Origin of the sequence: Chelatococcus sambhunathii (assembly GCF_001418005.1) — a bacterium.
GTDB classification, from domain to species: domain Bacteria; phylum Pseudomonadota; class Alphaproteobacteria; order Rhizobiales; family Beijerinckiaceae; genus Chelatococcus_A; species Chelatococcus_A sambhunathii.
The window spans coordinates 1-225,943 of the sequence record NZ_LIOL01000006.1 but is presented as its reverse complement, the minus strand read 5'-3'; the positions used below and the strand labels follow the sequence as shown (position 1 = coordinate 225,943).

Annotated in this window: 210 protein-coding genes, 4 tRNA genes and 1 riboswitch (1 of these 215 cut by a window edge); of the genes, 111 read left to right on the top strand and 103 right to left on the bottom strand. The window is 68.7% G+C overall.

What is annotated here, in order from left to right; genetic code table 11:
- A protein-coding gene (locus ASC46_RS13610) for a GNAT family N-acetyltransferase (RefSeq protein ID WP_055459837.1) crosses the window boundary here: on the top strand, positions 1-97 show its end. 491 nt of this gene lie to the left of the window's left edge; only the last 97 of its 588 coding nucleotides appear in the window; its start codon lies beyond the left edge, outside the window; the stop codon is at positions 95-97.
- Positions 98-140: 43 nt separating this feature from the next.
- On the opposite strand, the gene ASC46_RS13605 is transcribed toward ASC46_RS13610, so the two are convergent.
- The 9 genes from ASC46_RS13605 to ASC46_RS13565 form a co-directional block, all read right to left on the bottom strand.
- Entirely contained in the window at positions 141-815 is a 675-nt protein-coding gene (locus tag ASC46_RS13605) for an AprI/Inh family metalloprotease inhibitor (RefSeq protein ID WP_245280551.1), read from the bottom strand.
- A 208-nt stretch (positions 816-1,023) separates the two neighbouring features.
- On the bottom strand, positions 1,024-1,809 hold the full coding sequence (locus ASC46_RS13600; protein WP_055459835.1) for a succinate dehydrogenase iron-sulfur subunit: 786 nt from the start codon (positions 1,807-1,809) through the stop codon (positions 1,024-1,026).
- Positions 1,810-1,884: 75 nt separating this feature from the next.
- Positions 1,885-3,909 (bottom strand): succinate dehydrogenase flavoprotein subunit, encoded by a 2,025-nt coding sequence (gene sdhA, locus ASC46_RS13595; RefSeq protein WP_245280550.1) that lies wholly within the window; start codon positions 3,907-3,909, stop codon positions 1,885-1,887.
- 4 nt (positions 3,910-3,913) lie between these two features.
- A complete protein-coding gene (sdhD, locus tag ASC46_RS13590) occupies positions 3,914-4,309 on the bottom strand; it encodes a succinate dehydrogenase, hydrophobic membrane anchor protein (protein WP_055459834.1) in 396 nt (131 codons plus the stop codon).
- 11 nt (positions 4,310-4,320) lie between these two features.
- Positions 4,321-4,734, bottom strand: coding sequence for a succinate dehydrogenase, cytochrome b556 subunit (sdhC, locus tag ASC46_RS13585; RefSeq protein ID WP_055459833.1), 414 nt, complete (start codon positions 4,732-4,734; stop codon positions 4,321-4,323).
- Between the two features lie 137 nt (positions 4,735-4,871).
- Positions 4,872-5,918, bottom strand: a complete 1,047-nt coding sequence (locus ASC46_RS13580; RefSeq protein WP_055459927.1) for a MaoC family dehydratase — start codon at positions 5,916-5,918, stop codon at positions 4,872-4,874.
- 94 nt (positions 5,919-6,012) lie between these two features.
- The gene (folD, locus tag ASC46_RS13575; protein ID WP_055459832.1) at positions 6,013-6,924 is read right to left on the bottom strand and encodes a bifunctional methylenetetrahydrofolate dehydrogenase/methenyltetrahydrofolate cyclohydrolase FolD; all 912 of its coding nucleotides are present in this window, start codon (positions 6,922-6,924) and stop codon (positions 6,013-6,015) included.
- Positions 6,921-7,247 carry a DUF167 family protein gene (locus ASC46_RS13570; protein WP_055459831.1) on the bottom strand — a complete coding sequence of 109 codons (327 nt, stop codon included), beginning with the start codon at positions 7,245-7,247 and terminating at the stop codon, positions 6,921-6,923. Before ASC46_RS13570 ends, folD begins: the two co-directional genes overlap by 4 nt.
- Before the next feature lie 23 nt (positions 7,248-7,270).
- On the bottom strand, positions 7,271-7,561 hold the full coding sequence (locus tag ASC46_RS13565) for a YggT family protein (RefSeq protein WP_019404936.1): 291 nt from the start codon (positions 7,559-7,561) through the stop codon (positions 7,271-7,273).
- A gap of 147 nt (positions 7,562-7,708) precedes the next feature.
- Here ASC46_RS13565 and ASC46_RS13560 point away from each other — a divergent pair.
- Positions 7,709-7,784: transfer RNA gene (locus ASC46_RS13560), tRNA-Ala, on the top strand.
- A gap of 417 nt (positions 7,785-8,201) precedes the next feature.
- Here the strand turns inward: ASC46_RS13560 and ASC46_RS13555 are convergent.
- The 8 genes from ASC46_RS13555 to tsaD form a co-directional block, all read right to left on the bottom strand.
- Positions 8,202-8,834 (bottom strand): MarC family protein, encoded by a 633-nt coding sequence (locus tag ASC46_RS13555; protein ID WP_055459830.1) that lies wholly within the window; start codon positions 8,832-8,834, stop codon positions 8,202-8,204.
- A gap of 55 nt (positions 8,835-8,889) precedes the next feature.
- Entirely contained in the window at positions 8,890-9,240 is a 351-nt protein-coding gene (locus ASC46_RS13550; protein WP_055459829.1) for a 4a-hydroxytetrahydrobiopterin dehydratase, read from the bottom strand.
- A gap of 19 nt (positions 9,241-9,259) precedes the next feature.
- Positions 9,260-10,666: an adenylate/guanylate cyclase domain-containing protein gene (locus ASC46_RS13545; RefSeq protein WP_055459828.1), complete on the bottom strand. Its 1,407-nt coding sequence runs from the start codon at positions 10,664-10,666 to the stop codon at positions 9,260-9,262.
- Between the two features lie 59 nt (positions 10,667-10,725).
- The gene (locus tag ASC46_RS13540; protein WP_055459827.1) at positions 10,726-11,502 is read right to left on the bottom strand and encodes a glutamine amidotransferase; all 777 of its coding nucleotides are present in this window, start codon (positions 11,500-11,502) and stop codon (positions 10,726-10,728) included.
- Entirely contained in the window at positions 11,502-11,996 is a 495-nt protein-coding gene (locus tag ASC46_RS13535; protein ID WP_157672340.1) for a tellurite resistance TerB family protein, read from the bottom strand. The genes ASC46_RS13540 and ASC46_RS13535 overlap by 1 nt, the downstream gene beginning before the upstream one ends.
- Before the next feature lie 66 nt (positions 11,997-12,062).
- Positions 12,063-12,476: an EVE domain-containing protein gene (locus ASC46_RS13530; protein ID WP_055459825.1), complete on the bottom strand. Its 414-nt coding sequence runs from the start codon at positions 12,474-12,476 to the stop codon at positions 12,063-12,065.
- Between the two features lie 16 nt (positions 12,477-12,492).
- Positions 12,493-13,491 (bottom strand): NAD(P)H-dependent glycerol-3-phosphate dehydrogenase, encoded by a 999-nt coding sequence (locus ASC46_RS13525; protein WP_055459824.1) that lies wholly within the window; start codon positions 13,489-13,491, stop codon positions 12,493-12,495.
- Positions 13,488-14,528, bottom strand: a complete 1,041-nt coding sequence (tsaD, locus tag ASC46_RS13520) for a tRNA (adenosine(37)-N6)-threonylcarbamoyltransferase complex transferase subunit TsaD (RefSeq protein ID WP_055459823.1) — start codon at positions 14,526-14,528, stop codon at positions 13,488-13,490. Before tsaD ends, ASC46_RS13525 begins: the two co-directional genes overlap by 4 nt.
- A 213-nt stretch (positions 14,529-14,741) precedes the next feature.
- Between tsaD and hemC the strand changes: the two genes are divergently transcribed.
- The 6 genes from hemC (at position 14,742) to acs (ending at position 22,235) form a co-directional block, all read left to right on the top strand.
- Complete coding sequence (hemC, locus tag ASC46_RS13515) at positions 14,742-15,671, top strand: hydroxymethylbilane synthase (RefSeq protein ID WP_055459822.1); 930 nt, start codon at positions 14,742-14,744, stop codon at positions 15,669-15,671.
- 2 nt (positions 15,672-15,673) lie between these two features.
- On the top strand, positions 15,674-16,393 hold the full coding sequence (locus ASC46_RS13510; RefSeq protein ID WP_055459821.1) for a uroporphyrinogen-III synthase: 720 nt from the start codon (positions 15,674-15,676) through the stop codon (positions 16,391-16,393).
- 114 nt (positions 16,394-16,507) lie between these two features.
- Entirely contained in the window at positions 16,508-17,824 is a 1,317-nt protein-coding gene (locus ASC46_RS13505) for a COG4223 family protein (protein WP_055459820.1), read from the top strand.
- A gap of 10 nt (positions 17,825-17,834) precedes the next feature.
- Positions 17,835-19,691 (top strand): heme biosynthesis protein HemY, encoded by a 1,857-nt coding sequence (locus tag ASC46_RS13500; protein ID WP_055459819.1) that lies wholly within the window; start codon positions 17,835-17,837, stop codon positions 19,689-19,691.
- 98 nt (positions 19,692-19,789) lie between these two features.
- A tRNA-Thr gene (locus tag ASC46_RS13495) sits at positions 19,790-19,865 on the top strand.
- A 420-nt stretch (positions 19,866-20,285) separates the two neighbouring features.
- Positions 20,286-22,235 carry an acetate--CoA ligase gene (gene acs, locus ASC46_RS13490; protein ID WP_055459818.1) on the top strand — a complete coding sequence of 650 codons (1,950 nt, stop codon included), beginning with the start codon at positions 20,286-20,288 and terminating at the stop codon, positions 22,233-22,235.
- Between the two features lie 65 nt (positions 22,236-22,300).
- Here acs and purH read toward each other — a convergent pair whose 3' ends face one another.
- The 4 genes from purH to htpX all read right to left on the bottom strand — a co-directional run bounded on the left by purH (position 22,301) and on the right by htpX (position 28,211).
- Positions 22,301-23,893, bottom strand: coding sequence for a bifunctional phosphoribosylaminoimidazolecarboxamide formyltransferase/IMP cyclohydrolase (gene purH, locus ASC46_RS13485; RefSeq protein ID WP_055459817.1), 1,593 nt, complete (start codon positions 23,891-23,893; stop codon positions 22,301-22,303).
- Positions 23,894-24,018: 125 nt separating this feature from the next.
- A complete protein-coding gene (locus ASC46_RS13480) occupies positions 24,019-25,824 on the bottom strand; it encodes a heparinase II/III family protein (RefSeq protein ID WP_055459816.1) in 1,806 nt (601 codons plus the stop codon).
- Between the two features lie 110 nt (positions 25,825-25,934).
- Entirely contained in the window at positions 25,935-27,218 is a 1,284-nt protein-coding gene (locus ASC46_RS13475) for an RsmB/NOP family class I SAM-dependent RNA methyltransferase (protein WP_342585600.1), read from the bottom strand.
- Between the two features lie 75 nt (positions 27,219-27,293).
- On the bottom strand, positions 27,294-28,211 hold the full coding sequence (gene htpX / locus ASC46_RS13470) for a zinc metalloprotease HtpX (RefSeq protein ID WP_055459814.1): 918 nt from the start codon (positions 28,209-28,211) through the stop codon (positions 27,294-27,296).
- Between the two features lie 147 nt (positions 28,212-28,358).
- Between htpX and ASC46_RS13465 the strand changes: the two genes are divergently transcribed.
- Positions 28,359-28,595 (top strand): DUF1674 domain-containing protein, encoded by a 237-nt coding sequence (locus ASC46_RS13465; protein ID WP_055459813.1) that lies wholly within the window; start codon positions 28,359-28,361, stop codon positions 28,593-28,595.
- A 63-nt stretch (positions 28,596-28,658) separates the two neighbouring features.
- Complete coding sequence (locus ASC46_RS13460; RefSeq protein WP_071923156.1) at positions 28,659-29,213, top strand: thermonuclease family protein; 555 nt, start codon at positions 28,659-28,661, stop codon at positions 29,211-29,213.
- On the opposite strand, the gene ASC46_RS13455 is transcribed toward ASC46_RS13460, so the two are convergent.
- Positions 29,191-29,739, bottom strand: a complete 549-nt coding sequence (locus tag ASC46_RS13455) for an AAA family ATPase (RefSeq protein ID WP_055459811.1) — start codon at positions 29,737-29,739, stop codon at positions 29,191-29,193. The genes ASC46_RS13460 and ASC46_RS13455 overlap by 23 nt on opposite strands.
- Positions 29,740-29,994: 255 nt before the next feature.
- Here ASC46_RS13455 and ASC46_RS13450 point away from each other — a divergent pair, with 255 nt between their 5' ends.
- Complete coding sequence (locus ASC46_RS13450; RefSeq protein ID WP_055459810.1) at positions 29,995-31,314, top strand: SAM-dependent methyltransferase; 1,320 nt, start codon at positions 29,995-29,997, stop codon at positions 31,312-31,314.
- A gap of 656 nt (positions 31,315-31,970) precedes the next feature.
- Here ASC46_RS13450 and ASC46_RS13445 read toward each other — a convergent pair.
- The 4 genes from ASC46_RS13445 to ASC46_RS13430 form a co-directional block, all read right to left on the bottom strand.
- A complete protein-coding gene (locus ASC46_RS13445; protein ID WP_055459809.1) occupies positions 31,971-32,471 on the bottom strand; it encodes a L,D-transpeptidase in 501 nt (166 codons plus the stop codon).
- A gap of 110 nt (positions 32,472-32,581) precedes the next feature.
- Positions 32,582-33,982, bottom strand: coding sequence for an MFS transporter (locus ASC46_RS13440; RefSeq protein ID WP_055459808.1), 1,401 nt, complete (start codon positions 33,980-33,982; stop codon positions 32,582-32,584).
- Positions 33,982-34,662: a 5,6-dimethylbenzimidazole synthase gene (gene bluB, locus ASC46_RS13435; RefSeq protein WP_245280547.1), complete on the bottom strand. Its 681-nt coding sequence runs from the start codon at positions 34,660-34,662 to the stop codon at positions 33,982-33,984. Before bluB ends, ASC46_RS13440 begins: the two co-directional genes overlap by 1 nt.
- Positions 34,643-39,475 carry an NAD-glutamate dehydrogenase gene (locus ASC46_RS13430; protein WP_425349146.1) on the bottom strand — a complete coding sequence of 1,611 codons (4,833 nt, stop codon included), beginning with the start codon at positions 39,473-39,475 and terminating at the stop codon, positions 34,643-34,645. The genes bluB and ASC46_RS13430 overlap by 20 nt, the downstream gene beginning before the upstream one ends.
- 143 nt (positions 39,476-39,618) lie before the next feature.
- On the opposite strand from ASC46_RS13430, the gene ASC46_RS13425 reads away from it, so the two are divergent.
- The gene (locus tag ASC46_RS13425; protein ID WP_425349141.1) at positions 39,619-40,227 is read left to right on the top strand and encodes a peroxidase-related enzyme; all 609 of its coding nucleotides are present in this window, start codon (positions 39,619-39,621) and stop codon (positions 40,225-40,227) included.
- Between the two features lie 413 nt (positions 40,228-40,640).
- A complete protein-coding gene (locus ASC46_RS13420; protein ID WP_186438016.1) occupies positions 40,641-41,090 on the top strand; it encodes a DUF2794 domain-containing protein in 450 nt (149 codons plus the stop codon).
- Positions 41,091-41,178: 88 nt separating this feature from the next.
- Here the strand turns inward: ASC46_RS13420 and ASC46_RS13415 are convergent, their stop codons facing one another.
- The 3 genes from ASC46_RS13415 to ASC46_RS13405 form a co-directional block, all read right to left on the bottom strand.
- Positions 41,179-41,964, bottom strand: coding sequence for a Bax inhibitor-1/YccA family protein (locus ASC46_RS13415; protein WP_055459806.1), 786 nt, complete (start codon positions 41,962-41,964; stop codon positions 41,179-41,181).
- 180 nt (positions 41,965-42,144) lie between these two features.
- Entirely contained in the window at positions 42,145-44,724 is a 2,580-nt protein-coding gene (locus tag ASC46_RS13410) for an ABC transporter permease (protein WP_055459923.1), read from the bottom strand.
- 8 nt (positions 44,725-44,732) lie between these two features.
- Positions 44,733-45,452, bottom strand: a complete 720-nt coding sequence (locus tag ASC46_RS13405; RefSeq protein WP_055459805.1) for an ABC transporter ATP-binding protein — start codon at positions 45,450-45,452, stop codon at positions 44,733-44,735.
- Between the two features lie 61 nt (positions 45,453-45,513).
- Between ASC46_RS13405 and ASC46_RS13400 the strand changes: the two genes are divergently transcribed.
- The 3 genes from ASC46_RS13400 (at position 45,514) to thpR (ending at position 48,047) form a co-directional block, all read left to right on the top strand.
- On the top strand, positions 45,514-46,164 hold the full coding sequence (locus ASC46_RS13400) for an arylesterase (RefSeq protein WP_055459804.1): 651 nt from the start codon (positions 45,514-45,516) through the stop codon (positions 46,162-46,164).
- A 64-nt stretch (positions 46,165-46,228) separates the two neighbouring features.
- Positions 46,229-47,275: an aldo/keto reductase gene (locus ASC46_RS13395; RefSeq protein WP_055459803.1), complete on the top strand. Its 1,047-nt coding sequence runs from the start codon at positions 46,229-46,231 to the stop codon at positions 47,273-47,275.
- 196 nt (positions 47,276-47,471) lie between these two features.
- Positions 47,472-48,047, top strand: coding sequence for an RNA 2',3'-cyclic phosphodiesterase (thpR, locus tag ASC46_RS13390; protein ID WP_055459922.1), 576 nt, complete (start codon positions 47,472-47,474; stop codon positions 48,045-48,047).
- On the opposite strand, the gene ASC46_RS13385 is transcribed toward thpR, so the two are convergent.
- Together ASC46_RS13385 and ASC46_RS13380 are read right to left on the bottom strand one after the other, a co-directional pair.
- A complete protein-coding gene (locus ASC46_RS13385) occupies positions 48,048-49,082 on the bottom strand; it encodes an HWE histidine kinase domain-containing protein (RefSeq protein WP_055459802.1) in 1,035 nt (344 codons plus the stop codon).
- A 154-nt stretch (positions 49,083-49,236) separates the two neighbouring features.
- Entirely contained in the window at positions 49,237-50,022 is a 786-nt protein-coding gene (locus ASC46_RS13380) for an SDR family NAD(P)-dependent oxidoreductase (protein ID WP_055459801.1), read from the bottom strand.
- A 243-nt stretch (positions 50,023-50,265) separates the two neighbouring features.
- On the opposite strand from ASC46_RS13380, the gene ASC46_RS13375 reads away from it, so the two are divergent.
- From ASC46_RS13375 to ASC46_RS21285, 5 genes are all read left to right on the top strand, one after another.
- Positions 50,266-50,637, top strand: coding sequence for a YkvA family protein (locus tag ASC46_RS13375; protein ID WP_425349140.1), 372 nt, complete (start codon positions 50,266-50,268; stop codon positions 50,635-50,637).
- 144 nt (positions 50,638-50,781) lie between these two features.
- A complete protein-coding gene (locus ASC46_RS13370) occupies positions 50,782-51,330 on the top strand; it encodes an invasion associated locus B family protein (RefSeq protein WP_072249502.1) in 549 nt (182 codons plus the stop codon).
- A gap of 203 nt (positions 51,331-51,533) precedes the next feature.
- Positions 51,534-52,718, top strand: coding sequence for a dual-specificity RNA methyltransferase RlmN (rlmN, locus tag ASC46_RS13365; RefSeq protein WP_425349145.1), 1,185 nt, complete (start codon positions 51,534-51,536; stop codon positions 52,716-52,718).
- Positions 52,719-52,727: 9 nt separating this feature from the next.
- A complete protein-coding gene (locus tag ASC46_RS21290) occupies positions 52,728-53,210 on the top strand; it encodes a hypothetical protein (protein WP_055459799.1) in 483 nt (160 codons plus the stop codon).
- Between the two features lie 31 nt (positions 53,211-53,241).
- A complete protein-coding gene (locus tag ASC46_RS21285) occupies positions 53,242-53,820 on the top strand; it encodes a LemA family protein (RefSeq protein ID WP_055459798.1) in 579 nt (192 codons plus the stop codon).
- A 17-nt stretch (positions 53,821-53,837) separates the two neighbouring features.
- Here the strand turns inward: ASC46_RS21285 and ASC46_RS13350 are convergent, their stop codons facing one another.
- Positions 53,838-54,479 carry a LysE family translocator gene (locus ASC46_RS13350; protein WP_055459797.1) on the bottom strand — a complete coding sequence of 214 codons (642 nt, stop codon included), beginning with the start codon at positions 54,477-54,479 and terminating at the stop codon, positions 53,838-53,840.
- Between the two features lie 114 nt (positions 54,480-54,593).
- On the opposite strand from ASC46_RS13350, the gene ggt reads away from it, so the two are divergent.
- Positions 54,594-56,357 carry a gamma-glutamyltransferase gene (ggt, locus tag ASC46_RS13345; protein ID WP_055459796.1) on the top strand — a complete coding sequence of 588 codons (1,764 nt, stop codon included), beginning with the start codon at positions 54,594-54,596 and terminating at the stop codon, positions 56,355-56,357.
- A gap of 12 nt (positions 56,358-56,369) precedes the next feature.
- Here the strand turns inward: ggt and ASC46_RS13340 are convergent, their stop codons facing one another.
- The 9 genes from ASC46_RS13340 to acnA form a co-directional block, all read right to left on the bottom strand.
- Positions 56,370-57,170 (bottom strand): DUF1223 domain-containing protein, encoded by an 801-nt coding sequence (locus ASC46_RS13340; RefSeq protein ID WP_055459919.1) that lies wholly within the window; start codon positions 57,168-57,170, stop codon positions 56,370-56,372.
- A gap of 92 nt (positions 57,171-57,262) precedes the next feature.
- Positions 57,263-58,189 carry a lipid A biosynthesis lauroyl acyltransferase gene (locus tag ASC46_RS13335; protein WP_276199864.1) on the bottom strand — a complete coding sequence of 309 codons (927 nt, stop codon included), beginning with the start codon at positions 58,187-58,189 and terminating at the stop codon, positions 57,263-57,265.
- Positions 58,190-58,253: 64 nt separating this feature from the next.
- Positions 58,254-59,276: a zinc-binding dehydrogenase gene (locus ASC46_RS13330; protein WP_055459795.1), complete on the bottom strand. Its 1,023-nt coding sequence runs from the start codon at positions 59,274-59,276 to the stop codon at positions 58,254-58,256.
- A 44-nt stretch (positions 59,277-59,320) separates the two neighbouring features.
- Complete coding sequence (locus tag ASC46_RS13325; RefSeq protein WP_055459794.1) at positions 59,321-60,082, bottom strand: SDR family oxidoreductase; 762 nt, start codon at positions 60,080-60,082, stop codon at positions 59,321-59,323.
- Positions 60,079-61,362 (bottom strand): beta-ketoacyl-ACP synthase, encoded by a 1,284-nt coding sequence (locus ASC46_RS13320; RefSeq protein WP_055459793.1) that lies wholly within the window; start codon positions 61,360-61,362, stop codon positions 60,079-60,081. Before ASC46_RS13320 ends, ASC46_RS13325 begins: the two co-directional genes overlap by 4 nt.
- A 12-nt stretch (positions 61,363-61,374) precedes the next feature.
- Positions 61,375-62,508, bottom strand: coding sequence for a beta-ketoacyl-ACP synthase (locus ASC46_RS13315; protein ID WP_055459792.1), 1,134 nt, complete (start codon positions 62,506-62,508; stop codon positions 61,375-61,377).
- A 1-nt stretch (position 62,509) separates the two neighbouring features.
- Positions 62,510-62,983 (bottom strand): 3-hydroxyacyl-ACP dehydratase FabZ family protein, encoded by a 474-nt coding sequence (locus ASC46_RS13310; protein ID WP_055459791.1) that lies wholly within the window; start codon positions 62,981-62,983, stop codon positions 62,510-62,512.
- A 77-nt stretch (positions 62,984-63,060) separates the two neighbouring features.
- Positions 63,061-63,339 (bottom strand): acyl carrier protein, encoded by a 279-nt coding sequence (locus tag ASC46_RS13305; protein ID WP_019400864.1) that lies wholly within the window; start codon positions 63,337-63,339, stop codon positions 63,061-63,063.
- A gap of 194 nt (positions 63,340-63,533) precedes the next feature.
- Entirely contained in the window at positions 63,534-66,242 is a 2,709-nt protein-coding gene (gene acnA, locus ASC46_RS13300) for an aconitate hydratase AcnA (RefSeq protein WP_055459790.1), read from the bottom strand.
- A 203-nt stretch (positions 66,243-66,445) separates the two neighbouring features.
- Between acnA and ccmA the strand changes: the two genes are divergently transcribed.
- The 6 genes from ccmA (at position 66,446) to ASC46_RS13275 (ending at position 70,836) form a co-directional block, all read left to right on the top strand.
- Positions 66,446-67,090 carry a heme ABC exporter ATP-binding protein CcmA gene (gene ccmA, locus ASC46_RS13295; RefSeq protein ID WP_055459789.1) on the top strand — a complete coding sequence of 215 codons (645 nt, stop codon included), beginning with the start codon at positions 66,446-66,448 and terminating at the stop codon, positions 67,088-67,090.
- 100 nt (positions 67,091-67,190) lie between these two features.
- On the top strand, positions 67,191-67,859 hold the full coding sequence (ccmB, locus tag ASC46_RS13290) for a heme exporter protein CcmB (RefSeq protein ID WP_055459788.1): 669 nt from the start codon (positions 67,191-67,193) through the stop codon (positions 67,857-67,859).
- A gap of 79 nt (positions 67,860-67,938) precedes the next feature.
- Positions 67,939-68,715 (top strand): heme ABC transporter permease, encoded by a 777-nt coding sequence (locus tag ASC46_RS13285; protein ID WP_055459787.1) that lies wholly within the window; start codon positions 67,939-67,941, stop codon positions 68,713-68,715.
- On the top strand, positions 68,712-68,885 hold the full coding sequence (gene ccmD / locus ASC46_RS20890) for a heme exporter protein CcmD (protein ID WP_071923172.1): 174 nt from the start codon (positions 68,712-68,714) through the stop codon (positions 68,883-68,885). The genes ASC46_RS13285 and ccmD overlap by 4 nt, the downstream gene beginning before the upstream one ends.
- Positions 68,882-69,502 (top strand): DsbE family thiol:disulfide interchange protein, encoded by a 621-nt coding sequence (locus tag ASC46_RS13280; protein WP_055459786.1) that lies wholly within the window; start codon positions 68,882-68,884, stop codon positions 69,500-69,502. The genes ccmD and ASC46_RS13280 overlap by 4 nt, the downstream gene beginning before the upstream one ends.
- Positions 69,503-69,510: 8 nt before the next feature.
- Positions 69,511-70,836, top strand: a complete 1,326-nt coding sequence (locus tag ASC46_RS13275) for an adenylate/guanylate cyclase domain-containing protein (RefSeq protein ID WP_055459785.1) — start codon at positions 69,511-69,513, stop codon at positions 70,834-70,836.
- Between the two features lie 9 nt (positions 70,837-70,845).
- On the opposite strand, the gene ASC46_RS13270 is transcribed toward ASC46_RS13275, so the two are convergent.
- Together ASC46_RS13270 and ftsY are read right to left on the bottom strand one after the other, a co-directional pair.
- Positions 70,846-71,508 carry a septation protein A gene (locus ASC46_RS13270; RefSeq protein WP_055459784.1) on the bottom strand — a complete coding sequence of 221 codons (663 nt, stop codon included), beginning with the start codon at positions 71,506-71,508 and terminating at the stop codon, positions 70,846-70,848.
- A gap of 4 nt (positions 71,509-71,512) precedes the next feature.
- On the bottom strand, positions 71,513-72,622 hold the full coding sequence (gene ftsY / locus ASC46_RS13265; protein WP_055459783.1) for a signal recognition particle-docking protein FtsY: 1,110 nt from the start codon (positions 72,620-72,622) through the stop codon (positions 71,513-71,515).
- Positions 72,623-72,679: 57 nt separating this feature from the next.
- Between ftsY and ASC46_RS13260 the strand changes: the two genes are divergently transcribed.
- From ASC46_RS13260 to ASC46_RS13250, 3 genes are all read left to right on the top strand, one after another.
- Positions 72,680-73,417 (top strand): RluA family pseudouridine synthase, encoded by a 738-nt coding sequence (locus ASC46_RS13260; protein ID WP_055459782.1) that lies wholly within the window; start codon positions 72,680-72,682, stop codon positions 73,415-73,417.
- A gap of 381 nt (positions 73,418-73,798) precedes the next feature.
- The gene (locus tag ASC46_RS13255) at positions 73,799-75,541 is read left to right on the top strand and encodes a type I secretion system permease/ATPase (protein WP_055459781.1); all 1,743 of its coding nucleotides are present in this window, start codon (positions 73,799-73,801) and stop codon (positions 75,539-75,541) included.
- Positions 75,542-75,591: 50 nt separating this feature from the next.
- Positions 75,592-76,857, top strand: a complete 1,266-nt coding sequence (locus ASC46_RS13250; protein WP_245280546.1) for an HlyD family type I secretion periplasmic adaptor subunit — start codon at positions 75,592-75,594, stop codon at positions 76,855-76,857.
- Positions 76,858-76,874: 17 nt separating this feature from the next.
- Here the strand turns inward: ASC46_RS13250 and phbB are convergent, their stop codons facing one another.
- A complete protein-coding gene (gene phbB, locus ASC46_RS13245; protein ID WP_055459779.1) occupies positions 76,875-77,603 on the bottom strand; it encodes an acetoacetyl-CoA reductase in 729 nt (242 codons plus the stop codon).
- Positions 77,604-77,678: 75 nt separating this feature from the next.
- The gene (locus ASC46_RS13240; RefSeq protein WP_055459778.1) at positions 77,679-78,857 is read right to left on the bottom strand and encodes an acetyl-CoA C-acetyltransferase; all 1,179 of its coding nucleotides are present in this window, start codon (positions 78,855-78,857) and stop codon (positions 77,679-77,681) included.
- Between the two features lie 301 nt (positions 78,858-79,158).
- Here ASC46_RS13240 and phaR point away from each other — a divergent pair, with 301 nt between their 5' ends.
- From phaR to phoB, 8 genes are all read left to right on the top strand, one after another.
- On the top strand, positions 79,159-79,764 hold the full coding sequence (gene phaR, locus ASC46_RS13235; RefSeq protein WP_055459777.1) for a polyhydroxyalkanoate synthesis repressor PhaR: 606 nt from the start codon (positions 79,159-79,161) through the stop codon (positions 79,762-79,764).
- A 121-nt stretch (positions 79,765-79,885) separates the two neighbouring features.
- A complete protein-coding gene (locus ASC46_RS13230) occupies positions 79,886-81,175 on the top strand; it encodes an ATP-binding protein (protein WP_096335374.1) in 1,290 nt (429 codons plus the stop codon).
- Between the two features lie 156 nt (positions 81,176-81,331).
- Complete coding sequence (locus ASC46_RS13225; RefSeq protein ID WP_055459776.1) at positions 81,332-82,378, top strand: PstS family phosphate ABC transporter substrate-binding protein; 1,047 nt, start codon at positions 81,332-81,334, stop codon at positions 82,376-82,378.
- 113 nt (positions 82,379-82,491) lie between these two features.
- Positions 82,492-83,865 (top strand): phosphate ABC transporter permease subunit PstC, encoded by a 1,374-nt coding sequence (gene pstC / locus ASC46_RS13220; protein ID WP_055459775.1) that lies wholly within the window; start codon positions 82,492-82,494, stop codon positions 83,863-83,865.
- Positions 83,858-85,612 (top strand): phosphate ABC transporter permease PstA, encoded by a 1,755-nt coding sequence (gene pstA / locus ASC46_RS13215; protein WP_055459774.1) that lies wholly within the window; start codon positions 83,858-83,860, stop codon positions 85,610-85,612. Before pstC ends, pstA begins: the two co-directional genes overlap by 8 nt.
- 32 nt (positions 85,613-85,644) lie before the next feature.
- Positions 85,645-86,463 (top strand): phosphate ABC transporter ATP-binding protein PstB, encoded by an 819-nt coding sequence (gene pstB, locus ASC46_RS13210; protein WP_055459916.1) that lies wholly within the window; start codon positions 85,645-85,647, stop codon positions 86,461-86,463.
- A 29-nt stretch (positions 86,464-86,492) separates the two neighbouring features.
- Complete coding sequence (phoU, locus tag ASC46_RS13205) at positions 86,493-87,212, top strand: phosphate signaling complex protein PhoU (protein ID WP_055459773.1); 720 nt, start codon at positions 86,493-86,495, stop codon at positions 87,210-87,212.
- A 38-nt stretch (positions 87,213-87,250) separates the two neighbouring features.
- The gene (gene phoB / locus ASC46_RS13200) at positions 87,251-87,952 is read left to right on the top strand and encodes a phosphate regulon transcriptional regulator PhoB (RefSeq protein ID WP_055459772.1); all 702 of its coding nucleotides are present in this window, start codon (positions 87,251-87,253) and stop codon (positions 87,950-87,952) included.
- Positions 87,953-88,042: 90 nt separating this feature from the next.
- Here the strand turns inward: phoB and ASC46_RS13195 are convergent, their stop codons facing one another.
- Positions 88,043-88,588 (bottom strand): GcrA family cell cycle regulator, encoded by a 546-nt coding sequence (locus ASC46_RS13195; protein ID WP_055459771.1) that lies wholly within the window; start codon positions 88,586-88,588, stop codon positions 88,043-88,045.
- A 371-nt stretch (positions 88,589-88,959) separates the two neighbouring features.
- On the opposite strand from ASC46_RS13195, the gene ASC46_RS13190 reads away from it, so the two are divergent.
- From ASC46_RS13190 to ASC46_RS13180, 3 genes are read left to right on the top strand one after another with little or no spacing between them, the layout of a single operon-like run.
- Positions 88,960-90,159, top strand: a complete 1,200-nt coding sequence (locus ASC46_RS13190) for an aspartate aminotransferase family protein (RefSeq protein ID WP_055459915.1) — start codon at positions 88,960-88,962, stop codon at positions 90,157-90,159.
- Positions 90,159-91,088 carry an ornithine carbamoyltransferase gene (gene argF, locus ASC46_RS13185; protein WP_055459770.1) on the top strand — a complete coding sequence of 310 codons (930 nt, stop codon included), beginning with the start codon at positions 90,159-90,161 and terminating at the stop codon, positions 91,086-91,088. The genes ASC46_RS13190 and argF overlap by 1 nt, the downstream gene beginning before the upstream one ends.
- Positions 91,088-92,068 carry an Hsp33 family molecular chaperone gene (locus tag ASC46_RS13180; RefSeq protein WP_055459769.1) on the top strand — a complete coding sequence of 327 codons (981 nt, stop codon included), beginning with the start codon at positions 91,088-91,090 and terminating at the stop codon, positions 92,066-92,068. The genes argF and ASC46_RS13180 overlap by 1 nt, the downstream gene beginning before the upstream one ends.
- A gap of 112 nt (positions 92,069-92,180) precedes the next feature.
- On the opposite strand, the gene argE is transcribed toward ASC46_RS13180, so the two are convergent.
- Both argE and apaG read right to left on the bottom strand, forming a co-directional pair.
- Positions 92,181-93,341: an acetylornithine deacetylase gene (gene argE / locus ASC46_RS13175; RefSeq protein ID WP_055459768.1), complete on the bottom strand. Its 1,161-nt coding sequence runs from the start codon at positions 93,339-93,341 to the stop codon at positions 92,181-92,183.
- Positions 93,342-93,372: 31 nt separating this feature from the next.
- Positions 93,373-93,765: a Co2+/Mg2+ efflux protein ApaG gene (gene apaG, locus ASC46_RS13170; RefSeq protein WP_055459767.1), complete on the bottom strand. Its 393-nt coding sequence runs from the start codon at positions 93,763-93,765 to the stop codon at positions 93,373-93,375.
- Positions 93,766-93,870: 105 nt separating this feature from the next.
- Between apaG and ASC46_RS13165 the strand changes: the two genes are divergently transcribed.
- Together ASC46_RS13165 and ASC46_RS13160 are read left to right on the top strand one after the other, a co-directional pair.
- Positions 93,871-94,539: a CDP-alcohol phosphatidyltransferase family protein gene (locus ASC46_RS13165; protein ID WP_055459766.1), complete on the top strand. Its 669-nt coding sequence runs from the start codon at positions 93,871-93,873 to the stop codon at positions 94,537-94,539.
- Positions 94,540-94,629: 90 nt separating this feature from the next.
- On the top strand, positions 94,630-95,730 hold the full coding sequence (locus ASC46_RS13160; protein ID WP_055459765.1) for a 2'-deoxycytidine 5'-triphosphate deaminase: 1,101 nt from the start codon (positions 94,630-94,632) through the stop codon (positions 95,728-95,730).
- Positions 95,731-95,790: 60 nt separating this feature from the next.
- On the opposite strand, the gene ASC46_RS13155 is transcribed toward ASC46_RS13160, so the two are convergent.
- The 3 genes from ASC46_RS13155 to ASC46_RS21280 form a co-directional block, all read right to left on the bottom strand.
- Positions 95,791-96,723 (bottom strand): cupin-like domain-containing protein, encoded by a 933-nt coding sequence (locus tag ASC46_RS13155; RefSeq protein WP_055459764.1) that lies wholly within the window; start codon positions 96,721-96,723, stop codon positions 95,791-95,793.
- 3 nt (positions 96,724-96,726) lie between these two features.
- Complete coding sequence (locus ASC46_RS13150) at positions 96,727-97,968, bottom strand: GNAT family N-acetyltransferase (RefSeq protein WP_055459763.1); 1,242 nt, start codon at positions 97,966-97,968, stop codon at positions 96,727-96,729.
- A gap of 120 nt (positions 97,969-98,088) precedes the next feature.
- Positions 98,089-98,262 carry a hypothetical protein gene (locus ASC46_RS21280; protein ID WP_157672339.1) on the bottom strand — a complete coding sequence of 58 codons (174 nt, stop codon included), beginning with the start codon at positions 98,260-98,262 and terminating at the stop codon, positions 98,089-98,091.
- A 187-nt stretch (positions 98,263-98,449) separates the two neighbouring features.
- Between ASC46_RS21280 and ASC46_RS13145 the strand changes: the two genes are divergently transcribed.
- Positions 98,450-98,524 (top strand) — tRNA-Gly (locus ASC46_RS13145).
- 206 nt (positions 98,525-98,730) lie between these two features.
- Here the strand turns inward: ASC46_RS13145 and ASC46_RS13140 are convergent.
- The 4 genes from ASC46_RS13140 to ASC46_RS13125 form a co-directional block, all read right to left on the bottom strand.
- Positions 98,731-99,276: a hypothetical protein gene (locus tag ASC46_RS13140; protein ID WP_055459762.1), complete on the bottom strand. Its 546-nt coding sequence runs from the start codon at positions 99,274-99,276 to the stop codon at positions 98,731-98,733.
- Between the two features lie 697 nt (positions 99,277-99,973).
- Positions 99,974-101,218 carry a GNAT family N-acetyltransferase gene (locus ASC46_RS13135; RefSeq protein ID WP_055459761.1) on the bottom strand — a complete coding sequence of 415 codons (1,245 nt, stop codon included), beginning with the start codon at positions 101,216-101,218 and terminating at the stop codon, positions 99,974-99,976.
- A gap of 112 nt (positions 101,219-101,330) precedes the next feature.
- Positions 101,331-102,515: a CobW family GTP-binding protein gene (locus ASC46_RS13130; RefSeq protein ID WP_055459914.1), complete on the bottom strand. Its 1,185-nt coding sequence runs from the start codon at positions 102,513-102,515 to the stop codon at positions 101,331-101,333.
- Positions 102,516-102,683: 168 nt separating this feature from the next.
- Positions 102,684-103,961, bottom strand: a complete 1,278-nt coding sequence (locus tag ASC46_RS13125) for a D-alanyl-D-alanine carboxypeptidase family protein (protein WP_055459760.1) — start codon at positions 103,959-103,961, stop codon at positions 102,684-102,686.
- 230 nt (positions 103,962-104,191) lie between these two features.
- On the opposite strand from ASC46_RS13125, the gene ASC46_RS13120 reads away from it, so the two are divergent.
- Both ASC46_RS13120 and ASC46_RS13115 read left to right on the top strand, forming a co-directional pair.
- Positions 104,192-105,094, top strand: a complete 903-nt coding sequence (locus tag ASC46_RS13120; RefSeq protein ID WP_082464836.1) for a DMT family transporter — start codon at positions 104,192-104,194, stop codon at positions 105,092-105,094.
- A 76-nt stretch (positions 105,095-105,170) separates the two neighbouring features.
- On the top strand, positions 105,171-106,337 hold the full coding sequence (locus ASC46_RS13115; RefSeq protein WP_055459759.1) for an acetyl-CoA acetyltransferase: 1,167 nt from the start codon (positions 105,171-105,173) through the stop codon (positions 106,335-106,337).
- A gap of 90 nt (positions 106,338-106,427) precedes the next feature.
- On the opposite strand, the gene ASC46_RS13110 is transcribed toward ASC46_RS13115, so the two are convergent.
- Positions 106,428-106,694, bottom strand: a complete 267-nt coding sequence (locus ASC46_RS13110; RefSeq protein WP_096335373.1) for a BolA family protein — start codon at positions 106,692-106,694, stop codon at positions 106,428-106,430.
- Positions 106,695-106,773: 79 nt separating this feature from the next.
- Between ASC46_RS13110 and ASC46_RS13105 the strand changes: the two genes are divergently transcribed.
- From ASC46_RS13105 to ASC46_RS13090, 4 genes are all read left to right on the top strand, one after another.
- A complete protein-coding gene (locus tag ASC46_RS13105; protein ID WP_055459757.1) occupies positions 106,774-107,394 on the top strand; it encodes a J domain-containing protein in 621 nt (206 codons plus the stop codon).
- A 161-nt stretch (positions 107,395-107,555) separates the two neighbouring features.
- A complete protein-coding gene (cobS, locus tag ASC46_RS13100; protein WP_055459756.1) occupies positions 107,556-108,545 on the top strand; it encodes a cobaltochelatase subunit CobS in 990 nt (329 codons plus the stop codon).
- Between the two features lie 22 nt (positions 108,546-108,567).
- On the top strand, positions 108,568-110,469 hold the full coding sequence (cobT, locus tag ASC46_RS13095) for a cobaltochelatase subunit CobT (protein ID WP_055459755.1): 1,902 nt from the start codon (positions 108,568-108,570) through the stop codon (positions 110,467-110,469).
- A complete protein-coding gene (locus ASC46_RS13090; RefSeq protein WP_055459754.1) occupies positions 110,466-111,491 on the top strand; it encodes an esterase-like activity of phytase family protein in 1,026 nt (341 codons plus the stop codon). Before cobT ends, ASC46_RS13090 begins: the two co-directional genes overlap by 4 nt.
- Before the next feature lie 7 nt (positions 111,492-111,498).
- On the opposite strand, the gene ASC46_RS13085 is transcribed toward ASC46_RS13090, so the two are convergent.
- Together ASC46_RS13085 and rpmB are read right to left on the bottom strand one after the other, a co-directional pair.
- Positions 111,499-112,122 (bottom strand): queuosine precursor transporter, encoded by a 624-nt coding sequence (locus ASC46_RS13085; RefSeq protein ID WP_055459753.1) that lies wholly within the window; start codon positions 112,120-112,122, stop codon positions 111,499-111,501.
- An 83-nt stretch (positions 112,123-112,205) separates the two neighbouring features.
- Entirely contained in the window at positions 112,206-112,496 is a 291-nt protein-coding gene (gene rpmB / locus ASC46_RS13080) for a 50S ribosomal protein L28 (protein ID WP_055459752.1), read from the bottom strand.
- 353 nt (positions 112,497-112,849) lie between these two features.
- Here rpmB and ASC46_RS13075 point away from each other — a divergent pair, with 353 nt between their 5' ends.
- The 5 genes from ASC46_RS13075 (at position 112,850) to ASC46_RS13055 (ending at position 119,180) form a co-directional block, all read left to right on the top strand.
- Positions 112,850-113,647, top strand: a complete 798-nt coding sequence (locus tag ASC46_RS13075; protein ID WP_157672338.1) for a DUF3108 domain-containing protein — start codon at positions 112,850-112,852, stop codon at positions 113,645-113,647.
- 563 nt (positions 113,648-114,210) lie between these two features.
- Positions 114,211-117,363, top strand: coding sequence for a helicase-related protein (locus tag ASC46_RS13070; protein WP_055459750.1), 3,153 nt, complete (start codon positions 114,211-114,213; stop codon positions 117,361-117,363).
- Between the two features lie 46 nt (positions 117,364-117,409).
- Positions 117,410-117,706: an RNA-binding S4 domain-containing protein gene (locus tag ASC46_RS13065; RefSeq protein WP_055459749.1), complete on the top strand. Its 297-nt coding sequence runs from the start codon at positions 117,410-117,412 to the stop codon at positions 117,704-117,706.
- A 205-nt stretch (positions 117,707-117,911) separates the two neighbouring features.
- Positions 117,912-118,250, top strand: a complete 339-nt coding sequence (gene fdxA, locus ASC46_RS13060; protein ID WP_055459748.1) for a ferredoxin FdxA — start codon at positions 117,912-117,914, stop codon at positions 118,248-118,250.
- A 339-nt stretch (positions 118,251-118,589) separates the two neighbouring features.
- On the top strand, positions 118,590-119,180 hold the full coding sequence (locus ASC46_RS13055) for a CarD family transcriptional regulator (RefSeq protein ID WP_055459747.1): 591 nt from the start codon (positions 118,590-118,592) through the stop codon (positions 119,178-119,180).
- Positions 119,181-119,391: 211 nt separating this feature from the next.
- Here the strand turns inward: ASC46_RS13055 and ASC46_RS13050 are convergent, their stop codons facing one another.
- Entirely contained in the window at positions 119,392-120,804 is a 1,413-nt protein-coding gene (locus ASC46_RS13050; protein ID WP_082464834.1) for a M48 family metalloprotease, read from the bottom strand.
- 68 nt (positions 120,805-120,872) lie between these two features.
- The gene (locus ASC46_RS13045) at positions 120,873-121,739 is read right to left on the bottom strand and encodes a thermonuclease family protein (RefSeq protein WP_055459746.1); all 867 of its coding nucleotides are present in this window, start codon (positions 121,737-121,739) and stop codon (positions 120,873-120,875) included.
- Between the two features lie 20 nt (positions 121,740-121,759).
- On the opposite strand from ASC46_RS13045, the gene ASC46_RS13040 reads away from it, so the two are divergent.
- From ASC46_RS13040 to cobJ, 13 genes are all read left to right on the top strand, one after another.
- A tRNA-Arg gene (locus ASC46_RS13040) sits at positions 121,760-121,836 on the top strand.
- A 128-nt stretch (positions 121,837-121,964) separates the two neighbouring features.
- Complete coding sequence (locus ASC46_RS13035; protein WP_055459745.1) at positions 121,965-123,326, top strand: O-antigen ligase family protein; 1,362 nt, start codon at positions 121,965-121,967, stop codon at positions 123,324-123,326.
- The gene (locus ASC46_RS13030) at positions 123,323-124,012 is read left to right on the top strand and encodes a hypothetical protein (protein WP_055459744.1); all 690 of its coding nucleotides are present in this window, start codon (positions 123,323-123,325) and stop codon (positions 124,010-124,012) included. The genes ASC46_RS13035 and ASC46_RS13030 overlap by 4 nt, the downstream gene beginning before the upstream one ends.
- 378 nt (positions 124,013-124,390) lie before the next feature.
- Entirely contained in the window at positions 124,391-124,804 is a 414-nt protein-coding gene (rnk, locus tag ASC46_RS13025; protein ID WP_055459743.1) for a nucleoside diphosphate kinase regulator, read from the top strand.
- A 64-nt stretch (positions 124,805-124,868) separates the two neighbouring features.
- A riboswitch (cobalamin riboswitch) is annotated at positions 124,869-125,058 on the top strand.
- Positions 125,059-125,093: 35 nt separating this feature from the next.
- On the top strand, positions 125,094-125,267 hold the full coding sequence (locus ASC46_RS13020; protein WP_055459742.1) for a CbtB domain-containing protein: 174 nt from the start codon (positions 125,094-125,096) through the stop codon (positions 125,265-125,267).
- 6 nt (positions 125,268-125,273) lie between these two features.
- Positions 125,274-125,999 (top strand): CbtA family protein, encoded by a 726-nt coding sequence (locus tag ASC46_RS13015; protein WP_055459741.1) that lies wholly within the window; start codon positions 125,274-125,276, stop codon positions 125,997-125,999.
- Complete coding sequence (locus ASC46_RS13010) at positions 125,999-126,427, top strand: DUF1636 family protein (protein WP_055459740.1); 429 nt, start codon at positions 125,999-126,001, stop codon at positions 126,425-126,427. Before ASC46_RS13015 ends, ASC46_RS13010 begins: the two co-directional genes overlap by 1 nt.
- A gap of 67 nt (positions 126,428-126,494) precedes the next feature.
- Positions 126,495-127,544 carry a cobalamin biosynthesis protein CobW gene (gene cobW / locus ASC46_RS13005; RefSeq protein WP_055459739.1) on the top strand — a complete coding sequence of 350 codons (1,050 nt, stop codon included), beginning with the start codon at positions 126,495-126,497 and terminating at the stop codon, positions 127,542-127,544.
- A 47-nt stretch (positions 127,545-127,591) separates the two neighbouring features.
- A complete protein-coding gene (cobN, locus tag ASC46_RS13000; RefSeq protein WP_055459738.1) occupies positions 127,592-131,077 on the top strand; it encodes a cobaltochelatase subunit CobN in 3,486 nt (1,161 codons plus the stop codon).
- A complete protein-coding gene (locus tag ASC46_RS12995) occupies positions 131,074-132,432 on the top strand; it encodes a hypothetical protein (protein WP_082464833.1) in 1,359 nt (452 codons plus the stop codon). Before cobN ends, ASC46_RS12995 begins: the two co-directional genes overlap by 4 nt.
- Complete coding sequence (locus ASC46_RS12990; protein ID WP_055459736.1) at positions 132,429-133,061, top strand: precorrin-8X methylmutase; 633 nt, start codon at positions 132,429-132,431, stop codon at positions 133,059-133,061. Before ASC46_RS12995 ends, ASC46_RS12990 begins: the two co-directional genes overlap by 4 nt.
- On the top strand, positions 133,058-133,789 hold the full coding sequence (locus ASC46_RS12985) for a precorrin-2 C(20)-methyltransferase (RefSeq protein WP_055459735.1): 732 nt from the start codon (positions 133,058-133,060) through the stop codon (positions 133,787-133,789). The genes ASC46_RS12990 and ASC46_RS12985 overlap by 4 nt, the downstream gene beginning before the upstream one ends.
- The gene (gene cobJ, locus ASC46_RS12980) at positions 133,786-134,559 is read left to right on the top strand and encodes a precorrin-3B C(17)-methyltransferase (protein WP_055459734.1); all 774 of its coding nucleotides are present in this window, start codon (positions 133,786-133,788) and stop codon (positions 134,557-134,559) included. The genes ASC46_RS12985 and cobJ overlap by 4 nt, the downstream gene beginning before the upstream one ends.
- Positions 134,560-134,666: 107 nt before the next feature.
- On the opposite strand, the gene ASC46_RS12975 is transcribed toward cobJ, so the two are convergent.
- Positions 134,667-135,449 (bottom strand): cobalt-precorrin-6A reductase, encoded by a 783-nt coding sequence (locus tag ASC46_RS12975; RefSeq protein ID WP_055459733.1) that lies wholly within the window; start codon positions 135,447-135,449, stop codon positions 134,667-134,669.
- Here ASC46_RS12975 and cbiE point away from each other — a divergent pair.
- Genes cbiE through ASC46_RS12950 form a run of 5 tightly spaced genes read left to right on the top strand, consistent with a single transcriptional unit; the run spans position 135,448 to position 140,129 of the window.
- Positions 135,448-136,707: a precorrin-6y C5,15-methyltransferase (decarboxylating) subunit CbiE gene (gene cbiE / locus ASC46_RS12970; RefSeq protein WP_425349143.1), complete on the top strand. Its 1,260-nt coding sequence runs from the start codon at positions 135,448-135,450 to the stop codon at positions 136,705-136,707. The genes ASC46_RS12975 and cbiE overlap by 2 nt on opposite strands.
- Positions 136,704-137,078: a cobalamin biosynthesis protein gene (locus ASC46_RS12965; protein WP_210166000.1), complete on the top strand. Its 375-nt coding sequence runs from the start codon at positions 136,704-136,706 to the stop codon at positions 137,076-137,078. The genes cbiE and ASC46_RS12965 overlap by 4 nt, the downstream gene beginning before the upstream one ends.
- Positions 137,075-137,848, top strand: a complete 774-nt coding sequence (gene cobM / locus ASC46_RS12960) for a precorrin-4 C(11)-methyltransferase (RefSeq protein ID WP_055459731.1) — start codon at positions 137,075-137,077, stop codon at positions 137,846-137,848. Before ASC46_RS12965 ends, cobM begins: the two co-directional genes overlap by 4 nt.
- On the top strand, positions 137,848-138,630 hold the full coding sequence (gene cobA, locus ASC46_RS12955; RefSeq protein WP_055459730.1) for a uroporphyrinogen-III C-methyltransferase: 783 nt from the start codon (positions 137,848-137,850) through the stop codon (positions 138,628-138,630). The genes cobM and cobA overlap by 1 nt, the downstream gene beginning before the upstream one ends.
- Entirely contained in the window at positions 138,627-140,129 is a 1,503-nt protein-coding gene (locus ASC46_RS12950; protein ID WP_055459729.1) for a cobyrinic acid a,c-diamide synthase CobB, read from the top strand. The genes cobA and ASC46_RS12950 overlap by 4 nt, the downstream gene beginning before the upstream one ends.
- Before the next feature lie 6 nt (positions 140,130-140,135).
- Here the strand turns inward: ASC46_RS12950 and ASC46_RS12945 are convergent, their stop codons facing one another.
- Both ASC46_RS12945 and ASC46_RS12940 read right to left on the bottom strand, forming a co-directional pair.
- Complete coding sequence (locus tag ASC46_RS12945) at positions 140,136-140,651, bottom strand: CAP domain-containing protein (protein WP_082464831.1); 516 nt, start codon at positions 140,649-140,651, stop codon at positions 140,136-140,138.
- 1 nt (position 140,652) lies between these two features.
- Positions 140,653-143,199, bottom strand: coding sequence for a DUF3772 domain-containing protein (locus ASC46_RS12940; RefSeq protein ID WP_072249503.1), 2,547 nt, complete (start codon positions 143,197-143,199; stop codon positions 140,653-140,655).
- A 210-nt stretch (positions 143,200-143,409) separates the two neighbouring features.
- Between ASC46_RS12940 and ASC46_RS12935 the strand changes: the two genes are divergently transcribed.
- Complete coding sequence (locus ASC46_RS12935; RefSeq protein WP_055459909.1) at positions 143,410-145,200, top strand: glucan ABC transporter ATP-binding protein/ permease; 1,791 nt, start codon at positions 143,410-143,412, stop codon at positions 145,198-145,200.
- A gap of 128 nt (positions 145,201-145,328) precedes the next feature.
- Here the strand turns inward: ASC46_RS12935 and ASC46_RS12930 are convergent, their stop codons facing one another.
- The 3 genes from ASC46_RS12930 to ASC46_RS12920 are packed head-to-tail and all read right to left on the bottom strand — an operon-like array spanning position 145,329 to position 148,389.
- Positions 145,329-146,618 carry an HlyC/CorC family transporter gene (locus tag ASC46_RS12930; protein WP_055459727.1) on the bottom strand — a complete coding sequence of 430 codons (1,290 nt, stop codon included), beginning with the start codon at positions 146,616-146,618 and terminating at the stop codon, positions 145,329-145,331.
- Positions 146,615-147,760 carry a 3-dehydroquinate synthase gene (gene aroB / locus ASC46_RS12925; protein WP_245280545.1) on the bottom strand — a complete coding sequence of 382 codons (1,146 nt, stop codon included), beginning with the start codon at positions 147,758-147,760 and terminating at the stop codon, positions 146,615-146,617. The genes ASC46_RS12930 and aroB overlap by 4 nt, the downstream gene beginning before the upstream one ends.
- An 11-nt stretch (positions 147,761-147,771) precedes the next feature.
- Positions 147,772-148,389, bottom strand: coding sequence for a shikimate kinase (locus tag ASC46_RS12920; protein ID WP_082464830.1), 618 nt, complete (start codon positions 148,387-148,389; stop codon positions 147,772-147,774).
- Positions 148,390-148,481: 92 nt separating this feature from the next.
- On the opposite strand from ASC46_RS12920, the gene ASC46_RS12915 reads away from it, so the two are divergent.
- The 6 genes from ASC46_RS12915 (at position 148,482) to ASC46_RS12900 (ending at position 151,985) form a co-directional block, all read left to right on the top strand.
- Entirely contained in the window at positions 148,482-148,625 is a 144-nt protein-coding gene (locus ASC46_RS12915) for a hypothetical protein (RefSeq protein WP_055459907.1), read from the top strand.
- 15 nt (positions 148,626-148,640) lie between these two features.
- The gene (locus tag ASC46_RS12910; protein WP_055459725.1) at positions 148,641-149,576 is read left to right on the top strand and encodes a site-specific tyrosine recombinase XerD; all 936 of its coding nucleotides are present in this window, start codon (positions 148,641-148,643) and stop codon (positions 149,574-149,576) included.
- Positions 149,577-149,751: 175 nt separating this feature from the next.
- The gene (locus tag ASC46_RS21275) at positions 149,752-149,931 is read left to right on the top strand and encodes a hypothetical protein (protein WP_055459724.1); all 180 of its coding nucleotides are present in this window, start codon (positions 149,752-149,754) and stop codon (positions 149,929-149,931) included.
- A 15-nt stretch (positions 149,932-149,946) separates the two neighbouring features.
- Entirely contained in the window at positions 149,947-150,123 is a 177-nt protein-coding gene (locus ASC46_RS21270; RefSeq protein WP_157672337.1) for a hypothetical protein, read from the top strand.
- A 38-nt stretch (positions 150,124-150,161) separates the two neighbouring features.
- The gene (locus tag ASC46_RS21265; protein WP_157672336.1) at positions 150,162-150,311 is read left to right on the top strand and encodes a diguanylate cyclase domain-containing protein; all 150 of its coding nucleotides are present in this window, start codon (positions 150,162-150,164) and stop codon (positions 150,309-150,311) included.
- A gap of 12 nt (positions 150,312-150,323) precedes the next feature.
- A complete protein-coding gene (locus ASC46_RS12900; protein WP_141659685.1) occupies positions 150,324-151,985 on the top strand; it encodes a hypothetical protein in 1,662 nt (553 codons plus the stop codon).
- Positions 151,986-152,027: 42 nt separating this feature from the next.
- Here ASC46_RS12900 and clpB read toward each other — a convergent pair whose 3' ends face one another.
- The 7 genes from clpB to ASC46_RS12865 form a co-directional block, all read right to left on the bottom strand.
- Complete coding sequence (gene clpB, locus ASC46_RS12895) at positions 152,028-154,658, bottom strand: ATP-dependent chaperone ClpB (RefSeq protein ID WP_055459722.1); 2,631 nt, start codon at positions 154,656-154,658, stop codon at positions 152,028-152,030.
- 270 nt (positions 154,659-154,928) lie between these two features.
- Positions 154,929-155,807, bottom strand: a complete 879-nt coding sequence (locus tag ASC46_RS12890; RefSeq protein WP_082464828.1) for a DUF4167 domain-containing protein — start codon at positions 155,805-155,807, stop codon at positions 154,929-154,931.
- A gap of 439 nt (positions 155,808-156,246) precedes the next feature.
- A complete protein-coding gene (gene prmC / locus ASC46_RS12885) occupies positions 156,247-157,107 on the bottom strand; it encodes a peptide chain release factor N(5)-glutamine methyltransferase (RefSeq protein ID WP_342585599.1) in 861 nt (286 codons plus the stop codon).
- 386 nt (positions 157,108-157,493) lie between these two features.
- Entirely contained in the window at positions 157,494-158,585 is a 1,092-nt protein-coding gene (gene prfA / locus ASC46_RS12880) for a peptide chain release factor 1 (RefSeq protein WP_055459719.1), read from the bottom strand.
- 82 nt (positions 158,586-158,667) lie between these two features.
- Positions 158,668-160,932 (bottom strand): phosphoenolpyruvate--protein phosphotransferase, encoded by a 2,265-nt coding sequence (ptsP, locus tag ASC46_RS12875; RefSeq protein ID WP_055459718.1) that lies wholly within the window; start codon positions 160,930-160,932, stop codon positions 158,668-158,670.
- Between the two features lie 166 nt (positions 160,933-161,098).
- Positions 161,099-162,031 (bottom strand): DMT family transporter, encoded by a 933-nt coding sequence (locus ASC46_RS12870; RefSeq protein ID WP_245280544.1) that lies wholly within the window; start codon positions 162,029-162,031, stop codon positions 161,099-161,101.
- A 90-nt stretch (positions 162,032-162,121) separates the two neighbouring features.
- Positions 162,122-163,360 (bottom strand): aspartate kinase, encoded by a 1,239-nt coding sequence (locus ASC46_RS12865; protein WP_055459717.1) that lies wholly within the window; start codon positions 163,358-163,360, stop codon positions 162,122-162,124.
- Positions 163,361-163,505: 145 nt separating this feature from the next.
- Between ASC46_RS12865 and ubiG the strand changes: the two genes are divergently transcribed.
- Positions 163,506-164,291 (top strand): bifunctional 2-polyprenyl-6-hydroxyphenol methylase/3-demethylubiquinol 3-O-methyltransferase UbiG, encoded by a 786-nt coding sequence (gene ubiG, locus ASC46_RS12860; protein ID WP_055459716.1) that lies wholly within the window; start codon positions 163,506-163,508, stop codon positions 164,289-164,291.
- A gap of 5 nt (positions 164,292-164,296) precedes the next feature.
- The gene (locus tag ASC46_RS12855) at positions 164,297-164,818 is read left to right on the top strand and encodes a GNAT family N-acetyltransferase (protein WP_055459715.1); all 522 of its coding nucleotides are present in this window, start codon (positions 164,297-164,299) and stop codon (positions 164,816-164,818) included.
- On the opposite strand, the gene ASC46_RS12850 is transcribed toward ASC46_RS12855, so the two are convergent.
- The gene (locus ASC46_RS12850; protein ID WP_245280543.1) at positions 164,815-165,660 is read right to left on the bottom strand and encodes a DMT family transporter; all 846 of its coding nucleotides are present in this window, start codon (positions 165,658-165,660) and stop codon (positions 164,815-164,817) included. The genes ASC46_RS12855 and ASC46_RS12850 overlap by 4 nt on opposite strands.
- A gap of 257 nt (positions 165,661-165,917) precedes the next feature.
- On the opposite strand from ASC46_RS12850, the gene ASC46_RS12845 reads away from it, so the two are divergent.
- Positions 165,918-166,769: a YihY/virulence factor BrkB family protein gene (locus ASC46_RS12845; protein ID WP_082464827.1), complete on the top strand. Its 852-nt coding sequence runs from the start codon at positions 165,918-165,920 to the stop codon at positions 166,767-166,769.
- A 228-nt stretch (positions 166,770-166,997) separates the two neighbouring features.
- On the opposite strand, the gene ccrA is transcribed toward ASC46_RS12845, so the two are convergent.
- A complete protein-coding gene (ccrA, locus tag ASC46_RS12840; RefSeq protein ID WP_055459713.1) occupies positions 166,998-168,287 on the bottom strand; it encodes a crotonyl-CoA carboxylase/reductase in 1,290 nt (429 codons plus the stop codon).
- A gap of 252 nt (positions 168,288-168,539) precedes the next feature.
- Here ccrA and ASC46_RS12835 point away from each other — a divergent pair, with 252 nt between their 5' ends.
- The 4 genes from ASC46_RS12835 (at position 168,540) to ASC46_RS12820 (ending at position 173,420) form a co-directional block, all read left to right on the top strand.
- Complete coding sequence (locus ASC46_RS12835) at positions 168,540-170,537, top strand: protein meaA (RefSeq protein WP_055459712.1); 1,998 nt, start codon at positions 168,540-168,542, stop codon at positions 170,535-170,537.
- Positions 170,538-170,574: 37 nt separating this feature from the next.
- Positions 170,575-172,254, top strand: coding sequence for an acyl-CoA dehydrogenase family protein (locus ASC46_RS12830; RefSeq protein ID WP_055459904.1), 1,680 nt, complete (start codon positions 170,575-170,577; stop codon positions 172,252-172,254).
- A gap of 98 nt (positions 172,255-172,352) precedes the next feature.
- On the top strand, positions 172,353-172,802 hold the full coding sequence (locus tag ASC46_RS12825; protein WP_055459903.1) for a baeRF12 domain-containing protein: 450 nt from the start codon (positions 172,353-172,355) through the stop codon (positions 172,800-172,802).
- A gap of 54 nt (positions 172,803-172,856) precedes the next feature.
- Positions 172,857-173,420, top strand: a complete 564-nt coding sequence (locus ASC46_RS12820; protein WP_141659684.1) for a BRO-N domain-containing protein — start codon at positions 172,857-172,859, stop codon at positions 173,418-173,420.
- A gap of 14 nt (positions 173,421-173,434) precedes the next feature.
- On the opposite strand, the gene ASC46_RS12815 is transcribed toward ASC46_RS12820, so the two are convergent.
- From ASC46_RS12815 to hpt, 3 genes are all read right to left on the bottom strand, one after another.
- Positions 173,435-174,598, bottom strand: a complete 1,164-nt coding sequence (locus ASC46_RS12815; RefSeq protein WP_055459710.1) for a trans-sulfuration enzyme family protein — start codon at positions 174,596-174,598, stop codon at positions 173,435-173,437.
- A gap of 115 nt (positions 174,599-174,713) precedes the next feature.
- On the bottom strand, positions 174,714-175,076 hold the full coding sequence (locus ASC46_RS12810) for a response regulator (RefSeq protein WP_055459709.1): 363 nt from the start codon (positions 175,074-175,076) through the stop codon (positions 174,714-174,716).
- Between the two features lie 2 nt (positions 175,077-175,078).
- Entirely contained in the window at positions 175,079-175,633 is a 555-nt protein-coding gene (gene hpt / locus ASC46_RS12805) for a hypoxanthine phosphoribosyltransferase (RefSeq protein WP_055459708.1), read from the bottom strand.
- Between the two features lie 337 nt (positions 175,634-175,970).
- Between hpt and ftsE the strand changes: the two genes are divergently transcribed.
- The 5 genes from ftsE (at position 175,971) to ASC46_RS12780 (ending at position 179,725) form a co-directional block, all read left to right on the top strand.
- The gene (gene ftsE / locus ASC46_RS12800; protein WP_245280552.1) at positions 175,971-176,594 is read left to right on the top strand and encodes a cell division ATP-binding protein FtsE; all 624 of its coding nucleotides are present in this window, start codon (positions 175,971-175,973) and stop codon (positions 176,592-176,594) included.
- 4 nt (positions 176,595-176,598) lie between these two features.
- The gene (locus ASC46_RS12795) at positions 176,599-177,570 is read left to right on the top strand and encodes a cell division protein FtsX (RefSeq protein WP_055459706.1); all 972 of its coding nucleotides are present in this window, start codon (positions 176,599-176,601) and stop codon (positions 177,568-177,570) included.
- Between the two features lie 77 nt (positions 177,571-177,647).
- Positions 177,648-178,400: a YdcF family protein gene (locus tag ASC46_RS12790; protein WP_082464826.1), complete on the top strand. Its 753-nt coding sequence runs from the start codon at positions 177,648-177,650 to the stop codon at positions 178,398-178,400.
- Positions 178,401-178,447: 47 nt separating this feature from the next.
- Positions 178,448-179,212 carry a lysophospholipid acyltransferase family protein gene (locus tag ASC46_RS12785; RefSeq protein WP_055459705.1) on the top strand — a complete coding sequence of 255 codons (765 nt, stop codon included), beginning with the start codon at positions 178,448-178,450 and terminating at the stop codon, positions 179,210-179,212.
- Between the two features lie 81 nt (positions 179,213-179,293).
- Complete coding sequence (locus ASC46_RS12780) at positions 179,294-179,725, top strand: hypothetical protein (RefSeq protein WP_141659683.1); 432 nt, start codon at positions 179,294-179,296, stop codon at positions 179,723-179,725.
- 21 nt (positions 179,726-179,746) lie between these two features.
- Here the strand turns inward: ASC46_RS12780 and ASC46_RS12775 are convergent, their stop codons facing one another.
- Positions 179,747-180,274, bottom strand: a complete 528-nt coding sequence (locus ASC46_RS12775; RefSeq protein WP_055459703.1) for a gamma-glutamylcyclotransferase — start codon at positions 180,272-180,274, stop codon at positions 179,747-179,749.
- Positions 180,275-180,409: 135 nt separating this feature from the next.
- Between ASC46_RS12775 and ASC46_RS12770 the strand changes: the two genes are divergently transcribed.
- Positions 180,410-181,486, top strand: coding sequence for a DUF2125 domain-containing protein (locus ASC46_RS12770; protein ID WP_055459702.1), 1,077 nt, complete (start codon positions 180,410-180,412; stop codon positions 181,484-181,486).
- Positions 181,487-181,498: 12 nt separating this feature from the next.
- Here the strand turns inward: ASC46_RS12770 and ASC46_RS12765 are convergent, their stop codons facing one another.
- From ASC46_RS12765 to ASC46_RS12755, 3 genes are read right to left on the bottom strand one after another with little or no spacing between them, the layout of a single operon-like run.
- The gene (locus tag ASC46_RS12765; RefSeq protein ID WP_055459701.1) at positions 181,499-182,458 is read right to left on the bottom strand and encodes a prephenate/arogenate dehydrogenase family protein; all 960 of its coding nucleotides are present in this window, start codon (positions 182,456-182,458) and stop codon (positions 181,499-181,501) included.
- The gene (hisC, locus tag ASC46_RS12760; RefSeq protein ID WP_055459700.1) at positions 182,451-183,563 is read right to left on the bottom strand and encodes a histidinol-phosphate transaminase; all 1,113 of its coding nucleotides are present in this window, start codon (positions 183,561-183,563) and stop codon (positions 182,451-182,453) included. The genes ASC46_RS12765 and hisC overlap by 8 nt, the downstream gene beginning before the upstream one ends.
- A 14-nt stretch (positions 183,564-183,577) precedes the next feature.
- Positions 183,578-184,456, bottom strand: a complete 879-nt coding sequence (locus ASC46_RS12755) for a chorismate mutase (protein ID WP_055459699.1) — start codon at positions 184,454-184,456, stop codon at positions 183,578-183,580.
- Between the two features lie 252 nt (positions 184,457-184,708).
- Here ASC46_RS12755 and metX point away from each other — a divergent pair, with 252 nt between their 5' ends.
- Both metX and metW read left to right on the top strand, forming a co-directional pair.
- Positions 184,709-185,878, top strand: a complete 1,170-nt coding sequence (gene metX / locus ASC46_RS12750) for a homoserine O-acetyltransferase MetX (RefSeq protein ID WP_055459698.1) — start codon at positions 184,709-184,711, stop codon at positions 185,876-185,878.
- Positions 185,879-185,880: 2 nt separating this feature from the next.
- Entirely contained in the window at positions 185,881-186,516 is a 636-nt protein-coding gene (gene metW / locus ASC46_RS12745; RefSeq protein ID WP_055459697.1) for a methionine biosynthesis protein MetW, read from the top strand.
- Positions 186,517-186,598: 82 nt separating this feature from the next.
- Here the strand turns inward: metW and ASC46_RS12740 are convergent, their stop codons facing one another.
- Positions 186,599-187,480, bottom strand: a complete 882-nt coding sequence (locus tag ASC46_RS12740) for an HpcH/HpaI aldolase/citrate lyase family protein (protein ID WP_055459696.1) — start codon at positions 187,478-187,480, stop codon at positions 186,599-186,601.
- Positions 187,481-187,590: 110 nt separating this feature from the next.
- On the opposite strand from ASC46_RS12740, the gene ASC46_RS12735 reads away from it, so the two are divergent.
- From ASC46_RS12735 to ASC46_RS12725, 3 genes are all read left to right on the top strand, one after another.
- Positions 187,591-188,313: a DUF429 domain-containing protein gene (locus tag ASC46_RS12735; RefSeq protein ID WP_055459695.1), complete on the top strand. Its 723-nt coding sequence runs from the start codon at positions 187,591-187,593 to the stop codon at positions 188,311-188,313.
- 70 nt (positions 188,314-188,383) lie between these two features.
- Entirely contained in the window at positions 188,384-189,349 is a 966-nt protein-coding gene (locus ASC46_RS12730) for a threonine/serine dehydratase (protein WP_055459901.1), read from the top strand.
- Between the two features lie 21 nt (positions 189,350-189,370).
- The gene (locus ASC46_RS12725; RefSeq protein ID WP_055459694.1) at positions 189,371-190,057 is read left to right on the top strand and encodes a carbonic anhydrase; all 687 of its coding nucleotides are present in this window, start codon (positions 189,371-189,373) and stop codon (positions 190,055-190,057) included.
- Positions 190,058-190,216: 159 nt separating this feature from the next.
- Here ASC46_RS12725 and ASC46_RS12720 read toward each other — a convergent pair whose 3' ends face one another.
- Positions 190,217-191,251: an aspartate-semialdehyde dehydrogenase gene (locus tag ASC46_RS12720; protein ID WP_055459693.1), complete on the bottom strand. Its 1,035-nt coding sequence runs from the start codon at positions 191,249-191,251 to the stop codon at positions 190,217-190,219.
- A gap of 442 nt (positions 191,252-191,693) precedes the next feature.
- On the opposite strand from ASC46_RS12720, the gene ASC46_RS12715 reads away from it, so the two are divergent.
- Complete coding sequence (locus tag ASC46_RS12715; RefSeq protein ID WP_055459692.1) at positions 191,694-192,665, top strand: hypothetical protein; 972 nt, start codon at positions 191,694-191,696, stop codon at positions 192,663-192,665.
- A 127-nt stretch (positions 192,666-192,792) separates the two neighbouring features.
- The gene (locus ASC46_RS12710; protein WP_055459691.1) at positions 192,793-193,092 is read left to right on the top strand and encodes a hypothetical protein; all 300 of its coding nucleotides are present in this window, start codon (positions 192,793-192,795) and stop codon (positions 193,090-193,092) included.
- Between the two features lie 183 nt (positions 193,093-193,275).
- On the opposite strand, the gene leuB is transcribed toward ASC46_RS12710, so the two are convergent.
- The 10 genes from leuB to rplS form a co-directional block, all read right to left on the bottom strand.
- The gene (leuB, locus tag ASC46_RS12705; protein ID WP_055459690.1) at positions 193,276-194,388 is read right to left on the bottom strand and encodes a 3-isopropylmalate dehydrogenase; all 1,113 of its coding nucleotides are present in this window, start codon (positions 194,386-194,388) and stop codon (positions 193,276-193,278) included.
- Between the two features lie 105 nt (positions 194,389-194,493).
- Positions 194,494-194,889 (bottom strand): VOC family protein, encoded by a 396-nt coding sequence (locus ASC46_RS12700; RefSeq protein WP_055459689.1) that lies wholly within the window; start codon positions 194,887-194,889, stop codon positions 194,494-194,496.
- A gap of 21 nt (positions 194,890-194,910) precedes the next feature.
- Entirely contained in the window at positions 194,911-195,300 is a 390-nt protein-coding gene (locus ASC46_RS12695) for a RidA family protein (protein ID WP_055459688.1), read from the bottom strand.
- A 25-nt stretch (positions 195,301-195,325) separates the two neighbouring features.
- Positions 195,326-195,952 (bottom strand): LysE family translocator, encoded by a 627-nt coding sequence (locus ASC46_RS12690; protein WP_055459687.1) that lies wholly within the window; start codon positions 195,950-195,952, stop codon positions 195,326-195,328.
- A gap of 128 nt (positions 195,953-196,080) precedes the next feature.
- Positions 196,081-196,686, bottom strand: coding sequence for a 3-isopropylmalate dehydratase small subunit (gene leuD / locus ASC46_RS12685; protein ID WP_055459686.1), 606 nt, complete (start codon positions 196,684-196,686; stop codon positions 196,081-196,083).
- A gap of 103 nt (positions 196,687-196,789) precedes the next feature.
- Positions 196,790-197,215, bottom strand: coding sequence for a metallopeptidase family protein (locus ASC46_RS12680; protein ID WP_055459685.1), 426 nt, complete (start codon positions 197,213-197,215; stop codon positions 196,790-196,792).
- Positions 197,216-197,233: 18 nt separating this feature from the next.
- A complete protein-coding gene (locus ASC46_RS12675; protein ID WP_055459684.1) occupies positions 197,234-197,488 on the bottom strand; it encodes a hypothetical protein in 255 nt (84 codons plus the stop codon).
- Positions 197,489-197,627: 139 nt separating this feature from the next.
- Entirely contained in the window at positions 197,628-199,031 is a 1,404-nt protein-coding gene (gene leuC, locus ASC46_RS12670) for a 3-isopropylmalate dehydratase large subunit (protein ID WP_055459683.1), read from the bottom strand.
- A 171-nt stretch (positions 199,032-199,202) separates the two neighbouring features.
- A complete protein-coding gene (locus tag ASC46_RS21260) occupies positions 199,203-199,340 on the bottom strand; it encodes a hypothetical protein (protein WP_157672335.1) in 138 nt (45 codons plus the stop codon).
- Positions 199,341-199,557: 217 nt separating this feature from the next.
- Positions 199,558-199,944 carry a 50S ribosomal protein L19 gene (gene rplS, locus ASC46_RS12665; protein ID WP_055459900.1) on the bottom strand — a complete coding sequence of 129 codons (387 nt, stop codon included), beginning with the start codon at positions 199,942-199,944 and terminating at the stop codon, positions 199,558-199,560.
- Positions 199,945-200,249: 305 nt separating this feature from the next.
- Here rplS and topA point away from each other — a divergent pair, with 305 nt between their 5' ends.
- Positions 200,250-202,901 (top strand): type I DNA topoisomerase, encoded by a 2,652-nt coding sequence (gene topA, locus ASC46_RS12660; RefSeq protein WP_055459682.1) that lies wholly within the window; start codon positions 200,250-200,252, stop codon positions 202,899-202,901.
- A gap of 227 nt (positions 202,902-203,128) precedes the next feature.
- Here topA and ASC46_RS12655 read toward each other — a convergent pair whose 3' ends face one another.
- The 9 genes from ASC46_RS12655 to ASC46_RS12615 form a co-directional block, all read right to left on the bottom strand.
- Positions 203,129-203,587, bottom strand: coding sequence for a RidA family protein (locus tag ASC46_RS12655; protein WP_055459681.1), 459 nt, complete (start codon positions 203,585-203,587; stop codon positions 203,129-203,131).
- Entirely contained in the window at positions 203,584-204,591 is a 1,008-nt protein-coding gene (locus tag ASC46_RS12650) for an ABC transporter ATP-binding protein (protein ID WP_055459899.1), read from the bottom strand. Before ASC46_RS12650 ends, ASC46_RS12655 begins: the two co-directional genes overlap by 4 nt.
- Before the next feature lie 5 nt (positions 204,592-204,596).
- Positions 204,597-205,646, bottom strand: coding sequence for an ABC transporter ATP-binding protein (locus ASC46_RS12645; RefSeq protein ID WP_055459680.1), 1,050 nt, complete (start codon positions 205,644-205,646; stop codon positions 204,597-204,599).
- A 3-nt stretch (positions 205,647-205,649) separates the two neighbouring features.
- The gene (locus ASC46_RS12640; protein ID WP_055459679.1) at positions 205,650-206,507 is read right to left on the bottom strand and encodes an ABC transporter permease; all 858 of its coding nucleotides are present in this window, start codon (positions 206,505-206,507) and stop codon (positions 205,650-205,652) included.
- Positions 206,507-207,448, bottom strand: a complete 942-nt coding sequence (locus ASC46_RS12635) for an ABC transporter permease (RefSeq protein ID WP_055459678.1) — start codon at positions 207,446-207,448, stop codon at positions 206,507-206,509. Before ASC46_RS12635 ends, ASC46_RS12640 begins: the two co-directional genes overlap by 1 nt.
- A gap of 294 nt (positions 207,449-207,742) precedes the next feature.
- Positions 207,743-209,278 carry an ABC transporter substrate-binding protein gene (locus ASC46_RS12630; protein ID WP_055459677.1) on the bottom strand — a complete coding sequence of 512 codons (1,536 nt, stop codon included), beginning with the start codon at positions 209,276-209,278 and terminating at the stop codon, positions 207,743-207,745.
- A gap of 43 nt (positions 209,279-209,321) precedes the next feature.
- Positions 209,322-210,083, bottom strand: coding sequence for a creatininase family protein (locus tag ASC46_RS12625; RefSeq protein ID WP_055459676.1), 762 nt, complete (start codon positions 210,081-210,083; stop codon positions 209,322-209,324).
- 9 nt (positions 210,084-210,092) lie between these two features.
- Positions 210,093-211,241 carry a mandelate racemase/muconate lactonizing enzyme family protein gene (locus ASC46_RS12620; RefSeq protein ID WP_055459675.1) on the bottom strand — a complete coding sequence of 383 codons (1,149 nt, stop codon included), beginning with the start codon at positions 211,239-211,241 and terminating at the stop codon, positions 210,093-210,095.
- A gap of 467 nt (positions 211,242-211,708) precedes the next feature.
- The gene (locus tag ASC46_RS12615) at positions 211,709-212,593 is read right to left on the bottom strand and encodes a MurR/RpiR family transcriptional regulator (RefSeq protein ID WP_055459674.1); all 885 of its coding nucleotides are present in this window, start codon (positions 212,591-212,593) and stop codon (positions 211,709-211,711) included.
- A gap of 181 nt (positions 212,594-212,774) precedes the next feature.
- Between ASC46_RS12615 and ASC46_RS12610 the strand changes: the two genes are divergently transcribed.
- The 9 genes from ASC46_RS12610 (at position 212,775) to ASC46_RS12570 (ending at position 225,451) form a co-directional block, all read left to right on the top strand.
- On the top strand, positions 212,775-213,671 hold the full coding sequence (locus ASC46_RS12610; RefSeq protein WP_055459673.1) for a MurR/RpiR family transcriptional regulator: 897 nt from the start codon (positions 212,775-212,777) through the stop codon (positions 213,669-213,671).
- 7 nt (positions 213,672-213,678) lie between these two features.
- On the top strand, positions 213,679-215,013 hold the full coding sequence (locus ASC46_RS12605; protein WP_055459672.1) for an aspartate aminotransferase family protein: 1,335 nt from the start codon (positions 213,679-213,681) through the stop codon (positions 215,011-215,013).
- Positions 215,010-215,882: a beta-keto acid cleavage family enzyme gene (locus ASC46_RS12600; protein WP_055459671.1), complete on the top strand. Its 873-nt coding sequence runs from the start codon at positions 215,010-215,012 to the stop codon at positions 215,880-215,882. Before ASC46_RS12605 ends, ASC46_RS12600 begins: the two co-directional genes overlap by 4 nt.
- Positions 215,883-215,907: 25 nt before the next feature.
- Complete coding sequence (locus ASC46_RS12595; protein WP_055459670.1) at positions 215,908-216,885, top strand: TAXI family TRAP transporter solute-binding subunit; 978 nt, start codon at positions 215,908-215,910, stop codon at positions 216,883-216,885.
- Positions 216,886-216,992: 107 nt separating this feature from the next.
- Positions 216,993-219,647, top strand: coding sequence for a TRAP transporter permease (locus tag ASC46_RS12590; protein WP_055459669.1), 2,655 nt, complete (start codon positions 216,993-216,995; stop codon positions 219,645-219,647).
- A gap of 14 nt (positions 219,648-219,661) precedes the next feature.
- Positions 219,662-220,129, top strand: coding sequence for a universal stress protein (locus ASC46_RS12585; protein WP_055459668.1), 468 nt, complete (start codon positions 219,662-219,664; stop codon positions 220,127-220,129).
- A 107-nt stretch (positions 220,130-220,236) separates the two neighbouring features.
- On the top strand, positions 220,237-221,031 hold the full coding sequence (locus ASC46_RS12580; protein ID WP_055459898.1) for an SDR family NAD(P)-dependent oxidoreductase: 795 nt from the start codon (positions 220,237-220,239) through the stop codon (positions 221,029-221,031).
- Between the two features lie 222 nt (positions 221,032-221,253).
- Entirely contained in the window at positions 221,254-222,366 is a 1,113-nt protein-coding gene (locus ASC46_RS12575) for an efflux RND transporter periplasmic adaptor subunit (RefSeq protein ID WP_055459667.1), read from the top strand.
- Positions 222,367-222,376: 10 nt separating this feature from the next.
- Entirely contained in the window at positions 222,377-225,451 is a 3,075-nt protein-coding gene (locus tag ASC46_RS12570) for an efflux RND transporter permease subunit (RefSeq protein ID WP_055459666.1), read from the top strand.
- Positions 225,452-225,943: the final 492 nt, after the last annotated feature.

Below are 225,943 nucleotides of genomic sequence, written 5' to 3'. Positions count from 1 at the left end.
CCTGGCCGAAGAAATGATTGACGATGCGCACGGCCTTGCCATGAGCGCGCTCGACTACCAGCGACACTTCATGGCTCCGCCTCAGGCTCAAAACTGAAAAAGGGCGCCGTGGCGCCCTTTCGCGTCAGCTTGTATCGCCTTCAGCGTGACAAGGTGAGGGGCGCCCCGGATTTGGCGAGCACCCCGTTGAACGAGCTGCCGCCGCCCTTGAGGCGCGCCACGACGCTACCGCGCGAATAGAGATAGACCTCGCCGTCGCGCAGGTCCCAGGCATTGACGCTCTGCAGGTCGCGCCCGGCGCAGCCCGAGGTGGAGGCCTTGTAGAGATCGAGCGCGGGTGCGCTCGACAGCGTGATGCGACAGGAGCCGCCGGCGGCTTCGCGCGCCGTCCAGCCCCCTGTCACCGCGCTGCGCGTCGGCGCGGCAGGCGCACTCGTCGGCTGGCTGCCAAGGCTCGCGACGGGCCCCGGGGTGCCGCCGGTGCCCGAAAGCGTACCGTCCGGGCCGAGCGTGCCGGGCGCGACGGTGGAGCCATCGGGTGCCGCGGCCGTCCCCGGCGCGGGCGGCAGCGGGCTGGCGATCACCTCAGCCGAGGCAGATGGCGGTAGCGGCTCGAAGTCCGATCCGCTCGTGGCCGCGCCGGCGCTGCGGTAGCCCGATCCGGTAGCAGGACCTGGCGAGCTGGCGAAGCGGTCCGATGCGCAGGCGGCGACGATGAGCAGCGGCGCGAGGGCCGCCAGGCGCGGCGCGATACGCATGGCGCTCGCGCCGCGCCGGGCCAGTTCGGTCGTCGCATCGTGCATCGTCGGTCTCATGCTGTCCCGCTCCCGCTCTTCCTTCGGCGCACCTGCCTCCTCGCAAGGCAGCGCAGGCACGCAAGACACCACGTTCGTCATGCCGTAAACGGCTTGGTCGGGCAAGCCCGGGCGGGTGAAATGGCGGATGCGCTGGCCCCGGGAGGGTCTGCCCGGCACGCAGCGTGGCGCGCGGGTCACACCCGACCTGGGGCCGTCCGGCGCTCCGTCAGAGTTGGCGCGTGACCATCATCTGCTTTATTTCGGCGATCGCCTTGGCCGGGTTGAGGCCCTTCGGGCATACGTTGGCGCAGTTCATGATCGTGTGGCAGCGATACAGCCGGAACGGATCCTCGAGGTTGTCGAGGCGGTCGCCCGTGGCTTCGTCGCGGCTGTCGATGAGCCAGCGATAGGCCTGCAGCAGCACGGCCGGGCCCAGATAGCGGTCGCCGTTCCACCAGTAGCTCGGGCAGGACGTGGAGCAGCACGCGCACAGGATGCATTCGTAGAGGCCGTCGAGCTTCTCGCGGTCCTCGCGGCTCTGGCGCCACTCCTTCTCCGGCTCCGGCGTGGTCGTCTTAAGCCAGGGCTCGATCGAGGCGTGCTGGGCATAGAAGCGAGTGAGGTCGGGCACCAGGTCCTTCACCACCGGCATGTGCGGCAGCGGATAGATGCGGACGTCGCCCTTCGACGTGCATTCGTCGATGCCCTTGGTGCACGCGAGCGTGTTGGCGCCGTCGATGTTCATGGCGCAGGAGCCGCAGATGCCCTCGCGGCAGGAACGGCGGAAGGTCAGCGTCGGGTCGATGTTGTTCTTGATGTAGATGAGTGCATCGAGGACCATCGGCCCGCAATCGTCGCGGTCGACGTGATAGGTGTCGACGCGCGGATTCTGCCCGTCATCCGGGTTCCAGCGATAGATGCGAAAGGCGGTCGTGTTCGCCGCCCCGTCCGGCTTCGGCCAGGCCTTGCCTTCCTTGATCTGCGAATTCTTGGGGAGGGAGAACTTGGCCATGTTGTCTCTGTCCTCGAACCTGCCGGCGTACCGTGGCCTGCGCCACGGGCTGGATGGGATCTGTCGCGTGCGGCCTCAGTAGACGCGCGCCTTCGGCTCGATGTACTCGATGTCGTTCGACATCGTGTAGTTGTGCACCGGGCGGTAGTCGATGGTGACGGTCTTGGCCGTGTCGTCGACCCAGGCCAGGGTGTGCTTCATCCAGTTGACGTCGTCGCGCTCCGCATAGTCCTCGCGCGCGTGGGCGCCACGGCTTTCCTTGCGGTTGGCCGCGCCGTCCATCGTCACGACGGCCTGGGTGATCAGGTTGTCGAACTCGAGCGTCTCGATGAGGTCCGAATTCCAGACGAGCGAGCGGTCGCTGACGCACACGTCTTCAGCCCCCTGCCAGACCTCGCGGATGAGCTTCTGTCCCTCCTCCAGCACCTCGCCAGTGCGGAAGACGGCGCAGTTCGACTGCATCGTGCGCTGCATCCGAAGGCGCAGCTCAGCTGTCGGCGTACTGCCGCGAGCATTGCGGAAGCGGTCGAGCCGCGACAGCGACAGATCGGCCGAGTTCTTCGGCAGGTCGGGGTGCGATTCGCCCGGCTTGACGATCTCGGCGGCGCGCAGGCCGGCGGCGCGGCCGAAGACCACGAGGTCGATCAGCGAGTTGGAGCCGAGGCGGTTCGCCCCGTGCACCGACACGCAGGCCGCCTCGCCGATGGCCATCAGCCCTGGCACAACATGGTCGGGGTTGTCGCCCGCCTTGGTCACCACCTCGCCATGAAAGTTCGTCGGGATGCCGCCCATGTTGTAGTGCACCGTCGGCAGCACCGGAATCGGCTCCTTCGTCACGTCGACACCGGCGAAGATTTTGGCGCTCTCCGAGATGCCGGGCAGGCGCTCGTGCAGCACGGCCGGGTCGAGGTGGTCGAGGTGCAGGAAGATGTGGTCCTTGTTCTTGCCCACGCCCCGGCCCTCGCGGATTTCCATGGTCATGGAACGCGAGACCATGTCGCGCGGCGCGAGGTCCTTCACCGACGGGGCATAGCGCTCCATGAAGCGCTCGCCCTCGGAATTGGTGAGATAGCCGCCCTCGCCGCGGGCCCCCTCGGTGATGAGGCAGCCGGCGCCGTAGATGCCGGTGGGGTGGAACTGCACGAATTCCATGTCCTGCAGCGGCAGGCCGGCGCGCAGCACCATGGCGTTGCCGTCGCCCGTGCAGGTATGGGCGGAGGTGGCCGAGAAATAGGCGCGGCCGTAGCCGCCCGTCGCCAGGATGACGAGATGGGCGCGGAAGCGATGGACGGTGCCGTCGTCCATCTTCAGCGCCACCACGCCGCGGCAGCGGCCCTCGTCATCCATGATGAGGTCGATGGCGAAATACTCGATGAAGAATTCGGTGTTATTGCGCAGCGCCTGGCCGTAGAGCGTGTGCAGGATGGCATGGCCGGTGCGGTCGGCGGCAGCACAGGTGCGCTGGGCCGGCGGACCCTTGCCGAAATCGGTCGTCATGCCGCCGAAGGGGCGCTGGTAGATGCGCCCGTCCTCGGTACGCGAGAAGGGCACGCCCCAGTGCTCGAGCTCGTAGACGGCGGCAGGCGCATTGCGCACCAGATACTCGATGGAATCCTGGTCACCGAGCCAGTCGGACCCCTTCACGGTGTCGTACATGTGCCAGCGCCAGTCGTCCGGCCCCATGTTGGCGAGCGAGGCGGCAACGCCGCCCTGGGCGGCCACCGTATGCGAGCGCGTGGGGAAGACCTTGGTGACGCAGGCGGTCTTGAGGCCCGCCTGGGCGCAGCCGACGGTGGCACGCAGCCCGGCGCCGCCGGCGCCGACGACGACGACATCGAAGGTGTGATCGGTGATCGGATAGGCCTGGCCCGTATAGGCCGGGCGGGGAATACGCAGGATGCCGCTTGGGCCGGCGCCATCGGCCTGCGCGGCCCGTGCGCGCGGCATGCGCACGGCCTTGGACGGCGTCGTCTCCACGGCGGCGCCGGCGACCTCCGGTGCGGGAGTGGCCGACGCGGCGGCTCTGGCCCTCGTGCTGCGGCGCGTCGGGGCGGTCGTCTCGGTGCCGGAGGTGGTTCCGTTGCTGGGTGCCTTGGCCATGAACTTACATCCCGCCGAAGGAGATCTTGAGAACCGCGAAGACCGCGGCGGCTGCCACGAGCAGGGCGAAGAATGTGTTGGCGATCACCGCAGCGACCTTGGCGCCGCCGTGAACGTAGTCCTCGATGATGACCTGCATGCCAATGCGCATGTGATAGGTCGCCGAGAGGATGAAGAGGAGCAGGAGGAGCGCCACGAGCGGGCTGCGCACGAGAGCGAGCGCCTCGTCGTAGCCGCCGCCGGCCGCGCAGACCACGATGGCGATGAAGGCGAGCGCCAGCGGCACGTTGGCGAGCGCCGTGAGCCGCTGGTGCCAGAAATGCGACGTGCCGGACCGGGCGGAGCCCAGCCCGCGGACGCGGCCGAGCGGCGTGCGCAACGAATGCTTCGTCGAAGCCATGGAATGTCTCCTCACGAAACCGCGTAGCCGATCACCCACACGAGGAGCGTGAGCGCGGCCGAGGCGATGAGGGTCATGCGGGCGAGGTTCTGGCGGGCAGGGGCATCGAAGCCGAGCCCGACGTCCCAGATGAAGTGGCGAATGCCGCCGAACATGTGGTGCAGCAGCGCCCAAGTGTAGCCGAAGAGTATGAGCCGGCCCAGGAAGGAGCCGAACAACCACTGCGCGGTCTCGAAGGCTGCCGGCCCGCTGGCCAGCGCCAGCAGCCAGGCGACCAGCAGCAGGGTGCCCACGTAGAGGGCCGCGCCGGTGACACGATGGGCCACCGACATCGCCATCGTCCACGTCCAGCGGTAGATCTGGAGGTGCGGCGAGAGGGGGCGGATGTCTTCCGGTCTCGTCCCGGGCGCTTTCGCCTCGGCCATGTGGGGCCTCCCCGCTTGCAGTCTGGAGTTGCTCGAAGCTATCGGCTTCGTAACGAATGTGGGTCGCAACCGCAATGCAACATGCCGCCAAAGGCGGTGACATTTTTCCAGCTTTGTAACTGTTTCCTTGCGCCGTCCTATCGCGGCAGAAGGGCCCAATAGTCGAAGTCAAGCACCACAGCAGGGTCGTATTCGGTGCCGTTGTGGCCCGGAAAACCAGCGCAGGGTAAATTCTTCGTGGCGATGGTACGCAGCCTCAGGGCGCCCATGTCGCTGCGCCCCTCGAGTTCGGCGGTGTCGATCACCTCACTCCAGCAATAGACGGTGTCGCCTGCAAAGAGCGGCGCCACATGCCGCCCACCGTTGATGGCGGCAATGTGGAAGGCATTGCCAAGGCCGTTGAAGGACAGCGCACGGGCCAGCGAGATCACATGGCCGCCGTAGATCAGCCGCCGGCCGAAGCGCGAGCCCGTGGCAGCGTGCTGGTCGAAATGCACCCGCGCCGTGTTCTGATAGAGCCGGGTCGCGAGTTGATGCTCGGCCTCCTCCACCGTCATGCCGTCCACATGGTCGATGCGCTCGCCGATGCGGAAGTCCCCCCAGCGCCAGGGGCTGCCGGCAAGTCCGAAATCATAGGCCTCGACGTCGATGGGCGGGCAGCCGATGCCGAGATGCGACGGTTCCACGCTGTCCGCGAGCTGCGGCACGTGCTGGTCCGCGACGGACGCCGCCTCGTCGCGCTTCTTCACCATCACCCAGCGCACATATTCGAGCACCTCGGCCCCGTCGGAGCGCAGCCCGCGCGTGCGCACGTAGACGACGCCGGTCTTGCCGTTGGAATTTTCCTTGAGCCCGATGACCTCGGAGACGGCCGACAGTGTCTCGCCGGGATAGACGGACCTCAGGAAGCGGCCTTCCGCATAGCCGAGGTTGGCGACCGCATTGAGGGAGATGTCCGGCACGGTCTTGCCGAAGACGACATGGAAGACGAGGAGATCGTCAAGGGGGCTGCGCTCGTAGCCGATCTGCGCGGCGAGGACGTCCGAGGACTGCACGGCGAAGCGCGTGCCGTAGAGCGCCGAATAGAGCGCGGCATCGGCCGCCGTTACCGTGCGGGGCGTCGCATGACGGATCACCTCGCCGAGGCGGAAATCCTCGAAGAACCGGCCGGTGCTGGTCTTCATCGGCAGTGCTGTGTCCATCGGCTCCTCCCTCGCTGTTTCGCGGGAGACTAGCCTACATGCTGCACTGCGCCATTGCGACCTTGGGCGGAGGCGTTCAGGCCGACGGCACGTCCACCACGACGCCGGTGCGGGCGACCGCCGCCGCGAGCGTGTTGCGCAGGAGGCAGGCGATGGTCATTGGCCCGACGCCGCCCGGCACGGGGGTGATGGCGCCGGCATGCTGCACCGCCTCGTCATAGGCCACGTCGCCGACGAGCCGCGTCTTGCCCTCGCCGCGCTCGGGCGCCGGGATGCGGTTGATGCCGACGTCGATGACGATGGCGCCGGGCTTCACCCAGTCGCCGCGCACCATCTGCGGCCGGCCGACGGCCGCGACGAGGATGTCGGCGCGGCGGCACACGGCCGGCAGGTCGCGCGTCTTGGAATGGGCGACGGTGACCGTGCAGCTCTCGGCGAGGAGCAGCTGCGCCATCGGCTTGCCGACGATGTTGGAGCGCCCGACGACGACCGCCTCGAGCCCGGCGAGCGCCGGCTCGATGGACTTGATGAGCATCAGGCAGCCGAGCGGCGTGCAGGGCACGAGCGCGGGAAGCCCGGTCATCAGCCGCCCGGCATTCTCCGGGTGGAAGCCGTCGACGTCCTTCGCCGGGTCGATCGCCTCGATCACCTTCTGCGCGTCGATATGCGCCGGCAGCGGCAGCTGTACGAGGATGCCGTCGACCGCATCGTCCGCGTTGAGCCGCGCGACGAGGGTGAGGAGCTCGGCCTCGCCTGTCTCCGCCGGCAGGCGGTGCTCGAAGGAGGCCATGCCGGCCTCCACCGTCTGCTGCGCCTTGTTGCGCACATAGACGCTGCTCGCCGGATCCTCGCCGGCGAGGACGACGGCAAGGCCGGGCGCGCGGCCGGACCGGCTAAGGAAATCGGCCGCTGCTTCCGCCACGCGTCGGCGCAGGCCCTCGGCGAAGGCCTTGCCGTCGATGATTCGGGACGTCGGGAGCGTCGTCATGGCCGGTCCTCGTGCTTGATGAGTGCCGCGAGCCGCGCTTCCAGCATAGCGGCGTCGCCGGCGACGGTCAGGATCTTGATGCGTGCAGTGTGCCCGGAGACGAGCGCGACGGCGGAGGCGGCGACGCCGAGGCTCTTGGCGAGGAGCCGGGTGAGCGCCGCATTGGCCGCCCCGTCCTCCGGCACGGCGCGGACGCGGACCTTGATGACGGCGCGCCCGTCCGCCAGCTCATCGACGCCCTCGATCGCATCGCGCCCGCCGCGCGGCGTCAGGCGCACCGTGAGCGTCAGCCCCTCGCCCGTGCGCGTGAAGGCGCCGCTCATGCCTGCCTCGCGCCGGCCGGGCTTTAGATGACGGCCGGGTAGACGTAGAGCACGATCACCCGCTGCAGGAAGAAGATGATGAGCAGCAGGATGATGGGCGAGACGTCGATGCCGCCGAGATTGGGCAGGATGGAGCGGATGGGCCGAAGCGCGGGCTCGGTGATCTGGTAGAGGAAATTCCAGATCGCCCGCACCACGTCGTTGCGCGTGTTGACGACGTTGAAGGCGACCAGCCAGCTGATGATGGCTGAGGCGATCACGAGCCATGTGTAGAGGTCGAGCACGACCATGAGAACATCGAGAATCGCGCGCATTGAAAATCCGGAGGATGGAGAGGACGGACGGGAGCTTCCGTTTAGCGCTCTCCGCCGCTGTGAACAACCCGTCGCGCTCGCCGCGCGCTCGCGCGAAACAGCAATTGACAGCCGCCCCCGCGCCGGCCTAAAACGCGCCGACCTTTAGGGGCTGTAGCTCAGTTGGGAGAGCGCTGCAATCGCACTGCAGAGGTCAGGGGTTCGAATCCCCTCAGCTCCACCATTCCACGTTAGCTTGGGATGGCAGTCCAAAGGCCGACGCCCGACGCAGCAGCCGTAGAAGCTTGCCGACCGCCACGGGGTGCGCAGTGAACGGCGCCGCCTCGCGGCTATCCGGTCGGGATCGCTGCGCCTTTTCAGAGTGTTACAACCTCCCGCCCGTCATGGCTGCGCTTGTCGCGGCCATCCACGCCTTTTCGCCTGGCGCGGGCTTTGCCGCGTGGATGCCCGCGACAAGCGCGGGCATGACGGCGGAGGCGATCGGAAATCATGTTGGGGCCGTGCATTCATCCGCGCCGCTCAGACGGTCGGTGCGGTGGAGAAAACGGCCCACGCATTGGAGCAATATTTGAAGTCTGGCTCCGGCAGGCCCTCGCGAAGAAGCGTTGGCGATGCCTCTTCCGCCATCCTGCACCCCTTCTCAAATCGCCGGCAGCCCCAGCCATTTCGCCATCGCTTCCAGGATCAGGTTGATCGACAGGGCGGCGAGCACGATGCCCATCACGCGCCGCAGCACGTTGGCGCCGTGGCGGCCGATGAGGCGCGACACCGCATCGCCGGACAGGAAGAGCCCGAGCAGGATGAGCATGTTGAGCGCCAGCATGGCGACCGTCTCCACCTGCTCGACGAAGGTCAGGCGGTTGTTGTCCATGAGGATGACGATGGCGAGCATGGCCCCCGGCCCGGCGATGATCGGCACCGCCAGCGGATAGACGGCGACGCTCGCCGCGTCGCGTGCGTCCGCCTCGGCAGCCGGCGCCGGTCCCTTGTCGCCGAGGGTCATCGACAAGGCGAAGATGAGCAGGATGATGCCGCCGGCGATCTGGAAGGAGATGAGCGAGATGTTCATCGCCGCCAGCGCATATTGGCCGATGACGGCGAAGACGACGAGGATGACGAAGGCGACGGGAACGGCGATGAGGGCCGCCTTGCGCCGCTCGGCCCGGTCGAGCCCGCCGGTGACGGAGAGGAAGAGCGAGGTGTGGCTGATCGGGTCGAGGACGGCGAGAAGCGTCATGAACTGCGTGACGAGCAGGGTCTGGTCGATCAGCACGATCGGCTCCGGAAGGGGAAGATGAGGGCTGGGGGAGGGCGCCGGACAGGGCGTCTCAGGCGGCGGGTTCGCCGCCGGCGATCTCGTCTATCCGGGCCGCCATGATGAAGTCGTTCTCGTGCAGGCCCTTGATCTTGTGGGTCTGCAGCGTGACCGTCGCATAGCCCCAGCCGAAGGTGATGTCGGGGTGGTGGCCCTGCTCCTCGGCGATCTCCGACACACGCGCCACGAAGGCGAAAGCCCCCGCGTAGTTCCTGAAGCGGAAGGTGCGTGCGATGCGCGTGGCATCGCCGTTGACCTCCCACTGCGGCACCTGTTTCGCGTAATGCGCGACGGCTTCGGGGGACAAAGGCGGCGTTCCGCCCTTGCAGGGCGTGCAGGTCTTCGTGGCGAGATCGTCGGTCATGGCTGTTCCCGCGGCCGGGTCACGGAATCTCGTACAGGGTGACCTCGTCATCGATGCCGCGCAAGGCGCGTCGTCGCGCCAGCGGCGTCAGGCCGGTGCGGGCGAGCAGGCTCGACACTTCCGGCCGCTCGACGACGGAGCCCGTGGCGTAGATCGCCTGCGATTCGGCGAGGCCCTGCACGCGCGAGGCGATGTTCACCGTCTGGCCGAAATAGTCCTGCCGCTCGTTGAGGCTGACGGCCAGACAGGGACCCTCGTGCAGACCGATCTTCAGCACCAGGTCCTCGCTGCCGTGGGCGGCGTTGAGGCTGCGCATGGCCTCGCGCATGCGTAGCGCGGCGGCGACAGCCCGTTCCGGCGTCGGGAAGGTCGCCATCACCGCATCGCCGATGGTCTTGACGATGGCGCCTGCTTCCGCCGCCACGATGTCGCCGAGCACCCGGAAGTGCTCGCGCACGAGGTCGAAGGCGGCCAGGTCGCCCACGCGCTCGTAGAGCCGGGTCGATCCCTTGAGGTCGGTGAAGAGGAAGGTGAGGCTGGTGATTTTCAGCCGCTGGTCGACGTTGAGCGTCTCCGTCCGATAGATGTCGCGGAAGGTCTGGTTGCTGAGGAGCCGCTTGGCGGTGAGGAACGGCCGGCGCCGGCCGATGAGCGTGTGCAGCGCCTCGCCCGCGATGAAGAGGCCGGGCAGGACGCGCCGGCCGGTGCGGTTCTCGAGCGTCAGGCGCAGCGGGCCGGGCTGCAGGCGAACCGTCTCGTTCGGTGCATGCACGGCGTCGATGACAAGGGAGAGGGAGCGCCGCTCGCGCGTCTCCTCGCTGTCGGCGTCGATGAACTGCACGGAATGGGTGACGGGGTCGAAGACGATAATGAAGCCCCGCGGCAGCTGAAGTGACAGGAGGGCCTTCTCGCCGGGTGGCAATTCGATGGCCTCGATGATGATCTCGTCGAGTTGCGCCTCGATTTCGTCCGGCAGGTCTACCCCCGAGCTCCAGAAGATCTGGCGAAAATATTCGTGCATCGGCAGCCGATCCGGCTCGTGCGCCGCGATCTGCCGCACGCGGGGGTTCACCGTGAAGGTCACCTCCACCATCTCGTCGAGGGTCGGCTCGTAGCCTGCGGCGCACAGCGTGCAGCTGTAGGAGGAGCGGTCGAGGGTGCCGAGTGTCGCATTGGCGTCGAGCACGCCGCCGCACCCCGGGCACAGCACGTTCCACGACAGGTCGAACAGGCCGAGATGGGCGGCATGGAGGAAGGCGGCGATGGCAGCTTCCTCGTCGAGGCCCTCGCGCGCCGCGAAGGCGAGCACGTTGATGCGGTTGAGCGCGCGGTCGGCGCCATGCCGGACAACGCGCTCGATTGCCATGGCCGCCGCAGGATCAGCGGTCTGACGCAGGAGTGAGAAGAGCGCTTCCGTCTCGGCCATCGGACGGTGCTCCGCATGTACAATTTAATAAGTATACCATGAAGCGACCGTTGCGGCTCTCAGATCGCTGGGGCGCAGGCGCTCCCCGGTTCCGCGACTGGTTGTGATCGGGCCTGTGGGGCGCCGGCGGCGAGCCAGTGGTCGAGAAACGCATCGAGCCAAAGGGCGACGTCGGGGTCGTACATGAAGCGCCCGCGGTGGTGCAGGTGCGCGGCTTGGGCGCCCGGCAGGCCTAGCCTTTCGCTGGCGCGCGTCGTCCAGCGATAGATCATGGCGTGCGTCACCTCGGGATGGAACTGCAGGCCGAAGGCGGCGGGTCCGACGCGGAAGGCCTGGTTCGGAAAATCCGCGCCTTCGGCGAGAAGTTCGCCGCCGGGCGGACAGTCGAGCCCCTCCCGATGCCACTGGTAGACGTGCGACGGCCATGGCGCGCCCGTCTCGCTGGCGAAGCGTCGCCCCGTCGCCGTCGGCTTGAGCGGATAATAGCCGATCTCGGCAAGGCCCGAGGGATGCGGATCGATCCGCCCGCCGAGGTGTTTCGCCAGCATCTGCGCGCCGAGGCAGAGGCCGAGCAGCGGCTTTTTCTCATCGAGCGCGACGCCGATCCAGTCGATCTCGCGCTTCACCCAGTCATCGGGGTCGTTGGCGCTCATGGGCCCGCCGAAGACGACGGCGCCGGCATGCAGTGCGAGCGTCTGCGGCAAGGGATCGCCGAAGCGCGGCCGGCGGATGTCGAGCGGGTGGCCACGCTCCACAAGGAGCCGGCCAACCCGGCCGGGCGTCGAATGTTCCTGGTGCAGGACGATGAGAACGGGCAGCGGGGTCGCCGCACCCATCAGACCCCTCCGTCGACGTCCGTCAGCGCGCTCTGACGCAGCGCCTCGGCCTCGCGCTCGCTCAGCCCGAGCCGGCGGGCGGAGCGCCACAGGAGGTCGTCCTCGAGTTCGGCGACGTGACCGTCGATCTTCGCGAGTTCCCAGGCGGCGGCCATCAGCTCGCGGCGCCCGTCCGGCGGCAGCAGGCGCTTCAGGTCCTCGAAGGCGTCGTCCACGTCCTCGCGCGAGCCCTCGGCCACGATGGCAGCCTCGATGATCCGGAGCGCCTCGCGCGGCGAGAGGCGGAAGCGGCGTCCGACGAGGTCGGCGAGCCTGGCGCGTTCCTCTCCCGTCAGGCGCCCGTCGCCTCCGGCGATGTGCACGAGGACGATGGCAAGCGACAGGAGGGTGTCGGGGGTCGGGTCCCGATCTTCGCGCGGCGGCACGGCCTGGTGCCGGGGCAGGCGTTCGAAGAGCCGGGCAATGCTGGCGATGAGGCGGACGGGACGAGTCATGGACATAGGAACGATTTCAGACTGGCATCCTGTCCGATCGGACGGCGGCGCTCAACCCCGCCTTCTTCACAATCCGCCCATCCTGCAGATGATGTCCCATTCGGGGTCGCTCACCGGCTGTACCGACAGGCGCGAATTGTTGACGAGCACCATATCCGCGAGCGCGGGCGTATTCTTGATCTCATCGAGCGTCACCGGCCGCGGCAGCGCCTTCACCGCCTTGATGTCGACCATGCCGAAGCGACCGCTCGCATCGGTGTGGTCGGGATAGTACTCCTTGATCACCTCGACGATGCCGACAATCGCCTTGCCCTCGTTGGAGTGGTAGAAGAAGCCGGTCTCGCCCTTCTTCATCGCCATCATGTTGAGCTTGGCGGAATGGTTGCGCACGCCGTTCCAGAACGTGCCCTTCTCGCCTTCCGCGACCTGTTGGTCCCAGGACCAGGTGGCCGGTTCCGATTTGAACAGCCAGTGCGCCATGACCTCTCCCCGTTCGTCAGATGATCTCGTGCTCGGCGCGGATCGGCCGGTTGAGCAGCGCGCCGATCGCCGCTTCCACGGAAACCTCCCCAGCGACGATTGCAGCGACAGCCTCTGAGATCGGCATCTCCACCCCGTGCCGGCCGGCCATCGCCACGAGTGCCGCGGCGGTGAAGGCGCCTTCCGCCAGCTTGCCGCCAGAGGCTTCGGAAAGCGGCACGCCGCGCCCCAGCGCCTCGCCGAAGGCGAAGTTGCGCGATTTCGCAGAGCCGCAGGTGAGCACGAGGTCGCCGAGCCCGGACAGCCCCATCAGCGTCTCGGGACGGGCGCCGAGGGCGCGGGCGAAGCGCATCAGCTCGGCGAAGCCCCGTGCCACCATGGCGGCCCGGGCGCTCTCGCCGAGGCCGCAGCCCATGACGATGCCGCAGGCGATGGCGAGCACGTTCTTGGCTGCACCGCCGATCTCGACTCCGCGCACGTCGGTGCCGTGATAGATGCGGAATGTAGGGCTCGTCAGCGTCGCGGCGAGGCTGCGCGCGGTCTCCTCCTGCGCGCAGGCCAGCACCACGGCGGTCGGCAGGCCCCGCACCACGTCCTCGGCGAAGCTCGGGCCCGACAGGACGGCGGGCACCGCCGCCGGCAGCTCCTCGCCGACGACATCGCTCATGAAGCGGCTCGACGTGCGCTCGATGCCCTTGGCGCAGATGACAACGGGTGTGCCCGGGGCGAGCCGGTGCGCGAGCCCCCGGGCTGCCTCGCGCAGGGCCTGTGCCGGCACGACGAGGAGCAGCGCCCGCGCGGCCGTCGTTGCGCCGAGGTCGGCGGTGACGGTGATCGCGGCATGGAGCGGCGCGCCGGGCAGGAAGCGCAAGTTCTCGCGCGCGGCCTGCATCGTGCCGGCGTGCTCGGGATCGCGCGCGACGAGGGTGACGAAGCGTCCGGCCTGGGCCGCCGCGTTGGCGAGGGCCGTGCCCCACGCGCCGGCTCCGACGATGACGACAGGATCGGTCATCATGCCGCGGAGGCCGCCTCGAGCGGCCAGCGGGCGCGGGCGGGGGCGGTGAGGTCGTCGGTGAGGCCGAGCCGCAGGCGCTCGAGCCCCGCCCAGGCGATCATCGCGCCGTTGTCCGTGCACAGGGCCGGCGGCGGCGTGACGAGGGGCAGGCCGGCCTCGGAGGCAAGCCGCGTCAGGCCGCGGCGGATCGCCTGGTTGGCGGCAACGCCACCGGCGACGACGAGCGCGGTCGGGTGCCCCGCCTTCTGCCGGAAGGCACGTAGGCCCATGCGCACCCGGTCGGCGACGACGTCGACCACGGCCGCCTGGAAGGAGGCGCAGAGATCGGCAACGTCCCGTGCCGAGAGCGGGGCGATGCGCTCGGCCTCGGTGCGCACGGCGGTCTTGAGGCCGGAGAGCGAGAAATCCGGGTCCGGCCGGCCGGCCAGCGGCCGTGGCAAGGCGAAGCGCGCCGGGTCGCCGTGGAGCGCCTGGCGTTCCACCTCCGGCCCGCCGGGATAGGGCAGGCCGAGCATCTTCGCCGTCTTGTCGAAGGCCTCGCCGATGGCGTCGTCGATCGTGGTGCCAAGGCGCACATAGTCGCCGACGCCACGCACCGCGAGCAATTGCGTATGCCCGCCCGAGGCGAGCAGCAGCAGATAGGGAAAGGCGACGCCGTCGGTCATTCGTGCCGTCAGCGCGTGCGCCTCGAGGTGGTTGACGGCGACAAAGGGCTTGCCGGAGACGAGGGCGAGAGCCTTGCCGGTGGTGAGGCCGACGATGACACCGCCGATAAGGCCGGGGCCGGCGGCGGCGGCGACGGCATCGATGTCCTTCAGCGTCACGTCGGCCGCCTTCAGCGCCCGCGCCACCAGCCGGTCGATGACCTCGACATGGGCGCGCGCCGCAATCTCCGGCACCACGCCGCCATAGGCGGCATGTTCCGTGATCTGGCTGAGGATCTCGTTCGACAGGATGACGCCGCGCCCGTCGCCGGCAAGGCCGACGACGGCGGCCGCCGTTTCATCACAGGTGGTCTCGATGCCAAGAACGCGCATGATTCGCTGGGTTCTGAAGGGGCTGCGATCGGTCGCGGTTCGCAAAAGCGCCGCTTCCCCCTATAGAGCATGGCGTAAAGCCGTGGGAACCGGTTTTTCGCCGCAGCAGGGTGGTAGGGCATGCGATAGTGAGGTGCGGGAGCGGCTCTGCGGCCTCCCGCCTGCACGAATCGCCCGCCGGCCGCGGGGCCGTAATTGGAGTTGGACGGAACCATGATCGCATCGACCGGCGCACCTGTCATCGGCACGCGCGGCAGCCCGCTCGCCCTGGCCCAAGCGCGGCAGGTGCAGGCGCTCCTCGCCGGAGCGCTTGGCTGCCCAGCCGAGGCGGTCGCGCTCTCGGTCATCAAGACGACGGGCGACATGATCCAGGACCGGGCGCTGTCGGAGGCCGGCGGCAAGGGTCTGTTCACGAAGGAGCTCGACAGCGCGCTCCTCGACGGGCGCATCGCCCTTGCCGTCCATTCCGCCAAGGATCTGCCGACCGTCCTGCCGAAAGGGCTCGTCATCGCGGGTTATCTCGCCCGCGAGGATGTGCGCGACGTTCTCATCAGCCGCGGTGCGCGCAGCATCGCCGAGCTGCCGCGCGGCGCCGTGGTCGGCAGCGCCTCGCTGCGCCGGCAGGCGCAGGTGCGGCGCCTGCGGCCCGATGTCTCGGTCACGCTGCTGCGCGGCAATGTCGGCACCCGCCTCGCCAAGGTCGAGAGCGGCGAGATCGACGCGACCTTGCTGGCCCTCGCCGGGCTGCGGCGGCTCGGCCTCGCCGACAAGGCGACCGCCGTGCTCGATACGGAGGATTTCCTGCCCGCCATCGGCCAGGGCGCCATCGCCATCGTGACGCGCGCCGACGACCTTGCCCTGCGCGAGATGCTGATGCGTTTCACCGATCCCGCGACAGGTGTGGCGCTGGAGGTCGAGCGAGCCTTCCTGCGCGTGCTCGACGGCTCGTGCCGCACGCCCATTGCGGGTCTGGCGCGAGTGCAGGGGGCCAGTCTCTCCTTCCGCGGCATGCTGCTGGCGCCCGATGGCAGCGACTGGGTGGCCGTCGAGCGGAGCGGCCCGGTCGCCGAGGCACTCGGTCTCGGAGAGGATGCGGGGCGCGAGGTGGTGGCCCGCGCGCGCCCGGCGCTCCTGGGAAAGTAGACATGGCGGGCGTCCTCGTCCTGCGGCCGGAAACGGCGGCGCGCCGGACGGCGCAGCGCCTTGGCGAGCGCGGCCATGCGGTCGTCATCGCTCCGCTCCTGACCATCCATTCCACGGATGAGCCGCGCCCGGCGGGAGCCTTCGACGGTGTCGTCGTCACCAGCCCCAACGCCTTCGAAGCTTTGGGCGAGGGGGATGTCGCGGCACTCGCCGCGCTGCCTCTCCTTGCGGTCGGCGAGCGCACGGGCGAGGTGGCGCGCGAGGCCGGCTTTGCGGCCGTCATGGCGGCGGCGGGCGACCGCATCGCCCTCGCGGCGCTCGCCCCGTCGGTCTTCCCCGCAGGCGCGCGGCTTCTCCTCGTCCTCGGCCGCGATCACAAGGCCGATACGCCCGCTCTTCTCGCCGCCGCCGGCTTTGCGGTCGTGCCGTGGATCGCCTATGTCGCCGAGGCGGAGGAATCGCTGCCGCCGGCCGCAGTGGTGGCGCTTGGCGGCGGCAACGTCACGGTCGCGCTGCATTATTCCCGCCGAAGCGCAGCCCTGGCGCTCAATCTCGCCGAGCGGGCCGGCTGCGGCGAGGCATTCCGTGCCCTGCGACACCTGTGCCTGTCGGAGGATGTTGCCGCGCCACTCAGGGCCGCTGGTATCCGGCGGGTCGCGGCCGCGGCCGCTCCGCACGAGGAAGCCTTGCTGGCTTTGCTGCCGGCACATGGCGACAGATGACGCGCAGCCTGCGGGCTCGCCATGGACGGGCGGCTGATGTTAAGAGCTTGAGGGTTCATCATGGCCTGCCCGGGAGCACCGGCGGTGCCGAGGAAATGATGGAGAGAGGTCTGCATGAGCGACGAGAAGCCGACGGGCCGGACGTCCCGGACAGCCCGCACGAAGGCGGAGCGCGCCGCGCAGACGACCGACCGCGCCATGACCGAGGCCACCGCGCTGCCTTCCGCCGATGGCGCGGCTGCAGAGGCGGCCACCACCCCCCGGACGGTTTCTGCGGGCGAGGACGCACCCGCCGTCGCGCAGCCGGCCGCACAAGTCCCACCTAGCGACATGCCGGCCGCCGAGGATGTGCCCGGCGGAGACGAGAGGCTTCAAGGCAAGGAACGCCTCGGGGATGCGCCGGCTGACGAGGCGCCCGTCGACACCACCGCTCATGGCGTACGGCCCGCCGAACCGGCTGCGGCGCCCCGCCAGGGCCTCCAAAGTTCGCTCCTCGTGGCGGCTGCCGTCGGCGGCATCGTCGGCGCCGCCGCAGCCATATTGCTGCCGGTGCTCGTCGGTCCGGCCAACGACACCGCGGCGCGCCTTGCCGTCGTCGAGCGCAGCCTCGCCAATGTCGTCGGCCGTGAGGATCTCGAGGCGCTCGAGGCGCGCATGACCTCCGCCTCCCGCGAGGACGACGGCCTGACGGCGCGCATCAACGGCCTCGCCAACGAGATCGAGGGGCTGCGGTCCGTCGAGGGCGCGTCGCCGGCGGAGCTTCGCGCGATCCGCGACGAACTGAGCCGACGTGTCGACGCAGTCGAAGGGGCCGTGCGCAGCCTCGATCCGGGCGTCATCAGCGACGTCTCGCGCCGGCTGGAGGCCCTGGGCGCCCGGCTCGACGCCGCCGAAAGGCAGATCGCCGACGGCGCTGCCGAGCCGATCGGCAATGCCGCGGGCCGGCTCGCCGTGGCGGAGCTATTGCTGACCGCGATCCGCTCCGGCCAGCCCTTCGAGAAGGAGATTGCGGTGCTCGAGCGCCTCGGCACGCCGGCAGAGCTCCTGTCCCCGCTCCAGCCGCAGGCGGGGGCCGGCTTGCCGACCACCGAGAGCCTGCGTCCAGGCCTGCGCGAAGGTCTGGCCCGGGCGGCCGAAACCGAGCGCCGCAGCCGTCCGGAGGGCAGCCTCTGGGAGCGTCTGAGCGACAGTGCAGCCGGCCTCGTGCGGGTCGAGCGCGTCGGCAGCGGGGGGCAGCCGGCCGACGCCGTCGATGCGGCGCTCGCCCGCGGCGACGCGGCGGCGGCGCTCGCGGCTTGGGAGCGGCTGTCGCCGGCCGAGCAGCAGGCGACGCGTGATTGGGTCGCGGCGCTGAGGGCCCGCGCGGAAGCGGAGCAGGCGGCGCTCGCCGTGCGTCGTTCGGCCGTCGACGCCTTCGGCGGCAACGGGTGAGGGCGCAGCCATGATTCGCGTTCTCGTCTTCCTCGTCCTTCTCGCCTTCGTCGCGCTCGGCGCCGCCTGGCTTGCCGACCATCCGGGGGAGGTGGTGCTCACCTGGCAGGATTATCGCATCAGCACCCCGCTCAGCGTCGCCGTGGCGGCGCTCATCGGTATCGTCACCGCGCTTGTCATCGTGTGGAGCGTGGTGCGCTTCGTCTTCAAGCTGCCGGACCTCGTCACCATCGCCTCGCGCGCCCGCCGCCGGGCGCGCGGCTTTGCCGCCGTGTCGCGCGGCATGGTAGCCGTCGGCTCGGGCGATCCCGCCGCCGCGCGCCGACACGCGGGCGATGCCGAGCGCTGGCTCGGCCGCGAGCCGCTGACGCTGCTGCTCAAGGCCCAGGCCGCCCAGATCTCCGGCGATCGGGCAGGCGCCGAGGCCGCTTTCAACGACATGCTCGACGAGCCCGAGACGCGGGTGCTCGGCCTGCGCGGCCTGTTCGTCGAGGCGCGACGCAAGGGCGATCTCGTCGCCGCCCGGGCCCATGCGGCCAAGGCGGCGGAGCTTGCGCCGAGTGTCGGCTGGGCCAACGAGGCGGTGCTCGAATTCCAATCCGCCGAACGCGACTGGCGCGGGGCGCTCATGACCCTCGAGCGGCGCGCCGCGCTGCGGCTCATCGACCGCGCCGAGGCGCGCCGTCAACGCGCCGTGCTCCTGACGGCCGATGCCATCGACCGGGCGGAGAAGGACCCCGACGCCGCGCTCACCGCTGTGCGCGAGGCCGTCAAGCTCGCGCCCGATCTCGTGCCCGCCGCCGTGCTGGCCGGCCGCCTTCTCGCCCGCGCCGGCAAATACCGCAAGGCGGCCAAGACCCTCGAGGCGGCCTGGGTGCGGCTGCCGCATCCTGATATCGCCGCGGCCTATGTCGAGATCCGCTCCGGCGATTCGGCGCGTGATCGGCTCGCCCGCGCCGAGACGCTGGCGCGGCTGGCATCGGATTCCGCCGAATCGCGGCTGATGCTGGCCCGGGCCGCGCTCGACGCGCGCGAATTCGCCCGCGCCCGCGAGGCGCTGGCCCCGCTCATCGCCGAGCGCCCCACGCTGCGCACCTGCGTGCTGATGGCCGACATCGAGGAGGCCGAGCACGGCGAGACGGGGGCCGTACGCGCCTGGCTGGCCCGTGCCTCGCGCGCGCCGCGCGATCCCGCCTGGCTCGCCGACGGCGTCATCTCCGACACCTGGTCGCCGGTCTCGCCGGTCAGCGGCCGGCTCGACGCCTTCGTCTGGGGAACGCCGAGCGAGCAGATCGCCGCCCAGCATCGCGAGGCGCAGGAGACGCACCGGGCCGACGCCGTCATCGGCGACGGCGACGAGCGCCATGCAGCCGAGGCGCTGCCTGAAATCGTGCCGCCAGCGCGGGAAGGGCCCTCCCGTGAGCTTCCCGCAACGGCTGCCGAGGCCCGGCCGCCTTCCCGGGCTGCGGGGCCTGATGCGCGTTCCGAGCCTGAACCGGTGACCGTGGTCGAACCGGCAGATAAATCGCCGCAGCCGGCTGCGCCAGCTCCTCCACCGGAGAGCGGCGAGCCCGCCGCGCCTGAACAGGCACAGGCATCGGCCGCCCCTCCCGTCCCGCCAGAGGAAAAGCCGTCGCCCGCGCCGGCTGCTCCCGTGCCGCAATATGTGACCGAGGCGGCGAAGGCATCGGCGCGACGCGGTATATCGGAGACGGCGGCACCTGCGCAGCCCGCCGAGAACGCCACGCCCCGTCGCGCACGGCGGGCGAGCCCGGTCATCTTCCCGGTCAGCCGTCCGCCCGATGATCCCGGGCCGGTGACCGGGGAGGACGAGGCCGGCCCCGTGCGCCGCACCATCGTGACCTGACCGCGGCTGCTCGTGCACCGGCCTCGCGCGGCCGCTGGCTCGGAATCGCGCGAGGCACTTGCCAAGGCGGGGTGATTGACGCTAGAAGGCGCGCGCGTGCCGCGGTAGCTCAGCTGGTAGAGCAACGCATTCGTAATGCGTGGGTCGGGGGTTCGAATCCCTTCCGCGGCACCATTCCTGCTTCGCGCCAGCCCACCACGCAGATTTGTCCGTCTTCGCCGAGCGAAGCGGGATGCCACGGAGCCTTGCCGGAGGGGCCCTTGAGGCGTGAAGGGCAACCGCTCCTCCCCGTCATGCCCGCGCTTGTCGCGGGCATCCACACCTCGCCGTTGCGCAAGGCTGAAAGGCGCGCATCGCCGGAACAAGTCCGGCCATGACCCGCGAGGATACCCCGGCACGCGCCTCTGGTGAAGCCTTCTCCCAACGTCGAAGAGACGAAAGTGTGACCCTTGGCGCCTTGCCGGTGCCGGTCGCCCTTCGCATAATGCCGCCCGATCAATCGCTTCAAGGCCGCTATCCGTCCGGATGGCGGGCCGGAGGCTGCGTTTGGACCGGTGCCGACTGAAGGCCCGGCCGAGGTTTCGGGAGGACGTCATGCAGGAGAAGGTCTACGAGGTGCCGGCCGATTGGGCGAAGCGCGCCTACGTGGATGAGGCTCGCTACAACGAGATGTACGAGGCCTCGATTCGGGATCCCGAAGCGTTCTGGGACGAGCACGGCCGGCGCATCGACTGGTTCACGCCCTACGAGAAGGTCAAGAATGTCTCCTACGCGCCGGGCGAGGTCTCCATCCGCTGGTTCGAGGATGGCGTAACGAACGTCGCCTACAACTGCATCGACCGGCATCTGGAGACGCGCGGCGACCAGACAGCCATCATCTGGGAGGGCGATGATCCCTCCGAATCCCGCCTCATCACCTATCGCGAGCTGCACGACGAGGTCTGCCGCTTCGCCAACGTGCTGCGCAACCGCGGCGTCGAGAAGGGCGACCGCGTCACCATCTACATGCCGATGATCCCCGAGGCGGCCTTCGCCATGCTGGCCTGCGCGCGGCTCGGCGCCATCCACTCCGTCGTCTTCGGTGGCTTCTCGCCCGACTCGCTCGCCGGCCGCATCGAGGACTGCGCCTCAAAGGTCGTCATCACGGCGGACGAGGGCCTGCGCGGCGGGCGCAAGGTGCCGCTCAAGGCCAATGTCGACGCAGCCATCGCCAAGGTGGGCGGTGTCGACCACGTCGTCGTCGTACGCCGCACCGGCGCCGATGTCGCCATGGAGCCGGGCCGTGACGTCTGGTACCATGAGGCGGCAGCACTGGTGACGAGCGAGTGCCCCTGCGAGCCGATGGAGGCGGAGGATCCGCTCTTCATCCTCTACACCTCGGGTTCCACCGGCAAGCCCAAGGGCGTGCTGCATACCACGGGCGGCTATCTGGTCTATGCGTCGATGACGCATCAGTACGTCTTCGACTATCACGACGGCGACATTTTCTGGTGCACGGCCGACGTCGGCTGGGTGACCGGGCACAGCTACATCCTCTACGGCCCGCTCGCCAATGGCGCGACGACCCTTATGTTCGAGGGCGTGCCGAACTATCCGGACAATTCCCGCTTCTGGCGCGTGATCGACAAGCACCAGGTCAACATCTTCTACACCGCCCCCACCGCCATCCGCGCCTTGATGCAGGCCGGGGACGAGCCGGTGAAGAAGACCTCACGCACCTCGCTGCGCCTGCTCGGCTCAGTCGGCGAGCCGATCAATCCGGAGGCCTGGGAGTGGTACTATCGCGTGGTCGGGGACGGGCGCTGCCCCATCGTCGACACCTGGTGGCAGACCGAGACTGGCGGCATCCTGATTTCGCCACTGCCAGGCGCCATTGCGTTGAAGCCCGGCTCCGCCACGCGGCCGTTCTTCGGCATCAGGCCCGAGATCGTCGACGCCGAGGGTAAGGTGCTGGAGGGCGCGACCGAGGGCAATCTGTGCATCGCCGATTCCTGGCCGGGCCAGATGCGCACGGTTTACGGCGACCACCAGCGCTTCATGGACACCTACTTCTCCACCTATCCCGGCAAGTATTTCACCGGTGACGGCTGCCGGCGCGACGCCGATGGCTATTACTGGATCACCGGCCGCGTCGACGACGTCATCAACGTCTCCGGCCATCGCATGGGCACGGCCGAGGTCGAATCGGCGCTGGTCGCCCACGCCAAGGTGTCGGAAGCGGCCGTTGTCGGCTATCCGCACGACATCAAGGGCCAAGGCATCTACGCCTACGTGACGCTGATGGCAGGCGTGGAGCCGACGGAAGAGCTGCGCAAGGAGCTCGTCCAGTGGGTCCGCAAGGAGATCGGCCCGATCGCGTCGCCCGACCTCGTGCAGTTCGCGCCCAACCTGCCGAAGACCCGCTCGGGCAAGATCATGCGCCGTATCCTGCGCAAGATCGCCGAGGACGAGTTCTCCAACCTCGGCGACACCTCGACACTGGCCGACCCGTCCGTGGTGGACGATCTCATTCACAATAGGCAGAACAAGCGCGTGCCGGCCTGAGGCCGTCGGGGAAGAAGTCACCACCCCTTCCCCCCTTTTTGTGGGGAGAGGGGTGGTTCGCAGCATCAGTGCCGGAAGTGGCGGTGGCCGGTAAAAACCATGGCGAGGCCTGCCTCGTCGGCCGCTTTGATCACCTCGTCGTCGCGCATGGACCCGCCAGGCTGGATGACGGCCGTGGCGCCGGCCTCGGCTGCGGCGAGTAGCCCGTCGGCAAAGGGAAAGAAGGCGTCGGAGGCGACGACCGAGCCCTTGGCCAGCGTCTCGGGAAGACCCGCCGTCTTCGCCGCTTCCGCCGCTTTCCAGGCCGCGATGCGCGAGGAATCGACGCGGCTCATCTGGCCGGCGCCGATGCCCACCGTGGCGCCGCCCTTGGCATAGACGATGGCGTTCGACTTGACGTGCTTGGCAACACGGAAGGCGAACTTGAGGTCCGCGAGTTCGGCCGCCGTCGGGGCGCGCTTCGTCACCACCTTGAGACTCATGTCGTCGATGACGGCGCTGTCGCGCGCCTGGGCGAGGAAGCCGCCAGCGACCGTGCGCAGGGCAAGCCCGCCGGCGCGCGGGTCGGGCAGGCCGCCGGTCACGAGCAGGCGCAGGTTCTTCTTCGCCGCGACGATGGCAACCGCCTCCTCGCTCGCCTCGGGGGCGATGATCACCTCGGTGAAGATCTCGACGATCTTCCTCGCCGCCTCCGCATCGAGCCGGCGGTTGAGGGCGACGATGCCGCCGAAGGCCGAAACGGGATCGCAGGCGAGTGCCTTCTCGTAGGCGTCGAGGAGGCTCGATCCCTCAGCGACGCCGCACGGGTTCGCGTGCTTGACGATGACGACGGCGGCGGTGCGGGCCGGGTCGAACTCGGCCACGCACTCGAAGGCGGCGTCGGTGTCGTTGATGTTGTTGTAGGAGAGCTGCTTGCCCTGCAGCTGGCGCGCCGTGGAGACGCCGGGGCGCTGCTCCGGCGTGCGGTAGAAGGCGGCCCACTGATGGGGATTCTCGCCATAGCGCATCGGCTCGGCCAGCGCGCCGCCGAGCGCCCGGAAGGCTGGCGCCGTCTCGCCGAGCTGCCCGGCGAGCCAGTTGGAGATGGCAGCATCATAGGCGGCGGTGCGCGCGTAGGCCTTCTGCGCCAGGCGCCGCCGCAGCGTCAGAGTCGTCGCGCCGTCATGCGCCTCGAGATCGGTCAGCACGGCGGCATAGTCGTCGGGCTCGACGACCACGGCGACGTCGTCGTGGTTCTTGGCGGCGGCGCGGATCATGGCCGGGCCGCCGATGTCGATGTTCTCGATGCAGTCGTCATAGGCGGCGCCCTTCGCCACCGTCGCCTCGAACGGATAGAGGTTGACGACGAGCAGGTCGATGGGGCCGATGCCGTGGGCGAGCATGGCCGCCTGGTGCTCGGGATTGGAGCGGACGGCGAGGAGCCCGCCGTGTACGGCCGGGTGCAACGTCTTGACGCGCCCGTCCATCATCTCGGGGAAGCCTGTCACGTCCGAGACATCAGCCACGGTGAGGCCGGCGTCGACGAGCGTCTTGCGCGTGCCCCCGGTCGAGACGAGGGCGATGCCCCGGGCCGCGAGCGCGGCGGCGAATTCGACGAGGCCCGTCTTGTCGGAGACGGACAGGAGGGCGCGGGTGACGCGCCTGACTTCACTCGGCATTACGCGATGTCCTTCGGCATTCTGGCTCCCGGCAGCCGGCCGCAGAGCCTTCTGCCGGCGCCGTCGCCCCGGCGCTTAGCACGAATGCGTCGCCGACAAAACGCGGATGCGGGTGCGAGGCGCTGTCAGATGCCCCGGAGGGGCAGCGGTTCCTCGTCCGGGCGGGCGGCCGAGCGCCTTGCGTCTGTGCTGTTGTGGCGGCCGATGCGCTGGAAGGACCACCGCACCGCATGGGTTTCGGCCGCATCGAGCGAGAGCACGATCTGTTCGGTCCGGCGCGTGCCGTCCGGGGCGGCGAAGAAGACGCTTTCCTCGATGGCAAGGGGCACATGTTCGGCCTCGAAGGTCCAGGCCTCACCATCGGGCAGAAGCAGCATCACCGCCTGCCCGCTCTGCAGCCGGCTGGCGCGCACGGAAGGGTGGAGGTGGAAGCGGATGGTGACATCCGTCATGCCCGGCGTCGGATCGATGAGGATGAAGGTGTCTTCGCCCGCGAGTTGCTCGCCGCCGGCGGCGAGGCGCAGGCGGCGCTCGTGCACGATGCCGAAGCGCTGCACGTAGCCGTCGTGCGCCGCGACGAGAATGACGTCGCCGTCCTCGTCCTTGCGCGACACCGGCACGTCCTGCGGGCCGGAGAGGATGGGCGCGCCGATCCATCGGCCGAGGCGGGCGCCGAGCGACAGGTCGTCGCCCGCTCCGGCAAAATGGCAGGAGGAAGCATCGTGCACCGTCGCCGTTGAATGGGCGGCGGTAGAACGCGTGGCGATCGGAACCGGCCCCGTGCCGCGCGGCGCGCCGCAATTGACCACGATACGGCAGAAGCCGGCCGTCAGCTCGAAGGAGAGGCAGCCTGCATGGGCTTCGCCCGAGAAGGCGGCGGGCGGCGGGCCGCCGGTGTCGGCGATGACCACCGTGCCACCGGCCTGCAGCCGCTCGTAGCCGCTGTGCGGCGCATGCTCCATACCCTGCGCGCGGGCATCGTCATAGACGAGGAGGGTCGCGATGAGATCCGGCGCCGTGCCGCCCATGCCGTTGAACAAGGCAATGGAGCCGTCCCCGTGCCGGAAGAGGCGCAGCATTGGCATCATGCGATCGATGGCGCGCAGGAGCGGCGCCGGCGGCTCGACGCTGCGCGCCGCATAGGTCTGGCGCAGCGGCAGGAGATCGGCAAGGAGGTCGATCAGGACGCGCGGGTTGCGGCTGACATGGCCGCCGTCGGGCAGAATCTGGCGCGACAGTTCGTCCGCGAGCGTGCGGCTGACGCCGCGCTGCAGCCGGGCATAGCCGTCGAGGCACAGGCCCGCATAGGCGAGGGCGATGGCCGCGGTCAGCCGCTCCTCGCCGCGCGCGCCGCCGGCGAGCGCCCGCTGCAACTGGCTGACCGAGCGGCCGAGCGCCTTCATCAGCCGCCGGTAGAAGGCGTGGTCGGCGCCCTCGAGCAGCAGCGGCGACTGGGTGAGGAAGGCGATGAGCCGGCGCGCGACGATGGTCGGCTCTGCCGCGAGACCGCGCCGGTCATGGCCGCTGGCGAGGAAATCGTCGACGAGCGCACGCGCGTTCGCACGGGCCAGGGCGGAATCGGCGGCACGTAGGTGGCGCAGCCAGCCAAAGCTGTAGAGCTGTTCGGCCCAGGCCCGGCTCGGCGGCGCCGCCTCGAAGGGCGAGCGCCCCTGGGCCTGAACGACGCGGCCAGCGAAGGCGAAATAGCCGGCGTAAATGTCGCCTGCGACGGTCGGATCGGTGGTGCGCAGGTCCTGCGGGGCGATGATGAGGCGGCTCGGCGCCTGACGGCGCACCGGTTGCAGCAGGGCGCGCAGCGAGCCGGTGGCGAGGTTGCGCGCACGCCGAGCGATCTCGCCGAGGGCAAGTCCCATGAGCCGCCACCGATCGGCGCTTCCGGCCACGATCGCTCCCGCCTTGTCCGCGTGCATCGCTTGCGCTTTCGTCAACACTTAGCCCACATAAATTACTGCAGGATGGTTAACGTTTCGGTGCGCGCTCACGTGGCCTTTGACGGTCCCTTGCCGCTGCCGCCGGCTTTTCACGACGAGGCGCGCACAAGCCGTGCGGCGTAGAAGCCGTCGAGGCCGGACAGGCGCGGCTCTGCGCCCGGCAGTGCGTGCGGCAGGGTGCGCAGATCGCCGTCGGCGGTGATGAACTGCGCGAGCCCGCCGATCTCCTCCGCAGCGACCGGCAGGCGCGTGAAGTCGCGATGGCGGTCGAGGAAGGCCGCGACCTGGCGCTCGCCCTCCTCCGGCTCGAGCGAGCAGGTGCAGTAGACGAGCCGCCCGCCCGGGCGCACGAGGCTTGCGGCCTTGTCGATCAGCTGCGCCTGCAGCTGCGCGAGCGAGGTGATGTCCTCCGCGCGCTTCGTCCAGGCGACGTCCGGGTGGCGGCGCAGCGTGCCAGTCGCCGAGCAAGGGGCATCGAGCAGCACGGCATCTGCCGCGGGCACGTCGAGGGAAAGCGCGTCGGCGGCCAGCGTCTCGACGGTCAGCGACAGGCGCCGCATGTTTTCGGCGAGCCGTTCCAAGCGCTCGGGTGAGCGGTCGACGGCGAGCACCGAGGCACCAGCGGCCGCGAGCTGCGCCGTCTTGCCACCTGGCGCGGCGCAGAGATCGATGATGCGCTCGCCTGCCTTGGCGGCGATGAGCCGCGCCGGCAGGGCTGCGGCAGCGTCCTGCACCCACCATTCCCCTTCGGCATAGCCTGGCAGGTCCGTCACGGGCACGCGCTGCGGCAGGCGCAGCGAGCCGGTGGGCAGGATGTGGGCGCCGAGCGTCTCGGCCCAGCCGGGAAGGTTGTGCTTCACTGAGATGTCGACGGCGGCCTCGTGCCTGTTGGCGGCCGCGATGGCATCGGCTGTCGCCTCGCCATAGGCCGTCGTCCAGCGCCGCTGGAGCCAGTCGGGCGTATCGATGCGCGGCGCCTCGCCGGCCGCCAGGATCTCCGCCCGCGCGCCGGCCACACGCCTGAGCACGGCATTGACGAGCTTGGCATAGGGGAAGGCGCGCTTGTCCGCCCGTGCCTGGCGCACGGCGAGGTCGACCGCCGCATGGTCGGGCACCTCGAGAAAGAGGAGCTGTGCCGCGCCCCCGATGAGGATTGCCTCGAGAAGCCCGGCATTGCGCGGCAGGCCGCGCTCGAGGAAGCGCTTGAGGCCGAGACGGATGGTGCCGAGCCGCCTCAAGGCGACGGTGGCGATGGCGCGGGCGAGCGCGCGGTCCCGTTGGCCCGCTTCGTCGTGGTGTACGGCGAGCCGCTCCAGCGTCTCGTCGAGCGGCGCGCGCTGGCGCAGCACCGCATCGAGCGCTTCGGCAGCGATGACGCGCGCGGCAAGGCCCGCCGGCTGCGTGGGCCTTATACGCGCGTTGTGAGGGGGACGGGCGGGTTTCAGCGCTCAGCCCCAGGGTCCGCGGGGCCGCTGGCTGCCACCCCAGGGACCGCGCGGCACGTTCCCGCCGGCCGTGCCCAGCCCCATGCGGCGAGCGAGGTCGATGAGGGCGGCGATGCGGTTCTCCGTCGCCGGATGGGTCGAGAACAGGTTGTCCATGTTGCGGCCGCTGAGCGGGTTGACGATGAAGAGCGGCGCGGTGGCCGGGTGGGTCTCGGCGCTCTCGTTGGGGATCTGTTCGACGCCACGGGCGATCTTGCCGAGCGCGCCCGCCAGCCACAGCGGGTTGCCGCAGATCTCGGCGCCGATTCGATCCGCTTCATACTCGCGCGAGCGGCTGATGGCCATCTGAATGATCATCGCGGCGATGGGCGCGAGCACGACGAGCAGGATGGTGCCGATGAGGCCGCCGCCGTTGTTGCGGTTGCCGCCGCCGAAGAAGAGGCCGAACTGCGCGATGGTCGAGATGGCGCCGGCGATGGTCGCCGTGATCGTCATCGTCAGGGTGTCGTGGTTCTTGATGTGCGCGAGCTCGTGCGCCATCACGCCCGCCAGCTCCTCGTAGGAGAGCGTGCGCAGGATGCCGGTCGTTGCCGCAACGGCGGCGTTCTCCGGGTTGCGACCGGTGGCGAAGGCATTCGGCTGGGGATTGTCGATGATGTAGACGCGCGGCATCGGCAGGCCGGCGCGCTGGCTGAGCTCCCGCACCATGCGTACGAGCTCGGGCGCCGTGCGCTCGTCGACCTCCTGCGCGCCGTGGGCGGCGAGTGCCAGGCGGTCCGAGTTCCAGTAGCTGAAGATGTTCATCGCCGCGGCGAGGCCGAGCGCAACGAACATGCCGCCCGTGCCGCCGATGAGAAAACCGACGACGCCGAACAGCGCCGTGAGCGCCGCCAGCAGCAGGCCGGTTTTGAAATAGTTCATCCTTTGCCTCCGTCCGGCACCGGCGGCGCCGATTTGCCGGTGCCAATCGCCGAAATCCCCCTATATGTGGGGGAAGGGCGGCCGGCGCCGCAAGAGGACGTCGCAGGACATGCGGCGCGGGGCCCCGCGATTGCGTGGAGAATGGCGATGGAAAGGATCAAGCCGGCCGGGGTCCCGGCGAGCGAGACCCCGCCCGGGGCGGCGCCGGGCAAGGTCCTGAGCCCGGCCGCGCGCCGGGCGCTTGAGGAGGCGGCGGCGCGCCGCTCCGAGATCGATGCCCGCACACGCGACCTGGCGCGTCAGCGCGAGGTCAACGGTCGCGATGGACCGGAGCCGGTGCGGTACAGCGACTGGGAGCGCAAGGGCATCGCTACCGACTTCTGATCCGCGCGTCACTCCCGATATAAGACAGGACACCTATAAAGAGACTGTCTTCCCATATCGGGCATGAAACGCTATAAGAGATGGATGCGATATCCGGCTCCGATCCCTCTGCTTGCTTTCGCTGCCGGAATTGGAACGGCTGCCCTTGTCGGTCAGGGGGTGGAGCGTTCCGAGATCCCGGCCGCGGTGTCTGTGCGCGGCGTGGCGCAGCGCGGTACGTTCGCCGCCGAGGTTCTGCGCGTTGTGGATGGCGATACGATCGAGGCGCGCGTCGCCGTGTGGCCGGGTCACGAGATCCGGACGAAGGTTCGTATCGCGGGTCTGGACGCGCCCGAGCGGGCGGGCCGCTGCCGGGAGGAGCGACGTGCCGCGCAGGCCGCGCACGAAGCGCTGGCGCGGCTTGTCCGTGACGGCGGCATCGTTTTGTCGCAGGTGCAGCCCGACAAGTATTTCGGCCGCGTTGTCGCCCGCGTCTTCGATGCCAAGGATCAGGATGTCGGAGCTCTGCTGCGCGAGGCAGGCCACGCCCGCGCCTATGCAGGCGGGCGCCGCGATTCGTGGTGCAACGGACAGGCGCAGCACCGCGACCCGCCCGTCACGCCGATGAGGCAAGGATGAAAGCAGCTCGCTCCGCGGTCGGCAGCCGCGGTACCTCAATGAGGTCGTAGCCCGTCTCGTCATAGATCCTGACCATGGCGGCATGGGTGCGCTCGGCTTCCTCCAGCGTCTGCCGCCGCTCCGCATCCTGCGTGAAGATCTCCGGCCAGGGCGGGCAGATGAAGACGCGCCTATTGTAGCGGCAGCATGCGATGGCTCGCTCGAGATGCGCCGGCCGGGCGAGGCCGACGAGGTCGAGATAGCCTGCGATGTCCGGGATGCCGCGGTCGAAGAAGACCCGGCCATCCCCGTTCAGATGGCGGCGATGGGCGGCGAGGTCGTGCGCCAGCATGAGCTCGGCATAGAGCGCCGGGTCTGCGGACGGCAGGGCCGGCCCGCCGATCGCCTGCTGGTTGCGGATGATGGCGCGGCCGGCTTCGGGCGAGACCGTATGGCCCGCCGCCGCGAGCGCGGCAAGCAGGGTCGTCTTGCCGGAGCCGGGCCCGCCGGTGAGCACGAAGAAGCGATCGGTGGCGTCGTTCGCCATGGCAGTCCTCATGGATGAGAGGGGAAAAGGCGCGCACGCGCGCCACGGCGGCGCTGCGCCGGGGTGAGCAATGTCAGGGGAGAGACGGAAGACTACGGCGTTTGCGCCGGGCGGGGCAAGCCCGCCGCCAGAGGAAATTCGTCTCGGAAACTCGCCCCGAAAATTCGTCCTGAAAATTCGTTCTGGCGGCGAAGCGTGATTCACTTTCCGCGCAAAGGCTATAACGTGCGCCGACTCGGGTAATGAGGGGACGGCATGGTGACGCGCGAGGCTGAAGGGGTGGACAAGCGGCTCGATGCCGCGCGGCGACTGCTGCGGCACGTCGGTGACAGGCTGGGCGCCGACCTCTCCGTCAGGCTGTGGAACGGTGAGACGATCCCGCTCGGGCCCAAGGCGAACGGCGATCTCGTCTTCTCCATTGCGGCGCCGGAGGCCGTGACCCGCCTCGTGCGCTCGCCCCGGCTGACGACGCTGGTCGAGCTTCTGGCCGCCGGCGACATCGACCTGCACGGCGGTACGCTGCTCGACGTCGCGGCGCGTCGCGGCGAGGCCAATACCAAGGGCCTCCTGAAGCGGCTCGACAAGGGGCTGCTCGTTCGCTCCCTGCTGCCGTTCCTCTTCGGCCGGGCGCAGAAGCCGGCCGGCAGCCATGCCTATCAGGGCGCCCAGGTCGACAAGGACGCCGCCGGCCGCGACAACAAGGCCCTCGTGCAGTTCCACTACGACCTGTCGAACGCCTTCTACGGCCTCTTCCTCGATCCCGAGATGCAATATTCCTGCGCCTATTTCCCGCGCTGGGACGTCGGCATCGAGGAGGCGCAGAAGGCCAAGCTCGACATGATCTGCCGCAAGCTGCGGCTGAAGGAAGGCGAGCGCTTCCTCGACATCGGCTGCGGCTGGGGCGGCCTCGTCTGCCACGCGGCGCAGCATTACGGCGTCACGGCGCACGGCGTGACGCTGAGCGAGGCACAACTCGCCTTCGCGAAGGAGAAGATCGCCCGCCTCGGCCTTCAGGACCGGGTGACGGTGGAATTGAAAGACTATCGCGAGCTCACCGGCACCTTCGACAAGATCGCTTCCATCGGCATGTTCGAGCATGTGGGGCTCGACAACCACGGTGCCTATTTCACCAGGATGCGCGAACTCCTGCGCCCGCGCGGCCTCCTGCTCAACCACGCCATCACCCGCCCGGCCAAGAAGTCGGCCCGCGCCTTCCGCAGGAAGCGGCCGGAATATGCAGCCATCGTCAACTACATCTTCCCGGGCTCGGAGCTCGATCACATCGGCGGCTCGGTGACGAGCCTCGAGCGCTATGGCTTCGAGGTGCATGACGTCGAGGCTTGGCGGGAGCATTATGCGCGTACCACGCGGCTGTGGTGCGAACGCCTCTACGCCAACCGCGAGGCAGCCGAGCGCGAGGTGGGAGCAGCGAAGACGCGGCTGTGGCTGCTCTACCTTGCCGGCGTCTCGCTCGGCTTCGAGCGCGGCACCATCGGCATCTTCCAGACGCTCGCCTCCCGCCGCGCCAAGGGCCCCTCGGGCCTGCCGCCGACGCGCGAGGACCTTTACCGGTAAGGCTGCCGCAAGCGCACGCGTTGCCCGAACGCATCGAGCGCGAGCGGAATGCGACCTCCCCACCCGTCCTGGCCCGGCTCGTCCCGGCCATCACGCCCTTCAGCCTGGTGCCGGCGTCACCGCGTGGATGCCCGCGACGAGCGCGGGCATGACGGCAGGGCAACGGCGTGCCGGTGTTGGGCCGGGCGCGGAGCACGACCTCCCCACCCGTCCTGGCCGGGCCCGTCCCGGTCATCCACGCCTTTCAGCCTGGCGCCGGCGTCACGGTGCGGCTGCCCGCGGCGAGCGCGGGCATGACGGCAGGGCAACGGCGTGCCGGTGTTGGGCCGGGCGCGGAGTACAACCTCCCCACCCGTCATGGCCGGGCTCGTCCCGGCCATCCACGCCTTTCAGCCTGGTGCCGGCGTCACCGGCGTGGATGCCCGCGACGAGCACGGGCATGACGGCAGGGCAACGGCGTGCAGGTGTCGGGCTGGGGGCCGAGCACAACCTCTCCTCCCGTCATGGCCGGGCTCGTCCCGCCATCCACGGGGTTCAGCCTGGCGCCGGCGCCACGGCGTGGATGTGCCCGCGACAAGCGCGGGCATGACGGTGGAGGGGGCGGAACGGGACGAGGAGCGTCGGCCTGCGCCGGGCGCTTCGGCGGCACCCGGCCGCTATGGCAGCACCACCACCGGCGTGCCGACGGTGACGCGGTCGAAAAGGTCGATGATATCGGTGTTGTGCATGCGGATACAGCCGTAGGAGGCGAACCGGCCGATGGAGTCGGGCCGGTTGGTACCGTGGATGGCATATTCGTCGCCCATCAGCGTCAAGGCCCGCTCGCCCATCGGGTTCTGTGGCACGCCACCGGGGATGACGTCCGGCAGGTGCGGGTTGTCGCGCTTGACCTCGGCCGGTGGCGACCAGGCCGGCCGCACGTATTTGCCGTCGATATGGGTAATGCCGCGCCATTGCTTGCCCGGCTTGCCCACGGCGACACGATAGCGCAGCGCGACGCCCTCGCGGGCGACGAAATAGAGCCGGCGCTCTTTGGTGCGCACCACCACCGTGCCCGGCGCATAGCCGGAGAAGGAGACGATCTCCCGGCTCTTTGCCGGCGCTGCCAGGAGGGCGAGCGCGACCGAGGCCGCGCCCGCCGCCATCACAATCTTCATCGTCGCCACCCTGTTCGTCTTTTCGCGAACGTCGGCGGCGATTGAAGCCTCACGGCGATGAACGGCTTCTTGCCGGAAACCGGCTTTCGGCCACGAGGGTGAACGGCCGGTTACGTCCGCTGGTTGACGCCGGCGAGGATCACGGCCCCCGAGCCGAAGAAGAGGACGAGAACCGCGAGCCCTGCTGTCTGCGTGCCGCTCGCCTGCGTGGCGACGGCGACCATGGTCGGCGCAAGGAAGGACGTGACCTTGCCCGACAGGGCGAAGAGGCCGAAGAACTCGCCGGCCCGGCCTTCCGGCGCGAGGCGCACGAGGAGGCTGCGCGACGCGGCCTGCATGGGTCCCGCGACGAGGCCGATGAGGAGCCCGAGCCCGAGATAGACCTTCTCAGGCAGGCTGGCATAGAGCCCATCCGCCGGCTGCGGTGGCTCCGCCGGCACGATGAAGAGGACGCGGTCGCTCGATAGCGAGAGGATACCGATGCAGCAGGTGATGAGGACGCCGAGCGCGCCGAGGATGACCGGCTTCGAGCCGATGGCGTCGTCGAGGCGCCCGCCGACGAAGGCGCCGATGGTGCCGGTGATCGTCAGCAGGATGCCGAAGATGCCGATTTCGATGGTGCCCCAGCCGAAGACGCCGGCCGCATAGATGCCGCCAAAGGCGAACAGGGCCACCAGCCCGTCCTGGTAGACCATGTTGGCAAGGAGGAAGCGCATCACCGCGCCGTGCCGCCGCGCGTGGGCAATGGTGTTGGCGAGCGCGCGCACACCCCGTCCGGCCGCTTCGCGAAGGGAGGCTCCCGTCGCCGGTACGTCCGGCGTCAGCAGGAACATGGGCATGACGAAGACGACGAACCACAGCGCGGTCAGCGGCCCTGCCGCCCGGTCCCCTGCGGCGGTCACAGGATCGAGGCCAAAGAGTGGGACGAGGCCCATGAGCGTGCGCCCGGTTTCTGGGCTTCCGGCGAGCAAGCCGAGCGTGACGACGAGCGAGATGAGCCCGCCGACATAGCCGGTAGCCCAGCCGGTGCCGGACAGGCGCCCGAGCTTCTCCGGCGGGACGAGGCGCGGCATCATGGAATTGTTGAAGACCGTCGCAAATTCCGCCCCGATGGTACCGATGGCGAAGGCGACGAGAGCGAGCGGTACGGCGAAGGGCACGCCCGGCGCGGCCCACCAAAGGGCTGCGCTGGCGAGCGCCATCATGGCGCCGAAGGCGGCGATCCAGGGCTTCTTCGGCCCGCTCGCATCGGCAATCGCCCCAAGCACGGGGGACGCAAGGGCGATGGTGAGCCCCGCAAGGCCCGTCGCATAGCCCCACAGCGCCTGCCCTTCGGCCGGGTTGGCGGCGAGGCGCGCGGCGAAATAGGGCGCGAACACGAAGGTCGTGATCAGCGTGAAGAAGGGCTGGCAGGCCCAGTCGAAGAAGAGCCAGGCGACGACCGAGCGCCGGGGCGGATAGGCCCCGGCAAGGCTCGACTCGGGCGGCGCTACGGTCGTCGCGGCGGTCATCAGCGCTCCAGGATGGTGCTGTCGGGCGCCAGCCGGTCCTGCCAGCCGTGGCGCACGAGCTCGGGATCAAGGTGTTCCTCGCAAGGATAGCCGACGCACAGATAGCCGATGAAGCGCCAGCGTGCCGGCACTTCGAGCGCCGCCGCCAGCTCGCCGGGATCGAGGATCGAGATCCAGCCGACGCCGAGCCCGGCTGTCCGCGCCGCGAGCCAGAAGGTATGGATCGCGGTGACGACGGAATAGTGGAGCGTCTCGGGCATGGTGCGCCGGCCGAGGCCGTGGCCGGTATCGGCGCGCTCGTCGCAGAAGGCGGCGATGTGCACGGGTGCCTCCGCGAGCCCTTCCAGTTTCAGCCGGGTGTAGAGCTGCGCCCGCTCGCCGGCGTAGTCCAGGAGGGCTTCGGCGTTGCAGCGCTCGAAGTTGCTGCGCACCGCCGCGCGCCGGGATGGGTCGTCGACCATGACGAAGCGCCACGGCTGCGCATTGCCGACGGAAGGTGCCTGCGCGGCCAGCGCGAGGAGCGCCCCGATCGTGTCCCTGTCGACGGGCTTCGGGAGGAAACGGCGCACGTCGCGCCGCCAGGCGACGAGTTCTGCGAAGCGGGCGCGAAAGACCGCATCGAACACCGGCGGCGCGGAGCCGCCGACGTCATGATCCGGCTCAGCCACGAGCGAGGTCACCGAGCAGGCTCGCCGCCACCGTCAGCTTCGACAGCGTCAGCCCGGAGGCGGCAATGGTCTCGACGGTGCTGCGGATGCGTGTGACCTCGCTGCCGCGGCGCTCCTCCCAGGCCTCGACGGCTTGCGGTCCCGCGCCGTCGGCGACGATCTCCGCCGTCAGGCGGCGGTGGGCGTCGGACAGGCCGTCGATGGCCCGGTCGAGCGCCAGGCGGTCATAGTAGTCGGCGACCTTGATCTCCCGTCCCTGTGCGGCGAGCGCCCCGAGCCGGAAGATCCCCTCCACGGCGAAATGGGTGGCGGCCACGTCGCGCACCGGCCGACCGGCCAGGGTGGCGACCCGGACGATGTCGGGGCCTTCCGCGAGAACGGGCAGGGCGGCGAGGCGTCCTGCGAGATCCTCAGGCACGTCCTGGGCCACGAGCGCCTCGGCGCGCTCCCTGAGCCCCTCCCGCGCCGAAGCGGGCAGGATGGCGTCGAGACAGGCCGCGATCTCGCCCAGCCCGTCGCGATAGCGCGCAACGACAGCATCGAGATCCTCGCCGGCAAGGTCGACATTGCGGATGAACCAGGCGAGTTGGCCGATCAGCATGTCCTGCAATTCGCCGTAGAGCCTGAGCTGCAGCGCTCCGCTGATCTTGCCGTCGAGGGCGTCGATGGCTGCGTTGAGCTCGGTGAGGCCAAAGGCGTCGCGCGTCGCCGCATAGGCCATGGCAATGGCCGGCGCGTCGGCGCCCGTCTGGTCGGCGAGCTTCGTCACGATGGTCGGCCCGCCGCGGTTGACGATGGCGTTGGCGAGTTGGGTGGCGATGATCTCGCGCCGCAGACGATGGCTTTCCACCGCGTCGGGGAAACGCTCGCGCACCGGTCCGGGCATGTAGCGCGCCAGCTCGCGGGCGAGATAGGGTTCGTCCGGCACGGCGCTGTCGAGCAGGGCATCGTGCAGGGCGAGCTTGGCATAGGCGAGAAGCACGGCAAGTTCGGGCCGTGTCAGGCCCTCGCCACGCTGCTCGCGCTCGGCAAGGCTCGCATCGTCCGGCAGGTTCTCGACCGTGCGGTCGAGCCGGCCATGCTGTTCGAGCACCTGCATCAGGCGGCGCGCAAAGCCGATCTCGCCCGCTCCATGCCGCTCGGCCAGCGAGAGGGCGAGCGTCTGCAGATAGTTGTTGCGCAGCACGAGCGCTCCCACCTCGTCGGTCATCTCGGCGAGAAGGGCGTTGCGCGCCGCGCGCGTCAGGCGGCCGTCGCGCTCGGGCTGGCTGAGCGCGATCTTGATGTTGACCTCGACGTCCGAGGTGTTGACGCCGGCGGAATTGTCGATGGCGTCGGTGTTGAGCCGGACGCCGCGCCGCGCCGCCTCGATGCGTCCGCGCTGGGTGCAGCCGAGATTGGCACCCTCGCCGATGACGCGGGCGCGGATCTCGCCGCCCGTGATGCGGATGGCATCGTTGGCACGGTCGCCGACGTCCTCGCTGTCCTCCTCCTGCGAGCATACGTAGGTGCCGATTCCGCCGAACCAGAGCAGGTCGACGCGGGCCTTGAGAATGGCATTCATCACCTCGCTCGGAGTTGCCGTCTCCTTGTCGAGATCAAGGAGAGCACGCATCTGCGGCGACAGCGGGATGGCCTTGAGAGAACGGGAGAAGACGCCGCCGCCTTCCGAGATCAGGCTCTTGTCGTAGTCCTGCCAGCTCGAGCGCGGCAGGTCGAACAGCCGCTTGCGCTCGGCCCAGGAGACGGCCGGATCGGGATCGGGATCGATGAAGATGTCGCGGTGGTCGAAGGCGGCGACCACCTTGAGCGCCCGCGACAGTAGCATGCCGTTGCCGAAGACGTCGCCCGACATGTCACCGACGCCGACGACCCTGACGGGCTCGCTCTGGATGTCGACATCCATCTCGCGGAAGTGGCGCTTCACAGCTTCCCATGCACCCCGGGCGGTGATGCCCATGCCCTTGTGGTCGTAGCCATGGCTGCCGCCGGAGGCGAAGGCGTCGCCCAGCCAGTGGTGGTGGGCTTCCGAGAGGCCGTTGGCGATGTCGGAAAAAGTGGCCGTGCCCTTGTCGGCGGCAACCACGAGATAGGGGTCGTCGCCGTCGTGGCGTACGGTGTCGGCCGGTGGCACGACGGTTTCGCCGTCGAGATTGTCGGTGAGGTCGAGCAAGGTGCCGACGAAGATCTTGTAGGCCTCCGTGCCTTCGGCGAGCCATGCCTGCCGGTCGCTCGCCGGCGGAAGGCGCTTGGGCACGAAGCCGCCCTTGGCCCCGACCGGTACGATCACGGCGTTCTTCACCTGCTGTGCCTTGACGAGGCCGAGCACCTCGGTGCGGAAGTCCTGCGGCCGGTCGGACCAGCGCAGGCCGCCACGCGCCACCTTGCCGAAGCGCAAGTGCACGCCCTCGACCCGCGGGCTGTAGACGAAGATCTCGTAGAGCGGGCGCGGCAGTGGCAGGCCTTCGACGCGGGCGCATTCGAACTTGAAGGCGATGGGGTCGCGCGTCTGCCCATCCGGCCCCAGTTGGAAGAAGCTGGTTCGGACTGCCGCCTCGATCAGGTTGACGAAGCGGCGCAGGATGCGATCGTCGTCGAGGCTCGTGACCGCGGCCAGCATCTCCTCGATTCTGGTCCGCTCGGCCGCGCAAACCTCGGCGCGCGTCGCCTCGTCGCCGCGCGGGTCGAAGCGAGCGTAGAACAGGCGGATGAGCGCGAGCGCGATCTGCGGCTGGCGCGCGAGCGCGGCGGCGATGTAGTCCTGGTCGTAGGGAACACCGATCTGCTGCATGTAACGGCCGAAGGCGCGCAGCATGGCGACGTCGCGCCAGTTGGCCCCGGCCTCCAGGACAAGCGCATTGAAGCCGTCCGATTCGGCCGCGTCGCGGAAGACGGCCATGAGAGCGGCTTCTAGCGGACGCTGCAGGGCGTCGATGTCGATCGGGCCGCCGGCGCTGCGCTCCAGCGCCATGTCGTGCAGCCATACCTGGGCGCTCTTGGGCTCGCCGTCCGGCAGGACGCGATAGGTGCGCTCGTTGACGACCCGGAAGCCGAACCGCTCCAGCATCGGCACGCGCTGCGACAGGGGCATCGGAGCACCACGGGCGAAAACCTTGAGATTGGCCCGTTCCTCGCCATCGCCCTCACGCCGGTAGAGGTCGACCGCACGCGGCCGCCGGTTCGACAGGCGCTCAAGAATGCCAATATCCTTCAGCACCGCCTCGCCGGCAAAGGCTTCGCGGTAGGCGGCGCTGAAGGCCTCCGCATAGCGCTGCGCTGCGACGCGCGCCTTGTAGCCGCCGACGGTGTTCTCGAGCGCGCTGCGCAAAGCGTCGGCCCAGGTGCGCACGATGGCCGTGATACCGGCTTCCAGGGTTTCGCGGCTGACGTCCGGCGTCTTGCCCTCGTCGCGGCCGATGATGTAGTGCGTGCGCGCCAGCGGGCCTTCCGGATAGCTCGGATAGGCGGCGGAGACGCGCCCCTGGTAGGTGGCGGCGAGGAACTCGCCCACCCGCCGACGCACGGACGTGTCGTAGCGCTCCTTCGGGATGAAGACGAGCACGGAGACGAAACGGTCGAATTCGTCGAGCCGGGCAAGAGCGCGCACGCGCGGGCGCTCGGTCAGGTGCAGGATGTCGAGCGAGAAGCGGTAGAGTGTCTCGATGTCGACCTGGAACAGTTCGTCGCGCGGATAGTCCTCGAGGACGTGCATGAGCGCGCGGCCGGAATAGCTCGCCGGGTCGAAGCCGGCGCGCTGGATGACCTGCGCCACCTTGTGCCTGAGGTAGGGGATGGTACGGGTCGAGCCGGTATAGGCATTGGCCGTGAACAGCCCGACGATGCGCAGCTCGCCGGCGAGCTCGCCCTCTTCCGAGAACAGCTTGACGCCGATGTAGTCGAGATGGGCCCGGCGGTGCACCCGGCTCTTGACATTCGCCTTGGTGATGATGAGCGCCACCGGCCGGGCGAGGAAGGCCGTGATCTCGGGGCTCATGACGACGAGCTCGCGCCCGCGGCGCAGCACGCGCACCTCCGGATCGCGCAGGATGCCGAGCCCGGTGCCCTCGATCGGTGCCGAGCCCGCCGCGTCGCCGCCGGCGAAGCCATATTCCCGGACGCCGAGAATGGTGAAATTGTCCGCCGCGATCCACTCGAGGAAGCGGACCGCCTCTGCGACCTCCTCCGCCGGCAGGGGCGGCGGATTGATCTTGTAGGCCTCGGCGGCGCCGGCGAGGCGCCCCCGCATGGCGCTCCAGTCGCGCACCGCCCGCTCGACGTCGGTGTAGACCGACTCGAGCCCCTGGGTGAGCCTGAGGCGCACCGCCTCGTCGTCGATTCGCGGCAGGTGGATATGGATGAGGCTCTCGCGCCGCGCACCGCGTGGTGCCCCGGCTGCTGCCTCGCCGGCAAAGCGCAGGAAGGCGCCGTCTTCGCCACGCTCCACGGCGAGGATCGGGTGGGTGACGAGATAGGGCTCGTATCCCTGATCGACGATCTCGGCGAGTGTCGAATCGAGGAGGAACGGCATGTTGTCGTTGATGACCTCGACGACCGTGATGTCGCGGCGATGGCCATCGCGCTCGATCTCGTGGTCGATGAGGCGCACGTCATGCCGGCCGGCCGGGCGCGGCTCGGTCAGGTGGCGGTAGGATGCGACGGCAAGGGCGGCGAGGCTTGCCACGGGATAGTCGGCGAGATCCTCGAGGGCGGCACGGCCGATCAGGAGATCGACGAAGCCGGGTGGCAAGACCTCACCCATCGAATCGAGCGCTTCGTCAATGGCTTTTACCAGTCCGGCCCGTTTGTCGGCCGCAGCGAGCTCCATCATCGTCCTCCCGACAGCGTCGAAGCTGCTCATCCTTAGATCATGTCGTGGACAAATGCAGCCTCGCGGCCGACATTCTCGGCATGGCCGGACGCCGCACAGGCAATTGCGGCAGCAGGAAATGCGAAGGAGGAGACGCGCGCATGTCGAAAGTCGACCGGCAGGAGGAAAAGCCCACCCGCCAGGATGTGACACCGGCGCCGACGGCGTTGTCGCTGGCACCGGGGGAATTGTCGCCGTCGATGCAGGCCTATTTCGCAAAATGCGAGGAGAAGCTCGGCTTCGTGCCCAATGTGCTTGCCGCCTATGCGCACGACAATGCCAAGCTGGAGGCTTTCGCCGCCTTCCACAACGACCTGATGCTGGCGCCGTCCGGTCTCAGCAAGCTGGAGCGGGAGATGATCGCCGTCGTCGTTTCGAGCATCAACCGCTGCTACTACTGCCTGACGGCGCACGGGGCAGCGGTGCGCCTGCTCTCGGGGGATCCGGTCCTCGGCGAAATGATGGTGATGAACTACCGCGCGGCGGAGCTCTCCCTGCGCCAGCGGGTGATGCTGGACTTCGCCGCGAAGCTGACAGAACGGTCGCACGAGATCGGCGAGGAGGACCGGCAGGCGCTGCGCGATGCCGGCTTCGACGACAAGGCGATCTGGGACATTGCCGCCGTCGCTTCCTTCTTCAACATGTCGAATCGCATGGCTTCGGCCGTCGACATGCGGCCGAACCGCGAATATCACGCCCAGGCACGCTGAGGGCCTCCGTGCCGAGAGGCTCTCTAGGACCGGGCGTCGCAGCCGAATCGCCTCGCGGCGGGGGCGGGCAAAAGAATAGGGCCGGTGCGGGGACACCGGCCCTAGTTACTCTTACACGGAACCGAGTGGTCCGGCATCTCGTCCACCCCGGGGGGCTGGGGGGCTGACTAGATCCAGGGCGGCGAGCGCCGGACCATCGAGGCAACGTGCTTTTTATCGCCCCGCACTAGGGCGCCTGATTGACGGCTCTGCGGCCAAATTGTGGTTTTTCTTTCAGATTTGCCTGCATCGCTCAGCGATCTGGTTGAGGCCCGCGATGAGGCTTGCGCCGGCCCGGCGGCGGCCGCATCATGACGGATGCATGACGCAGGCAGGCGGCCCGCATGCTCTCCTCGCCGAGCCGGACGGAGGTCATGAGCGAAACGGAGACGAGCGATCCCTCTTCCGATCCCTTTCGCACCGGGGGCGGAGCGGCCATTGTGCCCTTCACCCCGCGGCGAAAGGATGAGGAACCTTCTCCACCGCACGGGCACCACATCTCGTCCCCGGCGCCGCGCGCGGCCAACGTCGTCTCGTTTGATGCGCGCGAGCTCAGGGAGATCCTCAATGTCTACGGGCGGATGGTGGCGCTCGGCGAATGGCGCGACTACGCGCTCGACTTCCTGAAGGACAGGGCGGTGTTCTCGGTCTTTCGCCGAACGAGCGAGGTTCCCCTCTACCGTATCGAGAAGGATCCGCAACTCGCCCGCCGACAGGGCGCCTATAGCGTCATCTCGGCCTCGGGACGCATCCTGAAGCGCGGGCACGATCTTACCCGCGTTCTGCAGGTTCTCGACAAGCCCGTGCGGCTGGTCGCCCGCTAGAGCCGGATCGCCGCGACGCCGAAGCGACCATCAAAAAGAAAGCCCCGACGCGCAGCCGGGGCTTTGTCGCTTGCGACCGTCGCCGCGTTCATTCGCGCGACTGGCCGAAAAGCTGCAGCAGCATGACGAACATGTTGATGAAGTCGAGGTACAGCATCAGCGCGCCGAGAATCGACTTGCGGGCGGCAACGTCGCTCTCGTCGAGCTCGTAGTACATCTCCTTGATGCGCTGCGTGTCCCAGGCGGTCAGGCCGGCGAAGACGAGCACACCCACCACCGAGATGGCGAACTGCAGGGCGCTCGACTGCAGGAACAGGTTGACCAGCATGGCGATGATGAGGCCGAAGAGGCCCATGACCAGGAAGGAGCCCATCGCCGAGAGGTTCTTCTTCGTCGTGTAGCCGTAGAGGCTCAGTGCGCCGAAGGCGGCGGCCGTGATGAAGAACACGCGCACGATGGACGCGCCCGTGAAGACGAGGAAGATCGACGACAGCGACAGGCCGACAAGTCCCGCGTAGACGAGGAACAGTGCCCGCGCCGCACCCGGCTGCATGCTGGCGATGCGGAAGCTGAGAAAGAACACAGCCGCAAGCGGCGCCAGCATCACCACCCACTTCAGCGGGCTTGCGAAGATGGCGTAGCCGAATTGCGTCAGCATGATGCCGCCGCGCATCTGCGCCACGGCTGCCGACGGGTCGTTCGTCACTGCGAGCATGAAGGTGCCCAGGGCAGCAAGACCGGTGACGGCAAGTCCCAGCACCATGTGGTTGTAAACGCCCAGCATGAAGGCCCGCAGGCCCTGGTCGAGCTCTGCGGTCCCGGCCCGGGCGACACCCGTGCCGTAGGCATAGGTGTTGCGGTTCAGATCGGACATTTTTCCCTCTCGAAGCTAAATCACGCCAACGATGCGCGCCGAAGGCCGCACTTGTACCGAAATATGGGCTCAACAGGCCCGCCTTACAAGGCTGATTCGGTGGCCGCGCATGGGAAAGCGGCGCCGGGGAATGCCGCGGGCGGAGGGCTTGGGGACGAACTTCCTCCGCGGCCATGCGCCTCAAAGGTTGCGCAGATAGGGTGCCGGCTTCTGGCCGAGGATGCGCCACGTGCCGGCAAGCCCGAGGCCGATGGTGACGACGATGGCAAGCAGCGCCGCGGCGAGCGCGCCGCCCGGCTCGAAGGTGAATGACAGGCGCATGACGCGCGTCACGATGACATAGGCGCTGATCGTGCCGGCGATGAAGCCGAAGAAGGCGGTCGCGCTGCCGAGCGCACCATATTCGAGGCTGAAGGCGCCTATCAGCCGCGCGCGCGTCGCTCCGAGCGTCTTCAGGACGACGGCATCATGCAGCCGGGCCTGATGGCCGGCGGCCAGCGCTCCGCCGAGGACCAGCAGGCTCGCCGCCAGCGCCACCGAGCTCGCCGCGCGCACGGCGATGGCGAGCTGGCTGACGACGTCGTTGACGGCATCAAGCGCGTCGCGCACGCGCACGCTCGTCACCATTGGGAATTCCTTGGCGAGCGCCCGCATCACCGCACCTTCGTCGACGCGGTTGCCCACCCCGTTCGCGGTGAGCGTGGCAAGATGCGTATGCGGCGCGCCGGCGAAGGTATTGGGCGAGAACACCATGACGAAATTGATGCCGAGCGTGCGCCATTCCACTGTGCGCAGGTTGGCGATCCTGGCCTCGATGTTGCGCCCGAGCACGTTGACGACGAGTCGGTCGCCAACGGTGAGGTCGAGTTCCTGCGCAAGCTCCCGATCGAAGGAGACGAGCGGCTCGCCCGCGTAATCGGCCGGCCACCATTCGCCGGCAACGACGGTCGAGCCCTCGGGTGGCTTTGCGGCATAGGTGAGGCCGCGATCACCTTCCAGCACCCAGGCGGCCTCTTCCGGCGCCTTGTAGTCGCTCGCCCGGATGCCCTTCAGCGAGACGACGCGGCCGCGCATCATGGGCACCCGCTCGACCGTTCCCTGCGGCGCCTCGCGGGCTAGGAAGGCCTCGAAGCGGTCGGCCTCGCCGTTCTGGATGTCGAGGAAGAAGAAGCTCGGCGCCTGGGCTGGCAGGGCGCGCGTCAGCTGTCCGCGGATATTGGCGTCGATCATCGCGAGTGCGACGAGCAGCGTCACGCCGAGGCCGAGCGAGAGGACGAGCGAAGGCGTCAGCGCACCCGGCCGGTGAATATTGCCGAGCGCGAGGCGGGGCGCCGTGCGGCGCGGGCGCGGCAGGCGGCGGGCGAGCGCCATGAGGCCGAGCGCGACCAGCCTCAGCAGCAGGAAGGCACCCGCTGCGGCGGCGATGAAGATGAGCGCGACGCGCCGGTCGTAGGCGAAGACGACGGCGACCGCCACCAGCGCCGCGACGGCAGCGAGGCTCGCGAGCCGGTAGCGCAGGCGCGGCCCCTTCGCGGCAGGATCCACCTCGTCGCGGAACAGGGCCGAGACCGGCACGTCGTGCGCCCGGCCGAGCGGGCCGAGCGCGAAGGCAAGCGCCGTGAGAAAGCCGTAGAGCGCGGCGACGGCGAGTTCGAGCGGGGCGAGCCCCGGCGTCAGCGGCAGGGGTAGCAGGCTTTTGGCCGCATGGGCCACCGCGAAGGGCATCGCCGCGCCGACAGCGAGCCCGATGGCGATGCCGACAGCGGCAATGATCATGACCTGGGTCAGGTACACGGCCACTACCTGTCCGCCCGGCGCGCCGAGGCTCTTCAGCGTGGCGATGGAATGCAGCTTGCGTTCGACAAAGGCGTTCACCGCATTGGCAACGCCAACTCCGCCGACCATGAGGGCGGTGAGGCCGACCAGGGTGAGGAACTGCGTGAAGCGCTCGATGTTGCGGGCGAACTGCGGCGAGGCGTTGTTGCGCGAGCGGATCTGCCAGCCGGCGTCGGGTAGGCGCTGCCGCGCCTCGGCTTCGAGGCGCTCCAGGGCGCGCTCGCCCCCGCTCGCGCCGGGCAACGCCACGCGGTAGGTCCAGCGCACGAGGCTGCCGGGCTGCACGAGGCCGCTCGCCGCGAGCCCCTCCTGCGACATCAGGAGCCGCGGGCCGAAGCCGACGCCGGCCGCGATCTTGTCCGGTTCCGAGACGAGGCGCGCCCGGAGCGCGACGCGGGCGTTGCCGAGGCTGACGACGTCGCCGACCGCAAGGCCGAGGCGATCGAGCAGGACCGGATCGACGAGAGCCCCGTAGGTGCCGTCGCGCTCGGCGAGAAGCTCTTGCACCGATGCGGCCGGCTCGCTCTCCACCGCCCCGATCATCGGATAGGCCCCGTCGACGGCCTTGACCTCGACGAGGGCGGATTCGCCTGTATCCGCGATGGCCATGGCGCGCAGGGTGGCGATGGCGGAGACGCGCCCCGCGCCGTCGAGGAAGGCGCGCTCCTCAAGGCTCGCCTCGCGCTGCACGAGGCTGAAGGCGAGGTCGCCGCCGAGGATACGACGCCCCTCCACGGCGAGGCCTTCGGTCAGACTGCGGGAGACGGAGGAGACGCCCGCGATCGCCGCAACGCCGAGCGCGATGCAGGCGAGGAAGACGCCGAAGCCGCGCAGGCCGCCGCGCAGCTCCCGCAGGGCGAGGCGCGGCACCAGCGGCAGACGTGGAGCGGGGTGTGATGCGGGGGCGCCGACGAAACCGTGCATGGCCATCCTCACGCGCTCACGGGCGCGTCGTCCGGCACGACGGTGCCGGAGCGCAGCCGCACGACACGGTCGCACTGCTCCGCGAGGCCCATGTCGTGCGTGACAAGGACCAGCGTCGCACCCCTGTCGCGCTTGAGCGCGAAGAGAAGGTCGACGATGCCGCGCCCGGTGCGCTCGTCAAGGTTGCCGGTCGGCTCGTCGGCGACGAGGATGGCCGGGTCGGCGACGATGGCGCGGGCGATGGCGACGCGCTGCTGCTCGCCGCCCGAGAGCTGGGATGGATAGTGATGCAGCCGCTCGCCGAGCCCGACGGCCGCAAGCTCCGCCTCGGCCCGGGCGAAGGCGTCGGGCGCATCGGCGAGCTCGAGCGGCAGAGCGACGTTCTCGAGCGCCGTCATGGTTGGCACGAGATGGAAGGACTGGAAGACGATGCCGACGTTGCGGCCGCGGAAGCGGGCGAGCGCGTCTTCGTCGAGCCGGGCGAGATCCTTGCCGGCGACGGTCACGGTGCCGCTGTCCGGCCGCTCGAGCCCGGCCATGGTCATGAGCAGGGTGGACTTGCCGGAGCCTGACGGGCCGACCAGGCCGACGGCCTCGCCGCGCCGCACGCCGAGCGATACCCCTTTGAGGATGTGCACGCGCGCGGCGCCACGTCCGAGGCTCAAATGGACATCCACGAGGGAAATGACCATATCGGCTGGTGGGGCCAGATCCGTCGCGCTGTTCATCAATCGATCCGTAGAGGCTGAGGGGTGGGAGAACACCCCGTCATATGGGACCTTGTCAGGGATGATCAAACGTCTTCGTCGCACCCTGCCGCTCGCTCTCCTTCATGTGATGCTGGTCCTTGCCGCGACCGGTGGCGTGCTTGCCGAGCCGCTGCGTCTCGTCGCCCTCGGCGACAGTCTGACGGCCGGCTACGGCCTGCCGCAGGACGCGGCCTTTCCCGTCGTTCTCGAGAAGGCCCTGCGCGAGCGGGGCATGGAGGTCGAGATCGCTAATGCTGGTGTCTCCGGCGACACCGCATCGGGCGGCCTCGCGCGGCTCGACTGGTCGGTGCCGGAGGGGACCGATGCGGTCATCCTGGCGCTCGGCGCCAACGACATGCTGCGCGGCGTATCGCCCGACGTGACGCGCGAGGCGCTGGAGGCGATCGTCACGCGGCTCAAGGCGCGCAACATCCCCGTGATGCTGGTCGGCATGGTGGCCGCGCCGAACCTCGGCGAGGATTACAGGCGCCGCTTCGATGCCATCTATAAGGATATTGCGGCGCGACACGGCCTTGTGTTCTATCCTTTCTTCCTCGAAGAGGTGGCGGCCATCCCCGGCCTCAACCTTCCAGACGGAATGCACCCCAATGCCGAGGGCGTGAAACGCATCGTCGCGCGCATGCTGCCGACGGTCGTGCGGTTCGTGTCCTCCCTGCCTCCCCGCGGCTGACCGGCCGCTTTCTCTTGCAAGGGCCAGACGCGGCGGCATGGCGCCGCACGATGAGGACTGCCTTATGAACTACCGCAAACTCGGCCGCACCGATCTCATGGTCAGCGAACTGTGCCTCGGCACCATGACCTGGGGCGAGCAGAACACCGAGGCTGAAGGCCATGCGCAGATGGACTATGCCGTCGAGCGCGGCATCAACTTCTTCGACACAGCCGAGCTCTATCCCATTCCCCCCAAGGCCGAGACGCAGGGTGCCACCGAGCGCATCATCGGCTCCTGGTTCAAGGCGCGCGGTAACCGCGACAAGATCATCCTCGCCACCAAGGTGGTCGGCCGCACCGACATGGATTGGTTCCGCGACGGCAGGCGCAAGGGCGAGCTCAACCGCGCGCAGATCGAAGAAGCGGTGAACAAGAGTCTCAAGCGGCTTCAGACCGACTATATCGACCTCTATCAGCTGCACTGGCCGGACCGGGCGGTGACCCAGTTCGGCTCCAACCCGACCATCTTCCGCGCCGCCGAGGGGCCCGAGAACCCGATCGACGAGATTCTCGCCGTGCTCGGGGACCTCGTGAAAGCGGGTAAGGTCCGCCACATCGGCCTCTCCAACGAGAGCGCCTGGGGCACGATGACCTTCCTTCATCACGCAACCGTGAAGGGTCTGCCGCGGGTGCAGTCAATCCAGAACGCCTATTCGCTGGTCAACCGCACCTTCGAGGTCGGCCTCGCCGAGATCGCCATGCGCGAAAACGTCGGCCTTCTCGCTTATTCGCCGCTTGCGCAGGGCTATCTCACCGGCAAGTACCGCGACGGTGCCTTGCCGCCGGGCAGCCGCAAGCAGCTCTTCGACCGGTTGCAGCGCTACGAGAAGCCCGGCGCCGCCGAGGCAATCGACGCCTATGTTACGCTGGCTGCAGAGCTCCGTCTCGATCCGGCCCAGATGGCGATCGCCTTTGCCACCAGCCGCCCCTTTGTCACGTCGACCATCATCGGCGCGACGACGATGGACCAGTTGCGGACCGACATCGATGCGCTCGACGTGACGATCACCGAGGAGGTCGAGGCCCGCATCGATGCGATTCATCAGCGCCAGGGCAATCCCTGTCCCTGAGGCCGAAGCCTCGGAGCCAGCCGACGTGCGCCCGTCGCGCTCTGGACAGGGCCGGGCGGGCGCGCGATCCTTGGACGAGGGAGCGATTCGCCTGGGCCGGCGCTGCCAGCGCCAGACAAGACCCAGCGGGAGGGGGAATCCGGTATCCGTGACGGCTGCCGGTGCCGCGAAGCCTCTGGAACGAGGGAGGATGGCCATGCCTCGTCTGTTCACCGGCCTCGAAGTTCCCGCCGACATAGCCGAAGCGCTCGCGCGCTACCGCGGCGGTCTCTATGGCGCGCGCTGGATCGATGTCGAGAATTATCACATCACGCTGCGCTTCATTGGTGACGTTGATGCCACCACGGCGGCGGACATCTACGATTCCCTTGCCGATATCGACCGGCCGCCGGTCACGGTGACGCTCGATATGCTCGATTCCTTCGGCGGCAGCCGGCCACGGACGATCTTCGCGCGCGTGCGGCCGAACCCCGCGCTGACCGAGTTGCAGGCCGATCACGAGCGCTGCGTGCGCCACGCCGGCCTGCCGCCTGAGCCGCGCAAGTTCACGCCGCACGTCACCCTGGCGCGGCTGCGCGATGCTTCGCCGCTCGATGTGGCGGATTATTTTGCCGGGCAAGGCGCCTTCCGGCCGCTCACCTTCACCGCCGACCGCTTCGTGCTGTTCTCTTCGCGCGCCTCGGTGGGCGGCGGCCCCTACATTGTCGAAGCGGCCTATGCACTCGCGCGCCACCCCTACATGTCGGGCCGTCGCGCGGCAGCTGGCGCCTGATCAGGCGAGGCGGTCGAGCCGGGCCGTCAGTGTCACGACGAGTCCGTCCGGCCGCCACTCGCGCGCGAGGGAGCCGCCCAGCTGGCTGCGCACGGCGCTGCGGGCCAGCACGCTGCCGAAGCCTTCGCCGGCCGCCTCGCCGCCCGACGGGGCGGGGCCTCCCACCTCGCGCCAGGCGAGATGCAGAGTGTCCGCGTCGGTGCGCCAGGAGATGATGACGCGCCCGCCGAACGACGACAGAGCACCGTATTTGGCGGCGTTGGTGGCGAATTCGTGCAGCAACAGGGCGAAGCTGGTCAGCCCGCCGCCGCCCAGGATGACCTCTGGTCCGTCGACGACGATCCGTGGCTCTTCGGCCCGTGGGTCGACGAAGGGCGAGACGATGGTGTCGACAAGGGCGGCAAGGGTCGCGCTGCGCGTCTCTTCGCCGCTGAGGCCGGTGCCCGGCAGCGTCAGCGTGTGGGCCCGCGCCAGCGCTTCAAGCCGACGACGGGCCGCCTCGACGGTTTCCTGAGGCGTCGCGGCGCCGCGCGCGCTGAGACCGACGATACCGCTCGCCAAGGCGAACAGATTCTTGATGCGGTGGTCCATCTCGCGCAACAGCAGTTCCTGCCGCTCGTGCATTCGCCGCTGTTCGGTGATGTCGCGGAAACAGTTGACCGCGCCGACGACAGCGCCGGAGGCATCGCGGATCGGTTCTATGTTGACGAGGACGAAAAGCGTCTCACCGTCCGGGCGGTCGATGAGCACCTCGGCGTCGCTCACGGCCCGGCCGGTCCTCAATGCATTGGCCATCGGACAATGGGCATGGGCGATGGGAGTGCCATCGGGCGCGCGAAGGGCGAGGGAACCGCAGAAACGGTCCTGCGGCGACGGCTCGCGCCCCCACAGCGCCGCCGCGGAGCGGTTGTGGCGCACGATGCAGCCGTCCCTGTCGCAGACGTAAATGGCGACCGGCAGCAGATCGATGAAACGTTGCGACGCTCCGAGGACGTCACAGGCACTGCCGCGCGGCGAAGCGAGGGTCGTGCTCACAGGACCCCGTGCCTGCCGCGTATGATGCCGTTTCCCGTCATGCCGTCTCCTGCTTTGGCGCGGCCGGTCAACGGGGGATGGATTCGTCCGATCGACCGACGCGCGCAACAGACCGTGTCATTGAGGCAGCAATTGGCCGCTCGCGGGAGCACGGCTATTTTGGGGCGAGGCGGATCGCTCCGTCGAGGCGGATGGCCGAGCCGTTGAGCATGTCGTTCTCAATGATGGCGCGCACAAGCGCGGCATATTCCTCCGCCTTGCCCAGCCGCGAGGGGAAGGGCACGCTTGCCTCGAGCGCCTTGCGGTAGTCCTCGGGGACGGAGGCGAACATCGGCGTCTCGAACAGCCCAGGCATGATCGTCATGACGCGGATGCCGAGCGTCGAAAGATCGCGTGCCACCGGCAGCGTCATGCCCATCACGCCGGCCTTCGAGGCCGCATAGGCTGCCTGGCCGATCTGTCCGTCGGTCGCCGCGACCGAGGCCGTGCAGACGATGACGCCGCGTCCGCCGTCGGGGGTGACGGGCGCGAGGCTTGCCATGTCGGCGGCCGCCTTGGCCGTCACAGTGAATGTGCCGACGAGGTTGATGGCCACCGTGCGGGCGAAACTCGCAACATCGTGAGCGACGAACTCCCCGGTGTCGCGCTTCTTTGCCACGGTTCGCTTGCCGGGAGCAATGCCGGCACAGTTGACCACGATCCGTGCAGGCCCGTGCGCGGCTTTCGCCGCTGCGAGCGCGCCATCGACGGACGCCTCGTCGGCCACGTCGGTGCGCACGAAGAGCCCGCCGATCTCCGCTGCCACGGCCCGCCCCCGCTCCTCGTTCAGGTCGAGGATCGCCACCTTCACGCCGGCTGCGGCCAGCATGCGCCCGGTGGCCTCGCCGAGGCCGGAGGCCCCGCCGGTGACCACGGCGGCGGTCGATGCGTCGAACTTCATGCCTTCTCCTCCCTCATGTTCTCTTGCCGGCACTACTGTCGGTGTTCCGATGCTTCCTCAGGGGTTTAGCGCACCTGCAGCCCGGCGCAAACGGTGCCGGCGGTGCGCCGGTGCCAATGCCGATGGTGAAGCGGTCGCGAAACCTTGCGCGGCCAGCTTCCGCAAACCATCTTCTGGCCTTGGTCTTGCGGCACCAGAATCGATGGTGGGCGATGCGACTGTCGCCCTTAAAGGAGGCAGGGAATGGACGAGACGATCGCGCGCCCGCTGACGCGCGAGGAGATGCGGGCCATAAGGCGAGCGGTGCGCGACGAGGAGAGCGTGACGCGCCGTTTCTGGAAGGCTCTGCGTCGTGTCGCCGCAAATACTCCCTTCGCCGAGGATCTCGTCGCCGTCTACTTCTGCGCGATCGACCCGGCGACACCGCGCCGCGTCAAGCTCACCTTGCTCGGCGCGCTCGGCTACTTCATCCTGCCGACCGATGCCGTGGCCGATTTCCTCCCGCTCTTGGGCTTTACTGACGACATGGCGGTGCTTGCTGCCGCGATCGCCATGGCGGCGGGCGCCATCACCGATGATCACAGGCGCCGGGCGCGGGAAATAATCTCTCAATAAAATTCGATTAACGTTTCGGCTTCATGAACGGCTGCGCACCGGGACCGATGCCGGCCGGCGCGATCATAATTTCGCCCCCTTCCGGACGCCTACGAGGCGCCGGGCGGGATGTGTTCCACTCGAACGAGGGAGTGTGACGCTCTGATGATTCGAGGATTTTCGGCGCGGCCCGGCGCGGGCCTTTTCGTGATCGGCGCAGCCGTTGCCGCCCTGGTTGCGAGCCAGCCGGCGGCGGCGCAGGGTGCGGCCGGCGGCCAGGCGACGCTGCTTGCCACCTACGGCGACTGGGGCGCCTATGCCACCGGTCAAGGCAATGCGCGCGTCTGCTACGCCATGACGCAGCCGAAGCAGCGCCTGCCGGCCGGCCTCAACCGTGATCCCGCCTATCTCTTCGTCTCGAAGCGGCCAGCCGAGAACGTGCGCAACGAGGTCAGCTTCGTCATGGGCTTCCCCACGCGCGAGAATGTCGATGCCCGCGCGACTGTGGGCGATACGGCCTTTGCACTTGTTACGAAGGGCGAGAATGCATGGGTCAAGGACCCGGCGCAGGAGAGCCAGGTGATCACGTCCTTCCAGCGTGGCGCCAAGCTGGTCATCAACGTGGAATCGCGCCGCGGCAACAAGCTGACGGACGAATACTCGCTCCAGGGCTTCACGCAGGCGCTGAAACGAGTGAACGACGAGTGCAAATGAGCGGCTCCAGCCGAACGGCTGCGATGAAACGCCTCTGGACGGGTCGGCCCCGCATCGGGTTATCGGCCTCGTTGCCGGCATGAGGTGACGATGACGGCCCCGGCGTGTTATAGCGCCGGGACTTTCTGTTTTGGACCGGACCCATGCAAGTGCCCTCGCAGGAGGCGGCGCTCCGCGCCCCTTCACAACCGCGCCCCGTGGCGATGCCCGTCAAGCCCTCGCTCGTGGGCATGACTCGCCAGGAACTGCGCGACAGCCTCGCCGCGCTCGACATCCCAGCGCGCGAGCTGCGCATGCGCGTCGGCCAGTTGTGGCACTGGATCTACCTGCGCGGTGCCCGCGACTTCGACGTCATGACGACCATCGGCAAGGGCCTGCGCGCGCGGCTCGCCGAGGCCTATACGCTGGCGCGGCCCGAGGTAATCACTGAGCAGGTCTCGCGCGACGGCACGCGCAAATGGCTCATGCGCATGCCCTCGACCAGCCCCTTCGACAAGGGCGCCGAGATCGAGTGCGTCTACATTCCCGAGGTCGACCGCGGCACGCTCTGCGTGTCGAGCCAGGTCGGCTGCACGCTCAATTGCTCCTTCTGCCACACCGGCACGCAGAAGCTCGTCCGCAACCTCACCTCTGCCGAGATCGTCGCCCAGGTGATGGTGGCACGCGACCGGCTCGGCGACTGGCCGGACGAGAACCCGCCCGAGGGCGCCTTCGTGCCGAGCGACGGCGGGCGCTTCGTCACCAACATCGTCCTCATGGGCATGGGCGAGCCGCTCTACAACTTCGACCACGTAAAGGCGGCGATGGACGTCGTCTGTGACAATGAGGGCCTCGGCATCGGCCGCCGCCGCATCACGCTGTCGACCTCCGGTGTCGTGCCGATGATCGCCCGTGCCGGCGAGGAGATCGGCTGCATGCTGGCCATCTCCCTGCACGCCGTGCGCGACGACCTGCGCGACGTGCTGGTGCCGCTCAACAAGAAATACCCGATCGCCACGCTGCTCGAGGCCTGCCGCACCTATCCCGGCGTTTCCAACGCCAAGCGCATCACCTTTGAATATGTGATGCTGAAGGGCGTCAACGACAGCGAGGCGGACGCCCGGGCTCTCGTGCGCCTGCTCAAGGGGATTCCGGCCAAGATCAACCTCATCCCGTTCAATCCCTGGCCGGGCAGCCAGTATGAATGCTCCGACTGGGAGACGATCGAGCGGTTCTCGCAGATCGTGTTCGATGCCGGCTATGCGAGCCCCGTGCGCACGCCGCGCGGCCGCGACATCCTGGCGGCCTGCGGCCAGCTGAAGAGCGAGACGGAAAAGCTGAGGGCCCGCGCCCGCCTGATGCTCGAATCCGGTATCGGCGCCGAGGGCATGTTCTCCGCCGCCGAATAAAGGCCCCTCATGCGCTTTCTCGTCCGGCTCGCTGTCGTCGCTTTCGCGCTCGGGGCAGCCATCACGGCCGGCTTCATCTTCTTGGTCGTCGCCAGCTTCGGCGAGCCCGCCATGCACGAGCTCATCGCCGGCCTCGGCTTTGCCGGCTTCTTCGCACTGTTCGACGCCATCATGAGCGAGGGCGCGCCGGATGTGGCGGCGCTCGCCATCGGTGCCGCGCTGTGGACGATGGCGCTCATGGTGCTCGTCCTGCCTCCGGCGGTCGCGGCTGCGGCCGGCGAGATCGGCGGCTGGCGCTCTTTCGTCTGGTACGGCGGGGCGAGCGGCCTCATCAGCGCCGCCATGCCGTGGGCCGCCGGCGCCGGCCGGGCCGGCGAGGGCGAATTGCGCATCACCTTGCTTCTGTTTCTCACCGGTTCGTTGTCGGGGCTCGTCTATTGGCTCATTGCCGGCCGCACCGCGGGCATCGAGCGCAGCGAGCCTGCGGCATGAGGCCAGCGCGTTTCATGAAGGAGTTCAATCGATGATCTCGCGGCGACTCGCGCTCGTTGCCGGCCTGGCCGTGATTGTGGCGGCCGCTGCCTGGGTGGCTGTCAGCGCCAACAATGCGCCGCATTATGGTGCGGCGGCCCGCGAGGCCTGGCGCGAGGTGGAAGAGCAGTTCCGCGCCCGTGCCGACATGGTGCCCGAAATCATCGCCATGGTGGAAACGGTCAACACCACACAGGGCCCGCTCGTCGAGCGGCTGCGCGAGGCGCAGGCCGCGGTCCTTGCCCTGCGGCCCCAGCCGGAGGCGCCGACGGATCCCGCACGCTTCCGGAGGTTCATGGAGACGCAGGACGACCTCTCCCGGGCGCTCGGCAAGGTCATGGATCTCATGAACCTCTATCCCGACCGGCGCTCCAACCCCGAGATCCGGCGGGTGCTCGATGCGCTGGAAACGCGCGAGAACCGCATTGTGGTCGCCCGCAGCGATTTCGTGAGACTCGCCCGCAACTACAACCTGTCGATCAGCCGCGTTCCCGGCCGCTGGGTGGCGCTCGCCTTTCTCGGGCCGCAGCCGCGTATGGTCGAGACGTTCGATCCGCCGCGCAACGGCTGAACCGTCGGCGCCGTCTGTCAGCGGCCCTGGGTCGCGAGGATCTTCAGGGCGAAGGCGCCAAAGAGACCGGCGAAGGCGAAGTCGAGCCCCCGCATGATGCGCGGGCGGCCCTTGAGAGCGCGAACCACCTTGTCCGCCGCCAGGATGAGCAGCACGGCGAGCGGCAGCGAGAAGGCGATAAAGTAGAGGCCGAGAAAGATAAGCTTGGCCGAGGCGTGCGGGTCGCTGGCCGCAACGAACTGGGGCAGGAAGGTCACGAAGAACAGCACGATCTTCGGATTGGTGAGATTGACGCCGATGCCGAGGAGGAAGGTGCGTGCGAAGGAGGCCGGCGGGCGCGCGCCCGCCTTGACGTTGAGGGCCGAGCCGTTGCGGACGGCATCCACGGCGAGCCAGAGCAGATAAAGGGCGCCGACCACCTTGAGGATGGTGAAGGCAGTCGCCGAGGCCGCGAGAAGGGCTGAGACGCCGAGAGCGGCAAGCAGCGTGTGCACGCAGCAGCCGGTGAGCGCGCCGAGCATGGCCGCGATGCCCGAACGCCGCCCCTCGGCCATCGTCTTGGCAAGGAAAAGGCTCATGTCCGGCCCCGGCGTGACGAACAGCACGAAACAGGCCAGCGAATAGGCGATGAGGACGGCAGGCTCTGGCAGGAACGTCATGCAAAACCTCGTAGGGACAGCGGCTGCAATTTTCCGCTGCGCGCGCCGCATGCGGCATGTTTATCAGCATGCGGACAAGACGCTAACCTCCACTTTCGCATGTGGAGGAGATCCATGACGTCATTCCGCTCCATCCGGCCGCTCCAGGCGCTTCTTGCCGCCGTTTCCATCGCTGTTGCCGCCCCGCTCGCCCTCGCCCAGCAGCCGGTGGCGCCTCCGGCCGGCCAGCCCATCATCTCCGGCCAGGCGCGGCTGCTGCCGGTCATCGCGCCGAACGGCATGGTCTCCTCGCAGGAGGCCGAGGCGACGCGCGTCGGCGTCGAGGTGCTGCGCAAGGGCGGCAACGCTGTCGACGCGGCGGTCGCGGTCGGCTTCGCGCTCGCCGTGACGCTGCCGCGGGCCGGCAATCTTGGCGGCGGCGGCTTCATGCTGGTCCATCTCGCCGAGCGCAACGAGACCGTCGCTATCGACTATCGCGAAAGCGCGCCCGCGGCCGCGCACCGCGACATGTTCCTCGACGAGAAGGGCGAGCCGGACCCGAAGAAGTCGCGCGATTCGGGCCTTGCCGTCGGCGTGCCGGGCACAGTCATGGGCCTAGCCCACGCGCTCGAGAAATATGGCTCGGGCAAGTTCACCCTGGTCGATCTCGTCGCCCCGGCCGAGCGCCTGGCGCGCGAGGGCATCGCGGTAGAGGACGACCTTGCCGATTCGCTGCCGCAGGCTTCGGCCCGTCTCGGTCGCGACCCGGCGACGGCCGCCATCTTCCTGAAGGACGGGCGCCCCTTCCAGAGAGGTGAGCGCCTCGTGCAGCGCGACCTCGCCGACACGCTCGCAGCCATTGCCAACGGAGGGCCGGATGCCTTCTACCGCGGCCCCGTGGCCGAGAAGATCGCCGCCTCCGTCAAGGCCGCGGGCGGCGTCATGACGGTGGAGGATCTCGCCCGCTATCGCGTCATCGAGCGCAAGCCCGTGCGTGGCACCTATCGCGGCCACGAGGTGGTGTCGATGCCGCCGCCGAGCTCGGGTGGCGTGCATCTCGTCCAGATCCTCAACATCCTCGAGGGCTTCGATCTTGCTGCGATGGGCGCCGGCAGTGCCGACGCGCTGCACGTCATGGCCGAGGCGATGAAGCCGGCCTATGCCGACCGGGCGGCCTGGCTCGGCGATCCCGACCGCGTCGACGTGCCGCTCCGGGGCCTCACCTCGAAGCTCTATGCCGACAGCCTGCGCGTCGCGCTCGACAAGGACCGCGCCCGCCGCGCCGAGGAGGTCAAGGCCGGTGATCCCCTGCCGCACGAAAGCGACCAGACGACGCATTTCTCGGTGGTCGACAAGGACGGCAATGCGGTCGCCAACACCTATACCCTCAACTTCTCCTATGGCGCCGCCTTCGTCGCCGCCGGCACCGGCGTGCTGATGAACAACGAGATGGACGATTTTGCCGCCAAGGTCGGGGCGCTGAACGCCTACGGTCTCGTCGGCGGTGAGACGAACAGCGTCGCGCCGGGTGCGCGCCCGCTCTCCTCGATGACGCCAACCTTCCTGTTCAAGGACGGCAAGCTCGTGCTCGTCACCGGCAGCCCGGGGGGCAGCCGCATCATCACCACGGTGCTGCAGGTGATCGTCAATGTGGTCGACTTTGGCATGAACATCGCCGAGGCGGTGGTCGCACCGCGCATCCATCACCAGTGGCAGCCAGACCGGTTGCTCGCCGAGGGCGGCCTTTCTCCCGACACGCTCAAGATCCTCGCCGCACGCGGCCAGAAGATCACTGTCGGCGCCACCTCGGGCTCGGCCAATTCTATCATGGTCACGCCGGAGGGGCTCGCCGGGGCGTCCGACACACGCCAGCGCGGCACGCTCGCGGCTGGATACTGACGGACGCCGCAGTCACAGGCCCGGGCTCTTGGCCGCGCCGAGGATCGGCCCCGGCACCTTGCCGGTGCCGCGCTGCAGGATGAGCACGTAGCCGTCGCATCCGTCCGGGCGGGCGATGTCCTGCGGCAGCATGAAGGTGGCCTCGCGCCCATACCACTTGCCCACCTTCATGATGCCGCGCACCACGTTGGTATAGATCACCTGCCGGCCGGTGTTCTCGCCGCGGCCAATCTTCACGCGCTCCCGGCGCTTCACCGGCATCAGCCACAGCACGCCCTTCGGCGGGCCCTTCTCTGCCTCGTCGTCAGCTGCCGCGGCGCCAGCCTGTACGACATCATTAATCCCTTGGGGCGCCGCTGCCACGGAGACGTGCACCGTCGCCCCATCCGACGAGAGGGTGAGCGGCACGCTCATGGCGCCGGCCTGTTTCTCGGCAGCGAGCGCGGCCTCGACTGCCTTGCGGTCCGAGCCGATGGCATGGCGCAGCCCGTCGATGACCATTTGCGGTGTATAGACCTGCCGGTCGCCCCGCTGTTCTGCATAGCCGCGCTGCCGCGCAGTGTAGGACGCGCTTGCGAGCGTGTCCTTCCAGCCGAGATAGTCCCAGTAATCCACCGGCAGCGTCAGGGCAACGACACCCGGCTCACCCGCGAGTTCGCCAAGCAGTGCATCGGCCGGCGGGCACGAGGAGCAGCCCTGGCTGGTGAACAGCTCGACTACACTATGGATCGCCTGCTCGGCCCGGGCACGCTCCCAGCTGACGGCCGCGAGAACCATGGTTGCGAGGACGAGGCTGGCGGCCCAGCGCTTCATGAACACCGATCCCTTTTCCGAAGGGTCACAATGAAGCGCAAGCCGTGCCGTCGCGAAAGTCACTTTGCCTTGATCATGGGCGACGCTGGGCATCATCGCGCCGGAACCCGCCAGCGCCTGTGCATCCACAGCCACTGCTCCGGGTGCTCCCGCACCCAGCCTTCGACCACCGCCGTCATGACGGCCATGGCGCCCTCGACGTCGATTTCGCCTTTGGCGTCGCGCGGCAGATCGATGGGCGGTGTCAGCTCCAGGCGAAAGCGCAGGCCGGGGAGGCGGATCACCCGCACGCCATGCACCGGGCAGTCGAAGCGCCTGGCGAACTTGGCGAGGATCGGGTTGGTCTTGGCCGGGCGGCCGAAGAAGGGCACCGTGACGCCGCGGGTGAAGTGCTGGTCAATCAGCATGCCGAGATGGCCGCCGCGCTCGAGCACGCTCTGCATGGCGAAGGCCGCCCCCTGCCGCGCCGCCTCGAGCCCGCCCATGGTGCCGCTGCGTACCTCGTGCACCACGCGCGCGACAGCCGGCGTGTTGGGGGCGCGGAAGACCGCCGTCGCGTCGAGCCCATAGCGGGCGGCGCAGATGGCCGGCAGCTCCCAGTTGGCAAGATGGGCGGAGAAGATGATGCCCGGCTTGCCGTCGTCGCGCAGGGCCTCGAAATGCTCGATGCCGTCCACCTCCACCCGGGCGTCGGCCTTCGGGTTGAAATGGTCGTAGTCGAAGAGGACGTCGAGATGGGCATATTCGGCGCCCGTACGGCCGAGATTCTCCCATGCACCGCGCACGATGGCGCGGATTTCGTGTTCGCTCTTTTCAGGAAAGGCCGCGCGCGCATTGGCAAGCCCGATGCGGTGCACGGGCAGGAGAGGACCAATGGTTCGGGCGACGGCGCCGCCGAGATTGCTCGCCCGCTCGGGCCCGAGGAGGCGCAGGACGCCGAAGACGGCCCGCACGAGGCCCACCATCACGACCTCGGCGACGGCGAGCCCAGCGCGCTTGAGCGTTGAAGCCGGCCTCACGCGCCAGCCCCTTCGCCTGCCCTCAACCGGATCGATGCCATGCGCCGCGCTTTCGGCCACATCGTCAGAAGCGCACCAGGATCTTGCCGAAGACCTTGCGGCTCTCGAGCCGCTCCAGCCCCTGTGCGAAATGCTCGAGCGGGAAGACGGTGTCGATCACCGGCGTGAGGCCCGACGCCATTTTGTCGAGCGATTCGCGGATGTTGCGCATCGAGCAGCCGAAGGACCCGAAGATGCGATACTGCTGCTGGAAGAGCTGCATCAGGTTCATGGTCGTCGACACGCCCGAGGTTGAGCCGCAGGTGACGAGCCGGCCGCCGCGCTTGAGGCAGAGCAGCGAGCCGTTCCACGTGTCCGCGCCCACATGCTCGAAGACGACGTCGACGCCCTTGCGCTTGGTGAGGCGCCTGACCTCGCCCTCGAAGCGCTCGTTGCGGTAGTTGATGACGTGATCGGCCCCGAGCGCCTTCGCCTTCTCGCCCTTCTCGTCGTCGCCGACGGTGGTGTAGACCGTGCAGCCGATGGCCTTCGCCATCTTGATGGCGGCGGTGCCGATGCCCGAGCCGCCGGCGTGCACCAGCACGCTCTCGCCCGGCTCCAGCCGCGCATTGTCGAACAGCATGTGCTGCACGGTGCCGAAGGCGATCGGCGCGCAGGCCGCGTCCTCGAACGAGACCTCGTCCGGCACTTTCACCACGAGCCGCTGCGGCATGTTGACGAAATCGCAGGCAAAGCCGTCGACATGGAAGCCCATGATGCCGCCGACGTTCTCGCACAGGTTGTCGCGGCCCTCGACACAGGCCCGGCAGATACCGCAGGTGCGCGCGCCGTACAGGGCGACCTTGTCGCCGACGTCGACATGCGTCACGTCCTCGCCGATGGCGACGACTGCGCCGGCGGCCTCGGCTCCGACGACGAGCGGCATCTTGCGCTTGGCGAAGGCCATGCCGCGGAAACCCCACACGTCAATGTGGTTGAGCCCGACGGCATGGACGCGGACCTGCACCTCGCCGGGGCCGGGATGGGGCGGGTTCTCCATCTCCTCCAGCCTCAGGTCGCGGTCGCCGTGGAGCCTTAATGCGCGCATGAGCCTCGCCGTCTCTTCGAAATTCTGGTCTGGGGCGTGCCGCCTCAGCGGTGCACGCCGATCTGCGCGGTGAGCCCGCCGTCGATCGGCAGGACCGCCCCCGTGATATAGCCTGCCGGTTCCGAGAAAAGAAAGGCGACGAGGCCCGCGACCTCCTCCGGCCGGGCGAAGCGGCCGGTCGGGATCTGCTTTTCCATATTGGCGCGATAGGCGGCGTAGGGCGCCATCATGTCCGTGTCGATGAAGCCCGGCGCCACGTAGTTGACGGTGACGCCGCGCTTGGCGGTTTCCACGGCGAGCGTGCGGATGTAGCTGAGGAGCGCGCCCTTGGAGGCGGCATAGGCGGCATTGCCCGGGTTGCCCTGCAGGGCCGCCACGGAGCCGATGACGACGATGCGCCCGGCCCGCGCACGCAGCATGGTGCGCATCAGGCCCTTGGCGATCTGGGTCAGCGACCAGAAATTGACCTGCATCGCCGCTTCCGCCTTGTCCTGCGCCATCATGGCCGCGAGCGCGTCGTAGGACTGGCCGGCATTGTGCACGAGGCCGAAGTAGGCCGTCTCCTCGACGGCCGCGCAGAAGGCGTCGAGCGCCGCCCGGTCGGCGAGGTCAAGCGCGAGCGCCCGCACCGAGCGGCCGGGATGGGCTTGTTCGAGCTCCCCGGCGAGGGCCTCTGCCGCCTCGGCCGAAGCCCGGTAGGTGAAATCGACGTCGAAGCCCTGCGCCACGAGCGCGCGCACGATGGCCCCGCCGACGCCCTTGGCGCCGCCGGTGACGAGAACGCGCCTTGCGGGTTCGCCGCTCATGCCGGTTCCGCCGCGAAGACGAGGCAGGTGTTCTGCCCGCCGAAGCCGAAGGAGTTGGAGAGCACGCGGCCGACCCTTGCGTCCCGCGCCACGTTCGGCACCACGTCGAGCGGGATCGTCGGGTCGGGCACCTTGTAGTTGATGGTGGGCGGAATGCGCCCCTCGCCGATGGTCAGGAGCGAGAACACCGCCTCGATGGCGCCGGCCGCCGTCAGCGTGTGGCCGATCATCGACTTGTTGGACGAGATCGGCACCTCGCGCATGCGCTCACCCATGACGGCGAGGCAGCCCATCGATTCCATCTTGTCGTTCTCCGGCGTCGACGTGCCATGCGCGTTGATATAGTCGATGTCGTCCGGCGTCAGCCCCGCGTCCGCGATGGCTTCACGCATGGCGGCGATGGCGGGCGCCCCGTCCGGGCTCGAGCGCGTGCGGTGAAAGCCGTCGCCCTTCTCGCCGCAGCCGAGGACGAAGCCGAGGATCGTCGCCCCGCGCGCGAGCGCGTGGTCATAGTCCTCCAGCACCAGTGCCGCCGCGCCCTCGCCCATGACGAAGCCGTCGCGGTTCTTGGAGAACGGCTTGGCGGCCTCCTCCGGCGGGTCGTTCTGCGTCGAAAGCGCCGACAGCAGCGAGAAGCGGATGAGCGATTCCGGGTTCACCGAGCCGTCAGTGCCGATGGCGAGCGCCGCCGAAACCTCGCTGCGGCGGATCGCCTCGACGCCGAGCTGGATGGCGGTGGCACCCGACGAGCAGGCGGTCGACAGCGAGACGGGCGAGCCCTTGGTGCCGAAGCGGTCCTGGATGCGAGCTGCCACCGTGCCGAAGAGGAACAGTTCGTGCCAGGCTTTGAAACGGCCTGTCTCGGCGCCCGCCAGAAGCGTGCCGTAACTGGTCTCGCCATTGCGTTTGCCAGCCTGCGCCAGCGCCTCGCGCTGCGGCCATTCCATCTCCACGGGGGGGACGGCCATGAACAGGGCGCCGGGAAAATCGCCGGGTCGGCCGATGTCCGCTTGCGCGACCGCTTCCTTGGCGGCGCGCAGGGCGAGTTGCTCCGACAGCGCCGGCGCGCAGAACGGTTCGGCAGCCACGAAATCGACGGTGCCGGCGATCGTCGTGCGCAGGTTGTCGATGGCGAACCGGTTGATGCGGTGGATGCCTGAACGCCCGGCCGTCAGGGCCGTCCAGTTGTCGGTTTTGCCCTCGCCGAGCGAGGTGACGACTCCCATGCCCGTCACGACGACGAGGGGGCGCCCATGCTTGTCCCTGTGGGGCGTGGCCATTTCTGCCTCCGCTCAGATGCGCTCGATGAGGGCGAGGCCCTCGCCTCGGGCATGTCCGATGCTCGTCACCGCCGCCTGCCGCGCGTCGCCGCGCCTGACGAGGGCCGCTGCCAGCGCGACGCCGGCGGGGAACTGCGGCTCCAGCATGTTGCCGAAGAGGTCGCCCGTGGCGATGCGCCGCGTGCCGTCGGTGCGCCGGTCGAGCACCGCCTTCTCTTCCGCCGTGATGCCGGCGACGCCGGTGGCGCCCGAGACGACGAGGCCGCTCGCCGCGTCGAAGCCGCCGGCCCTTTCGAACAGGCCGTCGAGCGCCTCGCCCGCCGCGCCGGGCACGCGGCGCGCCTGATCGGCGCCCACATGCGCAAGCCGGGCGATGGCCGTTGCCCCGCGCGCTTCGGCATGGTCGCGCGCCTCAAGCACGAGGAAGGCTGCGCCGCTGCCGGGGATGAAACCGCCCTTCTCACCGCGCTCCCAGACGCTGGCGAAATGACCCTTCCACAGGAGGCCGGCCATCTCGTAGACGAGCAGCACGTCCGGCCGCTCGGCATTGTAGGAGCCGCCGACGAGGAAGATGTCGCCCTGGTTCGCGGCGATGCGCGCCTTGGCGATCCGCAAGGCATCGACGCCGGCTTGCTCCTCGCCCATGAAGGTGCGCGTTGCGCCGGTCACCCCGTGCACGATGGAGATGTTGCCGGCGAGGAGGTTTGACAGCTGGGCGAGGAAGAGCGTGGGCCGGAGATCGCTCATCAGCCGCTCGTTAAGAAAGGCGCCAGGATCGGCCGCCTCGGGCAGGCCGGTGAGCACCTGGCCGTCCACCTGATAGTCGCGCTCGCCGCCGCCGGCCGCGCAGACGAGGTGGAGCTTGCCGAGGAGCGCCTTGTCCTCCTTGATGCCGGCATCGTCCAGGGCGAGCCCCGCCGCATAGACGCCGAGCTTCTGCCAGACTTCCATCTGCCGCTGGTCGGATTTCTTCGGGATCTGCCGTTCCCATTCGAGCGGTACCATCGGATGCACCAGGTGCGGCTTGAAGCGCTCGGCCTCGACCGTCGCCGGACGGCTGGCGTCGATCGCGGCAAGATGCGCCTCGATGCCCTCGCCGAGATTGGAGACGATGCCAATGCCGGTGATGAAGACCTCGCGCGTCATGTCATGCCTCCGGGACGGGCGCGTCGAGCGCAAGGCCGAGTCCAAGGGCCTGTTCCCGCATGCGGTCCGACAGCCCCGCAGGGAAGGGCAGCATGCGGAACATGAGCTCGGCGTCGCAGATGCCTTTGCCGGCGCTCGAAATCTTCGCTCTGGTCACGGCGTAGCCGGAACCCTGGTGGATGCGTCTGGCCTCGATGACGAGCGGCGCGCCCGGCCCGACGAACGAACGGAACTTCGCCTTCTCGACGCCGGCGAGGAAGGGCATATGCGTGAAGCGCGTCAGCGCCAGGATGAGATAGCCCGAGGCCTGCGCCATGGTCTCGGTGAGGAGCACACCCGGCATCAGCGGGTGATCCGGAAAATGCCCCTCGAAGACGGGGCTTGCCATCGGCACCGTCGAATGGGCTTCGAGCCGCTCGCCCGCCTCCTCGAAGAGGGCGACACGGTCGATCATCTGGAAGTATTCGAGGCGCATGGGCTCTTCGGGATCTGCCGGCCCGACGCCGCGGTGAAAGGCCGCACCGCCGGTGAAAAGACGTTTTCAGGCGTGCGTCAGGCCTTGGCGGCGACGAGCTCGTCGATACGTGCGCACAGGTTCTTGAGCACGAAATATTCCTCGGCGGGCACCTTGCCTTCGTTGACTTCCTGCGTCCACGTCTCGAGCGGCAGCTTGATGCCGAAGGCCTTGTCGATGGCGAAGGCGATGTCGAGAAAGGCGAGCGAGTCGACACCGAGATCGTCGATCGCGTGGCTCTCGGGCGTGATCTGTTCGCGGGGGATGTCGCACGTCTCCGAGATGATGCCGGCGACGGTCTCGAAAGTGGAAGCCATCGCTTCTCTCTCCTGTCTGTTTGCGGCGGGGCGGAGCAGCGGTAGCGGATGGGCGCCCCGTCATCCGCTGAACGCAGGTTCCGTTGAAAGCGGTTCCCTATACATGAGCGCCGGCGGTTGTCCAACCGCCGGCGTCGTTGTTCTCCATAAACCCGCTGCCGGTGCCTGCGCAAGCGCCGGCCTGCCGGCTCGGATCAGGCCGCGAGCTGGCGCAGCACGTAGTGCAGGATGCCGCGGTTCCTGAAGTACTCCAGCTCGTCGAGGGTGTCGATGCGGCACAGCAGCGGCACCGTCTTGACCGTGCCATCGGCGAAGGTGATCTCGGCTTCCAGCCTCTGGCGCGGCTTGAGGCCGGCCGAGATGCCGCGGATGGTCACCGTCTCGTCGCCCTTGAGGCCGAGAGTCTGCCAGGACGTTCCTTCCTCGAAGACGAGCGGCAGGACGCCCATGCCCACGAGGTTGGAGCGGTGGATTCGCTCGAAGCTCTGGGCGATCACGGCGCGCACGCCGAGGAGGTTGGTGCCCTTGGCCGCCCAGTCGCGCGACGAGCCGGTGCCGTATTCGCGGCCGGCGAAGACCACGAGCGGTACGCCTTCGGCCTTGTACTTCATGGCCGCGTCGTAGATCGGCAGACGCTCGCCGTCCGGCCAGTGGAGGGTGTAACCGCCCTCGACGACATTGCCGGCCTCGTCCTTCACCATCTGGTTCTTGATGCGGATGTTGGCGAAGGTGCCCCGCATCATGACCTCGTGGTTGCCGCGGCGCGTGCCGTACTGATTGAAGTCGGCGACCGCGACACCATGATCGATCAGGTACTTGCCGGCCGGGCTCGCCGCCTTGATGGAGCCTGCGGGCGAGATGTGGTCGGTTGTGATCGAATCGAGGAAGAGGCCGAGCACCCGCGCCCCGATGATGTCGCTCGTCGCCTCGGGCGTCTTGCCCATGCCAACGAAATAGGGCGGGTTGGCGACATAGGTCGATTGGCTGTCCCAGGCATAGGTCTGCCCGGCCGGCGCGTCGATCTTCTGCCAGTTCTCGTCACCCTTGAAGACGTCCGCATATTTCGTGCGAAACATTTCGTTGGTGATGTAGGCGTCGATGAACCCCTGGATCTCCTTCGGTGACGGCCAGATGTCCTTGAGGTAGACTGGCTTGCCGTCCGAGCCGGTGCCGAGCGGCTCGGTGGTGAGGTCGACCTGCATGGAGCCGGCAATCGCATAGGCGACGACGAGCGGCGGCGAGGCAAGATAGTTCGCCTTCACGTCCGGATTGACGCGGCCCTCGAAGTTGCGGTTGCCGGAGAGCACCGCCGCGGCGACGAGATCAGCCTCGTTGATGGTCTTCGAGATCGGCGCTTCCAGCGGGCCCGAGTTGCCGATGCAGGTCGTGCATCCGAAGCCGACGAGATTGAAGCCCATGGCGTCGAGATCCCCCTGCAGGCCTGACTTGGCGAGATACTCGGCCACCACCTGCGAGCCGGGTGCGAGCGAGGTCTTCACCCACGGCTTCGGCTTCAGGCCCTTCTCCTTCGCCTTGCGGGCGAGAAGCCCGGCGCCGATCAGCACGCTCGGGTTCGAGGTATTGGTGCAGGAGGTGATCGCCGCGATCACAACGGCGCCGTGGCCAAGCGCGAAGCTGTCGCCGCGCGTGTTCGAGGATGGTGCTGTCTTGCCCGCTTCGCCCGGTTTCTTGAACTCGCTCTCCAGCGAGGCGAGAAAGCCGGCCTTGGCGTCGGCCAGCGTCACGCGGTCCTGCGGGCGCTTGGGACCGGCGAGCGAGGGCACGACGTCGTCGAGGTCGAGCTCCAGCGTGTCCGAGAAGACCGGGTCGGGCGTGCCGTCCTCGCGGAACATGCCCTGCACCTTGGCATATTCGCCGACGAGGGCGATGCGGTCGGCGTCGCGGCCCGTCTTGTCGAGATAGCGCAGCGTCTCGGCATCGACCGGGAAGAAGCCGCAGGTCGCGCCGTATTCCGGTGCCATGTTGGCGATGGTCGCCTTGTCCTCGAGCGTCATGTGCGCGAGGCCGGGGCCGTAGAACTCGACGAACTTGCCGACGACGCCCTTCTTGCGCAGCATCTGGGTGACGGTGAGCACGAGGTCTGTCGCCGTCACGCCCTCCTTGAGGCGGCCGGTGAGCTTGAAACCGATGACCTCCGGCAGCAGCATGGACAGTGGCTGGCCGAGCATGGCCGCCTCTGCCTCGATGCCGCCAACGCCCCAGCCGAGCACGCCGAGGCCATTGACCATCGTGGTGTGCGAATCGGTGCCGACGAGCGTGTCGGGATAGGCCGTCGTCTCGCCGCCCTCGCTCTTCGTCCAGACGGTCTGGGCGAGATATTCGAGGTTGACCTGATGGCAGATGCCGGTGCCGGGCGGCACCACGCGGAAGTTGTCGAAGGCGCTCTGGCCCCACTTCAGGAAGCGGTAGCGCTCCTGGTTCTGCTCATACTCGCGCGCAACGTTCTGGGCGAGCGAGGAGGACGAGCCGAAGAAGTCGACGACCACCGAGTGGTCGATGACGAGGTCGACGGGCACGAGCGGGTTGATGCGCGTCGGGTCGCCGCCGAGCTGCTTCATGGCGTCGCGCATGGCCGCAAGATCCACCACCGCCGGCACGCCGGTGAAATCCTGCATCAGCACGCGCGCCGGGCGGAAGGCGATTTCGCGCCCCGCGGCGCCCTTGTTGACGAGCCACTCCTTGACGGCGACGATGTCGTCCTTCGTCACCGAGCGGCCGTCCTCGAAGCGCAGCAGGTTCTCGAGCAGCACCTTCATCGAGAAGGGCAGGCGCGAGATGCCGTCGAGGCCGTTCTTTTCCGCTTCCGCCAGGGAGTAGTAGGTATAGGTCTTGCCGCCGACGGAAAGCGTCTTGCGGCTCTTGAAACTGTCGATGGTCGTCACGGCTGGGATCCTCACATCACGATGATCGAACTAGAGGTTCGTTCGGCCGATGCGCGAAGTGCGCGCGCCGCTCCGGGGGCGCCCGGGGATCCACGCGACGAGGCGCGCGGCGCAGCCACGGGTCATATAGAGAATTTTCCTGCGTTCCGCTACACGGACGACAATCATTCTAAAGAAGGCAGGCATGCGAGAGGGGCGGGCTCATGCGCATTTCGGTTGAAGGGCTCGCCTGCCGGCGCGGGGAACGTCTTCTGTTCAGGGACCTTTCTTTCGCGCTGGCGAGCGGCGAGGCGCTCGTCGTCACCGGTCGCAACGGCGCCGGCAAGTCGAGCCTCATCGCCATGCTCGCCGGCCGCCTCACGCCGGCGGCGGGAGAGATCCGCGCCGAGGGCATCGGTGAGGCGACGCTCGCCGAGGTCGCCAACCACGTCGGTCACAAGGAAGGGCTGAAGGCGTCGCTGACGGCCGAGGAGAACCTCGCCTTCGCCGGCGCCATGCTCGGCCGGCCGCGGCTCTCCCCGCGCGAAGCGCTCGCGCGCGTCGGCCTCGCCCGCGCCGCGGACCTGCCGGCGGGCTATCTCTCCGCCGGGCAGCGGCGGCGCGTCGCGCTCGCCCGCCTTTTCGTCTCCCGTCGCCCGCTGTGGCTCCTCGACGAGCCAACCTCGGCCCTCGATGCGGCCTCGCAGGCCCGGCTCGCCGAGGTCATGCAGGGCCATCTGGCGGAGGGCGGCCTCATCATCGCCGCAACCCACGCGCCGCTTGGGCTCGAGGGGACGAAGACGCTGAGCATCGACGCGCATGTGCCCGGCGTCGACATGTCCGGCGGGGCAGAGGGGGAGCGGGCATGAGGATGGAGAACACGGTCTTTCGGCCAGGCGCGCCTCTCTCCTCCGCGCAAGGGGGAGGGGCTGGACCATGCCGCCTTCCTAAAAAACCAAGCGCCCTGACATGACCCGCGCCTTCCTCGCTCTCGTCCTGAGGGACCTAAGGCTGGCGGCCCGTGTCGGCGGCAGCGGCGCCATGGGGCTCGTCTTCTTCCTGATGCTCGTCGCCGTGGTGCCCTTCGCGCTCGGGCCGGACCTCAATCTCCTTGCCCGCATCGGCCCGGCCCTCCTGTGGTTCTCGGCCGTGCTTGCGACGCTCATCGGGCTCGACCGGCTGTTCCAAACCGACGTCGAGGATGGCGCCATCGATCTCATCCTGTCGAGCGATACGCCGCTCGAGGTGCTGGTGGCGGCGAAGGGCGTGGCGCACTGGCTGACCACCGGCCTGCCGCTCGCGCTCTGCGCGCCCCTCTTCGGCCTGCTGCTGGCGCTGACGCCCGGGGCGATGCTTTCCGTCGCGGCGACGCTCGTCGTCGGCACGCCGGCGCTGACCTTCATCGGCGCCGTCGGCGCGGCGCTCACGGCCTCGCTCGGGCGCGGCGGGCTGCTGCTCGCCATCCTGGTCATGCCGCTGATGGTGCCCACCCTCATCTTCGGCGTCTCCGCCGCCAGCGCCGCGACGGCTGGCACCATCGCCTTCCTCACCCCCTTCCTGATCCTTGCGGCCTTGTCTCTTGTCGCGATCGTGATCGGCACCTTCGCCGCCGCCGCCGCCCTGCGGCAAAGCGCGTGACGAAGCGCCCAATTGCAGCCACGATCGCGCGACGTTAGATCAGGCCCAAGATTCCTCGAAACCTGGAACGAACGACCGCGTGCCGCGCCTCTCGAGCCTCTGGAACCTCGCCAATCCGACGCGCTTTCTCGGCCTCGCCGACAGGCTGCTGCCGTGGCTCGCCGCGCTCGCGTCCGCGCTGCTCGGGGTCGGGCTCTACCTGTCGTTCTTCGTCGCGCCGCCGGACTACCAGCAGGGCGAGACGGTGCGCATCATGTTCATCCACGTGCCGGCCGCCTGGCTCGGCCTGTTCATGTACGTGATGATGAGCGCCTCGGCGCTCGGCACGCTCGTGTGGCGCCACCCGCTCGCCGACGTCGCGCAGAAGGCCGCCGCGCCCATCGGCGCCGCCTTCACCTTCGTCTGTCTTGTCACGGGCTCGCTCTGGGGTAAGCCGATGTGGGGCACGTGGTGGGTGTGGGACGCGCGGCTCACCTCCGTCCTCGTGCTCTTCCTCATGTATCTCGGGATCATGGCCCTGTGGCGGGCGGTGGACGATCCCGGTCGCGCCGCGCGCGCCGTCGCCGTGCTGACGCTCGTCGGCGTGGTCAACATCCCGATCATCAAGTTCTCGGTGGACTGGTGGAGCACGCTGCACCAGCCGGCGGCCGTCTTCCGCATCGACGGGCCGACCATTCATCCCTCGATGCTGTGGCCGCTCCTCGTCATGGCCCTTGGCTGCACGGTGCTCGCCATAGCCCTGCATGTCGCCGGCATGCGCAACGAGATCCTGCGCCGGCGCGTGCGCAGCCTGCGGCTGATGGAGGCCGAGCGCCTCGACGCCGGCGCCGAGACGGCTGCGGGAGCCGCCCGATGAGCGATCCCCACGCCGGCTTCATCATCGCGAGCTATGCCTTCACTGCGCTCGTCATCGGCGGGCTCGTGCTGCGCGCCATTATCGACCATCGTGCTCAGCGGCGCGCGCTCAAGCAGCTCGAGGCGCGCGGCGTGCGCCGCCGGTCCGCACGGCAGGAGGCCGCCCCATGAGTCAGCAGCAGAACGGCCTCGCGGCAGATGACGATGCGGGTTCGCCCGAGATGCGCCGTCGCCGGCTCATCCTTCTCCTCCCGCTCGGAATCTTCCTGTTGCTTGCCGCGCTCTTTCTCGTGCGGCTCTTCGCGGGCGATCCCTCACGCGTTCCCTCGGCGCTCATCGGCCGTCCCGTGCCGGCCTTCGCCCTGCCGCCGCTCGAAGGACTGTCGGGGCCGGGCGGTGCGCCGGTCCCGGGCTTCTCCGATGCGGACCTGAAGCGGGGCGAGGTCACCATCGTCAACGTCTGGGCCTCCTGGTGCGCGCCCTGCCGGCAGGAGCATCCCCTGCTGATGGAGCTCGCGGCCCAGCCGGGCGTGCGCCTCCTCGGTCTCAACTACAAGGACAATCCCGAGAACGCCCGCCGCTTCCTTGGCGCCCTCGGCAATCCCTTTGGCGCGGTCGGTATTGACGAGAGCGGCCGCGCCGCCATCGATTGGGGAGTCTACGGCGTGCCCGAGACCTTCATCGTCGGGCCCGACGGCACCATCAGGCACAAGCACATCGGCCCGTTGACGCCGGACAGCCTGAACGGCACTTTCCTGCCGGCACTGAGAGCGGCGCAGCAACGCTAGGGGGATCGATGGCGCCAGCCCTTCCGGCGAATGGCAGCGAGCGCCTGCTGCTAGAGGCCGACCTGTCGGCCGAACGGGCAGCGAGCGTGGTGCGTATGGCCATCGCGGTCGCGCTCCTCGTGACCGTGGAGGTTGTCCTCAAGCGCAGCAACGACATCTCGCTGCTCGATCTTACGGAGGCGCGCAACCAGGCGCGGGCGACGCTTGGCCTCCTCTTCTTCGCGGGCCTTGCGGTCTATCTGCTCGTGAAGTTCGGCCGCTGGCGGCCATGGATGGCCTATGTGACGGTGACGGTCGACATCGCCGTCCTCACCGGCAGCCTTCTCGCCGACCTGCGCGACCTGCGCCTGCCCGTCGCGTTCATGAGCATGTTTCCGGTGGTCGGAGTGTTTCCGCTGCTGCTTGCGGTCAGTGCCCTGCGCATCCGTCCCTGGGTGCAGCTCTATGCCCTGTGCCTGACCCTCGTCGGTTTGGCACTGGTCGCCTGCTTGGGGGGATGGGGCTCGAACCTCGCTCCGGAGACCTTCCTGCGCGATGCGGAGATGTTCTATTCCGTACCGGCGAACACGGCCCGTGCCGCGATGCTCGCGCTCGGCGGGGCGGTGCTCGTGCTTGGCGCCGTGCGCGGCCGGCGCCTGCTCAACCGGGCGGTGGCCGAGACGACACGCCGGCTGAATCTCGCGCGCTATCTCCCCGCCGAGCTTCTGCCCGTGCTGTCGAGCGACAACATCGAGGACCTGCGGATAGGACGCCGCGCCGAAGTGGCGCTCGTCTTCATCGACATCCGCGGCTCGACCGCCATGGGCGAGGCGATGAGCCCAGCGGCACTCACCGGCTTCATCGGCGCCTTCCGCGCCCGCGTCACGCGGGCGGCGCGCCAGCACGGCGGTGTCATCGACAAGTTCATCGGCGACGGCGCCTTCATCATCTTCGGTCTGCCGCAGACGAGCGGCGACGATGCGGCCCGGGCGCTTGCCTTCTGCCGCTCGATGCTTGCCTCGGTCGACGAGTGGAACGGGCTGCGCAAGGCAACCGGTGCCGTGCCGGTAGCGGTGGGCATCGGCGTTCACTTCGGCACGGCCTTCGTCGGCGCCATCGGCGACGAGCAGCGCCTCGAATTCACCGTCATGGGCGATGCCGTCAACGTCGCGGCCCGACTCGAGGACGCGACTAAGGCCCTCGAGGTACCGCTGGTCGCCTCGGGCGACGTCCTCAGGGCGGCGGGCGAGGATCCTGAGCGCGCCGGCTCGCATTGGCGAAGCCTTGGAACGCAGACCCTGCGCGGGCGCAACGAGGCGATGCCGATCTACACGCTGGAGAATGACGCCGTTTGAGCCTGTGGCTCAGGACTTGGTGCCCTCGTCCGTCGCCGGACTGTGGCGCATGATGAGCGGCGTTTGCGCGAGCGCGAAGGCAAGCGTGATGGGCATCACGCCGAAGACCTTGAAGTTCACCCAGAAGTCCGTCGTCTGCGTGCGCCAGACGACCTCGTTCAGCAGCGCGAGAAAGAAGAAGAACAGGCCCCAGCGCAGGGTCAGCTTGCGCCAGCCTTCGGCGTCGAGCTCGAAGACGCTGTCGAGCACGAAGCCGAGCAGCGACTTGCCGAACAGAAGCCCGCCGAGCAGGACCGAGCCAAACAGCGCGTTGACGATGGTGGGCTTGAGCTTGATGAACAACTCGTCGTGCAGGACGAGCGTCAGCGTACCGAAAACGAGGACGACGATGCCGGAGACGAGCGGCATGATCGGCAGCTTGCCGACGAGCCGGTAATGGATGGCGAGCGCCACCAGTGTCGCGAGCATGAACACCGCCGTCGCCGTGAAGATGCCGGCCTGGCCGCCTGCCAGGATCGAGGCCGGCACGAGCGGCTGCATGAGCGGCGCGAACAGCCCCGGGCGGGTGTTGGCGAGGAAGAACAGTCCGAGCGGCCCAAGCTCCAGCGCGAGCTTGATGAGCGGCGGCAGGTGCTGGCCCTTCGGGTCGCTTTCCACAAGTTCCTTCGACATGCTCTTATGCTTCCAATCCGGCGATGGCGCGGGCGAAATCGCGTGCCGTGAAGGGTTCGAGGTCCTCGACGCCCTCGCCGACGCCGATGAAATGCACGGGCAGGCCGAATTTGGCGGCGATGGAGACGAGGATGCCGCCGCGCGCCGTGCCGTCGAGCTTGGTCATGACGAGACCCGTGACGCCGGCCGTCTTGCCGAAGATCTCGACCTGGTTCACCGCGTTCTGGCCGGTCGTGGCGTCGAGCACGAGGAGCACCGCGTGCGGCGCCGTCTCGTCGAGTTTCTTCATCACCCGCACCACCTTCTCGAGTTCGGCCATGAGGCTGGCCTTGTTCTGCAGCCGCCCGGCGGTGTCGACGAGCACGACGTCCGTGCCGCTCGCGCGCGCCTCGCTGAGGGCGTCGAAGGCGAGACCGGCCGCGTCCGCCCCCTGCTCGCGTGCGATCACAGCCGCGCCGGTGCGCTCGCCCCACACCTTGAGCTGTTCGATGGCCGCGGCGCGGAAGGTGTCGCCCGCCGCCAGCATGACCTTGCGCCCCTCGGCGCGGAACTTCGCCGCGAGCTTGCCGATAGTGGTCGTCTTGCCCGAGCCGTTGACCCCCACCATGAGGATGACGAAGGGCTTCCTGCCGGCGTCGACGGCAAGCGGATGCGCCACGGGGGCGAGCACCGCCTCCACCTCGCGCGCCAGCACGGCCTTGACCTCCTCGGGGTCGATGGCCTTGTCGTAGCGCCCCTCGGCGATCGAGCGGGTGATGCGCGCCGCTGTCTCGATGCCGAGGTCGGCCTGGATCAGGATGTCCTCGAGGTCGTCGATGGTCGCGGCGTCGAGGCGGCGCTTGGAGAAGAGCTCGGTGATGCCGAGGCCGAGCGAGGACGAGGTGCGCGCCAGCCCCTCCTTCAGCCGCTGCCACCAGCTGCGCCGGGGCGCGGGCTGGGGAGTGGCCTCGGGCGACGTTTGGGGCACTGCCTGGGGCGGGGCCTCCTGCGGCGGTGATGGCGGCTGCGGCGCCTCGGCTTCGGAAGGCGGCGCCTGCGGCTCCGGCTGGGCGGTCTCGCCGCGCCGGAAGAGCCGGGCCAGCATCCCGCGCTTGTCCTTGTCGCCGTCGCTCATCGGTCCTCGCGTTCTTTTCCCTTGCCCTCGGCCTGCCCCCTCGATAGCCCGAAGCGCATGAACGAGAAAGAGTTGCCGTTCGATATAGTGTCGCGCCTCCTCTATCGCGACGCGCTGATGCTGGTGATCGACAAGCCGGCGGGCATGCCCGTTCATCCCGGCCCGCGCAGCGGCACGGCGACGAGCGACGAGACGCTGAGCGACCATCTCGACGCATTGCGCTTCGGCCTGCCGCGGCGGCCCGAGCTCGCCCACCGGCTCGACCGCGACACCTCCGGCTGCCTCGTGCTCGGCCGCCATCGCAAGGCGCTCGACAAGCTGGGACGCCTGTTCCAGTCGGGCAAGGTCGAGAAGACCTACTGGGCCATCGTCGAGGGCGGGCCGGGCGACGAGGAGGGCGAGATCGACATGCCGCTCGCCCCGCGCGATCCCGCGCGGGGCTGGTGGATGAAGGTGGATGCTGCCGGCCAGCCGGCGCTGACGCGCTGGCGCGTCCTCGGGCGCGGGGAGGGCGTCAGCTGGCTCGCCCTGATGCCGGTGACCGGCCGCACCCATCAGCTGCGTGTCCATTGCGCCGCGGCGGGCTTCCCTATCCTCGGCGACACCATCTACGGCCATGCCCCGCGCAGAGGCGGGCCGGGGCTGCACTTGCATGCCGCCGCGCTCGCCATCCCGCTCTATCCCAGCCGCGAGGCGGTGCGGGTCGCAGCCCCCGCGCCGCCGCACATGCGCGCCGCCCTCGACGCGACCGGTTGGTGCGAGGCAACGCCCGCGCATGCGACAGCCGGGCGCTGAGCGTGATTCGCTGTCCGCGTGGCGATCGTGCCTCTTCCTGCCATAGGGCCTGAGATATCTGCATGCCATCGTCTGTCATATCAATAGCAATCTTTCAGTCGTCGCAAGCTTCATCAATAATATTCAATCGATATTTTGCTTTCAGCGCAATTGATGTGGCGCTCCGGCGCTTCTTATTTATCCAGTAAAGACGGACGCGTATACAGATTGTGCGGGCGCTTCCGGTCAGGGGCGCTTCGGGCCGGGGGGCGGCGGTCCTTCCACCTTCCCCCACGGTGTGCCGCAGCACGCCGCCCCCCGGCTCCGCACCTGGCGGCTGCGCGATCGCCGCATCCGCCTGATGTCGTCCGCTGCGGCGGACTGTCCTAGGGACGCGAGCCGATGAGTGAGCCGCGCAGCGAACTGGCGACTGCATTTCGGCGACTGCGTTGGGTTTTCGGAGGTCTTGCCCTCATCTCTGGCGTGATCAATTGCCTCGCGCTGTCCGGCTCCATTTTCATGCTGCAGGTCTACGACCGGGTGCTGTCGAGCCGCAGCGAGCCGACCCTGGCCGCATTGTGCGTACTCGTCGTGCTCCTCTTCGGCTTCCAGGGGGGGCTCGAGGCGGTGCGCAGCCGGGTGCTGGGGCGGATCGCCAGCCACCTTCACGCCGAACTCGCTCCCCGCGTCTTCCGCTGCGTGCTGGCGCTGCCGCTCAGGAGTGCGCTTCAGGACGACGGTCTCACCCCGGTGCGCGACCTCGACACGCTGCGCAGTTTCGTAGCAGGGCCCGGCCTCTCGGCCTTCTTCGACTTGCCGTGGATGCCGCTCTACATGCTCTTCGTCTTTGTTCTGCATCCCTTCCTCGGTCTCCTCGCGACTGCGGGTGCCTTGGTGCTCGTCGGCCTGACCGTGGCGGCCGAGATCCTCTCGCGCCGGCCCCAGCGCGTGCTGGCTGTGCAGAATGTGCAACGTATCAACCTCGGCCTCGCCGGTCGCCGCAATGCCGAGGTGCTGCGCGCCATGGGCTTTGGAGAACGGCTCACGGCGCGCTGGCTGGGCCTCAATCAGGCCTTTCTCGCCGAGCAGCGGCGGGCAGGCGACATCGTCGGCGGGCTCGGCGCCGCTTCCCGCGTCCTGCGGCTCCTGCTGCAGTCGCTCATTCTCGCACTCGGCGCATGGCTGACCATTCGCGGCGAGGTGACCGCAGGGGCCATCATCGCCGCCTCGATCGCCGCGACCCGGGCGCTCGCGCCGGTGGAACTGGTCATCGGGCAATGGAAGTCCTTCGTCGCCGCACGCGACAGCTGGCACCGGCTCGCCAGCTTGCTCAAGGCGATACCGCCGGCGGCGCGACGGCTCGACCTGCCGGCGCCCGTCGCCAGCCTTGCCGTCGAGCAACTCTCGGTCGCAGTGCCGGGCCAGCGCCGGCCGAGCGTTCGCAACGTCTCCTTCGGGCTGCAGGCGGGGCAGGCGCTCTGCATCATCGGCCCAAGCGCCGCCGGCAAGTCATCCCTCGCGCGGGGCCTCGTCGGCGTCTGGCCGCTCGCCTCGGGCACGGTGCGTCTCGACGGCGCCGCCCTTGACCAGTGGGACGAGACCGTCCTCGGCCGCCACATCGGCTATCTGCCCCAGGACGTGGAGCTGTTCGCCGGCACCATCGCCGCCAACATTGCCCGATTCGAGGACGAGCCGGATGCCCAGGCGGTGATCGCCGCGGCCATGGCGGCCGGTGTGCACGAGATGATCCTGCGTCTGCCGGACGGTTATGAGACGCAGATCGGTGAGCGCGGCGAAGCGTTGTCGGCGGGCCAGCGCCAGCGCCTGGCGCTGGCCCGGGCGCTCTATCGCGATCCCTTCTTCGTGGTCCTCGACGAGCCCAACTCCAACCTCGATTCGGAAGGTGAGACGGCGCTGACGGAAGCCATCCATGGTGTGCGTGCCCGCGGCGGCATCGTCGTCGTGGTGGCGCACCGCCCGGCCGTGCTCGCGGGCGTCGACCTGATCGCCATCCTGCGCGACGGAGCGCTGCAGGCCTTCGGCCCGCACCAGGAGGTGCTGCGCCGCATGCGCGGGCAATCGGGGCCCGTCCGAAGCTCCGCACCGCTGGCCGTCGTCGAGGAAAACAAAGCGGGTGCCCAATGAGCGCATGGTTTCCACCCGGAGGCTGCGACGCGCGCTCGATCCGGCGCAATATGGCGCTCGGCCTCGCAATGTCCTTCCTGCTGCTCGGCACGATCGGCGGCTGGGCATCGGTGGCGCAACTGGCCGGTGCCGTCATCGCTCCCGGCCTCCTCGTCGTCGAATCCAACGTCAAGCGCGTACAGCATCCCACCGGCGGCGTCCTCGGCCAGCTCAATGTCAGGGAAGGCGACGTGGTGCGGGCTGGCGACGTCTTGGCGCGGCTCGATGCCACCCTTGCCAGGGCCAGTCTGCAACTCGTCTCCAAGCAGCTCGACCAGGCGGCCGGCCGCGTCGCACGGCTCATCGCCGAGCGTGACGGCCTGTCGGAGATCGTCTTCCCCGCCGGCCTTGTCGCCAGGGCCGGCACGGACGACGAGGCCGCTGCGGTCATCGATGGCGAAAGCCGCCTCTTCAGGGCCCGACGGATGGCGATGGAGGGTCAGAAAGCGCAGCTGCGCGAGCGCATCTTGCAGTCGCGGCGCGAGATCGATGGCCTCGATGCCCAGCAGACGGCAAAGGGCCGGGAGATCGCACTGATCGAGGATGAACTCGCCGGTGTGCTGGCGCTGTTCGAGCGTAACCTCGTCCAGATCAACCGGCTCAAGCATCTGCAGCGGGAGGCCGCGCGCCTCGGCGGCGAGCGTGGCCAGATCGTCGCCGCCATCGCCCAGGTCCGGGGGCGCATCGCCGAGACGGAACTGCAGATCATCCAGCTCGACCAGAACCGCCGGACCGAAGTGATGCAGGAGCTGCGGGACTACGAGGCCCGAATCGGCGAATATGTCGAACGCAGGACGGCAGCGCAGGATCAGCTCGCGCGGATCGACATCCGCGCCCCGCAGGACGGCATCGTCCATCAGCTCGATGTACACACGGTTGGCGGGGTTGTCAGCGCGGGGCAGGTTATGATGCTTATCGTCCCGCGCAGCGACGAACTCGTCGTCGAGGCCCGGGTCTCGCCGGGCGACATCGACCAGGTGACGCCGGACCAGATGGCCGTGGTGCGCTTCTCGGCCTTCAGCCAGCGCACCACACCCGAACTCGCCGGCATCGTCACCAGTGTTGCGCCCGACCTCCTCACGGTCGCGGCGACGGGTGAAGCGTTCTACAAGGTCCGGATCCACATCGCGCCGGATGAACTCGCCCGCCTGCGCGGTCTCAGGCTCGTCCCGGGCATGCCGGTCGAGGTCCATATCCGCACCGGCTCGCGCTCGGCTCTCTCCTACATGCTGAAACCGCTGGCGGACCAGCTGGCGCGCGCCTTCCGGGAGGAGTGACGCGCGCCCGCGCTGGCTCAGCCGTTGGCGATGTACTGACCGCCGTTGATGGTCAGTACCGAACCGGTTGCGAAGGCTGCGGCATCGGAGGCGAGATAGACCACCGCGGCGGCGATTTCCTCGGCGCGGCCGAGACGGCCGACGGGGATGCCGGCGATGATTTTCTTCAGCACATCCTCAGGCACCGCCGCCACCATGTCGGTGTCGATGTAGCCGGGGCAGATGCAGTTGACGGTGACGCCCTTGGCGGCGTTTTCCTGCGCCAGCGCCTTGGTGAAGCCGATGACGCCAGCCTTGGCGGCGGAATAGTTGGTCTGTCCCATCTGGCCCTTCTGGCCGTTGATGGACGAGATGTTGATGATGCGGCCGAAGCCGCGCTCGCGCATGCCTTCGATCACCGGCCGGGTCATCGTGAACATCGAATCGAGGTTGGTACGGATCACCGCCTGCCACTGCTCGAGGTTCATACGGTGGAACATGCCGTCGCGGGTGATGCCGGCATTGTTGACGAGGACGTCCACCGGCCCGAGATCGGCCGCGACGCGCGCCAGCCCGTCGGCGCAGGCGCTGGCATCGCTCACGTCCCACTTGTAGACGGAGATGCCGGTCTCACTCTTGAAGCGGGCGGCGGCCTCGTCGTTGCCTGCATAGTTGGCGGCCACCGTGTGCCCCGCCGCTTTCAGGGCGCGCGCGATCGCGGCGCCGATACCGCGCGTGCCACCTGTGACGACTGCAACTCGTGCCATGTTTCTCTCCCTCTGGCCGTTATCGTTGTCGGGAAGGGGTGAGGCCGCCGCCGGAAAGCCCCTTCGGGTCCGTCTTCAGCGCTCCACGCACATGGCGACTCCCATGCCGCCGCCGATGCACAGTGTCGCGAGGCCCTTCTTGGCGTCGCGCCGACCCATCTCGTGCAGCAGGGTCGTCAGGATGCGCGCGCCGGAAGCACCGATGGGATGGCCGATGGCGATGGCACCGCCATTGACGTTCACGATGTCGGGGTTCCAGCCCATGTCCTTATTGACGGCCAGCGCCTGGGCGGCGAAGGCCTCGTTGGCCTCGACGAGGTCGAGATCCTGCACCTTCCAGCCCGCCTTCTCGAGCGCCTTGCGCGAGGCCGGGATCGGGCCCGAGCCCATGACGGCCGGCTCGACGCCTGCCGTTGCCCAGGAGGCGATGCGGGCGATCGGCTTGAGGCCGCGCCGCTCGGCTTCCGTCGCCGTCATCAGCACGAGTGCCGCCGCCCCGTCGTTGAGGCCGGAGGCGTTGCCAGCCGTCACCGTGCCGTCCTTCTGAAAGGCGGGCCGCAGCTTGGCGACCGCATCGAGCGTCGCTCCGTCGCGGATGTACTCGTCTGTGTCGACAACGACGTCACCCTTGCGCGAGGCGACCGTCACGGGCGTGATCTCCTCCGCGAAGCGGCCGGCCTTCTTGGCGGCTTCGGCCTTGTTCTGGGAGGCGACCGCGAAGGCGTCCTGCTCCTCGCGGCTGATCTGCCATTTCTGGGCCACGTTCTCCGCAGTCACGCCCATGTGGTAACCATGGAAGGCATCCCAGAGTCCGTCGCGAATCATCGTGTCGACGAACTGCACGTCTCCGAACTTGGTGCCGGTGCGCATGTGGGCCGCGTGCGGCGACAACGACATCGATTCCTGCCCGCCGGCAACGATCACGGAAGCATCGCCGTTGGCGATTTGTTGCATGCCGAGGGCGACGGCGCGCAGCCCCGAGCCGCAGACCTGATTGAGGCTCCAGGCCGTCTTGGCGACCGGGATGCCCGCCTTCATCGCGGCCTGGCGGGCCGGGTTCTGCCCTTCGCCGGCTGTCAGCACCTGGCCGAGGATGACCTCGTCGACCTCTTCGGCGGCGACGCCCGCCCGCTCGAGGGCACCCTTGATGGCGGCGGCGCCCAGCACATGCGCGGGCACGTTGGCGAAGGCGCCGTTGAACGAGCCTACCGGCGTGCGGGTGGCGGCGACGATGACGATATCCGTGGAGGCCATGGTGATCTCCCTTGTTCCTTCTTTTGCCGCTCATGGCGGCCTTGCTGTCATGCTGCGGCCGCTTGGACGGGGCCATGTGGACGGGTCGAAGCCATCTTCGGGGGGCCTCCGCGGAGCGTCAAGCACCACATCTGGCGCGCACCGCGCCCCCGTGTCGCACAAATGAGTTTTCGTCGGGCTGATTAGCGCCTATCGTCTGCGCCGGGGAGGCCGTGCGCAGGCAACCGGTTCCGACGCCGGCAATGCTTCGGGCGCCGCGGCATGAGCCCTTACCGGGGCCGGGACGAGACAAAGCAGAGCCATGGCGACAGAAGAAAATCCGACCGTCATCAAGAAATACGCCAACCGCCGCCTCTATCACACGGGAACCAGCACATACGTCACCCTGGAGGACCTCGCGCAGATGGTGCGGGACGGGGAGGACTTCATCGTCTTCGATGCCAAGACCAACGAGGACATCACCCGTTCGGTACTGACGCAGATCATCTTCGAGGAGGAGAACAAGGCCGGACAGAACCTGCTTCCGGTCGCCTTCCTGCGTCAGCTCATCCGTTTCTACGGCGACAGCATGCAGGCGCTGGTGCCGAGCTACCTCGAGTTCTCCATCGAGAACTTCACGCGCGAGCAGCAGAAGCTGCGCGAAAAGATGGCCGAGGCCTTCGGCCCGGCGGCTGCCTTCAAGAGCATGGAAGAGCACGTGCGCACGAACATGGCGATGTTCGGCGAGGCCCTCAGGTTGTTCTCCCCGTTCGGCCCGCGCGGCGGGCAGCAGGGCGAGCCCACGGCGCGGCCGCGCGAGGACGAGCCCCGGCAGGCGGGCGGCGACCTTGACGACCTCAAGCGCCAGGTGCTCGAGATGCAGGCGCGCCTGGACGAACTGGCCGGCAAGGGCTCGGGCCGCGGCTGAGGGCGTATCGCCGCTGTCATCGGGATGACGCGGAAGGGCGGTTGAGATGACTCCTTGACGTGCCGCCCGTCCCGATTCGCCGGCCTTGGTTGCCGGGAGTGCGGCCGGTTCGGGCAAGGGCATGATCGAGACGACGAAGAACAGCCTGCGGCTCAGCGCCAATGCCATCGCGCTCAGAACCGCCGGCCTCAGCAGCGCGATATTTACGCTCGCCGCGTTGGCCGGCGGCTCGCTCGGCATCTCGACTGCGCTCGCTGCGCTCGCCAGCCTTGTCGTCGCAGGCCTTGCCTTCCGCGACCGGCGGCCGCTGAGCGGCCGTGTCGTGACGACGGGCGAGCGGCGCCAGAAACACGCCTTCGGGCCGGCGGCCGTTCTGGCGGCCTTGCCGGATCCCGTCGTCATCGTTGACCGGCGTGGCCTCGTGGTCGACGCCAACCGTGCGGCGATTGCCGTGCTGCCGGGCCTGCGCAACGCCCATCCCCTGTCCTTCGCTCTGCGCGCACCCGACGTGCTCGATGGTCTCGATCGGGTGGTGAAGGGCGGCAAGGCCGAGGCGGTCGAATTTGTCGAGCGTGTGCCGGTCGAGCGCGCCTTCGAGGTGCACATCGCTCCCCTGTCCGACGAGGCCGGGGCCGATGCCGGTCGGGCCGGGGCCGCCCTCTATTTCCGCGATCTGACGCCGGCACGCCGGCTGGAGCACATGCGGGTCGACTTCGTCGCCAACGCCAGCCACGAGTTGCGCACGCCGCTCGCCTCGCTGATGGGGTTCATCGAGACCCTGCAGGGGCCGGCTCGCAACGACGCGGCCGCGCGCGAACGCTTCCTCGCCATCATGCGCGAGCAGGCGCAGCGCATGGCGCGCCTCATCGACGACCTCCTGTCGCTGTCGCGCATCGAGCTCAGCGTGCACGTGCAACCGACGGCGATCGTCGATGTCATCGCCCTGCTGCGCCACATGATCGACACGCTTGCGCCGCTGGCGCGCGAGCGCGGGGTCGAGATCGTGCTCGAGGCCCCGCCGGGACCGGTCAACGTGCGCGGCGAGCGCGACGAGCTCCTGCGCGTCTTCGAGAACCTGATCGAGAATGCCGTGAAATACGGCGAAGGTGGCGGCCGCGTCGACGTACGGGTTGCGACCACGGCACCGGGTAGCGGCGGGGGTGAAGTGTCGGTCGTGGTGCGCGACTATGGCCCCGGCATCGCGCCCGAGCACCTGCCGCGCCTGACCGAGCGCTTCTACCGCGTCGATGTTGCGGCCAGCCGGGGCAAGGGTGGCACCGGCCTCGGCCTTGCCATCGTCAAGCACATCGTGATGCGTCATCGCGGGCGCCTCGCCATCGCCAGCGATGTGGGCCGGGGCGCTTCCTTCACGGTGACGCTGCCAGCGCTCGGCGACGAATCGCAAAACTAAGACGGATCAAATTGTTACGCTGTCATTCGGCTGTCACCTTGCCGTCATAGACAAGAGGTGTCGGTGGTGCTTGCGGCATTGCCGAAGCGGATGCGGCACGACCCCGTCATGGCCGTGCGATCGCCGTCCCGCTCCAAGAGATCAGGGAGATATACCGTGAAATTCCGTTCCCTCGTCAGCGTCGCCGCCCTCACGCTGGCCGGCGTCGCCGCTGCCGGTGCCGCCCAGGCGCGCGACCAGATCCGCATCGTCGGCTCCTCGACGGTCTATCCCTTCACGACGGCGGTTGCCGAGCAGTTCGGCCGTTCGGGCGCCGGCAAGGCGCCGGTCGTTGAATCGACCGGCACGGGCGGCGGCATGAAGCTGTTCTGCGCCGGTGTCGGCACGGACCATCCGGATGCAACGAACGCCTCGCGCCGCATCAAGAAGTCGGAGTTCGAAGACTGCAAGAAGAACGGCGTCGCCGACATCATCGAGCTGAAGGTTGGCTTCGATGGACTGACCGTCGCCAATTCCAAGGCGGGTCCGGACCTCAACTTCACCAAGGAGCAGATTTTCCTCGCTCTCGCCAAGGAAGTTCCTGGTCCGGACGGCAAGCTGGTCGCCAACCCGTACAAGAACTGGTCAGACATCGACAAGGCGCTGCCGAACGAGAAGATCGAGGTGCTTGGCCCCCCGCCGACTTCCGGCACCCGTGATTCCTTCCTCGAGCTCGTCATGGAGCCGGGCGCCGAGAAGGTTCTCGCCGATCTCAAGAAGAGCGACGCGAAGGCTTTTGCCGCCGCCTGGAAGACGATCCGCGAGGACGGTGCCTACATCGACGCCGGCGAGAACGACAACCTCATCGTCCAGAAACTCGACGCCAACCCCAAGGCGGTCGGCATCTTCGGCTATTCCTTCCTCGAGGAGAACGCGGCCAAGATCAAGGGGGCCAAGATCGACGGCGTGGAGCCGGACTTCGACACCATCGCCGACGGCAAGTACTCGGTTTCCCGCCCGCTGTTCGTCTACTTCAAGAAGCAGCACATCGGCGTCGTGCCCGGGCTCGATAAGTTCATCGCCGAATACGTCTCCGAGAAGGCACTCGGCGAGGATGGCTACCTGTCGCGCAAGGGTCTCGTGCCGCTGCCGACCGACCAACTTGCCAAGGTGCGCGCCGACGTCGAGGCGCAGAAGCCGCTTGCCGCCGACGCCGGGCTTTGATCCGTTGACGCAGGCGAAGCGGGTGGACCATCCACCCGCTTCGTTTTGCCGTCAAAATGCGGTAGAGCCGGTCGCCGACGCGGCCTCCTGCCGCTGCTCTCCCGGGGGCGGAGATGGTTAGCTTGTTCTTCCTGCTCATTGTCGCCGTTGCGCTGGCGGCCTTCGCTTTCGGACGTTCCAGGGGGCGTGCGTTCGTCGGCGGCGGCGCTCGGCTTCATTCGTTGCCCGTCTATCACGGCCTGTTTCTGGCCACGCTATGCGTCCTGCCCATGCTCGTCGTCCTGGCGGCCTGGACACCGGTTGCGCCACGCTACGTCGAGGCTCGCACGCTTGCCGCCCTCCCGGCGGAGCTTGCGCCGCAGACCACGCTGGAAAAGGAAGGACGCCTGCGCGAGGCCCGCCTCGTCGCTCTCGGTCAATTCGCGGGCACGCCCGATGCCGGCACGACCGTTGCCGCCGGCGCCTACGCGGGCGCTCGAACCGAGGCGGAGGTGACTCTCCTCGTGCTCGGCCTCGCCGGGGCTGCGGCCGGCTTCGTCTTCGGTCGTCGGCGCCTGGCGCCCGACTTTCGGGCGCGCAACAGTTTCGAGCATGTCACCAAGGTCGTCCTCATCGCTTGTTCGGGCGTCGCTATCCTGACGACCGTCGGCATCGTCTTCTCGGTGCTGTTCGAGACGCTACGCTTCTTCGCGCGCTATCCTTGGTACGATTTCCTCTTTGGCCTGCAGTGGTCGCCGCAGACGGCGATCCGCGCCGATCAGGTGGGCCAGTCCGGCACCTTCGGCGCGGTGCCTCTCTTCGCCGGCACCACGCTCATCATGCTGATCGCCATGATGGTCGCGGGTCCGGTCGGCCTCTTCGCCGCGATCTACATGTCCGAATATGCGACGCCGCGTGTCCGGGCCGTCGCCAAGCCCGTGCTCGAGGTGCTCGCCGGCATCCCGACCGTGGTGTTCGGCTTCTTCGCCGCGCTCACCGTGGCGCCCTTCATCAAGAACGTCGGCGAGTCGCTCGGCCTGTCCGTTGCGTCGGAGAGCGCGCTGGCCGCCGGCCTCGTCATGGGCGTCATGATCATTCCCTTCGTCTCGTCCTTGTCGGACGACGTCATCAACGCCGTGCCGCAGTCGCTGCGCGACGGCTCCTACGGCATGGGCGCGACTCGGTCGGAGACCATCAAGCGCGTCGTGCTGCCGGCCGCACTCCCCGGCATCGTCTCGGCCCTCATGCTCGCCATCTCGCGGGCCGTCGGCGAGACGATGATCGTCGTCATGGCCGCGGGCCTCGCTGGCAACCTCACCTTCAATCCGCTCGAGGCCGTCACGACCGTTACCGTGCAGATCAAGACGCTCCTCGTCGGCGACCAGGAGTTCGACAGCGCCAAGACCCTGTCAGCCTTCGCCCTCGGCTTCGTTCTCTTCTTCTTCACGCTGGCGCTCAACATCATCGCCCTGCGCATCGTTCGCAAATACCGAGAGCAATATGACTGACATTGCTGCACCCCCTCAAGGCGCCCGTCGGTTCGGTCTCTCGTCGGCCGAGGCCCAGGCGCGGTTGAGGCGGCGCCACGCCGCGGAGGCACGGTTCCGTGCCTATGGCATCGGCGCAATCGCGCTCGCGGCGATCTTCCTCGTCGTCCTGATCGGCGACGTCATCGTCAAGGCGATGCCGGCTTTTACCGAATATCGCCTGACCATGACGGTGACGCCGACGCTGGAGCAGGTGTCCAGCGACGGCACCACCGATCCGCAGGCGCTGCGCAGCGGCGATTATGACGCCGTGCTGCGCAGGGGCTTGCAGGAACTCTTCCCGCAGGTCACGACGCGTGCCTTGCGCCGCAAGCTCAACAACGACCTTCTGTCGTCTGGCGCGGCGATGACGCTGCGCAATCGGGTGCTGGCCGATCCCTCCGCCATCGGCCAGCCGGTGACGATCGAGGCACTGCTCGACGACGCGGCCGACCTCTACCTCAAGGGCCTGATGACCGGGCGGCGCGAGAGCGTCGGCCAAGGGCAGGCGCAGGTGACGCTGGACGGCGAGGACGTGGTGCTGACGAGCTCGGCCCCCGATTTCGCCCGCGCCCTTGCCGAGGTCAAGGAGAGCCTGCGCGAGGAGGCGGCCGCCGACCGTCGCGAGGCCGCACGGCTGACCGCCGCGGCGGCCGATGTCGCCGGCGACCAGCGCGAGGCTCTGCAGAAGCGCATCGCCGACCTCGAGGGCGATGCCGCTGCCGCCGAAGCACGCGCTGCCGCGGCTGATGCGCCCGAGCGGCTGACGGCTGACCTGCCCTCGAAACTCGTCTTCATCAACGGCGGCATCGTCAAGCTGACCGAGATCGGCGCCTCCGAGGCGCGCGGCACGGTGCTCGTGCCGCTGGCCAATACCGACGCTGTGACGGCGGGTGGGTGGGACATCCTCACCCTGACCCAACCCGAGGCGAACCGTCGGCTTGACGACCAGGTGGTCGCCTGGCTCGAGGACCTGAAGCAGCGCGGCATGGTAGCGTCGCATTTCGCCAGCCGCTTCTTCACCTCTGGCGACAGCCGCGAGCCGGAGCAGGCGGGTATTCTCGGAGCTCTCATCGGCTCGGCGCTGACCATGCTGGTGACGCTGGTCCTGTGCCTGCCGATCGGCGTCGGTGCCGCCGTCTATCTCGAGGAATTCGCGCCGAAGAACCGGCTGACGGACCTCATCGAGGTCAACATCAACAATCTCGCGGCGGTGCCCTCGATCGTCTTCGGTCTGCTCGGCCTTGCGATGTTCCTCAACTTCTTCGGCCTGCCGCGCTCGGCGCCACTCGTCGGTGGTCTCGTCCTCGCTCTCCTGGTGCTGCCGACGATCATCATCGCGAGCCGCGCCGCTCTGAAGTCGGTGCCGCCGTCGATCCGCGAGGCGGCGCTCGGCATCGGCGCCTCGCACCAGCAGGCGGTGTTCCACCACGTGCTGCCGCTCGCCATGCCCGGCATCATGACCGGCACCATCATCGGCATGGCGCATGCGCTGGGGGAAACCGCGCCGCTGCTCCTCATCGGCATGGTCGCCTTCATCGTCGACGTACCGGGCTCAATCACCGATGCGGCGACGGCGCTGCCCGTACAGATCTACCTGTGGTCGGACCTGCCGGAGCCGCTTTTCCAGGCCAAGACCGCCGCCGCCATCCTGGTTCTGCTCGCTTTCCTCTTTATCATGAACGGTCTTGCCATCCTGCTGCGCCGCCGCTTCGAGCGCCGCTGGTGAGCCGCGTCGCGGGCCGAAGGGAGTTCTCAATGATGACGACGATGCCGAACATCGAGCTGGCGAAGGCCACGGTGGCCGAAGTCGCGGACGAGGCAGCGACGAAGGTCGTGGCCCGCGAGGTCAACGTCTATTACGCCGACAAGCACGCCTTGCACGATGTCTCGATTGACATTCCTGAGAAGGCGGTCACCGCCTTCATCGGCCCGTCCGGCTGCGGCAAGTCCACCTTCCTACGCTGCATCAACCGGATGAACGACACGATATCGATCTGCCGCGTCAGCGGCCGCATCGAGATCGACGGCAGCGACATCTATGACCGGAATCTCGACCCGGTGCAGTTGCGGGCGAAGGTCGGCATGGTGTTCCAGAAGCCGAACCCCTTCCCCAAGTCGATCTACGAGAACGTCGCCTACGGGCCGCGCATCCACGGGCTCACGAGCTCCAAGGCCGACCTCGACGAGGTCGTCACCATGAGCCTCAAGCGCGCCGGTCTCTATGAGGAGGTGAAGGACCGTCTCGCCTCGCCGGGCACCGGCCTCTCCGGCGGCCAGCAGCAGCGCCTGTGCATCGCCCGTGCCATCGCCGTCAATCCCGAGGTCATCCTCATGGACGAGCCGTGTTCGGCGCTTGATCCCATCGCCACGGCAAAGATCGAGGAGTTGATCGACGAATTGCGCGAGAACTACACCATCGTCATCGTCACGCACTCGATGCAGCAGGCGGCCCGCGTCTCGCAGCGCACGGCGTTCTTCCACCTCGGCAAGCTCGTGGAAGAGGGGCCGACGGAGCAGATCTTCACGGCGCCGCAGGACAAGCGGACGCAAGACTACATCACTGGGCGCTTCGGCTGAGGCTGCCGCAGCAACAAGGATTGCCGACGATGACCGATCATATCGTCAGCTCGTACGACGTCGAGCTCGATACCCTGCGCAGCAAGATCGCCGAGATGGGTGGCATCGCCGAGAAGATGCTGGGCGATGCGACGATAGCCCTCGTGCGGCGCGATGCAGCCCTCGCCCAGGCGGTTATCGCCGTCGACGAGCGGCTCGATGCCCTGCAACACGACGTCGAGGAACGCGCCGTGCTCACCATCGCCAAGCGCCAGCCGATGGCGGTCGACCTGCGCGAGATCGTCTCCGCCATCCGCGTGGCGGGCGATATCGAGCGCGTCGGCGACCTCGCCAAGAACACCGCCAAGCGTGTCGTCGCCATCAGCAACGAGATGCAGCCGCAGAAGATCGTCGGTGGCGTGCAGCACATGAGCGACCTCGTGCAGGCCCAGCTCAAGGATGTGCTCGACGCCTATGCGCAGAAGGACACGGCCCGCGCGCTCGACGTGTGGCAGCGCGACGATCGCATCGACGCGCTCTACACCTCGATCTTTCGCGAACTGCTGACCTACATGATGGAAGACCCGCGCAACATCAGCTTCTGCACGCATCTCCTGTTCCTCGCCAAGAACATCGAGCGCATCGGCGACCACACCACCAACATCGCCGAGACCATCCACTATCTTGTCACCGGAAAGCCGCTCGCCGCCGAACGGCCGAAGAGCGACGACTCGAGCTTCACCACCGTGCCGGTCTCCGGCCGGCAGTAAGTGTCGATCACGCGCCAGCGTCCACCACGGAAGGACCGATGGGACCCCGTATCCTCATCGTCGAAGACGAAGAGCCGCTCACACTCCTCCTGCGCTACAACCTCGAGGCCGAAGGCTATACCGTCGATGCCGTCGCGCGCGGTGACGAGGCCGAGGTGCGCCTGCGCGAGCAGGTCCCGGACCTCGTGCTGCTCGACTGGATGCTGCCGGGACTGTCCGGCATCGAGCTATGCCGGCGCTTGCGTGCCCGCCGGGAAACGGAACGGCTGCCCGTCATCATGCTCACCGCCCGGGGCGAGGAGGGCGAGCGCGTGCGCGGTCTCGCGACCGGCGCGGACGATTACGTCGTCAAGCCCTTCTCCGTACCGGAGCTCCTGGCGCGCGTGCGTGCCCTGCTGCGCCGCGCCAAGCCGGGCCATGTGGCCACCGTGCTCACCGCCGGCGATATCGAGCTCGACCGCGAGACCCGGCGCGTACGCCGTTCTGGCCGCGAGCTTCACCTCGGCCCCACCGAGTTCAAGCTGCTCGAGTTCCTGATGCAGAGCCCCGGCCGTGTCTTCACGCGCGAGCAGTTGCTCGACGGCGTCTGGGGCCACGACGTCTATATCGACGAGCGCACGGTGGACGTGCATGTCGGACGCCTGCGCAAAGCCATCAACCGGGCCCGCAAGCCGGACCCGATCCGCACGGTGCGCGGCGCCGGCTATTCCTTCGACGAGACCTTTTCGCACGCGGAGTGAAGCGCGATGCTGCCGCCATCCCCCGGTGCGGCCAGCAAAGAGGCCGGAGCGGCCCGCTCCGGCCTCTTTGCTGGCCGCTTCTGTCCCCGGTCAGGAGCGCATCACCTTCTTCTCGCGCCGACGGTCCGCCGCCGGCTGGTAGGCGATGCGCGCATGGTGCGCGCAATAGGGCATGCCGAGGAGGGAGCGCGCGCCGCAGAAGCGGAAGTCCGGCGTCGTCGGGTCACCCATCGGCCAGCGGCACATGGCTTCCCGCAGCTCCATGATGGTCACGCGCTCGCTCAGCGGCACGACCACCTCGTCCTGGGGCTGGAACTGTTCCTGCGGCACCGCCTCGGTCTCGAGCTCGGGCGCCGCGGCGAGGGCTGTGTTGCCGCGCACGACGGTCTGGCCCGATGGCTGCGTCATAGGATGGCTCGGGCTGCGTGTGTGCGCGGCCTTCCGCGGCCGGGAGGCCGCCGGTGCCGCCGACTTGGCGCGGCCGGAAAGCCCGAGGCGATGCACCTTGCCGATGACGGCATTGCGCGTCACGCCGCCGAGCTCGGCGGCGATCTGGCTGGCGCTAAGGCCTTCGGTCCAGAGCTTGCGCAGCAGCTCCACCCGCTCGTCGCTCCAGGTATTGCTCTGATCGCTCATCGCTCTCTCCGCCCGGCTCGTTCCGGCGCGCGCAAGGGGAGCGCGAAAGAGGCTCTCGCCTCGTCGCATCCTGCTGCAGGTAGCGCCGATAGGGAATTGGCCACACGATATGTCGTGGTCTGTGGCTCGGAAGCTACAATATGAGGGAAGGCACGAGCAAGGCTTCGCGCCGGCCGATCTGCGTTTTCCCCAAGATCGTGACAGCAATCGGGCGCCGGCTGATCGATCGTATCAATGCGATTGAATTGACAGTCCCTGTGACCCATCTAAAATTGTGGACGGTGCCGCCCCTGCCCGGGCGGCACTTTGATTTTCGGGAAAATCCGAGGCGTCCGGCGGCAGGCCGGCGCCTCATCGCGGAGACGAGAGACGTGACTTCGCCGCTTCTGCAGACCTATGCGCGGGCCGACATCGAATTCGAGAAGGGCGAGGGCGCGTGGCTCGTGACGCGAAGCGGCGAGCGATACCTCGATTTCGGCGCCGGCATCGCTGTCAACGCCCTCGGCCATTGCCATCCGCATCTCGTCGAGGCGTTGACCGCGCAGGCCGGCAAGCTCTGGCACACGTCGAACCTCGTGCGCATCCCCGAGGGCGAGCGGCTCGCCCAGCGGCTGGTCGATGCGACTTTCGCCGACAATGTCTTCTTCACCAATTCCGGCGCCGAGGCGCTGGAATGCGCCATCAAGATGGCCCGGCGCTACCATTCGTCCAAGGGCCAGCCCGAGCGCTTCCACATCGTCACCTTCGAGGGCGCCTTCCACGGCCGCACGCTGGCGACCATCGCCGCCGGCGGCCAGAAGAAATATCTCGAGGGCTTCGGCCCCAAGGTCGAAGGCTTCGACCAGGTCGCCTTCGGCGACTGGGAGGCGCTCGAGGCCGTCGTCGGCCCGCAGACCGGCGCCATCCTCATCGAGCCGATCCAGGGCGAGGGCGGCATCCGCGCCGTCGCGCCCGAGGCGTTGCGCCGCCTGCGCAAATTCTGCGACGAGCGGGGCCTCCTCCTCATCCTCGACGAGGTGCAGAGCGGCGTCGGCCGCACGGGCAAGCTCTTCGCGCACGAATGGGCCGGCATCACGCCGGACATCATGGCGGTGGCCAAGGGCATCGGCGGCGGCTTCCCCATGGGTGCCTGCCTCGCCACCGCCGAGGCGGCGAGCGGCATGACCTATGGCGTTCACGGCACAACCTTCGGCGGCAATCCGCTCGCCATGGCGGTCGGAAATGCGGTGCTCGACGTGGTGCTGGCGCCCGGCTTCCTCGATCAGGTGGCGCGGACCGGCCTGCTCCTCAAGCAGCGCCTTGCCGCGCTCAAGGACAGGCATCCTGGTGTCATCGCCGAGGTGCGCGGCGAGGGGCTGATGCTCGGCCTCAAGCTGGCCGTGCCGAATACGGAATTCGTCGATGCGGCGCGGGCCAACAGGCTCATCGTCATCGGCGCCGGCGATAACGTGGTGCGGCTGCTGCCGCCGCTCACCATCGGCGAGGCCGAGGTGAGCGAGGCGCTGGAACGCCTGGAGGCGACCGCCGCCGCCGTCGAGGCCGCCCGCTCGGTCGAGAAGGGAGCGGCGTGATGAGCGGCTCCGTGCGCCACTTCCTCGACCTCACCGATTTCACGCAAGACGACCTGCGCCAGGTGCTCGACGCCAGCGCCGCGCTGAAGGCCGGGCGCCGCAAAGGCCAGCCGCCGAAGGAGAAGCCGCTCGCCGGCAAGGTGCTGGCCATGATCTTCGACAAGCCGTCGACGCGCACGCGCGTCTCCTTCGACCTCGCCATGCGCGAACTCGGTGGCGAGCCCCTGATGCTGACGGGCAAGGAGATGCAGCTTGGCCGCGGCGAGACCATTGCCGATACGGCGCGCGTTCTGTCGCGCTATGTCGATGCCATCATGATCCGCATCCTCGATCACGAGGCGATGCTGGAGCTCGCCCGCCATGCCGACGTGCCGGTGATCAACGGGCTGACGAAGCGTTCGCATCCCTGCCAGATCATGGCCGACGTGCTGACCTTTGAAGAGCATCGCGGCCCGATCACGGGCCGCACGGTCGCCTGGTCGGGTGATGCCAACAACGTGCTCGCCTCCTGGGTGCACGCCGCGGCGCGGCTCGATTTCACGCTCAACATCGCGAGCCCGCCGGAGCTCGCCCCGCCCGAGGAGGTCATCGCCTTCGCCCGGCGGGAGGGCGCGCGCGTCAATGTCACGAGCGACCCCTTCGCAGCAGTGGAGGGGGCCGATGCGGTAGTCACCGACTGCTGGGTGTCCATGGGTGACGAGGACGAAGGCCGCCGCCACAACCTGCTGAGGCCCTATCAGGTCAACGGCAAGCTGATGGCCGCTGCCGCCAGGGATGCCATTTTCATGCACTGCCTGCCGGCGCACCGCGGCGAGGAGGTGACGGACGAGGTGATGGACGGGCCGGCTTCGGTCGTCTTCGACGAGGCGGAGAACCGCCTCCATGCACAAAAGGGTATTCTGGCTTGGTGTCTGGGAGCAATCGCGTAATGGACATGGCTGCGCCGCCGGCCGGCGACGACCGCGTCTTGCCCTTCGCGGTGGAGGGGCTCGACGTGCGCGGCCGCGTCGCCAGCCTCGGGACGAGCGTCGACACGATCATCGCACGCCACGACTATCCCCCCCCTGTCTCGCGCGTGGTCGGCGAAGCCTTAGTGCTGACGGCGCTGCTCGGTTCGGCTCTCAAGCTCGATGGCCGCTTCCAGCTGCAGACGCGCAGCGACGGGCCGGTCGACATGGTCATCGTCGATTTCGACGCGCCGGGCCGGCTGCGCGCCTGCGCCCGCTTCGATGCCGCGCGCCTCGAGGCGGCTATCGCCGCGCGCGCGACGGCGACGGGAGACCTCATCGGCCACGGCCATCTTGCCCTCACCATCGACCAGGGCGGCGACATGAACCGCTATCAGGGCGTGGTGGCGCTCGAGGGGCAGAGCTTCGAAGAGGCGGCGCACCAGTACTTCCGCCAGTCCGAGCAGATCCCGACGCTCGTGCGCCTCGCTGTCGGCGAGGCGATGGGGGGCGGCGATCATGCTTGGCGGGCCGGTGGCCTCATGGTGCAGTTCCTGCCGCGCTCGGTCGAGCGCATGCGCCGGCCGGACCTCGATCCCGGCGATGCGCCTGAGGGGCACAATCCGGCGGCCGGGCCGGACGAGGACGACGCCTGGGTGGAGGCCAAGCTCCTCGTCTCCACCGTCGAGGACCACGAACTGCTCGATCCGACGTTGACGCGCGAGCAACTGCTCTATCGCCTCTTCCACGAGCGCGGCGTTCGCGTCTTCCAGCCGCAGGCGGTCGAGGAGAGCTGCCGCTGTTCGTCTCACCGCATCCTTGCCATGCTCAAGCGTTTCTCGCCCGAGGATCGCGCCGACATGGTGGGCGACAACGGCCGCATCGGCATCACCTGCGAATTCTGCTCCCGCCATTACGACATCGACCCGGCCGATGTCGCCGAGGAAGCCGATGCCGGCTGAGGACGGCAAGGACCGGCGCGGCACGGCCGACGAGACAGTCGCGCGCAAGCTCAGCCAGCCGGGTGTGAGCTGGACCAAGCTCGCCTTCCGCAAGCGGCGTGGCTGACGTCGCCTATTGCGCGAGGCTGCGCGCCAGGTCGCGCATGAAGGCGGCGCCCGCCTCTAGTTCCGCGAGCGTGATGTATTCGTCCGCCTGATGCGCCCGGTCGATGGTGCCCGGGCCGCAGACGACGGTGGCGATGCCGGCGTTCTGGAAGTGCCCGGCCTCCGTGCCGAAGGGCACGGTGATGGTGCGGTTGCGGCCGGCAAGGCGCAGCGCCAGCGTCTCGGCGGCCGAGCCCGTGTCGGGCCTGAGGCCGGGAACGGAGACCTCGCACAGGGTTTCGATGCGGCTCGCCGGCGCCGTGCGCCGCATGCGCGCGAGGACCGTCTCGGATACCGCGGCGAAGCGGCGCGGAATCTCCTGAGGGTCGAGATCCGGCAGGCCGCGGAACTCCCAGTGGAACGCGCAGTTGCGCGCGAGGATGTTGCGCGCCGTGCCGCCGGCGATGGTGCCGATGTGGATCGTCGTATAGGGCGGGTCGAAACGGCCGGACGCGTCACCGCGCGCCACGAAGTCCTCGGCCATGCGGTTGAGTTCCGCCACGAGATCGCAGGCGGCCATGACCGCGCTCGCGCCGAGCTCGGGCTTCGAGGAATGCGCCTCGACGCCGTGCACCTCAGTCTCGAAGGTCACGACGCTCTTGTGCGCATCGGCCACCTCGAGGCCCGTCGGCTCGCCGACGAAGACGGCGCCGGGCAGCGGCAGGTCCTTGCCGAAGCAGGCGATGCCGTCGGCCACGCCGAGGCAGGTCGTTTCCTCGTCATAGGAGAGGAAGATGTGGATCGGCCGCTTGAGATCCGCAGCCAGGAACTCGGGCACGAGGGCGAGCGCCAGCGCGCAGAAGCCCTTCATGTCCACCGCGCCGCGGCCATAGGCGCGCCCGTCCGCGACGCGCAGGTTGTAGGGATCGCTCGTCCAGGCCTGGCCGGCCACGGGCACGACGTCGGTATGGCCGGAGAGGACAACACCGCCGGGCACGGCGGGGCCGATGGTGGCGAGCAGCGCCGCCTTGTCGCCGGTGGCGTTCGGCAGGCGGATGTAGCGCACGCCCCAGCCGTCGAGATAGGTCGCGACGAATTCGACGAGCGCGAGGTTGGACTTGGCGCTCTCGGTGTCGAAGGCGACGAGCCGCGCCAGCATGTCGAGAGGGGAAAGGCGCGTGCCGGTCATGCGGGGCCCGATCGGTTGCTGCTGCGAAGGATCAATGCATGACCCGCCGCACATAGGGGCTGTCCAGCGGGAACAGCGGGATATCCACGGGAAAACGCTCGCCGCGCTGCGTGATCATGTCGTAGGAGCCGACCATCGTGCCGTGGGCCGTTGAAAGGGGGCAGCCGCTGGTGTAGGTGAAGCTCTCACCCGGCTCAAGGATGGGCTCCTCGCCGATGACGCCGGGGCCGTGCACCTCCTGCGAGCGGCCCTCGCCGTCGGTGATCGTCCAGTGGCGGGTCTTGAGCTGCACCGTCTCGGCGCTGAGATTGACGATCTCGACCGTGTAGGACCAGAAAAAGCGTCCGTCGCGCGGCGAAGATTCATCCTCGAGGAAACGCGGCTCGACAGTGACGCGAATTCCCTTGGTTTCGGCCCTGTACATCTCGCAGCTCCGTGAACGTCGCGAACGGACAACGCCCCGTCCGGCGTGGTAAGCGCTAACGGGGCCGAGCGTCAATCGCCCCGCGCGCCGGGGAGGCAGCACGACATGCTCGACGGGATCATGCGCCGTGTCATCGACCCGCCGCTCGCCGTCGCGGGCCGGCGGTTGGCCGCAGCTGGCGTTGCGGCAGACGCCGTGACGCTCGCGGGCTTCGCCGCCGGGCTTGTCGGCGCCGCAGCGGTCGTCCTGCGGCTCGATGCCCTTGCCGCCCTTCTCTTCCTCGTCGGGCGCGTCGCGGACGGTCTCGACGGGGCGATCGCGCGGGCCGGCCGGCGCACCGATCGCGGCGGCTTTCTCGATATTGTCTGCGATTTCGCCCTCTATGGCGCTTTTCCGCTCGCCTTCGCGCTGCGCGATCCCGACGCCAATGCGCTCCCCGCGGCGGTCCTGCTGGGTAGCTTCTACGTCAACGGCGCGACCTTCCTCGCCTATGCAGCGGTGGCGGCCCGGCGGGGATGGGAGACCGAGACGCGCGGCCCAAAGTCCATCTATTTCACGGCCGGCCTCGCGGAGGGCACGGAGACGATCCTCGCCTTCCTCCTCATGCTGGCGCTGCCGCAGCATTTTCCGGTGATCGCCTACGCCTTCGCTGCCATGACGCTCGCGACCGCCGTCGGCCGCGCGCTCGCCGGCTGGTACCGCTTTCGCGAGGCTCCGCAGGTGCGTGCTTCGGGCTTTTCCCCGCCCGAACGGGACGAGCACGCGCAGCCATAGCCTTTGCCACGAAAGCGCGCTAATCACGGAACTCCCGCGCCCGGGCCCCGGGCGTCGTCCCCTGTCCCCGCGAGGTTCCTGCGAGGTTTCATGGTTCCACTCGTTCCCGGCATCCAGCCTGCAGAGACGATCGCCGCCTTCGCCGAGGCCGGCGTGATCCGCGCCGCGGCCGCTTTCGACGGGGACCAGATCCAGCCGGCGAGCCTCGACCTGCGCCTCGGCGCACGGGCCTATCGCGTCAGGGCGAGCTTCCTGCCCGGCCGCGGCCGTTCGGTGCGCGAGCGGCTCGCTGGTCTCTCCCTGCACGAGATCGATCTGACGCGCGGTGCCGTGCTCGAGACGGGCTGCGTCTACATCGCCGAGCTGCAGGAGGGGCTTGCGCTGCCCGCCGGGCTCGCCGCCGCGGCCAATCCCAAGAGCTCGACCGGCCGCCTCGATGTCTTCACCCGCGTCATCGCCGACCACGGCCGCGAGTTCGATGTCATCGACGCCGGCTATGAGGGGGCGCTGTTTGCCGAAATCTCGCCGCGCACCTTCCCGGTGCTGGTGCGCCAGGGTTCGCGCCTGTCGCAACTGCGCTTCCGCCACGGCGCCTGCCGACTGAGCGACGCGGAGCTTGCCGCCCTGCATGAGGAGGCGCGGGTGGTCGCCTCGCACGAGCCCTCTATCCAGGCTGGCGTCGCCGTCAGCGTCGATCTAGCCGGTTTCGGCGAGCGCCGCCTCGTCGGCTACCGCGCCAAGCGCCACACCGGCCTCGTCGATGTCGACCGGCCCGGCGCCTATCAGGCGAGCGCCTTCTGGGAGCCGCTCTATGCTGGCGGCCAGGGCGAGATCATCCTCGATCCGGGCCAGTTCTACATCCTCGCGTCCAAGGAAGCGGTGCACGTGCCACCGGACTATGCGGCCGAGATGGTGCCGTTCGATCCGTTGGTCGGCGAGTTCCGCGTGCACTACGCGGGTTTCTTCGATCCCGGGTTCGGTCATGCCGGGGCGGGCGGCTCGGGCGCCCGCGCCGTGCTCGAGGTGCGCTCGCGCGACGTGCCTTTCATCCTGGAGGACGGGCAGATCGTGGGCCGCCTCGTCTACGAGCGCATGGCCGCCCGCCCGGCCGTGCTCTACGGCGCCGGCGCCGGCTCGCACTACCAGGCGCAGGGGTTGAAGCTCTCCAAGCACTTCATCATGGACGTATAGTCGGCTGACCGGTTGCGCCGGAGCGCGACGCAAGGGCCGTGCTGCCGGTGGGATGGGGCCTCAGGCTTTCTTCTCACCATAGTAGTAATTTGCCTGCCTCCCGAACACGAGGCCGCGCAGAGTGCGGCGCATGCTCTCCGAACGCCGCAGCGGTTCGATGGCGGCGCGCATGGTCCGATAGGCGGCGATCTTCACGCCGTCCATCAACGGATTGGTGCCCGGCGCGGGTTGTGGCCAGCCATATTTGCGCAGCAGTCCGTTGGCGCGCAGGAGGGTATTGAGCCGCTCGGCCCGCGGCGACTTCCAGGTGATGGCCATGGAGACGGAATGGCCGTCGCCGGTGCGCACCCAGTGCGGCCACAGGTGGGGCACGAAGAGCCCGTCGCCGGGCTGGAGCGAGAAGACCTGCGCCTTTGTCTCGTGGCGCGGGTCGTAGCGCTTGTTGCGGTGCTTGGAGGGCAGCATCTCGAGTTCCTCGTCGCTCAGAAGCGAGCGGTCGCGATTGTCGAAGATGTGGAAGAACTTCGGCCCGCGGATCTGGACGAAGAAGTTCTCCTCCGGGTCGACATGGAAGGGCGTGGTCGCGTTCGCGGAGGCGACGAAGACGAAGCCCTGGATGTCATGGAAGCCGGCCTCTTCCAGGGAGCCGTGGCCGAGCTTCTCGGCGACGCCGGTCAGGACCTCCTCGAGCAGCGCACGATAGGCGGGCTCCACCTCGACGCGCTTCAGCACCATCCAGGCGTTGCATTGCTCGATGCGGTGCACGACCTCCTCGGCCGACATGTCCAGCGTCGGCACGTCTTCCGGCTTGACGCCCGGCGCGACATCGCCGGCGTTGTACTCCACCCGGTCGCGCGGCAGCGCCTTGGCGAGGCGCGCGAGCGCGGTGAGCGAGAACAACGGGTGGTCGGCGAGGTTGTGGCGCGTGGCGAAGGGCTCGCGGGGGAAGCGGCTGGCAAAATCGGCCTCGGTGGCGATGATCTCGGCAATCATGTGTCAGTATCCCTTCAGGCGGTAGTAGACGTGCTTGGCAGCGCCGCGCAGGCGGCGACGCAGGTGCTCGAGACGGACGACAGCGATCGGGAGGCTGTGGCCCTCCTGGCGCAGGCCGACGAAGAGATCGGCGACGGCCATCCGTTCCGGCCACAGGTGGTCGATCATCGGGTGATCGGCGATGGCGCAGGAATCGGTGCGTTCCACCGTCGAGCGCTCGAGCTGGGACCGGGTGAGGGCCAGCGTGAGCTGAACCCCGGGCGAGAAGCGGGCAAACTGCTCATCGTAGGCGATCTTCCAGAACCAGCTGTGGCTGCCGGCATCCAGCAGGAGCCCCGCGGCGACGGGCGTCGCGCCGGCGTGCAGCGTGATGACGCGGCAGCGGCCTTCGCTCGCGAGCAGCCGCGTCAGGGTGCGCACGAAGGTGGCCGTGCCGCTGGATTGCAACAGGGCGGTGCCGCGCTCCGCCTTCCAGCCGGACGCCTCGAGGGCCAGGAATATTTCGGTGGCGTCGCGCACGGCCTGCGGCTCGCTCGCCGTCTCGATGTGCACCTCGCCGAGTTCGCCGAGCCGCCGCAGCTGGCGGCGCAGCTCCTTCAGTTTCTTGCCGGGCAGGCTCGCTACCTGGAATGCCTCCGGGGCGTGTCCGCCATTGAGCACGGCCCGCTCGTGGCGGTCGAAGAGCCGCATCGGCAGGTCCCGAGCCTCGGCCGCGGCTGCGAGCGTCCGCGCCACGGCGCCCTCGGCGGGAAGCAGCGGGAACAGGATGCCGCCGGCCAGGGCGCCGTGCTGCGCCATATGGTCGAGGAAGGCACCGGCGACGGCCACCGCGCTGTCCGCGTCGATCAGTGGCGTATCGAGGCCGCAGAAAGGCATGTGCCACAGGCGCGACACGCCGGGTACGTCGAACCGTCGGCGATCGATGAGGAAGAGGCCGAGGAGATCGCGCGGTGCCCTGCCGTCGCCCCGCCAGACGAGCACGGCGCTCGTGTGCTGTTCCGAGGCGATGTGCAGCGCGGCTGTGAGCGCGAAGGCCCGTTCGGTGAAGATGTTGCGTTCCAGGGCTCGGCGGGCGAGGTCGTCCCAGGCTTCTGCGATGTCCGAGAGCTTGGCCGCGGGCTGCCGCTCGATGGTAAAGCGGCCGCCGGAGGCCGTTTTCGGGCGCGCAGCACAGCCCATGGTGCCGCGCGCGGTGTGCGGCTTCTGCGGCGCGTTCTGCAAGGGGTGTGCGGCCTTGGGTGCCATGCCGGCTGTTCCGATCTGCAACTGTTTGTCCCACCGTGAAACGGTTCCGGCCGTTCCGACGGCCCGCTCTCCAGCTCTCGCAGGGATCGTGCCGGCGGGGGACCCGTCTGCTCGGACGGATCAGCGCGTATCGGTGACCGCCGTCGAAGCCGGCCCGGGCCTGCCGTACAGCTTGTGGAGCTGGCGCGCGGCGCCGAGGCCGACGACGATCACCATGGCGACATAGGCGATGAGCCAAAGGCGCCGCTCGCGACGGCTCTCCCAGCCCGGCGGAACATCGGATGGGTCGTCCATCGGCACACCTCCGATTGCAGCATGGCAGAGGCGGGGTGCCATCCGCAACGAAGGCGAATGAGAAATCTGGGGGATGCGGCGCGGGCGTTGCGATGCCGCATGGTGACAGCCGCTCCGGAACCGGCTATGGAAAGACGTCGCCATCGTTGCACTGCGACGACCGCGCGACGGGCCGCGCACCGGCTTCGCGGGTGTAGTTCAGTGGTAGAACGACAGCTTCCCAAGCTGTATGTCGAGGGTTCGATTCCCTTCGCCCGCTCCAGAGACGCAACCAGCCCGAGGACCGGGGCGCCGTCCCGCTCCCTGGGGAGACGGATCGGGGCCAGACAAAGCCGAAGCGGGCCGCTCGGGAGCGAGAAGCCCGGCGTGCTTCTGCCTGTGCCCGGGGCAGGACGCGCTGCCGGCGTCGTCGTTGCAGCCCGGTTGGACGTGATCGACGCCGCGGCAGGCCGCGGTGCTGCGCTCGTCCTAAAGGCCAAGCCATCTGTTGAGGGTGCTGTACCCGATAGGGCCGTACCGGCGCTCGAGGGGTTCAAGAAGCTCATAGGTGGTGGCACCCGGATGCAATCGATCGAGGACCTCCTGCCGATCCTCGGGGCGCACTGTGAGGAGCGTTCCATCCGGCCGCGGGACCGTCCAAACCGGTAACACTTGCGTCGGCGGGCGCTGTCTTGCCGCCGGTGGCTCGTCTGCCAACCCTAAAGCCCACCTGAATTGATCCGTCCTTTCCTTGATGCGCCGCTCGGATTGAACCAGCGGATAGCTCACATTGAGTTGCTTCGCGAGGTCTTTCGACTCGATCCACGGGCGCTTCTTTAAGGCTTCGCCGATCTTCTGGCGTTCGATGCGGTTCTCTTGAACGCCGCCATAAGCGGCTGTGGTGACAAGCCCGCACCGGAGAAACGCCTGCCGCCTCTCCCAGACAGTATGTTCGCTAACGTTGTTCGCGCGCGCGAGATCCTTGTTGTTCTGATGGGGACGATCCAATATTGCGTGCTCCAAGGGCGTCAGCATGGGACGTATGCGAGCGAGTTGCCCGTCATATGCGTCGAGCGCCCTTTGGATTGCAGCCGCAGTGCTGGTTGTGGGAGACTCCGCTGTCTCCAGTGTGGTCGTGCGCGACATACTCGAGCCGGCCCGGTCGTGCGCAGCCGGGGTATCTGGAGCTTGAGGAGCCGCCCCAAGCGTTTGCTGAGCAGCCATGACCGACCCGGGCCGTTCGATGGAAACCGGGCTCGCGCCGGACACGGCCGTGCCCGGTGATGCATCCGGCCGGGATCGGTGCGGGGCCGGAAGGCTGGACGGAACCTCGGCTGTCCCGCGCCCGCCAGCGCCCAGAGCCGTAGTCGAATCCCAGGAACGAACATCGGCAGGCGGTGACGCCGGTGGCGTGTGCCCGCATTCGTGGAGACCGTTCGGCGAAAGCAGTACGAGGGGCGGAAATGGGGGAGGCGTCTGAAAGGTCGGAGCGGGACTTGGCGGTGTCGTCTGGCCGACGCGCGGACTGCGATCCATCATGTTGAAGCCTGTCAAATGGTCTGATGTTGGCCCCTAAATGAGCTGATGAAGATCTGCGCCGCTATTCAGAAGATGCGAAAGGACGTTTTGCGGTTCAAATGCAATGCGACCCCTTCATCGCCCCAAGTGCCACCCCTGATGCTTCACGACCTCAGCGCCGTCGCGCGGGACAGGATCAACAAGCTGTTGGCCTTTACGGTTTGAGCATGTGGTACGTGCGCTTCGCCGCGCCATGCAGCCACCGACGCATCAATTCGAACCGCAAGGTCATCCGCGTCCGGACATCGTCCGCCCGGTGCAGTCCGATGAAGAGATCGGCGACGGCCATCCGTTCGGACCAGAGACGGTCGATCATGGGGTGGTCCGCGATGGCGCAGGAATCCGTGCGGGTAAGGGTGGTTTCGGCCAATTGCCGGTGGGTGAGCGCGAGCGTGAGCTGCACGCCCGGGGAGAAGCGGGCGAAGCGCTCGTCATAGGCGATCTTCCAGAACCAGGCCTGGTCTGCGCTCTGCAGCACGAGGGCTGCCGCCACCGGCATCTCGCCGACCAAGAGCGTCTCGACATGGCAGCGCCCCTCGCGCGCTAGCAGCCGCGTCATCGTCCGCACGAAGGTCGCCGTGCCGCGGTCTTGCAGGAGGGCGGTGCCGCGCGTGCCCTTCCAGCCCGAGGCCTCGAGGCCGAGGAACACCTCGGTCGCATCCCGCACGCTTTGTGGGTCACGCGCCTCCTCGATCCGCACCCGGCCATGGTCGCCCAGCCGGCGCAGTTGCCGTCGCAGGTCTTTCAGCTTCTTCGCCGAGAGGTTGATTTGCAGGAGGCGTTCGGCATCCTGCCCGCCGTCGAGGACGGCGCGCTCGTGCCGGTCGAGCGCCTCCACCGGCAGGCCGCGGGCGCGGGCGGCCGCCGCAAAGGTCGTCGCCACCGGGCCCTTGGTGGCCAGCATCGGCAGGACGAGGCCGGCACCGGCGCGTGTGCGGCGGCAGAGGTGATCGATGATTGCGGCGGCCACGGCCTCGGAACTGTCGGCATCGATCAGCGGTGTGCCGAGACCCGAGAGTGGGACATGCCAGCCGCGCAGGAGGCCGGGCACGTCGAGGCGCCGTCGCGCGGCGAGAAGGAGGAGGCCGGCAAGCTGCCGGCCGTCGCCGCGTTCGCGCCAGACAAGGAGGGCTGAGGTGGCCTGCCCTCCCGCAATGTGCTGCATCGCGGCGAGGGCGAAGGCCCGCTCGACGAAGACATTGCGCTCCAGAGCGCGGCGGGCGAGATCGTCCCACGCATCGGCGATGTCGCCGAGCCGGGCGCCAGCGCGCTCTTCGATGACAAGGCAACCCACATCATCGCGGCCCGTTTTTTCGTCCTTGCCGGGCGCCACCGGACACGGCGAGCCAGCCGGGGCGATCACCGCGCCGAATCTGAAACGGACGACATTCTGTTCCATGGCGGCCCGGTCCCGCTTGTGCCTGGCGTCCCGTACCGGGACGGATGTTGCCGTCCTGGAGCGGTCGCCTATTGCCATAGCAGGGGGCGTGCCGGAAAGCCGCTCCAGAGGCTCAGCGGCTTCCGCCGATGGCGAGCGGATTGTCGGTGAGCGCCTGAGCATCGGGCGTGTCGACGGCAGGCGTGCCGTCGAAGGCGCCCCACAGGCGCCTGACGAAGCTTTCGTCGAGGTCGCGCAGGATGAAGACGATGCGGGTGCGCCGGTCCCCGTCCGGCCAGGCGTCGAGCACGACCGGCGGGTGGAAGATATGTTGCACGCCGTGGATGACGACCGGATGCTCCGGCTCCTCCTTTACAGCGACGAGGCCCTTGACGCGCAGCAGGTTCGGCCCGTGCGCCGAGCGCAGCAGGTCAAGGAAGAGATCGAAGGAGGGGGCCGGGATCGGTCGGTCGCTCGTCAGGCAGAAGGCGCGGATGCGCGCATCATGCCGGTTGACGTCGTGCTGGTGGTGGCCGTGGCCATGATCGTCGTGATGATGATGGGGATGATCATGGTGGCCATGCTGATCGTGCCCATGGCCATGATGATGCGCGTCCTCGAAGACCTCGGCGCCGAGCCAGCGGGCGACGTCGCCGATCTTGCCATCCGGGCTGTAGAGGCCGCGGTCGAGAAGGCGCTCGGCGGTCGCGGTGGCATCGTCCGCGCGCACGACGTCCGCTGCGGGGTTGAGGGCACCAAGACGCGCTGTCAGTCTCTCGAGCCTGCGTAGGTCATCGCCCTGCAGGAGATCGGCCTTGGTCAGGACGAGGCAATCGGCCACGGCGGCCTGCTTCATCGCCTCCTCATGCGCATCGAGCGTCGCCTCGCCATTGACCGCGTCGACGAGTGTCACGACGCCGTCGAGCGCATAGCGCATCGAGAGATAGGGGTGGCGCAGGATCGTGTGCAGGATGGGGGCCGGATCGGCGAGGCCTGTGGTCTCGATGACGACACGGCGGAAGGGCCGGATGCGGCCGTTGTCGCGCCTGCGCAGGAGGTCCTCCAGCGTTGCCACGAGATCACCGCGGATGCTGCAGCACAGGCAGCCGGCCGTCATCAGCACCAGGTCCTCGTCCACCTTCTCGACGAAAAGATGATCGAGCCCGATCTCGCCAAATTCGTTGATGATGACGATGGTGTCCGTCATCCATGGGTCGCGCAGCAGGCGATTGAGCAGGGTCGTCTTCCCCGCCCCGAGGAAACCGGTGACGACATTGAGCGGGATCGGCGCCGGACGGCTGGGCTGGTCAGCGGTCATGGAAAGAAAATCCCGCATGGCTGACGGGCCACCGGCCATGCCGGCGGTCGCGTCATGCATTGCAAGCCGCCGGCCCTGCGCCGGCGACAATGTTCTACTATTACATCTATCGCGCGATGGACAAGCGCAAGACCGGGTCAGTGCTGTGGGCGCGACCAGTCCGGGACGCTAGTTGCCGCTCACCTTCCGGGCCGGCGGTGTCTTCTGGACGGTCTTCTTCGCCGGGGCCTGCGTCTTCATGACGGGGCGCGGCGGCGGCCGGACGGCCCCCTGAAGCACCATCGGGCCGCTGCCGCTGAGCGCAGGGCCCTCCGCTTCCTTGGGCGCGAAGGCGCGAGCGGCTGGTGGCGTCGCGGCAACGGCAGCCGGCGCAGCCTTGGCACCTGGGGCGCGGCCGACATAGACGTCGATGGGCGTCGTCGGATCACGCGGCCCGAGCGTGCCCGGCTTGTCGCCCATCACCTTCGAGAGCCCGGGTGAGGGCGAGAAGATGTTGAACAGGCCGGCATTAGCCTCCACCGTCTGCATCTCGTCGCCATCCTCGCCCACCGTTCCGCGGTTACGGCCGCAGACGGCCTCGCGCATGTCCGGCGGCGAGGTATAGGAGACCGGCATCGCCTCCAACGTCGAACCGGCCCACCCGGTGCTGGCGAAACCCTTGTCGAAGAGCGCGGCGGCGCGGATCGTGCGCTCGGTGGCGTTGTGCGCGCCCAGTACCACCGTGATCAGCGTGCGCCCGTTCCGCGTCGCCGTGGCAACCACGTTGAAGCCGGAGGCACAGATGAAGCCGGTCTTCATGCCGTCGGCACCCGGATAGCGGCCGATGAGGCCGTTGGTGTTGCGCATGATGCGCTTGCCGAAGCGGATCGCCCCGATGCCGAAGTAATCCTTGTACTGGGGAAATTCCGTCAGCAAGGCGCGGGCGAGCACGGCCATGTCGCGGGCGCTGGTGCGCTGGCGCTCATCCGGCAGGCCGTGCGGGTTGACGAAATAGCTGTCGTGCATGCCGAGCCGGCTGGCCGAAGCGTTCATCATGGCGGCGAAGTTCTCGACGGAGCCGCCGACGCCTTCCGCCAGCGCTACGGCCATGTCGTTGGCCGACTTGACCATGATCATCTTCAGGGCGTTGTCGACCGTCACCTCGGTCCCGGGCTTGAAGCCCATCTTGGATGGGATCACCGCCGTGGCCGTCGCGCTCACCGTCAGCGGCGTCTCGAAGGTGATGCGCCCGGCGCGGATCTCGCTGAGCACGACATAGGTCGTCATGAGCTTGGTGATCGAGGCCGGATACCAGGCGAGCGTTGCATCCTCCGCGTGTAGCACGCGGCCGGAGCCGGCATCGACCACGATGGCCGGTGCGGCCAGCGCCATGGAGACCGAGAGAAGGAGTGCCGCAAGACCGGAAAAAAGAGGTGCAGCCGTTCGCGAGAAGAGAGCGGTTGTCATATCGAACCTGTCCGGGTCGCCTGCCGGCGCATGGCCGACACCGTGGTGCGATGCGGCCCGAAGCAGTCCTTCCTGGCGTCCAACCCGGAAGGCAAGCGTTTTCGCTGGTCAGTCGTAACCTGTATCGTCTGATTTGCATAGGGTCGCAGCGGCCTGTAGACAGCAATTGCGGCAGCGTCCGGGCGGACGGTGGCGTCTTCCACATCCGCGTTTCACCGGACAGTTTCGCCGTGGTCACAGCCCTTCTGTGGATTCCCGCCACCATCGCGGCCGCCGCCGCGCAGACCCTGCGCAATGCCATGCAGCGCAGCCTGACCGATGTGCTCGGCACGGTCGGCGCGACCCAGGTGCGCTTCCTCTATGGCTTTCCCTTCGCCCTCATCTTCCTCGGGCTTGTCACCGCCGTGACGGGGGAGGGTTTGCCGGCGCCGGGCGCGGGCTTCCTCGCTTTTGTCACGGCCGGTGCGCTGGCCCAGATCGCGGCGACCGCGCTCATGCTCGCCGCCATGCGCCGCGAGGGCTTCGCCGTCACCATCGCCTATACCAAGAGCGAGCCGGTGCAGGTCGCCCTCTTCGGCCTCATCGTCCTCGGCGACCGGCTGACCATGCTCGGCGCCGGCGCGGTCGTCGTCGCGACGCTCGGCGTCATCCTGATGTCCGTGAAGCCGGTCAGCCGCCTCTCTTCCCTTGCCCGCGGCGGGCCGGCGCTCGCCGGCATCGCCTCCGGCGCGTGTTTCGCGCTCGCCGCCATCGGCTTCCGCGGCGCCATCCTCGCCCTGCCGGAAGGCTCGTTCCTGGTGCGGGCGACGACGACGCTCGTCTTCGGGCTCGGCATCCAGACGCTGGTGCTCCTCGCCTATCTTGCCCTCTTCGACAGGGGCGCGCTCATCGGCAGCTTCCGGGCTTGGCGGCCGTCCCTATTTGCCGGCTTCATGGGTGCGCTCGCCTCGCAGTTCTGGTTCGTCGGCTTCTCGCTCACGAGCGCGGCCAACGTGCGCACCCTCGCCCTCGTCGAGGTGTTCTTCGCCCAGATCGCGGCGCGGCGCCTCTTCGCCCAGTCCGCGTCGCGGCGCGAGATCGCCGGCATGCTCCTCGTCTGCCTTGGCGTCGCCATGCTCTTCGCCGCACAGTGATATGAGCGATAATCGGGTTGCGACCCGTCATAGGCGGGTGCACAGTGCGCCGCACAATGATGGGAGGATACCAGGAATGACCGCGGCAATCGTCGGCTGGGCCCATACGCCGTTCGGCAAGCTCGACAGCGAGAGCGTCGAAAGCCTCATCGTCCGCGTCGCCAACGAGGCGCTCGCCCATGCCGGCATCAGCGCCGACGATGTCGACGAGATCGTGCTCGGCCATTTCAACGGCGGCTTCTCGCAGCAGGACTTCACGGCCTCGCTCGTGCTGCAGGCCGATCCCGCGTTCCGCTTCAAGCCGGCCACGCGCGTCGAGAACGCCTGCGCCACCGGCTCGGCCGCCGTCCAGCAGGGCCTCAAGACCATCGCCGCCCGTGATGCGCGCGTCGTGCTTGTCGTCGGCGTCGAGCAGATGACGACGACGCCCGGTCCCGAGATCGGCAAGAACCTGCTCAAGGCCTCCTATCTCAACGAGGAAGGCGACATCACCGGCGGCTTCGCCGGCGTGTTCGGCAAGATCGCCGCTGCCTATTTCCAGCGCCACGGCGACCAGTCCGACGCGCTCGCCATGATCGCGGCCAAGAACCACAGGAACGGCGTCGACAACCCCTACGCCCAGATGCGCAAGGATCTCGGCTTCGACTTCTGCCGCGCCGAGAGCGAGAAGAACCCCATCGTCGCAGGGCCGCTGAAGCGCACGGACTGCTCCCTCGTCTCCGATGGCGCGGCGGCCATCGTGCTCGCCGATATCGAGACGGCCTTGAAGATGCGCCGGGCCGTCGCTTTCCGCAGCACGGCCCATGCCCAGGACTTCCTGCCCCTGTCGCGCCGCGATATCCTCAAGTTCGAGGGCTGCGCCAAGGCTTGGGCCGATGCGCTCGACCGCGCCGGCCTGACGCTCGACGACCTGTCCTTCGTCGAGACGCACGATTGCTTCACCATCGCCGAGCTCATCGAATACGAGGCCATGGGCCTTGTGCCCGAGGGCGAGGGCGCGCGCGCCATCAAGGAGGGCTGGACGGAGAAGGGCGGGCGCCTGCCGGTCAATCCCTCCGGCGGCCTCAAGGCCAAGGGCCATCCCATCGGCGCGACGGGTGTCTCCATGCACGTGCTCTCCGCCATGCAGCTGTGCGGCGAGGCCGGGGGCATCCAGGTGCCAGGCGCGACCCTTGCCGGCATCTTCAACATGGGCGGGGCGGCAGTCGCCAACTACGTGTCGGTGCTCGAGCGCATCAAGTAAAGTCGCGGCCGAGCCGCGACCTCAGGCCGTTGGCAATAGGCAGTCGGGGGGATCCGACTGCCTATTGCCTATTGCCTATTGCCTATCCATCTATTCTCCCGGCGCCCGCGCGGTCACGGCCAGCGCGTGCATGCCGTTGGCGAACTCCTCGGCGAGAAGGGCGTTGACCATGCGGTGACGTTCGACGCGGCTCTTGCCGGCGAAGGCCGGGGCGGTGATCTCGACGCGAAAATGCGTCTCGCCGCCCGGCCGCCAGCCGGAATGGCCGATGTGGTTGTCCGATTCGTCCGTGACCGTGATGTGGGTGGGGGAGAGCCCCGCCGTGAGTTTGGCGCCGATGTCGTCCTTCAAGCCCATGGGTGCCCCCTGCATTGCAACGCCGCTGTGTCTCTGCGGCACTTGTTCTGACAACCGCGTCTCACATAAGCTTTGAGTCATGAATCTCAACTCGCCCCTCTTCGATCGCATCCGTGTCCGCCCCGCGGCGGAGGAGACGGCGCGTCGCGACGACCCGGTGTGCGAGCATCCGGGCTGCGCGGGCCTCGGCCTGCACCGGGCACCGAAAGGGCGGGGGCAGGAGGGCCAGTACTTTCGGTTCTGCCTTGAGCATGTGCGCGCCTATAACCAGTCCTACAATTATTTCGCCGGCATGAGCGAGGATGCCGTCGCCGCCTACCAGAAGGATTCGGTCATCGGCCACCGGCCGACATGGAAGATGGGCGTTAACGGCACCGCACGCATGCGCTCGGCCGCCTATGCCAGGGCCGATGACGAGGCCGAGGTGGTCGATCCGTTCGATTTCTTCGCCGGCGCCCGCGAGGCACAGGGTGCGGCTCGCCGTGCCGAGCCGGTTCGGCGCCTGTCCGCGCCAGCGGCCCAGGCCCTCGATACCCTCGGGCTCGAGGAGGTGGCGGATGCAGCCGCGATCAAGGCGCGCTACAAGCAGCTCGTGAAACGTTTTCACCCCGATGCCAACGGTGGCGACCGGTCCTTCGAGGCGCGGCTGCAGGAGATCATCCGCGCCTACAATACCCTGAAGACGGTCGGCTTGTGCTGAACCACCTGTCGTCGTGATGGTCACGATGACGCATGGTGATTTGTGCGCGCCGGCGCGAGCCTATATCGAGAGTCATATCGATATATTTGGGCTTGCCCGCGGGCGGAGGCGGTGAAACTCTGCCGCGACGCGGCGGGAGGTCCCGCCGATTGTGAGGAGCCATGCAAGCGACCACCGATACGAGCGCGAATTCCCTGCCCGACATGAAGCTATCCGTGCGGCAGGTCTTCGGCATCGACACCGATCTCGAGGTGCCGGCCTATTCGACGCCCGAAGAACACGTGCCCGACCTCGATCCCGACTATCTGTTCGACCGGGAGACGACGCTCGCCATCCTCGCGGGCTTTGCCCGCAACCGCCGTGTCATGGTCACGGGCTATCACGGCACCGGCAAGTCGACGCATATCGAGCAGGTCGCGGCGCGCCTCAACTGGCCCTGCGTGCGCATCAACCTCGACAGCCATGTGAGCCGCGTCGATCTCGTCGGCAAGGACGCGATCGTGCTCAAGGAAGGCAAGCAGGTCACCGAGTTCCAGGACGGCATCCTGCCCTGGGCGCTGCAGCACAACGTCGCCCTCGTCTTCGACGAATACGATGCGGGCCGTCCGGACGTGATGTTCGTCATCCAGCGCGTGCTGGAACTGTCCGGCAAGCTGACGCTGCTCGACCAGAAGCGCGTTATCCGCCCGCATCCGGCCTTCCGCCTGTTCTCCACGGCCAATACCATCGGCCTCGGCGATACCTCGGGCCTCTACCACGGCACGCAGCAGATCAACCAGGGCCAGATGGACCGCTGGTCGATCGTGACGACGCTCAACTACCTGCCGCACGACAAGGAAGTGGCGATCGTCCTCGCCAAGGCCAAGCACTACCAGAGCGGCGAGGGTCGCGACATCGTCAACAAGATGGTGCGGTTGGCGGACTTGACGCGCAACGCCTTCATCAATGGTGACCTGTCGACGGTCATGAGTCCGCGCACGGTCATCACCTGGGCTGAGAATGCGGACATCTTCGACGACATCGGCTTTGCCTTCCGTGTGACGTTCCTCAACAAGTGTGACGAACTGGAGCGGCCGCTGGTGGCGGAGTTCTATCAGCGCTGCTTCGGCAAGGACTTGCCGGAATCGGCTGTCAACGTCGCCCTGAGCTGACGGGAGACGAGAGGGCAGCGCCGTGAGCATCTCCAACCGCAAGCCCGCCACGTCGAAGGAGGCGCCGAGCGAGCCGCTGAAGCGCGCCGTCGCCGGCACGATGCGGGCCATCTCTCGTCGGCCGGAGCTCGACGTCGCTTTTGCCGTGGACCGGCCGGCACTCGTCGGCGAGCGCGCGCGCCTGCCCGAGCCGCCGCGCCGCATGAGCGAGGCGGACGCCGCCATCCTGCGCGGCCATGCCGATGCGATGGCGCTCCGGCTTGCCTGTCACGACGAGGCCGTGCATCGTCGCTTTGCCCCGGACGGGCAGGCTGCGCGGGCGCTGTTCGATGCCGTCGAGCAGGCGCGTGTCGAGGCCATTGGCGCGCGGCGCATGAGCGGTGTCGCCGCCAATCTCTCGGCGATGCTCGAGGACCGTTGCCACCGCGCGAACATGCAGGACGTCGCCGATCGCAGTGATGCGCCCATCGAGGAGGCGGTCGCCATGATCGTGCGCGAGCGGCTGACCGGCCAGCGCCCGCCGCCGTCCGCGCGCAAGCTCGTCGACATCTGGCGCGACGTGGTCGAGGACAAGGCGAGCCGCGAGCTCGACAGGCTGGTTGCGTCGGTGGAGGACCAACGCCTGTTCGCCCGCGGCGTGCGTGACATTCTCGTAAGCCTCGACATGGCCGACGAGACGGATCTCGACGCCGAGGACGAGGCGGACGAGGACAGCGAGGACAAGTCCGACCAGCAGCAGAACGAGAACGAGGGCGAGGGCGAGCGCCAGTCGCAGGATGAGGGCGGCGAGTCGGAGAGCGCCGCCGAGGCCATGCAGGAGCTCGAGGAGGGCATGAGCGAGGCCGCCGAGGCGCCCTCCGGTGAGATGCCCGACGATGCCGATGTTTCGGAGGCAGACGATGCCGGCGAATCTCGCCGCCCGCCGACATCGCTGTCCAACGAGCCGCGCGGCCCGGAATACAAGGCCTTCTCGACGCGCTTCGACGAGACGGTTGCCGCCGAGGAGCTCTGCGATGCCGAGGAGCTGGCGCGGCTGCGCGGCTATCTCGACAAGCAGCTCGCCAATCTGCAGGGCGTCGTGGCGCGTCTCGCCAACCGCCTGCAGCGGCGCCTTCTCGCGCAGCAGAACCGGGCTTGGGAATTCGACCTCGAAGAGGGGATGCTGGACCCCGCGCGTTTGCCGCGCGTGGTGACGGATCCGTTCCAGCCGCTCTCCTTCAAGCGCGAGAAGGACACCGACTTCCGCGATACGGTGGTGAGCCTGCTCATCGACAATTCGGGCTCCATGCGCGGGCGGCCGATCACGGTGGCCGCAACCTGCGCCGACGTCCTCGCCCGCACGCTGGAGCGCTGCGGCGTCAAGGTGGAGATCCTCGGTTTCACGACGCGCGCCTGGAAGGGCGGGCAGTCGCGCGAGCTGTGGCTCCAGTCCGGTAAGCCGGCCAATCCCGGTCGCCTCAACGACCTGCGCCACATCGTCTACAAGGCGGCCGACGCGCCCTGGCGCCGTGCCCGGCGCAATCTCGGCCTGATGATGCGGGAGGGCCTCCTCAAGGAGAACATCGACGGGGAGGCGCTGGATTGGGCGCACAAGCGCCTCCTGGTGCGGCCCGAACAGCGCCGCATCCTGATGGTGATCTCGGATGGCGCGCCGGTCGACGATTCGACCCTGTCCGTCAATCCGGGCAACTATCTCGAGCGCCATCTGCGCCACGTCATTGCGGAGATCGAGGAGCGCTCGCCCGTCGAGCTCATCGCCATCGGCATTGGCCACGACGTCACCCGCTATTACCGTCGTGCGGTCACCATCGTCGACGCCGAGGAACTCGGCGGCGTGATGACCGAGAAGCTTGCCGAGCTGTTCGACGAGACGGCGAGCCGCGCCTCGCCCGTCGCCGGCCGACGCCAGCGCCTCCACGCATGAGATGGCTGTGGCCGACGCGCCGCGCCCTCCTCGGGGGCGGGCTGGCGACCGCGGGTCTCGCCGCCTTCGGGCTGCATCGGGTCAATGCCCGACCGCCGGTGCCGGGGGGGCCGGTGCGCCTCACTGTCGAGGCGCGCCGCGTCGATTCCTTCCGTCCGGGCGATCCCGGTCGGCAGCGTTTCGGCGCGCTCGTCTTTCGCGGCGGGCTGCAGCTCAAGGCGGATTATGAGGGGTTCGGTGGCTTTTCCGGCCTTGCTTTCGCGGACGACGGCCGGCTCGTCGCGGTCTCCGATGCGGCCGAATGGTTCGTCGCCCGGCCGGCGCGCCAGGGCGATCGCCTTGTCGGCCTCGCCGAGGCAATGATGGCGCCGATGCTCGCGGGCAACGGCGTGCCGCTGGCGGCGACCGCGGCTTACGATACCGAGAGCCTCACGATCGCCGGCGGCACCGCCTATGTCGGCGTCGAGCGCGTGCACCAGATCCTGAGGTTCGACTGGGCCCGGTCGGGCGTCGCGGCACGCGCCGAACGTCTTGCCGTCCCGGACGAGGCGCGTCGCCTGCCCCGCAATCGCGGGTTCGAAGCCATTGGCGTCGCGCCGCGCGGCAGCCCCGTCGCGGGAGCCATCGTCGCCATTGCCGAGCGCTCGGACGAGGAAGAGACGGTCGGCTTCATCATCGGCGGGCGGCGGCCCGGCCGGTTCGCGTTCAGCCGGCGGGACGGCTTCGACGTGACGGATCTCGCTTTCCTGCCCGGCGGCGATCTGATCGTGCTGGAGCGGCGCTACGTGCCGCCCTTCAGCATCGGCATGCGCATCCGGCACATCGAGGGACGGGCGCTCGTGCCGGGCGCCGTCCTCGACGGCATGGCGCTCATTGAGGCGGACAATGGCTACGAGATCGACAATATGGAGGGGCTCGCCGTGCGCCGCGCCGCGGGCGAGACCATCCTCACCGTCATCTCCGATAACAACTTCTCGATGATGCAGCGCACGCTGCTGCTGGAATTCGCCCTGGCACCCTAGGCGCCGTTCAGGAGGCGCGGGCCTCGACCGCAGGGCGGACAAGGCCCATGAGGGCGCCGTAGGGCACCAGCATGGCGAGCGCCATCGCGACCTTGACGATGAAGTCGCAGATTGCCCAGCCGATCCAGACGGGAACGGTCGCTGCAAGCGGCCCGCCGCCATAGGTGATGAGATCGGTCACATCGCCCGCGAAGGCGAGGGTGAAGAACAGGGCCGTGTCGAGAGCTGAGCCGAGGAGGCTGCCGGTCAGCGGTGCTTTCCACCACGCGAGCCGGCGCAGACGGTTGAACACGCCGATGTCGAGCAGTTGCCCGACGAGGAAGGCGGTGCCGGAAGCGAAGGCGATGCGCGGGCTCGCCGCGACGACGGAAGCGGCCAGGGCAAGCACGAAGCCGACGATGACGAGCCGGCGTGCCGTGGCGGCACCATAGCGGCGGTTGGTAAGGTCGGTGACGAGGAAAGCGACCGGATAGGTAAAGGCACCCCAGGTCAGGTAATCCTCAAGGCCCCAGGGCGTGAAGGGGTGCTGCACCGCGATGTTGGACGCGAGTACCACCAGCGCCATGGCGGTGACCGGCGCCCATAGGCGGCGCGTCCGCGCCGGCAAGAAGGGGCGTCGATCACGGTCCATGGTCGGCTTCTCTCACCAGTCGCGGGTGCCCAAACACAAACGGGCGGCCGTGAGCCGCCCGCAGGAAGACTGGCGCGCCGGCCTTATTCGGCGGCGGCGAGCTTCTTCTCGACCTCGCGCTTGAGCGCGCGGGCGCCCTGCGACAGGTCGCCGTCGGCCGCCTTGACGAGGAAGGCATCAAGGCCGCCGCGGTGCTCGACCGAGCGCAGGGCGGCAGCGGCGATGCGCAGGCGAACGGCGCGGCCGAGCGCATCCGACTGCAGCGTGACGTTGCACAGGTTCGGCAGGAACCGGCGCTTGGTCTTGCGGTTCGAGTGGCTCACGAGGTGGCCGGTCAGAACCGCCTTGCCCGTCAGTTCACAACGGCGTGCCATGATGATTCGTCCTCAACGCTACAGGTGCCGCCGACCAGGCAAAGCCCCATGACCGGCAACCGTCGCCGGCGGCTGGGCACCACATGTCCCGAGAAAGTCGCGGGTGTATAGTGGACTTCGCCCGTGTTCGTCAAGGACGTGAACGCGCGCATCTCGCCAAACGGCGTGGGAAGCGCCACGATTCGGACTGATTCGCAGGCCAGTTAAGGACGAGCGGGCACCCGGGGTTCGACATGCAGGCGCGCTACCGATTGAGGCGAGGGAAGTCTCTTCCCCGCATGCTGGGCCGCTCCGGCTGGAGCACGGCCTGCCTTCGCGCGTCCGCGGGCGCGTCTCTCGCCTTGGTGGCCTTCGTGTCGCAGGCCGCCGCCGGCACGGTCGAGGCGAGATACGACATTTCGTTGATGGGCTTCAAGATCGGCGTCGCCACCGTCAAGGCTGATATCGACGGGGATCGCTATGACCTGTCGATCTGGGCCAAACTCACTGGCCTTGCAGGGGTGATGACCAGCGGCAAGGGGGCTGCCACGGCAACAGGCAGCCTCGACGGCAGCCGCCCCGCCCCGGGCACCTTTGCCATCACCACCGCAGGCTCCGAAAAATCCATCACCGTGCGCATGGCCATGTCTGGCGGTACCGTGCAGGCCCTCGAGGTCAATCCGCAGATCGAGCCGCATCCCGACCGAATCGCTGTCACTGATGCGCATCGGCGCAATGTGCTCGATCCGGTCAGCGCCCTTCTGATGCCCGTCTCGGCCACGCTGTCGCCGACGAATGCCGCGAGCGTGAGCGCGAACGCCTGCCGGCGCACCCTGCCTATTTTCGACGGGGCCGCCCGTTATGACATCAGCTTGACGCCCAGGACCGTGCGCACGGTGAACGGCAACGGCTATCAGGGACCTGTCGCAGTCTGCGACGTGCGCTATTCCGCCATTGCCGGGCACCGTGCCAACCGCAAGGTGACGAAGTTCATGGAGGAGAACAGGGACATGCAGGTGTGGCTCGCGCCGCTCGCCGGCACGCGCCTGTTCATACCCTACCGCATCGCCGTGCGCACGCCCATCGGCCTCAGCGAGATCGAGGCGACGAGCCTGACGATGGACGGTGTCCCCCTCGGCCGGGACATGTCGCCGGTCCGCGCCCAGAACTGAAAGCGGGGGCCGATCCGGCGCTTTACGCTTCCGCGAAGAAGGAATGCGTGCGTGTCCCGATTCCTGTGCCATTTCAGCACGGCGTGGTAAACGCGCGGCGTTTCCAGGGCGGCGCGCGCTCGTAGCGCCGGCGGCAACTTGTGCCTCTCTCATGGGGCGGCCACGATATCTTGCGCAGACCGAACCGTGAACGGTGCATTGGCAGTGATTCGTCGCACCTCCGTTCCCGTTTCGGCCTGACCGTTAACGTCGCGGCCGCCGGCGGCCATCCGGAGCGTTAATATTTGCCAATTGCAGAAAGCCGGCCCCGTTAACCATTCCAAGTGCTTCGCCGTGCCTTGGCTGGAGGTTCCATATCGGTCGTTTGTGGCGCAGGGCAGGTTCAGCCACCATATGTCGTGGCGAACGAATCCTGATTCTGCACGAGTCAGCGATTCGGGCTCCCTTCGTTCGTGGCCTGTTCGCATCGTTAAAAAGCGCGCGGGCGGGCGTTCCGCTGTGGTACAGGAGGGTGCCGGAGCAAAGCTTCGCGGCGCCGGACCGTTTATCGTAATCGGGATCGCATGCTTCTTCGATCATTGCCGCCTTCCGTGCGCGCCCGCGGGGTCACCGCCGTGCTTGGGCCGACCAATACGGGCAAGACGCATCTCGCCATCGAGCGCATGCTGGCGCACGACAGCGGTATAATCGGCCTGCCGCTGCGCCTGCTGGCGCGGGAGGTCTACGGCCGCCTCGTCGAACGCGCCGGCGCCGATCAGGTCGCGCTCGTCACGGGCGAGGAGAAGATCAAACCACTCAACGCCCGCTACTGGGTGGCGACTGTCGAGGCCATGCCGCGCGACCTCGATGTCGCCTTCTGCGCCATCGACGAGATACAGCTCGCTAGCGACTTCGATCGCGGCCACGTCTTTACCGACCGGCTGCTCAACCAGCGCGGCCGCTCCGAAACCCTGATCATAGGCGCGGCCACAATGCGCCCGCTCGTCGAGAGGCTGCTGCCGGGGGCCAACATCGTCTCGCGGCCGCGTCTCTCGCAACTGAGCTATACCGGAGAAAAGAAGATCACGCGCCTGCCGCGGCGCTCTGCCGTCGTGGCCTTCTCGGCCGAGGAGGTCTATGCCGTCGCCGAGCTGATCCGACGGCAGAAGGGTGGGGCGGCCGTTGTCCTCGGAGCTCTGAGCCCGCGCACGCGTAACGCCCAGGTCGAGCTCTTCCAATCCGGCGAGGTGGATTATCTCGTCGCCACGGATGCCATCGGCATGGGCCTCAACCTCGACGTCGATCATGTCGCCTTTGCCAGCGAGAGGAAGTTCGACGGTTACGGCTTTCGCCAGCTGACCCCTGCCGAATTCGGCCAGATCGCCGGCCGTGCCGGCCGTCACATGCGGGATGGCACCTTCGGCACGACGGGTCGCTGCCCGCCCTTCGATTCCGAGCTCGTCACGGCACTCGAGGACCATGCCTTCGATCCGGTGCGCATGTTGCAGTGGCGCAATCCCGACCTCGATTTCTCCTCGCTGGCTGCCCTGCAGCGCAGCCTCGCTGCGCCGCCGCGCGAGGAGGGGTTGACGCGCGCCCCCACGGCCGAGGACGAGGCGGCGCTCGACATCGCTGCCCGCGATGCCGAGGTGCGCCGCCTCGCCGGCTCGCGGTCGGCGGTCGAGCGGCTGTGGGAGGTGTGCCAGGTGCCGGACTACCGGCGCGTCGCATCGGCCGCTCATGCCGACCTCGTCGTCACGATTTACCGCGATCTCGTCAGCAACGGCGTGCTAGCGGAGGACTGGTTCGCCCGTCAGGTCGGCCTCGTCGACCGCACCGACGGCGACATCGACACACTTTCCGCACGCATCGCGCAGGTGCGCACATGGACCTTCGTCGCCAACCGTCCCGACTGGTTGACCGATCCCGAGCATTGGCAGGCGCGAACCCGTCAGGTAGAGGACAGGCTGTCGGATGCGCTGCACGAGCGTCTGGCCAGTCGGTTCGTCGACCGGCGCACCAGCGTCCTGATGCGGCGTTTGAGAGAGAATGCGATGCTTGAAGCGGAAGTCACCGCCGCTGGGGATGTGCTGGTCGAGGGCCAGCACGTGGGCCAGCTCCACGGATTTCAGTTCGCCGCGGACCCGCAGGCGGACGGCACCGAGGCCAAGGCCCTGCGCGCCGCAGCGCAGAAGGCGCTGGCCGGCGAGATCGAAATGCGCGCCGAGCGCCTGGCCAACGCCGGGGATGATACGTTCGTGCTCGCGAACGATGGCGTCGTGCGCTGGATGGGCGAGGCCGTAGCGCGGCTGGTGCCGGGCGAGAAGTTGCTGGGCCCGCGCCTGCGCATCCTCGCCGACGAGCATCTGAGTGGTCCGGCGCGCGACAAGGTCGAGCAGCGGCTGGACCTCTGGCTCAAGGCGCATGTCGGCAAGCTGCTCGGGCCGCTTATCGCCCTCGAGGAGGCGAACGAACTCAATGGCATTGCCCGTGGCATCGCGTTCCAGATCGCCGAATCTCTTGGCGTGCTAGACAGGGCGCGCGTGGCGCAGGAGGTCAAGGGCCTCGACCAGGAGCAGCGCGGCGCTCTCAGGCGCATGGGCGTGCGGTTCGGCGCCTATCATCTCTACTTGCCCCAGCTCCTGAAGCCGGCGCCGCGGGCGCTTGCCGCGCAGCTCTGGGCGCTCAAGCACGGCGGCCTCGACGTCAAGGGGCTCGACGATATTCCCCATCTCGCCGCCTCCGGGCGCACGTCCATTCCCGTCGATGCCGAGGCGCCGAAGGCGCTGTATCGCGCCGCCGGCTTCCGTGTCTGCGGCGAGCGGGCCGTGCGGGTCGACATCCTCGAGCGCCTCGCTGATCTCATCCGCCCGGCCATCGCCTACCGGCCCGGCACGACGCCCGGCGAGCCGCCGGCCGGCGCGGCCGATGGCGACGGCTTTGTCGTCACCGTCGCCATGACCTCCCTCGTCGGCTGCTCGGGCGAGGATTTCTCCTCGATCCTCAAGGCGCTGGGCTATGTCGTCGACCGCCGCCCGGGGCCGGCCATCACGGTGCCGCTCGTGCCGGCGCCCCGTCAGGTGACGCCGCCGCAGCCCGGTCTGCCGGACGCGGCTGCCGAAGCGCAGGGGGATGCGCCGGCCGAGCCAGTTGCCGAGACCGGGGCGACCATCGCCGAACGGGCAGCCTCCGAGGATGCGGCCGGCGAGACGCCGTTGGCAGACGAGCCGGCTGAGCAAGGGGCCAACACCCGAGAGGATACCGCCCAGGAAGTCGTCGCCCAGGAACTGGCCGCGCAGGAACCTGCTCCCGTGGGAGAGAGTGGGGTGGACGAGCCTGCTGCGCAGGAAGGCGCAACGGAAGCGCCGGCGGAGCCGGCTATCGTCGAGGTGTGGCGTCCGCACCGGCATCATCACCACGCGCAGCAGCGGCAGGGCGCGGAAAAGCGCGGCCGCCGCCATGGCCGCGCCGAGGCGCCGCGTGAGGGCGGGCCGGGGCGTCCCGACAGACCGGCGGTGCGTGGACCGATGCGTTCGGCCCAGCCGCGCAACGGCGGGCCGGCCGAAGGGCGATCCGAGAAACGGGCCGACGGCGGGCCGCGTCGCGGCAAACCCGGGGAGGGACGCGGCGAGCGCCGCCACGAACAGCGCAACGAGCGCGCGCCAGATCCCCATTCGCCTTTTGCCAAGCTGCTCGCCCTCAAGCAGCAGCTCGAAGCGCGGGACGACAAGAAGTAGCGGCGCCACGGGGCCTCGCGTCCCGCCGCCAGCGCGGACGGAGTGCATGACCGAGCAGGAAGCCGAGCGGCTGCGTCTCGACAAGTGGCTGTGGCACGCGCGCATGGCCAAGAGTCGCACGCTCGCGGCCAGGCTGGTGACCGCCGGCCACGTGCGCCTCAACGGCCGGCGCATGGAGGATCCCGCCCGCCGCATCGGCAGGGGGGATGTCCTCACGATCGCGCTCGCGCACGGGACTTTCGTCGTCACCGTCATGGCGCTCGGTACGCGCCGCGGGCCTGCGGCAGAAGCGCGCACCCTCTATGTCGAGAATTTGCAGGACGGCTCTGCAGCCAGCGAATGAGTGCGCTCTGGCATCGTCCCGGCTGGCCCCTTAAGTCACACGATGGGCGGATGTGCGAGGTCGCAATCCACGCGCGGCCGTCGCGGCCGCGCGCGACGAGACGTCGCTTGCTTTGCGGACGCGGAGCGGGTAGAGCGCGCTTTCGCAACCGACGGACGGGCGCGGGCCCGCCTTCGAACACGGGGCCAGGCGGCAGGAGAAGCGGATGACCTACGTCGTCACCGACAACTGCATTCGTTGCAAGTATATGGATTGCGTCGAAGTTTGCCCCGTCGACTGTTTCTATGAAGGCGAGAACATGCTCGTCATCCATCCCGACGAGTGCATCGATTGCGGTGTGTGCGAGCCGGAATGCCCTGCCGAGGCGATCAAGCCGGACACGGAGCCTGCGCTTGAGAACTGGTTGAAGCTGAACGCCGATTTCGCCAAGGTGTGGCCGAACATCACCCAGAAGCGCGAGCCCCCGGCCGATGCCAAGGAGTTTGATGGCGTCCCGGGGAAGCTGGAAAAGTATTTTTCGCCCGAGCCGGGAGAAGGGGATTGAGCGCCTTGCCCCGCCCGCTCGCGGGGTGCGGCGCGGTAGGCCTTTGATTTTCACTGCATTTTATGATAGGTTGTTGTTCTACAGTCGGTTAGCGCAATGGGCACGGTCGTTTTCGCCGTACTTTGTTCAGCCAAAGAACGTCAGTAGCGGAACCTGCGATGTCCCTCGCAGGCGCCCAAGGCCTTTGCGCGACACGGGTTCATCGACTGAGATCAGTTTGCGAGGCAGAGGTGTCCCTCCTGCCCCGCTGGTGTTGTGCCACCGCCGCGGATCAGCCTTCCCGGTGGTGGGGCGTATCGTCCGTTTCGAGGCGAGTGCGATCAGGAGGCGACCACTATCATGACGAATGCCAAGAAGACCGCCCAGCGTCAGGGTTTCAAGACGGGGGAATCCATCGTCTATCCCGCTCATGGCGTCGGCCAGATCGTCGCCATCGAGGAGCAGGAGGTCGCCGGTTTCAAGCTGGAACTGTTCGTCATCACATTCGAGAAAGACAAGATGACCCTGCGCGTGCCGACCACGAAGGCGGCAAGCGTGGGCATGCGCAAGCTCGCCGAGACACCGCTGGTCGCCAAGGCGTTGGAGACGCTGACCGGCCGCGCGCGCATCAAGCGCACCATGTGGTCGCGTCGTGCCCAGGAGTACGAGGCCAAGATCAATTCGGGCGATCTCATCGCCATCGCCGAGGTGGTGCGCGACCTGCACCGTTCCGATGCCCAGCCCGAGCAGTCCTACAGTGAGCGCCAGCTCTACGAAGCCGCGCTCGACCGGATGGTGCGGGAGATCTCGGCCGTCAACCGCGTCACCGAGACCGAAGCGCTGAAGCTGATCGAGGACAGCCTCGCCAAGTCGCCCAAGCGGGCGGCGAAGGTGCCGGTCGAGGCCGATGCCGACCTTGATGCCGAGGACGTCCAGGAAGAAGCCGCCTGAGCCCTGCGTTAGACAAGAGCCCGGCAGCAATGCCGGGCTTTTCGCTGTCTGACCATCGCCGTTGCTGGCGGCGCGGTCCCGGGCTTTGCTTGCGCTGCGCCGGTTTCATCATTGGCTCGCGACGGGGGCCGGCCGCCTCGTGCGGCACGCGGCATGCACCTGCACCATTCGCAGGCGCGCCGTTCCGCGACCTGGCAGGCCGCGCAGCCGATCATTCTTCCGTGATGATCTTGTAGGTCCAGCCGGGCGTCAGCGGCTTGCCCGCAGTCAGGCCATTCAGCACGAGAAAGCGCTCGAGCGGCCGGTCGGGCGCCGACATGCGGCTTGCGAGGCTCTCGGGCGTGTCGCCGGGCTGCGCCGTGATCAAGGCGATGCGGCGCGGCCGGATGGACGCGATTTCGTGCGTGGAGAGCCGGCGGAAGCTCGCGAGGGTCTGTCGGAAGGCGCGCATGGTGGCGGTGCTGTTGTCGCGCGAGGCGTAGACGAGGCGGTAGACGGCACCGTCGACGCGGATGGCGGCCAGCTGGAAATACCACTCCTTGCCTTGGGTGGTGCCAGTCGCCGCCGGCAGGCCGTTGATCGTCGTCTCGGTGATGTTCTGGGTCGTCATGCCCTCGATCCAGCCCGAGGCGAGGAAGTCCCGGAGGCTCTGTGCCGGCGGCAGCTCGACGGCGTCGAGGCGGAGGGCATGCGAGCCGTCGGGCGAGACGCCGAACACGGCTTGGGCCGTATTATCGAGCTGGAATCCCTCCGGTCCGGCGAAGGTGATGCCCAGGCGCGGATGCTGGAAGCGGCGTCCCTGAACGACGCCGTCGGCCGGGTCCTCGCCATAGGCGATGCCGTTGATGGCGTTGAGATAGGCATTGCGGTCGGCCGCCCCAGCCCGCGTGCTGCTGGCCAGCCGTGCCGCGGCGATGGCCTGGGACACGCGCTCCGGCGTTGTCGGGTGGGTCGAGAGGAAGTTCTGCCCCTGGGCCGACCGGCTCGAGCTTCCATTGAGCTCGGCGTTGCGGCTGAGAGAGACGAGGAAGCGCGCCGCACCATAGGGGTCGTAACCCGCCTTGGCGATGGTGCGCACGCCGATGCGGTCCGCCTCGAGCTCCTGGGCGCGCGAGAAGCCTGCGATCGACAGGCGCGTCTCGTCTCGCACCTGCTCGCTCGCCGCCGGGTCGTTCAGCACCTCGGAGACCACGCGGCTGACGAGCATGGAGCGCTGCTCCATCTCCGCGCGCGCGACAGCGTGGCGTGCGGTGACGTGGGCGATCTCGTGCGCCAGTACGCCGGCGATCTCCGACGTGTCGTTGGCGAGCGCGAGCAGACCGCGCGTGACATAGACGTTGCCGGTCGGAAGGGCGAAGGCGTTGACAGTCGGGGAGTTGAGGATGGTGACGCGATAGCTCTCTGCCGGACGGTCGCTCGCCGGCGCCAGCTTGGCCACAACCTGCTGCAGCAACTGCTCGGCCCTGGCGTTGCGGTATTCGCCGCCGAGCGCGGTGACGAGTTGCTGGTGCTCGCGGCTTGCTGCCCGGTCGAGCCCCGTCAGCCGCGGCGCCGCCGGCGGCAGGGGGGCAGTGTCCGGCAGCCGGCTATTGTCGAAAGCACAGCCGGCCAGGAGAAGTGCCATGGCAAGTCCTGCCGCCAGACGCGCGGTACGTCCCGGCAAGACCAGACCTGTCCTGTCGCTCAGCCTGCTCATTCCGTTCCGGCCACCTCGATCCGCTCTATGTCTTCCGCCCGTGTTACCTCGATCAGCGGGCCGCCGCGCAGCTCGACGACGCCGCGTACACGCACCCGGCGCCCTTTGAGAGAGGCCGCAGAGAGACCGGCCGCGCGCATGGTCTCCCAGATCGGTTTCGAGACGGAGACCGTCATGTCCTCAGACCAGCTCCGGCCGAAATTGAGATAGGTACGGGCTGTACGCTCGCCTACACTCGCCACCGTGCCCTCGACGATGGCGAACCGCCCCGCCAAGGCTGCAAGCCCGTCAAGATCGCTCGCCTCCCGCACCGCATGCTCGGCTTCGCGCCACAGCCCGCGTACCTCGCGCCGCGCTTCTGTCTCTGCCGCGAGCAACGTCGGTATGCAACCCTTCACGCCATACTGCGGCCACACACGCGCCAAACCGTTCCGCACCAACAGCTCCTCGAGCATCATGACATCGGATGCGCCTTCGGCGTCGGTTGACGCGTGTTGTGGGAAAACGTCCCACGCGGCCGAAAAGTTCTTTCCGACCAAGATTGAGGCAACATTGCGGCCCCAGCGGTCCGTTCCCGCCCCGATTGCGGCAAGCGTGACCTCTTCTCCGGCGAGTGTTGCAAGTCGTCCACGCCAGGTTTCGGCCGCCGGCCCGTCCTGCGGCAGCACAGCGCCGGCAAGTCGCACCGTGCGGCCGTCGTCGAGGCGGAAGTCGCCATGATGTGTGACGGCGGCGATGCGCGCCGTGCCGGCGATGCGCCCCGGGCAGGAGGCTGCGCGAGCCGGCGCCGCTGCGATGAGCGCCACGAGAACGGCCGCGATGCCGACATGATGCATGTGCCGCGCTGCAATTTCGAGAATCATGTGCTAAAGGGGCTGCGGTTGTCCCGGTAGCTCAGCAGGATAGAGCAACGGTTTCCTAAACCGTAGGTCACAGGTTCGAATCCTGTCCGGGACACCATCCCGTCCATTGTTATCCCGCCAGCAGTGGGCCGGCCAGCGCTTGCGGCGCCGCCCGCGCGTGGGCGCGTGGCAATTTGTGCCGGGCGGCGGTAGTCTCATGTTTCGGGAGCCAGCGGGGCGCCGCGGATGCAACAGACGGGAACCGGCAAGGCGCAACTGCGCCGCCCGGGGGATGGCGATGTCGCTCAAAGGCCCGCCGTGATCCGGCTGGTTGCGCTGGCGGCGCTTGTCGTGCTTTTCGATGTCTTTCGGCCGCAGATAGTCGGCATCGACTTCGAGCAGGCCATCGAGATCTATTCGCCGCTGTTGCGCGGCCTGCTCATCGGCATCTACGCCCTTGGCCTCTGCTTCGGCCTGATGGTGCCGCGCCGCTTCGCAGCCACGCTGCTGCGCGCGTGGCCCGTCTTCCCGGTGCTGCTTCTCGCGGCGTTGTCTGCCTTTTGGTCGCCGCTTCCGGGGGTGACATTGCAGAAGGCCTTCGCCAGCACGGCGACCTTCGTCCTCGGCTGCGGCTATGTTGCGTATTTCGGCGCCCGCGAGACCTTGCGTCTGGTCGCCATCGTCCTCGCCATCGGCATCCTCGCCAGCGCGCTCTTTGCCTTCGCTGCGCCCGAACAGGCGTTGCACCAGCGCACGGATGCCTTCGAATCCATCCATGCCGGTGTCTGGCGGGGCGTCTTCTACCATCGCGTGCTGCTGGGTCAGGCGGCGGCCCTCACCTGCATCACCTGGCTCTTCTGCGCCGGGCCGTCCCTCGGGCCGCTCGTTCTGCGTCTCGCTATCGCCGCCGTGGCCGTGCTTTGTCTCGTGCGGTCGGAATCGGCCGGCGGCTATGCGGCGCTCGTCATCGGGGTTGCCGCCATGGCCGGGCTTCGCCTCCTCGAAGGGGCCGGGCGGAGCCTGCGCGGTGTGCTGCTGGTCCTTGGCCTCTTCTTCCTCGTTCCGCTGCTGCTCGCGTCGCAGGCGCTGCTCGCCGCCGGCATCATGGCCCTCGGCCGAGACCTCACCTTCACCGGCCGCTGGCAATTGTGGGTCCTGCTGATCGATCTCGCGAGGGAGAATCCCTGGCTCGGTTACGGCTTCAGCGCCGGCTACCAGGTGCTTCGGCCGGCCATCACAGCGATGTTCGGCTACGATTTCGTCAATCCGCACAGCGGCTACATGGACATTCTCATCGGCCTTGGCGTCGTCGGGCTCCTCGCCGCTCTCTTCGTCCTCTTCGTTCTCCTTCGCCAGTCCTTGCGTCTCGCCTTGCGGGAGGACGTGGCACGGCTCGGAGCCTTGCGCTGTATGCCTTTCGCCGTCGCTGTCTTCCTGATCGGTGCAAATGTGGTCGAAGCCATGCTGATCGAGAGCCGCGGCTTCGCCACCGCGCTGCTCGCGCTGACCTTCGCGGCCGCGGGTGATGCGGCACGCGGCATCACGGCTACCCGGCGTCGGGCTACGGGGCTGGCCGTTCTGCCCATCCTTTCGGGACAGACGCGATGAGGCGCGCCACGACCCTCCTCCCTGCCGTCGCGCTGGTCGCCGCCGGCCTTGTCATGTTGCGGTCCGAGTGCTGGGCAGTTCGCGCGATGGGAACCCTTGTGCCGGAGTTCGGCGCAAGACAGCTGTCGCGCGTCGCGATCGCTGATTCGCCCGTTCCGGGGCCGCTCGGCGACATCGAATCAGGCGAGGTTCTGGCCGTTGCGGCGCTGTCCTGCGACAGCGAGTGGCTCGTCCTGGTGGCGCGGAGGGCTCGCGATGAGGCGGAGCGGCAGCGCCGGGTCTGCACCGACCTGCGCCGGCGCCTCGTTCGGGCCTCGCCCCGCTCCGGGGATGCCTGGCTCGTCCTGGCTGCTACCCAAGTGACCGGGGGACGCCTCGACGACCAGGGCAGGGCTGCCCTCGCCCTGTCGATCCGCACCATGCCTTTCGAGGCGTGGATGGCGGAGCGGCGGGTGCTCTTCGCCCTCGATGCCTTCGACGCCCTCACGCCGGACGAGCGCAGGCGCATCGCGGCGGATTTCGCCATCCTCGTGATGTCCGGGCATCGCATGCAGCACATCCTCGCGCGCGCGTCGCTGGACCCGCGGGCCGAAAAGGTCGCGCTGGCGCTGGGTGACTTGGCGGGCGGCGAGGTGCGCGCATGGTTCGCCACCCAGCTCGCGCGGCTCGATGCCGCCGAGAAGTGACGCTGTCCACAGGCCGCAGCGCGTCAGCCCGTTTGACACCCGCTCCGGCCGAACCCATATTCGATGGATGATGTTGAAGGTCGTGCCACAGCGCCGTTTCCTGCTTCGCGCGGGTTCTCTCATCGCGGGAATATAGCCCCGGACGCGGTGTGGCCATTGGGCTGCCCGGGTTCGGGGCAGCCGCCGGGCTTCGGCCTGACGACCGCCGGCGTAGGCCGGCCATACACGACATCACACGACAGTCATCCACATCATGCGGCCAGGGCGCCGCGCGCCGGCCGGCCGTAGAGGCGGTCGCGCTGCGAGGGCCGTTCCGCGAGCGGCCTGCCCGTCAGGAAGCGGCACCGGGCCGTCGAACGCTCATCGGGAGGTTATTCCATGTCCGCCGTATCGTCGCGCCGCGCCTTGCGCCGTCCGCCCATCACGGTCTCGCAGGAGGATTTCGACCGGCTTTACGCGCTGGCCGAGGCTGCGGCCGACCGCCAGCCGGAAGTCGCCGAGAATCTCCTGGGCGAGCTCGACCGGGCCAAGGTCCTGCCCGCAGGCAAGCTGCGCAGCGCCGTCGTCGCCATGGGCTCGCGCGTCACCTTCGAGGACGAGGTGACCGGCAAGGTGCAGACGGTCGAGCTCGTCTACCCCGGTGAGGCCGATATCGCGGCCGGCCGCATCTCCATCCTGACTCCAATCGGCGTCGCGCTCATCGGTCTTTCCGCCGGCCAGTCGATCTCGTGGGAGACGCGCGGCGGCGAGCGGCGGCAGCTCAAGGTCCACGCCGTCGAGGAGCGGTGGTGAGGCGCCACCGGGCGCCTCGGCGGTGGCGCTCGGCAAAAAGCGTGATTGCAAGCGCCTCGTGAAACGGTAATGTGCCGGTGACGGTGCCTCGCTCCCGCGAGGTGAAAAGGGAACGCGGTCGAAAGCCGCGGCTGCCCCCGCAACTGTAGGCGGCAAGCGCCGGGCCGGATGCCACTGGGACCCACGGGTCCCGGGAAGGCGGCCCGGGGACGAGAGCCGCAAGCCAGGAGACCTGCCGTCGCCGATCCACGCGTGAGGCTGCCGGGTGTGGCAGCCAGGGAGATGCACGATGACCGCAGTCGCAACCGCCCGCGTTGCCAGCCGCGCCGAAGCCTTCAAGGCGGCGCTTCTCGCCTTCGTCCTCGGCACGGGCCTCGTCTTCGTGACGGGCTTCGCCCATCCCGACACCATCCACGATGCCGCGCACGACACGCGCCACGCCCTGAGCTTCCCCTGCCACTGACGGGCAATGCTTCAACGCGTGCTCGCGGTCGGCCTTGTGGCCGGCCTCGTTGCCGGGCTTGCGGTTGCGGTCCTGCAGCATTTCACCACGACGCCGCTGATCCTGGCGGCGGAGGTCTATGAGGTCGAGGCCGAGCAGCAGGCCCGTGGCCTGCTGGTGCCGGCCAATATCATCCTCGCTCACGGCGGCCACGGCGCCGGTGCTGCCGCATCGGGCGGTGAGGCCGGCTTCGATGCCGGCAGGACCTTGCTGACCGGGCTTGCCACGATCGTCACGGCCGTCGGTTTCGCCCTCGTCATCCTCGCCGCCATGATCGCGGCAGGCGGGCGCATCGACGAGCGCCGGGCCCTCGGCTTCGCCTTCGCCGCCTTCCTCGCCGCCGGCCTTGCACCGGCCCTTGGCCTCGCGCCGGAACTGCCCGGCAGCGCCGCCGCGCCGCTGCTCGCGCGGCAGGTCTGGTGGATCGCGACGGCGGCGCTGACCGCGGGCGGCCTGTGGCTGTTCGTGCGCCACGGCGCGCTCTGGGCCCGCGCCCTCGCCCTTGCCATGATCGCGGCACCGCACGTCGTCGGCGCGCCGCATCCGGCCGCCTACGAGAGCCGCGTGCCGGCCGAACTCGCCGCCCAGTTCGCCGCCACCTCGCTCGCCGTCCAGGCGGTGCTGTGGCTGTCGACCGGGCTCCTCGTCGGTCTCCTCTGGCAGCATCTGGCCCGCCGGGCGGGTGAGGCCTGATGGCGGCGCCCGACGTCACCGTCTTCGTCTGCGTCTCCTGCCGGCGGCGCGCCGACAATGCCGTCGGCTTCGATGAGCCGGGCCGCGTGCTCGCCGAGCGCCTCGCCGACCGGCTGGCCGATGACGCGCCCGGCGCCGCGGTGGTGCCGGTCGAGTGCCTCGCCGTCTGCAACCGCCCCTGCACGGTGGCGCTCGTCGGTGACGGTAAGTGGACCTATCTCGTCGGTGACCTCGACAACGAGGCCCATCTCGACGACATCGCCGCTGCCGCACGGGCTTATGGCGCCACCGAGAACGGCATCATCGCCTGGAAGGAGCGGCCGCTGCCCTTCCGCAAGGGCGTCGTCGCGCGCGTGCCGCCCCTGGCCTTTCGCCCGCAGACGCCGACGCCGGCCCTGAGCGGCAGCGATGCGCTGACGCAGGACTAGCCGCGCCGCTCCTGGCGCAGCCCCCGATTTTCTTGTGCCGCCGTGATGCGGCAGACTGGACCGACAGATGCAAGCGACCCTTCCAGCAACGACGGCCAAGGTGCCGTGTACCATCGTCACCGGCTTCCTTGGCGCGGGCAAGACGACCCTCGTGCGCCGCATCCTCGAGGGCGGCCACGGCCGGCGCATTGCCGTCATCGTTAACGAATTCGGCGACGTCGGCTTCGACGGCTCGTTCCTTTCCGGCTGCGGCATCGCCGGCTGCCCGGAGGAGGCGGTGGTGGAGCTGCCCAACGGCTGCCTGTGCTGCACGGTGGCGGATGACTTCGTGCCGGCGCTCGACCGGTTGCTCGCCATTGAGCCGGCGCCCGACCACATCGTCATCGAGACCTCGGGCCTCGCCCTGCCCAAGCCGCTCGTCAGCGCCTTCAACTGGCCGCAGATCCGCTCGCGCGTCACCGTCGACGGCGTCGTCGCCGTGGTCGACGGGCCGGCCGTGGCGGAGGGGCGCTTTGCCGACGATCCCGCCGCGCTGGCGGCGCAGCGTGCGGCGGACGAGACGCTCGACCACGACAATCCGCTCGAGGAGGTGTTCGAGGACCAGATTCTGTGCGCCGACCTCATCGTGCTCAACAAGACGGACCTGATGAGCTCGGCCGAGATCGAGGCCGTGTCAGCACAGATTGCCAGCGAACTGCCGCGCGCGGTCAAGATCGTGCCGGCGGCCAACGGCGCCATCGACGCGCGCGTGCTGATCGGCCTCGGCGCGGCGGCGGAGAACGACCTTGCCGCCCGTCCGTCGCACCATGACGACATCGGCGAGCACGACCACGACGACTTCGAGAGCGCTGTCTTCCCGGTGGCCGATGTCGATTCGCCCGAGGAGATCGCCCGGCGCGTCGCCGCCGCGGGCGCGGTGGATGGCGTCCTGCGCATCAAGGGTTTCCTCGCGCTGCCGGACAAGCCCATGCGGCTCGTGGTGCAGGCGGTGGGATCCCGAGTAGGCCATCATTTCGACCGGGCATGGAAGCCGGGTGAGGAGCGCGCGGGCCGGCTCGTCGTCATCGGCCTCAAGGGCTTCGACCGGGATGCGGTGGCGGGTGCGCTCGCCGGGTGAGGAGCGCGCGGGCTTGCCGGCTGCGTGAGAGCTGAGGGACGGAGGCGATGCACCTCCTCGCGACGACATCCGTGACGCTCGACGAGGCGAACGAGGCGGTGGATGTCGCCCAGTCGCCGGGCGACGTCGTCGTGCTCTCCTTCGCCGACAGCGATCTTGCGCTCGTCGCGGCCGCCCATGCCCGTCTCGCCCATGCTCGCTCCGGCAGCGACTTTCCCAGCCTGCGCCTCGCCGACCTCAAGCGGCTGCGCCATCCCCTGTCGGTCGACCTCTACGTCGATCAGGTGGCGGCGAAGGCGCGTTTCGTCCTGGTGCGTTGCCTCGGCGGCGTCGACTACTGGCGCTACGGCCTCGAGCGCCTGTCACAGCTCGCGCGGGAGACGGGCTTGATGCTCGCGGCGGTGCCCGGCGAACCGCGGCCCGACCCTGCGCTCATGGCGCTCTCCAGCGCCTCGCCGGACCTGCTGCGCGCGCTCCATGCCGATTTCTCGGCCGGCAGCGAGGCAGCGATGCAGGCAATGCTCGGCCGCATCGCGGCCGCCCTCGGCCATGAAGCGACGGGTGAGACGACGCCTGCCGTGCCGGCACCGCTCCCGCCGCTCGTCGCCTGGTCGGCTGAGGGCGGGGCGATGGAGCCCGAGGCGGCGCTCGCGAGCCTGCCGGCTGACAGGCCGGTCGTGCCGCTCCTCTTCTATCGTTCGGCGCTTGCGGCCGGGGATGTCGCGCCGGTCGCAGCCCTTGCCGAAACCTTGGCCGTGCGTGGCCTCGCGCCGCTGCCGCTGGCGCTCACCAGCCTCAAGGATCCTGCCGTCGCCGAGCCGCTGCGCCGGCTCGTCGCGCTGCGCCCGCCCGCCGTGATCGTCGCGCTGACCGGCTTTTCGGCGCGTGACGATGCCGGCTTCGTCCTCGATACGGCCAGGGTGCCCGTCATCCAGGCGATCGTCTCGGGCAGCACGCGCGAGGCCTGGGCCGAGGCGCCCGCCGGTCTCGCCGCCGCGGACCTCGCCATGCAGGTCGTGCTGCCGGAGGCGGACGGGCGCCTCATCGGCCGCGCCGTCGCCTTCAAGGAATGGGCGCTCGACGTGCCCGCGGCCGATTTCGTCGGCCGGCGCAAGGTCGCCGATCCGGAGGGCGTGGCGGCGGTCGCGAACCTCGCCGCCCGCTGGGCGCGCCTTGCCGCGACGCCGCGCGGCGAGCGGCGCCTTGCCTTCGTCCTGTCCGACTATCCTGCCCGTGCCGGCCGCGCCGGCTATGCCGTTGGGCTCGACACGCCGGCGAGCCTCTGCGCCATCTTCGACGATCTCGCCGCGGTCGGCTTCGACACACGCCGCAGCTTCGATGTGGCCGACGTGATGCCGCGGCTGACGGGCGCCGTGCCTCCCTCCCCCCGCTTGCGGGGGGAGGGGGCCAGGGGGCACCCGGTCGCCGCGGCTGATCTCTCCCGAGATTCGGCGGCCCCCGGCGAAGCGCTCCTGTCCCTTGCCGATTACCGCGCCTGGTTCTCCGCCCTGCCCGCCGCGCTGCAGGCGGAGGTTCTGGACCGCTGGGGCGCGCCTGAATCGGACCCCGCCTGTCGCGACGGCCATTTCGTCTTCCCCGTGCTGCGCGCGGGCAAGGCGCTTGCCGCCCTGCAGCCGGGCCGCGGCCTGCCTGACGCCGACAGGAAGGCGTTGCATCACGCGCCGGACGTGCCGCCCTGCCACGGCTATCTCGCCTTCTATCTGGCGCTCAGGCGCTCCGGCGTCGATGCCCTCGTCCATCTCGGCACGCACGGCACCATGGAATGGCTGCCGGGCAAGGCCGTAGCGCTGTCGGGCGCCTGCTGGCCGCAGGTGGTGACGGGCGACCTGCCGGTGATCTATCCCTTCATCGTCAACGATCCCGGCGAGGCGGCGCCCGCCAAGCGGCGTATTGCGGCCCTGACGCTCGGCCATCTCACGCCGCCGCTCGCCATCGGTGGACTCCACGGTGAAGCGGCCGGACTGCGCGACCTCGTGGAGGAATATGCCGGCGCTCAGGTTCTCGATCCGCGCCGGGCGACACTCCTTGCCGAGGACATCCTGTCGCGTGCCGAAGCCGCCGGCCTCGCCGCCGAGTGCGGCATCGTCCCGGGCATGGGGATGGCGGAGGCGCTGAGCGCGCTCGATGCGCATCTTTGCGATCTCGCCGAAGTTTCGTTCGCCGCGGGACTGCACGTCTTCGGCCGCAGCCCCGCGGCACCTGAGCGGGCGCGTCTCCTCGCCGAGATCGCCGGGCTCGACGAACCGGAGGCCGCGCGCGTGGCCGAGGCTGTCGCGGCGAGCGGCGCGGCCGAGCGTGACGCTCTCGTCGCCGCGCTCGACGGGCGTTTCGTGCCGCCCGGCCCGTCGGGGTCGCCGGCCCGCGGGCAGGTGGAGGTGCTGCCCACCGGCCGCAACATGACGACGCTCGATCCACGCGCCGTGCCCACCCGCGCCGCGGTCCGACTCGGCGAGCGCGCCGCCGCGGAAGTGATCCGCCGCCATCTGCAGGAGACGGGCGACTGGCCGCGCCGCATCGTCATGGACCTATGGGCCTCACCCACCATGCGCACCGGCGGCGAGGACATCGCCCACGCGCTGGCGCTGATGGGCGCGAAGCCGGAGTGGGACCATGCCTCCGGCCGTGTCGGCGGCTTCACCATCCTGCCTCTGGCGCTGCTCGACCGGCCGCGCGTCGACGTCACCCTGCGCGTCTCGGGCGCCTTTCGTGATACCTTCCCCGTCCAGCTGGCGCTGCTCGACCAGGCGGCGCGGGCGGTCGCGGCGCTCGACGAGGAGGACGGCTGGAACCCGCTCGCCGCCGCGCGCCGCGCCGGTGGCCTCCTGTCCCGCGTCTTCGGCGCCGCGCCGGGCCGCTACGGCATGGGGCTGGCGGACCGGGTCCTGGCGGATGACGAGGCCGCGCGCACGGACCTCGCCGCGCTCTACCTGGCCGCGACCGACCACGCTTATGGCGCCGGCGAGGCGCGCGCGGATGACTCCTTTGCGGAACGGCTCGCGGCGGCGGATGCCTTCGTCCACGTGTCCGACACGCGCGAGCGCGACATCCTCGACGGCGACGACGCCATGGAGGCCATCGGCGGCTTCGCCGTCGCCGGGCGGGACGGGGCGCTCGTCTTCAGCCTCGACACCAGCCGGCCGAAGGCCCCGCGCGTGCGCACGGTCGAGGAGGACGTCGCCCGCCTCGTCCGCGGCCGGCTCATAAACCCGCGCTGGATCGCCGGCCAGCTCGCTCACGGCTGGCGCGGCGCTGCGGAGCTCGCCCAGTCGCTCGATGCCGTCTTCATCTGTGCGGCCACCACGGGCGCAGTGTCGGACCATCAGTTCGACATGCTGTTTTCCGCCTATGTCGGCGACGAGGCGGTTTTCGCCCAGGTGCGGGAGGCCAATCCCCCGGCCGCCGGTGCTATCCTCGAGCGTTTCGCCGCGGCCCGCCGCCGCGGCCTGTGGCGCTCGCGGCTCAATTCCGCCGCCACCCGGCTGGAGACCCTCGTCCGGGAGGCCGCGGCATGAGCGTTGCGGCTCCTGTACCGGCCAGCCGACGCGGTTGGTGTCCGGGCATCGCCCGCCCCATGGCGACCGGCGACGGCCTGCTCGTGCGCATCCACCCGCGCCACGGCTCCTTGACGGCGGCACAGCTTGGAGGGCTCGCCGATCTGGCTGAGCGCTACGGCAACGGCATTGCCGATGTTACGAGCCGCGGCAACCTGCAGTTGCGCGGTGTTGCCGAGGACGATCATGGCGCGCTCTCCGACGCGCTCGCCGGACTCGGCTTCATCGATGATTTGCCGGCAACAGGACCGCAGCGCATCGTCTTCCTCGATCCGCTCGCGGGTCTCGACGGCCTGCGCGACCTGCGCCCGCTCGCCGACGCCATCGAGGCCGCGCTGCGGCCGCTGCGCGCGAAGCTCCCCGGCAAGTTCTGCATCGCCCTCGGACATGAAGGCACCGCGCCCGCCGTGGCGGCGGACCTCGAGGTCGCCGTCGATGCGGACGGAAACGCTGTCGTCCGTTTGCGCGATGTATGGCCACCTGAAGCTGACGCGCCCTACTCCCCTCCCACTTGCGGGGAGGGGCTGGGGGTGGGGGTCACGACGAAAGAGGGTGGTTGCCTTCCTGGCTGGCCCCCCCCCCTCCCTAACCCTCCCCCGCAAGGGGGGAGGGAACAGGCGGCCGGTCTCCCGGTCCGGATTGCTGCGCTGGTATCGGAATTCCTCGCCAATAACCCCGGTAAGCGGAGCCCTCGGCAAAGAAGCGATGTGCCGGCTAATTACCTCGGCCTTCTGCCAGCCGGCGAACAACCGATCCTCGCCGTCGCCCCGGCCTTCGGCCGCCTCGCCGCTGCCGACATGCGCCGGCTCGCCGGTTGGGCCGGCCGCCACGGCGCGGGAGAACTGCGCCTGACGCCGTCCCGGGCCGTGCTCATCCCGCATCTTGACAGGGGCGCCGCGGACGGGCTGATGCGCGAGGCGCGGGCGGCCGGCTTCATCGTCGATGCCGATGATCCGCGTGCCTTGCTCGTCGCCTGTCCGGGGCGGCCGGCCTGCCGGAGCGCCTTCGCGCCGGCGCAGGCCGATGCCCTGCGCCTCGCCGGCGCGGCCGGGCTCCTCGGCGCCGTGCATGTCTCGGGCTGCGCCAAGGGGTGTGCGCGCCAGGCGCCGGCGCCGCTCACGCTGGTGGCCCAGGCGGGCGGCTATGGCGTGGTGCTCGACGGCACGGTGCGCGATGCGCCGCTCGCCGTCCGCTCAGCGGCGGAGATCGAGGCGCTGCTGCAGCAGGTTGTCGCGACTGGCCCGTCGCGGGGCGAGGCAATCGCTTCCCTCGTCCGCGCGTTGGGATCTGAACCGGGGAAGGAGATGCCGCGATGAGCGGCCGTTACGATTACGAGCGCGACGGGGCGGCGATCTATCGCGCTTCCTTCGCCATCATCCGCGCCGAGGCGGATCTTGCGCGCTTTTCCGGCGCCGCCGAGCGCGTCGTCGTGCGCATGATCCACGCCTGCGGCATGACGGACCTGTCGCAGGACGTCGACATGTCCGGCGGCTTCGCGGAAGCGGCGGCGGCGGCCCTGCGCCGGGGCGCGCCCATCCTCTGCGACGCGCGCATGGTGGCGAACGGCATCACCCGCGCGCGCCTGCCGGCGGGCAACGAGGTCGTCTGCACGCTCGACGACCCGCGCGTGCCGGCCCTCGCCGAGAAGATCGGCAACACCCGCACCGCCGCGGCCATGGAGCTGTGGCGCGCGCGGCTCGCCGGCAGCCTCGTCGTCGTCGGCAATGCGCCCACGGCGCTGTTCCGGCTGCTGGAAATGCTGGACGAGGGCGCGCCGCTGCCGGCCGCCATCATCGGCATCCCCGTCGGCTTCGTCGGCGCCGCCGAATCGAAGGCGGCGCTCGCCGCCGACGGGCGCGTGCCGCACCTCGTCGTCCACGGCCGGCGCGGCGGCAGCGCCATGGCGGCCGCGGCGGTCAACGCCCTTGCGAGCGATAGCGAATGACCACCCCAGGCAAGCTCTTCGGTGTCGGCATGGGGCCGGGCGACGCCGGCTATGTGACGCTGCGCGCCCGCGCAGTGGTGCTCAAGGCGGGCGTCGTCGCCCATTTCGCCAAGAAGGGGCGGCGCGGCCATGCCCGCACCATCGCGGATGCGGCCATCGGCACAGGCAGGCGCGAAATGGCCCTCGTCTATCCGGTGACGACCGAGATCGCCGTCGCCGATCCGGGCTACGGTGCCGCCATCACGTCCTTCTACGACGAGGCGGCCGAGGCGATCGCCCGGGAACTCGCCGCCGGCACCGATGTCGCCGTGCTATGCGAGGGCGACCCCTTCTTCTACGGCTCGTTCATGCATCTGTGGCGGCGCCTGCGGGGGCGCTTCGCGGTGGAGGTGGTGCCGGGCGTCACCGGCATGTCGGGCTGCTGGTCACGCGCCGGCGTGCCCATCACCTGGGGCGACGACGTGCTCACGGTGCTGCCGGCGACGCTCGCGAAGGAGGACCTGGTGCGCCGTCTCGGCACGACGGACGCCGCCGTCATCATGAAGCTCGGCCGCAACCTCCCCAAGGTGCGTGCGGCGCTGATCGAGGCCGGGCTCATCGAGCGCGCTGTCTTCGTCGAGCGCGGCACGATGGACGGCGAGATCGTCTGCCCCCTCGCCGAGAAGGCGGACGACGAAGCGCCCTATTTCGCCATGGTGCTGGTGCCCGGCGAGGGGCGCCGGCTGTGAGCGCGCCGGGCCGTCTCGTCATCGTCGGCCTCGGGCCGGGCGGGCCGCACTGGCTGACGCCGGCAGCGCGCGCCGCGCTTGACGGCGCGAGCGACCTCATCGGCTACGGACCCTATCTCGACCGCCTCGGCGACCTGCGGCCCGACCAGCGCCGCCATGCCTCCGACAACCGGGTGGAGCTGGAGCGGGCGCGCCACGCGCTCACGCTCGCCGCCGAGGGCCGGCGGGTGGCCGTCGTCTCGGGCGGTGATCCCGGCGTCTTCGCCATGGCGGCGGCCGTGTTCGAGGCGGTCGAAGGGGGCGATCCCGCCTGGGCGGGGCTCGACATCCACGTGGAGCCCGGCGTCACCGCCATGCTCGCCGCCGCGGCCCGGGCCGGCGCGCCGCTCGGCGGCGATTTCTGCGCCATCTCCCTGTCCGACAATCTGAAGCCCTGGGAGGTGCTGGAGAAGCGGCTCGCTGCGGCGCTGTCGGCCGATTTCGTCATCTGCCTCTACAACCCCATCTCGCGCGCGCGGCCTTGGCAGCTCGGGCGCGCCCTCGCCATCGCCCGCGAGCATCGCGCGCCGGAAACGCCCGTCATCTTCGCCCGGGCCGTGGGGCGTGCCGACGAGAAGCTGACGGTGGTGCCTCTCGCCGAGGCGGCCGGCGGCCTCGCCGACATGGCGACCCTCGTCATTATCGGGGCCTCGACGACGCGCTGCGTGCTACGGCCGGCCGGTGAACGACCCTGGGTCTACACGCCGCGCAGCTACGGAGGCGGGCGATGAACAGAGCGGCGTCAATTCTCCCCTCCCCCTTGCGGGGAGGGGTCGGGGGTGGGGGGCGTCAGGCCGGGCGCCGGTCGCTTGTACAGCGGATGGCGCTACCCCCCTCCCTAACCCTCCCCCACAAGGGGGGAGGGGACGCTGGCGCTCCGGTGCCTGGCAATGAGCCATGCCAGCGCCGCCTCGGCGGTCTCGACCATCGGCACGTCAGGCCGGTCGGGCCGTCGCACCATGACGACGGGCAGGCCGAGCTTGCGGGCCGCGATGATCTTGGCCTCGGTGGCGCGGCCGCCGGCATTCTTCGAGACGACGACATCGATCGCCTCACGCCGCATCAGCGCCACCTCGTCCTCCACCGCGAACGGCCCGCGCGCCCGGATGAGCGTGGCGGACGCGAGAAGCCCCTTCGCCGGCTCGATGCTGCGCACGACATAATGGTGCTGGGGCGCCGCGGCGAAAACGGACAGTTCCTGGCGCCCGATGGTGAGGAAGACGCGGGCAGGCGTCGTGCCGAGCGCCGCCGCCGCGCCCGCCATGTCGGCGACCTCGATCCAGTTATCATCCGGCCGATGCTGCCACGACGGCCTCGTGAGGGCGAGAAGCGGCACGCCCGCCATCCCGCAGGCGGCGGCCGCATTCGCGCTCATGCGAGCGGCGAAGGGATGCGTCGCATCGACGACGGCCGCAATCCGTTCTCGGGCGAGGAAATGCGCCAGCCCGTCCACGCCGCCAAAGCCGCCGATGCGTGTCGCGACAGGCGCGGCGGCCGGCGCGCTCGTGCGCCCGGCGAGCGACAGCACGGGCTCGAACCGCGTATCCTCCGCCACGAGCCGGGCAAGGGTCGTCGCCTCGCTGGTGCCGCCGAGAAGGAGAATGCGCATGGCCGCTGACATGCCGGACTTCTCGCCCAACGCAGCGCCGATGTCGAGCGCCGCGCGGATGAGCGCGGGGCCCTGGCTGACGATTGTCGGCATCGGGGAGGACGGGCGCGGCGGCTTGTCTCCCGCCGCGCTCGCGGCGCTCGAGGCGGCCGAGCTCGTGGTCGGCGGGGAGCGGCACCTCGCGCTCGCCGCGCCCTTTCCCGGTCGGGCCCTCGCCTGGCCGAGCCCGCTCAAGGAGGCTTTTCCGGAAATCCTCGCCCATCGCGGCCGCCCGGTGTGCATCCTCGCCAGCGGCGATCCCTTCAATTATGGCATCGGCGCGCAGATCGCCGCCCTCGTGCCGGCCGACGAACTGCTGTGCCTGCCTCAGCCCTCCTCCTTCTCGCTCGCCGCCGCGCGTCTCGGCTGGTCGCTGCCGGACGCCGCGACCATCAGCCTGCACGGCCGCGCGCTCGCCGGCATCGTGCCTTACCTGCTGCCCGGTGCGCGGCTCATCGTGCTGACATGGGACGGCACGACGCCCGGCAAGGTGGCGACGCTGCTCACGGAGCGTGGCTTCGGCGCCTCGCGCCTCACCGTGTTCGAGGCCATGGGTGGGCCGCGCGAGCGGCGCCTTGTGGCGTCGGCGCAAGGCTTCGATCTTGCCGGGATCGGTCCGCTCAACACGCTCGCCGTCGAGGTCCTCGCCGGCCCGGACGCCCGGGTCGTGACGCTGGTGCCGGGGCGCGACGATGCCTGGTTCGACAACGACGGCCAGCTCACCAAGAGCGAGATCCGCGCCGTGACCCTGGCGGCGCTCGCCCCGCGCGCGGGCGAGGTGTTGTGGGATATTGGCGCCGGCGCCGGCTCCATCGCCATCGAATGGTGCCTTGCCCATCCCCGTAACCGCGCCTTCGCCATCGAGGAGCGGCCGGACCGCGCCGCACGTGCCGCGGCGAATGCGGACAAGCTCGGCGCGATCGCTGTCACGGTGGTGGAAGCCCGGGCGCCGGAAGGGCTCGCCGACCTGCCGCGGCCTGAGGTCGTCTTTATCGGCGGCGGGCTGACGGATGCCGGCGTCTTCGAGGCGGCCTGGGCCGCCTTGCCGGCCGGCGGGCGGCTCGTCGCCAATGCCGTGACGCTGGAGAGCGAACAGCGGCTCGCCGCGCTCTTCGCCGCCCACGGCGGGCGGCTGCGGCGCCTCTCCGTCGCCCGGGCCGAGCCGGTCGGCGGCTTCCATGGCTGGCGCACGGCGATGCCCGTGACGCAATGGATGGTGGACAAGCCATGATCGCCCTCGGCATCGGTCTTACCAGCGCTGTCGACGGCGCGGCCATTGCCGCGCTCGCACGCCGAGCGTTGGCCCATGCCGGACTGGAGGCGTCCGTGCTCGCCGTGCCCGACTGGCGCGCGGACCTGCCGGCGGTGGCCGCGGCGGCGCGCCTCTTGGGCCTGCCGGTCGCGCCGGTATTGCGCGCGGCCATGCAGACGGTCGAGGCGGCCGTGGTGACGCGCTCGCCCGAAAGCCTTGCCCGCTACGGCGTCGGCTCGGTCGCCGAAGCGGCGGCGCTCGTCGCCGCCGGACGCGGCGCGCGCCTGCTCGTGGCGCGCCTTGCAGCGGCGGGGGCGACCTGCGCCGTGGCGGAAGGGGAGGGGCCATGACCGTCCATTTCATCGGCGCGGGTCCCGGCGCCGCCGATCTCATGACCCTGCGCGGGCGCAGCCTCGTCGAGCGCTGTCCGGTCTGCCTCTATGCCGGCTCGATCCTGCCGCCGGAGATCCTCTCCTGGTGCCCGCCGGGTGCGCGCCTCGTCGATACGGCCGGACTCGACCTCGATGCCATCGCCGCCGAGTTCGAGCGTGCCCATGCGCTCGGGCAGGACGTGGCGCGCCTCCACTCGGGCGACCTCTCCATCTGGAGCGCGGTGGCCGAGCAGATGCGCCGGCTCGATGCCCTTGGCATTCCTTATACGCTGACGCCGGGCGTGCCGGCTTTCGCCGCGGCTGCGGCTGCGCTCGGGCGAGAGCTGACGCTGCCCGGCGTCGCCCAGTCGCTCGTGCTCACCCGTACCGGCGGCCGCGCCTCGCCCATGCCGGACAGGGAGAAGCTCGCCGCTTTCGCCGCGACGGGTGCCACGCTCGCCATCCATCTCTCCATCCATGTCATCGACAAGGTGGTGGATGAGCTCACGCCGCACTACGGGCCGGATTGCCCGGCGGCCGTGGTCTGGCGTGCGTCCTGGCCGGACGAGCGTATCCTGAGGGGTACCCTCTCCGGCATCGCCGGCGAGGTGGCGCGCGAGAAGCTGGAGCGCACCGCGCTCATCCTCGTCGGGCCGGCGCTGGCTCGCGAGGATTTCCGCGACAGCGCGCTTTATACGAAGACCTATGCGCGGCGCTTCCGCCCGCAGGAGGGGGAGAGCGAGACGTGATGAGGCTGCCGGAGATCGAGACGCCCGCCTTCGCGCCCGGCTCGGTTTGGCTCGTCGGCGCCGGCCCCGGCGATCCCGGGCTCCTGACGCTCCATGCCGTCAGGGCGCTCGCCGAGGCGGACGTCATCGTTCACGACGCGCTCGTCGATCCGCGCATCCTGGCGCTCGCGCCGCCTTCCGCCCGGCGTGAATATGCCGGCAAGCGCGGCGGCAAGCCCTCGGCGAGCCAGCGCGACATCTGCGAGCGATTGATCGCGCTCGCGCGCGAAGGGCTGCGCGTGCTGCGCCTCAAGGGGGGTGATCCCTTCGTCTTCGGCCGCGGCGGCGAGGAGGTGCTGGCGCTCGCCGCCGCCGGCGTGCCGTTCCACGTGGTGCCCGGCCTGTCGAGCGGCATTGCCGCACTCGCCGCCCACGCCCTTCCGGCGACGACGCGCGACACCAACCACGCCGTCATTCTCGCCACCGGCCATGCGGCGCCGGGCGAGGAGGGCGCGGACTGGGCGGCGCTTGCCCGGGCGGGCGTGCCCATCGTGCTTTACATGGCCGTCGCCAACCTGCCCGCCATCGTTGCCGGACTCAAGGCCGGTGGCATGCCGGGCGCGACACTGGCGCTCGCGGTGGAGCGGGTCTCGACCTTGGACGAGCGGCTTGTGGAGGGCACGCTCGACGAGCTTGCCGCGCTCGCCGCTGGCGGCGGCCTCAACGCGCCGGCGGTAATCGCTGTGGGCGCCATAGCGCGGTTCCGCGCCATGCTCGCCGCTCGCCTGAAGGAGGCTTCGTGAGCCCCGGCCTCCTCATCGCCGCCCCACGCTCCGGCTCCGGCAAGACGACGATCACGCTTGCGGTGATGCGGGCGCTCAGCCGGCGCGGCCTTGTCGTGCAGGGCGCCAAATGCGGGCCGGACTATATCGACCCGGCCTTCCATGCCGCGGCGACCGGGCGACCGAGCTTCAACCTCGACAGCTTCGCCATGCCGCCGGCGCTGCTGGAGGATCTTGTCACCGACCATGCGGCGGCCGACCTCGTCATTGCCGAGGGCTCCATGGGGCTCTTCGACGGTGTGACCGGCGGCGAGGGGGCGACCGGCGCCAGCGCCGACATCGCCGCCCGCTTCGGCTGGCCGGTCGTGCTGGTGCTCGACGTCTCGGGCCAGGCGCAGTCGGCGGCCGCGACGGCTCTCGGCTTCCGCAGCTACGATCCGCGCGTGATGATCGCCGGCGTCATCCTCAACAACGTCGCGAGCGAGCGCCACCGGCGCCTCTCGGCCGACGGCATGGCGCAGATCGGCTTGCCCGTCGTCGGCGTCGTCATGCGCCGCAAGGAGATCATCCTGCCCGAGCGCCACCTCGGCCTCGTCCAGGCGGGCGAGACGGCCGACCTCGCCGCCCGCCTCGACGCACTGGCGGACCTCGCGGAGGCGTCGATAGATCTCGACGCCTTGCTGCGCGCTGCGCGGCAATCGCAAAACGCTGGCGACGACCGGGAGCGACAGGCTCCCTCCCCCCGCTTTGCGGTTGGGAGGGTTGGGGTGGGGGGCAGCGGCGCGACGATCGACAGCCGGCCCATCCAAGCGGGAACACCCCCCACCCCTAGCCCCTTCCAACCGAAAGGCGGGGGGAGGGGAACGGCGCCCAGTCCTTCATCGCCCAGCCTTCGACCGCCCGGCCGCCCATCGCTCCGCCTGCCACCGCCCGGCCGGCGTATCGCGCTGGCGCAGGATGCGGCCTTTTCCTTCGTCTATCCGCATGTGCTCGACGGTTGGCGGCAGGCGGGGGCGGAGATCGTGCCCTTCTCGCCGCTGGAGGACGAGCCGCCGGGGGACGATTGCGACGCCTGCTGGCTGCCGGGCGGCTATCCGGAACTGCATGCCGGGCGACTCGCCGGCAATGCGCGCTTCCTCGACGGCCTCCGCGGGTTCGCGGCCAGCCGGCTGGTGCACGGCGAATGCGGCGGCTACATGGTGCTGGGCGAGGCGCTGGAGGATGCCGAAGGTGTGACGCACGCCATGGCCGGCCTGCTGCCCGTCGTCACCTCCTTCGCGAGGCGCCGCCTGCACCTCGGTTATCGCATCGCGACGCTGGCCCGCGACAGCGTCCTCGGCTCCGCCGGCGCGGTGCTCGTCGGCCACGAGTTCCACTATGCCTCGGTGACGGCCGGCGCCCCGGGCGAGGTCGATTGCCTGGCGCAGGTGCGCGATGCACATGGAACGGACATCGGCCCGGTGGGCCATCTGCGCGGGCGCGTCAGCGGCACCTTCTTTCACGCTATCGCTCCGCGCTGAGCCCTCTCAGGGGCTGGCGACGATCAGCGCCCAGTAGACCTTGTATTTCGACCCCGGCGCATAGGCCGTGGCGATGCCGAGGCGCGTCGCGCTGGGCGCCAGCATGGTGCGGTCGTGCTGGGGCGATTCGCGCCAGCCGGAGAAGGCCTCCGCCATGGTGTGGTAGCCGGCCGAGAGGTTGACGGCGGGAGAGGCGACGCCCGCCGCGGCGAGGCGCTGCTTCACCGCATCGGCCGAGCTCGGCCTGTCGGCCGCCGCCATGCGCTCAGCCTCTGCCTGCGCCTCGCGCTGCAGGGCGGCGTCGACGGCGACGGGCGGCAGGCCGTGGTTGCGGCGGTAGGCCGAGATCATCCCCGCGGCGCTTGCGGCATCGACGCTCGCACCGGCCGAGGCGAGGGAGCGGTAGAAGGCCGGCTGCTGCGTCTCCGGCTGCGAGGAGCAGGCCGCCAGGAGCGCGAGCGGGGCTGCGGCAAGCGCGCGGCGCAGGAGTTGCTGAACGGAGGAGGTGTTCACCATGGTCATCCTATGAAGATTGGGACGTCTCGGCCGCACTCGCGGGCGCCGGCGGTGCCCTTGTGGCATCTGTCAGCCGTTCGAGGACCTGTTCCAGCCGTTCGGTGCCGCGCACGTGGAGGTCACGCTGCGGATAGGGGATCTCTATGCCCGCCTCGCGCAGCTTGCGGAAGATGGAGAAGAGCAGGGCGCTCTTCACGCCGAGCGACGCCTCGACATTGCCGACGAAGCAACGCAGCTCGAAGTCGAGCGAGGAATCGCCGAACCGGATGAACAGGACCGTCGGAGCGGGCTCGCTCAGCACCTCCGAATGCTCGCGGGCGCAGCTCTCGAGGATGCGCGCTACCTCGTCCGGATCGGCGTCATAGGAGACGCCGACGGGCACGATGATGCGGCCGATGCGGTTGTTGTGTACCCAGTTCTTGACGACGCCGGAGATGAGGTTGGAATTGGGCACGATGACCGCTGCCCGGTCGAAAGTCTCGATCTCCGTCGCGCGCACGTTGATGCGCCGCACGTAGCCCTGCTCGTCGCCGACGACGACCCAGTCACCGACGCGGATCGGCCGCTCCCACAGGAGGATGAGGCCGGAGACGAAGTTGTTGACGACCGACTGCAGGCCGAAACCGATGCCGACGGAGAGGGCACCGGCGACGATCGCGATCTTCTCCAGGCTGAGGCCCATCTGGGCCGTTGCGAGCGCGACCGCCAGGAAGAAGCCGAGATAGCCGGTCGCCGTTCGGATGGAGTTGCGCAGCCCGGAATCGAGCTCCGTCGCTGGCAGGAACTTCTGGTCGAGCCAGCGCTGCACGGCCCGCGTCACCACGATCACGATGAGAAAGGTGACGATGGAGATGGCGATCGCTGTCGGCGACAGTCTGACCTCGCCGAGCTGGATGCCGGCGAGCCCGCTGCGCAGCGAGCCGAGGATGTCGGACGATTCGATTCCCCATGGTGCGAGCACCAGCACGATGGCAGCGATGGCGAGCAGGATGCGGATCGTGCCGCCCGCGAGCACCGACAGCTGGTCGAGCGCGCGACGGCGCAGCCCGAGGCTGGTTTGCAGCGAGAGCGCGAAGCGGCTGTTGGGGCGGATCGCGTGCTCGAAGGTTTCCTCGACCAGGACGAGCAGCAGGAAGAGCACCGCCGCGAGCGTCGCCACCCAGACGATCTGCTCGACGAGGAAGGTGGCGAGGGCGATGTAGCCGGCGAGGCAGGCGATGAGGATGATCGCCGCCACCAGCCAGCCAAGGGCCTTGAGAGGACCGCCGGCCCGGCTGTCGGGCACATAGGGGCCGAGGCAGGCTTCGTCGCTGGCACCGGTCGATTGCGTTCGGTGCAGCGTCACCGCCAGCAGCGCCGCGATCGCAACAGCATGGACGCCCCGCAGGAAGACGAGGACGGCATAGTCGGCGCCGATCGATTCGGCGATGCGCTCGAGTGTGGTGAACAGCAGGACCAGTGCCGAGCCGGTCGTGACTGCCGTGACGAGAATGCGCGCCGTTACCTCCTGTGCCGGCAGCAGCCGCCAGGCAGGCAGGCCGGGGGCGAGGAGGCCGTGGGCGAGAGAGCGCACGAAGGTGAGGAAGACGAGGCTCGTCAGGAAGGTGCCGACGATCGGCGCGACCCGCGGCGGCAGCAGCTGGATGCTCTCGAGCGCAAGATAGAGCACCAACACCCCGGCAAGGACCGGCACCGTCTGGGCCAGCACGATGCCGAGGGCTGTCACGGACTGCCGCAGCCGGCTCGGGTCCGTCACCTCCGCGGGGCGGCGTGCGACATGCGGCAGCAGCCGGACGCGCGCGAAATGCAGGGCAAGCCCGATGCCGAGGGCGGCGAGCAGCGCCAGCACCTCCCCGCTGCGGGCGCGCCGCTCGAAGGTCGCCAGCCAGTCGCGCGCAACGGTGGAGAGCGCGGCGAACTCGCCCGGCAGGGCCGAAAGCAAGCGCGACCAGAGATGAGGGCTGAGCAGGCTATGCGTGCGCTGGAAGATCATGCGCGTAAAGGCCGCCTGCCGCCGTTCGGCCAACGTGGCCCGGATCTGCTCGGACTGCACCTGCAGTGCCCTGGCGAGGCGAATCGTGTCCTCGAGCTCCTTCAGCGAGCGGCTGCGTTCCTCCCGCTCACGGCTGATCTCCGCCGTCTCCGGTGCGGCTCCGGCCGCTGGCGCCGGGCCGAGTTGGGTCAGGCGCTCCTTGACGGCATCGGCCTTCGGCGTCAGGGCCGTGAGGGTTGCCTGAATCCGCGCCGCTGGCGCCTCCAGCAGCTGGCGCAGCCGCTGCAGGTCGTCGTCCGAAAGATCCTGGCGCGTCAGGGCGTTCTCGATCTGGTCGAGCTGGGCCCTTACCCCGTCGAGCTGCGCCCGATGGATAGCGGCATCCTGACCGTTGCCCGGCTCCGCGACCGCTCCCGATGGCGCTGCCAGCACCGGGGGGCGTTGCTCTGCCGCGTCCTGTGCAGCGGCGGCCAGGCTTGCGGGCCAGCAGAAGCCGATGGAAAGGCTGGTGGCGAGGACGATGGCCGCCGCAAGGCGAAGGATCGGGACAGGATGTGTCATGCGCATGCGGCATCCGCTGCTTCGGCTCAGCCCCCCGGCCGTCGCCCGCGGCAACCTCTTTGGCGGTTGCGGCAAAGACAAGGCGGGGAAGTTGTGCTCTGTGGGCAGCAAGCGGGCCTTTGGTGAAGGAAGCGTTAACGCAGGACGGGCGGGTTGCGGCGGCAGGCGCCGGCGGGCAAGCTGCAGGCCCGGTCCACTTTCGCGGACACCATGTCGATCATCCGTCTCTACGTCCGTGTCCTCGGCCTCCTCAGGGACGAGGCGCGTTTGGCGCTCGCGCTCGCCCTCGCCAATATCGCACTCGCCGCAACTTTGTTCGCCGAGCCCGTGCTGTTCGGCCGGCTCATCGACGTGCTTGCCCGGGCCCAGTCGCCGGGTGTGCCGCTCGATATGCGCCGTCTCTCCCTGTTGGCCGGTCTGTGGGTCGCCTTCGGCCTGTTCTCAATCGCCATGGGCGTCGTCGTCGCGCTGCATGCTGATCGGCTGTCGCATCGACGGCGCCTCGCCGTCATGGCCCGGCTCTTCGAGCACGTCCTCGGCCTGCCCCTGTCCTTCCACGGCGAGACCCATTCCGGCCGGCTCCTCAAGGTGATGCTGGAAGGCGCGAACGGCATGGCGAGCCTGTGGCTCTCCTTCTTCCGCGAGCATTGCGCCGCCTTCGTCATGCTCGTCGTGCTGCTGCCGCTGTCGCTCGTCATCAACCTGCGCCTTGGCGCGCTGCTGCTCGTCCTCGTGCTCGTCTTCGCGGTGCTGATCAACTTCGTCCTCAGGCGCACGCAGACGAAGCAGGGCACGGTCGAGCGCTACCACAGCGCGCTGGCCGAGCGGGCCTCCGACGCCCTCGGCAACGTGCCCGTCATCCAGAGCTTCACGCGCATCGAGGCGGAGGCGCGCGCCCTGCGCGAGACGACGGACCGGCTGCTCGCGGCCCAGACGCCGGTCCTGTCCTGGTGGGCGCTGGCCGCGATCTCGACCCGCGCGGCGGCGACGCTGACGATCCTCGCCGTCTTCCTTCTCGGCACCTGGCTGCATCTGCGTGACGAGGCGAGCATCGGCGAGATCGTCACCTTCATGAGCCTCGCCACCTTGCTCATCGGCCGGCTGGAGCAGGCGGTCGGCTTCGTCAACGTGCTCTTCATGCAGGCGCCGAAGATCGCCGAGTTCTTTGCCGTGGCCGACACTGCACCCACCGTCGCCGACCGGCCGGACGCGATCGACGCCGGGCAACTCTCGGGCGCCGTCGCGTTCGACGGGGTGAGCTTCTCCTACGACGGCAAGCGGGCCGCGGTCGCGGACGTGACCTTCACCGTCTCCCCCGGCGAGACGGTGGCGCTCGTCGGCGCCACCGGCTCGGGCAAGTCGACGACGCTCGGCCTGCTCTACCGTGCCTTCGATCCGCAATCGGGCACGATTACGGTGGACGGGCGCGACATCCGTTCGCTGACACTCGAGAGCCTGCGCCACAACATCGGCGTCGTCTTCCAGGAGCCGATGCTCTTCGCCCGCTCCATCGCCGAGAACCTTGCCGTGGGCAAGCCTGACGCGAGCGAGGACGAAATGCGGGCGGCGCTCGCGAGGGCGCAGGCCAGCGACTTTCTCGCCCGTCAGCCGGACGGGCTCGCCACCGTCATCGGCGAGCGCGGGCGCACGCTCTCGGGCGGTGAGCGCCAGCGCCTCTCCATCGCCCGCGTCCTCCTCAAGAACCCGCCGATCCTCATCCTCGACGAGGCGACGAGCGCGCTCGACGCGGCGACCGAGGCGAAGCTCCAGAAGGCGCTCGAAGCGGTCATGACTGGGCGCACCACCTTCGTCATCGCCCACCGGCTGGCTACCATCCGCAACGCCGACCGCATCCTCGTCTTCTCGGACGGCCGTATCATCGAGAGCGGCAGCTTCGCGGAGCTGGTAGCCAAGGGCGGCCATTTCGCGGCCCTCGCCCGGGCGCAGTTCCTGGCCGAGGCCGAGGCGCAGCCGGAGGGCGCCGGCATCGCCGAGACGTGAGGTCCCGCGGGTCATGATGGTGCGTGCCATGGGGCCGCGGCCAAATCGCCGCACGGCCCCCCGCCGCCATGCCGAGCCGCTGCTCTTTGCGCCGTCCGAACCGGCGGCGGCCTGCAACCTTTGATGCCCTACTCCCCTGCCGCCTTGCGACGCGGGATGAGTGGCGTCACACGGAGCAAAGTGATGCGGTTGCGCGTCTTGCGCAGTACCTGGAAGCGGAAGTTGTGGAAGGTGAAGGCCTGGCCCTGCTCGGGGATGGTCTGCGCCTCGTGGATGACGAGGCCGGCGATGGTCGTCGCCTCCTCGTCCGGCAGGTCCCAATCCATGGCCCGGTTGAGGTCGCGGATCGGCACCGAGCCGTCGACGTTGATGGAGCCGTCCGGCAGCGGCCGCACGCCCTGCACGATGATATCGTGCTCATCCTTGATGTCGCCGACGATCTCCTCGATGATGTCCTCGAGCGTGATGAGGCCCATCACCTCACCGTATTCGTCAACGACGAGGGCAAAATGCGTCTTCTTGGACAGGAAGGCGCGCAGCTGGTCGACGAGGCCGGTCGTGTCCGGGACGAACCACGCCGGCAGGGCGATCTTCTCGATGTCGAGCTTCTCCGCGTCGCCGCCGGCGGCGGCGAGCGCCCGGAGCAGGTCCTTGGCGTGCAGGATGCCGATGATGTTGTCGCCTGTGCCCCGCCACAGGGGCAGGCGCGTGTAGGGCGAGGAGAGCACCTCGTTGACGAGCTCCTGCGGTGGCAGCTCGGCATTGATGGTGCGCATCTTGGTGCGGTGGACCATCACGTCCGAGACCTCGAGATCTTGCAGGTCGAGGAGCCCGCCGAGCATGTCCCGGTCGTCCTTCACCACGCCGCCTTCACGGTGCAGCAGGTCGACCGTCCCGCGCAATTCCTCGTGGGCCGAAAGGATGGCCTGATTTTCGCCGATGCGGACGCCGAAGGGCCTGAGCGTCAGACGCACGATGGCTTCGACGGCAAGCGCGAGGGGGCCGAACAGCGCCACGAAGACAGCGACCGGCCGCGAGACGAGGAGCGCCACCCGGTCGGGTGCATTGATGGCGACTGTCTTCGGCATCACCTCGGAAAACACGACCACGAGCACCGTCATCACCGCCGTCGCATAGATGACGCCGGCACTGCCGAAGAAGGCAACCAGCACGCTCGTCGCCAGCGACGAGGCGAGAATGTTGACGATGTTGTTGCCGATGAGAATGGCGCCGATCAACCGCTCGCGCAGAGAGAGCAGGCGGTTGACGATGCCGGCTTGCGCGTCGCCCCCCTTTTCGAGGGCATGCATGCGCGCACGCGAGGCGGCGGTCAGCGCCGTCTCGGAGCCGGAAAAGAAGGCCGAGAGAATGAGGCAGATGAAGACGGTACCGATCGCAAGCCAAAGGTCTGCCGTCATGACGGCTTCAGTTCCTCCGTGAGAAAGTCGTGCACGGCGCCAGCCTCGATGCCCTTGGCGACGAAGCTCTTGCCGATGCCGCGCGCCAGAATGAAGGTGAGCGCCCCGCGCTCCACCTTCTTGTCTTGCCCCATGGCGTCGATGAGGCTGTCGGCCGTGCCGGCGCCGCCGGGCACGTCCTGCAGTCGCGAGGGCAGGCCGACGGCCTGAAGATGGCGGGCGACGCGCACCGCGTCCTGGCCGGGACACAGGCCGAGTCGCTGCGAGAAGCGGAAGGCGAGGGCAAGGCCGATCGCGACCGCCTCTCCGTGTACCAGGCGGCTGCCGTCGTAGCGACAGGCGCGCTCGAGCGCGTGAGCGAAGGTGTGGCCGAGGTTGAGCAGCGCCCGCTCGCCCGTCTCGCGCTCGTCCCGCGAGACGATGGCGGCTTTGGCAGCGCAACTGACAGCCACCGCTTGGTCGCGCTCGTCGCCGGGGGCGAAGACGCGCGTACCGTTCGCCTCGCACCAGTCGAAGAAGCCGGCGTCGTTGATGAGGCCGTATTTCACCACCTCGGCATAGCCGGCGCGGAACTCCCGCACGGGCAGCGTGTCGAGCAGCGCCGTGTCGGCAAGGACAAGACTCGGCTGGTGGAAGGCGCCGACGAGGTTCTTGCCGTGGGGCGAGTTGATGCCGGTCTTGCCGCCGACGGAGGAATCGACCTGCGCGAGCAGCGTCGTCGGCACCTGCACGAAGCGCACGCCACGCCGCACGACCGCGGCGGCGAAGCCCGCAAGATCGCCGACCACGCCGCCGCCGAGCGCGATGACGAGGTCGCCGCGCTCGATGCGCGCGGCGAGGATGCCGTCGCACACCTCGGCGAACCGGGCATAGCTCTTCGAGGACTCGCCGGCCGGCACGGTGACGAGGGCCGTCGTGAGGCCGGCGGCTGCGAGGGAGGCCTCGAGCGCCGCCGCATGCAGCGGCGCGACCGTCTCGTCGCTGACGATGGCGCAGGCGGCGGGCTTGAGCGCCGCCACGGCGGAGCCCGCCTCGGCGAGGACGCCGCGGCCGATCCGGATGTCGTAGGACCGCTCGCCGAGCGACACGCTGACGACGCGCGCAGGGGTGGCGGGGCGGGCGGGGGAAGGGGATGTTGTCACGGCAGGGCCCGTTATGCGCGGCCGGCGGGCGATTGGAGGAAGGCGGAGAGGCGCCGGATGATGTCCTCCACCACCGCCTCGTGCGGGGCATCGCGCGAGATCACGGTGATGGCGGCCTCGGCATAGACCGGATAGCGCAGCTCGATGAGCCCGCGCAGGGTCTTTTCCGGATCGGGCGTCTGCAGCAGCGGCCGGTTAGGGCGCTTGCGCACGCGCCTGATCAGCACGTCGAGGTCGGCCTTGAGCCACACCGAGATCCCGGCTTCGGCGATTCGGGTGCGCGTTTCCGCGTTCATGTAGGCGCCGCCGCCAGTGGCGAGCACCTGCGGCCCCTCGCCGAGCAGCCGCTCGATCACCCGTCGCTCGCCGTCGCGGAACGCGGTCTCGCCATGGGCGGCAAAGATCTCGGGGATCGTCATCCCGGCCGCTGCCTCAATCTCGTTGTCGGCATCGATGAAGGGCAGGCCAAGCCTCGCGGCCAGCCGCCGCCCGACCGTGCTCTTGCCCGCGCCCATCATGCCGACGAGCACGATCGAGCGCTTGCCGAGGCTGCGGCGCAGCGCGTCGGGCGCAAGGGCGGCCGGTGGAGCCTTGTCGTCCACGGTCGCCATGTCCTGATAGCTCGTCATCTTGGTATTCACTCTTCGATGCTTCACTATCACGGACAGGAAAGCCGCGCCACGGTGGTCGCGGCATGGACTTTGACGGCAGGTTCCGACACGTGCCCACCCTGTTTCGCTTCCTTTTCGTCGTCGGTCTCGTCGTCGGCGCCGTCTATGCCGGCATGTTCGCGCTAGCCACCTTCGTCGAGCCGCAGGAGCGGGAGATCACGGTCACCATTCCCAATTCCCGTCTCGGCAAGTGACACCGGCAGCTGACGATGCGCGACGACCGGCTCATCGCCCTCTACCTCGACATGCTGGCGGCCGAGCGTGGGGCCTCCGCCAACACGCTCGCGGCTTACGGGCGCGATCTCGAGGATTACACGGCCTTCCTGGCCGCGGCCGGCACCGGTCTGAGGAGTGCGGATGCGGCGATGATACGGGCCTATCTGCAGGACGTGCACACCCGCGGCTTCAAGGCGAGTTCGGCGGCGCGCCGCCTCTCGGCCGTCCGGCAACTGCACAAGTTCCTCTATGCCGAGGGCTATCGCGGCGACGACCCGACCGGCGCCATAGAGGGGTCGAAGCAGGGCCGGCCGCTGCCGAAGGTGCTCAGCGTCGCCGAGGTCGACCGGCTCATCGCCACGGCGCACGAGGGCATCGACGACGAGAAGCGCCCCCTGCGCGAGCGCCGCCGCGCCGCCCGTCTCGCCTGCCTTCTCGAGCTCATCTATGCCACCGGCCTGCGCGTATCGGAGCTCGTCTCACTGCCCGTGGCGGCTGCGCGTACGAAGGAGCGCTTCCTCCTTGTCAAGGGCAAGGGCGGCAAGGAGCGGCTGGTGCCGTTGACGGGGGCCGCGCGCCGGGCAATGCGGACGTGGCTCGACCTCGCCACCACGGGCGAGGCGGCGGACAGGACCTCGCCCTGGCTCTTTCCGGCCGACAGCGAGAGCGGCCACCTGACCCGCCAGGCCTTCGCCCGCGAACTGAAGGACCTCGCCATCGCCGCCGGCCTCGATCCGGCGCGCGTCAGTCCGCACGTGCTGCGGCACGCCTTTGCCAGCCACCTCCTGCAGAATGGCGCGGATCTGCGCATCGTGCAGGAGCTGCTCGGCCACGCCGACATCGCCACGACCCAGATCTATACCCACGTGCTCGACGAGCGGCTGAAGGCCATGGTGCGCGACCTGCATCCGCTGGCGGATGAGGGGTGAGCGAAAGGCGCCCGGTGGTTCGGCCTGTCCGGATCCGCACCTCTGGTGCCGCGTATCGTGCTTGCAACGCTCTGCATGCGGTGCAACAAGAGCACAATGATCGACCGGCGGGCCCAGGGCGCCGGTGTCGTGCCCGATCGGGCCAAGCGCCCGACCCACAGCGGGCGGGCATCGATTGAACCTCGATTTCTTCACGCTCTACGTCATCATACTCCTCAATTCGCTGACGTTGACCATCGTCTGGGCCGCCATCTGCCACGCCTACCGGCCGTTCGCGGCCGCGCGTTACGGGTTGGCGAGCTGCATTCTGACGACGTTCGGCGGCTGTCTCCTGGCGCTGGAGGCGCTGCCCTAGGACGAGGCCTTCACGGTGGCGGGCAATGCGTGCGTCATCTTCGGTTTCGGTGTCACGTGGGGTGGCGTGCGCGTGTTCTACGGGGAACGGCCGCGCTGGGATGTGACCGTCGTCGTGACGGCAGCGGCAGGTCTCGGCATGGTGCTGTGCGTTGGCAACCGGGCGAGTCTCAACATGGCCACGATCTCGTGAGGCTCGTCGCTGCAAGCCCCTGTCTGTGGCGCGGCAAGATGATCCCGCTTTCCATCAGCGTCGGCATTGCAGAATGGCGCCCTGAAGGAAACGCCAGACTGGCGCGGGTCATCGAGGCGGCAGACGTGGCGCTCTATGCTACGAAGAAGCGTGGTCGCAATGGTTTTTCCGTAGCGGCCGAGGTGTAGGCCGCTACGTGAGTGTGCTCGCCCCGCGATAGTCTATCGATGCGCAGACCGATATTTCCCATCTCGTTCATGGGAATTCTAATATACGTCACCAATATCACTTGCTGGATTTATGGTTCTGCGCCGCAGGGTGGCTTTGCGCCTGTTCGGGATATTTTGAGAGGACTTATAATGGGTGTTGATATCAATAATGATGCTGTTCCATCTCCGCGGGCGGGCGAGAGCCCGGCACGCGGTGCCGCGGCTGCCCGGTTCCGGGACGCCGCGCAGGCGGGCCCGGGGCGGCCGGTCCGTGGGTCCGCGTTGGCGGAGATTCCCCTCGGTGCACCCAATGTGACCATCAGCTATCGGCCGGACCGCTCGGTGGTCATCCACCTCGGAGATCCGGTGCCGGTTAACGGGGCGGCCGCATCGCAGGGACCTACCCGTGCACAGTCGGTCGCGATCGACATTCCCGAGGGAGAGGCCATCGGTTCCTGGCTGGCGTCCTCCGTCCCGCGGGAGCTTGACGAGGATGTGCGCGCGGCCCTCGGCCTGCATCTCGAGGCCGTGAGCCGTCGCCTGGCCGAAAAAGGGGAGCGGCTCGAGGACATCAGAGCGCTGGCGCTCAAGGCGTTGCGGCGCGATGTCCTGACGGCCGCGGCGACCGGGGCGGTCAATGCCGTCCCCGCCATGGCGGCCGGATGGGCGGCCGATTTCACGCCAAACTTCTTCGCCGAGGCGGAGAAACTGGGCAATCCGCTCGGCAAGGCGGCCGCCACGGCGGCGCAGGCGGGAGCCTTCGAGCACGCGGCCGATGTGCTTGGCTGCTATCTGCTGTCTTTGCGCGTGGTACCCTCGGTCGGTGACCGGTTCTATCTGGCGCCGAACGTGGAAAAGCTGGTCGAGCCGGCGGCCAAGGCCAACAAGGCCATGGAGCTCGGGCAATGGCAGGTCTTCCGCAACCGGTTCCTGACCAACCAGACGGGATCGGTGCGCAATCTTCTGCTGCTCCCCATCGCCGTTGCAGTTGAGGCGGCCTCCTCTCCCAGCACGGCCGGCGTCGTCGACAAGATCGTCAACAACGCGCTGCGCATGCCGGGTGGCGCCATCAAGGACGGTATCCGCTACGGCATCGAGTACCAGGCCGGCCGTTATGGCCCGTTGTGGTTGTTCGGCAGGCACGACTGGGAGGAGGTTTACGACACCCTGAAGGCCTCGCCCCCCTATGAGCCTGCCCTCAACATCGGCCGCAAGGTTGCCCTGCTGCCCTATGATGCCGTGCGCAGCCTTGGCGACAACCTGAAGGATGCCGTGTCCGTCGAGAATGTCGCGCTGGGTGCATGGCTCGTCGGCGGCTTGAGCGCCTATGCCGTGACGAGAACGGCCGTCAAGGACGCGGTTGAGGGGGCCGGGGCGAGCCGGCTCTGGGGCGATGCGGCAGGGAGGCTGGCAGCCTTTCCCCTGAGAGTGCCGCTGTCCGGCATCTACGACAACGCCTCGATCAAGGAGGCGGTCAGGACCGTGGCGGGAAGTGCGATGCGAACCGTTTCCCGCCCCCTGGAAGCCTGGGCCGGGGGGGCGGCCCGGCCCGCCGGCGAGGCGGAGGCGCCCGAAGCGGTCGTCGTCGTGCCGCGGCAGGATCCAGGCGAATCACAACAGGCGGGCACGCCCGACGTCCCGCCCACCGCCTGAGCAGCGGGAGCTGCAGCACCGGCTGCGGCTCCCGTTCCACGATCAGTTCAGCGGCACGCCGGCCGGCCGGCGCTCGCGCACGACGGGCGTGTTGCCGATGACCAGGCCCTCCGGCCCCGCCGTCAGCGGCACGGTCTCGCCGTCCTTCACCCGGCCGGCGAGGATCATCTCGGCGAGCGGGTCCTGCACGTTCTTCTGGATCACGCGCTTCAGGGGGCGTGCGCCGTAGGCCGGGTCGTAGCCCTTGGTCGCCAGCCATTCGCGCGCCGCGTCGTCGAGCGCGAGCGTGATCTTGCGGTCCTCGAGCAGCCGGGCGAGGCGCTTGAGCTGGATGTCGACGATTGATCCCATCTGCTCGGGCCTCAGGCGGTGGAAGAGGATGATCTCGTCCACGCGGTTGAGGAACTCCGGCCGGAAGTGGGCCCTGACAACTCCCATCACCTCGTCGCGCACGGCCTCCGAATCCTCGCCCGCCTTCTGCGCGACGAGATATTCGGCCCCGAGGTTCGAGGTCATGATGATGAGCGTGTTACGGAAATCCACCGTACGGCCCTGGCCGTCCGTCAGGCGCCCGTCGTCGAGCACCTGCAGCAGGACGTTGAACACGTCCGGATGCGCCTTCTCGATCTCGTCGAAGAGCACGACCTGATAGGGCCGCCGGCGCACGGCCTCCGTCAGCGCGCCGCCCTCCTCGTAGCCGACATAGCCGGGCGGGGCGCCGATGAGCCGGGCGACCGAGTGCTTCTCCATGTATTCCGACATGTCGATGCGCACCAACGCCGTCTCGTCGTCGAAGAGGAAGGCGGCGAGCGCCTTCGTCAGCTCCGTCTTGCCGACGCCGGTGGGGCCGAGGAACATGAAGGAGCCGATCGGGCGGTTCGGGTCCTGCAGGCCGGCGCGGGCGCGGCGCACGGCGGTCGACACCGCCTCCACCGCCTCGCTCTGGCCGACGACCCGGCGCGCCAGCTGCTCTTCCATTTTGAGGAGCTTCTCCTTCTCGCCCTCGAGCATCTTGTCGACGGGCACGCCCGTCCAGCGCGACACCACCTGGGCGATGTTGTCGGGCGTCACCGCCTCCTGCACCACGCCGGCACCGTCCCCCTTGCCATCGGCCTTGGCCTCAGTCTCGGCCAGTTCGCGCTCGAGCTGCGGGATGATGCCGTAGGCGAGTTCGCCGGCGCGCTGGTACTCGCCCTTGCGCTGGGCGATGGCGAGCTCGTTGCGCGCCTCGTCGAGCTTCTTTTTGAGGTCCGCGGCGCGGCCGAGCTTGTCCTTCTCGGCCTGCCAGGCGGCGGTCAGCACGGCGGACCGCTCCTCGAGCGCGGCCAGCTCCTTCTCCAGCCGCACGAGCCGGTCCCTGGAGGCGGCGTCATTCTCCTTCTTCAGGGCCTCGGCCTCGATCTTGAGGCGCACGATCTCGCGGTCGAGCGAATCGAGCTCCTCCGGCTTGGAATCGACCTGCATCCGAAGGCGCGCCGCCGCCTCGTCGACGAGGTCGATGGCCTTGTCGGGCAGGAAGCGGTCGGTGATGTAGCGGTTCGACAGGGTTGCGGCCGCGACGAGCGCCGCGTCCTGGATGCGCACGCCGTGATGCTGCTCGTACTTCTCCTTGAGGCCGCGCAGGATCGAGACCGTGTCCTCCACCGTCGGCTCGGAGACGAAGACGGGCTGGAATCGTCGGGCGAGCGCCGCGTCCTTTTCCACGTGCTTGCGGTACTCGTCGAGCGTGGTCGCGCCGACGCAGTGCAATTCGCCGCGGGCAAGTGCGGGCTTCAGCAGGTTCGAGGCGTCCATCGCCCCGTCAGCCTTGCCTGCGCCGACGAGCGTGTGCATCTCGTCGATGAACAGGACGATGCCGCCTTCGGCCGCCTGCACTTCCTGCAGCACGGCCTTCAGCCGCTCTTCGAACTCGCCGCGGTACTTCGCGCCGGCGATGAGCGAGCCCATGTCGAGTGCGAGCAGGCGCTTGTCCTTGAGGCTCTCGGGCACGTCGCCGTCGACGATCCGGAGGGCGAGGCCCTCGACGATGGCCGTCTTGCCGACGCCGGGCTCGCCGATCAGCACCGGGTTGTTCTTGGTGCGCCGCGACAGCACCTGGATGGTGCGGCGGATCTCCTCGTCGCGGCCGATGACGGGATCGAGCTTGCCGTCGCGCGCCGCTTGCGTGAGGTCGCGGGCATATTTCTTCAGCGCGTCGTAGCCTTCCTCGGCCGAGGCCGTGTCTGCCTTGCGGCCCTGGCGCAGGGCCTCGATGGCGGCATTGAGGCTCTGGGCGGTGACGCCGGACTTCGCCAGCGCCTTGCCGGCCTCGGTGTCCTTCTCGATGGCGAGGGCGATGAGTAGCCGCTCGGCGGTGACGAAGCTGTCGCCCGCCTTGTCCGCCGCCTTCTCGGCCGTGTCGAACACCCGGGCGAGGCCGGGCGAGAGATAGAGCTGGCCCGAGCCGCCCTCAACCTTCGGCAGCTTGGCGAGTGCCTGTTCGGCGAGTTGCAGCGCCTCGCGCGAGCGCCCGCCGGCGCGGTCGATGAGGCCGGCCGCGAGCCCTTCGGGATCGTCGAGCAGTACCTTGAGGAGATGTTCGGGCGAAAACTGCTGATGGCCCTCGCGCAGGGCGAGTGCCTGCGCGGACTGCAGAAAACCCTTCGAGCGGTCGGTGTATTTGTCGACGTTCATCAAAACCTCCTCGAGGCCGCGCCGCCCGCCAGATGATGCCCGGGAAGGCGCCCCCCATTCAATGGACTTGCCGGCCCAAGACCCCATTGCGGCGATCCTCGGCACGGCTGCGGCACCGTTCATTGCGCCGCATCAATCATGTAGGTGTTGCACGGCGGCCACATCAAGGGGCAGGCGCCGATGCAGCCCGCCGATCGCGGCAAGGCCGGCCAAGACGAAAAAGGCGGGCTCGTCGCCCGCCTTCCGCGCAGTCGTTATGATGGCCTGGGCTCACTCGCCGACGGGCACCTTGTCGTCCGCGGTCTTGCGGGCACGGGGGCGACGGCTGGCGCGAGCGGGCTTGTCCTCCTCCGCCGGAGTGCTCTCGGCGGCAACCTGCTCGGTCGCCAGCGGGGCCTTGCGGCGGCGCGTGCGCTTGGGGGCGACCTCTTCGACAGCCGCCGGCTCGTTCGCCGGTGCGGATGCCTCATCATCCTCGACCGGGGCGATCGGCGTGCGCACGGGGGTTGTCAGGAAGGCCGGCAGGCCAGCCTTTTCCTCGCTCTCGGCGCGGCGCGCCTCGCCCGCGGCATTGCCGTTCACATAGGCAGGCCGGGGACCGCGCTCGCGGCGCTCGCCACGGTCCTGTCGCTCGCCACGCTCTTGGCGATCGCTCCGGTCCGGACGGTCACCACGGTCCTGTCGCATCGGGCGGTCGCCGCGCGGGCCGCGTTCGAAGCGCGGGCGCTCGGGCCGGGCCTCGCCGTCGTCGTCGGCGAAGGTTTCGCCGCGCACATCCGGCTGGGGCGCGCCAAGCTCGTGCACGGCCGGTTGGCCCTGCCCGTAACCGAAGCCGTTGCCCTCCTCGGCATCGAGATCATCGCGTTCGTCGTCGTACGGCCGCTGGAAGCCGCCGTAGGTCTGCTGCAGCTGCGACTGCGCCGCCGCAATGATGCGGAAATAATGTTCGGCGTGCTGGAAGTAATTCTCGGCCGCGACCGGATCGCCCGAAGCCTGGGCGTCGCGCGCCAGCTGGCTGTATTTCTCGGCGATATGCTGAGCGGTGCCGCGCACCTTCACGTCCGGACCGTTCGACTCGTAGCTTCTCGTCAGCGGGTTGGGACCCTTGCGGTTGCGCCCCCGCATACGCCTGTTCTGACCTGGTCTCATCTAATGTCTCTTTGAAGCTTCCTGAACCGCATGACATCCCGACGCCGCAGACCATCCCGGGCGGCGAGCCGCCGAGAGGCATTGAGCGAGCCGGTTGGTTCGGGTCGCATGCCGAACCGAAGGGGCCTGTCAGCCGAGAACGTCATGTAACAGCGGCAATGATCCGAGGGCGAGCGAGCTCTCCGGATACTTCCCCGGCCGCGCCGAACAGACGTCGCCTCGTCGTCCGGCGCTTCATGCCAGGCGCAGACGCATCCCGGCACTCCGAAGACTTGATGTTCGCGCCGACCCGGAGGCTTGCTGTCGCAACCTCGACCGGGCTTGCTGAAGCCAGATCATTTGTCGTGGAGCGCGATTCCTAACCGGACACTAGCGGCTTTGACCGTGCCCGCCAAGCCTTTTTTGCGCTCCGGCCCGGCGGGCCCCTCCGCCGACAGGCTCATCCAGCCGCCGCGACAACGACCGCGCGGGCAATGCCCGCGAGATCGGCATGGACCGTTATCGGCCCGAGTCCGGCGAAGAGGCCGGCGACGGCACCGTCCTGCCCCGCACCGACCTCAAGCGCCGCAAGACCGCCCTGAGCGAGGAGGCGCGGCGCATCGGCCGCGAGCGCCCGATAGGCATCGAGCCCGTCGCCGCCGCCGTCGAGGGCGAGCAGCGGATCGTATCGCCGCACTTCCGGCGCGAGGCCAGGGATCACGGCGCTCGCAATATAGGGTGGGTTCGAGACGAGGATGTCGATCGGCCCAGCAACGGCTGCGGACCAGTTGCCGACGATGAAACGCGCGCGCTCTGCTAGGCCAAGGCGCTCCGCATTGCCCCGCGCCGTCTGCGCAGCCTCCAGGGCGCGGTCGATGCCAAGGCCCGTGGCCTGGGGCAGTTCGTGCAGCAGCGCGAGGAGGATGCAGCCGGTGCCGGTACCAATGTCGAGGATGGTGAGCGGCGCATCGGCGCGGCCTTGCGCCCTCAACGTTTTCAGTACCGCCGCGACGAGCGTCTCGGTGTCGGGCCGCGGCTCCAGCGTCGCGGGCGACAGCCGAAAGGGCAGACCCCAGAACTCACGCTCGCCGAGGATGCGCGCCACCGGCTCGCGCGCGAGCCGGCGCGCCGCGACGGCGACGAGGCGCTTCGCGCCGTCCTCGCCAAGGGGTTCCGTCGGGTTGGCGGCGAGCTCCGCGCCGGCGATCTCGCATGCGGCCAGAAGGAGAAGTCGCGCGTCGAGCGCCGGGTTGTCGATGCCGGCGGCCGCAAAGGACGCGCGCAAATGCCGCAGGGCTTCCTGACGCGTCGTCGTCGGCATCAAAGGTGGAACCGGAGCGGGCATGGTCGTCAGGGTGATTCCTCCCGCTCCGTCGCAAACGGCGGCAGGGACATGTGGTGCCCGCTTGTTCGCGGGCCGCTGGGCGGGCCATAAGGCGCGTCTTATCCGCCGCAGAACCGCCGCATGCAAGCCATTCTCCTTCGAGCAGTTCGCCGACACCCTCCTGCCGCTCGATGCTGGGATTGCGGCCGAAGCTATGAGGCGGGCGACGATCACTCGCACAACTGGACCCTGCCCGCTCTCCCCTATCAGGGGGAGAGGGCCGGGGTGAGGGGCAAAAGCCAATAGCCGAAGCGCCTGCTGTCGCTTCGGTGGAGACGTTTTCCTTTCCACCATACTCCTCCGGCGGAGAGGGGATGCTGTCCTCACCCCGCCTGCGCTGCCAGTTGCGCCGTCTGGTGCTCGGTGATCAGAGCATCGATGACCTCGTCCAGGGCCGTACCCATCATCACCTCGTCGAGCTTGTAGAGGGTGAGGCCGATGCGGTGGTCGGTGAGGCGCCCTTGGGGGAAGTTGTAGGTGCGGATGCGTTCGGAGCGGTCGCCGGAGCCGACCTGCGCCCGCCGATCGGCCGCGCGCTCCGCGTCCTTGCGCTGACGCTCGGCGTCATAGAGGCGCGAGCGCAGGAGCGCCATGGCCTTGGCGCGATTGCGGTGCTGCGAGCGTTCGTCCTGCACCAGGACGACGATGCCAGTCGGCACATGCGTGATGCGCACGGCCGATTCGGTCTTGTTGACGTGCTGGCCGCCGGCGCCGCCGGCGCGCATGGTGTCGACCCTGAGATCGCCCTCGTCGATGGCGAAGTCGACCTCTGCAGCTTCCGGGAGGACGGCGACCGTGGCGGCCGAGGTGTGGATGCGGCCGGAAGCCTCCGTCTCCGGCACGCGCTGCACGCGGTGGACTCCGGATTCGAACTTGAGGCGGGCAAAGACGCCGCGGCCCTTCACCTCGGCGATGATCTCCTTGTAGCCGCCGACGGTACCCTCGCTTTCCGACAGGATCTCCACGCTCCAGCCCTTGAGGTCGGCGTAGCGGCTGTACATCCGGAAGAGGTCGCCGGCGAAGAGGGCGGCCTCGTCGCCGCCCGTCCCGGCGCGGATCTCGAGGATGGCGCTCTTCTCGTCGGCCTCGTCCTTCGGCAGCAGCAGCAGCTTGAGGGTGTGTGCCGCCTCGTTCACCGCCTCGCGTGCCCGCGGCAGTTCCTCTTCGGCGAGTGCGCGCATGTCTGCGTCCGTTGCCGGGTCGTCCATGAGCGCCTCGATTTCCGCGAGGTTCTTGCGCGCGCCCTCGAAGGCGTCGATCGCGACGACGACGGGATCGATCTCGGCGAGTTCGCGCGACAGCGCGACGAAATCGTCCGCCCCGGCGCCGGCCGCGAGGGTCGCAGTCAGAATGTCGCGCCGAGCCCGGATGGCGTCGAGCCTCTCTCGCGGGGGGGTAAAGGTCTGGTCGGACATGGCGTTTCCGAAATGCGGCTGCGTCGATACGGCCGTCAGGGCTGAGCGCACGGCCGGGGAACCGGGATGTGCGGCAGCGTCGCTACAACGGGATGTCGTGGGCCTCGGCGAAGCGCAGGAGCGCCTTGCGCAGGGACAGGTCGCCGTCTCCCGCGAGCAACCGCTCCATCTCCGCCGTGATGGCGCCGGCGTCGAGCTTGAGCAGCATCGCCTTGACGGGCCCGACCGCGGAGGGTGACATCGAGAGCCGGCGATAGCCGAGGCCGATGAGCGCCATCGCCTCGAGCGGCCGGCCCCCGATCTCGCCACAGACGGTGACCGGGCAGCCGAGCGCATCGGCCCGCTCGGCGACGACCTTGAGAGCCCGGAGCGCCGGCCGGCACAGCGGGTCGAATCGCGCGGCGACCTGCCGGTTCTCCCGGTCGGCGGCGAAAAGGAACTGCATCAGGTCGTTGGAGCCGACCGACATGAAGTCGACCTTGCGGGCGACCTCGTCGATGTGGAAGAGAAGCGAGGGCACCTCCACCATGACGCCCAGCGACAGCGACGCGGGCGGGGGGTGGCCGTGCCGCGCAAGATGCGCCTCTTCCCGCGCCACGATGGCCTTTGCCATTTCGAATTCCTCGACGGTGGCCACCATCGGGAACATGATCCTGAGGTGGTGCCCGGCTCCGGCGCGCAGCAGGGCGCGCACCTGCGAGCGCAGCAGCCCCGGCCGGTCGAGGCCGATGCGGATCGCGCGCCAGCCTAGCGCCGGGTTCTCCTCTTCCACCTGTTTCATGTAGGGCAGCACCTTGTCGCCGCCGATATCGAGCGTGCGGAAGGTGACGGGCCGGCCCTGCGCGGCTTCGAGCACGCTTGCATAGAGCGCAAGCTGTTCGCCGGTCGTCGGCAGGCGCTGCGCTACCATGAACTGGATTTCGGTCCGGAACAGGCCGACGCCGGCGGCATTCGTCTCCGCCAGATGCGGCATGTCGACGAGGAGGCCGGCATTGATGTTAAGGTCGATCGCGACGCCGTCGCGCGTGCGGCTCGGCAGGTCGCGCAGGCTGCGGTACTGCTCCTGCCGGCGGGCGCGCAGCCGCGCCTTCTCCGCATAGGCCGCCTCGACGTCGGGTGCCGGGCGGATCTGAACCTCGCCCGCGCCGCCGTCGACGATGATGGCGTCGCCCTGCTCGACGAGGCTCGTGATGTTCTCCACCTCCCCGACCGCCGGGATGCCGAGCGCCCGGGCGACGATGGCGATATGGCTCGTCGGGCCGCCTTCCTCGAGAATGACACCCCTGAGGTGTGCCCGGTCGTAGTCGAGCAGCGCGGCGGGCCCCATGGAACGGGCGACCAGGATGGCATTCTCCGGCAGGCCCTCCCGGCTGGTTGCGAAGTCGGTGCCGGCCAGCGTGTGCAGCAGCCGGTTGGCGAGGTCGTCGAGATCGTGCAGACGCTCGCGAAGATAGGGATCGGTCTGGCGCAGGAGGCGAGCGCGCGTGTCCGACTGCACGCGCTCGACCGCGGCCTCGGCCGTGAGGCCAGTGAGTACCGCCTCGCGGATGCGGCGCAGCCAACCCTGGTCGTTGGCGAACATGCGCACGGTCTCGAGCACGTCCCGGTGCTCGCCATGGTGGGCGACGTCGCCGCGCTCGATGAGCTTGTCGATAGCCGCCCGCATGGCGGCGATCGCATCCTCGAGGCGCTGCACCTCCCGCTGCACGTCCTCGGCGATGAGATTCTTCACGACAACCCGCGGCTCGTGCAGCACCACGTGTCCGAGGCCGACGCCATCGGCGAGGCACACCCCGCGCTGGTGCAGCGGCCGGCGGATGGCGATGTCGGCGCCCGGCGTCGCGATGGCTTGCAGTTCGCCCGAGGCGATCAGCTCCGCGAGGACCATCGCGGTCGTCTGCAGCGCCTCGATCTCCTCCTCGCTGTAGAGGCGGTGCGCCCTGTTCTGCACCACGAGCACGCCCAGCGTATTGCCGGCGCGCAGGATGGGAACGCCGAGGAAGGCGTGGTAGATCTCCTCGCCCGTCTCCGGGCGGTAGCTGAAGGCGGGATGCGACTGGGCGTCGGAGAGGGCGAGCGGCTCGGCCTCGCGGGCGATGAGACCGACGAGGCCCTCGTCCGCGCGCATGGCTGTCAGGTGCACGGCCTCGCGCTTCAGGCCTTCGGTGGCGTAAAGCTCCAGCACGCCGTCGGCACGCATGACATAGACCGAGCAGACCTCCGCCACCATGTTGGCGGCGATCTGGATGACAATCCTGTCGAGCTTCTCCTGCGCGTGGACCGGCTCCGCCATGACCTCGCGGAGGCGGCGCAGGAGAACGCGCGGGCCACCGAGAGCGCCTCGCATCAGCCGGTTCCCGTCATCGGGCCGCCAGCGCAGCCCGTTTCCTCTTCGTCGGACCGGCGCCGATGATCGTCTCCGGCCGACAGCTTCAACTAGCCGTATAACCAAGGTCTTGCCGCACCCGCAAGCTGCCGCGCGCATGTGGATGCGTATTTCCTTCCCGCCTGCTTCACGCGGGCGCGCGCCGGAAGGCGGCGAACAGGCGGCCGTCGATGGCGAGCAAACCCAGGCCGATCAGGCCCATTCCGGCCAGATGCCTCGCCGCGAGGGCCTCGTGGAGAAAGATGGCGCCGAAGAAGACGGCGCTCATCGGGATGAGCAGCGTCACCAGCGACAGATTGACCGCCCCCGCCGCGGTGAGGATGCGGAAGAAGAGGATATAGGCGAGCGCGGTGGAGGCGAGCGCCAGCGCGACGATCGCGGCCACCGGGCCGAGGCCGGGCGCCGGCAATGTCCACGGCTGTTCCACAAGGACGGCAAGCGGCGTCATCATCGCCGTCGTCGCCGTGAGCTGGCCGGTGGCGGCCACGAGCGGGCTCAGCCCGTAGCCGCGGAAGCGGCGCCCGAAGATGCCGGAGAAGGCGTAGGACAGCGCCGCGAGAAGAACGGCGACGGCGCCGATGACATCGGCACCCAGGCCCATGACGGCCGCCGGCCCGATCATCACCGCAACGCCGGCAAAGCCCAGCGCGACGCCGGCGAGCCGGTTGCCGGTCAGCTTTTCGTCGCTCGTCAGGAAATGGGCGACGATGACGGTGAAGACGGGCGTCATGGCGTTGAGGACGGAGGCGACTCCGCTCGGGATGCGCGCCTGTCCCCAGACGATGAGGCTGAAGGGGATGAGGTTGTTGAGGAGGCCCATGATCGCGAAGGCGACCCAGAAACGGCCGTCGATCGGCAGCCGCTGGCCCGAGAGCCGCAGCACGAGGTTGAGGGCGAGGGCGGCGATGCCGACGCGGGCCAGCACGATAGTGAGCGGCGGCACGGCCTTGACGGCGATGCCGATGAAGAGGAACGAGCCGCCCCACAGGACCGAAAGGGCGATCAGCATCGCCCATTCGGTTGGTCCCATGGCGGGGGTGCGTGGGGTGGCCGTCATCATGCTCCTCGATCGCTGCCCGTCGCAGCCGCCTGAACGTTAGCCGCGCGCGGGGAGGAGGCCACCCGAAACCGGGCCGGTCTTGCCTGCGCTCTAGGCCTTGTCGAGCCCGTAGAGCGAGTGCAGCGTGCGCACCGCAAGCTCTGTATAGGCCGCGTCGATCAGCACCGAGAACTTGATCTCGGACGTCGTGATGGCGCGGATGTTGATGCCCTTGTCGGCGAGCGCCTTGAAGGCCTTGGCGGCGACGCCGGCGTGGCTGCGCATGCCCACGCCGATGGCCGAGACCTTCACCACGTCTGTGGCGCCCTGCAGCGTGGCATAGCCGATCTCGCCGCGCGCCTTCTCGAGGATCGTCTTGGCGCGCTCATAGTCGGCGGCCGGCACGGTAAAGGTGATGTCGGTGGTCGTCGTGTCGTCGGACACGACCTGGATGATCATGTCGACGTTGATGTTGGCATCGGCCAGCGGCACGAAGATCGCGGCGGCGACGCCCGGCTTGTCGGCGACGCGGCGGAGCGTGATCTGGGCCTCGTCCTTGGAATAGGCGATGCCGGTGACGATCTGCTGTTCCACGATATCCTCCTCGTCACAGATCAACGTGCCCGGCTTGGGATCGGCGGGATCGTCGAAGCTGGAACGCACGAAAGTCTTCACATTATGGGTCATGGCGAGCTCGACCGAGCGCACCTGCAGCACCTTGGCGCCGAGCGAGGCCATCTCGAGCATCTCCTCGAAGGAGACGCGGTCGAGGCGCCGGGCCTGGGGCACGATGCGCGGGTCCGTCGTGTAGACGCCGTCGACGTCGGTGTAGATGTCGCAGCGGTCGGCATGGATGGCGGCGGCGAGCGCCACCGCGCTCGTGTCCGAGCCGCCGCGGCCGAGCGTCGCGATGCGGTTTGTCGGCTGGTGGATGCCCTGGAAGCCGGTGACGACCGCGACCTCGTTGCGCTCCTCGAAATGCTGGATGATGCGCGAGCCGTCGGCGCCCGTGATTCGGGCCGCGCCGTGGGCACCGTCGGTCAGGATCGGTATCTGCCAGCCCTGCCAGGAACGGGCCCAGATACCCATGTCCTGCAGCACGATGGCGAGGAGGCCCGCCGTCACCTGCTCGCCGGAGGCGACGACCGCGTCATACTCGCGCGCGTCGTGCAGGGCCGAGGCCTCGCGGCACCAGCCGACGAGTTCGTTCGTCTTGCCGGCCATCGCCGAGACGACGACCGCCACCTGGTGGCCGGCGTCGACCTCCCGTTTGACGTGCCTGGCCACGTTGCGGATGCGTTCGATATTGGCGACGGACGTGCCGCCGAACTTCATCACCAGACGGGCCATGGCAGGACTGACACCATTTACAGGACGACGGAAGGTGCTACAGCGACCAGGAGCCTGGCGCCAAGCACGCAAAAGGCGCGTATAGATGACGGGAGCCCCCTGCCGTGTCAACGGCGGGAAAGGCCCCCGGACGAGGGTGAGGGACATGGCTGGAACGAGGAGCGAGCCGCGGCACGGCACGGGTGAGCGCCGCACGGTGGATGAGCGGGAGGTGGCGCGCTTCGCCGCGCTCGCCGACACCTGGTGGGACCCGCGCGGATCGATGCGCGTGCTGCACAAGTTCAACCCGGTCCGCGTCGGCTATATCCGCGACGAGGCGGCGCGGCATTTCGGCCGCGACCCGGCGAGCCTGACCTGCCTGCAGGATCTTTCGGTGGTCGACATCGGCTGCGGCGGCGGGCTGCTGTGCGAGCCTCTGGCGCGCCTCGGGGCGGAGGTCACGGGGCTCGACCCCGCCACCACCAATGTGGAGGTGGCGCGCCTGCATGCGGAGCGTGCGGGCCTTTCCATCGCCTATCGCGATGAGACGGTGGAGGCCCTTGCCGCACGTGGCGAACGCTTCGATATCGTCTGCGCCATGGAGGTGGTGGAGCATGTTGCCGACGTCGGCGCCTTCGTCGCGGCCTGCTGCGCGGTGGTGAAACCGGGCGGCCTGCTCTTCATGGCGACCATCAACCGCACGCTGAAGTCCTATGCGCTCGCCATCGTCGGCGCGGAATATGTCCTGCGCTGGTTGCCGCGCGGCACCCATTCCTGGGAGAAGTTCGTCACGCCGGACGAGCTCACCGACGCCATCGAGGACGGCGGCCTCTCTGTGCTCGACCGCACCGGCGTGGTCTACAATCCGCTTGCCGACAGCTGGCGTCCGTCGCGCGATCTCGATGTCAACTACATGCTGGTCGCCGCCCGGCCGGGCGAGGCCGGCGCTTAGGTACGATGATCGAGGGCAGCGATGCCGCCGGCGCCGGCTGGCGGCCCATGACGGTGACGGACCTGCCGGAGGTCGATGCCATCGCGCGGGCGGTGCATCCGGGCTTTCCCGAACGGCCAGAGGTCTTCGCCGAGCGCCTTGCGCTCTTCCCGGCCGGCTGCCTGATCCTGGAGCGGGACGGCGAGGCGGCCGGCTATCTCCTCAGCCATCCCTGGCACGCTGGCGCGCCCCCGCCGCTCGACAGCCTCCTCGGCCGTCTGCCGCCGGTCGCGACCACCTATTATCTGCACGACATCGCCCTGTTGCCGCCCGGTCGCGGCACCGGCGCTGCCGCAGCCGCGCTGCCCCATCTCGTGCGGCAGGCGCGGATCGCGGGAGCCGACAACCTCTCGCTCGTGGCCGTCAACAATTCCGCTGCATTCTGGCAGCGCCACGGCTTCGTGGCGGCCGACGCACCGGGACTTGCCGACAAGCTCGCCAGCTACGGCGAGGATGCGCTCTACATGTGGAGCATGATCGCGTCTTAAGCGCCGCGGCTCGCGATGGCGACGCCGACGGCGGCGATGGCCATGCCCAGCATCTGCAGCGGCGCGAGGCTCTCGCCGAAGATAAGGAAGGCCATGACGGCCGACACCGGCGGCACCAGATAGAGCAGGGAGGCGACACCCGCCACTGCGCCCCGGCGAATGAGGTGCATCAGCAGGAGGATGCCCCCGATCGACAGGACGACGACCGCCCAGGCGAGGCCGGCAAGCGCGGGCGGCGCTGGGTCGAAGCGCATGTCCCCGGCGAGCAGCATGGCCGGCAGGGTCACGAGCGCCGCCCCGATGAACTGCACGACGGCGTTGGTGCGCAGGTCCGAGCCGGCGCCCGTCCGCTTCTGCCAGAACGTTCCCATGGTGATGGACACCATGCCGAGCGAGCAGGCAAGTACCGCCATCGGCGCGAGGCCGTCGACCCCGCCGAGCTTCGGCACGAGCACAAGGAGGGCGCCCGCAAAGCCGGTGATGATGCCGAGCCAGCGCCGTGGGCTGACCCTTTCGCCGATGAGGGGCCCGGCGAGCGCCCCGGTGAGCAGCGGCTGCATGCCGGCGATGAGCGCGGCGATGCCAGCCGGCAGGCCGTGGCCGACGGACCAGAACACGCCGCCGAGATAGACGCCGTGCAGCAGCACGCCGGCCACGAGGCCGTCGCGCCAGCCGCGCGCCGTCCGCGGCCAGGGCGCGCCAACGGCGAGGCACAGGCCACCGAGCACGGCTATGGTAAGGCAATAGCGGATGAAGAGGAAGGTGAACGGCTCGGCATGGGGCGCGACGAGGCGCGCCACGACGAAGCCTGTCGCCCAGATGACGACGAAAAGCGCCGGCATCAGCCGTTCGGCGGGCATGGAGGGCGGGAACGGCAAGGCAGGTCGATCCGTTGTCGAGAAGGGGCTGCACCCAACCATGGCGGCGGCCGAGCCGCAATGTCGGGGCGGCCACACAGCCGTGCGACCATGTGTCCGGTCGCCATCCGGCTTGCCATGCGACTTGTCAGCGGCGGCCGGAATGCCGAACTTGGCGGGCGAGCGCCGGGAGGAGCGATGCAGGTCACGAGGCGAAAGGCCGCCGTGCAAGGGGAGCGACGGTGAAGGCGATAGCCATTTCGGCACGCGTCCTCTGGCGGGCCTTCGAACGGTTCAATGATCATGATGGCTGGGCGATCGCGAGCCACATCGCCTTGTCCGGCCTGATGTCGCTCTTTCCGTTCCTCATTCTCGTCACGGCGCTCGCCGGTTTCATCGGCTCGACCGATCTTGCCCGCGGCGTCGCCGACCTCATCTTCGAAACCTGGCCGAGCGAGGTTGCCGGTTCGGTGGCCGGCGAGGTGCGCAAGGTCATGACCCAGCAGCGGCGCGACCTCCTGACGGTCGGCGCTCTCCTTGCGGTCTATTTCTCCTCGAACGGCGTCGAATCGCTGCGCATCGGCCTTAATCGCGCCTATGACTGCTACGACTGGAGGCCCTGGTGGCTGACACGGCTCGAGGCGATCGCCTACGTCCTCGTCGGAGCCATCGCGCTCATGGTCTTCGCCCTCCTCGTCGTCTTCGGTCCGCTTGCCTGGCGCGCGATCGTCGCCGAGGTGCCGGCACTGCGCCCGCTCGGTCCGCTCATCGTCACGGCGCGCTTTGCCGTGGCGACGATCGTCATCGTCGTGGCCCTGCTTATTGCCCATCTCCTCCTGCCGGGCGGGCGGCGCAGCGTGAGGTCGGTGCTGCCGGGCATCGCTGCGACCCTGGTGCTCTGGCTCATCGGCGGCACCGCCTTCGGCCTCTATCTCGAGGGCTTCGCCACCAATTACGTGTCGACCTATGCCGGCCTCGCCTCCGGCATGATCGTGCTCGTCTTCCTCTATATCCTGTCCGCCATCTTCATCTTTGGCGGCGAGCTCAACGCCGCGCTGATCCGCGAGCGCGAGGTGGACGATGGCGGCTTGTAGCGGAGTGAGGCCAAGGACTGCAGAAGCCTAGTGTAGCGAGGGGCGAGCTTTCCACCGTCATGACCACTCGTCGGGGGCATCCATGCCGCGACGATCGTGCGAGGCCCAAGACGTGGATGGCCGGGGCAAGCCCGTCCAGGACGGCGGAGAGGCCGACCCCGGCGGTGGCGCCACGGGCGATCCGCCGGGCTCCGGATGGATCGGCCCGCAGCACCGTCCGGGGGTCACTCAACCTTCTCGCGCTGCCTCCAGCACGTCGTCGAAGCTCCGCAGGCCGGGCCGCGGCGCATTGACGAGCACGGCCATGTTGCCGGGCTTGTGCTCATTCTTCCACATCTTGGTATGCGCGGCCGGGATCTCGTGCCAGGAGAGGACTTCGGACATGCATGGGTCGATACGCCGGTCGACGACGAATTTGTTGGCGGCGGCAGCCTGCTTGAGATGGGCGAAGTGGGAGCCCTGGATGCGCTTCTGCCGCATCCAGACGTAGCGGGCGTCGAAGGTGAGGTTGAATCCGGTTGTGCCGGCGCAGAACACCACCATGCCGCCGCGCTTCACGACCAGGGTCGAGACCGGGAAGGTCTGTTCGCCCGGGTGCTCGAAGACGATATCGACGTCTTGCCGGCCGGTGATGTCCCAGATCGCCTTGCCGAACTTGCGCGCCTCCTGCGTCCAGGCGGCATATTCGGGCGAGTTCACCTTGGGCAATTGCCCCCAGCAGTTGAAGTCCCTGCGGTTGATGACGCCCTTGGCGCCGAGGCCGAGCACGTAGTCGCGCTTGTCCTCGTCGGAGATGATGCCGATGGCATTGGCGCCGGCGGCGGCGCACAGCTGCACGCCGAAAACGCCGAGCCCCCCCGAGGCGCCCCAGACGAGCACGTTGTCGCCGGGCTTCAGCGTATGCGGCGCGTGGCCGAAGAGCATGCGGTAGGCGGTGGCGAGGGTCAGCGTGTAGGAGGCGCATTCCTCCCACGTCAGGTGCTTCGGCCGCTCCATGAGCTGGCGCGACTGCACGCGGCAGAACTGGCCGAAGGAGCCGTCCGGCGTCTCATAGCCCCAGATGCGCTGCGAGGGCGAGAACATCGGATCGCCGCCGTTGCACTCCTCGTCGTCGCCGTCGTCCTGGTTGCAGTGCACGACGACTTCGTCGCCAACCTTCCAGCGTCTCACCTTGGAGCCGACGGCCCAGACGATGCCGGCGGCGTCGGAGCCGGCCACATGGTATGGCTGCTTGTGGACGTCGAGCACCGAAATCGGCTGGCCGAGCGCGGCCCAGACGCCATTGTAGTTGACGCCGGCGGCCATCACGAGCACCAGCACCTCGTCGTCGCCGATGGTCCAGGTCGGCACAACTTCGAGCTGCATCGATTCTTCCGGTGGCCCGTGCCGCTCCTTGCGGATGGCCCAGGCATGCATCTTCGCCGGCACATGGCCGAGAGGCGGAATCTCGCCGATGGCGTAAAGGTCCTTGCGCTCGTCCGTGCCGCCCGCGGTGGTCGCTCTGGCTGTGGCGTTCATGCGGCCTCCTGTCGTTCGTGTTTCCCCGGCGCGCCCTCTTGATGACGGGGCTCTGCTGCGCTGCGCCATGGACAGAATGAATGATATTGCGATGCAGCGAAAGCGAAAACGCCCGTTGGCGGGCGCCGGTTGCATTCGACCTTCGGCCAATCCGGCATTTTGCGCTTGCAGCGCGGGTTGCTGCGCCGCACCATGACGTCAGAACAGCAGCGCGGGAAAAACGAACCCGCGAGCGCATGATGGGGAGACGGCATGAGCGAGCGAGACGGCGGCGCGCGCCCGCACCGGGACAGGCCCTGGATCTTCCGCACCTACGCGGGCCATTCGACGGCGGCGGAATCAAACCGGCTCTACCGCACCAATCTCGCGCGCGGCCAGACCGGTCTGTCGGTCGCCTTCGACCTGCCGACGCAGACCGGTTACGACCCGGACCATGCGCTCGCTCGCGGCGAGGTAGGCAAGGTCGGTGTCTCCATCGCCCATATCGGCGACATGCGCACCCTCTTCGAGGGCATCCCGCTCGCGGAGATGAACACCTCCATGACGATCAATGCGACGGCGGCGTGGCTGCTGTCGCTCTACATCGCTGTTGCTGACGGGCAGGGTGCCGCGCGAGGGCGCCTCGCGGGCACGACGCAGAACGACATCGTCAAGGAATATCTCTCGCGCGGCACCTATGTCTTCCCGCCGGTGCCGTCGATGCGCCTCACCAAGGACATCGTGTTGTTCACGACGCGTGAGGTGCCGAAGTGGAATCCGATGAACGTCTGCTCCTACCACCTGCAGGAGGCGGGCGCGACACCCGTGCAGGAGTTGTCGTTCGCGCTCGCCACGGCCATTGCCGTCCTCGACACCGTGCGGGGTAGCGGCGAGGTGGATGAGGAGACCTTCGCCGAGGTCGTCGGGCGCATTTCCTTCTTCGTCAACGCGGGCATGCGCTTCATCACCGAGCTCTGCAAGATGCGCGCCTTCGCGGAACTGTGGGATGAGATCTGCGTCGATCGTTACGGCATCACGGATGCGAAAAAGCGCCTCTTCCGCTACGGCGTTCAGGTCAATTCCCTCGGCCTCACCGAGCAGCAGCCCGAGAACAACGTCTACCGCATCCTCATCGAGATGCTCGCCGTCGTGCTCTCCAAGAAGGCGCGCGCGCGCGCCGTGCAGTTGCCCGCGTGGAACGAGGCGCTCGGCCTGCCGCGTACCTTCGACCAGCAATGGTCGCTGCGCATGCAGCAGATCATGGCCTACGAGACGGACCTGCTCGAATATGACGACATCTTCGACGGTTCCCGCGTGATCGAGGAGAAGGCAGAGGCGTTGAAGGATGCGGCGCGGGCGGAACTCGCCCGCATCGAGTCGCTCGGCGGGGCCGTCGCCGCGGTCGAGACCGGCTATCTCAAGCGGGCGCTCGTTGAATCGAATGCGGCCCGGCTCGCTGCCATCGAGGCGGGCGAGCAGGTCGTCGTCGGTGTCAACCGCTGGACGGAGAGCGAGCCTTCCCCGCTCCTGGCTGGGGAGGGGGCCATTCTCACCGTGCCGGAGACGGTCGAGATGGAGGCCGTGGCCCGGCTCAGGGAGTGGCGGGCCCGGCGCAACGGCAGCGAGGTTGCGGCGGCGCTTTCCGATCTCGAGGCCGCGGCGCGCGAGGCGCGCAACATCATGGAGCCATCGATCCGCTGCGCCCGTGCCGGCGTCACCACCGGCGAATGGGGCGAGACCCTGCGCCGCGTCTTCGGCGAATACCGTGCGCCGACCGGCGTCTCCATTGAGACGCGCTCGCCCGAGGTCGACCGCGATGTGCGCCTGCTGGTGGCTGATCTTGCGGAAAAGCTCGGCGGTCCGCCGCGCCTCGTCGTCGGCAAGCCGGGGCTCGACGGCCATTCCAACGGTGCCGAGCAGGTGGCCCTGCGCGCCCGCGATGTCGGCATGGACGTGACCTACGACGGCATCCGCCAGACCCCGGCGGACATCGTGGCCCGGGCCCGCGCGGTTGATGCCCATGTCATCGGCCTCTCCATCCTCTCTGGCTCCCACGTGCCGCTCGTGCGCGACGTCATGGCGCGGCTGCGCTCCGAGGGACTGGACCACATTCCGGTCGTCGTCGGCGGCATCATCCCGCCGGAGGACGAACTGGTGCTGCAGAACATCGGCGTCTCCGCCGTCTACACGCCGAAGGACTATGCGCTCGACGAGGTGATGGCCGGCATCGTCCGGGTCGTCGAGCGCGCCCGCGCCCGGCTCGATGCCTGAGCGCTCCATTAAGAAACGATAACGAAAGGGAGACATGATGAGCCCTGCCGCTGCCGCGAGCACGATACCGACCGATCTGCGCACCCTCGCCCGCGAGGCGGCCAAGGCACTCGGCGCACTGACAGGGACCGCGACAGAGGCGACACGGATCACCGTCATGATGGAGGGGCGTATCGCGCCGGACAGGCTCGACCGCGCCCAGCACATGGCCCATGGTCTCGCCTGGATCGCGACCTATGCCACGGCCGTGCGCGAGCTCGCCGCCTGGGCCGATCGGCTCGCCGGGGAAGGCCGCTTCGGCGAGGTGGAGGAACTCATCCTCGCCATAGGCGCGGGCGAATATTGCGCGCAGGTCTTCGGCGGCATCCCCATGAGCCAGGGCGAGATCGTGCGGCCTGATGTCTTCGGTTTCGACGAAGCGGCGCTTGCCACCTTGCGTACACCGGCGCTGCGGACGCTCATAGCTCAAGGCAATACGGCTGAAAACCGTGCCCGGCTGGCGATGCTCATCCGCCAGCGCGATGGCGCCTCGAGCATCGGCGACACCGGTCTCGACGAGACGCTCGAGGCCATCCGCGCCGAGATGCGCCGGTTCGCCGATGCGGAGGTCATGCCGCACGCGCAGGACTGGCATCGCAGCAACAGCTACATTCCGCTCGAGATCATCGCCGACATGGCCGCGCTCGGTGTCTTCGGCCTCACCATCCCCGAACAATACGGCGGCATGGGACTGTCCAAGGTGTCCATGTGCGTCGTCTCGGAGGAGCTGTCGCGCGGCTATATCGGCGTCGGCTCCCTCGGCACGCGCTCCGAGATCGCGGCCGAACTGATCCTCGGCGGCGGCACGGAGGAGCAGAAAGCACGTTTCCTGCCGAAGATCGCGAGCGGAGAGATCCTGCCGACGGCGGTCTTCACGGAGCCGAACACCGGTTCGGACCTCGCGTCCCTGAAGGCGCGCGCCCTGCGCGAGGGCGAAGTCTACAAGGTCCACGGCAACAAGACCTGGATCACGCATCCCGTGCGTGCCGACCTCATGACCCTGCTCGTGCGCACCGACCCGGCCGAGCCCGGCCACCGCGGCCTTTCCATCCTGCTGGCCGAGAAACCGCGCGGCACGGATGAAGACCCCTTCCCGGTGGCGGGGTTGACGGGTGGCGAGATCGAGGTGCTCGGCTATCGCGGCATGAAGGAGTACGAACTCGCCTTCGATGGCTTCGAGGTGCCGGCGGCCAATCTTCTCGGCGGGCACGAGGGGCAGGGTTTCAAGCAACTGATGCAGACCTTCGAGGCGGCCCGCATCCAGACGGCGGCGCGCGCCCTTGGCGTCGCGCAATCGGCCTTCGAGCTCGGCCTGCGCTATGGCGAGGAGCGGATGCAGTTCGGCAAGAGCCTCATCCACTTCCCGCGGGTTGCCGACAAGCTCGTCATGATGGCGGTCGAGATCATGCTTGCCCGTCAGCTCACCTATTTCGCCGCCCGCGCCAAGGACGAGGGCCGGCGTTGCGATCTCGAGGCTGGCATGGCGAAGCTTCTGGCAGCCCGCGTCGCCTGGGCGGCGGCAGACAATGCTGTGCAGATCCACGGCGGCAACGGCTTTGCGCTCGAATATCCGGTGTCGCGCGTGCTGTGCGATGCGCGCATCCTGTCGATCTTTGAAGGCGCTGCCGAGATCCAGGCCCAGGTCATCGCCCGCCGCCTGATCGAGGAACTGTCCTGACCTTTGCCGTGTTCGCTTCCTGAAGGGCTTTCACGCGCGTGTCTGGCATCGCGCGTGCCCGCTTCCCACATAAGTCAATGCAGCCAAGGAGGACCATGATGAGCGGACTACGCCTTGCCCACGACACCTGGGTTCTCGTCGGCGACGGAGAGAAGGCGCTCTTATTCCGCAACGAGGGGGACGCCGCCTATCCGAACCTTGTCGTCGAGAATGTCTTCGCGCAGGACAATCCGCCCAATCGCGAGCAGGCTACGGACGTGCCGGGCCGCATGAACCGTGGCCGGCCCAGCAACAACAAGAGTGCCATCGAGCCGACGGACTGGCACCGTCTCGCCAAGGATCGATTCGCGAGCGAGGTGGCAGAAACACTCTACCGGGCGGCGCACGAAAAGCGATTCGAGCGGCTTGTCGTCGTCGCTCCGCCGCAGACGCTCGGCGAATTGCGCAAGGCCTTCCACAAGGAGGTCAGCGAGCGCATCGTCGCCGAGGTGGACAAGACGCTCACCTCCCACCCGGTCTACGATATCGAGAAGGTCCTGACGGCCTGAAGTGCCTGCGCCACCCGCCAGGTGGTGCCGCGCGGGCGCTCCTGCAAAAGCCCCATGGCTGCCGGCGGGTGTTGCCACGCCGCGCGTTGCGTTGTCAGCTATCGGAATGGCGCAACGAGCGAGGGGAGCGTACCGGCGATGGGGTGGGCCCTGGAGAGTTTCGAAGCCGATACCGTTTTTCGCCTGCCTTGGCCGGAGACCGGCGACGAGGTGCGGTTCGTTGAACGCGCTGGCGGGTTGTGGTTCGTCGCGGCCGACGTTTGCCGGTCCCTGCGCTTCACCTTGAACCGGGCCGGCGCCATCAACGTCACCCAAGCGCTCGCCTGTGTCGGTCCCGATGACAAGATGCTGGTGCGGCTGGAGACGAGCCCGGGCACATTTCGGCCATTCACGCGCTACATGCTGGTGTCGGAAGCGGGCCTTGAAGCGCTTGTGGCCGAAGGGCTCGCCCGCCGCGCGCCGGCCGTCGATGCCGTCGATCTGCCGGCTGTCGCCCGGCTTGTACGCTCTGCCGCGCGCAATCTCGTCGTGGCCCTCGGCGGCCGGACGGACTCGGCGTCGCACGGAAGCGGCGAAGCGTGCCGGAAGGCGGCACCGCGCCCCGCGGTCGGGGGCTGACGTCGGATGCGGTCTCAGCCGTGCCGGGTCGCCCGCTCGAGCGCGGAGGACAGGTCATCGTAGAGATCCTGCGGATCCTCGATGCCGACCGACAGGCGCAGGAGATCGGGCGGGCAGGGCGATCCCGCCCCCTCGATGGAGGCGCGATGCTCGATCAGGCTCTCGACGCCGCCGAGGGAAGTCGCCCGCTTCCACAGCTGGACCTTCGCGGCCGTCGCGATGGCCGCCTGTGGGCCGGCTGCGAGCCGGATCGACAGCATGTAGCCGAAGCCGTTCGCCATCTGCCGGGCCGCGACGGCATGGCCAGGGTGGCCCGGCAGGCCCGGATAGAGCACCTTCGCCACCGCGGGATGAGCGGCGAGCCGTTCGGCGAGCGTTGCAGCCGAGGCGCTCTGGGCCGCGGCGCGCAAGTGGAAGGTGCGCATACCGCGCATCAGGAGATAGGCCTCGAAGGGGCCGAGAATGCCGCCCTGACCCCTACGGATCGTCGTGATGCGGGCCCAGAAGTCGTCCTCGGCACCGGTGGCGAGCGCCCCGGCGACGACATCCGAATGGCCGTTGAGGATCTTTGTCGCCGCATGCATCACGATATCGGCGCCGAGCGCCAGCGGCTGGCTGTGGAAGGGCGAGGCGGTGGTGGAATCGACCGCAAGGCGCGCGCCGGCTGCATGGGCGATCTCGGCGGCGGCGGCAATGTCGGTGATCGTCCACAGCGGGTTAGACGGGGTCTCAATCCAGACGAGCCTGGTGCGGCCGGGCGTGACGGCGGCGCGCAGTGCGTCAAGATCGGCGGTATCGACGAAATCGACGAGGAGGCCCCAGCGCCTGGCCTCGTTCGCCAGCCAGTGGCGCAGCGCCCAGTACATCACGGTCGGCGCGACAATGTGGTCGCCGGGGTCGAGCGCCTGGAAAAGGGCAGTGGCTGCGGCCATGCCTGAGCCGAAGAGCAGCGCCTCCTTGCCCCCCTCCAGCATGGCGAGGACGGCCTCGGCCTCGCGCGTCGTGGCGTTGTCGGGCCGGCCGTAGACGTAGCCCGACGAATAGGCGTTGTCCTCGTCCCGGATATAGGTCGTCGCCACATGGATAGGCGGCACCACGGCCTTGGTCACCGGATCGGTGACACCCATGGCCTGCGCGGCGAGGGTGCGGGCGGACCAGGGCTTCTGGGGCGCGGTCATGGGAAGCTCCTTGCGGCGCGCGAACCGGGATGCGTGCATATGACGCCAGCCGGCAGGCGACGCAAGCGGCGCGACGAAGCGTCCGACTGCGCCGGGCGCATGGCGGTGGCCGCCTTCAGCTCAACGCGTCCCGCACGCTCGTGCGCAGGTCCGCCAGTGAGAAGGGTTTTGTCAGGACGTCGATGACGATGCCGTCGAGGGAACCTGCCCGCTCGCGCTGGTCGGCGAAGCCGGTCATCAACATGACCGGAAGCTCGGGGTAGGAGCGCTTGGCCGCATGCGCGAGGGCGATCCCGTCCATGATGGGCATGCGGATATCGGTGAGCAGGAGGTCGAAACGGCCCTCGTGCTGGTCGAGACGGGCAAGGCCGTCCTCGCCGTCGATGGCCGTGACGACCGCATGGCCGTCGATCTCCAGCCCGCGCTTCAGGAAGCCGCGGACGCCTTCCTCATCGTCGACGAGCAGAATATGCGCCATCGTCACTGCTCCTTGCGGTCCTTGTCTTCTGTCTCCACGACGCCGACGAACGGCAGTTGCCGGTAGCGGTGGGCGACGTCCATGCCGTAGCCGACCACGAACAGGTCCGGGCATTCGAAGCCGATGTAGTCGGCATCGATCTGAACCGCGCGCTTGCCCGGCTTCTCGAGCAGGACGGCGGATTTCACGGTGCGCGCGCCGCGCGCCATCAGAAGGTCTTTTGCGAAGGCGAGGGTGCGGCCCGATTCGAGGATGTCGTCGACGAGCAGCACGTCGCGGTCGCGTACGTCGCTCTCGACATCCTTCAGGATTTCGACCTGCCCGGAGGAAACGGTTGCCTCGCGATAGCTCGACATGTGCACGAACTCGACCTGCGGCTCGAGCCCGGCCCTGTGCAGCGCGCGAATGAGATCGGCCGCGAACATGAAACTGCCCTTGAGCACGGCGACGACGAGCAGGTCGTGCGGCTTGGAGGCCGCTACGGCCCTGGCGATGTCCTCGTTGCGGGCGGCGATCTTGCTCTCGTCGAACAGAACCCGGATGCTCTTGGTCTGCATGGTCTGGCCTTTATCGTTGCCCACGGCGAAGCGCACGCTGCCGCTTAGCCGCCACCGGCGATGGGTGCAAGTAGGACGGGCGGGCAGGGTCCGGGCGCGGATCCATCCGCTGCCGGGGCGCCCGCGCCTCCGCGCGTATGACCCTATAGGCGTTGGCGCGGGAAGGACAGACAATGGGCATGGCGAATCAGGCTGGCTTGCGCGGCCTGCCCCGGGTAGGACAGGCATCCGCGTAACACCAATTGGTCGGCCCTCATGGTTAACGAACCGTGAACGCGCCGCGGCCGCGAGGAGGTGACTGGTGGTTCGTTTCGACAATGTCGGACTGCGCTACGGCATGGGGCCGGAGGTGCTGAGAGACCTGACGTTCTCGATCGAGCCGCGCTCGTTCCAGTTCCTGACCGGCCCGTCGGGCGCGGGCAAGACGACGCTGCTGCGCCTCATTCTTCTCGCGCTCAAGCCCACGCGGGGCCTCATCACGCTGTTCGGCGAGGATGTATCCCAGATCGGCGGGGACGCGTTGACAGCCCTGCGCCGGCGCATGGGCGTCGTCTTCCAGGACTTCCGGCTGCTCGACCATCTCACCACATACGAGAACGTCGCTCTGCCGCTGCGCGTGCAGGGGCGGGAGGAAGCGGGCTACCGTGCCGAGGTGGTGGAACTGCTGCGCTGGGTTGGCCTCGGCGAACGCATGCACGTGCTGCCGCCTGTGCTCTCGGGCGGCGAAAAGCAGCGCGCGGCCATTGCCCGCGCCCTCATCGCCCGGCCGGAGCTACTCCTTGCCGACGAGCCGACCGGCAATGTTGACCCCAGCCTCGCCAGACGCCTGCTGCGCCTCTTCGTGGAGCTCAACCGGCTCGGCACGTCGGTGATCATCGCCACGCACGATCTTGCGCTCATGGATCAGGTGGACGCTCGGCGCCTGGTGCTTGGCGAAGGCCGCCTGCATATCTACGAGTGATCGCATGATGCGCCGCGCCGAACAGACCACCGTCCAACCGGTCGCAGAGCCCGACCTCGGGCCGCTGCCAGAGACGCTGCGGCGCAACCAGCCGCTCGTCCCGGCCGATTCGGTCGCCGGCCGGGCGCTCGTCACCGTCATCGCCATCCTGACCTTCCTCGCCGCGCTCGCGGCCGGTGCCGCCGAGCTCGTCGCCGGCGCCTCGGCCGAATGGCGCTCCTCGATCTCGCGCGAGGTCACCATCCAGGTGAAGCCCAACACCCAGCGTGACATCGAGGCCGATGTCGCCACTGCCACCGCGGTGGCGGGTGCCGACCCGCAGGTCGATTCCGTCTCCGTCTATTCGAAGGAGGAGGCGGAGCGGCTGCTGGCGCCCTGGCTCGGCACGGGGCTCGACCTCGTCGAACTGCCGGTGCCGCGGCTTGTCGTCGTCCGCCTCAAGGGCGGCATCACGCCGGACCTTGCCGGCATGAAGCAGCAACTGGCCGAGCAGGTGCCGACCGCGAGCCTCGACGATCACCGCCTGTGGATCGCGCGCCTGTCGACCATGGCGGGCACCCTCGTCGTCATCGCGCTCGCCATCGTCGGCCTGGTGCTCACGGCGGCGGCGCTGGCCATCGCCTTCGCGACGCGCGGGGCCGTGGCGAGCAGCCGCGAGATCCTGGAGGTGCTGCATTTCGTGGGCGCGGATGACCGCTTCATCGCCCGCGAGTTCCAGCTGAGGTTCCTCGGCCTCGGCCTCAGAGGTGGGGCCATTGGCTGCCTCGCGGCCATCCTGCTCATCGCGGCGCTCGGCTTTCTCGCCGGCTACTGGCGCGCGAGTCCGGGCGGCGATCAGATCGAGGCGCTGTTCGGGGCTTTCGACATCGGCTGGCGCGGCTATGGCGCCGTCGTCGTGGTGGCGGCGATCGTCGCCGCCGTGACGGCGCTCGTCTCGCGCGTCACGGTGCGCCGTCACCTGAGTGGGCTGGGCTGACAACGCGTGGCTGTGCGCGCTTTCTGCCTAGTGCCCGCCGCATTCGTCGTTATGCTTCGCGGCGAAAGGTTGAAAGCATGAGCGTCGTGGGCAACGAGCCGGTCGCGGTCGATCCTGCCGAAGGCGAGCCGTCCGCCGTGGCGACGGCAGTGCCCCCGCGGCGCGGCAGGGGATGGCTGGTGCTGCGCCGTGGCGTGGCTGCGGCCGGCCTTCTCGCCTGCCTTGCCTTCGCCGTCGGTTTCTTCGTGTTCACCGACATGGTCGGGCGCGCGGAGCGGCGGGTGAACGCGAGCGCCGATGCCGTGGTGGCCCTGACCGGCGGCGCCCAGCGCATCGCCGATGCTGCCGACCTGCTGAAGCAGGGCTATGCCCGCCGTCTCCTGATCAGCGGCGTCAACAAGCACACGACGCCGGCCCAACTCGCCGATCTCAACCCGGAACTCGGCGATCTCGTCGACTGCTGCGTCGATCTCGACTACCGGGCGCGCAATACGATCGGCAACGCCATCGAGACGCGGCGCTGGGTGCAACAGCACGCCTTCCGCTCGCTGATCGTGGTGACGTCGAACTACCACATGCCGCGCTCGCTGGTGGAGCTCGGCAATGTCCTGCCCGAGACCGAACTCGTGCCGCATGCCGTCTCGGCCGACCGCATCGACACAGAGCGGTGGTGGCGCGACCCCGTGGCCGCGAAGCTGCTCTTCATGGAATATCTGAAGTATCTCGTCGCGGTGGCGCGCACCTATGTGGAGCGCGATCCGGAAGATTCGCGCGTCGCGGTCTTCGTCGGCGGCCGCAAACCGGTTGCGACCGTTCCCGTGCTGCGCTAGGCGGTCAGCGGCGCGCCGGCCCGCGCGCGCAGATGCCGCCGGATGCCATGCTCGCTCTCCGTTCCCTCGCCTTCAACATCGCCTTCTACGCCAACCTCGCCGTGTGGCTCGTCATCTGCCTGCCGACGATGCTCCTGCCGCGGCGCGCCCTGATGGCGGTGGCGCGCGGCTGGGCCCGGAGCTCCCTGTGGCTCCTGCGCGTCATTGCCGGCACGCGTCTCGAGGTGCGCGGCCTCGCCAACATCCCGCAGGGGGGCTGCCTCGTCGCCTGCAAGCACCAGTCGATGTGGGAGACCTTCGCGCTCGTTCCCTTCTTCTCGGATCCCACCTTTATCCTGAAGCGGGAGCTCATGTTCATCCCCTTCTTCGGCTGGTACCTGTGGAAGGCCGACATGGTGCCCGTGAACCGGCGCGGCGGCGCGCGGGCGATGGTGCGCATGACCGAGAAGGCGGCCGAGGAGGCGCGCGACGGCCGCCAGATCATCATCTTTCCCGAGGGCACGCGCCGGCCGCCGGGCGCCGAGCCCGCCTACAAATACGGCATCGCCCATCTCTACGGCCGGCTCGGCGTGCCGTGCCTGCCGGTCGCCCTCAACTCCGGCCTCTACTGGCCGCGCCGGCGCTTCATCCGCCGGCCCGGCACCATCGTGGTCGAGTTCCTGCCGCCGATCCCGGCCGGCCTGCCGCGCGACAGCCTCGTGCCGGCGCTGGTCGAAGCGATCGAGCCCGTCGCCCGCCGCCTCCATGCCGAAGGCCTTGCGGAGATCGGCGGGACCATCCAGCCGGCACCGGAGCGGGCGGAGGCCCCGTGATCAGCTGAAGCCTCGGCGCTTGACAACATGGTTAATTTGTTCTCTCTTTGTCCGGAACAAATAGGGAACATGGAGCCGGATATGAGCGCAGTCGTCCAATTTCCCATGCACATGGCGCGCCGTCCCGTCGCGCGCCCGTTGGCCCGCCCGCTCGTTGCGGGGCGCCGGGCCGTGCAGGACGAGGCCCTCCACGTCGCCTCGGGCGGCGATCTCCTGCCGCTGCGTGCCTGGCGCGGGCGCTCGGGGCGCCGCTATGTCGTGTCGGTTTATCCGATGACGGCCATGTGGCAGGAGGCGCATCTCGACGCCGTGCTCATCGCCGTCGCCCGTGACGGTGAGGCGCGCCGCATCGTCGGGGTGCGCGATTCCTCCCCGCTCTCGCCCGAGGGCTTCGACGGCGCCTGGTTCGGGCAGATGCGCGCCTGCGGCGCGGTGGAGCTCCACGTCCACCTCCTCGCCACCAGCGCCGGGGAACGCGCGGCCGTCGCGCGGGACCTGCGCCCCTTCCAGTGATCCGGCGTTGCGGGGCTGGCGTCAGCGCAGCTGCGCGGCCAGCCAGGCGAGCGTTGCGTCATGCACGTCGAGCGCCATGAGGTGCTCGTAAGTGTTCAGCACATATTCGGGATTGGGGCCAGACTGGCCCATGCCCTGTCGCACGATGGCGAGCAGCGCCTCGCGCGGCAGCTCCCCGGCATATTGGCGGTGCCGACGGTCCGCCACATAGGTGAGGGCGGTCACGTGCCTGCCGTCGTCGAGGCGCACCGGCAGGTAGCGCTCCAGATAGACGGCCGTCGCCTGTTCCCGTGCCCTCAGATAGGCGATCGTTTCGGCGACCTCCGGCCGCGGCACGCGGAAGGCTACCCCCTTGCAGGCGCCGCCGCGATCGAGTCCGAGGACGAGGCCCGGCCGCTCCGGGGTGCCGCGATGGACGTGCGAATAGATGCACAGCGAGCGCCGGTAGCCGGCGAGCCGGGCGGGAAAGCGGTCGATGAAGGGAAAGCCGGGCCGCCACATCAGCGAGCCATAGCCGAAGACCCACAGATCGCCCGATTCGTGGCCCATGCCCTTCCGTCTCGTCGATGAACCGTCTCGTCGATGACAGGCCGTTTCCGCCGACGCCGAGAGCTTGCCCGCGCCGCCGCTTGGCCGCAAGCCGGGTAACAGCTAGGAAGGGGCGGTGCAACAAGGGAGAGGGTGTTGAACCAAAGCGAACAGGTCGACAGCAGCCTGGCCGGCGTGCGCCGCAGCCGCTGGGGGCTCTATCTTCCGGTCGTGCTGCTGGCGCTGCTCGTCGCCGGCTGGTCCGTCTTCTGGTTCAGCGCGCGCGCCCGGGCCCTCGAGACGGTCGAATTGTGGCTGGCACGCGAGGCGGCCGAGGGGCGCCGCTGGTCCTGCCCGCAGCGCTCGGTTGGAGGCTTTCCCTTCCGCTTCGAGCTGCGTTGCGAGAACGCCACCTTCACGGGCGAGACCAACATCGGCCCTGCCACGGGCGAGCTGAAGCGCTTCCTCGCGGTCTCGCAGGTCTATCGCCCGCAGCACGTTATCCTGGAGGTCGAGGGGCCGCTCGTGGCGCGCAGCACGGTCAACGATGCCGGCCTGACGCTGGACTGGCGGCGCTTCGATGCGAGCGTTGTCATCGCCGACGATCTACCCGAGCGGATCGCCGTGAGCATCGCGGAGCCGACGCTTACGGTGAGCGCGCCTGATTCGACTGGGGGCCGTTTCCAGGCGGAGGCCATGGAATTCCATGCCCGGCGTGCGCCCGAGCGCCCCGGTGCCTATGACCTCGCGCTTGATCTGCGCAAGGCAAGTGTGCCCGAGCTAGACGCCCTTCTCGCGACCTCGGACGCCGCGGACATGACATTGCGCGCAACGGTGACCGATGCCGAGATATTGGCCCGTGGCGCCACCCCCACCCGCCTGGAGGCCTGGCGGGAACGCGATGGGGCGGTGGAGCTGACCCGCCTTGCCCTCGTCAAGGGCCCGCAGTCGCTGGAGGCAAGCGGAAGGCTCGGGATCGATGTGCTGCATCGGCCGGAGGGCACCATCGATGCGTCGGTGGCAGGCCTCGAGGGGTTGCTCTCGCGCTTCGGCATCGGCGGCAACGGACTCGGCGGCCTCATCGCCGGAGGTCTCTCCGTGCTCGGCGGCGGCAGGGCCGATGCCCAGGCTCCGGGTGCGCCGGGGATGACCAGGCTGCCGCCCATCCGCTTCGCGGACGGGCGGATCCTCCTCGGTCCTTTCCAGGTGGGCACGGTCGCGCCGCTGCGCTGAGCGGCGGGCCGGTCACTGCCCGTCGCCGTCTCCGCCCCGCCGGCGGCCGAAGTCCGGTTCGGCCGTCTCCTGGCCGACGGCGATGATGTTGCGGCGGATGGCGCGCGTGCGCGTGAAGAGGTCGAACAGCGCCTGCCCGTCGCCCCAGCGGATGGCCCTCTGCAGCGCCGCGAGATCCTCGTTGAAGCGGCCGAGCATCTCCAGCACCGCCTCCTTGTTGTTGAGGAAGACGTCGCGCCACATGGTCGGGTCGGACGCGGCGATGCGCGTGAAATCGCGAAAACCGCCGGCCGAGAATTTGATCACCTCCGACTGGGTGACTTCTTCGAGGTCCGCCGCCGTCCCGACGATGTTGTAGGCGATGAGGTGCGGCACATGGCTGGTGATGGCGAGCACCAGGTCGTGGTGCTGCGCCGTCATCACCTCGACATTTGAGCCGAGCGCGCGCCAGAAGCTGCGCACGGCGTTGACCGCAGCGGGATCGGCGTCCTCCGGCGGGGTCAGGATCGACCAACGATCGATGAAGAGCGTCGCAAAGCCTGCATCGGGGCCGGAATGCTCGGTGCCGGCGACGGGATGGGCGGGAACGAGATGAACGCCTGCCGGTATGTGCGGCGCAAGCTGGGCAAAGGCTGCGCCCTTGACCGAGCCGACGTCGGAGACGATGGCACCGGACTCGAGCTGCGGCGCGATGGCCTCGGCGACGGCGCCATAGGCGCCGACCGGCACGCACAGGATGACCAAATCGGCTCCGGAGACCGCCGCGGCGGCATCGGTGGTCGCGATATCGGCGAGGCCAAGCTCCCGCACACGCGCCGTCACCTCGGGCGAGGCATCGGCGGCGACGAGCGTGCCGGCGAGCTTCAGGTGGCGCGCCGCCCGCGCGATCGAGGAGCCGATGAGGCCGAGGCCGATGAGAGTGATCCGCTCGAAGAGCGGCGTGTCACGCGGCGGGCCGAGACGGTCAGGCATCGCCCCCTCGCAGGAAATCGGCGAGCGCCGCGACGACGAGGCGGTTGGCCTCGGCCGTGCCGATCGTCAGGCGCAGCGCGTTCGGCAAGCCATAGGCGCCGACCCCTCGCAGGATCAGCCCGCGGGCCGAGAGGAAGGCATCTGCCGCCCTGGCGCCGCGCTTCGCCTCGTCCGGGAAGTGGATGAGCAGGAAGTTGCCGACGCTCGGGGTGACGGAAAGGCCGAGCTTCTCGATCTCCCGCGTCAGCCAGGGCAGCCATTCCTCGTTGTGCGCCACGGAGGCCGCGATATGCGCGTCGTCGGCAAGCGCGGCGATGCCGGCCTCCAGCGCCGGGGCGCCGATGTTGAAGGGGCCGCGGATGCGGTTCAGCGCGTCGGCGACATGCGCCGGCATGTAACCCCAGCCGAGGCGAAGGCCTGCAAGCCCGTAGATCTTCGAGAAGGTGCGCGTCATGACGACGTTATCGCTCGTCGCCACCAGCTCGAGCCCGGAGGCATAGTCGTTGCGCCGCACATATTCGGCGTAAGCCGCGTCGAGCACCAGGAGAACGTGCGGCGGCAGGCCGGCGTGCAGGCGCTTGACCTCGTCGAAGGGGATGTAGGTGCCTGTCGGGTTGTTGGGATTGGCGAGGAAGACGATCTTCGTCCGCTCGGTGACCCGCGCGAGCAGGGCATCGACATCGGTCGTCAGGTTCTTCTCCGGCGCCACCACCGGCGTGCCGCCGGCCGCCAGGATGGCGATACGGTAGACGAGGAAGCCGTGCTCGCTGAACAGGCCCTCGTCGCCCGGGCCGATATAGGCGTGGGTCAGGAGGTTGAGCAGCTCGTCCGAGCCGGCGCCGCAGACGATGCGGCCGGCGTCGAGACCGTATTTGGCGGCGATCGCATGGCGCAGGCGCGTCGCCGATCCGTCCGGATAATAAGCAATGTGATCGGCAGCGGCGCGGACGGCGGCGATCGCATGCGGGCTTGGGCCGAGCGGCGTCTCGTTGGAGGAGAGCTTATAGACCTTCTCGACGCCGGCCGCGGCGCTCTTGCCGGGGACATAGGCGTCGATGCTGAGCACGCCGGGACGAGGCTCGGGACGGGCCGTGACGATGGCCATTGCAATGGGCTCCGCTATCGGACGGGGGAAGAAGAGGCGCCGCCGCCCTGTGAGGGCGCCTCGGGAACGACGAACCGGGCCGCATGGCTGCCGATCTCGGCAAGATGCGCGCGCCCGGCACCGGCGCCGGTCAGCGCCTCTTCGAGGGCGGCAAGCGTCACCGTGCCGGGCATGGAGAGGAGAAGCGAGAGGCCGCCGGCAATGCCGGCCGAGCCGAGCACCTCGGCACCGAGGGCGGAAATGGCGGCAGGGACGGTGTCACGCCATCGCTCCACCCGCGCCGAGACGAGCACGATCTCGCGCACGGCAGCATCGGCCACTGGCTTCGACACGACGAAGACCGGGGTCGCCGCCGGATGATCGGGCCGCTCGATGAACGGCAGGCGCGCAATCACCTTGGGCGCGCCCGCGCCTGTGAGCCGCGCCCACCAGGCGCCCGAGGCGGTACCCTGGTCCGGACGGAAGATGCCGAGATCGCCCTTCGAGGCGGCGACGGCGGCGATCACCTCGGCAGCGCTCGCGTGGGGCACGTAGGGCACGGTGAAGCCGAAGTGGAAGCGCGCGGAATCGCGCATCGGCGCGTCGCCGCCGGAGATGTCGGCATGCACGCGATAGGGCGCCTGCACATAGGTGAAAGTGGCGATGATGACGCGCAGGATGCTCTCGGCCGTGTCGAGCGGCAGGATGCCTCGGTGGCGCGCGGCCAGGCGGCGCATCATGTCCGCCTCGCGCCCGGGGCGGAAGGCGGAGCCCGATTCCTGCGTCTTCTTGACCGCGATCAGCCGGTCGATGATTTCGCCGCGCTCCATCAGCAGACGGTGCATCGCCTCGTCGATGCGGTCGATGTCCTGCCTGAGGGCGGCGAGGTTGACGTTTGGCAGGGTCCGCGACATGTTCCGATCCGCATGAGCTGCCGTCCCGCACGCCATCGCGGGCCAGCAAAGCCGGTCTTGTAGAACGCGGCGCGGCGGAACGCAAAGAGATCGGTGTCGGTACACCATTGCCTTCGACGTATGGCGGCCGCGCATCCGTCTTGCTGCCTTTGCCGTTGACGAGCGGCCCTTTCGTTCACTAGGAAAACGGTTCGGTAAAACGAACGGAGCGCCGCGCGGGTCGGACCGCTCCGGAACGTGTCGGGTGAGGCGATGGTCCAAGGTGCAGTCGCACGCCAGCTGGGGGCTTCGCAGGTGGACGATCCGGCGAGTCCGGTCGCACGCTTCGGGCCGGACAGGCCGCTCGTCATGGACTGCGGCGTCGCTCTGGCGCCCTGGCAGATCGCCTATCAGACCTATGGCGAACTCAATGCCGCGCGGTCCAATGCGGTACTCGTCTGCCATGCCCTGACGGGCGACCAGCACGTCGCCAACCCGCATCCCGTGACTGGCAAGCCGGGCTGGTGGGAAACCATGGTGGGTCCCGGCCGGCCCATCGACACCGACCGCTTCTTCGTCATCTGCGCCAATGTCGTTGGCGGCTGCATGGGCACCACGGGCCCGGCCTCCCTCAACCCGGCGACGGGCAAGCCGTGGGGCATCGACTTTCCCGTCGTCACCATCCGCGACATGGTCCGCGCACAGGCGATGCTCGTCGATCACCTCGGCATCGACACGTTGTTCTGTGTGGCGGGCGGCTCCATGGGCGGCATGCAGGTGCTGCAATGGGCGGCAAGCTATCCCGAGCGCGTCTTCTCGGCCATGCCGATCGCCGCCGCCGCCATCCATTCTGCCCAGAACATCGCCTTCCACGAGGTCGGCCGCCAGGCGGTGATGGCCGATCCCGACTGGCGCCACGGCCGCTATCTGGAGGAGGGTGTAAAACCCGCCAAGGGCCTCGCCGTGGCGCGCATGGGCGCGCACATCACCTATCTCTCCGAGAAGGCGCTGCATCGCAAGTTCGGCCGCCGCCTGCAGGACCGGGAGGCGCCGACCTTCTCCTTCGATGCCGATTTCCAGGTGGAGAGCTACCTGCGCTACCAGGGCGAGGCCTTCGTCGAGCGCTTTGACGCCAACAGCTATCTCTACGTGACGCGGGCGATGGACTATTTCGACCTCGCCGCCGACCATGGCGGCGTGCTGGCCAATGCTTTCCGCGGCACGAAGACACGCTTCTGCGTCGCCTCTTTCACTTCGGACTGGCTGTTCCCCACGTCCGGCTCGCGGGCCGTTGTCCATGCGCTCAACGCTGCGGGAGCCTCCGTCAGTTTCGTCGAGATCGAAAGTGACAAGGGGCACGATGCCTTCCTGCTCGACGAGCCTGAACTCTTCGCCACCACCGGCGGCTTCCTCGCCGCCGCGGCGCGGGCACGGGGGCTGTGATCATGGATGCGACGACAGCCTTTCCGGACCAATTGCCTGTTCGTTCCGACCACCGGCTCGTCGCCGACATGGTCGAGCCGGGGGCACGGGTGCTCGATGTCGGCTGTGGCGACGGGGCGCTGCTCGCGCTGCTCATGCGCGAACGCGGCGTCGACGGGCGCGGCATCGAGATTTCCCGTGAAGGAGTCAGCCAGAGCGTCGCGCGCGGCCTCTCCGTCATCCAGGGGGATGCCGACACGGACCTTGCCGACTATCCGGACGATTCCTTCGACTACGTGATCCTGTCCCAGACCATCCAGGCGACGCGCCAGCCGCGGCAGGTGCTGGAGCACATGCTGCGCATCGGCCGCCGGGCCATCGTCTCCTTTCCCAACTTCGGCCACTGGCGCATCCGCCTCGAGCTCGGCCTCAAGGGCCGCATGCCGGTGACGGAGAAGCTGCCCTATTCCTGGTATGACACGCCCAACATCCACTTCTGCACGATCCGTGACTTCGTGGCGCTGTGCGACGAGGTGGGTGCGCAGATGGAGCGGGCCGTGGCGCTCAACGCCAGCGGCGAGCCCGTGCGCGTCAGCGTGCCCTGGTGGGTGTGGAACCTCTTCGGCGAGAACGGCGTGTTCCTGTTGCGCCGGCGGTGACTGGCAGCGTCTCCATTCCTGTTGGGCCCCCACACACCCCGCAAGTGAGGCGGGGAGTGGCAGGCATTTGCCGCGGTAGGGCTCATTCCCGCGCTGCGATCGCTTCGGCGAGGCTCACCGTGCGCCGTGCCATCGCCGCATGCAGGCGTTCGACCATGCGCCCGTCAAGGTTGATGGCGCCCTTGCCGGCGTTCTCGGGCGCATCGAAGGCGGCGATGATGGCGCGGGCGTGCGCCACCTCGGCCTCCTCCGGCGCGAAGGCGGCATTGGCCGCCGCGATCTGGCCAGGATGGATCAGCGTCTTGCCGTCGAAGCCCATGTCGCGGCCCGCGGCGCATTCGGCCGCGAAGCCGTCCGCATCGGAGAGATTGTTGTAGACGCCGTCGAGGATCGAAAGCCCGTGTGCGCGCGCTGCGGCAAGGCTTGTGGCGAGCCAGGGCAGCATGGGCGCGCGGCCGGGCACGAGCCGCGCCCCCGTCTCCTTGGCGAGATCGTTGGTGCCCATGACGAAGCATTCGAGGCGCGTCGCCTGGTCGGCCGCTGCCGCGGCGATCTCGGCAATGTTCAGAATCGCGAGCGGCGTCTCCACCATCGCCCAGATGCGGATCTTGTGCGGGGCGCCCGCTGTCGCCAGCCGGCGGCCGACCGTGGCGAGCACCGCCGGGGTCGACACCTTGGGCAGGAGGATGGCATCGGGCACGCAGGCGATGGCAGCGGCCAGGTCCTCCTCGCCCCACGGCGTGTCGAGGCCGTTGACGCGCACGATCACCTCGCGCGGGCCGAAGCCGCCGGCCGTGACGGCTGCCGACACCTGGGCCCGCGCCGCCTCCTTCGCCTCCGGCGCCACGGCATCCTCGAGGTCGAGGATGACGACGTCGGCCGGCAGGCTGCGCGCCTTCTCAAGGGCCCGGGCGTTCGAGCCGGGCATGTAGAGCGCGCTGCGGCGCGGGCGGATCTCGGTCATGGGCGGGAATGCTCCTTTTCGGCGCTGCAGCATAACGCCTCGACGCCGCCGCGCCACTCATGCAAAAGGTGAATGCTGCCTGTGGACAGGCGGGGTGCGGAGAACGCGGCATGTGGCTGGCGGGGGTCGACGGTTGTCCGGGCGGATGGGTTGCGGCGCTGGCGCCTGCCGCAAAGCCTTTCGTGCCTCGCCTCCTCGTCGTGCCACGGTTCGAGGATCTCTTCAGCCTCGTGGACGCGCCAGCTATCGTGGCCGTTGACATGCCCATCGGCCTGCCGGAGCGCGTCGGTCATGGCGGGCGAGGCCCGGAGGCGTTGGTGCGGCCACTGCTCGGTGGGCGCCAGTCGAGCGTGTTTTCCGTGCCGTCACGCGCAGCTGTCCACGCCGGTGACTATGCCGCCGCCTGCGCCACCGCACTCTCGACTTCCGATCCGCCGCGGCGGGTGTCGAAACAGTGCTTCCATCTCTTTCCGAAGATCCGAGAGCTCGACGCGCTGCTGCGCGGCCGGCCGGATCTCGCCGGCCGGGTGTTCGAGGCCCATCCCGAGGTCGCCTTCTGGCGCCTCAACGGCGAACGGGCGCTCGACCAGCCCAAGAAGGTCAAGGGCCGCCCCTGGCCGGCGGGCCTCGCCCTTCGTGAACGCCTCCTGCGCGCCGCCGGCTTCGGCGACGGCGCGTTCGGCCTGCGCCCGCGCGGTACGGGCCCGGACGACGTGCTCGACGCCCTCGCCAATCTCACCGTGGCCCTGCGGATTGCCTGTGGCGAAGCCCGCAGCTTCCCCGATCCGCCCGGCCGTGACGGCGCGAATTTACCAGTATCCATCTGGACATAAGACAAGCCACGGAGGGTTGGAGGCGTCGCTCCCAGCCGCTATGGTCCGCGCGACCACGGAGGAGAAATCCATGCACGGCACTCTGGCCGAAGGCCCGCTCCCGCGTGCTTCAATCGAGGCCGCCCATGAGAGGATCCGGCCCCACATCCGCCGTACGCCTGTCATCGACCTTGCCGCCGGCGATCTCGGGCTCGAAGGCCCGGTCAATATCAAGCTGGAACTCCTCCAGCACGCTGGCTCCTTCAAACCGCGCGGCGCCTTCAACACGCTCCTGTCGCTGCCCGTACCGGGGGCGGGCGTTGCCGCCGCCTCGGGCGGCAACCATGGCGCGGCGGTGGCTTATGCCGCGATGAAGCTCGGCTTGAAGGCACGTATCTTCGTGCCCGAGATTTCCAGCGCCCCGAAGATCGCCGCTATCCGAGCCTTCGGCGCCGACATCGTCATCGGCGGCGCCCGCTATGCCGACGCCCAGGACGCCTGCGACAGCTACGTGGCCGACAGCGGGGCGCTGCGCATTCACCCCTTCTCCGCCGTCGAGACGATTGCCGGTCAGGGCACGGTCGGGCGTGAGTGGGAAGAGCAGGTGCCGGATCTCGATACGGTGCTCGTCGCTGTCGGCGGTGGCGGGCTCATCGCCGGTATCGCCTCCTGGTGGTTCGGCGGCAAGGTCAAGGTCGTCGGGGTAGAGCCGGAGGGCTCATGTGCGTTGCACGCCGCGCTCGCCGCCGGGGCGCCCGTCGATGTGCCGGTCGAGTCGGTAGCGGCCGATTCGCTCGGCGCCCGCAACGTCGGGCCGCTCGTCCATGCCATCTCATCGCGTGCCGTCGAGCGCGTCGTGCTTGTGCCTGACGAAGCGATCATCGAGGCGCAGCGCCGCCTCTGGCGCGGCCTCAGAATCGCTGCCGAGCCGGGTGGGGCCACGGCGCTTGCCGCCGTCCTCGCCGGCGCCTATGTGCCGGCCCGTGGCGAGCGGCTCGGCATCCTCGCCTGCGGCAGCAACGTCGATCTCGCCACCCTTGCGGCACTCGCCGCCTGATATCCAAGGAGGACCCGGCACATGGCAAGCGCCCCCTTCCCGAAACGGCTGACGGACGGTTACACATCCTTCGTGCACGAACGCCTGCCGCGCGAGCGCGACCGCTTCGAGCATCTCGCCGAGAAGGGCCAGAGGCCGGAGATCATGATCATCGGCTGCTGCGACTCGCGCGTCTCTCCGGAGGTCATCTTCGACGCCGCGCCGGGCGAGATGTTCGTCGTGCGCAACGTTGCCAACCTCGTGCCGCCCTACGAGCCGGACAAGGTGTCTCACCACGGTACCAGCGCCGCGCTTGAATTCGCCGTCCAGGCGCTGAAGGTGAAGCACATCGTCGTGCTCGGCCACGCCCATTGCGGCGGCATCCGCGCTTTCGCAGGGGAATCCGAGCCGCTCTCGCCCGGCGATTTCATCGGCAAGTGGATGGACCTCATCGCCCCGGCAGCGGAGCGCCTCGGCCCGCGCCGCGGCGGGGAGGCCGAGACGGATTATCTGCGCAAGCTCGAATATGCCGCCATCGAGAACAGCCTCGCCAACCTCATGACCTTTCCCTGCGTGCGCATCCTGGTGGAGAAGGGTCGGCTGGCGCTGCATGGCGCGTTCTTCGGCGTCGCCACGGGCCATCTGCTCGTGCGTGATCCCGAGACAGGCGCCTTCGCACCGGTGATCGCGGACCTGCCGGGGCGGGTGTCGGCGATCGGCTGCACGTAAGAAAGACCGCCGTCATGCCCGCGCCTGTCGCGGGCATCCACGCCAGGACGGGTGCGCAAGGCTCAAAGACATGGATGGCCGGGACAAGCCCGGCCATGACGAAAAGATCAGTGGTCATTGAACAGGCAACGGCATGCGCGCCGTCGCGCGAGTGCCCGGTCAGGCCGCCTTCTTCTTGGCTGTGATCAGCTTGCGGTTGGCGAGGCACTCGGCGATTTGCACCGCGTTGAGGGCTGCACCCTTGCGCAGGTTGTCGGAGACGATCCACATGGCGAGGCCATTCTCCACAGTGCCGTCCTCGCGGATGCGGCTGATATAGGTGGCGTCCTCGCCCGCCGCCTCGTGCGGTGTGATGTAGCCGCCGGGCTCCCGCTTGTCGACGACGAGGCAGCCGGGGGCCGAGCGCAGGATGTCGCGCGCCTCGTCAGCCGTGATCGGCTTCTCGAACTCGATGTTCACGGCCTCCGAATGGCCGATGAACACCGGCACGCGCACGCAGGTGGCGGTAAGCTTGATCTTCGGGTCGAGGATCTTCTTCGTCTCGGCCGTCATCTTCCACTCTTCCTTCGTGAACCCGTCCTCCATGAACACGTCGATATGGGGGATGAGGTTGAAGGCGATGCGCTTGGTGAACTTGTTGTTCTTCACCTCGCCGGCCGAGAAGATGGCGCGCGTCTGGTCGAAGAGCTCGTCCATGCCCTCCTTGCCGGCGCCGGAGACCGACTGGTAGGTCGACACGACCACGCGCTTGATGCCGGCGGCATCATGCAGCGGCTTCAGCGCCACGACGAGCTGCGCCGTCGAGCAGTTCGGATTGGCGATGATGTTGCGCTTGGTGAAGCCCGCGACGGCATCGGCATTCACCTCGGGCACGATCAGCGGCACGTCGGCGTCGTAGCGGAAGGCCGAGGAATTATCGATGACCACGACGCCCTGGGCGCCGATCTTCGGCGCCCATTCGCGCGCCACATCGCCGCCGGCCGACATCAGGCAGATGTCGACATCGGAGAAGTCGTAGGTCGCGAGGTCCTTCACCTTCAGCGTCTTGTCGCCGTAGGAGACCTCCTGCCCGATGCTGCGGCGCGAGGCGAGCGGCACGACCTCGTCGGCCGGAAAGGCGCGCTCGGCCAGGATGTCGAGCATCTCCCGGCCCACATTGCCGGTGGCGCCGACGACAGCGACCTTGAAACCCATCACGTTGTCTCCTCGAACTTCTCGCTTCTCCCCCCTTTGGACGTCGTGCACCGTCTCGGGCGCCTCCTCTCGCCCCGTGGGGAGAGGACCGGGGGGACGAGCGGACTGTCAGCCGGCCGTTTTGGCCGTCAGCGTGGCTTTCGTTTTCGTCAGCGTGCTGAGCGCAAGCAGCGAAGCCATGGAAAGTCCGTCGGTTCCAGTCGCGGCCGAACGAGAGCGAGCCGCACCCGTCTCTGCACCACGGCGGGCGTGTCCTGTCAAGCGCGACGTGGATGCACGGCGCGGCCCGTTAACGTTACTGCAGGCGGCTACCCGTCAACGGGTCGTTGACTCTCCTTGGAGATGGCCGCGTGGCGGTAACTGATGGTCAGGCATATGCGGTGAGCCTTGTCCGCTACGACACCGGAAAACCTTCGGCAACAGAAGGGCAGGGAGCGTGTCCATGACGCGATATCACCAAGGCCGTGCGGCGGGGCCGCCCATGCCGCACCTGTCGTCAGGCGACAGGCTCTACGAGGAATTGGACCGGCCGGTGCGCCGGCGGCCGCGGCGCAGTGCCGCGGCGCGCCTGAAGCGCACGCTCCTGTCCGGGCTGTTCGTCGTCGCCCTTGCCGGCGGCGCCTATGTCCTTCAGGCCGCGAAGGGGCCTGACGGCGCCGGAGTCGGTGACGCACAGGCGGACGTCAGGCTCGCGGAGGATGCAGCGGTGCCGGCGACGCCCGGCCTCGACGCCGCCGTGGCGCGCCCCATCTGGATCCGCGCGAGCGCGCCCGTGCCCGTGTTCTCGCTCGCGGCCTCGGGCATCGGCCCCGGCTTCGGCGACAGGGAACGCAGCTACGAGGCCCAGCATCACGGCCTCGGCGGGCAGGAGGATATTATCGGCATCGGGCGTTTCGCGACGCCGGGCCCGCATCTGCGCCTGTCGGTCTATCGGCCGGGCGGGGAGGCGGGCACTCCGTCCAGTTTCTTCGTCGACATGGTGCGGGCCGCTTCGGAGGCGGGACTCGCCGTCTCCCGCACGTCGGTGCCGCGTGGTGTCACGACGAAGCTGGGCACCATGGAGGTTGCGGAAGCGCAGCTGGTCGGCCATGGCGTCGTGCGCAGTTGCTCCGCCTTTCGCCTGCTGCATGCTGCACCAGCCCTCCGCCTCAGCGGCTGGGTCTGCGGCGCCGATGACAGGCCGCGCGCCGACGCCGCCTTGCGCTGCGTCATCGACGGCCTCGAGCCGGCCGCCTCGCTTGATGACGGAGGCCTGAAGGCTCTGTTCCATGCGGCAAGGCCGGCCGCCACCTGCGGCGCTGCGCCGCGCGTGGCGGAGGAGGCGCTGGCGGCCGATGGTATCGCGGAACTGCTCGCGACCTCGGCCGACGTGCCCTTGCCGCCGGTCCGGCCGGCCTCCTTCGGGCGCACGTGAGCCGCCCGTCACCGCAAGTTGAGCGCCGGGACGGGCGTGTGATGGTCGGCGGCGGCGCCCTTCACGGGCCGTTATGCTATTCTGTGACTAATGGCCGCGCCGATATGGCAAGCGAAGGTTCAGCACCATGCGTCATCTCACCATCATCCTGTCGGCCGCTGCCATGGCGGCCTCCTGTCTTGCCGTCGCCGGTGAGGCATACGCCCAGAGCCGCGTGCGCACCATCACGGTGACGCCGCGCAGCTATCTCGATCCCGGCAAGGTCGTGCCGGTCGGGTCCATGTCAAACTACGTGCTCTCGGGCCAAAGCCATGCCTCGCCCGTCTATGCCAACGTGCAGGAGAAATTCGGCTCCACCGTGCTGCCCCCGCGCATCGGCGGCGGTCGCAATCCCTTCGGCGCGATTGACTTCCAGGCGTCGCGCTGAGGGGGGCGTCATGCCCGCGCTTGTCGTGGGCATCCACGCCTTGAAAGCTCAAGCAAGATCGACGGCGTGGACGGCCGGGACAAGCCGGGCCATGGCGCACGCAAGTTCCTTGCCGCTAAGATAGAGACAACGAAAAAGCCCGGCCGGACGGCCGGGCTTCGTCGTTGCAGGCTGCGTCCGGCCTCAGCCGGCGAGCTTTTCCATTTCCCTAACGATAGCGTCGCCCACCTCGCCGGTGCCCGCGGCATTGACGCCAGGCCCGGCGATGTCCTTGGTGCGCAGGCCGCCGTCGAGGACGTTGGCGACGGCCTTCTCCAGCATGTCGGCTTCTTTCACGAGGCTGAAGGAATAACGCAGCGCCATGGCGAAGGAGCCGATCATGGCGATCGGGTTGGCAAGGCCCTTGCCGGCGATGTCGGGGGCCGAGCCGTGCACGGGCTCGTAGAGGGCCTTGCGCTTGCCGGTCGCGGGATCCTCGGCGCCGAGCGAGGCCGACGGCAGCATGCCGAGCGAGCCGGTCAGCATGGCCGCCACATCGGACAGGATGTCGCCGAACAGGTTGTCGGTGACGATGACGTCGTACTGCTTCGGGTTGCGCACCAGCTGCATGCCGCAGTTGTCGGCGAGCACGTGCTCCAGCTCCACGCCCGGATACTCGTTCTTGTGGACGCGGGTGACGACCTCGTTCCACAGCACGCCGGTGCGCATGACGTTGCGCTTCTCGGCCGAGGAGGCCTTGTTGCGGCGCACCTTGGCGAGCTCGAAGGCGACGCGGGCGATGCGCTCGATCTCATGGGTCGTGTAGAGCTGCGTGTCGACGGCGCGCTTCTCGCCGCTCTCCAGCGTCACGATCTCCTTCGGCTCGCCGAAATAGACGCCGCCGGTGAGCTCGCGCACGATGACGATGTCGAGCCCCTCGACCAGCTCGCGCTTCAACGACGAGGCATCGGCCAGGGCCGGATAGCAGATGGCCGGGCGCAGGTTGGCGAACAGGCCGAGCTCCTTGCGCAGGCGCAGGAGGCCCGCCTCGGGGCGGTGCTCGTAGGCCACCTTGTCCCACTTCGGCCCGCCGACGGCGCCGAAGAGCACGGCGTCCGCCGCCTGCGCGCGGTCCATGGCGGCGTCGGTGATGGCGACGCCATGCGCATCATAGGCGCAGCCGCCGACGAGGTCCTTCTCCGTCTCGAAGCGGGCGATGCCGGTCTTCGTGAACCAGCCGACGAGTTTCTCGACCTCGGCCATGACCTCGGGGCCGATGCCGTCGCCGGGGAGGAGAAGGAGATTGTAGGACGCCATGATGCCCTCGTGTTGCGCGGAATGAGATGGGTCGCGCAGCCTTTTGCTGCGCGGGTGCGGGTTTGGCAAGGCGTTCCGGCGCATGGCTCGCGCCGGCCGGCCCGCTCAGCGATAGCGGCCGTGGCGCTCGAGCACCTCGATCTTGTAGCCGTCCGGATCGGTGACGAAGAAGAAGCGCGCCATCAGCGCCCCGTCGCGGAAAAACTCCTTGACCGGCTGGGGCGTGAGGCCGGCGTCGGTGAAGCGGGCATGCTCGGCGTCGAGATCCTCGACCGCGACGGCGAGGTGGCCGTAGCCGTCCCCGAGCGCATAGGGCTCGCTGCGGCCGTGGTTGACGGTGAGCTCGACCTCGAAATCGGCCTCGGCATTGCGCAGGTAGACGAGCGTGAAGCCGTCGAAGACGAAGCGGTCGGCGATCTTGAGGCCGAAGGCCGTCTCGTAGAAGGCGACAGAGCGCGCCTCGTCGAGCACGCGGATCATGGTGTGGATGGCTTTGGCCACGGGTGGGGCTCCGTTTCGTCGTCAGGTGCGGCGCTTCAGTGCCGTTACCTCGATCTCGACCTTCATTTCGGGCTTCAGCAGGCCAGCGACGACGAGGAGCGTCGCGGCCGGGCGCACGTCGGCCAGCACTTCACCACAGACCGTGAGCAGCGGCTCGGCATGGGCGACATCGGTGACGTAATAGGTGGCGCGCACGATGTCGGCGAGGGAGAGGCCGGCCTCCTCCAGCGTGCGTGCGATGGTCGCCCAGCAGTTGCGCGCCTGCGCGGCCGCATCCTCCGGCATCGCCATCGTCGCGTAGTCGTAGCCGGTCGTGCCGGCGACGAAGGCGAAGGGCTCGTCGATCACGGCACGCGAATAGCCGTAGGCTCTTTCGAAGGGAGAGCCGGTGGAGATCAGCCGCCGCGTCATGCGGATGGTCCTCTCGTATCGGGGGTCAGGCGGTGGGGCGGCGGGTCAGCGCCAGCATGATGCCGAAGCCGATCATCAGACTGCCGCTGACGCGGTTGAAGAGCTTCAGCGCCCGTCGCCCACGCGTCAGGGAGCGCAGGCGCCCGCCGAAGGCGGCATAGGCGGCGATGGCGACGACCTCAAGCGCGATGAAGGTCGCGCCCATGACAAGGAAACTCAGCGCATGATTGCCACTGTCGAGGAACTGCGGGAAGAAGGCGGTGAAGACGAGGATCGCTTTCGGGTTGCCGGCGGCCACCCAGAATTCCTGCAGCGCCAGCCGGCCGAGCGGCGTGCGCGCGCTCGTCTCGAGCGTCGTGAGCTCGGGAGCGCCGGCGCGCAACAGGCGGAAGCCCAGATAGACGAGATAGGCTGCGCCCGCCCATTTGACGACGCTGAACAGCATCTCCGACGTCGCCAGCACCGCGCCGAGGCCGAGCGCGGCGATGACGATCATGATGGCGAAGGCGACGAGCCGCCCGCCGGCCGCGGCGGTGGCGCGCCAGACCCCTTCGCGTGCGCCGTTGGTCAGCGAGAGCAGGTTGTTCGGTCCGAAGGCCATGTTGATGGCAAAGCAGGCCGGCAGGAAGACGAGGTAGGTGTCGAGGTTCATGCCGTCCGTCTCCGCTGTTCGTCGAGACAGGTTGAGAACCCGGACAGGCCGGGCTCGTGGCAAATTCTCTTCGCGCTTGCTGAAAGAGGGAGCCGCCGCCTCTCACGTCGCCGCCCCTCGCGCCCCTCTCAGAGCCAGGGATGCACGGTCGCAGTCTTCTTCTCGTAGGCCTCGATGCTCGGGGCCTTCTCCATGGTGAGCCCGATGTCGTCGAGCCCGTTGAGCAGGCAGTGCTTGCGGAAGGCGTCGATCTCGAAACTGACCTTGCCCCCGTCCGGTCCGCGGATCTCCTGCGCCTCGAGGTCGATGGTCAGCGTCGCGTTGGCGCCGCGGCGGGCGTCGTCCATCAGCTTGTCGAGGTCTTCCGGTGACACCGTAATGGGCAGGATGCCGTTCTTGAAGCAGTTGTTGTAAAAGATGTCGGCGAACGAGGTGGAGATCACGCAGCGGATGCCGAAGTCGAGCAGTGCCCACGGCGCATGCTCGCGCGAGGAACCGCAGCCGAAGTTGTCGCCCGCGACAAGGATCTGCGCCTTGCGGTAGGCAGGCTTGTTGAGCACGAAGTCGGGATTCTCCGAACCGTCCTCCTTATAGCGCATCTCCGCGAACAGACCCTTGCCGAGGCCTGTGCGCTTGATGGTCTTCAGATACTGCTTCGGGATGATCATGTCGGTGTCGACATTGACGATCTCGAGCGGCGCCGCGACGCCCGTCAGGGTGGTGAACTTCTCCATCTTTCGCTCTTCTGTCCGTCTGCGGCCGCCGCGGCGACCTTGTTTGCCCAGTGTCATACCAAAGCCGGCCTGGCGCGCCTAGCGCAGCCGGCGGCCGCGCCGGTCACCCCGCCGCGGCCTCGATCGCTTCCATGTCCTCGTCCGAGAGGCCGAAGTGGTGGCCGATTTCGTGCACGAGGACATGCGTGACGAGGGAGCCGAGCGTCTCCTCATGCTCGGCCCAGTAGTCGAGGATCGGCCGGCGGTAGAGGAAGACCATGTTGGGCATCTGCCCCGACATCGGCACCGCGCCCTGCTGGGCAAGGCCGTAGCCGCGAAAGAGGCCGAGGAGGTCGAACGGGCTCTCGCAGCCCATCTCCTCCATGGTTTCCTCGTCCGGGAAGTCCTCGACGCGGATGAGGACGCCGTCGCACAGGCGGCGGAAATCTTCCGGCAGGGCGTCGAAAGCCGTCTGGGCGAGGTCCTCGAAGGCATCGATGCCCGGGGCCGTCAGGCCGTGCAGGTGGTCTGTGTTCCGGCTCGTGCTCATGGGCCCCGTTTCCATGGGTCAGTGTGCCAGCTGTTGTATCAGCGCATAGGCGAGATAGACGAGGAGCACGAGGCCGAGGAGGCGGCCGATACGCTTGCCCCACACCTCGATGCGGTCGTCGTCCGGATGGTCCGCGTCGCGGCCAGAGAAATGCGCGCCGAGGCGCCGCGTCGCGCGGCCGAGGGAGGATGAGGCGAGCGTCTCGCTGTCCCGCTCCACCCGGTCCAGTGCGTCACGCGCCTCGCGCTGCCGCTTCTCGTCATCGCCTGTCATCGCGACCACCTTGCAGGCCTCGCTTCCGGCGCCCCGCGTCGCTGCACCGCAGCGTCGCGGGCCGGGATGTCGCCATGATCGTTTTCGTGCCTTCGCAAGAGGACGACCCTGCCCCCGGCCGTCCCCCTGCGCGCCGGCCTCAGCCGAAGCTGCGCACGTCCACGAAATGGCCCGCGATCGCCGCCGCCGCCGCCATGGCGGGGGAGACGAGATGGGTGCGGCCCTTGAAGCCCTGCCGTCCCTCGAAGTTGCGGTTCGAGGTGGAGGCGCAGCGCTCGCCGGGCTTCAGCTTGTCGGCATTCATGGCCAGGCACATGGAGCAGCCGGGCTCGCGCCAGTCGAAGCCGGCCGCCTTGAAGATCTTGTCGAGACCCTCGGCCTCCGCCTGCATCTTCACGAGGCCGGAGCCCGGCACGATCATGGCGTTGACGTTGGGGTTGACTGCCTTGCCAGCGACGATGCGCGCCACCTCGCGCAGATCCTCGATGCGCCCGTTGGTGCAGGAGCCGATGAAGACGCGGTCGAGCGCGATGTCGGTGATCTTCGTGCCCGGCTTCAGGCCCATGTATTCCAGCGCTCGCCACTTCGACTGGCGTTTCGTCTCCTCCTGGATGTCATCCGGGTTCGGCACCACGCCGTTGATCGAGATGACGTCCTCCGGGCTCGTGCCCCAGGTGACGATCGGCGGCAGATTCGCCGCGTCGAGTCGAATGACGGCGTCGAAATGGGCGCCCTCGTCCGTCCGCAGCGTCTCCCAGAAACGCACGGCCTCGGCCCAGGCCGCGCCCTTCGGGGCCTTCGGCCTGTCCTTAAGATAGGCGTAGGTCTTCTCATCCGGCGCCACGAGGCCGGCGCGGGCGCCGCCCTCGATCGACATGTTGCAGACGGTCATGCGGCCTTCCATCGACAGCGAGCGGATCGCCTCGCCGGCATATTCGATGACGTGGCCGGTGCCGCCGGCGGTACCGATCTCGCCGATGATGGCGAGGATGATGTCCTTGGCCGTGACGCCCTCGGGCAGGGTGCCGTCGACCTGGACCAGCATGTTCTTCGCCTTCTTCTGGATCAGCGTTTGCGTGGCGAGCACGTGCTCCACCTCGCTGGTGCCGATGCCGTGGGCGAGGGCGCCGAAGGCGCCGTGGGTCGAGGTGTGGCTGTCGCCGCACACGATCGTGGTGCCCGGCAGGGTGAAGCCCTGTTCGGGGCCGACGACGTGGACGATGCCCTGACGCTGGTCGAGCTCGTTGTAATATTCGACGCCGAAGTCGCGCGCATTGTCGGCGAGCGTCGCCACCTGCAGCGCGCTCTCGGGATCCTCGATGCCGTGCGAGCGGTCGGTGGTCGGCACGTTGTGGTCTACGACCGCGAGTGTCTTCTGCGGCGCGCGCACCTTGCGGCCAGCGACGCGCAGGCCCTCGAAGGCCTGCGGCGAGGTGACCTCGTGCACGAGGTGGCGGTCGATGTAGATGAGGCAGGTGCCGTCGGGCTGGGTGTCGACGACGTGATCGTCCCAGATCTTGTCGTAGAGGGTGCGCGCTGTCATGGGCTTTCGGCTTCTCATGCTGTGATGGCGGCTGCCATCGGTGCTCTTGTCGCTTGGATGTCCCGCCTCCGTTTCGCCGGCCGGGACATGTTCACCCGCGTCACGGGCCGCTCCTGCGGCCGTCCCCCTCGCGGGGCGCGGTGCCTGGCGGGCGCCCTGACGGGCACCGGCTCAGGCGCGGCGAAGGTCGGCGATCGTGCAGGCCAGGAGGCGCGCGAAGAAGCGCCACGGCAGGCGGGCATGATCGTGCAGCGCCGCAAATTCCTGCGTCGTCGGCAGCGGCTGCGACGTCAGACGGCAACTCGTCACGTCGGGCCGGCATATGGAGCGCCCGCGCCTCATCATTCCGCGCCGTTTTTAACAGATCAAAACGGCAGCGACAACGCGCCCGCGCGCTCTGCCTTGGCATGGCTCCCGCGCGAGCCGCGCCGAAGCCGGCGATGGAAATGAAAAAGCGCGGCGAGAGGCCGCGCTTCCTGAACGTCCCGGTGCCGGCGGTGGTGCCGCCGGCCATGATCGAGCGGGATCACTCGCTGGCGTTGTTTTCGGCGCGGCGCTCTGCGCGCTCGGTGATGCGGGCCGACTTGCCGCGGCGATCGCGCAGGTAATAGAGCTTGGCGCGCCGCACCTTGCCGCGACGCACGACCTTGATCGACTCGACCAGCGGCGAATAGAGCGGAAACACGCGCTCGACGCCCTCGCCATAGGAGATCTTGCGGACGGTGAAGCTCTCGTTGATGCCGCCGCCATCACGGGCGATGCACACGCCCTCATAGGCCTGCACGCGGCTGCGCTCGCCTTCCTTGACGCGCACGTTGACCTGCACCGTGTCGCCGGGCTCGAAGTCCGGGATGGACTTGGCTTCCGTGAGCTTGGCGATCTGTTCCCTGTTGATCTCTTCGATGATGTTCATGTCGATCACTCCTGCCGGCATGCCCGAAGGGAAGGTCCCGCGGACACGAGCGTTTCGGCGACGCTGTTTTGAGTTGGTGGCGCCCTATACACGAGGCGTTCGCCCTTGTCGATAAGGGCTGCGCGAGAAAGGGCGCAAAAGCGCTGGTTCCAACGCAGCGGCCCCGCCGGCGCCGTGCGCCTCTTGCGCCGCTGTCATCGCCTTGCCATTTGACTCCGCGCCCCCTTTCACTCAACTAGTCCGCCCGCCGGCCGTGTTTGCGCCGGCCGCCCGCATTTTCTCGAAGGCTCGCCGAGGAATTCTTGATGAAAGTCGTTGTCGTCGAATCCCCCGCCAAGGCTAAGACGATCAACAAGTACCTCGGCAAGGACTACGAGGTGCTGGCCTCGTTCGGGCACATCCGCGACCTGCCGGCCAAGGACGGCTCGGTCGATCCCGAGGCCGATTTCGCCATGGTCTGGGAACTGGAGGACCGCGGGTCGAAGCGCGTGTCCGACATCGCGAGGGCGGTGAAGGGGGCGGACAAGCTCATTCTCGCCACCGACCCGGACCGAGAGGGCGAGGCGATCTCCTGGCACGTCGTCGAGGCGCTGACCCAGAAGAAAGTGCTGAAGGACGTGGCCGTCGAGCGCGTCACCTTCAACGCCATCACAAAGGATGCGGTGCTGGAGGCGATGCGCCAGCCGCGCCAGATCGACCAGGCGCTGGTCGATGCCTATCTCGCCCGTCGTGCGCTCGACTATCTCGTCGGTTTCAACCTCTCACCGGTGCTGTGGCGCAAGCTGCCCGGCGCCCGTTCCGCCGGGCGCGTGCAGTCGGTGGCGCTGCGCCTCGTCTGCGACCGCGAGCGCGAGATCGAGACCTTCGTGCCGCGCGAATACTGGTCGCTCGTCGTCGTCCTCAAGACGGACGCGGGCGCGACCTTCGAGGCTCGCCTCGTCGGTGCCGACGGCAAGAAGATCGCCCGTCTCGACATCGGCCAGGGCGAGGAGGCTGAAGCCTTCAGGAAGTTGCTCGAGACGGCGGCTTTCCGTGTCACCGCCGTCGAGGCCAAGCCCGCCAAGCGCCACCCGCAACCGCCGTTCACGACCTCCACCCTGCAGCAGGAGGCCTCGCGCAAGCTGGGCTTCGCCCCGGCGCGCACCATGCAGCTCGCCCAGCGGCTTTACGAGGGCGTCGAGATCGGCGGCGAGACGGTCGGTCTCATTACCTATATGCGTACCGACGGCGTCGACATGGCCCCGGAGGCGGTTGCCGGCGCCCGCCGCGTCATCGCCAAGGAGTTCGGCGACGCCTATGTACCCGGCGTGCCGCGCAAGTATACGACCAAGGCCAAGAACGCGCAGGAGGCGCATGAGGCGGTACGCCCCACCGATCTCGGCCGCCTCCCCGCCATGGTGGCGCGCCAGCTCGACCCCGATCAGGCGCGGCTCTACGAGCTCATCTGGACCCGCACCGTGGCGAGCCAGATGGAATCGGCCGTTTTCGAGCGCACCACGGTCGATATCGAGGCAAGGGCCGGCGGTCGCCTTCTCGAGCTGCGCGCCACCGGCCAGGTGGTGACCTTCGACGGCTTCCTGAAGCTCTACCAGGAAGGCCGCGACGACGAGGAAGATGAAGAGAGCCGCCGCCTGCCTGCCATGAAGGCCGGCGATGCCCTCGAGAAGCGCGAGATCCGCGCGACGCAGCATTTCACCGAGCCGCCGCCGCGCTATACCGAGGCGAGCCTCGTCAAGCGCATGGAAGAGCTCGGCATCGGCCGGCCCTCGACCTATGCGGCCGTGCTCGCCGTGCTCAAGGAGCGCGGCTATGTCGAGATCGACAAGAAGCGCCTCGTGCCCGAGGACAAGGGCCGGATCGTCACGGCCTTCCTCGAGAGCTTCTTCCGTCGCTATGTCGAATACGACTTCACGGCCGACCTCGAGGAGCAACTCGACCGTGTCTCCAACAACGAGATCGACTGGAAGACGGTGCTGCGCGATTTCTGGCGCGACTTCATCGCCGCCATCGACGAGACGAAGAGCCTGCGCATGAGCGAGGTGCTCGACGCCCTCAACGAGGAGCTCGGGCCGCACATCTTCCCGAAGAAGGCGGACGGCAGCGACCCGCGCGCCTGCCCGAGCTGCGGCACGGGTCAATTGTCGCTGAAACTCGGCAAGTTCGGCTCCTTTATCGGCTGCTCCAATTATCCGCAGTGCCGCTACACGCGCCAGCTCGCCGCGAACGGAGACGGTGAGGCGAGCGCCGCCGCCGACAGCCGCCCGCGCACCCTCGGCAAGGACCCTGAGACGGGGCTCGACGTCACGCTGCGCGACGGCCGCTTCGGCCCCTATGTGCAACTCGGGGAAGGCGACAAGCCCAAGCGCCAGACCCTGCCCAAGGGCCTTGCGCCGGATCTCGTCGACCTCGAGAAGGCATTGAAACTGCTGTCGCTGCCGCGCGAGGTCGCGACGCATCCCGAGAGCGGCAAGCCGATCCTTGCCGGCATCGGCCGCTTCGGGCCTTACGTCCAGCACGACAGAACTTATGCCAATCTCGGCAAGGACGACGACGTGCTCGACATCGGTGCCAACCGGGCCATCGACCTGATCATCACGAAGGAGCAGGGCGGCGGACGCCGCGGCGGCGCGGCCGAGCCGGGCCGGGTGCTGGGCGAAGAGCCGGAGAGCGGCAAGCAGCTCAGCGTCAAGGCCGGCCGCTACGGGCCCTACGTCACCGACGGCACGACCAACGCCACCCTGCCCAAGAGCATGGACAAGGACGCCTTGACGCTGGAGGAGGCCATCGCCCTCATCCGCGCCAAGCGCGCCTCCGGCGGCGGCAAGGAGGCATCGGCGAAGAAGCCGGCCGCCAAGAAGGCTCCTGCGAAGAAGGCTGCTGCAAAGAAGCCGGCTGAAAAGGCGCCCGCTAAAAAGGCAGCCGGCAAACCAACGAAGAAGGCGGCAGCGGGGGAATAGCGGTCGGCAGCTTCTTCTCCCTTGGGACATGAACGACCGAACGGCATAGACACTGCCGGCCGGCCTTCTTCCCCTGATGCTGACCGAACCGGGAGCGCACCGCTCCCGCCGTCATGGCCGGGCTCGTCCCGGCCATCCACGTCTTTGACGTTGCACAGCTTTCCAAGGCGTGGATGCCCGCGACGGGCGCGGGCATGACGGTTGCGCGGGAGCCAGCGAGCCTTCGCTCAATCCACCGCCACGATCGCCTCGATCTCCACCGTGATGTTGTTCGGGAGCGAGCCGAAGCCGACGGCCGAGCGGGCGTGGTGGCCGGCCTCGCCGAAGACGGCGACGAAGAGATCCGAGCAGCCGTTGATGACCTTCGGATGGTCGCCGAAATCCGGCACGGCATTGACCATGCCGAGCAGCTTCACCACGCGCCGCACGCGGGCAAGGTCGCCGAGCGCCTCGTGCATCACGGCGAGCAGGTTGAGCCCGGTCAGTCGCGCATCGTCATAGGCCTGCGCGACGCCGATCTCGTCGCCGACCTTGCCGGTGCGCTGACGGCCGTCCGCCTCGCGCGGCCCCTGGCCGGAGAGGAAGAGGAGGTTGGCCTCCTGCACGAAGGGCACATAGGTCGCGACAGGCTTCGGTGCGGGTGGCAGGGCGAGGCCGAGATCAGCGAGGCGCTGGTAGGGCGTCATGCGGTGACCTTCTGCGTGGCAGGAGTGGCGAGTTCCGCCTGGCGGATGCAGGCGACGGAATGGCCGGGCGAGACGCTCTCGTGCGGCGGCACGGCCCTGGCGCAGGCCTCGATGGCAAAGGGGCAGCGCGTGCGGAAGACGCAGCCGGACGGCGGGTCGAGCGGACTCGGGATGTCGCCCTGAAGGATGACGCGCTCGCGCCGGACCGTCGGATCGGGGATCGGTGCGGTCGAGAGAAGCGCCTTGGTATAGGGATGGCGCGGATTGGCATAGACCTCGCGCGACGGGCCCTGCTCCAGGATGCGGCCGAGGTAGAGCACCACGATGTCGTCGCACAGATATTCGACGACGGTGAGGTCGTGCGAGATGAAGAGCATGGTGAGGCCCAGCTCTTTCTGCAGCTCCTGGATGAGGTTGAGCACCTGCGCCTGCACCGAGACGTCGAGCGCCGACACGGGCTCGTCGGCGACGATGAGCTCGGGTTCGACGGCAAGCGCGCGGGCGATGCCGATGCGCTGGCGCTGGCCGCCGGAGAACTCGTGCGGATAGCGCCGCGCATGTTCCGGGCTGAGGCCGACGCGGGTCAGGAGGTCCGCGATGCGCGCCTGCCGCGCCGCACCCTTGGCGAGGCCGTGCGTGTCGATGGCCTCGCCGATGATGTCGCCGACACGCATGCGCGGGTTGAGGCTGGAATAGGGGTCCTGGAAGATGATCTGCATGCGCCGGCGATAGGCGCGCAGCGCCCGCTCCGGAAGCTTGAACAGGTCGACTCCGTCGAAGACCGCTTCGCCCTCCGACGGCTCGACGAGCCGCAGGATGCAGCGCCCGGCGGTGGTCTTGCCCGAGCCCGATTCGCCGACGATGCCGACGATGCGGCCACGGCCAACGTCGAAGGAGACGTCCTCGACCGCTTTCACCGGACCGCTCGCCGTGTGGAAGCGCTTGGAGAGATTGCGGACGGACAGCAGGACATCGCCGCCTGCGGGGGATGGGGACTGGCTCATGACGGTCACAGCAACTCGTGCCTGAAGCAGCGGGAGAGGTGGCCGGGGCCGGCCGGCACGAGGCCCGGCGCCTCGCCCTCGCAGTGCGGCTCGACGAGCGGGCAGCGCGGCGCATAGGTGCAGCCCGGCGGCAGGTTGAGAACGCTCGGGACGTTGCCGGGGATGGGGTTCAACATCAGCCGCGCCCCGTCCGCCGCCCGGTCGCGCTCCGGGTTGGGGATGCAGGCGAGGAGGCCCTTGGTATAGGGGTGGCGCGGCCGCGCGAAGAGCGCCTCGACCGGGGCCTGCTCGACGACGCGGCCGGCATACATCACCGCCACCTCGTGGGCGATCTCGGCGACGACGCCGAGATTGTGGGTGATGAACAGGATGCTCATGCCGATGTCGCGCTGCAGGCGGCGCATCAGGTCGAGGATCTGGGCCTGGATGGTGACGTCGAGCGCCGTCGTTGGCTCGTCGGCAATGAGGAGGGCCGGGTTGCACGAGAGCGCGAGCGCGATCATCACGCGCTGGCGCATGCCCCCCGACATCTCGTGCGGATATTGGTCGAGCCGCTTCTCGGCCGCCGGGATCTCGACAAGCTCGAGCATCTGCCGCGCCCGCCGGCGCGCCTCGTGCCGGGAAAGCGGCTCGTGCAGGCGGATCATTTCCATGATCTGGTCGCCGACGGTGTAGAGCGGGTTGAGGCTCGTCATCGGCTCCTGGAAGATCATGGCGATCTCCTTGCCGCGGATGGCGCGCATGCGCTTTTCCGGCAAGGTCGCGAGATCGACGACCGTGCCGTCGCGCATCCGGTAGAGGATTTTCCCTGCGACGATGCGGCCGGGATGGGCGAGGAGGCGCATGATCGACAGGCTCGTTACCGACTTGCCCGAGCCAGATTCGCCGACGACGGCGAGCGTTTCGCCCCGGCGCACCGTCAGCGTCACGCCGTCGACGGACTTCGCCGCGCGCTCGCCGACGATGAAGTGGGTGTGCAGGTCCTCGGCCCTGAGGACGACGTCCTCGGGTAGCGTCGCGGTGAGCGGGGAGGGGGCGGAAAGGACGGCGGCCATCGCTCAGAGGTCCTTTCGAAGGCGCGGGTCGAGGAGGTCGCGCAGGCCGTCGCCGACGAGCTGCAGCGACAGGACGGACAGGATGATCGCGACGCCGGGGAAGATCGTCATCCAGTCGGCCTGACCGACATATTGCCGGCCGGAGGCGATCATCGTGCCCCAGGTCGGGATCTCGGGGCTGACGCCGACGCCGAGGAAGGACAGGCTCGCCTCCGCCAGCATGGCATAGGCGAAGATGAAGGTCGCCTGCACGAGGATGGGCGAGACGAGGTTGCGCAGCACGTGGCGCGTCATGATGCGCCAGGTCGGCACGCCGAGCGCCCGCGCCGCCTCCACGTAAGGCAGCTCCCGGATCACCAGCGTTGAGGCGCGCACGATGCGGGCGAGGCGCGGCGCATAGACGATGCCGAGCGCCACGATGACGGTGGTGAGCGACGGCCCGAGCGCGGCGACGAGCGCGATGGCGAGCAGGATGTCCGGGAAGGCCATCATCGCATCGATGATGCGCGCGATCACCGCGTCGGCGCGGCGGAAGAAGCCGGCAGCGAGGCCGAGCGTGATACCGATGACGCATGCGAACACCGTCGCGGCCGCGCCCACCGTCAGCGACAGGCGGCCGGCGTAGATCGTGCGGCTGAAGATGTCGCGGCCGAATTCGTCGGTGCCGAAGAAATAGGTGCCGCTCGGCGGCTTGAGGCGGTTGACGATCGACAACTTGTTCGGCGCATAGGGCGCAATCAGCGGCGCGAGCAAGGCAAAGAGCGCGATGGCGAGGATCACGGCAAGGCCGATCGCCAGCGTTTTGCGCTGCAGCATGAGCGTCGTGAGGCGCGGCGCGGGGGTGATGCTGACAGCGGCCATCAGTAGCGCACCCGCGGATCGATGAGGATGTAGAGCATGTCGATGCCGAAATTGATCAGCACGTAGATCGCCGCGATCACGAGCAGCGCGCCCTGGATGACGGGATAGTCGCGCCGGAGCACCGCCGACACGACGAGGTTGCCGACGCCCGGCAGGCTGAACACCGTCTCCGTCACCACGGCTCCCGAGACGAGGAGGGCGGCGGTGAGGCCGATGACCGTGAGCACGGGGATGAGTGCGTTCTTGAAGGCGTGCCTCATGACGACGCGGAACTCGCCCATACCCTTGGAGCGGGCGGTGCGCACGTAGTCGTCGTTGAGCACGTCGAGCATCGACGCGCGGGTGAAGCGTGTGATCAGCGCCGAGGAGACGACGCCGAGCGCCACCGCCGGCAGCACGAGATGTGACAGGCGCGTGAGGAAGGACGCATCCGGCCCGCCGTAGCCCGCGACCGGGAACCAGCCGAGCCGGACCGCGAAGACCTGGATGAGCACGAGGCCGAGCCAGAAGCTCGGGATGCTCGCCGCGAACATGGCGAAGGTTGTCACCGCCTGGTCGAACAGCGTGCCGCGCTTGTAGGCGGAGAGGATGCCGACCGGCAGCGCGATGGCGCTGGCGATGAGAATAGAGAACAGCGTCAGGAAGAAGGTGGGCTCGGCCCGTTCGGCGAGCGCCCGCGTCACCGGCATGTCGAGGAAGATCGACTGGCCGAGGTCGCCCTTGATGAGCTGGCCGAGGAAGAAGAGATACTGCACCACGAGCGGCTGATCGAGCCCGAGGCGGGCGCGCAGCGCGGCGATGTCGGCCGGCGTCGCGTCCGGCCCCAGCATGACGGCAGCCGGGTCGCCCGGGGCGATGCGCACGATGATGAAGACGATCGTCACCACCGTGAACATCACGGCGAGCATGCCGAGAAGGCGCTGCAGGATGTAGCGGGTCATCGCTCCACTCGCTGCCGGGAGATGAGCGGCATCACAATCCCGGGACAAAAGACTATGGCGTTCTGGCAGTGGGCGGAACCAGTCGGGCGCGCCGGGTTCCCCTCCCCTAGCTTGCGGCAGGGCGGGGCTAGGGTCGGCGGCGCCCGCCGGACCGTTCCAATCGATGCTGGAAGGCTGACATGTCCGGCCAGCGCCGGCACGCTGCTCCGCCTTCCTCCCTTCCCCTCGCCCCTCCGCGTCAATTCGTGGAACAGGCAGGAGGGGCGTGCACCGCCGGCCTGTGCCGGCTCAGGCTCACTTCTCCAGATAGGCGTTCCAGAAGTACGGCCAGGGCGAGGCTTCGTAGCCCTTGAGCTTCGGCGACTTGGCCGAGAGGGCGCTGAAATCGCCGACCTTATAGAGAGGAGCCTGATCGTAGAGCAGCTTCTGTAGGTCAGTGAAGAGCGCGACGCGCTTGTTCTGGTCGAGCTCGGCGTTGAGGGCGACGAGCAGCTTTTCCTTCTCGGGATTGTCCCACCAGCCCGGATAGGTCGCCGGCAGCGGCGCGATCAGCGCCGGATCGGGCAGGAAAGGGCTGTGGGTGATGAAGATGTCCCACAGGGCGGGATCGGCGCGGCGTTGCACCAGCGTCGCCCAGTCGACCACCTGCAACTCGATGGCGAGACCAGCCGCCTTCAGATATTCCGCCGCGACCTGCGCCATCTTGTAGTGGAACTCATATTGGCGGCTGGTCAGGATGCGGATAGGCTGCTTACCGTCGTAGCCGGCGGCCTTGACGAGCTCCTTGGCCTTTTCCGGATCGCCGAGATTGTAGGCCTCGGTGCCGGCGTCCGTGCGCCACGGATAGCCCTCCGGGTAGAGCGCGCCGTCGACGGTATAGAACTCCGGCTTGCCGAAGGCGGCGGCGAGCATGTCGTCCGCGTTGAGCGCGGCCTGCACGGCCTTGCGCATCTCCAGCTTCGTCATCATGCCCTGCTTGTTGTTCATGATGAACATGGGCCAGCCGAAGGACTTCAGCAGGAGCGGCTCGGTCTTGTCCTGGCCGTTGAGCCGGTCGTAGGCCTCGACGGGCAGGAGGTCGGCATAGTCGTACTGGCCGGCGATGGCCCCCTCGACGCGTGTGTTCGCATCCGGCACCGGCACGAAGCGGATCTCGTCGAGGTACTGCTTGCGCGCCCCGCCGAAGCCGTTCGGGTCGCCCTCGCGCGCCTGATAGCCGTCGAAGCGCACGAGCTGGATGTACTGGTCGGCCTTGCGCTCCTTGAGCATGTAGGGGCCGGTGCCGACGTATTCCTTGAGCGGGTTGTCCATCTTGCCGGCCGGCAGGATGATGGCCGCGGAATTGTTGAAGGCGAGCAGCGCGGCGAGCGGCGCGAACGGCTCCTTCAGGCTGAGGCGGACGGTATGGTCGTCGACCGCCTCGAGCCCGGCGAGGTTCGGCTGCACCAGCTTGCCGCGCGCGGCGAGCTCCAGCCAGCGGTGCAGGGAGGCGACGACGTCCTTTGCCGTCATCGCGCTGCCGTCGTGAAACGTCACGCCCTTGCGCAGGGTGATGGTGTAGACGCGGCCGTCGGCCGACACCTCAGGCAGTTTCTCCGCCAGGAGCGGCGTGACATTCCACTCTTTGTCAAAGGTGAACAGCGTCTCGAAGAAGTGCTGCGTGACGGTGCCGAGAAGGTCGCCCGTCGCGACGGTCGGATCGAGCGAGGCGAGTTCGCCGATCATGGCCACATTGATGACGCCGCCGCGCTCCTGCGCGAGGGTCGGTGGCGTGGCAGCGAAGGAGAGGCTCGTGGCCGCGAGCCCCGCCAGGACCAATTTTCTGAACATGTGGCGCACCCCTCTGTTGGTTGCCGGTGAAAGACGCGCGCCGTCAGCGCGCTTCTTGGAGGGTCGAAACGACGCGGACGAGTTGGTCCACCACAGCCGCGGTGATCCTCTCGCCTTTCTCTGCGGTCGCCTTCGACGGATCGCCCACGACGCCGGTGCCATGCGACATCTCGTGCATGGAGCGGAACATGGCCCCGCGGCTGCCGCGGATCATGTCGGCCTGGGCCCAGTCGTGCGTCGGCGCATAGCTCATGCCGCTGACGAGCGCGCTCCGCACGCTGTCGGGCACCGCATGGAGCATCAGCGAGGTCTCGAACTCGCAGGCGTGGTTGATGCCTGCGAAATCGCTCTCGCGGATCGTTTCGAGTTCGGGCGCGGCGAGCCGCCACCAGGTCAGCATGGCGATACGGCAGTCGCGGTGGCGGGCGCCGAAGCTCTCCAGCAGCACCTGGCCGATAGCCTGGTTGCCGCCGTGGCTGTTCAACAGCACGAGATTGCGAAAGCCGTGCCGCACGACGCTCTCGAGGATGTCGCCGACATAGGCAAGGAAGGTCTCGTGACGGATGCTGAGCGTGCCGGCGAAATCCATGTGGTGCTCGGAGCAGCACACCTTGACCTGCGGCAGGATCAGCACCTTCTCGCCCAGCGTTTCGTCGAGCCGCGCGAGGAAATGGGCGCCGATCGCGGCATCCGTATCGAGCGGCAGGTGCGGGCCGTGCTGCTCGATGGCGGCGATGTTGAGGACAACCGGGGTCGACCGGTCGAGGCCGGCGATCTCGTTCGTCGTGAATTTTTCCCAGCGCATCGGCCGCCCTCAGGAGATGGTGCGTTCGGCGGTGCGGAACCGTGCTAGTGCCGCCTCGTCGAGCTTCACGCCGAGACCCGGGCCGTCGCTGGGGATGCGCACGAACGGCGGCTCGAAGGCGAGCGGCTTCTCGAGCAGGTCGTGCGTGCGGATCATCCGGCCGAAGATGTCGCCCGGCCACACGCAGCTCTTCGCCGCCGCCGACTGGTGCACGTACATGGCCTCGAGGATGCCGAGGTCCACCTCCGAGCCGTGCCAGCAATAGAGGCCGGCCGTCGCGGCGATATGGTCGAGCGCCTGGAACTTGGCGAGGCCGCCGTTGAAGTTGAAGCCGTCGACGGCATTGTGAGCGATGGCATTGATGGCGTCGTGCGGCCGCTGGCCCTGGTAGACGTAGGGCAGCGAGACGTGCAGCACGATCGGGATCGAGGAGAAGCGTCGCAGCTCTGCGAAGTCGAGCAGCATCCAGCGCGGCAGCGGGTCCTCGAGCAGCAGCACGTTGCCGACGGCCTCGAGCTCGCGGATGATGCGCCGCGCGTTGCCGGCATTCTCCCAGCGCTGGTTGGGGTCGAAGAGCACCTTCATCCCCGGCGCGTGCTCCTTGATACGCGCGCACCAGCCGGCGACGTTGTCCTCGAGGTCGCACTTGAACTTGATGACCTTGTAGCCTTGTTCCCAGTAGCGGCGCACCCAGGGACCGACCTCCTCCTGCGTGCGGTGGCTCGACCAGGCGCTGACGGCGACGCGGTCACGGATGGCCCCGCCGAGCAGCGCATGCATCGGCACGCCGAGCGACTTCGCATAGGCGTCCCAGAGCGCGCATTCGAAGCCGTCGTATTCCCGGCAGAGCGGCAGCGGCAGGTCCTGCAGGGGAAGATCGAGGATCGAGGTGCCGAGGAGGTTGGCGCAGATCGCCTCGATGCGCAGCCACTCATGGTCGCGGTAGAATTCCCCGAGGCCGACCGTGCCGTCGGCAAGCGTCATGCGCACGATGAGCTTCGGCAGCTCGTCGAACTGGGTGCTCCATGCCGCCTTGCCGCCGACCGGCAGCATGTGGAGCGGCTTTGCAAGGCTCTCCGAATTGATCACGCCCGGATGGGCCGGGACGACGACTTCGTCGAAACGGAAGGAAACGATGGTCTTGTCGGAGCGCTGCATGCTTCGCATTCGCCAGTCTGGAATTGGAATGAGCGTATGATGTAGTTTTATTACTGACCTGTCAATCGGGAGGGCGGCTGAGGGATCTTGGCTGGCTCGATTGGGGTGGGTGGACGCATCCCGATGGGCAGGGAACTCGGACGTAATTATCGATGAAATAAGAAAATTTTGCCGTTCCGAGGATTTTGCGGCCGAGTTGCTGGCAATTTCCGGGGTTTTGGACGTGGGGGGGGAGAGAATGTAATTTAACTACCTATTGAGGGTTCCGGCCACGTGCCCGCGGCTGGCGCGCTGTGGAGCGCGCATGGGCCTCGTCATGGCCGGGCTCGTCCCGGCCATCCACGCCTTTGACGTTGTTCTCATTGTTCAAGGCGTGGATGCCCGCGACACGCGCCGGCATGACGGCGCCGGAGGCCAGAACTGCCGGCCGTTTGTGGGCCGTCAAGGCGGGAGGCGCCTTGCAGCGCTCAGTCGCCAACGGGCTGGCTCTCGGTCGAGCCGTGCAGGTCGACAAGGGTCATGCGGGCGCGCCAGAGCTTCTTGGCGACGCTCTTCATGCGCCGCGCGCCGATCAGTGTCGCCAGGCAGTCGAGCACGAACAGCTGGCCGTAGCGGCCGCGATTCGGCATGTAGAAGAACTTTTCCTCGTCGAAGGCGACGAGGGGGATAACCAATGTCGAATGGCCGGCGAGCGGGGTTCCGGGCGCGGTCACCGAGACCACGGCGGCGCCGAGGCCGCGGGCGATCTCCGCCGCGTCTACGAGCGAGCGCGGCTTGCCGGTGACGGAGAAGATGAGCAGGGCATCGCCCGGTCCCGCCGTCGCCGCAATGATGCGCTGCTTGTAGGGATCGGCCGTGGCAGAGGCGGCGAGATCGAGGCGGAAAAGCCTGTTCTCCGCTTCCTGCGCGACGTTGGCCGAGCTGCCGCCGACGCCGAAGCAAAAGATGCGGCGCGCCTTGTCCAGTATCTCCGCCGCCGCCTCCAATGCCGCCGGATCGCGTTGCGAGAAGGCACTGGCGAGCGCCTGTGCCGTCGCCTCGTAGACATGCTCGGCGACCTCACGCCCGGTCTCCGCCGGCACTGACCGTTCGGCAACCAGATACATGCGGCCGATGGCGTAGTCCTGCGCCAGGCGGATCTTGAAATCCGTGAAGCCCTCGCAGCCCATCCGCCGCGCAAAGCGGATGACGGTCGGCTCGCTGACCTCGGCCTTGCCGGCGAGCTCCCTGGTGCTGAGGCGCGTCGCGGCGTCGATGTCATGGAGGATGACGTCCGCCACTGCCCGGTCGGCCCGATTCATCTCCGGCAGTTCGAGGCGCATGCGGTCGATCAGGCTGGTGGGATTGCGCATGCTGTCTTTAGCTCTCCGCGGCGCGTGGCGGCCCGGTGGCCGCGACGGACGGTAGCGCCAAACGGGGGCGCGCGACAATTCCGGGTCCGCCGCCGCCGATAGCGATGACTCTTATTGACGCAGATGTTTTATGGTGCGAGCATAATGAAACGTTTGCTTCATCGGCTGCATCGGGGCGTCTGTGGACACGATCGACCGGCAACTGGCTCGGCTGTTCGACGATTTGCCGCCGCAACTGCGCAAGGCGGCCCAGCACCTGACGCGCCACCCCGACGACGGCGCCCTTATGTCCATGCGTCAACTCGCGGCCGCCGCCGGCGTCTCGCCCGCCTCGCTCCTGCGGCTCGTGCGCATGCTCGGTTACGAGCGTTACGAGGATTTCCGCGACGTCCTGCGCGCGCAGTGGAAGGCGCGTCCCGTCGGGCCCTTCGCCGCGCGGGCGCAGTCCATCATGGCGCGGGCCGGCTCAGATGCGGCGATGCTGGTTGCTGCGACGCAGGCCGCGGCGCATGTCACGGTCGATGCGGCGCTCGCCCCGCCGCAGGCGGCGATTCTCGTTACGGCGGCAGAAAGCCTCGCGGCGGCCCGGCGCATCGCTGTCGTCGGCCTGCGCAGCAGTTTTCCGCCAGCCTTCGCCCTGTCCTATTCGCTTGCGCTGTTCCGTGAAGGGGTGCTGCCGCTCGCTGGCGTCGGCGGGCTCGGCGTCGATGCGCTCGACCATTGCGACGAGCGCGACGTGCTCGTCGCCATCGGCGTCGCGCCGCTGACGCGGGAGACCGTACTCGTGGCCCGGCAGGCGAGCCGGCAGGGGCTGACGGTCATCGCCATCACCGACAGCGCGCTCTCGCCGCTCGGCCGCGCCGCCGGCCATGTGGTTCTCGTGGGGGACGGCGGCGTTTCGCTGCTGCAGTCGCAGGTCGGCACAATGGCCGTCGTCGAGACCCTCGTGTCTCTCGTCATGGCCCGCCTCGGACCTGAGGCGCTCGCCGCCGTCGCCGGCCGCGAGCAACACCTGCAGTCGGCCGGCGCGTACTGGAGCGACGCCGACGACCTGAGCCAGCCTTCCGCAACGAGTTGAACGCATCATGACCCGCATCCTGCACCGCCAGACCCGGATCCCGCTGCCCGTCGCCGTCGCCGGCGAGGGGCCTTATGTCATCGATTCGGTCGGGCGCCGTTATCTCGACGCCTCCGGCGGCGCGGCCGTCTCCTGCCTTGGCCATTCGCACCGCAGCGTCATCGAGGCCATCAAGGCACAGCTCGACGCCTTGCCCTATGCGCACACCTCCTTCTTCACGAACGAGCCGGCAGAGGCCCTGGCGGAGCATCTCACGCAGCGCGCGCCGGCCGGCATCAGCCATGTCTATTTCGTCTCCGGCGGCTCGGAGGCCAACGAGACGGCTTTCAAGCTGGCGCGGCAATATTTCTGGAACCGGGGCGAGCGCGAGCGCTCGCGCATCATCGCCCGCCGGCAGAGCTACCACGGCAACACGCTCGGGGCGCTCGCCGTCGGCGGCAATGCCGGCCGTCGCGCCGTCTACGAGCCGCTGCTCATCGAGGTCTCCCACATCGAGCCCTGCTACGCCTATCGCCATCGCCGCGACGACGAGAGCGAGGGGGCCTATGGCGAGCGCGCCGCGGCGGCGCTGGAGGCCGAGATCCTACGCCTCGGTCCCGGTACGGTCATGGCCTTCGTCGCCGAGACGGTGGTGGGCGCGACGCTGGGCGCCGTGCCGGCGGCGCCCGGGTATTTCCGCCGCATCCGCGAGATCTGCGACCGTTACGGCATCCTGCTGATCCTCGACGAGGTGATGAGCGGCATGGGCCGTACCGGCACGCTCTTCGCCTGCGAGCAGGACGGCGTCACGCCCGACATCGTCACCTGCGCCAAGGGCCTCGGCGCCGGCTATCAACCCATCGGCGCATGCCTGATGTCGAGCACGATCTACGATACGATTGCCTTATCTCCCGAGGGCTTCCAGCACGGGTTCACCTATATCGGCCACGCGAGCGCCTGTGCAGGGGCGCTCGCCGTGCAACGGGCGATCGAGGCCGAAGGATTGCTGGACAACTGCCGCAAGCAGGGCATTCGACTGGCCGAGGCGCTGGGACAGCGATTCGCCCAGCACGCCCATGTCGGCGACATCCGCGGCCGCGGGCTCTTCATCGGCGTCGAGCTGGTCGCCGATCGTGAGACGAAGCAGCCCTTTGCCGCGCAGGACAGGCTCAATGCGCGGGTCAAGGCCAAGGCCATGGAGGCCGGGCTGATGTGCTATCCTGCCGGCGGTACGGCCGACGGCGTCAGCGGCGACCACATCCTGCTGGCGCCGCCCTTCATCATCGCTGCGTCCCACGTCGAGGAGATCGTCGACAAGCTGGCCGCTGCCGTTGACGGGGCCATCGCAGAGGTGCGTGCATGACCGCTCCCTTCGCTGTCATGGTGGCGCCCAATGGCGCCCGGCGCGGCAAGGCCGATCACCCGGCACTGCCGCTGACGGCCAGGGAACTCGCCCGCGAGGCCGCCCGCTGCCGAGAGGCGGGCGCCGTGGCGATCCACCTTCACGTGCGCGACGGCGAGGGGCGCCACGTCCTCGATGCGGATCTGTACCGCGAGGCGACGCGCGCCGTGCGCGCCGCGGTGGGCGAGGCCATGGTGGTGCAGATCACCACCGAGGCCGTCGGACGCTATGCCCCGGCGGCGCAGATGGCGCTCGTCGACGACCTGGTGCCCGAGAGCGTCTCGATTGCGCTGCGCGAGATCATGCCCGATGTTGCTGCGGAGACTGCGGCTGGCCGCTTCTTCGCCCGGCTCGCCATCCGGCCCGTCCTGACGCAGATCATCGTCTACAGTGCAGAGGAGCTCGCCCGGCTCGACGACGTCATGGCGCGCGGGATCATCCCGGACACGCCGCGGCCAAACGTGCTCGCCGTGCTCGGCAGCTACGCCGGACGGGAGGCAGCGCCGGGCGATCTTGACGCCTTCCTCACGGCAGGCCTTGCGCGCCATCCGTTCATGGTCTGCGCCTTCGGGCGGCGTGAGGCGGCTTGCGCCGCTGCCGCGGTTGCCCACGGCGGGCATATGCGCATCGGCTTCGAGAACAATCTGATATTGCCGGAGGGGCGCGTCGCGCCCCATAACGGCGCAACTGTCGCGGCGGCCGTCGCGGCCGCTGCCGGCAGCGCCCGTCCGCTCGCCAGCGCGGACGACCTGCGCCGCCTTTGGCACACGCCCCTGCCGCCAGTACCGGCCGGGGCGATGAGCGGGGCCTCGTCAAGGGTTCCCGGATGATCTGACCATAGAGGGAGGTCCAGACATGCGTATCCTGTCCATTTTCGCAACGGCCGCTGCGGCGGGGGCCATCGGCCTTGCCGCCGCCGGTGGCGCCGCTGCCCAGGATCAGAAGTTCATTTCCATCGGCACGGGCGGCGTCACGGGCGTCTATTATCCGGCCGGCGGCGCCATCTGCCGGCTCATGAACCAGAAGCGCAAGGAACACGGCATCCGCTGCTCGGTCGAATCAACCGGCGGCTCCGTGTTCAACGTCAACGCCATCCGCTCGGGCGAGCTCGAGTTCGGCGTCGTGCAGTCCGACGTGCAGTTCAATGCCTATAACGGGAAGGCCAACTTCGCCGACCAGGGCGCCGACAAGGACCTGCGTGCCGTGTTCTCGCTGCACGCCGAGCCCTATACGGTGCTGGCGCGCAAGGACGCGAATGCCAAGACCTTCGACGACCTCAAGGGCAAGCGCGTCAATATCGGCAACCCGGGCTCGGGTCAGCGGGCGACGACCGAGGTGCTGCTCGAGGCCAAGGGCTGGAAGACGTCCGACTTCTCGCTCGCCTCTGAGTTGAAGCCGGCGGAGCAGGCCCAGGCGCTGTGCGACAACAAGGTGGACGCCATCGTTTACACCGTCGGCCATCCTAACGGTTCGATCCAGGAGGCGACTTCGTCTTGCGAGAGCGTGCTCGTCAACGTCGACGGTGCCGAGGTGGAGAAGCTCGTCGCCGATAACCCCTACTACCGCATGGCTACCATTCCCGGCGGCATGTATCCGGGTTCAGCCGAGGACACGACGACCTTCGGCGTCGGTGCCACGGTGGTGACCTCGGCCAAGGTGCCCGAAGACGTTGTCTACGAGTTCACCAAGGCGGTTTTCGAGAACTTCGACCAGTTCAAGGGCCTGCATCCTGCGTTCGGCACCTTGACCAAGGAGGAGATGGTCAAGCAGAGCCTGTCGGCGCCGCTGCATCCCGGTGCAGAGAAGTACTTCAAGGAAGCCGGCCTGATGTAAGATGAAGACGGGCGGCACGCGCGTGCCGCCCGGCTTTTCGCCGCCGCGGGGAATACCGGGCGGCACGCCGGCGAGCCGGCAAGCGCAACTGCGGGGGGAGCATGAGCATGGCTGAAGAGCCGAAAGCGGGCCGGCCGCTGAGCGACGAAGAGCTGCAGGATCTCGTGGCGTCCTCCGACACCGGGGCGCGCGATCCCGGTGGCATGGCTGGCCGGCTGCTGTTCTGTGTCGCGCTCGCCTGGTCGCTGTTCCAGATCTGGATCGCGTCGCCCTTGCCCTTCGTCACCCAGGCGGCAACGGGCCTGCGCGTCGTCCTCAATGATACCGAGACGCGCTCGATCCACCTCGCCTTTGCGCTCTTCCTCGCCTTCTGCGCCTTTCCGGCCCTGCCGTCGAGCCCTCGCAATCGCATCCCTGTGCAGGACTGGGTGCTGGCGCTCCTCGCCGCCTTCTGCGCGGCCTACATCTTCCTGTTCTACGGGGCCCTCGCGACCCGCCCAGGCAATCCGTTGATGCAGGACCTGGTCGTGGCCGGCGTCGGCCTCATCCTCCTCCTCGAGGCGACGCGCCGCGCGCTCGGCTTGCCCCTCGTCGTCGTGGCGGTCGTTTTCCTGCTTTACGTCTTCTTCGGCTCGAGTGTCTTCGTGCCGGACGTGATCCGCTGGAAGGGCGCGTCGATTCCAAGGGCGATGGACCAGATGTGGCTGTCGACGGAGGGCGTCTTTGGCATCGCGCTTGGCGTGTCCTCGTCCTTCGTCTTCCTCTTCGTGCTTTTCGGCTCGCTGCTCGACCGCGCGGGGGCCGGCAACTACTTCATCAAGCTCGCCTTCGCACTTCTTGGCCACCTGCGCGGCGGACCCGCGAAGGCCGCCGTCCTTGCCTCGGCGATGACCGGTCTCATCTCCGGCTCCTCCATCGCCAATGTGGTGACGACCGGCACCTTCACCATCCCGCTGATGAAGCGCGTCGGCTTCACGCCCGAAAAGGCCGGCTCGGTCGAAGTGGCGAGTTCGGTCAACGGCCAGATCATGCCGCCCGTCATGGGCGCGGCCGCCTTCCTGATGGTGGAATATGTCGGCATCTCCTACCTCGAGGTGATCAAGGCCGCCTTCCTGCCCGCCATCATCTCCTACATAGCGCTGCTCTATCTCGTGCATCTCGAGGCGGTGAAGCACGACATGCCGACGCTGCCCAAGCGCATTCGGCGTACCGTCTGGCAGTCGGCCCTCGTCACCGGCATCTCCGCGACCTCGATCGTCATCCTCTGCGGCGTGATCTACTGGGTCATCCGCGGCGTGCAGATGCTGCTGCCCGACATGTCGGCCTTGCTGCTCGTCCTGCTGCTGCTCGCCGCCTATGTCGGGCTCGTCTGGTATGCCTCGCGCTCGCCCGACCTCGAACTCGACGACCCGAACGCCCGGGTGGTGGAACTGCCGCTCGCCAAGGAGGTGCTAAAGACCGGGTTGCACTACCTCCTGCCGATCGTCGTCCTCGTCTGGTTCCTCATGATCGAGCAGAAGTCGCCCGGCCTGTCTGCCTTCTGGGCCGTGGCCCTCCTGCTCCTCATCCTCGTCACGCAGAAGCCGCTCAAGGCGCTCTTCCGCGGCCTGCGCGGCCAAGATGTCGGCGCCGCGCTGCGCGAGGGGGCGGACGATCTCTTCGGAGGGCTCGTGCTCGGCGCCCGCAACATGATCGGCATCGCCGCGGCCACGGCGACGGCCGGCATCATCGTCGGCACCGTGACGCTGACCGGCATCGGCCAGGTGATGGCGCAGTTCGTCGAGCTGATCTCCGGCGGCAACCTCCTGCTCATCCTCTTCTTCACGGCCGTCATCAGCCTTATCCTCGGCATGGGCCTGCCGACAACGGCGAACTACATCGTCGTCTCCTCGCTGATGGCGCCGGTGGTCGTGGAACTCGGGGCTGCCAACGGCTTCCTCGTGCCGCTCATCGCCGTGCATCTGTTCGTCTTCTATTTCGGCATCATGGCGGATGTGACGCCACCCGTCGGCCTCGCCTCCTTTGCCGCGGCCGCCGTCTCCGGTGGCGATCCCATCAGAACCGGCGTTACGGCCTTTTTCTACAGTCTGCGCACCGTGCTGCTGCCGTTCATCTTCATCTTCAACACTGACCTCCTGCTCATCGACGTCTCTTGGGCCGGTGCGGTCTGGATCTTCTTCAAGGCGACGATCGCCATGCTGGTCTTCGCCGCGGCGACTCAGAACTTCTTCCTCGTGCGTTCGCGCCTGTGGGAATCGGCGATCTTGCTGCTCGCGGCCTTTTTCCTGCTGCGTCCCGGCTTCTTCCTGGACCAGATATCTGAACCCTATGAAACGCTGGCGCCGGCGCGGATCGAGGAGGCGGTGGCCTCCGAGCCCGACGAGGGCACGTTGCGGCTCACGGTGGAGGGGCCCGACTTCCGCCTCGGGCGGATCGCACAGAAGACCATCGTGCTCGAGCTCGGAGCGCCGGCAGGGGATCCGCGCGGGCGCCTCGAGCAGAACACGGGTCTCCTCTACCAGGTCGAGGGGGATGCGGTCGTGCTGGAGGAGCCGTTCGATGCCACGAGCCAGGCGGCCCAGAGCCTCAAGAACTTCGACTTCTACGGCGAGCAGCCCGTGCGCATCGTGCAGCTGGAACGCGAGCGCGAGCGCATGAATCGCCAGCTGATGACGATTCCCGGCTTCCTGCTGATCGGCCTCGTCGTTCTCCTGCAGCGCCGCCGGCAGCGCACGGCCGTCGGCGCGCCCGCGACCGCCTGAGCCGGAGGAAGTCCATGTACAAGAACATCCTGCTCGCCATCGACGTCGCCCACCTCGACAGCCAGACCAAGGCGGTGAAGACCGCCGTCGACATGGCCAAGGCCTTCGGTGCCACGATCCACGTGCTGACCGTGGTGCCGGATTTCGGCATGAGCATCGTTGCTGGCTTCTTCCCGAAGGATCACGTGCGCCGGGCAATGGAGGAGGCGAACGCTGCCCTCCACGCCTATACGAAGGAGACCATCCCGGCGGGTGTGCGTCACCGGCACATTGTCGATCACGGCACCATCTACGAGGTCATCCTGCGCTATGCCCGGGAACTGGACATCGACCTCATCGTCATCAGCGCAGCGCGGCCCAAGATCGACGATTATTTCCTCGGGCCGAACGCCGCGCGTGTCGTCCGCCATGCCGATGCGACCGTTGTCGTCGTGCGCGAGACGGCGGCCGAGGCCGCACGGCAGGCCGGCACGCAGCGCTGAGCGGCCGGCGGGCGGATCGCCGTCCGGCCGCCTTGCGTCCCATGCGCGCGCGTGCTCGCATGAGGTCGCCGGGGCCTGGAGGGGGCCGGTTGCGGATGGATGGCGCGATGCTCGACGAGAATGGCCCACGGATTCTCAATCCCTTCGCCGACCTGGCCGGCGCGGTGGTGATCGTCACCGGCGCCTCGTCCGGTCTCGGCCATCATTTCGCGCGCATGCTCGCCGGCCATGGGGTCCATGTCGCGGTCGCGGCCCGACGGTTCGATCTGCTCGTGCCCCTGGTCGAGGAGATCCGCATGGCCGGCGGCGAGGCCGAGCCGGTGGCGATGGACGTGACGGACATCGCTTCCGTCCGTGACGGCGTTGCCCGTGTGGTGGCGCGTTTCGGCACGATCGACGGACTCGTCAACAACGCCGGCATCGCCCGTACGCGGGCGCTGCTCGACGAGGCATCGGAGGAGTGGGTGGCGACCATCGACACCAATCTCACCGGGGCGCGGCATGTCGCCTGCGAGGTGGCGCGAGCAATGATCGCGGCGGGCGGCGACGGGGCGATCGTCAACGTCGTCTCCATCCTGGGCCTGCGCCAGGGCAGACAGGTCGGCTCCTACGCGACGTCGAAGGCTGGGCTGATCCAACTCACGAAACAGATGGCCCTCGAATGGGCGCGCCACGGCATCCGCGTCAATGCGCTGGCCCCGGGTTATGTCGAAACTGACCTCAACCGCGACGTCCTGGCGAGCGAGGCTGGGGCGGCGCTCCTGAAACGCATCCCCCAGAGGCGCTTCGGCCGCATGCAGGATCTCGATGCCGTCCTGCTGCTGCTGCTGTCGTCGGCTTCGGCCTACATGACGGGCGCGGTGATTCCCGTCGACGGCGGGCATCTCCTGTCCGCACTGTGAACTTTTGCCCACTGACGAGGCGGTGCCTTGCCGGGTGTTTGATGACGAAGATTTAATTTGCCGCTTTCTGCTAGTCGCCACATAGCTAGCGTATAATTCTCGGGTTGAGGAACTAGGCCACTTTCGGGCCGGCGGACGGGGGCGTTCGCGAACGTTCGCGGGCATGCCAAGACAGGCTCGTCGTGCGCGATGGGCGGCGGGCCGAGAGAGTCAGGGGACGGTATGCGCAAATCGGTTGTTGTCGCCATCGCATTGCTCGCGGCCACTGGGGGCGGCGCCTACCTGCTCAATCAGGGCCGGTTCAATGATCTATGGACCGCGTTGCAGTCGAATGCCTCGGCGCAGGGGCAGGGCCCGGCGACGACCTCGCGTCGCGCACCGGCCTTTGCCGTCGAGACCGCGGTGGCCAAGGCCGGCACGTCGACCGCCGACGTTCGCTCCATCGGCAGCCTCGCCTCGGACGAATCGGTGAAGGTCGCGTCAGAGATTGCGGGCCGCATCTCTTCGATCGCCTTCAGCGACGGCCAAGCCGTCCAGGAGGGTGACGTTCTCTTCAAGCTCGACGGCGCGCTGACGCAGGCTGAGATGGACGACGCACAGGCCAAGCTCGACCTCGCCCTCGCCAATTACGAGCGCACGAGCACACTCGCCCGTTCCGGCAACACGACCCAGCGGGCGAACGACGAGGCGGTGGCCAATCTCGCCATGGCACGGGCCGCCGTCGCGCTCATCCGGGCCCGCTTCGATAAGCTCACGATCCGCGCCCCATTCCCGGGCATCCTGGGCATCCGCACGGTTTCGGTCGGCGCCTATGTCACGACCGGCCAGCCGCTCGTGAACCTCGAGAAGATCGATGCCCTCAACGTCGACTTCAAGGTTCCGGAGATCCATCTCGGCGACATCGCCGTGGGGCAGGCCGTCGAGGTGAGCGTCGATGCATTCCCCGGACGCATCTTCAACGGCGTGATCGAGGCCATCGACCCGCTGGTCGACGTTAACGGGCGGGCACTCAGCGTGCGCGCCCGGGTGCCCAACGGCGACATGGCCCTGAGGCCCGGGCTTTTCGCGCGCATCCTCATCAAGGGTAGCCGGGAGCGGCAGGTGGTTACCGTGCCGGAGGAGGCCATCGTGCCGCGCGGGCAGGACACCTTCGTCTTCCGCGTAGAGGACGGCAAGGCCGTCGAGGCGCGCGTGACGCTCGGCAACCGCTACGGCGGCCTCGTCGAGATCGCCGAAGGGGTCGAGCCGGGGGCGGTGGTCGTCACTGCCGGCCAGCAGCGGCTGCGCGACGGCGCCAACGTCGAGGTCGTGACCTCGACCGCCGCGCAGGGCTGAGGGAAGGCAGATGCGCCTGCCGGAGATCTGCATCCGCCGTCCGGTCTTCGCCACCGTTCTCAGCCTCATCCTCATCCTTGTCGGTATCGTCTCCTACGACCGGCTGACGGTGCGCGAATATCCCAACGTGGACGAGCCGGTCGTCTCCGTGACGACGAGCTATCCCGGAGCCTCGGCGACCATCATCGAGAGCCAGGTGACGCAGGTGCTCGAAGGCTCGATCGCTGGTATCGCCGGCATCGATGTCCTCGAATCGACGAGCCGGGCCGAATCGAGCCGCATCACCGTGCGCTTCCGTTCGGATGTCGATGTCGATGTTGCCGCCAGCGATGTGCGCGACCGCGTCAGCCGGGTGCGCCGGCGCCTGCCGGACGAGATCGACGAGCCGACCATTGCCAAGGTCGAAGCGGACGCCCAGCCGGTCATCTACATCTCCTTCATGGCCGAGCGGATGGATGCGCTTGAGCTGACCGACTATGTCAACCGCTACGTGGTCGACCGGTTCAAGAATCTCAATGGCGTCGCTGACGTCACCATCTTTGGCGAGCGCCGCTATGCGATGCGCATCTGGATCGACCGCGAGCGGCTCGCTGCCTACAACCTCACCGTCCAGGACGTCGAAAGTGCATTGCGCAGCCAGAACGTCGAGTTGCCGTCCGGCCGGATCGAGAGCCAGATGCGCGAGTTCACGGTGCTGTCGCGCACCGGCCTCACCACCGCCGAGCAATTCCGCAACATCATCGTCAAGCTGGCCGACGGTTATCAAGTCAAGCTGGGGGAGGTGGCGCGCGTCGAGCTCGGCGCCGCTGACCTGAGGCGCGACGGCCGCTACAACGGCAAGCCGACGATCACGGTCGGCATCGTCAAGCAGGCGGTGGCCAATCCGCTCGACGTCTCGAATGCGGTGCGGGCCGTATTGCCAGCGGTCAACGAATCGCTGCCGGCCGGTGTCACGGCAGAGGTCGCCAACGACAACGCGGTCTTCATCGACCGCTCAATCAAGGCCGTCTATCACACCATCGGCGAGGCCATCGTCCTCGTGGTGCTGGTCATCCTGTTCTTCCTGCGCTCGCTGCGCGCCTCCATCATCCCGATCGTCACCATCCCGATCTCGCTCATCGCGACCTTCACGCTGATGTATGCGATGGGCTTCAGCGTGAACACGCTGACCCTGCTCGCCATGGTGCTCGCCATCGGCCTCGTGGTGGACGACGCCATCGTCGTGCTGGAGAACATCTACCGGCACATCGAGGAGGGCATGACGCCCGTCGCGGCCGCCATCAAGGGCTCGCGCGAGATCGCCTTCGCCGTGGTGGCGATGACGCTGACCCTCGCCGCGGTCTATGCGCCGGTCGCCTTCTCGCCGGGCCGCACCGGGCGGCTGTTCCTCGAATTCGCCTTGACGCTCGCCGGCGCGGTGCTCGTCTCGGGCTTCGTCGCCCTGACGCTGACGCCGATGATGTGCTCGCGCCTGCTGAAGCACAATCCGAACCCCGGCTTCGTCTTCTCGGCGCTCGAGCGCTTCCTGTCGGCCCTGGAGCATGGCTATCGCCGCGCGCTCGTCGCCTCGCTGAAGCTGCGCTGGCTCGTGGTGCTGCTGGCCGTCGGCGTCGCCGGCATGAGCGCCTTCTATTTCACCCAGCTGCGGTCGGAGCTGTCGCCGGTCGAGGACCGGGGCACGGTGATGCTGCGCGGCAGCGGCCCCGAGGGCGCGACCCTCGCCTATACGACGCGCTATGCGCAGGAGGTCGAGGCGCTGGTGTCGCAATATCCCGGCATCCGCTCGACGCTCAGCATCGTCGGCTTTCCCGAGGTGACCGACTTCATGGCCTTCGGCCGGCTGGTCGACTGGGACGACCGCAGCGTCAAGCAGCAGGACATCGTCGCCGACCTGCAGCCGAAGCTGCGGCGCATCGCCGGCGTCAACGCCTTCGCCATCAACCCGGCCTCCCTCGGGCAGCGCGGCTCCTCGCGCCCCATCGAGTTCGTCGTGCAGACCTCGGGCACCTACGAGGAACTGCAGGGCTATGTCGACAAGCTGATGGAGCGCATCGACGCCTGGCCCGGCCTCATCAACGTCGACACGGACCTCAAGCTCAACAAGCCCGAGTTCCGCGTCGAGCTCGACCGCGCCAAGGTGGCGGACCTCGGGCTCGACGTCTCCGTCGTCGGCCGCACGCTGGAAACGCTCCTCGGCGGGCGCCAGGTGACGCGCTTCGAGATCGATGGCGAGCAATATGACGTCTATGTGCAGCTGGCTGCCGCCGACCGCGCCTCGCCGCAGACGCTGTCGACGATCTTCTTGCGTGCGCCGAGCGGCGAGATGATCCAGCTCTCCAACGTGGTGACGGTGCGCGAATCGGTTGCACCGAAAGAGCTGCGCCGCTTCAATCAGCTGCGCGCGGTCACCATCTCGGCCAATCTCGCGCCCGGCTATACGATGGGCGACGGCATCGCCTTCCTCGAACAGGCAGCCGACGAGGTGCTGCCAAACCATGTGCAGACGGATCTGAGCGGCCAGAGCCGCGAGTTCCGCGCCTCGAGCCAGTCGCTCGCCCTCGTCTTCGTCCTGGCGCTCGCCTTCATCTATCTCGTCCTCGCGGCGCAGTTCGAGAGCTTCCGCGATCCCGTCATCATCCTCCTCACCGTGCCGTTGTCGATGACCGGCGCGCTCGCGGCGCTGTACTACACGGGCGGGACGCTCAACGTGTTCTCGCAGATCGGGCTCGTCACACTGGTCGGGCTCATCACCAAGCACGGCATCCTCATCGTCGAATTCGCGCACCAGCAGCAGCAGGCGGGCCGGCAGCGGCTCGCGGCGGTTGTGGAGGCGGCGGTGCTGCGCCTGCGGCCCATCCTGATGACGACCGGCGCCATGGTGCTGGGCGCCGTGCCGCTGGCCTTCGCCGACGGGGCGGGTGCCGAAAGCCGTCAGCAGATCGGCTGGGTCATCGTGGGCGGCATGACGCTGGGCACCATCCTCACGCTCTTCGTCGTGCCGACGGTCTACAGCCTGATCGGCCGGCGCCAGCACGCCGGCGAGGAAGCGCCAACCGGCGCGCCGGCCCCCCATCCGGCGGAATAGGCGTTTCTTGCACGGCCGAATCCGGCCTGCGAGGCGCGAGTCGCGGGATCGAGGGCAAGCCGGCCGAGCGTGGAGGACGGTTATCCACGCGCCAAACTCGTGTCCCGAAAGGAGTTGACGGCTTCTGTGGAAAATTCCTGAAGAAGGTGCTTGACCTTTCCCGGCAGTTTGAGCATAAACCGCCCACACGACGCGGGCCGCAGCGATGAGCCGCCGGCCAGAGCGTCCTAGTCTTTCTGGTGAGACGGCTCCCAAAGCCGGTCGCCAACGAAAGACAGGGTCCCCAAGACCTGAGACATGAGCCAAGGTGCTTCGGCGGATAGCCAGGGTGCCGACCGGTTCCTCTGTCACTCCTATAAGTGTGAGCCCTCGTTGGTTCGCAGGCAATCTCGATTGCCATCGCTCTTTGACATTGTTGAGAGAGGAAGAGAAGCGTAGGCGGCGGTATTTTTGCGGCCTTTGCTGATCGGTTGAGCCTTTCGGGGTTTTTCT

Coding starts and splice junctions, on each gene's coding strand:
- ASC46_RS13030 (WP_055459744.1), top strand. CDS start 123,323: ATGAGGCGCGCCACGACCCTCCTCCCTGCCGTCGCGCTGGTCGCCGCC.
- cobM (WP_055459731.1), top strand. CDS start 137,075: ATGACCGTCCATTTCATCGGCGCGGGTCCCGGCGCCGCCGATCTCATG.
- ASC46_RS12720 (WP_055459693.1), bottom strand. CDS start 191,251: ATGGGTTTCAAGGTCGCTGTCGTCGGCGCCACCGGCAATGTGGGCCGG.
- ASC46_RS21280 (WP_157672339.1), bottom strand. CDS start 98,262: ATGGACGACCCATCCGATGTTCCGCCGGGCTGGGAGAGCCGTCGCGAG.
- ASC46_RS13155 (WP_055459764.1), bottom strand. CDS start 96,723: ATGATTGCCGAGATCATCGCCACCGAGGCCGATTTTGCCAGCCGCTTC.
- ccmB (WP_055459788.1), top strand. CDS start 67,191: ATGACCCGCGCCTTCCTCGCTCTCGTCCTGAGGGACCTAAGGCTGGCG.
- sdhA (WP_245280550.1), bottom strand. CDS start 3,909: ATGGCCAAGGCACCCAGCAACGGAACCACCTCCGGCACCGAGACGACC.
- ASC46_RS13580 (WP_055459927.1), bottom strand. CDS start 5,918: ATGAAGACCAGCACCGGCCGGTTCTTCGAGGATTTCCGCCTCGGCGAG.
- pstB (WP_055459916.1), top strand. CDS start 85,645: ATGACGACGATGCCGAACATCGAGCTGGCGAAGGCCACGGTGGCCGAA.
- ASC46_RS13445 (WP_055459809.1), bottom strand. CDS start 32,471: ATGAAGATTGTGATGGCGGCGGGCGCGGCCTCGGTCGCGCTCGCCCTC.
- apaG (WP_055459767.1), bottom strand. CDS start 93,765: ATGTACAGGGCCGAAACCAAGGGAATTCGCGTCACTGTCGAGCCGCGT.
- ASC46_RS12865 (WP_055459717.1), bottom strand. CDS start 163,360: ATGGCCCGTCTGGTGATGAAGTTCGGCGGCACGTCCGTCGCCAATATC.
- ASC46_RS13540 (WP_055459827.1), bottom strand. CDS start 11,502: ATGGGTGCGGCGACCCCGCTGCCCGTTCTCATCGTCCTGCACCAGGAA.
- hpt (WP_055459708.1), bottom strand. CDS start 175,633: ATGCAGACCAAGAGCATCCGGGTTCTGTTCGACGAGAGCAAGATCGCC.
- ASC46_RS13085 (WP_055459753.1), bottom strand. CDS start 112,122: ATGGACCGTGATCGACGCCCCTTCTTGCCGGCGCGGACGCGCCGCCTA.
- ASC46_RS13425 (WP_425349141.1), top strand. CDS start 39,619: ATGTCGAAAGTCGACCGGCAGGAGGAAAAGCCCACCCGCCAGGATGTG.
- ASC46_RS13455 (WP_055459811.1), bottom strand. CDS start 29,739: ATGGCGAACGACGCCACCGATCGCTTCTTCGTGCTCACCGGCGGGCCC.
- phaR (WP_055459777.1), top strand. CDS start 79,159: ATGGCGACAGAAGAAAATCCGACCGTCATCAAGAAATACGCCAACCGC.
- ftsY (WP_055459783.1), bottom strand. CDS start 72,622: ATGAGCGACGGCGACAAGGACAAGCGCGGGATGCTGGCCCGGCTCTTC.
- rplS (WP_055459900.1), bottom strand. CDS start 199,944: ATGAACATCATCGAAGAGATCAACAGGGAACAGATCGCCAAGCTCACG.
- ASC46_RS13400 (WP_055459804.1), top strand. CDS start 45,514: ATGATCAAACGTCTTCGTCGCACCCTGCCGCTCGCTCTCCTTCATGTG.
- ASC46_RS13440 (WP_055459808.1), bottom strand. CDS start 33,982: ATGACCGCCGCGACGACCGTAGCGCCGCCCGAGTCGAGCCTTGCCGGG.
- ASC46_RS13600 (WP_055459835.1), bottom strand. CDS start 1,809: ATGGCCAAGTTCTCCCTCCCCAAGAATTCGCAGATCAAGGAAGGCAAG.
- ASC46_RS12575 (WP_055459667.1), top strand. CDS start 221,254: ATGCGCAAATCGGTTGTTGTCGCCATCGCATTGCTCGCGGCCACTGGG.
- ASC46_RS12680 (WP_055459685.1), bottom strand. CDS start 197,215: ATGAGCACGAGCCGGAACACAGACCACCTGCACGGCCTGACGGCCCCG.
- ASC46_RS13565 (WP_019404936.1), bottom strand. CDS start 7,561: ATGCGCGCGATTCTCGATGTTCTCATGGTCGTGCTCGACCTCTACACA.
- ASC46_RS13500 (WP_055459819.1), top strand. CDS start 17,835: ATGATTCGCGTTCTCGTCTTCCTCGTCCTTCTCGCCTTCGTCGCGCTC.
- ASC46_RS13325 (WP_055459794.1), bottom strand. CDS start 60,082: ATGAGCGGCGAACCCGCAAGGCGCGTTCTCGTCACCGGCGGCGCCAAG.
- ASC46_RS12820 (WP_141659684.1), top strand. CDS start 172,857: ATGGCTGCCGGCGGGTGTTGCCACGCCGCGCGTTGCGTTGTCAGCTAT.
- ASC46_RS13405 (WP_055459805.1), bottom strand. CDS start 45,452: ATGAACAGCGCGACGGATCTGGCCCCACCAGCCGATATGGTCATTTCC.
- ASC46_RS13275 (WP_055459785.1), top strand. CDS start 69,511: ATGGCGCCAGCCCTTCCGGCGAATGGCAGCGAGCGCCTGCTGCTAGAG.
- ASC46_RS13035 (WP_055459745.1), top strand. CDS start 121,965: ATGCAACAGACGGGAACCGGCAAGGCGCAACTGCGCCGCCCGGGGGAT.
- ASC46_RS13050 (WP_082464834.1), bottom strand. CDS start 120,804: ATGGCACTTCTCCTGGCCGGCTGTGCTTTCGACAATAGCCGGCTGCCG.
- ASC46_RS12710 (WP_055459691.1), top strand. CDS start 192,793: ATGCGTCATCTCACCATCATCCTGTCGGCCGCTGCCATGGCGGCCTCC.
- ASC46_RS13310 (WP_055459791.1), bottom strand. CDS start 62,983: ATGCGCCTCGAATACTTCCAGATGATCGACCGTGTCGCCCTCTTCGAG.
- ASC46_RS12780 (WP_141659683.1), top strand. CDS start 179,294: ATGAGCGCAGTCGTCCAATTTCCCATGCACATGGCGCGCCGTCCCGTC.
- ASC46_RS13130 (WP_055459914.1), bottom strand. CDS start 102,515: ATGACCGCTGACCAGCCCAGCCGTCCGGCGCCGATCCCGCTCAATGTC.
- ASC46_RS12655 (WP_055459681.1), bottom strand. CDS start 203,587: ATGACGCCCTACCAGCGCCTCGCTGATCTCGGCCTCGCCCTGCCACCC.
- ASC46_RS13330 (WP_055459795.1), bottom strand. CDS start 59,276: ATGCGCGCATTAAGGCTCCACGGCGACCGCGACCTGAGGCTGGAGGAG.
- ASC46_RS13420 (WP_186438016.1), top strand. CDS start 40,641: ATGAGCGAAACGGAGACGAGCGATCCCTCTTCCGATCCCTTTCGCACC.
- ASC46_RS12810 (WP_055459709.1), bottom strand. CDS start 175,076: ATGGCGCATATTCTGCTCGTCGACGATGAGGAAGGCGTCCGCGGCTTC.
- ASC46_RS13535 (WP_157672340.1), bottom strand. CDS start 11,996: ATGACTCGTCCCGTCCGCCTCATCGCCAGCATTGCCCGGCTCTTCGAA.
- prfA (WP_055459719.1), bottom strand. CDS start 158,585: ATGTCCGACCAGACCTTTACCCCCCCGCGAGAGAGGCTCGACGCCATC.
- ASC46_RS12755 (WP_055459699.1), bottom strand. CDS start 184,456: ATGTCGCGGACCCTGCCAAACGTCAACCTCGCCGCCCTCAGGCAGGAC.
- ASC46_RS21290 (WP_055459799.1), top strand. CDS start 52,728: ATGCGCTTTCTCGTCCGGCTCGCTGTCGTCGCTTTCGCGCTCGGGGCA.
- ASC46_RS21285 (WP_055459798.1), top strand. CDS start 53,242: ATGATCTCGCGGCGACTCGCGCTCGTTGCCGGCCTGGCCGTGATTGTG.
- ASC46_RS13180 (WP_055459769.1), top strand. CDS start 91,088: ATGGACATGGCTGCGCCGCCGGCCGGCGACGACCGCGTCTTGCCCTTC.
- ASC46_RS13240 (WP_055459778.1), bottom strand. CDS start 78,857: ATGGCCTCCACGGATATCGTCATCGTCGCCGCCACCCGCACGCCGGTA.
- ASC46_RS13230 (WP_096335374.1), top strand. CDS start 79,886: ATGATCGAGACGACGAAGAACAGCCTGCGGCTCAGCGCCAATGCCATC.
- ASC46_RS12795 (WP_055459706.1), top strand. CDS start 176,599: ATGATGCGCCGCGCCGAACAGACCACCGTCCAACCGGTCGCAGAGCCC.
- ASC46_RS13315 (WP_055459792.1), bottom strand. CDS start 62,508: ATGACGCGCGAGGTCTTCATCACCGGCATTGGCATCGTCTCCAATCTC.
- ASC46_RS13545 (WP_055459828.1), bottom strand. CDS start 10,666: ATGGCCGAGACGGAAGCGCTCTTCTCACTCCTGCGTCAGACCGCTGAT.
- ASC46_RS12790 (WP_082464826.1), top strand. CDS start 177,648: ATGAGCGTCGTGGGCAACGAGCCGGTCGCGGTCGATCCTGCCGAAGGC.
- ASC46_RS13480 (WP_055459816.1), bottom strand. CDS start 25,824: ATGCACGCGGACAAGGCGGGAGCGATCGTGGCCGGAAGCGCCGATCGG.
- leuC (WP_055459683.1), bottom strand. CDS start 199,031: ATGACAGCGCGCACCCTCTACGACAAGATCTGGGACGATCACGTCGTC.
- ASC46_RS13140 (WP_055459762.1), bottom strand. CDS start 99,276: ATGCTGACGCCCTTGGAGCACGCAATATTGGATCGTCCCCATCAGAAC.
- ASC46_RS12650 (WP_055459899.1), bottom strand. CDS start 204,591: ATGAGCCAGTCCCCATCCCCCGCAGGCGGCGATGTCCTGCTGTCCGTC.
- ftsE (WP_245280552.1), top strand. CDS start 175,971: ATGGGGCCGGAGGTGCTGAGAGACCTGACGTTCTCGATCGAGCCGCGC.
- ASC46_RS13165 (WP_055459766.1), top strand. CDS start 93,871: ATGCTCGACGGGATCATGCGCCGTGTCATCGACCCGCCGCTCGCCGTC.
- ASC46_RS13280 (WP_055459786.1), top strand. CDS start 68,882: ATGAGTCAGCAGCAGAACGGCCTCGCGGCAGATGACGATGCGGGTTCG.
- ASC46_RS12675 (WP_055459684.1), bottom strand. CDS start 197,488: ATGACAGGCGATGACGAGAAGCGGCAGCGCGAGGCGCGTGACGCACTG.
- argF (WP_055459770.1), top strand. CDS start 90,159: ATGAGCGGCTCCGTGCGCCACTTCCTCGACCTCACCGATTTCACGCAA.
- ASC46_RS13505 (WP_055459820.1), top strand. CDS start 16,508: ATGAGCGACGAGAAGCCGACGGGCCGGACGTCCCGGACAGCCCGCACG.
- pstA (WP_055459774.1), top strand. CDS start 83,858: ATGACTGACATTGCTGCACCCCCTCAAGGCGCCCGTCGGTTCGGTCTC.
- leuD (WP_055459686.1), bottom strand. CDS start 196,686: ATGGAGAAGTTCACCACCCTGACGGGCGTCGCGGCGCCGCTCGAGATC.
- ASC46_RS13070 (WP_055459750.1), top strand. CDS start 114,211: ATGCTTCTTCGATCATTGCCGCCTTCCGTGCGCGCCCGCGGGGTCACC.
- pstC (WP_055459775.1), top strand. CDS start 82,492: ATGGTTAGCTTGTTCTTCCTGCTCATTGTCGCCGTTGCGCTGGCGGCC.
- rlmN (WP_425349145.1), top strand. CDS start 51,534: ATGCCCGTCAAGCCCTCGCTCGTGGGCATGACTCGCCAGGAACTGCGC.
- ASC46_RS13510 (WP_055459821.1), top strand. CDS start 15,674: ATGGCGGGCGTCCTCGTCCTGCGGCCGGAAACGGCGGCGCGCCGGACG.
- ASC46_RS13020 (WP_055459742.1), top strand. CDS start 125,094: ATGACCGCAGTCGCAACCGCCCGCGTTGCCAGCCGCGCCGAAGCCTTC.
- sdhD (WP_055459834.1), bottom strand. CDS start 4,309: ATGGCTTCGACGAAGCATTCGTTGCGCACGCCGCTCGGCCGCGTCCGC.
- ASC46_RS12585 (WP_055459668.1), top strand. CDS start 219,662: ATGTACAAGAACATCCTGCTCGCCATCGACGTCGCCCACCTCGACAGC.
- ASC46_RS13110 (WP_096335373.1), bottom strand. CDS start 106,694: ATGGGCTTGAAGGACGACATCGGCGCCAAACTCACGGCGGGGCTCTCC.
- thpR (WP_055459922.1), top strand. CDS start 47,472: ATGCCTCGTCTGTTCACCGGCCTCGAAGTTCCCGCCGACATAGCCGAA.
- ASC46_RS13430 (WP_425349146.1), bottom strand. CDS start 39,475: ATGGAGCTCGCTGCGGCCGACAAACGGGCCGGACTGGTAAAAGCCATT.
- ASC46_RS13010 (WP_055459740.1), top strand. CDS start 125,999: ATGGCGGCGCCCGACGTCACCGTCTTCGTCTGCGTCTCCTGCCGGCGG.
- ASC46_RS12615 (WP_055459674.1), bottom strand. CDS start 212,593: ATGCGCAATCCCACCAGCCTGATCGACCGCATGCGCCTCGAACTGCCG.
- ASC46_RS13570 (WP_055459831.1), bottom strand. CDS start 7,247: ATGAGCGGCGCCTTCACGCGCACGGGCGAGGGGCTGACGCTCACGGTG.
- ASC46_RS13370 (WP_072249502.1), top strand. CDS start 50,782: ATGATTCGAGGATTTTCGGCGCGGCCCGGCGCGGGCCTTTTCGTGATC.
- ASC46_RS12635 (WP_055459678.1), bottom strand. CDS start 207,448: ATGACCCGCTACATCCTGCAGCGCCTTCTCGGCATGCTCGCCGTGATG.
- ptsP (WP_055459718.1), bottom strand. CDS start 160,932: ATGCGAGGCGCTCTCGGTGGCCCGCGCGTTCTCCTGCGCCGCCTCCGC.
- ASC46_RS12620 (WP_055459675.1), bottom strand. CDS start 211,241: ATGCAGCGCTCCGACAAGACCATCGTTTCCTTCCGTTTCGACGAAGTC.
- acs (WP_055459818.1), top strand. CDS start 20,286: ATGCAGGAGAAGGTCTACGAGGTGCCGGCCGATTGGGCGAAGCGCGCC.
- ASC46_RS13530 (WP_055459825.1), bottom strand. CDS start 12,476: ATGGCGCACTGGCTGTTCAAATCGGAACCGGCCACCTGGTCCTGGGAC.
- ASC46_RS12640 (WP_055459679.1), bottom strand. CDS start 206,507: ATGGCCGCTGTCAGCATCACCCCCGCGCCGCGCCTCACGACGCTCATG.
- ASC46_RS12985 (WP_055459735.1), top strand. CDS start 133,058: ATGACCACCCCAGGCAAGCTCTTCGGTGTCGGCATGGGGCCGGGCGAC.
- prmC (WP_342585599.1), bottom strand. CDS start 157,107: ATGCCGACGACGACGCGTCAGGAAGCCCTGCGGCATTTGCGCGCGTCC.
- hemC (WP_055459822.1), top strand. CDS start 14,742: ATGATCGCATCGACCGGCGCACCTGTCATCGGCACGCGCGGCAGCCCG.
- cbiE (WP_425349143.1), top strand. CDS start 135,448: ATGCCGGACTTCTCGCCCAACGCAGCGCCGATGTCGAGCGCCGCGCGG.
- ASC46_RS12930 (WP_055459727.1), bottom strand. CDS start 146,618: ATGACGGCAGACCTTTGGCTTGCGATCGGTACCGTCTTCATCTGCCTC.
- ASC46_RS12920 (WP_082464830.1), bottom strand. CDS start 148,389: ATGACGAGCTATCAGGACATGGCGACCGTGGACGACAAGGCTCCACCG.
- ASC46_RS12850 (WP_245280543.1), bottom strand. CDS start 165,660: ATGCCGGCGCTTTTCGTCGTCATCTGGGCGACAGGCTTCGTCGTGGCG.
- ASC46_RS12580 (WP_055459898.1), top strand. CDS start 220,237: ATGCTCGACGAGAATGGCCCACGGATTCTCAATCCCTTCGCCGACCTG.
- ASC46_RS12855 (WP_055459715.1), top strand. CDS start 164,297: ATGATCGAGGGCAGCGATGCCGCCGGCGCCGGCTGGCGGCCCATGACG.
- ASC46_RS13195 (WP_055459771.1), bottom strand. CDS start 88,588: ATGAGCGATCAGAGCAATACCTGGAGCGACGAGCGGGTGGAGCTGCTG.
- ASC46_RS12630 (WP_055459677.1), bottom strand. CDS start 209,278: ATGTTCAGAAAATTGGTCCTGGCGGGGCTCGCGGCCACGAGCCTCTCC.
- ASC46_RS13255 (WP_055459781.1), top strand. CDS start 73,799: ATGAGTGAGCCGCGCAGCGAACTGGCGACTGCATTTCGGCGACTGCGT.
- ASC46_RS13125 (WP_055459760.1), bottom strand. CDS start 103,961: ATGACAACCGCTCTCTTCTCGCGAACGGCTGCACCTCTTTTTTCCGGT.
- rnk (WP_055459743.1), top strand. CDS start 124,391: ATGTCCGCCGTATCGTCGCGCCGCGCCTTGCGCCGTCCGCCCATCACG.
- ASC46_RS12775 (WP_055459703.1), bottom strand. CDS start 180,274: ATGGGCCACGAATCGGGCGATCTGTGGGTCTTCGGCTATGGCTCGCTG.
- cobN (WP_055459738.1), top strand. CDS start 127,592: ATGCACCTCCTCGCGACGACATCCGTGACGCTCGACGAGGCGAACGAG.
- ccmD (WP_071923172.1), top strand. CDS start 68,712: ATGAGCGATCCCCACGCCGGCTTCATCATCGCGAGCTATGCCTTCACT.
- ASC46_RS13380 (WP_055459801.1), bottom strand. CDS start 50,022: ATGAAGTTCGACGCATCGACCGCCGCCGTGGTCACCGGCGGGGCCTCC.
- ASC46_RS12605 (WP_055459672.1), top strand. CDS start 213,679: ATGACCCGCATCCTGCACCGCCAGACCCGGATCCCGCTGCCCGTCGCC.
- ASC46_RS12765 (WP_055459701.1), bottom strand. CDS start 182,458: ATGCCTGACCGTCTCGGCCCGCCGCGTGACACGCCGCTCTTCGAGCGG.
- ASC46_RS12935 (WP_055459909.1), top strand. CDS start 143,410: ATGTCGATCATCCGTCTCTACGTCCGTGTCCTCGGCCTCCTCAGGGAC.
- ASC46_RS12890 (WP_082464828.1), bottom strand. CDS start 155,807: ATGAGACCAGGTCAGAACAGGCGTATGCGGGGGCGCAACCGCAAGGGT.
- ASC46_RS12990 (WP_055459736.1), top strand. CDS start 132,429: ATGAGCGGCCGTTACGATTACGAGCGCGACGGGGCGGCGATCTATCGC.
- ASC46_RS12570 (WP_055459666.1), top strand. CDS start 222,377: ATGCGCCTGCCGGAGATCTGCATCCGCCGTCCGGTCTTCGCCACCGTT.
- ASC46_RS12600 (WP_055459671.1), top strand. CDS start 215,010: ATGACCGCTCCCTTCGCTGTCATGGTGGCGCCCAATGGCGCCCGGCGC.
- ASC46_RS12740 (WP_055459696.1), bottom strand. CDS start 187,480: ATGACCGAGATCCGCCCGCGCCGCAGCGCGCTCTACATGCCCGGCTCG.
- ASC46_RS13460 (WP_071923156.1), top strand. CDS start 28,659: ATGAAACGCTATAAGAGATGGATGCGATATCCGGCTCCGATCCCTCTG.
- ASC46_RS12715 (WP_055459692.1), top strand. CDS start 191,694: ATGACGCGATATCACCAAGGCCGTGCGGCGGGGCCGCCCATGCCGCAC.
- ASC46_RS13260 (WP_055459782.1), top strand. CDS start 72,680: ATGAACGAGAAAGAGTTGCCGTTCGATATAGTGTCGCGCCTCCTCTAT.
- ASC46_RS13605 (WP_245280551.1), bottom strand. CDS start 815: ATGAGACCGACGATGCACGATGCGACGACCGAACTGGCCCGGCGCGGC.
- cobA (WP_055459730.1), top strand. CDS start 137,848: ATGAGGCTGCCGGAGATCGAGACGCCCGCCTTCGCGCCCGGCTCGGTT.
- hisC (WP_055459700.1), bottom strand. CDS start 183,563: ATGGCCATCGTCACGGCCCGTCCCGAGCCTCGTCCCGGCGTGCTCAGC.
- folD (WP_055459832.1), bottom strand. CDS start 6,924: ATGACGACGCTCCCGACGTCCCGAATCATCGACGGCAAGGCCTTCGCC.
- ASC46_RS13105 (WP_055459757.1), top strand. CDS start 106,774: ATGAATCTCAACTCGCCCCTCTTCGATCGCATCCGTGTCCGCCCCGCG.
- phoU (WP_055459773.1), top strand. CDS start 86,493: ATGACCGATCATATCGTCAGCTCGTACGACGTCGAGCTCGATACCCTG.
- ASC46_RS12835 (WP_055459712.1), top strand. CDS start 168,540: ATGAGCGAGCGAGACGGCGGCGCGCGCCCGCACCGGGACAGGCCCTGG.
- metW (WP_055459697.1), top strand. CDS start 185,881: ATGGATGCGACGACAGCCTTTCCGGACCAATTGCCTGTTCGTTCCGAC.
- ASC46_RS12690 (WP_055459687.1), bottom strand. CDS start 195,952: ATGAACCTCGACACCTACCTCGTCTTCCTGCCGGCCTGCTTTGCCATC.
- ASC46_RS13525 (WP_055459824.1), bottom strand. CDS start 13,491: ATGATGACCGATCCTGTCGTCATCGTCGGAGCCGGCGCGTGGGGCACG.
- ASC46_RS13135 (WP_055459761.1), bottom strand. CDS start 101,218: ATGGAACAGAATGTCGTCCGTTTCAGATTCGGCGCGGTGATCGCCCCG.
- sdhC (WP_055459833.1), bottom strand. CDS start 4,734: ATGGCCGAGGCGAAAGCGCCCGGGACGAGACCGGAAGACATCCGCCCC.
- ASC46_RS12625 (WP_055459676.1), bottom strand. CDS start 210,083: ATGCGCTGGGAAAAATTCACGACGAACGAGATCGCCGGCCTCGACCGG.
- ASC46_RS13350 (WP_055459797.1), bottom strand. CDS start 54,479: ATGACGTTCCTGCCAGAGCCTGCCGTCCTCATCGCCTATTCGCTGGCC.
- purH (WP_055459817.1), bottom strand. CDS start 23,893: ATGCCGAGTGAAGTCAGGCGCGTCACCCGCGCCCTCCTGTCCGTCTCC.
- ASC46_RS13320 (WP_055459793.1), bottom strand. CDS start 61,362: ATGGCCACGCCCCACAGGGACAAGCATGGGCGCCCCCTCGTCGTCGTG.
- ASC46_RS13465 (WP_055459813.1), top strand. CDS start 28,359: ATGGAAAGGATCAAGCCGGCCGGGGTCCCGGCGAGCGAGACCCCGCCC.
- ASC46_RS12910 (WP_055459725.1), top strand. CDS start 148,641: ATGCGCGACGACCGGCTCATCGCCCTCTACCTCGACATGCTGGCGGCC.
- fdxA (WP_055459748.1), top strand. CDS start 117,912: ATGACCTACGTCGTCACCGACAACTGCATTCGTTGCAAGTATATGGAT.
- clpB (WP_055459722.1), bottom strand. CDS start 154,658: ATGAACGTCGACAAATACACCGACCGCTCGAAGGGTTTTCTGCAGTCC.
- ASC46_RS12785 (WP_055459705.1), top strand. CDS start 178,448: ATGCTCGCTCTCCGTTCCCTCGCCTTCAACATCGCCTTCTACGCCAAC.
- rpmB (WP_055459752.1), bottom strand. CDS start 112,496: ATGGCACGCCGTTGTGAACTGACGGGCAAGGCGGTTCTGACCGGCCAC.
- ASC46_RS12995 (WP_082464833.1), top strand. CDS start 131,074: ATGAGCGTTGCGGCTCCTGTACCGGCCAGCCGACGCGGTTGGTGTCCG.
- cobS (WP_055459756.1), top strand. CDS start 107,556: ATGCAAGCGACCACCGATACGAGCGCGAATTCCCTGCCCGACATGAAG.
- ASC46_RS12945 (WP_082464831.1), bottom strand. CDS start 140,651: ATGACCATGGTGAACACCTCCTCCGTTCAGCAACTCCTGCGCCGCGCG.
- ASC46_RS12645 (WP_055459680.1), bottom strand. CDS start 205,646: ATGGCCGCCGTCCTTTCCGCCCCCTCCCCGCTCACCGCGACGCTACCC.
- ASC46_RS13150 (WP_055459763.1), bottom strand. CDS start 97,968: ATGGCACCCAAGGCCGCACACCCCTTGCAGAACGCGCCGCAGAAGCCG.
- ASC46_RS12595 (WP_055459670.1), top strand. CDS start 215,908: ATGCGTATCCTGTCCATTTTCGCAACGGCCGCTGCGGCGGGGGCCATC.
- ASC46_RS12695 (WP_055459688.1), bottom strand. CDS start 195,300: ATGACGCGGCGGCTGATCTCCACCGGCTCTCCCTTCGAAAGAGCCTAC.
- ASC46_RS13415 (WP_055459806.1), bottom strand. CDS start 41,964: ATGTCCGATCTGAACCGCAACACCTATGCCTACGGCACGGGTGTCGCC.
- ubiG (WP_055459716.1), top strand. CDS start 163,506: ATGGCTGGAACGAGGAGCGAGCCGCGGCACGGCACGGGTGAGCGCCGC.
- ASC46_RS13450 (WP_055459810.1), top strand. CDS start 29,995: ATGGTGACGCGCGAGGCTGAAGGGGTGGACAAGCGGCTCGATGCCGCG.
- phbB (WP_055459779.1), bottom strand. CDS start 77,603: ATGGCACGAGTTGCAGTCGTCACAGGTGGCACGCGCGGTATCGGCGCC.
- ASC46_RS12730 (WP_055459901.1), top strand. CDS start 188,384: ATGCACGGCACTCTGGCCGAAGGCCCGCTCCCGCGTGCTTCAATCGAG.
- argE (WP_055459768.1), bottom strand. CDS start 93,341: ATGACCGGCACGCGCCTTTCCCCTCTCGACATGCTGGCGCGGCTCGTC.
- ASC46_RS21265 (WP_157672336.1), top strand. CDS start 150,162: ATGATCCCGCTTTCCATCAGCGTCGGCATTGCAGAATGGCGCCCTGAA.
- ASC46_RS13305 (WP_019400864.1), bottom strand. CDS start 63,339: ATGGCTTCCACTTTCGAGACCGTCGCCGGCATCATCTCGGAGACGTGC.
- ASC46_RS13160 (WP_055459765.1), top strand. CDS start 94,630: ATGGTTCCACTCGTTCCCGGCATCCAGCCTGCAGAGACGATCGCCGCC.
- ASC46_RS13250 (WP_245280546.1), top strand. CDS start 75,592: ATGGCGCTCGGCCTCGCAATGTCCTTCCTGCTGCTCGGCACGATCGGC.
- ASC46_RS12940 (WP_072249503.1), bottom strand. CDS start 143,199: ATGACACATCCTGTCCCGATCCTTCGCCTTGCGGCGGCCATCGTCCTC.
- ASC46_RS13395 (WP_055459803.1), top strand. CDS start 46,229: ATGAACTACCGCAAACTCGGCCGCACCGATCTCATGGTCAGCGAACTG.
- tsaD (WP_055459823.1), bottom strand. CDS start 14,528: ATGCGCGTTCTTGGCATCGAGACCACCTGTGATGAAACGGCGGCCGCC.
- ASC46_RS13410 (WP_055459923.1), bottom strand. CDS start 44,724: ATGCACGGTTTCGTCGGCGCCCCCGCATCACACCCCGCTCCACGTCTG.
- metX (WP_055459698.1), top strand. CDS start 184,709: ATGGTCCAAGGTGCAGTCGCACGCCAGCTGGGGGCTTCGCAGGTGGAC.
- ggt (WP_055459796.1), top strand. CDS start 54,594: ATGACGTCATTCCGCTCCATCCGGCCGCTCCAGGCGCTTCTTGCCGCC.
- ASC46_RS12590 (WP_055459669.1), top strand. CDS start 216,993: ATGGCTGAAGAGCCGAAAGCGGGCCGGCCGCTGAGCGACGAAGAGCTG.
- ASC46_RS13550 (WP_055459829.1), bottom strand. CDS start 9,240: ATGACCGACGATCTCGCCACGAAGACCTGCACGCCCTGCAAGGGCGGA.
- leuB (WP_055459690.1), bottom strand. CDS start 194,388: ATGGCGTCCTACAATCTCCTTCTCCTCCCCGGCGACGGCATCGGCCCC.
- cobW (WP_055459739.1), top strand. CDS start 126,495: ATGCAAGCGACCCTTCCAGCAACGACGGCCAAGGTGCCGTGTACCATC.
- ASC46_RS13090 (WP_055459754.1), top strand. CDS start 110,466: ATGAGATGGCTGTGGCCGACGCGCCGCGCCCTCCTCGGGGGCGGGCTG.
- ccrA (WP_055459713.1), bottom strand. CDS start 168,287: ATGAACGCCACAGCCAGAGCGACCACCGCGGGCGGCACGGACGAGCGC.
- ASC46_RS12870 (WP_245280544.1), bottom strand. CDS start 162,031: ATGATGACGGCCACCCCACGCACCCCCGCCATGGGACCAACCGAATGG.
- ASC46_RS13055 (WP_055459747.1), top strand. CDS start 118,590: ATGACGAATGCCAAGAAGACCGCCCAGCGTCAGGGTTTCAAGACGGGG.
- ASC46_RS12815 (WP_055459710.1), bottom strand. CDS start 174,598: ATGACCGCGCCCCAGAAGCCCTGGTCCGCCCGCACCCTCGCCGCGCAG.
- phoB (WP_055459772.1), top strand. CDS start 87,251: ATGGGACCCCGTATCCTCATCGTCGAAGACGAAGAGCCGCTCACACTC.
- ASC46_RS12825 (WP_055459903.1), top strand. CDS start 172,353: ATGAGCGGACTACGCCTTGCCCACGACACCTGGGTTCTCGTCGGCGAC.
- ASC46_RS12975 (WP_055459733.1), bottom strand. CDS start 135,449: ATGTCAGCGGCCATGCGCATTCTCCTTCTCGGCGGCACCAGCGAGGCG.
- ASC46_RS13015 (WP_055459741.1), top strand. CDS start 125,274: ATGCTTCAACGCGTGCTCGCGGTCGGCCTTGTGGCCGGCCTCGTTGCC.
- ASC46_RS12725 (WP_055459694.1), top strand. CDS start 189,371: ATGGCAAGCGCCCCCTTCCCGAAACGGCTGACGGACGGTTACACATCC.
- htpX (WP_055459814.1), bottom strand. CDS start 28,211: ATGAACTATTTCAAAACCGGCCTGCTGCTGGCGGCGCTCACGGCGCTG.
- topA (WP_055459682.1), top strand. CDS start 200,250: ATGAAAGTCGTTGTCGTCGAATCCCCCGCCAAGGCTAAGACGATCAAC.
- ASC46_RS12965 (WP_210166000.1), top strand. CDS start 136,704: ATGATCGCCCTCGGCATCGGTCTTACCAGCGCTGTCGACGGCGCGGCC.
- ASC46_RS12830 (WP_055459904.1), top strand. CDS start 170,575: ATGAGCCCTGCCGCTGCCGCGAGCACGATACCGACCGATCTGCGCACC.
- ASC46_RS13045 (WP_055459746.1), bottom strand. CDS start 121,739: ATGATTCTCGAAATTGCAGCGCGGCACATGCATCATGTCGGCATCGCG.
- ASC46_RS13065 (WP_055459749.1), top strand. CDS start 117,410: ATGACCGAGCAGGAAGCCGAGCGGCTGCGTCTCGACAAGTGGCTGTGG.
- ASC46_RS13375 (WP_425349140.1), top strand. CDS start 50,266: ATGGACGAGACGATCGCGCGCCCGCTGACGCGCGAGGAGATGCGGGCC.
- ASC46_RS13340 (WP_055459919.1), bottom strand. CDS start 57,170: ATGAAGCGCTGGGCCGCCAGCCTCGTCCTCGCAACCATGGTTCTCGCG.
- ASC46_RS12735 (WP_055459695.1), top strand. CDS start 187,591: ATGTGGCTGGCGGGGGTCGACGGTTGTCCGGGCGGATGGGTTGCGGCG.
- ccmA (WP_055459789.1), top strand. CDS start 66,446: ATGCGCATTTCGGTTGAAGGGCTCGCCTGCCGGCGCGGGGAACGTCTT.
- ASC46_RS13270 (WP_055459784.1), bottom strand. CDS start 71,508: ATGTCGAAGGAACTTGTGGAAAGCGACCCGAAGGGCCAGCACCTGCCG.
- ASC46_RS13115 (WP_055459759.1), top strand. CDS start 105,171: ATGACCGCGGCAATCGTCGGCTGGGCCCATACGCCGTTCGGCAAGCTC.